This window comes from Amycolatopsis sp. cmx-4-83 (assembly GCF_046548815.1).
In the GTDB taxonomy this organism is placed as follows: Bacteria; Actinomycetota; Actinomycetes; order Mycobacteriales; family Pseudonocardiaceae; genus Amycolatopsis; species Amycolatopsis pretoriensis_A.
This window is the reverse complement of sequence record NZ_JAEBEF010000001.1, coordinates 219,955-442,963: the sequence shown is the minus strand read 5'-3', so window position 1 is coordinate 442,963 and position 223,009 is coordinate 219,955. Positions and strand designations below refer to the sequence as shown.

At 71.3% G+C, this 223,009-nt stretch carries 226 protein-coding genes, 7 tRNA genes and 1 pseudogene (1 of these 234 cut by a window edge); 92 read left to right on the top strand and 142 right to left on the bottom strand.

Annotated elements, in window-relative coordinates; genetic code table 11:
- From rplA to ACLJQM_RS02280, 5 genes are all read right to left on the bottom strand, one after another.
- Window positions 1-125, bottom strand: partial view of a 50S ribosomal protein L1 gene (gene rplA / locus ACLJQM_RS02300; RefSeq protein WP_247015153.1) — the 5' portion only. It extends 595 nt beyond the left edge of the window; the window shows 125 of its 720 coding nt (coding positions 1-125); its start codon is at window positions 123-125; its stop codon lies off the left edge, out of view.
- A gap of 80 nt (window positions 126-205) precedes the next feature.
- Complete coding sequence (rplK, locus tag ACLJQM_RS02295; RefSeq protein WP_003079266.1) at window positions 206-643, bottom strand: 50S ribosomal protein L11; 438 nt, start codon at window positions 641-643, stop codon at window positions 206-208.
- 75 nt (window positions 644-718) lie between these two features.
- A complete protein-coding gene (gene nusG / locus ACLJQM_RS02290; RefSeq protein WP_360768148.1) occupies window positions 719-1,555 on the bottom strand; it encodes a transcription termination/antitermination protein NusG in 837 nt (278 codons plus the stop codon).
- 63 nt (window positions 1,556-1,618) lie between these two features.
- The gene (secE, locus tag ACLJQM_RS02285; protein WP_247015158.1) at window positions 1,619-2,059 is read right to left on the bottom strand and encodes a preprotein translocase subunit SecE; all 441 of its coding nucleotides are present in this window, start codon (window positions 2,057-2,059) and stop codon (window positions 1,619-1,621) included.
- A gap of 26 nt (window positions 2,060-2,085) precedes the next feature.
- Window positions 2,086-2,158: transfer RNA gene (locus tag ACLJQM_RS02280), tRNA-Trp, on the bottom strand.
- Window positions 2,159-2,364: 206 nt separating this feature from the next.
- On the opposite strand from ACLJQM_RS02280, the gene ACLJQM_RS02275 reads away from it, so the two are divergent.
- The 4 genes from ACLJQM_RS02275 (at window position 2,365) to ACLJQM_RS02260 (ending at window position 5,602) form a co-directional block, all read left to right on the top strand.
- The gene (locus ACLJQM_RS02275) at window positions 2,365-3,294 is read left to right on the top strand and encodes a TIGR03619 family F420-dependent LLM class oxidoreductase (protein WP_410629995.1); all 930 of its coding nucleotides are present in this window, start codon (window positions 2,365-2,367) and stop codon (window positions 3,292-3,294) included.
- 63 nt (window positions 3,295-3,357) lie between these two features.
- Entirely contained in the window at window positions 3,358-3,708 is a 351-nt protein-coding gene (locus ACLJQM_RS02270; protein WP_410629993.1) for a GntR family transcriptional regulator, read from the top strand.
- The gene (locus tag ACLJQM_RS02265) at window positions 3,705-4,661 is read left to right on the top strand and encodes a hypothetical protein (protein WP_410629991.1); all 957 of its coding nucleotides are present in this window, start codon (window positions 3,705-3,707) and stop codon (window positions 4,659-4,661) included. Before ACLJQM_RS02270 ends, ACLJQM_RS02265 begins: the two co-directional genes overlap by 4 nt.
- A 35-nt stretch (window positions 4,662-4,696) precedes the next feature.
- Window positions 4,697-5,602 (top strand): SGNH/GDSL hydrolase family protein, encoded by a 906-nt coding sequence (locus ACLJQM_RS02260; protein WP_410629989.1) that lies wholly within the window; start codon window positions 4,697-4,699, stop codon window positions 5,600-5,602.
- Window positions 5,603-5,625: 23 nt separating this feature from the next.
- Here ACLJQM_RS02260 and ACLJQM_RS02255 read toward each other — a convergent pair whose 3' ends face one another.
- The 6 genes from ACLJQM_RS02255 to ACLJQM_RS02230 all read right to left on the bottom strand — a co-directional run bounded on the left by ACLJQM_RS02255 (window position 5,626) and on the right by ACLJQM_RS02230 (window position 9,693).
- Complete coding sequence (locus ACLJQM_RS02255) at window positions 5,626-6,024, bottom strand: MaoC family dehydratase (protein WP_247015169.1); 399 nt, start codon at window positions 6,022-6,024, stop codon at window positions 5,626-5,628.
- Entirely contained in the window at window positions 6,021-6,470 is a 450-nt protein-coding gene (locus tag ACLJQM_RS02250; RefSeq protein WP_247015171.1) for a MaoC family dehydratase N-terminal domain-containing protein, read from the bottom strand. The genes ACLJQM_RS02255 and ACLJQM_RS02250 overlap by 4 nt, the downstream gene beginning before the upstream one ends.
- Before the next feature lie 78 nt (window positions 6,471-6,548).
- Complete coding sequence (gene rpmG / locus ACLJQM_RS02245; RefSeq protein WP_005152047.1) at window positions 6,549-6,713, bottom strand: 50S ribosomal protein L33; 165 nt, start codon at window positions 6,711-6,713, stop codon at window positions 6,549-6,551.
- A gap of 49 nt (window positions 6,714-6,762) precedes the next feature.
- Window positions 6,763-6,835: transfer RNA gene (locus ACLJQM_RS02240), tRNA-Met, on the bottom strand.
- A 50-nt stretch (window positions 6,836-6,885) separates the two neighbouring features.
- Window positions 6,886-6,958: transfer RNA gene (locus ACLJQM_RS02235), tRNA-Thr, on the bottom strand.
- Between the two features lie 80 nt (window positions 6,959-7,038).
- Entirely contained in the window at window positions 7,039-9,693 is a 2,655-nt protein-coding gene (locus tag ACLJQM_RS02230; protein ID WP_247015173.1) for a putative bifunctional diguanylate cyclase/phosphodiesterase, read from the bottom strand.
- Window positions 9,694-9,930: 237 nt separating this feature from the next.
- On the opposite strand from ACLJQM_RS02230, the gene ACLJQM_RS02225 reads away from it, so the two are divergent.
- The 3 genes from ACLJQM_RS02225 to lon all read left to right on the top strand — a co-directional run bounded on the left by ACLJQM_RS02225 (window position 9,931) and on the right by lon (window position 14,513).
- The gene (locus tag ACLJQM_RS02225) at window positions 9,931-10,869 is read left to right on the top strand and encodes a GNAT family N-acetyltransferase (protein ID WP_247015176.1); all 939 of its coding nucleotides are present in this window, start codon (window positions 9,931-9,933) and stop codon (window positions 10,867-10,869) included.
- 70 nt (window positions 10,870-10,939) lie between these two features.
- Entirely contained in the window at window positions 10,940-11,794 is an 855-nt protein-coding gene (locus ACLJQM_RS02220; protein ID WP_360768129.1) for an SAM-dependent methyltransferase, read from the top strand.
- 316 nt (window positions 11,795-12,110) lie between these two features.
- Window positions 12,111-14,513, top strand: coding sequence for an endopeptidase La (gene lon / locus ACLJQM_RS02215; protein ID WP_410629985.1), 2,403 nt, complete (start codon window positions 12,111-12,113; stop codon window positions 14,511-14,513).
- Window positions 14,514-14,583: 70 nt separating this feature from the next.
- Here the strand turns inward: lon and ACLJQM_RS02210 are convergent, their stop codons facing one another.
- A complete protein-coding gene (locus tag ACLJQM_RS02210; protein ID WP_410629983.1) occupies window positions 14,584-15,336 on the bottom strand; it encodes a class I SAM-dependent methyltransferase in 753 nt (250 codons plus the stop codon).
- Between the two features lie 233 nt (window positions 15,337-15,569).
- Window positions 15,570-15,652: transfer RNA gene (locus tag ACLJQM_RS02205), tRNA-Tyr, on the bottom strand.
- 129 nt (window positions 15,653-15,781) lie between these two features.
- Between ACLJQM_RS02205 and ACLJQM_RS02200 the strand changes: the two genes are divergently transcribed.
- Window positions 15,782-16,273: a YajQ family cyclic di-GMP-binding protein gene (locus ACLJQM_RS02200; RefSeq protein ID WP_247015184.1), complete on the top strand. Its 492-nt coding sequence runs from the start codon at window positions 15,782-15,784 to the stop codon at window positions 16,271-16,273.
- Window positions 16,274-16,309: 36 nt separating this feature from the next.
- On the opposite strand, the gene ACLJQM_RS02195 is transcribed toward ACLJQM_RS02200, so the two are convergent.
- Window positions 16,310-16,972, bottom strand: coding sequence for a hypothetical protein (locus ACLJQM_RS02195; protein WP_410629981.1), 663 nt, complete (start codon window positions 16,970-16,972; stop codon window positions 16,310-16,312).
- Between the two features lie 198 nt (window positions 16,973-17,170).
- On the opposite strand from ACLJQM_RS02195, the gene ACLJQM_RS02190 reads away from it, so the two are divergent.
- Together ACLJQM_RS02190 and rfbA are read left to right on the top strand one after the other, a co-directional pair.
- The gene (locus ACLJQM_RS02190) at window positions 17,171-18,307 is read left to right on the top strand and encodes a sialidase family protein (protein ID WP_247015188.1); all 1,137 of its coding nucleotides are present in this window, start codon (window positions 17,171-17,173) and stop codon (window positions 18,305-18,307) included.
- Between the two features lie 75 nt (window positions 18,308-18,382).
- Entirely contained in the window at window positions 18,383-19,264 is an 882-nt protein-coding gene (rfbA, locus tag ACLJQM_RS02185) for a glucose-1-phosphate thymidylyltransferase RfbA (protein ID WP_247015191.1), read from the top strand.
- On the opposite strand, the gene htpX is transcribed toward rfbA, so the two are convergent.
- Complete coding sequence (htpX, locus tag ACLJQM_RS02180) at window positions 19,261-20,121, bottom strand: zinc metalloprotease HtpX (protein ID WP_410629978.1); 861 nt, start codon at window positions 20,119-20,121, stop codon at window positions 19,261-19,263. The two genes, rfbA and htpX, sit on opposite strands and share 4 nt — an antisense overlap.
- Before the next feature lie 132 nt (window positions 20,122-20,253).
- Here htpX and ACLJQM_RS02175 point away from each other — a divergent pair, with 132 nt between their 5' ends.
- Entirely contained in the window at window positions 20,254-21,222 is a 969-nt protein-coding gene (locus tag ACLJQM_RS02175) for a YncE family protein (protein ID WP_360768113.1), read from the top strand.
- 40 nt (window positions 21,223-21,262) lie between these two features.
- Window positions 21,263-22,138 carry an LLM class F420-dependent oxidoreductase gene (locus tag ACLJQM_RS02170; protein ID WP_247015197.1) on the top strand — a complete coding sequence of 292 codons (876 nt, stop codon included), beginning with the start codon at window positions 21,263-21,265 and terminating at the stop codon, window positions 22,136-22,138.
- A 57-nt stretch (window positions 22,139-22,195) separates the two neighbouring features.
- Here the strand turns inward: ACLJQM_RS02170 and ACLJQM_RS02165 are convergent, their stop codons facing one another.
- On the bottom strand, window positions 22,196-22,564 hold the full coding sequence (locus ACLJQM_RS02165; protein ID WP_360768110.1) for a YrdB family protein: 369 nt from the start codon (window positions 22,562-22,564) through the stop codon (window positions 22,196-22,198).
- 197 nt (window positions 22,565-22,761) lie between these two features.
- Here ACLJQM_RS02165 and ACLJQM_RS02160 point away from each other — a divergent pair, with 197 nt between their 5' ends.
- The 12 genes from ACLJQM_RS02160 to ACLJQM_RS02105 all read left to right on the top strand — a co-directional run bounded on the left by ACLJQM_RS02160 (window position 22,762) and on the right by ACLJQM_RS02105 (window position 35,500).
- The gene (locus ACLJQM_RS02160; RefSeq protein ID WP_410629975.1) at window positions 22,762-24,057 is read left to right on the top strand and encodes a class I SAM-dependent methyltransferase; all 1,296 of its coding nucleotides are present in this window, start codon (window positions 22,762-22,764) and stop codon (window positions 24,055-24,057) included.
- 1 nt (window position 24,058) lies between these two features.
- On the top strand, window positions 24,059-24,850 hold the full coding sequence (locus ACLJQM_RS02155; protein ID WP_247015203.1) for a glucose-1-phosphate cytidylyltransferase: 792 nt from the start codon (window positions 24,059-24,061) through the stop codon (window positions 24,848-24,850).
- Window positions 24,847-25,494, top strand: coding sequence for a PIG-L deacetylase family protein (locus ACLJQM_RS02150; RefSeq protein ID WP_247015205.1), 648 nt, complete (start codon window positions 24,847-24,849; stop codon window positions 25,492-25,494). The genes ACLJQM_RS02155 and ACLJQM_RS02150 overlap by 4 nt, the downstream gene beginning before the upstream one ends.
- Before the next feature lie 5 nt (window positions 25,495-25,499).
- Window positions 25,500-26,519, top strand: coding sequence for an NAD-dependent epimerase/dehydratase family protein (locus ACLJQM_RS02145; RefSeq protein ID WP_360768103.1), 1,020 nt, complete (start codon window positions 25,500-25,502; stop codon window positions 26,517-26,519).
- Window positions 26,519-27,799, top strand: coding sequence for a DUF4910 domain-containing protein (locus ACLJQM_RS02140; RefSeq protein ID WP_360768101.1), 1,281 nt, complete (start codon window positions 26,519-26,521; stop codon window positions 27,797-27,799). Before ACLJQM_RS02145 ends, ACLJQM_RS02140 begins: the two co-directional genes overlap by 1 nt.
- Window positions 27,800-27,804: 5 nt before the next feature.
- A complete protein-coding gene (locus tag ACLJQM_RS02135; protein WP_360768098.1) occupies window positions 27,805-29,130 on the top strand; it encodes a hypothetical protein in 1,326 nt (441 codons plus the stop codon).
- A 7-nt stretch (window positions 29,131-29,137) separates the two neighbouring features.
- A complete protein-coding gene (locus ACLJQM_RS02130; RefSeq protein WP_247015213.1) occupies window positions 29,138-30,082 on the top strand; it encodes a glycosyltransferase family 2 protein in 945 nt (314 codons plus the stop codon).
- Window positions 30,079-31,263 carry a polysaccharide pyruvyl transferase family protein gene (locus tag ACLJQM_RS02125; RefSeq protein WP_410629971.1) on the top strand — a complete coding sequence of 395 codons (1,185 nt, stop codon included), beginning with the start codon at window positions 30,079-30,081 and terminating at the stop codon, window positions 31,261-31,263. Before ACLJQM_RS02130 ends, ACLJQM_RS02125 begins: the two co-directional genes overlap by 4 nt.
- Window positions 31,260-31,808 carry a dTDP-4-dehydrorhamnose 3,5-epimerase family protein gene (locus tag ACLJQM_RS02120; RefSeq protein WP_247015216.1) on the top strand — a complete coding sequence of 183 codons (549 nt, stop codon included), beginning with the start codon at window positions 31,260-31,262 and terminating at the stop codon, window positions 31,806-31,808. Before ACLJQM_RS02125 ends, ACLJQM_RS02120 begins: the two co-directional genes overlap by 4 nt.
- 8 nt (window positions 31,809-31,816) lie before the next feature.
- Window positions 31,817-33,133, top strand: a complete 1,317-nt coding sequence (locus ACLJQM_RS02115) for a glutamate-1-semialdehyde 2,1-aminomutase (protein WP_360768623.1) — start codon at window positions 31,817-31,819, stop codon at window positions 33,131-33,133.
- Window positions 33,134-33,226: 93 nt separating this feature from the next.
- Window positions 33,227-34,708, top strand: a complete 1,482-nt coding sequence (locus ACLJQM_RS02110; RefSeq protein ID WP_410629969.1) for a right-handed parallel beta-helix repeat-containing protein — start codon at window positions 33,227-33,229, stop codon at window positions 34,706-34,708.
- A 168-nt stretch (window positions 34,709-34,876) separates the two neighbouring features.
- A complete protein-coding gene (locus ACLJQM_RS02105) occupies window positions 34,877-35,500 on the top strand; it encodes an HAD family hydrolase (protein ID WP_410629967.1) in 624 nt (207 codons plus the stop codon).
- Here the strand turns inward: ACLJQM_RS02105 and ACLJQM_RS02100 are convergent.
- From ACLJQM_RS02100 to ddaH, 15 genes are all read right to left on the bottom strand, one after another.
- Complete coding sequence (locus ACLJQM_RS02100; RefSeq protein WP_410629965.1) at window positions 35,487-36,101, bottom strand: maleylpyruvate isomerase family mycothiol-dependent enzyme; 615 nt, start codon at window positions 36,099-36,101, stop codon at window positions 35,487-35,489. The genes ACLJQM_RS02105 and ACLJQM_RS02100 overlap by 14 nt on opposite strands.
- Before the next feature lie 388 nt (window positions 36,102-36,489).
- A complete protein-coding gene (locus ACLJQM_RS02095; protein WP_410629963.1) occupies window positions 36,490-37,137 on the bottom strand; it encodes a phosphatase PAP2 family protein in 648 nt (215 codons plus the stop codon).
- Complete coding sequence (locus tag ACLJQM_RS02090) at window positions 37,134-38,303, bottom strand: glycosyltransferase family 4 protein (protein ID WP_410629961.1); 1,170 nt, start codon at window positions 38,301-38,303, stop codon at window positions 37,134-37,136. Before ACLJQM_RS02090 ends, ACLJQM_RS02095 begins: the two co-directional genes overlap by 4 nt.
- Window positions 38,300-39,556 (bottom strand): O-antigen ligase domain-containing protein, encoded by a 1,257-nt coding sequence (locus ACLJQM_RS02085; RefSeq protein WP_410629959.1) that lies wholly within the window; start codon window positions 39,554-39,556, stop codon window positions 38,300-38,302. The genes ACLJQM_RS02090 and ACLJQM_RS02085 overlap by 4 nt, the downstream gene beginning before the upstream one ends.
- 1 nt (window position 39,557) lies before the next feature.
- Window positions 39,558-41,084, bottom strand: coding sequence for a right-handed parallel beta-helix repeat-containing protein (locus ACLJQM_RS02080; RefSeq protein ID WP_410629958.1), 1,527 nt, complete (start codon window positions 41,082-41,084; stop codon window positions 39,558-39,560).
- Between the two features lie 10 nt (window positions 41,085-41,094).
- On the bottom strand, window positions 41,095-43,242 hold the full coding sequence (locus tag ACLJQM_RS02075; protein WP_410629957.1) for an alginate lyase family protein: 2,148 nt from the start codon (window positions 43,240-43,242) through the stop codon (window positions 41,095-41,097).
- A 364-nt stretch (window positions 43,243-43,606) separates the two neighbouring features.
- Entirely contained in the window at window positions 43,607-45,784 is a 2,178-nt protein-coding gene (locus tag ACLJQM_RS02070; RefSeq protein ID WP_410629956.1) for a bi-domain-containing oxidoreductase, read from the bottom strand.
- The gene (asnB, locus tag ACLJQM_RS02065; RefSeq protein ID WP_410629954.1) at window positions 45,781-47,685 is read right to left on the bottom strand and encodes an asparagine synthase (glutamine-hydrolyzing); all 1,905 of its coding nucleotides are present in this window, start codon (window positions 47,683-47,685) and stop codon (window positions 45,781-45,783) included. The genes ACLJQM_RS02070 and asnB overlap by 4 nt, the downstream gene beginning before the upstream one ends.
- A gap of 32 nt (window positions 47,686-47,717) precedes the next feature.
- Window positions 47,718-49,559 carry a Wzz/FepE/Etk N-terminal domain-containing protein gene (locus ACLJQM_RS02060; protein ID WP_410629952.1) on the bottom strand — a complete coding sequence of 614 codons (1,842 nt, stop codon included), beginning with the start codon at window positions 49,557-49,559 and terminating at the stop codon, window positions 47,718-47,720.
- Window positions 49,556-50,917, bottom strand: a complete 1,362-nt coding sequence (locus ACLJQM_RS02055; RefSeq protein WP_360768064.1) for an exopolysaccharide biosynthesis protein — start codon at window positions 50,915-50,917, stop codon at window positions 49,556-49,558. Before ACLJQM_RS02055 ends, ACLJQM_RS02060 begins: the two co-directional genes overlap by 4 nt.
- A 109-nt stretch (window positions 50,918-51,026) precedes the next feature.
- The gene (locus tag ACLJQM_RS02050; RefSeq protein ID WP_360768061.1) at window positions 51,027-52,208 is read right to left on the bottom strand and encodes a glycosyltransferase family 4 protein; all 1,182 of its coding nucleotides are present in this window, start codon (window positions 52,206-52,208) and stop codon (window positions 51,027-51,029) included.
- The gene (locus tag ACLJQM_RS02045) at window positions 52,198-53,514 is read right to left on the bottom strand and encodes a nucleotide sugar dehydrogenase (protein WP_360768058.1); all 1,317 of its coding nucleotides are present in this window, start codon (window positions 53,512-53,514) and stop codon (window positions 52,198-52,200) included. The genes ACLJQM_RS02050 and ACLJQM_RS02045 overlap by 11 nt, the downstream gene beginning before the upstream one ends.
- A 259-nt stretch (window positions 53,515-53,773) precedes the next feature.
- Complete coding sequence (locus tag ACLJQM_RS02040; protein WP_410629948.1) at window positions 53,774-54,469, bottom strand: glycoside hydrolase family 75 protein; 696 nt, start codon at window positions 54,467-54,469, stop codon at window positions 53,774-53,776.
- Between the two features lie 223 nt (window positions 54,470-54,692).
- Window positions 54,693-55,343, bottom strand: a complete 651-nt coding sequence (locus ACLJQM_RS02035) for a polysaccharide deacetylase family protein (RefSeq protein ID WP_247015248.1) — start codon at window positions 55,341-55,343, stop codon at window positions 54,693-54,695.
- Window positions 55,344-55,424: 81 nt separating this feature from the next.
- Window positions 55,425-56,252, bottom strand: coding sequence for a dimethylargininase (gene ddaH / locus ACLJQM_RS02030; protein WP_410630276.1), 828 nt, complete (start codon window positions 56,250-56,252; stop codon window positions 55,425-55,427).
- Window positions 56,253-56,335: 83 nt separating this feature from the next.
- Between ddaH and ACLJQM_RS02025 the strand changes: the two genes are divergently transcribed.
- Window positions 56,336-56,782, top strand: coding sequence for an Lrp/AsnC family transcriptional regulator (locus tag ACLJQM_RS02025; RefSeq protein ID WP_247015250.1), 447 nt, complete (start codon window positions 56,336-56,338; stop codon window positions 56,780-56,782).
- A 9-nt stretch (window positions 56,783-56,791) separates the two neighbouring features.
- Here the strand turns inward: ACLJQM_RS02025 and ACLJQM_RS02020 are convergent, their stop codons facing one another.
- A complete protein-coding gene (locus tag ACLJQM_RS02020) occupies window positions 56,792-57,160 on the bottom strand; it encodes a hypothetical protein (protein WP_410629946.1) in 369 nt (122 codons plus the stop codon).
- A 22-nt stretch (window positions 57,161-57,182) separates the two neighbouring features.
- Here ACLJQM_RS02020 and ACLJQM_RS02015 point away from each other — a divergent pair, with 22 nt between their 5' ends.
- The 4 genes from ACLJQM_RS02015 to ACLJQM_RS02000 all read left to right on the top strand — a co-directional run bounded on the left by ACLJQM_RS02015 (window position 57,183) and on the right by ACLJQM_RS02000 (window position 61,642).
- Window positions 57,183-57,947, top strand: coding sequence for an enoyl-CoA hydratase (locus ACLJQM_RS02015; protein WP_410629944.1), 765 nt, complete (start codon window positions 57,183-57,185; stop codon window positions 57,945-57,947).
- 262 nt (window positions 57,948-58,209) lie between these two features.
- Window positions 58,210-60,135, top strand: coding sequence for a 2-oxoacid:acceptor oxidoreductase subunit alpha (locus ACLJQM_RS02010; protein ID WP_247015256.1), 1,926 nt, complete (start codon window positions 58,210-58,212; stop codon window positions 60,133-60,135).
- A complete protein-coding gene (locus ACLJQM_RS02005; RefSeq protein ID WP_247015258.1) occupies window positions 60,132-61,196 on the top strand; it encodes a 2-oxoacid:ferredoxin oxidoreductase subunit beta in 1,065 nt (354 codons plus the stop codon). The genes ACLJQM_RS02010 and ACLJQM_RS02005 overlap by 4 nt, the downstream gene beginning before the upstream one ends.
- Before the next feature lie 98 nt (window positions 61,197-61,294).
- Window positions 61,295-61,642: a VOC family protein gene (locus ACLJQM_RS02000; protein WP_360768048.1), complete on the top strand. Its 348-nt coding sequence runs from the start codon at window positions 61,295-61,297 to the stop codon at window positions 61,640-61,642.
- Window positions 61,643-61,687: 45 nt separating this feature from the next.
- Here the strand turns inward: ACLJQM_RS02000 and ACLJQM_RS01995 are convergent, their stop codons facing one another.
- Window positions 61,688-62,938, bottom strand: a complete 1,251-nt coding sequence (locus ACLJQM_RS01995) for a hypothetical protein (protein ID WP_410629941.1) — start codon at window positions 62,936-62,938, stop codon at window positions 61,688-61,690.
- A gap of 17 nt (window positions 62,939-62,955) precedes the next feature.
- On the bottom strand, window positions 62,956-64,008 hold the full coding sequence (locus tag ACLJQM_RS01990) for a polyprenyl synthetase family protein (RefSeq protein ID WP_410630275.1): 1,053 nt from the start codon (window positions 64,006-64,008) through the stop codon (window positions 62,956-62,958).
- 254 nt (window positions 64,009-64,262) lie between these two features.
- Between ACLJQM_RS01990 and ACLJQM_RS01985 the strand changes: the two genes are divergently transcribed.
- From ACLJQM_RS01985 to ACLJQM_RS01965, 5 genes are all read left to right on the top strand, one after another.
- Window positions 64,263-64,913 carry a hypothetical protein gene (locus ACLJQM_RS01985; RefSeq protein ID WP_410629939.1) on the top strand — a complete coding sequence of 217 codons (651 nt, stop codon included), beginning with the start codon at window positions 64,263-64,265 and terminating at the stop codon, window positions 64,911-64,913.
- A gap of 169 nt (window positions 64,914-65,082) precedes the next feature.
- The gene (locus ACLJQM_RS01980) at window positions 65,083-65,505 is read left to right on the top strand and encodes a hypothetical protein (RefSeq protein ID WP_410629937.1); all 423 of its coding nucleotides are present in this window, start codon (window positions 65,083-65,085) and stop codon (window positions 65,503-65,505) included.
- Window positions 65,505-66,128, top strand: coding sequence for a DUF3558 domain-containing protein (locus tag ACLJQM_RS01975; protein ID WP_410629935.1), 624 nt, complete (start codon window positions 65,505-65,507; stop codon window positions 66,126-66,128). Before ACLJQM_RS01980 ends, ACLJQM_RS01975 begins: the two co-directional genes overlap by 1 nt.
- Window positions 66,128-67,411 carry a hypothetical protein gene (locus ACLJQM_RS01970; protein WP_410629933.1) on the top strand — a complete coding sequence of 428 codons (1,284 nt, stop codon included), beginning with the start codon at window positions 66,128-66,130 and terminating at the stop codon, window positions 67,409-67,411. Before ACLJQM_RS01975 ends, ACLJQM_RS01970 begins: the two co-directional genes overlap by 1 nt.
- Complete coding sequence (locus tag ACLJQM_RS01965) at window positions 67,411-68,091, top strand: ESX secretion-associated protein EspG (RefSeq protein ID WP_410629931.1); 681 nt, start codon at window positions 67,411-67,413, stop codon at window positions 68,089-68,091. Before ACLJQM_RS01970 ends, ACLJQM_RS01965 begins: the two co-directional genes overlap by 1 nt.
- A 52-nt stretch (window positions 68,092-68,143) precedes the next feature.
- Here the strand turns inward: ACLJQM_RS01965 and nuoN are convergent, their stop codons facing one another.
- The 17 genes from nuoN to ACLJQM_RS01880 all read right to left on the bottom strand — a co-directional run bounded on the left by nuoN (window position 68,144) and on the right by ACLJQM_RS01880 (window position 86,941).
- Window positions 68,144-69,712 carry an NADH-quinone oxidoreductase subunit NuoN gene (gene nuoN, locus ACLJQM_RS01960; RefSeq protein WP_247015273.1) on the bottom strand — a complete coding sequence of 523 codons (1,569 nt, stop codon included), beginning with the start codon at window positions 69,710-69,712 and terminating at the stop codon, window positions 68,144-68,146.
- A 3-nt stretch (window positions 69,713-69,715) separates the two neighbouring features.
- Window positions 69,716-71,266, bottom strand: coding sequence for an NADH-quinone oxidoreductase subunit M (locus ACLJQM_RS01955; protein WP_247015275.1), 1,551 nt, complete (start codon window positions 71,264-71,266; stop codon window positions 69,716-69,718).
- The gene (gene nuoL / locus ACLJQM_RS01950) at window positions 71,266-73,167 is read right to left on the bottom strand and encodes an NADH-quinone oxidoreductase subunit L (protein ID WP_410629928.1); all 1,902 of its coding nucleotides are present in this window, start codon (window positions 73,165-73,167) and stop codon (window positions 71,266-71,268) included. The genes ACLJQM_RS01955 and nuoL overlap by 1 nt, the downstream gene beginning before the upstream one ends.
- A 10-nt stretch (window positions 73,168-73,177) precedes the next feature.
- Window positions 73,178-73,477: an NADH-quinone oxidoreductase subunit NuoK gene (gene nuoK, locus ACLJQM_RS01945; RefSeq protein ID WP_003081840.1), complete on the bottom strand. Its 300-nt coding sequence runs from the start codon at window positions 73,475-73,477 to the stop codon at window positions 73,178-73,180.
- A complete protein-coding gene (locus tag ACLJQM_RS01940; protein WP_360768028.1) occupies window positions 73,474-74,337 on the bottom strand; it encodes an NADH-quinone oxidoreductase subunit J in 864 nt (287 codons plus the stop codon). The genes nuoK and ACLJQM_RS01940 overlap by 4 nt, the downstream gene beginning before the upstream one ends.
- Complete coding sequence (nuoI, locus tag ACLJQM_RS01935; RefSeq protein ID WP_247015281.1) at window positions 74,334-74,858, bottom strand: NADH-quinone oxidoreductase subunit NuoI; 525 nt, start codon at window positions 74,856-74,858, stop codon at window positions 74,334-74,336. The genes ACLJQM_RS01940 and nuoI overlap by 4 nt, the downstream gene beginning before the upstream one ends.
- Complete coding sequence (gene nuoH / locus ACLJQM_RS01930) at window positions 74,845-76,194, bottom strand: NADH-quinone oxidoreductase subunit NuoH (protein ID WP_410629925.1); 1,350 nt, start codon at window positions 76,192-76,194, stop codon at window positions 74,845-74,847. The genes nuoI and nuoH overlap by 14 nt, the downstream gene beginning before the upstream one ends.
- Window positions 76,191-78,662, bottom strand: coding sequence for an NADH-quinone oxidoreductase subunit G (locus tag ACLJQM_RS01925; protein WP_410629923.1), 2,472 nt, complete (start codon window positions 78,660-78,662; stop codon window positions 76,191-76,193). The genes nuoH and ACLJQM_RS01925 overlap by 4 nt, the downstream gene beginning before the upstream one ends.
- On the bottom strand, window positions 78,659-79,957 hold the full coding sequence (nuoF, locus tag ACLJQM_RS01920) for an NADH-quinone oxidoreductase subunit NuoF (RefSeq protein WP_155548775.1): 1,299 nt from the start codon (window positions 79,955-79,957) through the stop codon (window positions 78,659-78,661). The genes ACLJQM_RS01925 and nuoF overlap by 4 nt, the downstream gene beginning before the upstream one ends.
- Complete coding sequence (gene nuoE / locus ACLJQM_RS01915) at window positions 79,957-80,814, bottom strand: NADH-quinone oxidoreductase subunit NuoE (RefSeq protein ID WP_360768020.1); 858 nt, start codon at window positions 80,812-80,814, stop codon at window positions 79,957-79,959. Before nuoE ends, nuoF begins: the two co-directional genes overlap by 1 nt.
- On the bottom strand, window positions 80,811-82,190 hold the full coding sequence (locus ACLJQM_RS01910; protein ID WP_360768018.1) for an NADH-quinone oxidoreductase subunit D: 1,380 nt from the start codon (window positions 82,188-82,190) through the stop codon (window positions 80,811-80,813). The genes nuoE and ACLJQM_RS01910 overlap by 4 nt, the downstream gene beginning before the upstream one ends.
- A complete protein-coding gene (locus ACLJQM_RS01905; RefSeq protein WP_410629920.1) occupies window positions 82,187-82,936 on the bottom strand; it encodes an NADH-quinone oxidoreductase subunit C in 750 nt (249 codons plus the stop codon). Before ACLJQM_RS01905 ends, ACLJQM_RS01910 begins: the two co-directional genes overlap by 4 nt.
- A 4-nt stretch (window positions 82,937-82,940) precedes the next feature.
- On the bottom strand, window positions 82,941-83,489 hold the full coding sequence (locus tag ACLJQM_RS01900; protein WP_020643101.1) for a NuoB/complex I 20 kDa subunit family protein: 549 nt from the start codon (window positions 83,487-83,489) through the stop codon (window positions 82,941-82,943).
- Window positions 83,490-83,493: 4 nt separating this feature from the next.
- Window positions 83,494-83,913, bottom strand: coding sequence for an NADH-quinone oxidoreductase subunit A (locus tag ACLJQM_RS01895; protein ID WP_247015294.1), 420 nt, complete (start codon window positions 83,911-83,913; stop codon window positions 83,494-83,496).
- Between the two features lie 433 nt (window positions 83,914-84,346).
- On the bottom strand, window positions 84,347-85,633 hold the full coding sequence (locus ACLJQM_RS01890; RefSeq protein WP_410629918.1) for a geranylgeranyl reductase family protein: 1,287 nt from the start codon (window positions 85,631-85,633) through the stop codon (window positions 84,347-84,349).
- Between the two features lie 63 nt (window positions 85,634-85,696).
- Window positions 85,697-86,386, bottom strand: coding sequence for a demethylmenaquinone methyltransferase (locus tag ACLJQM_RS01885; RefSeq protein WP_247015298.1), 690 nt, complete (start codon window positions 86,384-86,386; stop codon window positions 85,697-85,699).
- Between the two features lie 9 nt (window positions 86,387-86,395).
- Window positions 86,396-86,941, bottom strand: coding sequence for a DUF4386 domain-containing protein (locus ACLJQM_RS01880; RefSeq protein WP_410629916.1), 546 nt, complete (start codon window positions 86,939-86,941; stop codon window positions 86,396-86,398).
- 53 nt (window positions 86,942-86,994) lie between these two features.
- Between ACLJQM_RS01880 and ACLJQM_RS01875 the strand changes: the two genes are divergently transcribed.
- Window positions 86,995-87,447, top strand: coding sequence for a MarR family winged helix-turn-helix transcriptional regulator (locus ACLJQM_RS01875; protein ID WP_410629914.1), 453 nt, complete (start codon window positions 86,995-86,997; stop codon window positions 87,445-87,447).
- 3 nt (window positions 87,448-87,450) lie between these two features.
- Here the strand turns inward: ACLJQM_RS01875 and ACLJQM_RS01870 are convergent, their stop codons facing one another.
- Both ACLJQM_RS01870 and ACLJQM_RS01865 read right to left on the bottom strand, forming a co-directional pair.
- Entirely contained in the window at window positions 87,451-88,554 is a 1,104-nt protein-coding gene (locus ACLJQM_RS01870) for a glycosyltransferase family 4 protein (protein ID WP_247015305.1), read from the bottom strand.
- A gap of 1 nt (window position 88,555) precedes the next feature.
- The gene (locus ACLJQM_RS01865; protein ID WP_360768003.1) at window positions 88,556-89,626 is read right to left on the bottom strand and encodes a glycosyltransferase family 4 protein; all 1,071 of its coding nucleotides are present in this window, start codon (window positions 89,624-89,626) and stop codon (window positions 88,556-88,558) included.
- 177 nt (window positions 89,627-89,803) lie between these two features.
- On the opposite strand from ACLJQM_RS01865, the gene ACLJQM_RS01860 reads away from it, so the two are divergent.
- Window positions 89,804-90,640 (top strand): inositol monophosphatase family protein, encoded by an 837-nt coding sequence (locus ACLJQM_RS01860; protein ID WP_247015310.1) that lies wholly within the window; start codon window positions 89,804-89,806, stop codon window positions 90,638-90,640.
- 382 nt (window positions 90,641-91,022) lie between these two features.
- Window positions 91,023-91,613, top strand: coding sequence for a GNAT family N-acetyltransferase (locus ACLJQM_RS01855; RefSeq protein ID WP_410629910.1), 591 nt, complete (start codon window positions 91,023-91,025; stop codon window positions 91,611-91,613).
- Here ACLJQM_RS01855 and ACLJQM_RS01850 read toward each other — a convergent pair.
- The 3 genes from ACLJQM_RS01850 to menD all read right to left on the bottom strand — a co-directional run bounded on the left by ACLJQM_RS01850 (window position 91,540) and on the right by menD (window position 95,313).
- Window positions 91,540-91,977, bottom strand: coding sequence for a DUF3592 domain-containing protein (locus tag ACLJQM_RS01850; protein ID WP_410629908.1), 438 nt, complete (start codon window positions 91,975-91,977; stop codon window positions 91,540-91,542). The two genes, ACLJQM_RS01855 and ACLJQM_RS01850, sit on opposite strands and share 74 nt — an antisense overlap.
- 22 nt (window positions 91,978-91,999) lie before the next feature.
- Window positions 92,000-93,511, bottom strand: coding sequence for a M1 family metallopeptidase (locus tag ACLJQM_RS01845; RefSeq protein WP_410629906.1), 1,512 nt, complete (start codon window positions 93,509-93,511; stop codon window positions 92,000-92,002).
- 125 nt (window positions 93,512-93,636) lie between these two features.
- The gene (gene menD / locus ACLJQM_RS01840; protein WP_360767994.1) at window positions 93,637-95,313 is read right to left on the bottom strand and encodes a 2-succinyl-5-enolpyruvyl-6-hydroxy-3-cyclohexene-1-carboxylic-acid synthase; all 1,677 of its coding nucleotides are present in this window, start codon (window positions 95,311-95,313) and stop codon (window positions 93,637-93,639) included.
- Between the two features lie 51 nt (window positions 95,314-95,364).
- Between menD and ACLJQM_RS01835 the strand changes: the two genes are divergently transcribed.
- From ACLJQM_RS01835 to ACLJQM_RS01815, 5 genes are all read left to right on the top strand, one after another.
- Window positions 95,365-96,288, top strand: a complete 924-nt coding sequence (locus ACLJQM_RS01835) for a 1,4-dihydroxy-2-naphthoyl-CoA synthase (protein ID WP_410629904.1) — start codon at window positions 95,365-95,367, stop codon at window positions 96,286-96,288.
- Between the two features lies 1 nt (window position 96,289).
- Window positions 96,290-97,414, top strand: a complete 1,125-nt coding sequence (gene menE / locus ACLJQM_RS01830) for an o-succinylbenzoate--CoA ligase (protein ID WP_410630274.1) — start codon at window positions 96,290-96,292, stop codon at window positions 97,412-97,414.
- Window positions 97,415-97,465: 51 nt separating this feature from the next.
- A complete protein-coding gene (locus tag ACLJQM_RS01825; protein WP_410629902.1) occupies window positions 97,466-97,609 on the top strand; it encodes a hypothetical protein in 144 nt (47 codons plus the stop codon).
- 139 nt (window positions 97,610-97,748) lie between these two features.
- Window positions 97,749-100,550, top strand: a complete 2,802-nt coding sequence (locus tag ACLJQM_RS01820; RefSeq protein ID WP_410629900.1) for a BTAD domain-containing putative transcriptional regulator — start codon at window positions 97,749-97,751, stop codon at window positions 100,548-100,550.
- 23 nt (window positions 100,551-100,573) lie between these two features.
- On the top strand, window positions 100,574-101,443 hold the full coding sequence (locus ACLJQM_RS01815; RefSeq protein WP_410629898.1) for a 1,4-dihydroxy-2-naphthoate polyprenyltransferase: 870 nt from the start codon (window positions 100,574-100,576) through the stop codon (window positions 101,441-101,443).
- A gap of 125 nt (window positions 101,444-101,568) precedes the next feature.
- Here ACLJQM_RS01815 and ACLJQM_RS01810 read toward each other — a convergent pair whose 3' ends face one another.
- The 3 genes from ACLJQM_RS01810 to ACLJQM_RS01800 are packed head-to-tail and all read right to left on the bottom strand — an operon-like array spanning window position 101,569 to window position 103,423.
- Window positions 101,569-102,654 (bottom strand): PLP-dependent cysteine synthase family protein, encoded by a 1,086-nt coding sequence (locus tag ACLJQM_RS01810; RefSeq protein ID WP_360767984.1) that lies wholly within the window; start codon window positions 102,652-102,654, stop codon window positions 101,569-101,571.
- The gene (locus ACLJQM_RS01805; RefSeq protein WP_247015332.1) at window positions 102,651-102,938 is read right to left on the bottom strand and encodes a DUF4229 domain-containing protein; all 288 of its coding nucleotides are present in this window, start codon (window positions 102,936-102,938) and stop codon (window positions 102,651-102,653) included. The genes ACLJQM_RS01810 and ACLJQM_RS01805 overlap by 4 nt, the downstream gene beginning before the upstream one ends.
- Before the next feature lie 11 nt (window positions 102,939-102,949).
- On the bottom strand, window positions 102,950-103,423 hold the full coding sequence (locus ACLJQM_RS01800) for an Lrp/AsnC family transcriptional regulator (RefSeq protein ID WP_410629895.1): 474 nt from the start codon (window positions 103,421-103,423) through the stop codon (window positions 102,950-102,952).
- 279 nt (window positions 103,424-103,702) lie between these two features.
- Here ACLJQM_RS01800 and ACLJQM_RS01795 point away from each other — a divergent pair, with 279 nt between their 5' ends.
- Together ACLJQM_RS01795 and ACLJQM_RS01790 are read left to right on the top strand one after the other, a co-directional pair.
- A complete protein-coding gene (locus ACLJQM_RS01795; protein ID WP_003081896.1) occupies window positions 103,703-103,915 on the top strand; it encodes a BldC family transcriptional regulator in 213 nt (70 codons plus the stop codon).
- Window positions 103,916-104,066: 151 nt separating this feature from the next.
- A complete protein-coding gene (locus tag ACLJQM_RS01790; RefSeq protein WP_247015337.1) occupies window positions 104,067-104,249 on the top strand; it encodes a hypothetical protein in 183 nt (60 codons plus the stop codon).
- A 232-nt stretch (window positions 104,250-104,481) separates the two neighbouring features.
- Here the strand turns inward: ACLJQM_RS01790 and ACLJQM_RS01785 are convergent, their stop codons facing one another.
- From ACLJQM_RS01785 to hemL, 7 genes are all read right to left on the bottom strand, one after another.
- The gene (locus tag ACLJQM_RS01785) at window positions 104,482-105,885 is read right to left on the bottom strand and encodes a MinD/ParA family protein (RefSeq protein ID WP_360767979.1); all 1,404 of its coding nucleotides are present in this window, start codon (window positions 105,883-105,885) and stop codon (window positions 104,482-104,484) included.
- Between the two features lie 77 nt (window positions 105,886-105,962).
- On the bottom strand, window positions 105,963-106,931 hold the full coding sequence (gene ccsB, locus ACLJQM_RS01780) for a c-type cytochrome biogenesis protein CcsB (protein WP_410629892.1): 969 nt from the start codon (window positions 106,929-106,931) through the stop codon (window positions 105,963-105,965).
- A 3-nt stretch (window positions 106,932-106,934) separates the two neighbouring features.
- Window positions 106,935-108,539 (bottom strand): cytochrome c biogenesis protein ResB, encoded by a 1,605-nt coding sequence (locus tag ACLJQM_RS01775; protein WP_410629890.1) that lies wholly within the window; start codon window positions 108,537-108,539, stop codon window positions 106,935-106,937.
- The gene (locus ACLJQM_RS01770; protein ID WP_247015345.1) at window positions 108,536-109,309 is read right to left on the bottom strand and encodes a cytochrome c biogenesis CcdA family protein; all 774 of its coding nucleotides are present in this window, start codon (window positions 109,307-109,309) and stop codon (window positions 108,536-108,538) included. The genes ACLJQM_RS01775 and ACLJQM_RS01770 overlap by 4 nt, the downstream gene beginning before the upstream one ends.
- Before the next feature lie 92 nt (window positions 109,310-109,401).
- A complete protein-coding gene (locus tag ACLJQM_RS01765; protein WP_360767968.1) occupies window positions 109,402-109,974 on the bottom strand; it encodes a redoxin domain-containing protein in 573 nt (190 codons plus the stop codon).
- Complete coding sequence (locus ACLJQM_RS01760; protein WP_410629887.1) at window positions 109,971-110,597, bottom strand: histidine phosphatase family protein; 627 nt, start codon at window positions 110,595-110,597, stop codon at window positions 109,971-109,973. Before ACLJQM_RS01760 ends, ACLJQM_RS01765 begins: the two co-directional genes overlap by 4 nt.
- Window positions 110,594-111,895, bottom strand: a complete 1,302-nt coding sequence (gene hemL / locus ACLJQM_RS01755) for a glutamate-1-semialdehyde 2,1-aminomutase (protein WP_410629885.1) — start codon at window positions 111,893-111,895, stop codon at window positions 110,594-110,596. Before hemL ends, ACLJQM_RS01760 begins: the two co-directional genes overlap by 4 nt.
- 60 nt (window positions 111,896-111,955) lie before the next feature.
- Between hemL and ACLJQM_RS01750 the strand changes: the two genes are divergently transcribed.
- Complete coding sequence (locus ACLJQM_RS01750; protein ID WP_410629883.1) at window positions 111,956-112,432, top strand: TspO/MBR family protein; 477 nt, start codon at window positions 111,956-111,958, stop codon at window positions 112,430-112,432.
- On the opposite strand, the gene ACLJQM_RS01745 is transcribed toward ACLJQM_RS01750, so the two are convergent.
- The 15 genes from ACLJQM_RS01745 to ACLJQM_RS01675 form a co-directional block, all read right to left on the bottom strand.
- Complete coding sequence (locus tag ACLJQM_RS01745; RefSeq protein WP_410629881.1) at window positions 112,429-113,001, bottom strand: hypothetical protein; 573 nt, start codon at window positions 112,999-113,001, stop codon at window positions 112,429-112,431. The two genes, ACLJQM_RS01750 and ACLJQM_RS01745, sit on opposite strands and share 4 nt — an antisense overlap.
- A 10-nt stretch (window positions 113,002-113,011) precedes the next feature.
- Window positions 113,012-114,214, bottom strand: coding sequence for an ABC transporter permease (locus tag ACLJQM_RS01740; protein WP_360767959.1), 1,203 nt, complete (start codon window positions 114,212-114,214; stop codon window positions 113,012-113,014).
- Complete coding sequence (locus ACLJQM_RS01735; RefSeq protein WP_281506203.1) at window positions 114,211-114,915, bottom strand: ABC transporter ATP-binding protein; 705 nt, start codon at window positions 114,913-114,915, stop codon at window positions 114,211-114,213. Before ACLJQM_RS01735 ends, ACLJQM_RS01740 begins: the two co-directional genes overlap by 4 nt.
- Window positions 114,912-116,204, bottom strand: a complete 1,293-nt coding sequence (locus tag ACLJQM_RS01730; protein ID WP_360767955.1) for an efflux RND transporter periplasmic adaptor subunit — start codon at window positions 116,202-116,204, stop codon at window positions 114,912-114,914. Before ACLJQM_RS01730 ends, ACLJQM_RS01735 begins: the two co-directional genes overlap by 4 nt.
- 62 nt (window positions 116,205-116,266) lie before the next feature.
- Window positions 116,267-116,605 (bottom strand): hypothetical protein, encoded by a 339-nt coding sequence (locus ACLJQM_RS01725; protein WP_410629878.1) that lies wholly within the window; start codon window positions 116,603-116,605, stop codon window positions 116,267-116,269.
- 13 nt (window positions 116,606-116,618) lie between these two features.
- A complete protein-coding gene (locus tag ACLJQM_RS01720; RefSeq protein WP_410629876.1) occupies window positions 116,619-117,065 on the bottom strand; it encodes a hypothetical protein in 447 nt (148 codons plus the stop codon).
- Complete coding sequence (locus ACLJQM_RS01715; RefSeq protein ID WP_247015378.1) at window positions 117,062-117,598, bottom strand: hypothetical protein; 537 nt, start codon at window positions 117,596-117,598, stop codon at window positions 117,062-117,064. Before ACLJQM_RS01715 ends, ACLJQM_RS01720 begins: the two co-directional genes overlap by 4 nt.
- Window positions 117,599-117,616: 18 nt before the next feature.
- Entirely contained in the window at window positions 117,617-118,588 is a 972-nt protein-coding gene (gene hemB / locus ACLJQM_RS01710) for a porphobilinogen synthase (protein WP_410629874.1), read from the bottom strand.
- An 86-nt stretch (window positions 118,589-118,674) separates the two neighbouring features.
- Window positions 118,675-120,207, bottom strand: a complete 1,533-nt coding sequence (locus tag ACLJQM_RS01705; protein WP_360767947.1) for a bifunctional uroporphyrinogen-III C-methyltransferase/uroporphyrinogen-III synthase — start codon at window positions 120,205-120,207, stop codon at window positions 118,675-118,677.
- Between the two features lie 85 nt (window positions 120,208-120,292).
- Window positions 120,293-121,240 carry a hydroxymethylbilane synthase gene (gene hemC / locus ACLJQM_RS01700; protein WP_247015384.1) on the bottom strand — a complete coding sequence of 316 codons (948 nt, stop codon included), beginning with the start codon at window positions 121,238-121,240 and terminating at the stop codon, window positions 120,293-120,295.
- Between the two features lie 2 nt (window positions 121,241-121,242).
- Window positions 121,243-122,550, bottom strand: a complete 1,308-nt coding sequence (locus ACLJQM_RS01695) for a glutamyl-tRNA reductase (RefSeq protein ID WP_410629871.1) — start codon at window positions 122,548-122,550, stop codon at window positions 121,243-121,245.
- On the bottom strand, window positions 122,547-123,455 hold the full coding sequence (locus tag ACLJQM_RS01690) for a redox-sensing transcriptional repressor Rex (RefSeq protein WP_360767941.1): 909 nt from the start codon (window positions 123,453-123,455) through the stop codon (window positions 122,547-122,549). Before ACLJQM_RS01690 ends, ACLJQM_RS01695 begins: the two co-directional genes overlap by 4 nt.
- A gap of 243 nt (window positions 123,456-123,698) precedes the next feature.
- Window positions 123,699-125,282, bottom strand: a complete 1,584-nt coding sequence (locus ACLJQM_RS01685) for a molybdopterin-dependent oxidoreductase (RefSeq protein ID WP_410629869.1) — start codon at window positions 125,280-125,282, stop codon at window positions 123,699-123,701.
- Between the two features lie 64 nt (window positions 125,283-125,346).
- A complete protein-coding gene (locus tag ACLJQM_RS01680; protein WP_247015393.1) occupies window positions 125,347-125,583 on the bottom strand; it encodes a glutaredoxin family protein in 237 nt (78 codons plus the stop codon).
- Between the two features lie 10 nt (window positions 125,584-125,593).
- Window positions 125,594-127,105 (bottom strand): AMP-binding protein, encoded by a 1,512-nt coding sequence (locus ACLJQM_RS01675; protein ID WP_410629866.1) that lies wholly within the window; start codon window positions 127,103-127,105, stop codon window positions 125,594-125,596.
- A 313-nt stretch (window positions 127,106-127,418) separates the two neighbouring features.
- On the opposite strand from ACLJQM_RS01675, the gene ACLJQM_RS01670 reads away from it, so the two are divergent.
- From ACLJQM_RS01670 to ACLJQM_RS01660, 3 genes are all read left to right on the top strand, one after another.
- Window positions 127,419-128,111: a sigma-70 family RNA polymerase sigma factor gene (locus ACLJQM_RS01670; protein ID WP_247015397.1), complete on the top strand. Its 693-nt coding sequence runs from the start codon at window positions 127,419-127,421 to the stop codon at window positions 128,109-128,111.
- Between the two features lie 112 nt (window positions 128,112-128,223).
- Complete coding sequence (locus tag ACLJQM_RS01665) at window positions 128,224-129,291, top strand: DUF5667 domain-containing protein (protein WP_410629864.1); 1,068 nt, start codon at window positions 128,224-128,226, stop codon at window positions 129,289-129,291.
- A gap of 78 nt (window positions 129,292-129,369) precedes the next feature.
- Complete coding sequence (locus tag ACLJQM_RS01660) at window positions 129,370-130,278, top strand: HAD family hydrolase (RefSeq protein WP_247025383.1); 909 nt, start codon at window positions 129,370-129,372, stop codon at window positions 130,276-130,278.
- A gap of 16 nt (window positions 130,279-130,294) precedes the next feature.
- On the opposite strand, the gene ACLJQM_RS01655 is transcribed toward ACLJQM_RS01660, so the two are convergent.
- From ACLJQM_RS01655 to ACLJQM_RS01635, 5 genes are all read right to left on the bottom strand, one after another.
- Window positions 130,295-131,269, bottom strand: a complete 975-nt coding sequence (locus tag ACLJQM_RS01655; RefSeq protein WP_247015401.1) for a lysophospholipid acyltransferase family protein — start codon at window positions 131,267-131,269, stop codon at window positions 130,295-130,297.
- Window positions 131,270-131,376: 107 nt separating this feature from the next.
- A complete protein-coding gene (locus tag ACLJQM_RS01650; RefSeq protein ID WP_247015403.1) occupies window positions 131,377-132,420 on the bottom strand; it encodes an NAD-dependent epimerase/dehydratase family protein in 1,044 nt (347 codons plus the stop codon).
- Window positions 132,421-132,676: 256 nt separating this feature from the next.
- On the bottom strand, window positions 132,677-132,778 hold the full coding sequence (locus ACLJQM_RS01645) for a 30S ribosomal protein bS22 (RefSeq protein ID WP_007030867.1): 102 nt from the start codon (window positions 132,776-132,778) through the stop codon (window positions 132,677-132,679).
- A gap of 155 nt (window positions 132,779-132,933) precedes the next feature.
- Entirely contained in the window at window positions 132,934-133,149 is a 216-nt protein-coding gene (locus tag ACLJQM_RS01640; RefSeq protein WP_013222402.1) for a helix-turn-helix domain-containing protein, read from the bottom strand.
- 182 nt (window positions 133,150-133,331) lie between these two features.
- Entirely contained in the window at window positions 133,332-133,892 is a 561-nt protein-coding gene (locus ACLJQM_RS01635) for a carboxymuconolactone decarboxylase family protein (RefSeq protein WP_410629861.1), read from the bottom strand.
- 41 nt (window positions 133,893-133,933) lie between these two features.
- Between ACLJQM_RS01635 and ACLJQM_RS01630 the strand changes: the two genes are divergently transcribed.
- Window positions 133,934-134,260, top strand: coding sequence for a winged helix-turn-helix transcriptional regulator (locus ACLJQM_RS01630; protein WP_410629859.1), 327 nt, complete (start codon window positions 133,934-133,936; stop codon window positions 134,258-134,260).
- Here ACLJQM_RS01630 and proC read toward each other — a convergent pair.
- The 8 genes from proC to ACLJQM_RS01590 all read right to left on the bottom strand — a co-directional run bounded on the left by proC (window position 134,248) and on the right by ACLJQM_RS01590 (window position 143,153).
- Complete coding sequence (gene proC, locus ACLJQM_RS01625) at window positions 134,248-135,057, bottom strand: pyrroline-5-carboxylate reductase (protein ID WP_410629857.1); 810 nt, start codon at window positions 135,055-135,057, stop codon at window positions 134,248-134,250. The two genes, ACLJQM_RS01630 and proC, sit on opposite strands and share 13 nt — an antisense overlap.
- A 183-nt stretch (window positions 135,058-135,240) precedes the next feature.
- Window positions 135,241-136,068: a thioesterase family protein gene (locus ACLJQM_RS01620; protein WP_247015411.1), complete on the bottom strand. Its 828-nt coding sequence runs from the start codon at window positions 136,066-136,068 to the stop codon at window positions 135,241-135,243.
- Between the two features lie 134 nt (window positions 136,069-136,202).
- On the bottom strand, window positions 136,203-137,015 hold the full coding sequence (locus ACLJQM_RS01615) for a sugar phosphate isomerase/epimerase family protein (RefSeq protein ID WP_410629855.1): 813 nt from the start codon (window positions 137,013-137,015) through the stop codon (window positions 136,203-136,205).
- A 77-nt stretch (window positions 137,016-137,092) separates the two neighbouring features.
- On the bottom strand, window positions 137,093-138,730 hold the full coding sequence (locus tag ACLJQM_RS01610) for a hypothetical protein (protein ID WP_410629853.1): 1,638 nt from the start codon (window positions 138,728-138,730) through the stop codon (window positions 137,093-137,095).
- A 163-nt stretch (window positions 138,731-138,893) separates the two neighbouring features.
- A complete protein-coding gene (locus tag ACLJQM_RS01605; RefSeq protein WP_247015417.1) occupies window positions 138,894-139,877 on the bottom strand; it encodes a Ppx/GppA phosphatase family protein in 984 nt (327 codons plus the stop codon).
- A gap of 323 nt (window positions 139,878-140,200) precedes the next feature.
- Window positions 140,201-140,890: a response regulator transcription factor gene (locus ACLJQM_RS01600; RefSeq protein WP_003062718.1), complete on the bottom strand. Its 690-nt coding sequence runs from the start codon at window positions 140,888-140,890 to the stop codon at window positions 140,201-140,203.
- The gene (locus ACLJQM_RS01595) at window positions 140,887-142,128 is read right to left on the bottom strand and encodes a sensor histidine kinase (protein WP_410629851.1); all 1,242 of its coding nucleotides are present in this window, start codon (window positions 142,126-142,128) and stop codon (window positions 140,887-140,889) included. Before ACLJQM_RS01595 ends, ACLJQM_RS01600 begins: the two co-directional genes overlap by 4 nt.
- Before the next feature lie 146 nt (window positions 142,129-142,274).
- Complete coding sequence (locus ACLJQM_RS01590; RefSeq protein ID WP_410629849.1) at window positions 142,275-143,153, bottom strand: oxidoreductase; 879 nt, start codon at window positions 143,151-143,153, stop codon at window positions 142,275-142,277.
- 66 nt (window positions 143,154-143,219) lie between these two features.
- Here ACLJQM_RS01590 and ACLJQM_RS01585 point away from each other — a divergent pair, with 66 nt between their 5' ends.
- Both ACLJQM_RS01585 and ACLJQM_RS01580 read left to right on the top strand, forming a co-directional pair.
- The gene (locus ACLJQM_RS01585) at window positions 143,220-143,858 is read left to right on the top strand and encodes a DNA-binding response regulator (RefSeq protein WP_360767906.1); all 639 of its coding nucleotides are present in this window, start codon (window positions 143,220-143,222) and stop codon (window positions 143,856-143,858) included.
- Window positions 143,855-144,739, top strand: a complete 885-nt coding sequence (locus ACLJQM_RS01580) for a hypothetical protein (RefSeq protein WP_410629847.1) — start codon at window positions 143,855-143,857, stop codon at window positions 144,737-144,739. Before ACLJQM_RS01585 ends, ACLJQM_RS01580 begins: the two co-directional genes overlap by 4 nt.
- Before the next feature lies 1 nt (window position 144,740).
- Here ACLJQM_RS01580 and ACLJQM_RS01575 read toward each other — a convergent pair whose 3' ends face one another.
- The 7 genes from ACLJQM_RS01575 to ACLJQM_RS01545 form a co-directional block, all read right to left on the bottom strand.
- Window positions 144,741-145,490 (bottom strand): phosphoglyceromutase, encoded by a 750-nt coding sequence (locus ACLJQM_RS01575; protein ID WP_360767901.1) that lies wholly within the window; start codon window positions 145,488-145,490, stop codon window positions 144,741-144,743.
- Between the two features lie 703 nt (window positions 145,491-146,193).
- The gene (locus ACLJQM_RS01570) at window positions 146,194-147,051 is read right to left on the bottom strand and encodes a DUF4349 domain-containing protein (RefSeq protein WP_247015429.1); all 858 of its coding nucleotides are present in this window, start codon (window positions 147,049-147,051) and stop codon (window positions 146,194-146,196) included.
- A 70-nt stretch (window positions 147,052-147,121) separates the two neighbouring features.
- Window positions 147,122-147,634, bottom strand: coding sequence for a YbjN domain-containing protein (locus tag ACLJQM_RS01565; RefSeq protein WP_247015431.1), 513 nt, complete (start codon window positions 147,632-147,634; stop codon window positions 147,122-147,124).
- Window positions 147,631-148,935, bottom strand: coding sequence for a D-inositol-3-phosphate glycosyltransferase (gene mshA, locus ACLJQM_RS01560; protein ID WP_410629844.1), 1,305 nt, complete (start codon window positions 148,933-148,935; stop codon window positions 147,631-147,633). The genes ACLJQM_RS01565 and mshA overlap by 4 nt, the downstream gene beginning before the upstream one ends.
- Window positions 148,936-148,957: 22 nt before the next feature.
- Window positions 148,958-149,773 (bottom strand): alpha/beta fold hydrolase, encoded by an 816-nt coding sequence (locus ACLJQM_RS01555; protein WP_410629842.1) that lies wholly within the window; start codon window positions 149,771-149,773, stop codon window positions 148,958-148,960.
- A 3-nt stretch (window positions 149,774-149,776) separates the two neighbouring features.
- A complete protein-coding gene (locus tag ACLJQM_RS01550; RefSeq protein WP_410629840.1) occupies window positions 149,777-150,952 on the bottom strand; it encodes a L,D-transpeptidase in 1,176 nt (391 codons plus the stop codon).
- Window positions 150,953-151,177: 225 nt separating this feature from the next.
- Complete coding sequence (locus ACLJQM_RS01545) at window positions 151,178-152,233, bottom strand: UDP-N-acetylmuramate dehydrogenase (protein WP_410629838.1); 1,056 nt, start codon at window positions 152,231-152,233, stop codon at window positions 151,178-151,180.
- A 24-nt stretch (window positions 152,234-152,257) separates the two neighbouring features.
- Here ACLJQM_RS01545 and ACLJQM_RS01540 point away from each other — a divergent pair, with 24 nt between their 5' ends.
- The 4 genes from ACLJQM_RS01540 (at window position 152,258) to purU (ending at window position 155,279) form a co-directional block, all read left to right on the top strand.
- Window positions 152,258-152,764 carry a DUF2505 domain-containing protein gene (locus ACLJQM_RS01540; protein WP_360767885.1) on the top strand — a complete coding sequence of 169 codons (507 nt, stop codon included), beginning with the start codon at window positions 152,258-152,260 and terminating at the stop codon, window positions 152,762-152,764.
- Window positions 152,743-153,543 (top strand): class I SAM-dependent methyltransferase, encoded by an 801-nt coding sequence (locus ACLJQM_RS01535; protein ID WP_360767882.1) that lies wholly within the window; start codon window positions 152,743-152,745, stop codon window positions 153,541-153,543. Before ACLJQM_RS01540 ends, ACLJQM_RS01535 begins: the two co-directional genes overlap by 22 nt.
- Before the next feature lie 63 nt (window positions 153,544-153,606).
- A complete protein-coding gene (locus ACLJQM_RS01530; protein WP_410629835.1) occupies window positions 153,607-154,308 on the top strand; it encodes a DedA family protein in 702 nt (233 codons plus the stop codon).
- Between the two features lie 104 nt (window positions 154,309-154,412).
- A complete protein-coding gene (gene purU / locus ACLJQM_RS01525) occupies window positions 154,413-155,279 on the top strand; it encodes a formyltetrahydrofolate deformylase (protein WP_410629833.1) in 867 nt (288 codons plus the stop codon).
- A 20-nt stretch (window positions 155,280-155,299) separates the two neighbouring features.
- Here the strand turns inward: purU and ACLJQM_RS01520 are convergent, their stop codons facing one another.
- Complete coding sequence (locus tag ACLJQM_RS01520) at window positions 155,300-156,349, bottom strand: NAD(P)-dependent alcohol dehydrogenase (RefSeq protein WP_410629831.1); 1,050 nt, start codon at window positions 156,347-156,349, stop codon at window positions 155,300-155,302.
- 103 nt (window positions 156,350-156,452) lie between these two features.
- Between ACLJQM_RS01520 and ACLJQM_RS01515 the strand changes: the two genes are divergently transcribed.
- The 3 genes from ACLJQM_RS01515 to ACLJQM_RS01505 all read left to right on the top strand — a co-directional run bounded on the left by ACLJQM_RS01515 (window position 156,453) and on the right by ACLJQM_RS01505 (window position 158,366).
- Window positions 156,453-157,061 carry a TetR/AcrR family transcriptional regulator gene (locus ACLJQM_RS01515; protein ID WP_410630273.1) on the top strand — a complete coding sequence of 203 codons (609 nt, stop codon included), beginning with the start codon at window positions 156,453-156,455 and terminating at the stop codon, window positions 157,059-157,061.
- Window positions 157,062-157,123: 62 nt separating this feature from the next.
- Entirely contained in the window at window positions 157,124-157,738 is a 615-nt protein-coding gene (locus ACLJQM_RS01510) for a pyridoxamine 5'-phosphate oxidase family protein (RefSeq protein WP_410629829.1), read from the top strand.
- Window positions 157,739-157,742: 4 nt separating this feature from the next.
- A complete protein-coding gene (locus tag ACLJQM_RS01505) occupies window positions 157,743-158,366 on the top strand; it encodes an HAD family hydrolase (protein WP_247015457.1) in 624 nt (207 codons plus the stop codon).
- Here ACLJQM_RS01505 and ACLJQM_RS01500 read toward each other — a convergent pair.
- On the bottom strand, window positions 158,363-159,379 hold the full coding sequence (locus ACLJQM_RS01500) for an NADP-dependent oxidoreductase (RefSeq protein ID WP_360767866.1): 1,017 nt from the start codon (window positions 159,377-159,379) through the stop codon (window positions 158,363-158,365). The genes ACLJQM_RS01505 and ACLJQM_RS01500 overlap by 4 nt on opposite strands.
- A 95-nt stretch (window positions 159,380-159,474) precedes the next feature.
- The gene (locus tag ACLJQM_RS01495; protein ID WP_247015461.1) at window positions 159,475-159,909 is read right to left on the bottom strand and encodes an SRPBCC family protein; all 435 of its coding nucleotides are present in this window, start codon (window positions 159,907-159,909) and stop codon (window positions 159,475-159,477) included.
- A gap of 197 nt (window positions 159,910-160,106) precedes the next feature.
- Here ACLJQM_RS01495 and ACLJQM_RS01490 point away from each other — a divergent pair, with 197 nt between their 5' ends.
- From ACLJQM_RS01490 to ACLJQM_RS01465, 6 genes are read left to right on the top strand one after another with little or no spacing between them, the layout of a single operon-like run.
- Window positions 160,107-160,823 (top strand): GntR family transcriptional regulator, encoded by a 717-nt coding sequence (locus tag ACLJQM_RS01490; RefSeq protein WP_410629826.1) that lies wholly within the window; start codon window positions 160,107-160,109, stop codon window positions 160,821-160,823.
- Between the two features lie 11 nt (window positions 160,824-160,834).
- Window positions 160,835-161,062, top strand: a complete 228-nt coding sequence (locus tag ACLJQM_RS01485; RefSeq protein ID WP_410629824.1) for a ferredoxin family protein — start codon at window positions 160,835-160,837, stop codon at window positions 161,060-161,062.
- Window positions 161,059-162,447, top strand: a complete 1,389-nt coding sequence (locus tag ACLJQM_RS01480; protein ID WP_410629822.1) for an ABC transporter substrate-binding protein — start codon at window positions 161,059-161,061, stop codon at window positions 162,445-162,447. The genes ACLJQM_RS01485 and ACLJQM_RS01480 overlap by 4 nt, the downstream gene beginning before the upstream one ends.
- Window positions 162,444-163,277 (top strand): ABC transporter permease, encoded by an 834-nt coding sequence (locus ACLJQM_RS01475; protein ID WP_410629820.1) that lies wholly within the window; start codon window positions 162,444-162,446, stop codon window positions 163,275-163,277. Before ACLJQM_RS01480 ends, ACLJQM_RS01475 begins: the two co-directional genes overlap by 4 nt.
- Window positions 163,274-163,993, top strand: a complete 720-nt coding sequence (locus tag ACLJQM_RS01470; RefSeq protein ID WP_410629818.1) for an ABC transporter ATP-binding protein — start codon at window positions 163,274-163,276, stop codon at window positions 163,991-163,993. Before ACLJQM_RS01475 ends, ACLJQM_RS01470 begins: the two co-directional genes overlap by 4 nt.
- Window positions 163,990-166,662 carry a fumarate reductase/succinate dehydrogenase flavoprotein subunit gene (locus ACLJQM_RS01465; RefSeq protein ID WP_410629816.1) on the top strand — a complete coding sequence of 891 codons (2,673 nt, stop codon included), beginning with the start codon at window positions 163,990-163,992 and terminating at the stop codon, window positions 166,660-166,662. Before ACLJQM_RS01470 ends, ACLJQM_RS01465 begins: the two co-directional genes overlap by 4 nt.
- 103 nt (window positions 166,663-166,765) lie before the next feature.
- Here ACLJQM_RS01465 and ACLJQM_RS01460 read toward each other — a convergent pair whose 3' ends face one another.
- On the bottom strand, window positions 166,766-167,617 hold the full coding sequence (locus tag ACLJQM_RS01460; RefSeq protein WP_410629814.1) for an NAD(P)H-binding protein: 852 nt from the start codon (window positions 167,615-167,617) through the stop codon (window positions 166,766-166,768).
- A 59-nt stretch (window positions 167,618-167,676) separates the two neighbouring features.
- On the opposite strand from ACLJQM_RS01460, the gene ACLJQM_RS01455 reads away from it, so the two are divergent.
- Window positions 167,677-168,168: a MarR family transcriptional regulator gene (locus ACLJQM_RS01455; RefSeq protein WP_410629812.1), complete on the top strand. Its 492-nt coding sequence runs from the start codon at window positions 167,677-167,679 to the stop codon at window positions 168,166-168,168.
- A 29-nt stretch (window positions 168,169-168,197) separates the two neighbouring features.
- On the top strand, window positions 168,198-168,971 hold the full coding sequence (locus ACLJQM_RS01450; protein WP_410629810.1) for a class I SAM-dependent methyltransferase: 774 nt from the start codon (window positions 168,198-168,200) through the stop codon (window positions 168,969-168,971).
- Here ACLJQM_RS01450 and ACLJQM_RS01445 read toward each other — a convergent pair.
- Window positions 168,968-169,891, bottom strand: coding sequence for an ABC transporter substrate-binding protein (locus ACLJQM_RS01445; RefSeq protein WP_360767855.1), 924 nt, complete (start codon window positions 169,889-169,891; stop codon window positions 168,968-168,970). The two genes, ACLJQM_RS01450 and ACLJQM_RS01445, sit on opposite strands and share 4 nt — an antisense overlap.
- Window positions 169,892-170,030: 139 nt before the next feature.
- On the opposite strand from ACLJQM_RS01445, the gene ACLJQM_RS01440 reads away from it, so the two are divergent.
- Both ACLJQM_RS01440 and ACLJQM_RS01435 read left to right on the top strand, forming a co-directional pair.
- Entirely contained in the window at window positions 170,031-170,723 is a 693-nt protein-coding gene (locus ACLJQM_RS01440; protein WP_247015471.1) for an ABC transporter permease, read from the top strand.
- Window positions 170,720-171,427 carry an ABC transporter permease gene (locus ACLJQM_RS01435; protein WP_247015473.1) on the top strand — a complete coding sequence of 236 codons (708 nt, stop codon included), beginning with the start codon at window positions 170,720-170,722 and terminating at the stop codon, window positions 171,425-171,427. Before ACLJQM_RS01440 ends, ACLJQM_RS01435 begins: the two co-directional genes overlap by 4 nt.
- On the opposite strand, the gene ACLJQM_RS01430 is transcribed toward ACLJQM_RS01435, so the two are convergent.
- Complete coding sequence (locus ACLJQM_RS01430) at window positions 171,424-171,987, bottom strand: cadmium resistance transporter (RefSeq protein ID WP_410629806.1); 564 nt, start codon at window positions 171,985-171,987, stop codon at window positions 171,424-171,426. The genes ACLJQM_RS01435 and ACLJQM_RS01430 overlap by 4 nt on opposite strands.
- Window positions 171,988-172,143: 156 nt before the next feature.
- On the opposite strand from ACLJQM_RS01430, the gene ACLJQM_RS01425 reads away from it, so the two are divergent.
- Window positions 172,144-173,310 carry a helix-turn-helix domain-containing protein gene (locus ACLJQM_RS01425; protein ID WP_410629804.1) on the top strand — a complete coding sequence of 389 codons (1,167 nt, stop codon included), beginning with the start codon at window positions 172,144-172,146 and terminating at the stop codon, window positions 173,308-173,310.
- A 65-nt stretch (window positions 173,311-173,375) separates the two neighbouring features.
- Window positions 173,376-174,194, top strand: a complete 819-nt coding sequence (locus tag ACLJQM_RS01420) for a hypothetical protein (protein ID WP_410629802.1) — start codon at window positions 173,376-173,378, stop codon at window positions 174,192-174,194.
- Between the two features lie 13 nt (window positions 174,195-174,207).
- Here the strand turns inward: ACLJQM_RS01420 and ACLJQM_RS01415 are convergent, their stop codons facing one another.
- The 6 genes from ACLJQM_RS01415 to ACLJQM_RS01390 form a co-directional block, all read right to left on the bottom strand.
- Window positions 174,208-175,629, bottom strand: a complete 1,422-nt coding sequence (locus tag ACLJQM_RS01415; RefSeq protein WP_410629800.1) for an aromatic amino acid lyase — start codon at window positions 175,627-175,629, stop codon at window positions 174,208-174,210.
- Complete coding sequence (locus ACLJQM_RS01410) at window positions 175,626-176,633, bottom strand: ornithine cyclodeaminase family protein (RefSeq protein ID WP_360767845.1); 1,008 nt, start codon at window positions 176,631-176,633, stop codon at window positions 175,626-175,628. The genes ACLJQM_RS01415 and ACLJQM_RS01410 overlap by 4 nt, the downstream gene beginning before the upstream one ends.
- The gene (locus tag ACLJQM_RS01405) at window positions 176,630-177,172 is read right to left on the bottom strand and encodes a YbaK/EbsC family protein (RefSeq protein ID WP_247015481.1); all 543 of its coding nucleotides are present in this window, start codon (window positions 177,170-177,172) and stop codon (window positions 176,630-176,632) included. Before ACLJQM_RS01405 ends, ACLJQM_RS01410 begins: the two co-directional genes overlap by 4 nt.
- A gap of 116 nt (window positions 177,173-177,288) precedes the next feature.
- On the bottom strand, window positions 177,289-177,582 hold the full coding sequence (locus ACLJQM_RS01400; protein ID WP_247015483.1) for a DUF2516 family protein: 294 nt from the start codon (window positions 177,580-177,582) through the stop codon (window positions 177,289-177,291).
- An 84-nt stretch (window positions 177,583-177,666) separates the two neighbouring features.
- A complete protein-coding gene (locus ACLJQM_RS01395; protein ID WP_360767841.1) occupies window positions 177,667-178,356 on the bottom strand; it encodes a hypothetical protein in 690 nt (229 codons plus the stop codon).
- Window positions 178,353-178,778 (bottom strand): helix-turn-helix domain-containing protein, encoded by a 426-nt coding sequence (locus ACLJQM_RS01390; RefSeq protein WP_360767838.1) that lies wholly within the window; start codon window positions 178,776-178,778, stop codon window positions 178,353-178,355. Before ACLJQM_RS01390 ends, ACLJQM_RS01395 begins: the two co-directional genes overlap by 4 nt.
- A 147-nt stretch (window positions 178,779-178,925) precedes the next feature.
- Here ACLJQM_RS01390 and ACLJQM_RS01385 point away from each other — a divergent pair, with 147 nt between their 5' ends.
- Window positions 178,926-180,074 (top strand): methyltransferase domain-containing protein, encoded by a 1,149-nt coding sequence (locus ACLJQM_RS01385; RefSeq protein ID WP_410629797.1) that lies wholly within the window; start codon window positions 178,926-178,928, stop codon window positions 180,072-180,074.
- A gap of 36 nt (window positions 180,075-180,110) precedes the next feature.
- Here the strand turns inward: ACLJQM_RS01385 and ACLJQM_RS01380 are convergent, their stop codons facing one another.
- From ACLJQM_RS01380 to ACLJQM_RS01370, 3 genes are read right to left on the bottom strand one after another with little or no spacing between them, the layout of a single operon-like run.
- The gene (locus ACLJQM_RS01380; RefSeq protein ID WP_410629795.1) at window positions 180,111-180,722 is read right to left on the bottom strand and encodes a nucleoside kinase; all 612 of its coding nucleotides are present in this window, start codon (window positions 180,720-180,722) and stop codon (window positions 180,111-180,113) included.
- A gap of 1 nt (window position 180,723) precedes the next feature.
- The gene (locus tag ACLJQM_RS01375) at window positions 180,724-181,113 is read right to left on the bottom strand and encodes a zf-TFIIB domain-containing protein (RefSeq protein WP_410630272.1); all 390 of its coding nucleotides are present in this window, start codon (window positions 181,111-181,113) and stop codon (window positions 180,724-180,726) included.
- Between the two features lie 39 nt (window positions 181,114-181,152).
- The gene (locus tag ACLJQM_RS01370; protein ID WP_410629793.1) at window positions 181,153-181,521 is read right to left on the bottom strand and encodes a VOC family protein; all 369 of its coding nucleotides are present in this window, start codon (window positions 181,519-181,521) and stop codon (window positions 181,153-181,155) included.
- Between the two features lie 87 nt (window positions 181,522-181,608).
- Here ACLJQM_RS01370 and ACLJQM_RS01365 point away from each other — a divergent pair, with 87 nt between their 5' ends.
- Complete coding sequence (locus ACLJQM_RS01365) at window positions 181,609-182,073, top strand: CGNR zinc finger domain-containing protein (RefSeq protein ID WP_360767826.1); 465 nt, start codon at window positions 181,609-181,611, stop codon at window positions 182,071-182,073.
- Between the two features lie 270 nt (window positions 182,074-182,343).
- Here ACLJQM_RS01365 and ACLJQM_RS01360 read toward each other — a convergent pair whose 3' ends face one another.
- The gene (locus ACLJQM_RS01360) at window positions 182,344-183,642 is read right to left on the bottom strand and encodes a DUF445 domain-containing protein (RefSeq protein WP_247015498.1); all 1,299 of its coding nucleotides are present in this window, start codon (window positions 183,640-183,642) and stop codon (window positions 182,344-182,346) included.
- Between the two features lie 29 nt (window positions 183,643-183,671).
- Between ACLJQM_RS01360 and ACLJQM_RS01355 the strand changes: the two genes are divergently transcribed.
- The gene (locus tag ACLJQM_RS01355) at window positions 183,672-184,847 is read left to right on the top strand and encodes a pyridoxal phosphate-dependent aminotransferase (protein ID WP_247015500.1); all 1,176 of its coding nucleotides are present in this window, start codon (window positions 183,672-183,674) and stop codon (window positions 184,845-184,847) included.
- 359 nt (window positions 184,848-185,206) lie between these two features.
- A complete protein-coding gene (locus tag ACLJQM_RS01350) occupies window positions 185,207-186,382 on the top strand; it encodes a hypothetical protein (protein ID WP_410629791.1) in 1,176 nt (391 codons plus the stop codon).
- 502 nt (window positions 186,383-186,884) lie between these two features.
- Here the strand turns inward: ACLJQM_RS01350 and ACLJQM_RS01345 are convergent.
- The gene (locus ACLJQM_RS01345; RefSeq protein WP_410629789.1) at window positions 186,885-188,333 is read right to left on the bottom strand and encodes a PLP-dependent aminotransferase family protein; all 1,449 of its coding nucleotides are present in this window, start codon (window positions 188,331-188,333) and stop codon (window positions 186,885-186,887) included.
- Between the two features lie 61 nt (window positions 188,334-188,394).
- Between ACLJQM_RS01345 and ACLJQM_RS01340 the strand changes: the two genes are divergently transcribed.
- Window positions 188,395-189,021 (top strand): YczE/YyaS/YitT family protein, encoded by a 627-nt coding sequence (locus ACLJQM_RS01340; RefSeq protein ID WP_410629787.1) that lies wholly within the window; start codon window positions 188,395-188,397, stop codon window positions 189,019-189,021.
- Here the strand turns inward: ACLJQM_RS01340 and ACLJQM_RS01335 are convergent.
- Window positions 189,018-189,545: a Clp protease N-terminal domain-containing protein gene (locus ACLJQM_RS01335; RefSeq protein WP_410629786.1), complete on the bottom strand. Its 528-nt coding sequence runs from the start codon at window positions 189,543-189,545 to the stop codon at window positions 189,018-189,020. The genes ACLJQM_RS01340 and ACLJQM_RS01335 overlap by 4 nt on opposite strands.
- Complete coding sequence (locus tag ACLJQM_RS01330) at window positions 189,545-189,754, bottom strand: sigma factor-like helix-turn-helix DNA-binding protein (protein ID WP_014154112.1); 210 nt, start codon at window positions 189,752-189,754, stop codon at window positions 189,545-189,547. The genes ACLJQM_RS01335 and ACLJQM_RS01330 overlap by 1 nt, the downstream gene beginning before the upstream one ends.
- Before the next feature lie 90 nt (window positions 189,755-189,844).
- Here ACLJQM_RS01330 and ACLJQM_RS01325 point away from each other — a divergent pair, with 90 nt between their 5' ends.
- Together ACLJQM_RS01325 and ACLJQM_RS01320 are read left to right on the top strand one after the other, a co-directional pair.
- Window positions 189,845-190,630 (top strand): protein phosphatase 2C domain-containing protein, encoded by a 786-nt coding sequence (locus tag ACLJQM_RS01325; protein WP_360767805.1) that lies wholly within the window; start codon window positions 189,845-189,847, stop codon window positions 190,628-190,630.
- 36 nt (window positions 190,631-190,666) lie between these two features.
- A pseudogene (locus tag ACLJQM_RS01320) lies at window positions 190,667-191,230 on the top strand (DUF998 domain-containing protein); the annotation flags it as partial.
- 81 nt (window positions 191,231-191,311) lie between these two features.
- Here ACLJQM_RS01320 and ACLJQM_RS01315 read toward each other — a convergent pair.
- Window positions 191,312-192,340, bottom strand: coding sequence for a D-cysteine desulfhydrase family protein (locus ACLJQM_RS01315; RefSeq protein WP_410629783.1), 1,029 nt, complete (start codon window positions 192,338-192,340; stop codon window positions 191,312-191,314).
- Window positions 192,341-192,428: 88 nt separating this feature from the next.
- On the opposite strand from ACLJQM_RS01315, the gene ACLJQM_RS01310 reads away from it, so the two are divergent.
- The 3 genes from ACLJQM_RS01310 to ACLJQM_RS01300 are packed head-to-tail and all read left to right on the top strand — an operon-like array spanning window position 192,429 to window position 195,264.
- Window positions 192,429-193,805 (top strand): amidase, encoded by a 1,377-nt coding sequence (locus ACLJQM_RS01310; protein ID WP_360767800.1) that lies wholly within the window; start codon window positions 192,429-192,431, stop codon window positions 193,803-193,805.
- Window positions 193,772-194,347, top strand: coding sequence for a TetR/AcrR family transcriptional regulator (locus tag ACLJQM_RS01305; RefSeq protein ID WP_247015515.1), 576 nt, complete (start codon window positions 193,772-193,774; stop codon window positions 194,345-194,347). The genes ACLJQM_RS01310 and ACLJQM_RS01305 overlap by 34 nt, the downstream gene beginning before the upstream one ends.
- Complete coding sequence (locus ACLJQM_RS01300) at window positions 194,347-195,264, top strand: oxygenase MpaB family protein (RefSeq protein WP_410629782.1); 918 nt, start codon at window positions 194,347-194,349, stop codon at window positions 195,262-195,264. The genes ACLJQM_RS01305 and ACLJQM_RS01300 overlap by 1 nt, the downstream gene beginning before the upstream one ends.
- On the opposite strand, the gene ACLJQM_RS01295 is transcribed toward ACLJQM_RS01300, so the two are convergent.
- Window positions 195,245-195,799: a CGNR zinc finger domain-containing protein gene (locus ACLJQM_RS01295; RefSeq protein ID WP_410629781.1), complete on the bottom strand. Its 555-nt coding sequence runs from the start codon at window positions 195,797-195,799 to the stop codon at window positions 195,245-195,247. The genes ACLJQM_RS01300 and ACLJQM_RS01295 overlap by 20 nt on opposite strands.
- Window positions 195,800-195,853: 54 nt before the next feature.
- On the opposite strand from ACLJQM_RS01295, the gene ACLJQM_RS01290 reads away from it, so the two are divergent.
- From ACLJQM_RS01290 to ACLJQM_RS01270, 5 genes are all read left to right on the top strand, one after another.
- Entirely contained in the window at window positions 195,854-196,699 is an 846-nt protein-coding gene (locus tag ACLJQM_RS01290) for an alpha/beta fold hydrolase (RefSeq protein ID WP_410629779.1), read from the top strand.
- A 95-nt stretch (window positions 196,700-196,794) separates the two neighbouring features.
- On the top strand, window positions 196,795-198,192 hold the full coding sequence (locus tag ACLJQM_RS01285) for a hypothetical protein (RefSeq protein ID WP_410629778.1): 1,398 nt from the start codon (window positions 196,795-196,797) through the stop codon (window positions 198,190-198,192).
- Window positions 198,189-198,581 (top strand): FixH family protein, encoded by a 393-nt coding sequence (locus ACLJQM_RS01280; protein WP_410629776.1) that lies wholly within the window; start codon window positions 198,189-198,191, stop codon window positions 198,579-198,581. Before ACLJQM_RS01285 ends, ACLJQM_RS01280 begins: the two co-directional genes overlap by 4 nt.
- 16 nt (window positions 198,582-198,597) lie before the next feature.
- Complete coding sequence (locus ACLJQM_RS01275; protein ID WP_360767782.1) at window positions 198,598-199,740, top strand: hypothetical protein; 1,143 nt, start codon at window positions 198,598-198,600, stop codon at window positions 199,738-199,740.
- Window positions 199,733-200,278 (top strand): hypothetical protein, encoded by a 546-nt coding sequence (locus tag ACLJQM_RS01270; protein ID WP_410629773.1) that lies wholly within the window; start codon window positions 199,733-199,735, stop codon window positions 200,276-200,278. The genes ACLJQM_RS01275 and ACLJQM_RS01270 overlap by 8 nt, the downstream gene beginning before the upstream one ends.
- A 135-nt stretch (window positions 200,279-200,413) precedes the next feature.
- Here the strand turns inward: ACLJQM_RS01270 and ACLJQM_RS01265 are convergent, their stop codons facing one another.
- The gene (locus ACLJQM_RS01265) at window positions 200,414-200,668 is read right to left on the bottom strand and encodes a DUF397 domain-containing protein (protein ID WP_247015531.1); all 255 of its coding nucleotides are present in this window, start codon (window positions 200,666-200,668) and stop codon (window positions 200,414-200,416) included.
- 287 nt (window positions 200,669-200,955) lie between these two features.
- Between ACLJQM_RS01265 and ACLJQM_RS01260 the strand changes: the two genes are divergently transcribed.
- Together ACLJQM_RS01260 and ACLJQM_RS01255 are read left to right on the top strand one after the other, a co-directional pair.
- Window positions 200,956-201,225: a hypothetical protein gene (locus ACLJQM_RS01260; RefSeq protein ID WP_247015533.1), complete on the top strand. Its 270-nt coding sequence runs from the start codon at window positions 200,956-200,958 to the stop codon at window positions 201,223-201,225.
- Between the two features lie 3 nt (window positions 201,226-201,228).
- Entirely contained in the window at window positions 201,229-201,483 is a 255-nt protein-coding gene (locus tag ACLJQM_RS01255; RefSeq protein WP_247015535.1) for a hypothetical protein, read from the top strand.
- A gap of 65 nt (window positions 201,484-201,548) precedes the next feature.
- Here the strand turns inward: ACLJQM_RS01255 and ACLJQM_RS01250 are convergent, their stop codons facing one another.
- The 4 genes from ACLJQM_RS01250 to ACLJQM_RS01235 all read right to left on the bottom strand — a co-directional run bounded on the left by ACLJQM_RS01250 (window position 201,549) and on the right by ACLJQM_RS01235 (window position 204,775).
- Window positions 201,549-202,151 (bottom strand): class I SAM-dependent methyltransferase, encoded by a 603-nt coding sequence (locus tag ACLJQM_RS01250; protein ID WP_410629770.1) that lies wholly within the window; start codon window positions 202,149-202,151, stop codon window positions 201,549-201,551.
- Window positions 202,148-202,996, bottom strand: a complete 849-nt coding sequence (locus ACLJQM_RS01245) for an SAM-dependent methyltransferase (protein ID WP_247015540.1) — start codon at window positions 202,994-202,996, stop codon at window positions 202,148-202,150. The genes ACLJQM_RS01250 and ACLJQM_RS01245 overlap by 4 nt, the downstream gene beginning before the upstream one ends.
- Entirely contained in the window at window positions 202,993-203,823 is an 831-nt protein-coding gene (locus tag ACLJQM_RS01240) for an SAM-dependent methyltransferase (protein ID WP_410630271.1), read from the bottom strand. Before ACLJQM_RS01240 ends, ACLJQM_RS01245 begins: the two co-directional genes overlap by 4 nt.
- Window positions 203,824-203,911: 88 nt before the next feature.
- Entirely contained in the window at window positions 203,912-204,775 is an 864-nt protein-coding gene (locus ACLJQM_RS01235) for a helix-turn-helix domain-containing protein (RefSeq protein WP_247015542.1), read from the bottom strand.
- Window positions 204,776-205,011: 236 nt separating this feature from the next.
- Here ACLJQM_RS01235 and ACLJQM_RS01230 point away from each other — a divergent pair, with 236 nt between their 5' ends.
- Both ACLJQM_RS01230 and gndA read left to right on the top strand, forming a co-directional pair.
- On the top strand, window positions 205,012-205,932 hold the full coding sequence (locus ACLJQM_RS01230; RefSeq protein WP_247015544.1) for an MBL fold metallo-hydrolase: 921 nt from the start codon (window positions 205,012-205,014) through the stop codon (window positions 205,930-205,932).
- 84 nt (window positions 205,933-206,016) lie between these two features.
- A complete protein-coding gene (gndA, locus tag ACLJQM_RS01225; RefSeq protein ID WP_247015546.1) occupies window positions 206,017-207,456 on the top strand; it encodes an NADP-dependent phosphogluconate dehydrogenase in 1,440 nt (479 codons plus the stop codon).
- Window positions 207,457-207,552: 96 nt separating this feature from the next.
- Here gndA and ACLJQM_RS01220 read toward each other — a convergent pair whose 3' ends face one another.
- Genes ACLJQM_RS01220 through ACLJQM_RS01200 form a run of 5 tightly spaced genes read right to left on the bottom strand, consistent with a single transcriptional unit; the run spans window position 207,553 to window position 211,844 of the window.
- Window positions 207,553-208,290 (bottom strand): Clp protease N-terminal domain-containing protein, encoded by a 738-nt coding sequence (locus tag ACLJQM_RS01220; protein ID WP_410629766.1) that lies wholly within the window; start codon window positions 208,288-208,290, stop codon window positions 207,553-207,555.
- A 32-nt stretch (window positions 208,291-208,322) separates the two neighbouring features.
- Window positions 208,323-209,552, bottom strand: coding sequence for an NAD(P)/FAD-dependent oxidoreductase (locus ACLJQM_RS01215; protein WP_410629764.1), 1,230 nt, complete (start codon window positions 209,550-209,552; stop codon window positions 208,323-208,325).
- 51 nt (window positions 209,553-209,603) lie between these two features.
- Complete coding sequence (locus ACLJQM_RS01210) at window positions 209,604-210,389, bottom strand: IclR family transcriptional regulator (RefSeq protein WP_410629762.1); 786 nt, start codon at window positions 210,387-210,389, stop codon at window positions 209,604-209,606.
- Between the two features lies 1 nt (window position 210,390).
- A complete protein-coding gene (locus ACLJQM_RS01205; RefSeq protein WP_247015554.1) occupies window positions 210,391-210,708 on the bottom strand; it encodes an NIPSNAP family protein in 318 nt (105 codons plus the stop codon).
- Window positions 210,705-211,844 carry a 5-methyltetrahydropteroyltriglutamate--homocysteine S-methyltransferase gene (locus ACLJQM_RS01200; RefSeq protein WP_360767756.1) on the bottom strand — a complete coding sequence of 380 codons (1,140 nt, stop codon included), beginning with the start codon at window positions 211,842-211,844 and terminating at the stop codon, window positions 210,705-210,707. Before ACLJQM_RS01200 ends, ACLJQM_RS01205 begins: the two co-directional genes overlap by 4 nt.
- Window positions 211,845-211,965: 121 nt before the next feature.
- Between ACLJQM_RS01200 and ACLJQM_RS01195 the strand changes: the two genes are divergently transcribed.
- Window positions 211,966-213,288 carry a nucleobase:cation symporter-2 family protein gene (locus ACLJQM_RS01195; RefSeq protein WP_410629759.1) on the top strand — a complete coding sequence of 441 codons (1,323 nt, stop codon included), beginning with the start codon at window positions 211,966-211,968 and terminating at the stop codon, window positions 213,286-213,288.
- Here ACLJQM_RS01195 and ACLJQM_RS01190 read toward each other — a convergent pair.
- Together ACLJQM_RS01190 and ACLJQM_RS01185 are read right to left on the bottom strand one after the other, a co-directional pair.
- Window positions 213,239-213,445, bottom strand: coding sequence for a hypothetical protein (locus ACLJQM_RS01190; RefSeq protein ID WP_410629757.1), 207 nt, complete (start codon window positions 213,443-213,445; stop codon window positions 213,239-213,241). The genes ACLJQM_RS01195 and ACLJQM_RS01190 overlap by 50 nt on opposite strands.
- 107 nt (window positions 213,446-213,552) lie before the next feature.
- Window positions 213,553-214,068 carry a hypothetical protein gene (locus ACLJQM_RS01185; protein ID WP_410629755.1) on the bottom strand — a complete coding sequence of 172 codons (516 nt, stop codon included), beginning with the start codon at window positions 214,066-214,068 and terminating at the stop codon, window positions 213,553-213,555.
- 170 nt (window positions 214,069-214,238) lie between these two features.
- On the opposite strand from ACLJQM_RS01185, the gene ACLJQM_RS01180 reads away from it, so the two are divergent.
- Both ACLJQM_RS01180 and ACLJQM_RS01175 read left to right on the top strand, forming a co-directional pair.
- Window positions 214,239-214,967 carry a rhomboid-like protein gene (locus ACLJQM_RS01180; protein ID WP_410629753.1) on the top strand — a complete coding sequence of 243 codons (729 nt, stop codon included), beginning with the start codon at window positions 214,239-214,241 and terminating at the stop codon, window positions 214,965-214,967.
- 41 nt (window positions 214,968-215,008) lie between these two features.
- Window positions 215,009-217,330, top strand: coding sequence for an EAL domain-containing protein (locus ACLJQM_RS01175; RefSeq protein WP_410629751.1), 2,322 nt, complete (start codon window positions 215,009-215,011; stop codon window positions 217,328-217,330).
- On the opposite strand, the gene ACLJQM_RS01170 is transcribed toward ACLJQM_RS01175, so the two are convergent.
- The 8 genes from ACLJQM_RS01170 to ACLJQM_RS01135 form a co-directional block, all read right to left on the bottom strand.
- The gene (locus tag ACLJQM_RS01170) at window positions 217,324-218,109 is read right to left on the bottom strand and encodes an arylamine N-acetyltransferase family protein (protein WP_410629749.1); all 786 of its coding nucleotides are present in this window, start codon (window positions 218,107-218,109) and stop codon (window positions 217,324-217,326) included. The two genes, ACLJQM_RS01175 and ACLJQM_RS01170, sit on opposite strands and share 7 nt — an antisense overlap.
- Window positions 218,110-218,142: 33 nt before the next feature.
- Window positions 218,143-218,493: a YciI family protein gene (locus ACLJQM_RS01165; RefSeq protein ID WP_410629747.1), complete on the bottom strand. Its 351-nt coding sequence runs from the start codon at window positions 218,491-218,493 to the stop codon at window positions 218,143-218,145.
- A 128-nt stretch (window positions 218,494-218,621) separates the two neighbouring features.
- Window positions 218,622-220,022: a hypothetical protein gene (locus tag ACLJQM_RS01160; protein ID WP_410629745.1), complete on the bottom strand. Its 1,401-nt coding sequence runs from the start codon at window positions 220,020-220,022 to the stop codon at window positions 218,622-218,624.
- Window positions 220,023-220,753: 731 nt separating this feature from the next.
- Window positions 220,754-220,827, bottom strand: a tRNA-Phe gene (locus ACLJQM_RS01155).
- A 31-nt stretch (window positions 220,828-220,858) separates the two neighbouring features.
- Window positions 220,859-220,932, bottom strand: a tRNA-Asp gene (locus tag ACLJQM_RS01150).
- A 21-nt stretch (window positions 220,933-220,953) separates the two neighbouring features.
- Window positions 220,954-221,026: transfer RNA gene (locus ACLJQM_RS01145), tRNA-Glu, on the bottom strand.
- A 99-nt stretch (window positions 221,027-221,125) separates the two neighbouring features.
- A complete protein-coding gene (locus tag ACLJQM_RS01140) occupies window positions 221,126-221,899 on the bottom strand; it encodes an SCO6745 family protein (protein WP_410629743.1) in 774 nt (257 codons plus the stop codon).
- A 150-nt stretch (window positions 221,900-222,049) separates the two neighbouring features.
- Window positions 222,050-222,304 carry a hypothetical protein gene (locus tag ACLJQM_RS01135; protein ID WP_247015573.1) on the bottom strand — a complete coding sequence of 85 codons (255 nt, stop codon included), beginning with the start codon at window positions 222,302-222,304 and terminating at the stop codon, window positions 222,050-222,052.
- Between the last annotated feature and the right edge of the window lie 705 nt (window positions 222,305-223,009).

Below are 223,009 nucleotides of genomic sequence, written 5' to 3'. Positions count from 1 at the left end.
ACGGTCGCGTCCATCTTGGTCTTGGAGGTCTCCTTCGCCAGCTTCGCAGCCTCGAGCGGCGCGTAGAAACGCGACTTGTCGATCAGCTCCGCAGCCTGGCGGTAAGCCTTGCTGTGCTTGGTCATGCTTCTGTCCCTAACTTCGAAAACGGATCAGTGTGGTGACGAGCCAGCACTAGGCTCTCCCACGGGTAACGCTGCAGACGTCAGGCGTCGACGACCGTGATGCCCATCGACCGGGCAGTACCGGCGATGATCTTCGCGGCCTGGTCGATGTCGTGGGCGTTAAGGTCGGTCTCCTTGGTCTTGGCGATCTCGCGGACCTGGTCCCAAGTGACCTTGGCGACCTTGGTCTTGTGCGGCTCGCCGGAGCCCTTCTCGACACCAGCGGCCTTGAGCAGCAGGCGCGCGGCCGGCGGCGTCTTCAGCTTGAAATCGAACGACCGGTCTTCGTAGACGGAGATCTCGACCGGGACGACGTCCCCGCGCTGCGACTCGGTCGCGGCGTTGTAGGCCTTGCAGAACTCCATGATGTTGACGCCGTGCTGACCCAGCGCCGGGCCGACCGGCGGCGCGGGGTTGGCCGCACCCGCCTTGATCTGCAGCTTGATGATCGCCGCAAGCTTCTTCTTCTTGGGTGGCATTTCTTTTCCTGTCCTGTACTACGTTCCCCGCGTACCTGCCGTGGACGCGGGGACTGCGGCCGAGAAGGCCGGCCGTCAGATCTTGGAGACCTGCGTGAACGACAGCTCGACCGGGGTCTCCCGGCCGAAGATCGACACCAGGACCTTCAGCTTCTGCCCGTCGACGTTGACCTCGGAAATCGTCGCCGGCAGCGTCGCGAACGGGCCGTCCATGACGGTGACCGACTCGCCGATCTCGAAGTCGACCTCGACGGCCGGAGCGCCCAGCGGCGCGGACGCGGCGGAGTCACCCTTGCTGGCCTTGGCCGGGGCTTCCTTCTCGACCTGCGGGGCGAGGAACTTCAGCACCTCGTCCACGGTCAGCGGCGACGGCCGCGAGGTGGCGCCGACGAACCCGGTGACACCCGGCGTGTTGCGCACCGCGCTCCACGAGGCGTCGTTCAGGTCCATCCGGACCAGGATGTAGCCGGGCAGCACCTTGCGCTGCACCTGCTTGCGCTGGCCGTTCTTGATCTCGGTGACCTCTTCGGTCGGAACCTCGATCTGGAAGATGTAGTCCTCGACGTCCAGGGTCTGGGTCCGGGTCTCGAGGTTGGTCTTCACCTTGTTCTCGTAACCGGCGTACGAATGCACGACGTACCACTCGCCGGGCGCGGCGAGGAGCTCGGAACGCAGCTTGGCGACCGGGTCCTCGTCGTCGGCCTCGGGCTCGGCGGCCTCGTCGGTCACGTCGTCGTCGGCGGCGGCCTCGTCGGAAGCGCCGTCGTCATCGGAAGCGGCTTCGTCGACCTCGTCGGACACCTCGACGGGCTCCAGGTGCTCGGACTCCTCGTCACCGAGTGCCGCGTGCACCTGCTCGTCGGAAAGCTCGGTCAGGTCGTGACCGGCTGATGTGCCGTTGTCGGAGGTCACGTTCCGTCCTCTCAGTTGATCATTCCGGGTCGGTCGGGCCGGCCCGCGCGGCACGGCGGCGGGTCAGCCGAAGATCGCGCCGATGCCCTTCTTGAACGCGAAGTCCAAGACGCTCACCAGGGCCACCATGAACACCACGAAGACCAGCACGACCGCGGTGTAGGTGACCATCTGCTTGCGGTTGGGCCAGATGACCTTGCGCAGCTCCGCCCACACCTCGCGGATGAAGCGCACCAGCCGCGCGAACACGGAGGCCTTCTTCGCCTTCTGGTCCCGCTTGGGAGTCGGCGCGCCCTTGGCGTCGGGGGCGGACTTCTCCCCCGACTTCCCGGCCGGGCGGGTCTTGTCGTCCGCACGTGCCGCGGACTTGCCCGCCGGACGAGCGGTCGCACGGCGCTCACGCCGGGCGGCAGCTGTGACGGGACGGGACGGGTTCTCGGGCTTCTGCCCGCTTCCGTCCTGCTCCTGCTCGCCGCCGCTGGCGTCGCTGTCGCTCACGACCACTCCTCCGCTCCACCAGTTCCGTTACGCAGGGGTGACAGGACTTGAACCTGCAACCTGCGGTTTTGGAGACCGCTGCTCTGCCAATTGAGCTACACCCCTGTGGAGCCCCGATCGCTCGAAGCCCCGGAGGACACATTCCAGCATCCCCACCATCCAGGCGGGGATGACCGTAGTGCGTTCCAAGTCCCGAAGTCTACGGCAAGCCTCACGAGAGCCCGCAACCGCGCCCCCCGATCGACCGCCGAACCCCGGTCGGCCTGCGGAACACTCCCCGCCGGCGACGTGATCATGCCAGGATGTCCGCCATGACGGACACCCCCGGTCGGATGGTGGTGGCCGGGACGCGCCTCGGGCTCGCGCTGCCCCAGTACGGCGCCCTCGCCGACCCCGCCGCCGTCGCGCGCTTCGCGACCGCCGCGGAGGACCTCGGCTACGGGTCGCTCTGGGTCGGCGACCGGATCCTGACGCCGCGGGAGCCGTCGGACCTCTACCCGGGCGGCGGAACGCCGGAGCACCCGTACCCGGAAGAGTTCGAGACCTTCGCCGACCCGTTCACGACGCTGGCCACCGCGGCCGCCGTGACCCGGACGGCCCGCCTCGGGATGAGCGCGCTGACCGGCCCGGTCTATTCCCCGGTCCTGCTCGCCAGGGCCCTGACCTCGCTCGACCTGGCCAGCTCGGGACGGCTGGACGTCGGCTTCGGGCTGGGCTGGCTGCGCGAGGAGTACTTCGCGACCGGGGTCCCGTGGGCGGGCCGGGGCAAGCGGCTCGACGCGGTCCTCGACGCGCTGGAGGCGTTGTGGACCGGCGACCCGGTGGCGCACGAGGGCCCGCAGTGGCGGATCGCGCCGTCGACGGTGGGCCTGCGCCCGGCGCAGGAACCGCGGCCGCCGGTGCTGCTCGGCGGGTTCTCCCCGCCGGCGCTGGCCCGGGTCGGGCGCCGCGCGGACGGCTGGCTGGCCGGGTGGATGCCGAAGCAGTACCTCGACGGCCTCTGGTCGGTCGCCCGCGATGCCGCCGAGCAGGCCGGACGCGACCCGGACGCGCTGCGCCGGGTGCTGCGGATCAACCCGCGGCAGGGCACCGGCGTCGAGACGGTCGCCGACGTCCTCCCCTGCCTCGACGTGGCCGCCGAGCTGGGCATTTCCGAGGTGCTCGTCGACCTGCACTACGTCGCGCGGGACGTCGACCGCGCCCTGGAGCTGGCCGGGGACCTCATCGCCAAGGCGGGCTGAGCGCCAGGGAAAATGTGACGCAAGTCTCTCTTACCCAGCAATAGTTCTATTATAGTTAGAACTATGTTGGTCCGGATCGATCCCAGCTCCACCGAGCCGATCTTCGAGCAGGTGGCGGCGTCGCTGCGCCGCTCGCTGGGCGACGGCAGCCCCGCGCCCGGGGAGCAGCTGCCGCCCGCGCGGGAGCTGGCGGCGTCGCTGGAGATCAACGTCCACACCGTGCTGCGGGCGTACGCGCTGCTGCGCGACGAGGGCCTGATCGACCTGCGGCGACGCCGGGGCGCGGTCGTGCTCGGCGGCGCGTCGTCGCGGGCCCGGCTCGCCGAGCTGGCCGGGGAACTGGTCCGCGAGGCCAAGCGCGCGGGCGTCGGCCTGGAGGAACTCACCGGGGTGCTGAAGGAGAAGTACACATGACCAAGCTGATCCGGGTCCTGCTCGCCACCGCCGTGCTGCCGGGCGCCGCGCTCGCCGTCACCGGCGTCCTCGCCGACGCCTGGGCGGACCGCCTGCCCGACCCCCTCGCGACGCACTGGAACGGCGGGCCGAACGGCTCCACCCCGTTCACGGTGTTCGTCACCGCGTGCCTGGCGCTCGGCGCGGTCGCCGTCGTTGTCCTGGCGACGTCGGGGGTCACCGCGCTGCGCCGGGGCCGGCCGCTGCCCCGCCTGACCGTCGGCGTGGGCGCCGCGTTCGCCGCCCTGCCGTCCGCGGTGCTGCTTTCGGTGCTCGTCCCGAACCTCGACGCGCCGGACTGGCACGCGGCGGGCACCGGCGTCACCGTGGTGTTCTTCATGCTGGGCGCGGCCGTCCTCGGCGCGGTCGCGGCGGTCGTGGGCGGCCTGCCGTCGCCGGTCCGCGAAGAGTCGGCCCACCGGCCGAGCGTCGGGCTCGAACCGGGTCAGCGCGCGTTCTGGTCGGGCCGGGCGGCGAACCCGGCGATGCTCTGGGCGCTGCTCCTGGTCCCCGTCGCGATCGGCTTGCTGCCGGCCGGGCTCCCCTGGCCGACGGCCGCCTGGATCGCGTTCGTCGGCGCCGCGGTCACCGCGCTGACGTACCGGCTCAAGGCGACCGTGGACGCCAAGGGCGTGACGATCCGCTTCGGCCTCCTCGGCTTCCCCTGGCGGCACCTGAAGCTGGCGAGCATCCGCGAGGCGACGGCGCGCGACCTGGCGACGTTCGGCGACGGCGGCCTCGGCCTGCGCTTCAACCCGGTGACCGGCACGACGGCGTACAAGGTGCGCGGCGGCCCCGCGCTGGCGTTGTCGCTGGAGAACGGCCGGAGCGTGCTGGTCAGCGTGGACGACCCGGAGACCGGCGCCGGGCTGGTGAACGACCTGATCGCGCGGCGGATCACCCGGATTGGCTAGCTCGCCGGGCGCACTCCTTCGGTAGAAACGAAGAAGTGGCGAAGAAAAGCGGTGGGGGCGGCTGTCTCGTCGTCGTACTCGTACTCGCACTACTCGGCTTCGGGTACTACAAGTGGCAGCACGGCTCGTCCTCGGCACCACCGGACGGCGCGGACACCGGCGGCGGTTCGGGCCGCTACGTGGCGCTGGGCGACTCGTACACGTCGTCGCCGCGCACCGGGCGGCAGGCGGGCACCCCGGCGGGCTGCGAGCGCTCGGACGACAACTACCCGCACGTGGTCTCGGCGAAGCTGAAGCCGGCCCAGTTCGCCGACGTCAGCTGCGGCGGCGCGACGACCGCGCACCTGACGGCCCCGCAGAAGACGGGCAACGGCACGAATCCGGCGCAGCTGGACGCGGTCACGAAGGACACGACGCTGGTGACGATCGGCATCGGCGGCAACGACGTCGGCTTCTTCGCGTACGCGGCGGGCTGCGCGACGGCGCACTCGACGGCGTCACCGTGCAAGGACAAGCTGACCGCGGGCGGCCACGACCAGCTCGCCGAGCGGATCGACGCGGCCGCCCCGAAGGTCGGCGCGATCCTGGACCGCATCCACACGAAAGCCCCGAAGGCGAAGGTGGTGGTCGTCGGCTACCCGACGGTCCTCCCGGACGGCGACGGCTGCTGGCCGATCCTCCCCTTCGGCAGCGGCGACATCGCGTACTTCCGCGAGGAGCTGGGCAAGCTGAACAAGATGCTCGAGGACCAGGCGGACGCCCACCGCGCGGGCTACGCGGACACGGCGACCCCGGGCAAGGGCCACGACGTCTGCTCGGCGTCGGACACGCGGTGGGTGGAGGGCCTGCTGCCCGCCTCGCCGGCCGCCCCGCTGCACCCGAACGCGAGGGGTGAGCAGGGCATGGCCGACGCGGTGCTGTCGGTGCTGAAGCTGCCTTAGCCGGTCTGCCGAGGCGTAGGGGCTCAGGTGCGGACGAGTGCCTGGGGCTTCCCCAGCACCGTCTTGCCGTCGAACTTCACCACGAGGTCGATCCGCGCCGTGCCGTCGTCCTTGACGTCGCCGACCTTCCCCGTGATCTCCACCAGGGCGCCCTCCGGCGTGTTCGGGACGACCACCGGGCGGGTGAAGCGGGCGCTGAAGTCGACCAGGCGGCCCGGGTCGCCGAGCCAGTCCGTCACCACGCGGCCGGCCACCGCCATCGTCAGCATGCCGTGGGCGATGACGTCCGGGAGGCCGACGTCCTTCGCGAACGCCTCGTTCCAGTGGATCGGATTGAAGTCGAGCGCCGCGCCGGCGTAGCGCACCAGCTGTTCGCGGGTGATCCGGACCTCGAGGGCGGGCAGTTCGTCGCCGGTGTTCACGCGTCCTCCCCCCGCACCACGAGCTGGGCGCGCGTGGTGGCGATGTGCGCGCCGTCGCCGTCGGTGATTTCGGCGCGCAGGTTGATGAAGTCGTTGCCGGCCCGGGCCATGATCCGGTCGATGTGGGTCGTCAGCAGCAGCGTGTCGCCGGCGTGGGCCGGGCGGCTGTAGGTGAACTGCTGGTCGCCGTGGACCATCCGCGAGTAGTCGAGGCCGAGCTCGGGGTCCGTGACGATCGAGTTGATCGACGCGAGGTTGATGATCGTGAGGAACGTCGGGGGCGCGACGACGTCCGGGTGACCGGCCGCCCGGGCCGCCTCCGGGTCGCGGTAGAGCGGGTTGGCGTCGCCGATCGCGTCGGCGAACTCCCGGATCTTCTCCCGGCTCACTTCGTAGCTGGTCTGCGGCGGGTAGACCCGCCCGGTGAACGACTCGTCCAAAGGCACGCCGGCCAGGCTACCAACAGCAAAGAGCCGCCCAGGTGGTCCTGGGCGGCTCTTCGAAGCTGGTGTGAACGCGCTACGTCAGCGGGTTTCCTTGTGCGTCCGGTGCGTACCGCAGTTCGGGCAGAACTTCTTCATCTCCAGGCGATCCGGGTTGTTGCGCCGGTTCTTCTTGGTGATGTAGTTGCGGTGCTTGCACTCTTCGCACGCCAGCGTGATCTTGGGTCGCACGTCGGTGGCAGCCACAGCGTTTCCTTCTCTCTCAGGTCCGGGGGCCAGCCCCGTCGTTACCGCGTAGCGGTGGCCGGACTTGAACCGGCGACACAGCGATTATGAGCCGCTTGCTCTGCCAACTGAGCTACACCGCCCTTACATGACCCAAGCCGCGACACGCAGGCGTGACGCGGCTGAGGTCGTGAGCCCCTTTACGGAATCGAACCGTAGACCTTCTCCTTACCATGGAGACGCTCTGCCGACTGAGCTAAAGGGGCCTGGCCTCTCGCGAGGACTTGGAAAGGTTAGCAAGCCCCGTCACCCGGCCGTGCAACCGGGGTCGATTAACCCGAAAACCTCAGGTCAGCAGGGTCAGCACGGTCTCCGAGTGCCGCCCCGGCGAGCGCGCGGTGCGGGCCTGCAGCCACGCCTCCAGGCGGTCTTCCGGCAGCGGCCGCGAGATCAGGTAGCCCTGCGCGACGTCGCAGCCCATCGCCTCCAGCTGGTCGCGGGCGACGTCCTCCTCGACGCCTTCCGCCACCACCGTGAGCCCGAGCGAATGGCCGAGCTCGACGATCGAGCGGACCACCGCGAGGTCGCCGAGGTCGGTGCCCATGCCGAGGACGAAGCTCTTGTCGATCTTGACCTGGTCGACCGGCAGCTGCCGCAGGTAGGCCAGCGACGAGTAGCCCGTGCCGAAGTCGTCCACCGCCAGCACGATGCCCAGCGAGTGCAGCTCGCGCAGGATCGGCAGCGCCTTCTGCGGGTCGGACATCACCCCGGACTCGGTCAGCTCGAACGTCAGCAGCTCCGGCGGGATGCCGTGGTGCTCCAGCTCGCGGGCGACCTTGTCCGGGAAGTCCTCGTCGGCCAGGTTCCGCACCGACAGGTTCACCGCCACCGAGATCCGCAGGCCTTCGTCGAGCCACTTGCGGCAGCGCTTGAGCGCCTCGCCGAGCACGAACGACGTCAGCACGCCGATCAGGCCGGCCGCCTCGATGGCCGGGACGAACTCGTCCGGGCCGAGCCGTCCGAACTCCGGGTGCACCCAGCGGACGAGCGCCTCGACGCCGGCCACCTGCCGGTTCGGCAGGGTGATCTTCGGCTGGTAGTGGACGCTGACCTGGCCGTCCTCGAGGGACTGCCGGAACTGCGTGACCATCTGGAAGCGGCGCAGGAAGATCTGGCCCATGCTCGGCACGTAGCCGCGGACCTCTTCGCCGCCCTTCGTGGCGCGGACGGCGACGTCGGCGCGCTGCAGCAGGCCTTCGATGTCGACGACGTCGCCCGACTCCTCGGGGGTCGTCGTCGCGTAGCCGATCATCGCGTTCGCCTCGACCGAGAGCCGGTCGACCGGGTACGGCGCGGAAAGTCCTTCGCGCAGCCGTTCCGCGGCGTCGTGGGCCTCCTCCGGCGGGCAGCCGACGAGCAGGGCCGCGAAGGACGCGCCTTCCAGCCGGGCGAGCGGGACGTCGGGGCCGAGCGCGTCGCGGATGCGGCGGGCGGCGGCGATGACCATCCGGTCGGCCCACGCGTAGCCGAGCGCGTCGCTGACCGTGGAGAAGACGTCGAGGTCGATGCGCAGCACCACGGCGTGCGCGTAGTCCCGCAGCGGTTCCTTCGCCACCTGCCGGAAGCCCAGCCGGTTGAGGTGCCCGGTGAGCGGGTCGTGGTAGGCGTCGTGGCGCAGCGTCGCCAGCAGCCGCCGGTTGTCCAGCGACGTCGCGAGGTGGCTGGCCATCGTGCCGAGCAGCTGGACGTCGTACTTGCCGAACCCGCGCCAGCGCGAGAGCCGGTCGTGCGCCTCGACGACGCCGAGCAGCTGGTTCGCGCTGCGCAGCGGGACGACGAGCGCCTCCTGCGCGCCGCGGTCGAGCAGCGCCGCGCGGACGTCGGGGTTGGCCTCGGTGATCCGGAAGTGCCGGACATGCGCGCCGGGCAGCCGCAGCAGCGGGTCGTCGGCGGCGGGGTCGGCGGGCGGCAGGTCGTCGCCCGCGACGACGACCCGCAGCGGGTCCTTCGCCTCGAGCCGCAGCCGGAGCACGACGCGGCCCGCGGCGAGCTGGTCCTTGATGCGCTCGGCGATCGTCGCCCACTCGCGGACGTCGACGCCGCCGACGAGCTCGTCGGCGCGGCCGGCCGGGCGGGCCGCGGCCAGCTGGCCCGAACGGGCGACCATCAGGCTGACGTCGGAGAGCGCTTCCATGTCCCGCTGCTCCCGCAGCAGGTCCGAATAGGCCCAGTACAACGCGGTCAGGCCGAGGAAGACGGCGAGCACCAGCGGCCACGCCTTGGGCGTGTTCGAAATGACGAGGTAGCCGGAGAGGCCGACGGACGCGTTGACGAACCCGACGACCAGGATCCGCGCGGTGAGCCGGACGGCGGTGCTGACCCGCATCCGGCGCCGCAGCACGCGGACCGCGGCCAGCGCGAGCAGCGTGCTCACCAGCGGCGCGGTCAGGGTGCCCGCCAGCGCGGCGACCCACGGGAACTTGTCGCCGCCACCCGCGCCGACGGCGTACTTGACCAGTCCGGCGACGGCGAACGCGCCGGTGATCTCGAGCAGGAACGCGCCTGCGTTGTAGAGGACGCGGCCGGAGACCTTCCGCGCGAGCAGCGTGCCGATGCCGGCGACCAGGTGCGCGGCCAGCACGACTTCGAACGGCGCGACGAAGAACCCGATGACGAGCGGGATCTCGGTGAAGGAGATGGTCCACGAGATGCCGCTGCGGACGTCGACGTTGATGCCGAGCTGTTCGGCGAGCAGGAACGCGACCGCGAGAACCGGCCCGATCCAGAGCAGCTTGCTGTCCCAGTGGAACGGTTGCCACGAGCCGACGGCGAACGCGGCGACGAGCCCGAGGCTCAGCACCGCGAAGGTGTACACGCGGAAGCGGCGTTCGTCCGTGCGGGCTTCGGCGGAGGCGGCGGGTTGGGGTGGTGTCCCGGAAGCGGCTCCCGGCCCGGGCTGCGCCTGCGCGACGGCGTCGCCGTGGGCGTTGGTGTCCGGCATCCGACCTTCCCTCCCAGCTTGTCCACCGGTGTTGATCCGTGACTTCGGGTGTGGACAAGGGCCATACCGTACCCCGTAGGGCGTACCCGTGTCCCTTTCGAGACAGTAGGAGATCACCCCAGGGTTAACAATGCCTCGAACGCGCTGACCTGCGTGGACCAAGGGGTGAAACATCGGGTGGCGAACCAGGGGTCGGTCCTCTGCGCACGTCGTCCCGGGTAGCGCTTCAATGAACCCATGCACAGCGACGTGATAGCCACCGAACACGCGGCCCGGCTCGCGGCGGTGGATCCCCTGCTCCCCGGTTCCTCTCCCTTCGAAGCGGCCGAAAGCGCGGTGGTGCTGGAGGTCGCGACCGCCGGCTCGGCCGCTTCCGGCCTCGCCTCGCGCATCCAGGTCGACCAGGACGCGCCGAACGCGCCGTGGCGGGCGCTGACCGAGCACCGGCTCGACCTCCAGCTCGCCGGCCCGCAGCCGGCGGCTGCCCTCGACGCCCTCCTCACCCGATGGGATGAACATCTGCGCGCGGTCGCCGAGCGCGGCGACACCGAGACCGCGGCGATCGTGCCGCGCGCGAGCCGGGACGCCGCCGGCACGCGGGAAATGCTGCACCACGGGTTCGCCCCGCTGCGGGTGGTCGCGGTCCGCCCGGCGGACCGGATGATCCCGGCCGGCCCGCGCGGCACGCCCGGCGTCAAGATCCGCCGCGCCGAGCCCGGCGACCTCGAAACCGCCGTCGAGCTGGGCCTGGAGCTGCACACCTTCGACGCGCAGTACGGCACAGTCAACTTCCGCAAGGGCATCGAGGACATCATGGCCAAGGACCTGGCCGAGCAGCTGGCCCGGCCGGAGCCGCCGCTGTGGATCGCCGAGCTGTACGGCCGTCCGCTCGGCATGGTCAACGTCCAGCACCCCGGCGAGACCGGCTGGATCAGCGACCGCGTCAAAGCGTCCCGCGTCGGCTACCTCTCTTCGCTGGCCGTCGCGGAGACGGCGCGGTCGTCCGGTGTCGGTACCGCGCTGGCCACGCACGCCCACCACGTCCTGGACGAAGAAGGCGCCGACGTCGTCCTCCTGCACCACGCGGCGGCGAACCCGCTGTCGACGCCGTTTTGGTACGCGCAGGGCTACCGACCGCTGTGGACGTACTGGCAGCGCCGGCCGGCCGTTCGCTGAACGACCGGCGGCTTACCCCGGCCGGCCGGTCCTTATAGGCTGGTCCCGCGAGGAGCGAGGGGAGCCGGGAGTGAGCGACCAGCGGGATTCGGCGCCGAGAGCGCCCGAGGGCGTCGACACCGAGAAGCCGTCCGCGGCCCGGATCTACGACTGGTACCTGGGCGGCACCCAGAACTGGGCCGTGGACCGCGAGTTCGGCAGGCGCATGGAGCAGCAGTGGCCGCTGGTGCGCCCCGGCTCGAAGCAGAACCGCGAGTTCATGAACCGCGCGGTCCGGGCGGCCCTGCGCGCGGGGATCCGCCAGTTCATCGACCTCGGCTCCGGCGTCCCGACGGCGGGCAACGTGCACGAGGTCGTCGAGGCCGAGCTGCCCGACGAGCACGACGCGAAGGTGGTGTACGTCGACTACGAGCCGGTCGCGGTCGCGCACGCGACGCTGATCCTCGAAGAGGAGGCCGCGACCGACTGGGCCGGCATCGTCCAGGCGGACATGCGGGACGCGAAGGCCGTCCTGCGCGCCGAGGAGACGAAGCGGCTCATCGACTTTTCGCAGCCGGTCTGCCTGATGATGATGGCGGTGCTGCACTTCGTCGGCCCGGACGACGACCCCGAAGGCATCCTGGCGGCGTACCGCGACAAGCTCGCACCGGGCAGCTGGCTGGCGATTTCCCAGATGAGCGAGGGCGACGGCACAGGCCCGCACCTCGACGGGCTGCGCTGGTTCGTCGAGCAGTACCGCAAGACGAGCAACCCGGTGTGGCTGCGCGACCGCGACGAGATCGAGCCGCTGTTCGGCGACTGGCCGCTGCTCGAGCCGGGCATCGTGCACCTGCCGGACTGGCGGCCGGACCGGAAGCTGAACGCGCTGGAGGCGGAAGCGCGTCCGTTCGCTTGGTGCGGCATCGCGGCCCGACCAACCCCCTGACCTGCAGCCGCGCCGATCGTCCCGCCGCGGTACTCGCTGATCGACCGGGCCGAGCCGGCGTGGCCGCGTCCGGCGGTCGAGCTCTTGCCCTGAATTCGGCGACCAGCCGCTGCCGTCGCCGGAGATCAGGGCGTTGCCGGGTTGGCGGCCCGACCCCGCAGCACCGAGGCCCGCCCGCTCGCTTGGTGCGGCATCGCGGCCCGACCAACCCCCTGACCTGCACTTTCCCTGATCGCTGTGGGCGAACGCACCATCGGAAACAAACACACCCATCGGAGAGTTGAGCTAGGCAGACTCAACTAACCGAGGAGTGCACATGTCCGACACCCGCCTCCTGCCCGTGCTCCCGCTCGATGACGACGTCGTGCTGCCGGGCATGGTCGTCCCGCTCGACCTCACCGACACCGAGACGCGGGCCGCGGTGGAGTCCGCCCAGGCGAACACCCCGAGCCAGGCTTCCTTCCCCGGCATCCGGTCGACCGGCGCCACCAAGGCCGAGGTCCTCATCGTCCCGCGCGTCCACGGCGAGTACGCCGAGTTCGGCACCGTCGCCACGGTCGAGCGCATCGGCCGCGTGCCCGGTGGCAAGGCCGCCGTGCTGCTGCGCGGCACGTCCCGCGCGCTCGTCGGCCGGATCGCCGACGGCCCCGGCGCCGCCCGCTGGGTGCACGCCGAGGACGCCCCCGAAACCACGAACGACCGGACCGCGCCGCTCGCGGCCGAGTACAAGGCCGTCGTCATCTCGATCCTCCAGCAGCGCGGCGGCTGGCAGCTGATCGACGCCGTCCAGCAGGTCGAAGACGGCTCCGCGATCGCCGACCTGTCCGGCAACGCGCCGTACCTCGACACCGACCAGAAGCTCGAGCTGCTGACCACGCTCGACGTCAGCGCGCGCCTGGAGAAGGCGCTCGAGTGGAGCAAGGAGCACCTGGCCGAGCTCGAGGTCACCGACACCATCCGCAAGGACGTCGCCGAGGGCATGGAGAAGCAGCAGAAGGAGTTCCTGCTGCGCCGCCAGCTCGAGGCCATCCGCAAGGAGCTCGGCGAGCTCGACGGCACCGCGCAGGACGACGACTACCGCGCCCGCGTCGAGGCCGCCGAACTGCCCGACGCCGTCAAGAAGGCCGCGCTGGCCGAAGTGGACAAGCTGGACCGCACGTCCGAGCAGTCCCCCGAAGGCGGCTGGATCCGCACCTGGCTGGACACCGTCCTGGAGCTGCCCTGGAACGAGCGCACCGAGGACGTCTACGACATCGCGGCCGCGCGGGCGGTGCTCGACGCCGACCACGCCGGTCTCGACGACGTCAAGGAACGCATCATCGAGTACCTGGCCGTGCGCAAGCGCCGCGCGGAATCGGGGCTCGCCCCGGTCGGCGGACGGCGTTCCGGCGCGGTGCTCGCCCTCGCGGGCCCTCCCGGGGTCGGCAAGACGTCGCTGGGTGAGTCCGTCGCGAAGGCCATGGGCCGCAAGTTCGTCCGCGTCGCGCTCGGCGGCATCCGCGACGAGGCGGAGATCCGCGGGCACCGCCGCACGTACGTCGGCGCGCTGCCCGGCCGGATCGTCCGCGCCATCAAGGAAGCCGGCTCGATGAACCCGGTCGTGCTGCTCGACGAGATCGACAAGGTGGGCGCCGACTACCGCGGCGACCCGACCGCGGCGCTGCTCGAAGTGCTGGACCCGGAGCAGAACCACACGTTCCGCGACCACTACCTCGAGGTCGAGCTGGACCTGTCCGACGTCGTGTTCCTGGCGACGGCCAACGCGCTCGAGACCATCCCCGGCCCGCTGCTGGACCGCATGGAGCTCGTCACGCTGGACGGCTACACCGAGCACGAGAAGGTCACCATCGCCCGCGACCACCTGCTCCCCCGCGAGCTGGAGCGCGCCGGCCTGGGCACCGCCGACGTGGTGCTGACCGACGCCGCGTTCAGCCGGATCGCCACCGAGTACACCCGCGAGGCGGGCGTGCGCAACGCGAACCGGACCATCGCGAAGGCGCTGCGGAAGATCACGACCAAGGTCGCGCTGGACGAGGTTTCGCTGCCGCTGACGGTGGACGCGCCCGATCTGGACACCTACCTCGGCCGTCCGCGGCACATCCCGGAGTCGTCGCTGCCGGCCTCGACCCAGCGCACGGCGACCCCGGGCGTGGCGACCGGCCTGGCGGTGACCGGCGCCGGCGGTGACGTCCTCTACATCGAGGCGTCGCTGGCCGACGAGGAGTCCGGCGCGTCCGGGCTGCAGCTGACCGGCCAGCTCGGCGACGTGATGAAGGAGTCGGTGCAGATCGCGCTGTCCTACCTTCGTTCGCACGGCGCTGAGCTGGAGCTGCCGGTGGGCGACCTGAAGAAGCGCGGCATTCACGTCCACGTCCCGGCGGGCGCGGTCCCGAAGGACGGGCCGTCGGCGGGCGTCACGATGACGACGGCGCTGGCGTCGCTGCTCTCGGGCCGCGTGGTCCGCGCCGACGTGGCGATGACCGGTGAGGTGTCGCTGACCGGCCGGGTGCTCCCGATCGGCGGCGTCAAGCAGAAGCTGCTGGCCGCGCACCGGGCGGGGATGAAGACGGTGATCATCCCGCAGCGCAACGAGCCGGACCTCGACGACGTCCCGGCCGAGGTGCTGTCCCAGCTGGACGTCCACGCGGTGGCGAACGTCCGCGAGGTCCTCGACCTCGCACTGACCCCGGCGTCCGCGCCGGTTCCCCAGGCGGCGTAACCCCGAGCGCCGCCACCCGACGAACGGCCGGTTTCCCCTTCCCCCGGGGAAACCGGCCGTTCGCGTGTGGTCAGAGCCGCCGGGCGGCGATCAGGTACCCGGTGCCGAGCCGTCCCACGGCACCGCGGCCGACCGTCCTCTCCGGACGGTCAGGCGGACGCCGCACGAGGCGGTCGAGCGGCGGCACCAGCGCGGTCACGTCGTAGTACAGCGTGTCCTCGGGTTGCAGCCCGGCGCGCCACAGCTCGTGGCGCAACCGCCGCGGCGCGTAAGCCTTGATGCCGGTGCGGCGCGCCGGCCAGTACAGCCCCCATTCGACGAGCCGGTAGGGACTGCACGGGTTGAGCATGGTGACGACGGCGAGCCCGCCGGGCCGGACCACCCGCGCGATTTCGTGCAACGCCAGCCCGATGTCCACGTATTCGAGCACGCCCATGGCGAGCGCGATGTCGAAGGCGCCGTCCGCGAACGGCATTTCCCCGATGTCGCCGACGGCGAATTCCGCTTCTTTCCCGGCCCGTTCCCGGGCCGCGTCGACCATAGCGGCGGACCGGTCGCACCCGGTGACGGCGAAGTCCCCCGGCCGCCCGTCGAGCAGGTGCCGCACCATCATCCCCGGCCCGCACCCGACGTCGAGCAGCGCGCCACCGCACCGCCTTTCGAGCACCCGGTCCACGGCGTGCAGCCGGGACCGGTGGTACCGCGCGGTCGGCCCCGGCCCGGAGTAGCCGTCGGCGTAGTCGCCGACGAGCCGGGCATCGGCGTACTGGACCCGCACGAGCTGCTCGCGCGTCGGGCGTTCGAGCATCCCGGGTACCGGCATGTGCACCTCCATTGTCGACCCCTGCCCCCTGCGGTGGTCGGGCCGGTCACGGGCGCCGTTACCGATTCACGGAAGTATTTCGAAATGCGGGCGAAAGGGGGAACGAATCTTCACCCGTTGCGCGGCAGAATGCCCGCCGAATCGCGGGGACTCGGTATTATTCGGCAATTCGCACAATCGCGGCATAGCAGACGACCCCGTGACCGAGCGGTCACGGGGTCGTCGTCATGGGGTGGCGGGTGAGGGATTCGAACCCCCGTAGGCGTAAGCCAACTGGTTTACAGCCAGTCCCCTTTGGCCACTCGGGTAACCCGCCAAGGCCGGGCGAACCGGCCGGGGAGAAGCTTACCCAACGGGTCCGGACGGGGGTCAACCGGGATACCCGTGGCCCGGTGGGGGCTAGGCTGGGTGGCCCCTGACAAGCGAGTACGAGGTGTGAGGACACGTGGCGGATCCCTCTTTCGACGTCGTGAGCAAGGTCGACCGCCAGGAGGTGGACAACGCGCTCAACCAGGCGAGCAAGGAGCTCGGAACGCGGTTCGACTTCCGCGGCACGGGCACGACGATCAACTGGTCCGGCGAGGAGGCGATCGCGATCGAGTCCGAGACCGAGGAGCGCGCCCTGGCCGCGGTCGAGGTCTTCAAGGAGAAGCTGATCAAGCGCAGCATCTCCCTGAAGGCGTTCGAAGCGGACGAGCCGGCCCTCTCGGGCAAGATCTACAAGATCGGCGGCAAGATCCTCCAGGGCATCGCTTCGGACAAGGCGAAGCAGATCGCGAAGTTCATCCGCGACGAAGGCCCGAAGGGCGTCCAGGCCCAGATCCAGGGCGACCAGCTGCGGGTTTCGGGCAAGAAGAAGGACCAGCTGCAGGACGTGATCGCGTTGCTGAAGGGCAAGGACTTCGAGATCGCGCTGCAGTTCACGAACTACCGCTGACGTCACCGCGGGCACCCGGCGGCACCGGGTGCCCGCTCAGGACGGCGTCAGCGTCCAGCTCGCCTCGTACCCCGACACCTTCAGGTACCCCGGCCCCCGCACATCCCGCTCCACCTGCACGTCACCGATCTGGTTCAGCAGCAGGTCGCGGAAGTCCCCCGCGTTGATCCACAGCGCGATGTTCCCCCGCGTCTTGGCCGTGAACCGCACCTTCGACACCCCGGCCGGCAGGCGCAACACGGCCTCGCCCTTGCCCTTCGACTCCTGCCCCGCCACCGTCGACGGCAGGCTGCGGAAATCGGAGATCGTCGCCGTCCACGCGGCGTTCGCGTGCACCGTCACCCGCTTCGTCGGCCGGCCCTCGTACGTGTTCAGCCACGTCGTGCCCTTGTACGCGCCGATCGCGTTGACCAGGCCGTGCTCGCCGCCGTCCGAGTCGATGATCACGTTCGACGAGCACTTCGGGCAGTCGAACGTGAAGAAGCCCATCTGGTCGGCCGGCCAGCTGGTCTCGAACTCGCCGCTGCCCTTGCCCGTGTGCGTCTCCGTCGGCACTTCACGAGGCGCCGGGGGCGCGGTCGACGTCGGCATCTGCACGGAGCCGCCGGACGACGCCTCCTCGATCGTCCCGTAGCCGACACCGGGCGTGCACCCCGCCGCCAGGACCAGGACGAGCGCGCCGAACAGCCGTAGTTTCATCGTTCCCCCTCGGGGCCACCACCGGCCCCCCGTGATCTTTCGACGGCCCCCACCTCCGCGTTACCGTCACGGGCCGCGACTCGGTCACCCGATGGCGCACAGCAAACCCCCCGAACGCGCTAATGAGCCGTGTGACTGTCCACGGCGGACCCGATCAGCGTGTTGTAATCGCGCGATCACCGCGTGGAGAGGGTCCGGATGCGCCGCTTTCTCGTCTTCGTGCTGCCGCTGACGCTCATCGCGACGCTGCTCACCCCCGCGAGCGCCGCCGAGCGCCGTCAGCTCGTGCCCGGCTACGGCTCCTACGCCCGGCTCATCCGGCTCGACCACTCCGTCATCGGCCGCGGGCGCATCATCGCCACGCTGACCAGCGAAGACGCCGGCGGCAAGTTCACCCCGGTGCTGGAGAGCACCGACGAGGGCGAGTCCTTCCACGAGATCGGCGAGATCCACGACCCCGACGGCCGGTACGGCATGTGCTGCGGCACCGTCTACGAGCTGCCGCAACGCGTCGGCAAGCTCCGCGCCGGCACGCTGCTGTGGGCCGCGTCCTACCGGCAGGACGCCGGGCCGCAGCGCCGGGTCGGGATCCGGATCTGGGCCAGCAAGGACGGCGGCCGCGCGTGGAGCTTCCTGTCCGAAGCCGCGCGGTCGCACAACATCGACGGCATCTGGGAGCCCGAGTTCACCGTCGACGCCGGCGGCACGCTCTGGCTGCACTACGCCGACGAGACGCAGGCGCCGAAGTACGCGCAGGTGCTCAACCGGGTCGCCTCGACCGACGGCGTGACCTGGGGCACCAAGCAGCTCACCCTGGCGATCCCGCCGGACCGCGTCCGGCCCGGCATGCCGATCATCCGGCGGCTGCCCGACGGCCGCTTCTACTTCGCCTACGAGATCTGCAACTACCGCGACCGCTACTGCGACCCGTACTTCAAGATCTCGGCCGACGGCGCCAACTGGGGCAGCCCCACCGACCCGGGTACCCGGGTGAACACCGCCAACGGCAACTACTTCCAGCACGCGCAGACGATCACGCTGTTCCCCGGCGGCCCGAACGGCGTGCGGATCGTCATGGTCGGGCAGATCTACACCAACGCCAAGGGCCAGCCGCAGCCGAACAACGGCCAGGTCCTGCTGGCGAACGACGACTTCGGCAGCGGTCACTGGTACGAGCTGCCCGCTCCCGTGCACATCACCGGTATCTACAACAACTTCTGCCCCAACTACTCCTCGACGCTGCTGCCAGTCGACGACGGCCGGAACGTGCTGGAGGTCGCCACCGAGTACAACCTGGGCTGCAAGGCCTACTTCGGCAAAGGACCGGCCTTCTAGCGCTTCTCGATCGGCCGGTCCGGCCCAGCCCGTAGGGTGGGGACCCAGTCGTGGCCGAGGAGAGGGAGGCAGTTCATGAAGGGCATCGTGCTGGCCGGAGGCAGCGGGACCCGCCTGCACCCGATCACCCAGGCGGTGTCGAAGCAGCTGCTGCCGGTCTACGACAAGCCGATGGTCTACTACCCGATCTCGGTGCTGATGCTGGCCGGGATCCGCGAGATCCTGATCATCTCCACCCCCACCGACCTGCCGATGTTCCGCCGGCTGCTGGGCAGCGGCGACCAGTTCGGCGTCTCGTTCTCCTACGCCGAGCAGCCCAGCCCGAACGGGCTGGCCGAGGCGTTCGTGATCGGCGCGGACTTCATCGGCGGCGACGACGTGGCGCTCGTGCTCGGCGACAACATCTTCTACGGGCAGGGCTTCTCCAGCCGCCTGCAGCAGGCCGTGCGCGAGCTCGACGGCTGCGTCCTGTTCGGCTACCCGGTGAAGGACCCCGAGCGCTACGGCGTCGGCGAGGTCGGCCCGGACGGGAAACTGCGCACGATCGAAGAAAAGCCCGCGAAGCCGCGTTCGAACAAGGCGATCACCGGGCTGTACTTCTACGAAAACGACGTCGTCGACATCGCGCGCTCGCTGAAGCCGTCGAAGCGCGGCGAGCTGGAGATCACCGACGTCAACCTGACCTACCTGCGGCAGGACCGGGCGACGCTGGTCGAGCTCAGCCGCGGGTTCGCCTGGCTCGACACCGGCACGCACGACTCGCTGCTCGAAGCCGGCCAGTTCGTGCAGGTGCTGGAGCACCGGACCGGCGTGCGCATCGCGTGTCTGGAGGAGATCGCGCTGCGGATGGGCTTCATCGACGCCGACGAGTGCTACGCGCTGGGCGCGAAGCTCGCGAAGTCCGGCTACGGCGACTACGTGAAGGCGGTCGCCGTCGCGGCGGGGGCGTCGGCCTAGAGCCCGCCCGGTCCGCGACGGGCCATCTCCTCGAGCCGCCGGATCCGGTCGGCGATCGGCGGGTGGGTCGAAAACAGTTTGCTCAGGCCCTCGCCGGGGCGGAACGGGTTCGCGATCATCAAGTGCGACTGCGACACCAGCTGCGGCTCGGCCACCAGCGGCCGCGCCCGCGTGCCCGCGTCGAGCTTCCGCAACGCCGAGGCCAGGCCCAGCGGGTCGCCGGTGAGTTCCGCGCCGAACGCGTCGGCCTGGTACTCCCGCGACCGGCTGACGCCCATCCGGATGACGGCGGCCGCAATCGGGCCGACGAAGATCAGCATCAGGCTGACCAGCGGGCTGCCGTCGCGGTTGTTGCCGCCGAAGAACAGCGCGATGTTCGTGAGCACGCTTATCACGCTGGCCAGCGCGCCGGCGACGCACGAGATCAGGATGTCGCGGTTGTAGACGTGGGACAGCTCGTGCCCGAGCACGGCCCGCAGCTCACGCTCGTCGAGCAGGTCGAGGATGCCGGTGGTGCAGCAGACGGCCGCGTGGCGCGGGCTGCGGCCGGTCGCGAACGCGTTCGGCGCGACGGTCGGGCTCAGGTAGAGCTGCGGCATCGGCTGGCGGGCGACGTGCGCGAGCTCGCGCACGATCCGGTACATCGCCGGCTGCTCGACCTCGGACACCGGCCGCGCCCGCATCGCGCGCAACGCCATCTTGTCCGAGTTGAAGTAGGCGAACGCGTTCATCCCGAGCGCGACGAGCAGGCCGATGATCAGGGCGCCGCGGCCGAAGAGCCCGCTGATCGCGATGATGATCGCCGACAGCAGGCCGAGCAGCAACGCCGTCTTGAGTCCGTTCTGGTGCCCGTGCACGCGCTCGCCTCCGTCCGCTCTGGAAGTGGGTTACCCACTGGAAACAACGCGATCGGGGGACGCGAAGTTCCTTCAGGTGAGCATCGCGCGAGTTACGCTCGGGAGGCGAGTCGATCAAGAGCGGAGGCGCCGATGCGAGGTCGCCAGCTGGGCCGACGGACCCTGTTCGCCCTGGTCACCGCGGGTGCCGGGGCCCTGGTCCTGCCCGGGGCGGCGCGCGCGGAGGAGGTCCGGTCGATCGACGTCGGCGGGTCACCGGCCGGGGTGGCGGTGAATCCCGTCACGGGGCTCGCCTACGTCGCGGATCCCGAGGCCGGGGCCGTGTCCGTCGTCGACCCGGCGAGGGCCGCGGTGGTCGCGCAGGTCCACGTCGGCGGCGAGCCGGGTGACGTCGCCGTGGACGCCAAGGCCGGCCGGATCTACGTCGCGAACCCGCCGGCGGGCACCGTGGTGGTGCTCGACGCCCGCACGCACGACCTGGTGAGCGTGATCGGCGCGGGGACGGGCGCGTCCGCGCTGGCGGTGGACGAGCAGGCCGACCGCGTCTACGCAGCCAGCGGCGGCACCGGCTCGCTCGCGGTGCTCGACGGCGTCAGCTGCACGCTGGCGGCGCTGGTGCCGGGCCCGAAGCCGAGCCTCGCCGGCATCGCCGTCGACCCCGGCCGCAAGCTGGCCTACTGCGCCAGCACCGCGACGGACTCGGTCGAGGTGTTTTCCATCGACAGCGGGAAGTTCGTGGCGAGCGTGCCGGTCGGCGCGCGCCCGACGGCCGTCGCGGTGCACGCGGCGAGCGGCACGGTGTACGTCGCCAACTCCGGCATCCACCACATGTCCATTGTGGACGCCGCAACGCACACCGAGCGCAAGACCGTGTTGCTGCGCAGCGAATCCTCCGCGCTGGCCGTGCACCAGGGCACGAACACGGTGTACACCAACGGCGGCCAGAACGGCCTCAGCCGCGTCGACGGCGCGAGCGGCACACTGACCGGCGAGCTGTCGCTGGGCGTCAACCCCGGCGACGTCGCGGTCGACCAGCGCACGCGCGCGGTGTGGGTCACCGATCCCCTGAACGGGCGGGTTTCGGTCGTCCGCGATTTCTGAGCCGCCAGCTGGGGCAACTCCAGGTATACGGTCGGGAAGCATGAAACTCGGACTGCAGATCCCCGACTTCACCTGGCCGAACGGGGCGTCCGCGCTGGGCGCCGAACTGGCCGCCGTCGTCCGCACCGCCGACAACGCGGGCTTCGACTCCATCGCCGTGATGGACCACTTCTTCCAGATCGGCGGGGTCGGCCCCGTCGAAAACGACATGCTCGAGGCGTACACGACCCTCGGCTTCATCGCGGCGCACACCGAGCGCGCCAAGCTGCTGACCGTCGTCACCGGCGTCCTCTACCGCCACCCGGGCCTGCTGGCCAAGGCGATCACGACGCTCGACGTCCTGTCGGGCGGCCGCGCGATCCTCGGCATCGGCGCGGGCTGGAACGAGGACGAGTCCCGCGGCCTCGGCTTCCCCTTCCCGCCGGTCGCGGAGCGCTTCGAGCTGCTGGAGGAGAACCTCCAGTACGTGCTGCAGATGTGGGCGGACGGCGACGAGCCGTTCAAGAGCAAGCACTTCGACGCGACGAGGCTGCTGAACGTCCCGCAGGCCCTCTCCGACCCGCGCCCCCCGATCATGATCGGCGGCGGCGGCGAGAAGAAGACGCTGCGGCTGGTCGCGAAGTACGCCGACCAGTGCAACCTGTTCAACAGCCCGGAGCTGGAGCACAAGCTCGACGTCCTCAAGCAGCACTGCGAGAACGAGGGCCGCGACTACGACTCGATCACCAAGACCGTCTACCACATCCTCGACATCGGCGAGGACGGCTCGAAGTCCGGCGAGCTGCTGACCGAGCTGGAGCGCCTGCACGGGCTGGGCATCGACGTGGCCCTGGGCATGGTCCCGCACGTCCACGACCCGGCGGTGCTGGAGAAGTTCGGCACCGAGGTGATCCCGGCCGCGGAGAAAATCGGCTGAGCAATTCCCGCTCGGCAATTTGCCGGAGCCCTCTGCGCCATTCCGGCGCGGAGGGCTTCAGCCGTCTTTGGCGACGACCCGGGTCAGCGCCGCGACGCCGATGCCGACCACCGCCAGGACGATCCCGCTCACCGGCCACCCCACCAGCACGAGGACCACGCCGGCCACCGCGAACAGGGCGAACTCGACCAGGAAGCGGGCCGGCTCCGGGAGCCGTCGGCGGGCCCGCGGGGCAATGAACAGCCCCCAGATCGCCGCGGCCACCAGCGGCAGGAGGACCGCGTCGACGATCGCCAGCGCCACGCCGGTGCCGAGCTGGGTCCCGGCCAGGGCCAAGCCGCCCAGGAGGGCCAGCTCGGTGAGGAAGCGGACCGTCAGCACCACGCCCGCGACGCCGCTCAGGCGGGGCCCCGTCTCCGAAGTCATCCGGCCAGCCTATGACCGGTCCACAGTGGACGTTACGGGTCCGGACGGGTACCCTCGGTGATCTCCGCCACAGTTCGCCGCTCCAGGTTGCGGTTCCGAATCGGTCCACCAGGCCGCCACGCGTCGCTGTAACGACGGTCCGCCCCTGCTCGACGTGTTAAGCGCACATCGCGACCGCGAGCCAAGGAGCCTGGTAGATGACCACATGTCGACTCTGCGGTTCGACAAACACGGCCAGCGTGGTGGACCTCGGGGCCACTCCCCCGTGTGAGCGATTCTTGACCGCCGAACAGCTCGACGAGGCGGAAGCCACCTTCCCGCTCCACCTGAAGGTGTGCACCGACTGCTGGCTCGCCCAGATCCCGCCGCTGATCGACCCCGGCGACACCTTCACCGAGTACGCGTACTTCTCGTCGTTCTCGACGTCGTGGGTCGAGCACGCGAAGCGCTTCGTCGACAGCTCCGTCGAGCGACTCGGGCTCGGCGAGAAGTCCTTCGTCGTCGAGGTCGCGAGCAACGACGGCTACCTGCTCAAGCACGTCGTCGGGCACGGCATCCGGTGTCTGGGCGTGGAACCCTCGGTGAACGTCGGGCAAGCCGCGCGCGACGCCGGCGTGCCCACCCTGACCGCGTTCCTCTCCGAGGAAACCGGCCTGGCGGTGCGCGAGGAGCACGGACCCGCGGACCTCGTCGCCGCGAACAACGTCTACGCGCACATCCCCGACGTCCTCGGCTTCACGAAGGGCCTGCGGGCGCTGGTCGCCGACGACGGCTGGGTCTCCATCGAGGTCCAGCACCTGCTCACGCTGATCGAAAAGAACCAGTACGACACGATCTACCACGAGCACTTCCAGTACTACACGGTCGAATCCGCGCGCCGGGCACTCGCGACCGGCGGGCTGACCGTCGTCGATGTCGAACTGGTGCCGACGCACGGCGGGTCGATCCGGCTGTGGGCGCGGCCCACCGAGGCTTTGGGGGGGTTCCGGGTGGCGGAGCCCCCGGCCCGGGGCGGGGCCCCGGTTGTCACAGCCGTCGCGGGCGAGCCCAGCGAGCGGATGACCGACGTCCTGGAGCGCGAAAAGGCCGCCGGGCTGCACGAGCTGTCCGGGTACACCGAGTTCGCCGAGCGCGTCACCCGCGTGCGGCTGGACCTGCTGAAGTTCCTCATCGAGGCGCGCAACGACGGGAAGACCGTCGTCGGCTACGGCGCCCCGGGCAAGGGCAACACCCTGCTCAACCACTGCGGCGTCCGGACGGACCTGCTGCAGTACACGGTCGATCGCAACCCGTACAAGCACGGCCGGTTCACCCCGGGCACGCGCATCCCGGTGCTGCCGCCGGAGCGGATCGAAGCCGATCGGCCCGACTACGTGCTCGTCCTCCCGTGGAACCTCCGGGAGGAACTGACCGGACAGCTCTCCTACATCGGTGCGTGGGGCGGAAAGCTCGTGTTCCCGATTCCCCACCTGGAAATCGTCGAGGTGCAGTGAAGTGAAGGTCGTCCTCTTCTGCGGTGGCTACGGGATGCGGATGCGCAACGGCGCGGCCGACGACGTCCCCAAGCCGATGGCGATGGTCGGTCCGAGACCGCTCATCTGGCACGTGATGCGCTACTACGCGCACTTCGGCCACACCGAATTCATCCTGTGCCTCGGCTACGGCGCGGCGCACATCAAGAACTTCTTCCTGAACTACCAGGAAACCATTTCCAACGATTTCATCCTCCGCGACGGCAAGGCGGAGCTGCTCTCGACCGACATCGCCGACTGGACGATCACGTTCGTCCAGACCGGCATCGAGTCGCCGATCGGCGAGCGCCTGCGCCGCGTCCGCGACTACCTCGACGGCGACGAGATGTTCCTCGCGAACTACGCCGACGTCCTGTCCGACGTGCCGCTGCCGGACATGATCGAGCGCTTCAAGAACACCGACGCCGGCGCGTCGATGATGGTCGTGCCGCCGCAGTCGTCGTTCCACTGCGTGGAGATGGACGAGGGCGGCATGGTCGGCTCGATCACCGCGGTCAGCGAAATGCCGCTGTGGGAGAACGGCGGGTACTTCGTGCTGCGCCAGGAGGTCTTCGACCACATCCCGGAGAACGGCGACCTGGTCGCCGACGGCTGCGGCGAACTGGCCAAGCGCGGCCGGCTCCTGGCCTACCCGTACCGCGGGTTCTGGAAGCCGACCGACACGGTCAAGGAGCGCGCCGCGCTCGACGACGCCTACACGCACGGCAAGAAGCCCTGGGCGCTCTGGGAGCGGCCCGTCGCGAGCACCGCGTGATCGGGCTGCGGCCGGGACGGCTCGGCGGCGTCGTCGCGCTCGGCGCGCACTGCGACGACATCGCGATCGGCGCCGGCGGCACCCTGCTGACGCTGTGCTCGTCGCGGCCGGGGCTGAAGGTCGACGCGCTCGTCCTCTCCGGCGGCGGCACGCCCCGCGAGGACGAGGAGCGGGCCGCGCTGGCCGCGTTCTGCCCGGGCGCGCAGGTCGACGTCACGGTGCTCAAGCTGCCCGACGGGCGGTTCCCGGCGCACTGGGAAGAGGCCAAGAACGCGCTGGAGGAGCTGCGGCGGCGGACCGACCCGGACGTCATCCTGGCGCCGCGGACCGACGACGCCCACCAGGACCACCGCGGCCTCGCGAAGCTGGTGCCGACGGCGTTCCGCGACCACCTGGCGCTGGGCTACGAGATCGTCAAGTGGGACGGCGACCTCGGGGCGCCGTCGGTGTACCAGCCGCTCGACGACGACGTCGCCGAGGAGAAGGTCCGGCTGCTGCAGGAGCACTACGCGTCGCAGCGGCACCGGCCCTGGTACGACCGCGAGGCGTTCCTCGGGCTCGCCCGGATCCGCGGCATCGAAGCCGCCGCGAAGTACGCCGAAGCGTTTTTCGTCAAGAAACTCACTCTCGACCTGAAGGGCTGAATCCGATGCGGGTGTTGCTGACGGGGCACAAGGGCTACCTGGGGACGGTGATGGCCCCGGTGCTCGCCGCCGCCGGCCACGAGGTCGTCGGCCTCGACTCCGGGCTCTTCGAGTCCTGCCTGCTCGGTCCGGTCCCGGCCGACCCGGCCGGGGTGGCCGTCGACCTGCGCGACGTCACCATTTCGCACGTCGAAGGCTTCGACGCGGTGATCCACCTGGCCGCGCTGTCGAACGACCCGCTCGGCTCGCTCGCGCCGGAGCTGACCTACGACATCAACCACCACGCGTCGGTGAAGCTCGCGAAGCTGGCGAAGGAGGCCGGCGTCGGGCGGTACCTCTACGCGTCGACCTGCTCGGTCTACGGCGCCGGCGGCGACAAGCTGGTCAACGAGGACGCCCCGCTGAAGCCGGTGACGCCCTACGCCGAGTCGAAGGTGCGCGTCGAGGCCGACGTCCACGAGCTCGCCGACGACGACTTCACCCCGGTCTACATGCGCAACGCGACCGCGTTCGGCTACTCGCCCCGGCTGCGCGGCGACATCGTGCTGAACAACCTGACCGCGCACGCGCACCTGTCCGGCGAGGTGCTGGTGCTCTCCGACGGCACGCCGTGGCGTCCGCTGGTGCACGCCCAGGACATCGCGCGCGCGTTCACGGCGGCCCTGACGGCGCCCAAGGAAGCCGTGCACAACAAGGCGTTCAACATCGGCACCGAGGACAACAACGTCACCGTCGCCGAGATCGCCCAGGAGGTCGTCGAGGCCGTGCCGGGCTCGACCCTGAACATCACCGGCGAGGCCGGCGCCGACCCGCGCTCCTACCGCGTCGACTTCTCGCGCTTCCGCGCCGCCATCCCGGGCTTCGCCTGCGAATGGTCGGTCAAGGACGGCGCCGTCGAGCTGATCGAGGCGTACCGCAAGTTCGGGCTGACGCGGGAGTCGTTCCAGCAGCTGTTCACCCGGCTCGCCTGGCTGAAGAGCGAAGGCGAAGCCGGCCGCATCGACGACACCATGCGGCGGCGCTAGTGGCGGGCCCGCAGCTGCGGACGGGGGCGGAGCTGCACGCCCTGGTCGAGCGGCTGTACCCGCTCTGCCGCAGCATCACCGGCGACGGTGTGCGGCAGACCCTGGACATCATCGGCGAGCACATCCCGCTGGAGCGGCACGAGGTCCCGACCGGCACGGCGGTGCTGGACTGGACCATCCCGCAGGAGTGGAACATCCGCGACGCCTACGTCGCTGCTCCCTCCGGTGAGCGCGTGATCGACTTCCGGGAGTCGAACCTGCACGTCGTCGGGTACAGCGTCCCGGTGCGGCAGCGGATGCCGCTCAGCGAGCTGCGGGAACACCTGCACACGCTGCCGGACCAGCCGTCGTGGGTGCCCTACCGGACCAGCTACTACGCCCCGGCCTGGGGTTTCTGCCTCGCGCAGGAGAAGCTCGACGCGCTGCCCGACGGCGACTACGACGTCGTCATCGACTCGACCCTCGCCGACGGCTCGCTGACCTACGGCGAGCACGTCGTGCCGGGGCGCGTCACCGACGAGGTCATCGTGTCCTGCCACGTCTGCCACCCGTCGCTGGCGAACGACAACCTGGCCGGCATCGCGGTGGCGATCTCGCTGGCTCAGCAGCTGGCTTCGGAGCAGCCGCACTACACCTACCGCTTCCTGTTCATGCCGGGCACGATCGGCTCGATCACGTGGCTCGCGCGCAACGCCTCGCGCATCGAGAAGGTCAAGCACGGCCTGGTGCTGGCGTGCGCGGGCGACCCGGGACCGCTGACATACAAGAAGTCCCGCCGCGACGACGCTGAGATCGACCGCGTCCTGCAGCACGTCCTGCGCTCGCGCGAACACCGTGTCGTCGACTTCTCGCCGTACGGCTACGACGAGCGCCAGTTCTGCTCGCCGGGCTTCAACCTCGGCGTCGGGTCCCTGACCCGCACGCCGTACGCGGGTTACCCCGAGTACCACACCTCCGCCGACAACCCGAGCTTCGTTTCCCCGGCGGCCATGGAGGACACGCTCGGCGCTTTGAAGGACGCCTTCGGCGTCCTGGACCGCAACCGCCGGTACGTCAACCTCAGCCCGTACGGCGAGCCCCAGCTCGGCAAGCGCGGGCTGTACGACTCGCTCGGCGGCCGCAGCGACGCCAAGCAGGCCCAGATGGCGATGCTGTGGGTGCTCAACCTCTCCGACGGCGAGCACAGCCTCCTGGACATCGCCGAACGCGCCGGGCTGCCCTTCGACATCGTCGACGTCGCCGCCCGCGCCCTGCACGACGCCGGTCTGGTCAAGGAGTGAGCGACGTGGCCAACCATCGCCGTGCACCGCGCTCGATCTTTCGGTCGGGCGCGGTGCGCGCGATGGCCGGACGGTTGAGCTGGGGGCTCGGCGACCAGGCGGTGTCCAGCCTGACCAACTTCGCCGTCGGCCTGTACGTGGCCCGCGAGCTCGGCACGTTCGCGTTCGGCATCTTCAGCCTCGCCTGGGTGACCTACGGCGTGGTGCTGAACGTGTCGCGCGGCCTCGCCACCGACCCGCTGATGGTGCGGTTCAGCGCGGTGCCCGAGGACCGCTGGCGCCTGGGGGTCGCCAGCGCGTCGGGCACGGCCATCGGCGTCGGCTGCGTGACGGGCGTGATCAGCCTGCTCGCCGGCCTGGCCGCGGGCGGCCCGCTCGGCAACGCCTTCGTCGCGCTCGCCGCCGTCCTGCCGGGCCTGCTGCTGCAGGACGCCTGGCGCTTCGCGTTCTTCGCCCGCGGGCAGGGCAAGAAGGCGTTCCTCAACGACGTCGTGTGCGGCGTCGCGCTGCTCCCGGCGCTGTTCATCGCCGGACGGGTCGGCACGGTCGTCGCGTTCGTCCTGGCCTGGGGCATCGCGGCCGCGATCGCCGCGGTCTACGGCTGGTTCCAGACCGGGATCCTCCCGCACCCGCGGGAGCTCGCCGGCTGGCTCCGGTCGCAGCGCGACCTGAGCGTGCGGTACCTGGTCGAGAACGTCAGCAACAGCGGCGCGTCCCAGCTGCGCGCGTACGGCCTCGGCGCCATCGCCGGCATCACCGCCGTCGGCGCGGTCCGCGGCGCCGAGCAGCTCCTCGGCCCGTTCCTGGCCCTGCTCATGGGGCTTTCCCTGGTCACCGTCGCCGAGGGTGCGCGGGTGCTTCAGCGGGCGCCGCACCGGCTGAAGCACTTCTGCGTCATCCTCGGCGGCGGGCAGGCCGCCGCCGCCCTGTGCTGGGGCCTCGGCCTGCTGCTCCTGCTGCCCGACAGCGCCGGCCGCTGGGTCATGGGCTCGGTGTGGGACTCGTCGTCCCCGCTGATTCTCCCGGTCACCCTGGCCGTGGTCGGCGCGAGCTTCGCCACCGGCGCGGCCGCCGGACTCCGCGCGCTGGGCGCGGCCAAGCGGAGCCTGCGTTCGCAACTGATCGCCTCCCTGTTCTACGTCACGTTCGGCATCACCGGCGCCTTCCTCGACGGCGCGGCCGGATCCGCGTGGGGCGTCGCCACCGCGACCCTCACCGGCTCCGTCGTCTGGTGGCTGCAGCTGCGCCTCGGGCTGCGCGACTACGTCCCGCCGGGCGCCGACGAGCCCACCGTCGTCTTCGAGCCGATCAAAGAGCCCATCAAGGAATGAGGACTCCATGACCACCGTCCCGCGGCTGAGCCTCGGCCTCCCGGTGTACAACGGCGAGGAGTACCTCGCCGAGTCACTGGACGCCCTGCTCGGCCAGACCTACGAAGACTTCGAGCTGGTCATCTCGGACAACGCCTCCACGGACGGCACGGACGAGATCTGCCGCCGCTACGCCGACAAGGACTCGCGCATCCGCTACGTCCGCCAGCCGAAGAACATCGGCGCGACGCCGAACCACAACTTCGTGTTCGACGTCTCCCGCACCGAGCTCTTCAAGTGGGTCTCGCACGACGACCTGTACGCCCGCGACCTGCTCAAGCGGTGCGTCGACGCCCTCGACGAGCGCCCGGACGTCATCCTCGCCCACTGCGACCAGGCCATCATCGACGGCGACGGCCGCATCGTCCAGCCGCTGCAGTACACGTTGGACACCGGCTCCCGGCACGCGCCAGACCGCTTCCGCAGCATCCTGTTCGAGCCCGGCGGCGACGACTTCTACGGCGTCATCCGCGCCGACGTCCTCCGCCGCGTCAAGCCGCTCGACAGCTACCACCACGCCGACCGGACGTACTCGGCCGAGATGGCCCTGCACGGCCCGTTCTACCAGGTGCCCGAGCTGCTCTACTTCCGCCGCGACCACCCGGGCCGCGCGGAACGGGCCAACCCGACCATCCGGAGCCGGTGCGCGAATCTGGACCCGCGGCGCGCGAACCGGCTCCGGAATCCCACCGTCCGCCTGCTCGGCGAGTACGTGTACGGGTTCGCGGACCTGATCCGCCGCGCGCCGATCTCGGCCGCCGACAAGCGCGAGTGCTTCGGGCACCTCGGCGCCTGGCTGACGAACCGCGCGCGCTCCGGCCACGGCGAGCGCGTCGAGGACCGCGCCCCGACCGCCTCCGACGTCACCACGGTCAACGAGATCGTGGCCGGCCGCGAAGGCAGGCTCGCGTGAAGCGTGCTCCGCGCGTCGGCGTCTTCGGCCTGCTCGGCTCGGGGAACCTCGGCAACGACGGTTCCCTCGAAGCCGTGCTCGGCTACCTGCGCACCGAGCACCCGGACGCCGTCCTGACCGGCCTGGTGGGCGGCCCGGACATCGTCCGCGAGCGGTACGGCGTCGACACCACGCCCCTGCACTGGAACCAGGCCGAGTACGAGACGGCGTCCGGCCTCCGGTCGATCGTCCTCAAGGGACTCGGCAAGCTGGTCGACATCGGCCGTACGGCCGCCTGGGTCCGCCGGCAGGACGTCGTCATCGTGCCCGGCATGGGCGTCCTCGAAGCGACACTCCCGCTGCGTCCGTGGGGTTTCCCGTATTCGCTCTTCCTCCTTTCCGCCACCGGGCGGCTCTTCGGCACCAAGATCGCGCTGGTCAGCGTCGGCGCGAACCACATCAGCGCGCGGGCCACCCGGACGCTCGTCCGCTGGGCCGGCCGCCTGGCCGCCTACCGCTCCTACCGCGACGACATCTCCCGTGACGCCATGCGCGCCATGGGCGTCGACACCAGCCACGACGAGGTCTACCCCGACCTCGCGTTCTCCCTCCCCACTCCGGCCGCCGACGGAGTGCCGGGCACCGTCGGCGTCGGCGTGATGGCCTACTACGGCGGCAACGACGACCGCGCCGACGGCGACCGCATCTACCGCCACTACGTCGACACGATGAACCGTTTCGTCGGCTGGCTCGTTGACCAGGGCAGACCCGTCCGGCTGTTCATCGGTGACCAGATCGACCGGCAGGTCGTCGACGAGATCATCGAGAAGACCGCTTCCCCGCTGGTGACGGCGGCCTCGGCGGAGACCCTGGACGAGCTGATGCACGAGATGGCGGCGGTGGACAGCGTGGTGGCCACGCGCTACCACAACGTGCTCTGCGCCCTGAAAGTCGCGAAGCCGACCGTTGCGATCGGGTACGCGCCGAAGAACGACGTGCTCATGGCGGAGATGGGCCTCGACGACTTCACCCAGCGGGCGAAGGCCGTCGACTTCGACCGGCTCGTCGAGCAGTTCACCGAACTCGAAAACCGGGCGCCGGAACTGCACCAGATCCTGGCCGAACGCAACGACAACAACGCCCAGCGACTCAAGGACCAGTTCGCCGCCCTTTCGGCGGCCCTCTTCGGGGGTGCGCGATGAAGGCCATTCCGGTGCCCGAGATCGAGGGCGTGTACCTGTTCGAACCGACCCCGCACGCGGACGAGCGCGGCTTCTTCAGCCGGACGTTCGACCGCGAAGTCGTCGCGTCGGTCGGCATCGACCCGGACGGCTTCGCCCAGGACAGCCTTTCCCGCTCCCGCAAGGGAGTCGTCCGCGGGATGCACCTGCGCGGCGGAGCCGGCGAGGCGAAGCTGGTGCGGTGCTCGCACGGCGCGATCTTCGACGTCGTGGTGGATCTCCGACCGGATTCACCCACATTTCGCAATGTCAAAACGTTCGAACTTTCCGGTGAGACGCAGGTTTCGGTGTACATCCCGGCGGGCTGCGCCCACGGATTCCAGTCACTCACCGAAGTCTCCGATGTGTCGTATCGTATCGATCGGCCCCACGACCCGTCCGAAGACATCACAATTTCGTACAAAGACCCAGAATTGGACATTTCGTGGCCACTGTCGGTCACAATGGTCAGTGACCGGGATGAGCGCGCGCCGTCTCTCGGAGAGGCGTTGAAACCAACGAGGTGACCCCCATGATGGGAACGAACTTGCCCCGCTCGGCGGAGGCGAACGAGCGGCTGCACCGGGCCATCCCGGGCGGTGCGCACACCTACGCCAAGGGCTCGGACCAGTATCCCGAAGGGATGGCTCCGGTCATCTCCCACGGCCTCGGCGGCCACGTCTGGGACGTCGACGGCAACGAGTACATCGAGTACGGCGCCGGCCTGCGGGCGGTCATCCTCGGCCACGCCCACCCGCGGGTCCTCGAAGCGGTCCGCGGTGAGCTCGGCAAGGGCAGCAACTTCATCCGCCCGTCGATCATCGAGGCCGACGCGGCCGAGCGGTTCCTCGAGAACGTGCCGACCGCCGACATGGTGAAGTTCACCAAGAACGGCTCCGACGCCACGACCGCCGCCGTCCGCCTGGCCCGCGCCGCCACCGGCCGCAAGCTCGTCGCCAAGTGCGCCGACCACGCCTTCTTCTCCACCGACGACTGGTTCATCGGCACCACGCCGATGAGCGCCGGCATCCCGGACGAGACGACGGAAGCGGTCCTGTCCTTCCCGTACGGCGACCTGCAGGCCGCGGAGGAGCTGCTGCAGCGCCACGACGGCGAGATCGCGTGCCTGATCCTGGAGGCGGCCGCGGCGGTGGAGCCGCCGGCGGGGTACCTGCAGGGCCTGCGCGAGCTGACCACCCGGTACGGCGTCGTGCTGGTCTTCGACGAGATGATCACCGGCTTCCGGTGGTCCCCCCACGGCGCACAGGGCCTCTACGGCGTCACGCCCGACCTCTCGACGTTCGGCAAGGCACTCGGCAACGGCTTCGCCGTCTCGGCGCTGGCCGGCAAGCGGGAGCTGATGGAGATCGGCGGCCTGCGCAGCGACCGTGAGCGGGTGTTCCTGCTGTCCACCACCCACGGCGCCGAGACTCATTCGCTCGCCGCCGCGATGGCGGTGATGGACGTCTACCGCGACGAGGACGTCGTCGGCAGGCTCCACGCTCTCGGCGACCGGCTCGCCGAAGGTGTCCGCGAGGTGGCGGCTGGGATCGGCGTGGAGGACCACGTCGTCGTCCGCGGCCGGGCCAGCAACCTCGTCTTCGGCACGCTCGACGAACAGGGCAAGCCGTCGCAGCCGTACCGGACGCTGTTCTTGCGCGAACTGATCAGCGGCGGTGTGCTCGGACCGTCCTTCGTGGTCAGTGCCGCGCTCACCGAGGCCGACATCGACAAGACGATCGACGTGGTCGCCCAGGCCTGCACGGTCTACCGGAAGGCGCTCGACGCCCAGGACCCGACGCCGTGGATGGGCGGTCGCCCGGTGCAGCCGGTGTTCCGCAAATACGCCTGACCCGACCGGGCCGGAAGCGGATTCACCCTCTGGGTCCGATGAGGACACTGGAGGGTGACTGCTTTCCGGCCCGTTCGTGCGTAACTTCCTGCCATGGGCAGATCTCGTGCGGTTCTCGTCGCTGCTTGCTCGCTCCTGATCGCCGTGGCTTGCCCGGTGGTCGCGCGCGCCGCCGACGGGCCCGGGCCGGTGTGCGACCACCAGCCCGCGGAGCACGGGGAAGCGCCTCCCGGAGCCGTCTCCGTCGATCCGGGCGTCGACGGAGACCTCTCCGCCCAGACGGCGGCCCACCCGCCCGGCACGACGTTCTGGCTCCGCCCCGGCACCCACACGCTCGGCACGGACGAGTTCGGCCAGGTCGCCCCGAAGGACGGCGACGTCTACCTCGGCGCGCCGGGCGCGATCGTCGACGGCCGCGGCGTCAACCGCGCGGCCTTCACCCAGCGGGCGCGCGACGTCGAGATCCGCGGGCTCACCATCCGCGGCTTCGCCGCCCTCCAGGACCAGGGCGTGGTCAACCACGACTCCGGCGACGGCTGGCTCATCGAGAACACCACCATCGAGGACAACCTCGGCGCGGGCCTGATGGCCGGCGCCCGCCAGGTCGTCCGGCACAGCTGCTTGCGCAACAACGGCCAGTACGGGCTCAACGCCTACCAGGCGGGCGACGGCATCACCGGGCTCGTGCTGGAGGGCAACGAGATCACCGGCAACAACACCGGCGACTGGGAGACCAAGGTGCCGGGCTGCGGGTGCAGCGGCGGCGCCAAGTTCTGGGCCGTGAACGGGGCGGACATCCGCGGCAACTGGGTCCACGGCAACCACGGCGCCGGCCTGTGGGCCGACACGAACGACAACGACTTCCTCGTCGAGGACAACCTGTTCGAAACGAACGCGGCCGAGGCGTTCTTCTACGAGACCAGCTACAACCTCGTGCTGCGCGGCAACACGTTCCGCGGCAACGCGCTGGTGCAGGGCCGCGCGTTCGCCGCCCGCGGCGACAACTTCCCGGTGGCGACGGTGTACTTGTCGGAATCCGGCGGCGAGCCGCGCGTGCCGGCGCGGACCTCGACCGTCGACATCAGCGGGAACACCTTCGAGGACAACTGGGCCGGGATCACGGCGTGGGAGAACGCCGACCGCTTCTGCACCAGCCCGGCGAACACGTCTTCGGGCTACTGCACCGAGGTCGCGCAGCCGTCTTCGTGCGCCGCGGGCACGATCGAGAAGCCGCCGGCGTACGACGACTGCCGCTGGAAGACGCAGCGGGTCGAGATCCACGGGAACACCTTCCGGTTCGATCCCGGCCGGATCGGCTGCACGAGCCTGTGCGGGCGGATGGCGCTGCTCTCGAACTACGGGACTTTCCCGGATTGGTCCCCCTACAAGGGAACCGTGGTCGAGGACGCGATCACGTTCAAGCAGGGCAACCGGTGGCACGGCAACTCCTACACCGGGCCGTGGGCTTTCGTCGTGCATGACACCTCCAGGACGGTCGACGCTGCGGGCTGGCGGGCGGAGCCCTACTCGCAGGACGAATGCTCTTCGTTCGGCGGTGGGCCCGCCGGCTGCTGATCACGAGCTTGCCGACCGGGTCCGACAATTTCCACCGGCGCCCGGGCCGGACACGCGACTTTTCCCTTGTGGGCCAGGGGAAAAGTCGCGAACGGAGAATTCCGGACACTGGTCGCTTCACCCTTTCCAGCGATGGCGCTCGCACGTGTGTTCGGTACCGTCGAAGACATGGCCCCCTCGACCACCACCCCCGCAGCCCGCGATCGCGACGCGATCGACGTCGTCGCGTTCGACGCCATGGGCGTGCTCTACTCGTGCGCCGACGACGTCGCGGAGCTGCTCGTGCCGTACCTCCGCAGCCACGGCTGCGTGCTGGACCGGCCCGGGATCGCCCAGCTGTACCGGGAATGCAGCCTCGGCAAGATGTCCTCCGCGGACTTCTGGGCGACAGCCGGTGCGGCCGGGGCGTCGGACGAGGAGTACTGCCTGAACCACCGCCTCACCGAAGGCGCGGTCGCCCTGCTCGCCGAACTCGAGGCCACCGGCGTGCGGCTGGCGTGCCTGAGCAACGACGTGAGCGAGTGGTCGAAACTGCTGCGCGAGCGGTTCGGGCTCGGCGAGTACGTCACCGACTGGTTCGTCAGCGGGGACATCGGCGTGCGCAAGCCCGACCCGGAAGCGTTCGCCACGCTGTGCCGCCGGCTCGACGTGGTGCCCGAAAGGGTGCTGCTCATCGACGACCGCGAAGAAAACGTCACCGCCGCCCGCGACGCCGGTTTCCAGGCGTTGCGCTTCAGCAGGCCCCGTCTGTCCACAATGGACCAGTTGCGGAAGGAACTCAGACCGTGGTGAAACGCGCGCTCGGCTCGCCTCGAAGACGCCCGGCGGGCAACCGCCGATTGCACAGCACGAGCAACAGGTCCTGGGCCGCCCCGGTGAGCGGGGTACCGGTGCCGTACGACCAGCCGAGGTCGTCGGCGCGCAGGGCAACGCCGTCCAGGTCGGTCCCGAAGTACTTGACCTGCTTCGGCTTCATCGCAGCGAAGATCACCTCGAGGCGCTCCGGTGGAACACGCCGTTCGAGACCGAGGGCGGTCGTGATGTCCAGCCCGTGGATCACGTCGTGGCTCAAGGCGCCTTCCGCCCCACCGCCCGGCGGCCGCCACAAGTGGTCGGCGTTGCCGCGCAGCGAAGCGACCAGTGCCTCGCGCGACAGGTCAGCGGCGTCCCGGCGAGCAACGCGGTCAGCCATGGCGTGGAAGCGCCCGCCGGATTTCACCAGCTCACGCACGAACCGCCCGGTCGAGAACCGGAACGGCATGGTCATGTGCGCGACGACCTCGGGCACCCGCCAGCCGGCGCACAAGGTCGGCGCCGCCCAGTCACGGGGCGAAAGCCCGTCCAGCACGACGGCCAGCTCCCGCCTCTCGGCGGCGATCAGCTCTTGGATCATGGGGATCTCCTTCGCAGGTAGGACACCCCACCGACGAACGAAACCCGCCCGGACCGACAGCACCGACGCCCCGATCTCCACCGCGGTCCGCGATCGCTCCGGCCAGCCGGCAAAGCCGATCGGCCAGGCCCACCCGACGCCGGCCCATCGGCAGTCCACGCCCACCGGTCGTACTCGCCCGCAACCGGCACCGTCCCATCCGGCGGCCGCCAGCCACACCCACCCAAACCTGACACCGGCCCGACGAGCGACCACGACCCGACCGGCCAAGCCAATCGACCACCCGCACCCAACATCAGCCCATCAAGCAGCCGGCCAACCGACTGCGCCCACCGACCAGGCCCCCACGCGGCCAGAACCGGGCCGGCGAGCGACCACCGACCAGCCCTCAGAGCCGGTCGGCGACGCGATCCACCACCCACCCCGTCGCCGGGACCGCGGCCAGCGCGGCGCAGAACCCGCCGACGGCATCCGTCGGGTAGTGCGCCCCCAAGGCCACCTCGGCCCACCCCATCGCGACCCCGGCGACCAGCGCCAAGCCGAGGATTACTGGCACCGCGGTCCCGCGCCCCAGCTCCAGCCGATCGACCAGCAGCAGGCCGATGACCAGCGCGAGTGCCGTCGCCAGAGCCGTGTGCCCGCTCGGGTACGACAGGAACTCACCGTGGATGGTGCGCCCGACGATCGGCTTCAAGGCCGTCGTCACGGCCACCGTGACCAGGACGCCCAGCACCGTCAGCACGGCCGTCCGCGCGCGGCGGGCCAGGAAGCACACCCCGGCGATCAGGGCGACCAGGATCACCGACCCGACCGGTTCGCCGCCGAAGTCGATGACCAGCGCGACGTACCGCCACGGTGGCTCGACCCCGTCGAGCGACGGCAGGACGGCGGCGTCGATCCCGGTCAGCCCGGAGTCGTGGAAGTGGAGGATGCCGAGCGCCACGAGCACCGCCGTCGCCAACGCTCCCGACATGGCCAGCGGGGTGCGCAGCACGAGCGGCAGGACCGCCGGTGCCGTCCGGACCAGCTGCTTCACGCCTCGATCGCCGCCTTGTACCCGGCGATCAACCGGTCCAGGCCGACCGCCGGGGTGAAGTCCTTCTCGTACCGGACGCGGGCCGCGTCTCCCATCTCGCCGTTGCGGTCGCCGACGACCTCGCGCAGCCGTTCCGCGAGCGACACCTCGTCGTTCGGCTGGTGCAGGAGGCCGGTGACGCCGTCCTCGACGAGCTCGGGGAACGCCCCGTGGGCGGCGGCGACGGTGGGCACGCCCGCCGCCATGGCCTCGACCACCACGAGGCCGAACGCCTCCAGCCACGTCGACGGAGCGACCACGGCGACCGCGTCGGCCGTGAGCGCGCGGCACTCGGCCTTGTTCTGGAGGCCCACGTACGAGACGTCGGCACGTCCGGCCGCCCAGGCCGCGACCTCGTCCTGCATCGGGCCCGTGCCGGCGATGACCAGCGGAACTCCCAGGGCGCCGCCGAGGCGGTCCCAGGCCCGCATCAGCAGGCCGACCCCCTTCTCCTCGGTCACCCGGCCGAGGAACAGGACGTGCTTCCCGTCGCCGGTGCGGCGGACGCCGGGGTCGGTGACGAAGTTGTGCTTCACCGCCATCCGCTCGCCGGGCATCCCGGCCGACACCAGGAGGTCGCGTTGCGCCGCCGAAATGCAGAAGAACCGCGAAACGCCCGTCCACCACCGGCGCCGGTTCGCGACCATGCTCGCCGCCATCGGGAGCGTGGCCGCGCTCGAACCGCGGTAGCAGCCGTGCTTCACCGCCGGCAACGGTGAGCCGCCGACGCACTCGGTGCAGATGTGGCCGTCGCGGTGGAGCGTGCCGGGCGGGCAGACCATCGTGTAGTTGTGCAGCGTCGCGACCGCGGGCACCCCCGCGTCCGCGCAGGCGGCAACCACCGACGGTGACAGCAGCGGGAACGTGTTGTGGATGTGCACGACGTCCGGGCGCTTCGCGCGCAGGCGGGCGGCGAGTTCCTTCCGCACCGCTGGGTTCCACGGCACCATCAGCGGCACCGCGGCCTTGCGGGGCAGCGGCATCGCCGCGATGTCGTCGCTGCGGCGTTCGAACAGCGACACCTCGTGGCCGCCCTCGGCGAGCAGCGAGACTTCGGCGTCGACGACGTTGTTCTCACCGCTCGGCTGCTCGGACCGGTACCGGTTGTGCACCACGAGCACCCTCACGCGCTTACCCCCTTCGCCGGGATGAATGCTTGTTCGTCGGACTGCGGAACACCGCGGACCAGCAGTGACGCGGCCACGGCCAGGTGCAGCAGATACGGCGACGCGTCGCCGAGACCAGCTTCGGTGTAGGAGGCCGAAACGCAGTAGGTGATCAGGAAGATCGCGCACGCCCTCGCCAGCGACGGCGGCCGCAGCACCGCGACGACGATCAACGTGAGGAGGAACCCGGCGACCAAGGCGATTCCGACGAAGCCCTGCTCGTGGTAGATCGCGAGCCAGCTGTTGTCGATCGGGAGCCCGTCGTACGACTTGTCCGTCAGCCCGACGCCGAAGATGTACTCGGCCGTCGACCGCGGGGCCTCCAGCAGGGCGTCCCACACCTTCGCGCGGCCGGTGAGGCTGGAGAAGTTGTCCGCGCTCTGCCCGCGGAGGAACCACGTCTGGAGCGCACCCGCGAGGACCACGCCGGCGACCCCGCCGACGCCGACCGTCCACGCGAACACCTTCCGGGCGCGGGCGCTGGTCAGGAGCATCGACAGGAAGGCCACCGAGAGCCCGGCGACGAGGCCGAGCGTCGCGGTGCGGGTGTGCGTGAGCATCAGCAGGCCCACCACCGGCACCACGATGACCACTGCGCTGCGCCACGTCGTGCGGCGCCCGAACCAGAGGAGGAGCGTGAGCCCGGCGATGACCGCCGCGTACTGGCCGATCTGCGGCGGGGTGAGCGGCCAGATCGCGCCCGAAAGCCGGCCGCCGTAGATTTCCGGCATCGCGTTGCCCGGGGAGATCACCAGGCCGATCGCCACGGACGCGAGCACGATGGCGTAGGTGCGGATGTGGTAGCGGACGAAGTTGAAGCTGCCGTCCCACCAACGGGTCAGCAGCCAGAGCGTGGACACGAACACCGTCAGCCGGAAGCACCGGAACAGCGCGCCCGCGCCCTCCTTCAGGTCGGCGCTGGCGAGGATGCTGGACACCAGCAGCAGCGTCAGCAGCAGCAAGTAGGCGCTCGAGCGGACCCGCAGGTGCTTGTTCAGCACCAGCGCGATCACGAAGGCCGTCATCAGCGAGCCCATCGTGACCAGCTGGCTGACCGACCGCGGCAGGGGGATGACCGTCTTCGCGCCGGTCGACCCAAGGGTGTTGAGGATCAGCAGCGCCCAGGCCAGCCCGGCCCACTTCGGGGTCGCGGACGCGGGTTCGGCCGCGGCCTCGCCGCGGATGCCGGCGATCGATGCGGTGTGCGCCGTCATGTCAGCCCCCGCCCTGTGCGCTGTACGTGCTCCCGGCGTCCTGCGAGTACGGCGAGCCTTCCCACTCGCCGATCTCGAGGATGCGATCGGTCGTGTACGCGATGAACGTCCACGGGCCCAGGTAGCTGTTGTCGTGCCAGCGGTTGTCCTGCCGGTAAGTGATCGCTTCCTGGACCACGTCGCCCTTGTACGGCGACCACTCCGGGTAGGTGCCGAAGTTCGACAGCAGGCCCATCCGGCCGCACGCGGCCTGGCAGCCGACGACCGCCGGGTCGAGGACGAACTTGTTGTCGTGGATGTCGACGTGCTGGGTCTTCCAGCGGCAGTCGGCCAGCAGCGGGCCGGACGTGATCGCCGGGGCCGCGCACTGCTTCACGTTCGGCACCAGCCGGGTGCAGTCGCCGGAGGAGGTGTTGGCCGGGCTGTTGCAGTAGCGGTCGGCGTTCTCCCACAACGTGATCCCGGACCAGTTGTTCTCCAGGTAGTTGCGGGAGATCTCGATCTTCGCGGTGCGCGCCTTGATCCGCGGCTCGCCGCCGGACTCGGAGATGTAGATCGTCGGCGTCGGGAAGTTGTCGCCGCGGTCGGCGTACCGGCGGCCGTCGACCCAGTTGTTCTTGCGGATCGTGTTGTCGCGGATGACGGCGTTGTAGCTGATCTCGTAGATCAGCGCGGCACCGTCGTTGTCCTCGATGAGGTTGCCCTCGATGAGGAAGTCGTTGTTGTTGGTGTCGGCCCAGAGCCCGGTGCCGTGGTTGTCGTGCACCCAGTTGCCGCGCACGTCGGCGCCGTTCACGTCCCAGAACTTGATCCCGCCGCTGCAGCCGCAGCCCTCGATCTTCGTCTCCCAGTCGCCGGTGTTGTTGCCGGCGATCTCGTTGCCCTCCACGACGAGCGTGGTGAGCGGGGTGCTGCCGGAGTAGGCGTTGATCCCGTACTGGCCGTTGCGGCGCAGGCAGTTGCCGCGCACCTGCTGGCGCGCACCCGCCATCAGGCCGGCGCCGTCGTTGTCCTGGATGGTCGAGTGCTCGACCATCCAGCCGTCGCCGGAGTCGTGGTTGACCACGCCTTCGTCGTGCGGTGCGACGAAGCCCTGCACGGTCACGTAGGTGATCTTGACGTTCACCGCGTGGCCGGTGAAGGCGTACTGGTTGATCTTGCGGCCGTCGACGATCGCGCCCGGTGCGCCGATGTAGACGTCGCCGTCCTTCGGGGACACCTGGTCGTACTTGTCGTCGCCGAGGATGTGCTTGCCGGGCTTGAGCCAGAACGTCGTGCCCGGGCCGGCCGAACGGGTCTTCGCCGCGAGGTCGCCGGGCACCGCCGGGTCGACGACGACCGCCCCCGCCGGCGCGGCCGTCGGACCGGCGGGCTCCTTGTCGCACACGGCCGCGACCGAACCGCTGGGCGCCGCGGTGGCCTGGGCCGGTCCCCCGTCGGTATCCGGCCCGCCCGAGCACGCCGCGACCGTGAGCAGGACGCCGAGCAGCGGAGCGGCACGGCGGAGTCGGAAGCGGCGGGCTGTCACGGGCGGGGTCCTAACTGAAGTGGAGCAGGGTGGTGAGCTGTCCGGGCGTCCCGGATCCGATGAGGGTGGTCGAGGGTTCCTTCCGGCCGAAGCCCGCGGAGTACCAGCCGAGCGGCGGCTCGCTCTCACCGCGGTGCACGCTCCACGACAACTCGGGTGGCAACTCGAGCACCGCGGTCCGCACGCCCTCACCGGAACCGGCGAGCGAACCGGCGCCGGCGAGCGCACTGTCGCTGGCGAGCGAACCGGACACCCGGCCGACGACCGGATCGGGCGCGGCAGCGAGTTGCCCGGCACGACCGGCCTCGCTGCCGGAGTCGGACCGGCTTTCCTCGGCCGCGTTCGAGACACCCGCCGCCCCACCGGACCGGCTCGCACCGGCCTCGGCGGTCAGGGCTGACGCATCCGGAGCGGGCCAGCGGAGGTGGGCCGTCGTTCCGTCGAGCATCACCGTCACCTCCGGGCCCAGGTGGAACGCCAAGCGTCCCGCCGCGCCCGCTTCGCCCAGGACCTCGTCGACGATCGTCAGCACTTCGCCGTCCAGCTCGACCGTGCGGCGGTGGACCGCCGGGGCGTAGCCGTCGTGGGCGGCCGACCAGCGAGCGGGGCCGTCGGGTGGGGTGCGGACGTCGAGGACCTTCGTCACCGCGTGGCGGGTCCACAGGAACGGGCCGCCCGACACCGACTGGTCGCGGCCTTCCAGTTCCAGGGTGTTGTGGCCGAGCGTCGAGCGGAAGTACGACCGCCACTGCGGTTCGCCGTGGTAGCAGAACGTGCCCGGGTCGGCGAGGATCTCGACGCCGTCGTGGCGGACCTCCACCGACAGCGCGTCCGCGTGGGCGTGGGCCGCGATCGACAGGAACCCGTGCGGGCCGCCGTCGCAGCGGGCCCACACGCGGCCCGAGCGCAAGATCGTCATGCCCGCGTCGCGCAGGTGGGCCGGCCGCTGACCGGGCCGGACGCCGGTCGCCTGCGGGGTGCGCGCGGCCAACGACGCCAGCAGGGGCGTGCGGACGTCGTCACCCGGGAGCGGGGGCCACCAGTCCAGGCGGCCGAACAGGACCTCGCCGGTGGCCAGCAGCGACGCCCAGCGATCGGTCGAGACGCCGTCGACGATCAGGCCGAAGCCGTCGTCGGCGTCGCCCTGCCGAGGGGGGTGCAGTCTGTTGTCCACAATGGACGCCAGGGCATCGGTCATCCGGAGCAGGACGTCCCACGTCGAGCCCGGCACCGGCGTGCCTGCCGCGTCGGCCTCGAGCGCGGCCGCGAGGCCCAGCTCCAGGACCAGGCCGTGGTACTCCGACGCGAGTTCGGCGTTCAGCCCGGACGGGAACGTGTTGCGGCCGAGCTGGACGTCCAGCGAGCGCGTCGCCGACGTCCGCCAGCCCGCCGACTCCGGGAACCAGCCGAACGCGCACGCCGCGGCCAGCAGGCCCGCGTCCTCGGCGATCACGTGGTTGTTGGCCGAGGAGCCGTGGCTGCGCAGGGTCGCAAGCCAGTTCTGGTGGTGCCACAGCTGGAGCTGGAAGTCCGGGTTGTCCTCGAACAGCTCCGGCGCGCCCGCCCAGCCGTCGAGCAGGCGGCGCGTCCAGACCCACGACAGCAGCCGGATGCCGAGCTCGATGCCGCTCACCCAGTGCGGGCCCTGCAGCGGCGGGTTTTCCTCCCACCACGAACGCAGGTGGGCGGCGACGCGCGTGGCGTAAGCCGGGGTGCCGGTCAGGGCGTATGCCGCGGCCAGCACGGTCAGGTGCTGGTGGCGCGACGGTTCCCAGATCTGCTTGATGTCGCCGACCGCGTCTTCCGACCGGTACGGGACGTCGAAGGCGTACACGTCCGAGGGCGCGCGGCGGCCGGTCTTCGGGTCGAGGAACCAGTCCGGCGAGATCATGTCGGTGCGGACCACGCCGAAGTACTCGGCGCGGCCCGCCATCAGCTCGTCGGCGGTGGCCAGCAGCCGCGAAGCCGCCTCGGCGGACACCTTGCCCAGCACCCCGGCCGGCAGCCCGGCGGTGAACCGCGGGTGCGACGGCCAGTCCGGCGCCACCGGCAAGGCGGACCGCCACTGCCGCTGGACGACGGCATGCCGAGCACGCCCGACGACCTCGGCCGGCCCCATGCGGGACAGCCGGCGCAGGTACCAGCCGGGCCCCATCATCGCGGGCCCCCTGCCGCCCGCGGCCGTACGGGCACCGCCCGCGCAGGCAACAGGCTCTCGCTGCTGCACCGCAGCTCGAACCGCTTCGGCGCCACGCTCGCTAGGTCCCCTGCACCGGCCACCCGCGGCCGCACCGGTGCCACCGCCGCCAACGACTGAGCGCCGGCCATCCGCGGCCGGAGCGACGCCAGACCCGGCAGGGCCCGGACGCCGGCCGCCCGCGGTCGCACCGGTGCCACACTCGCCAGGTCCCGGCGCAGCCGCACCGGCACCGCGCCCGCCAAGACCTGCACGCCTGCCACCCGCGGCGGGCTCGTCAGGGCCAAGAAACAGCCGGGCCGCGGCCGGAGCGGTGCCGTTGTCGTCATGCCGGGGCGCCTGTCTTCTGCGGCAGCTCGATCCGCACCGGGGCCGCGTTCGCGACGCTCGACTGGGCCGCCAACGTCGCCAATGTCGTCGCCGCCAGGGAGGCCACCGAGATCGGCATCGGCGCGCCCGTCCGCACCGCCTCCAGGAACGCGTTCACCTCGGCCGCCTGGCCCTTGTCGCGGCCCTTCGGGATGCGGGAGCTCGCCCACTTCTTGCGCGAGTACACCGACGCTCGGACGTAGTCGTCGAACTTCAGGACCTTGCCGTCGGCCGTCAGGTCCAGCGTCTCCTTCGGGAAGCCCGAGGAACCCGTCTCCGCGTACGTGATCACCGCCGTCGAGCCGTCCGGGTAGCCGAGGGTCACCTGGAGGTCTCCGGTCGCGTACACCGAGACCGGGTCGGCGTCGAGGAGCCAGCTCACCGTGTCGATGAAGTGGCCGCCTTCGCCGACGAACCTCGAACCCTCGGTGGTGGTCTGGTTGTACCAGCTGCCGTGGTCGAGGCGGCCCGCGTTGACCAGGTAGCGGACCGTCGCCGGGCCGACTCGGGGGCCGAACTGGTCGCGGGCTTCGTGCAGCAGTGGCGCGAAACGGCGGTTGAAGCCGACCTGGAGGCGGTCGTTGCCGGACTCCTCGATCGCGTCGAGGACCTTCTGCAACTCCGCTTCCGACAGGGCCAGCGGCTTCTCGACGAACACCGTCTTGCCCGCCAGCAGCGCCTGGCGCGTCAGCTCCGCGTGCGAACTGTGCCGCGTCACCACGAAGACCGCGTCGATCGAGGAGTCGCCCAGGACGTTGTCGATGTCGGTGGACGCCTCGGCGAAGCCGAACTTGCGGCGGGCGTTGGCGCCGGACAGCGCGGACGTCGTCGCGACGTGCTTGAGCTGGACGTCCGAGCGCTCGACCAGGTGCGGCAGCAGCATCGACGACGCGTAGTTGCCCGCGCCGATGAAGCCCAGGCGCACCGGCTGTCCCGCGGGGAGCGCAGCCGCCGCACGCGAGGTCACGCCGACGCGCGCCGACGTCACGACGGGCTCCGTGCGGGCGACCGCGTCGGGGTAGCGGAACAGCACCGCCACCGCCTTCAGCGAGCCGTCGTTCAGCGACTGGTACGTCTCGACCGCCGACGAGAAGTCCGAGACGTGCGTGATCAGCGGCTCGACGTCGAGGCGGTCGCGGGCGATCAGGTCGAGGACGCACTCGAGGTTGCGGCGCTCGGTCCAGCGGACCTGGCCGATCGGGTAGTCGCGCCCCTCCAGCTCGTACGACGGGTCGTAGCGGCCCGGGCCGTAGGAGCGCGAGAACCGGACGTCCAGTTCCTTCTCGTAGTAGGCGTTCCACGGCAGGTCGAGCTTGCACTTGCCGATGTCGATGACGCGGCCGCGGTCGCGCGACAGCTTCGCGGCCAGCTCCACCGGGTCGTTCGTGTTGCCGCCGGCCGCGAGGTAGGTCTGGTCGACGCCCGCGCCGTGGGTCAGCTCGGCCACGGCGTTGTCGACGATGCCGGACGCCGGGTGCGCGCAGGTCAGCGCGCCGAGGCTCTCGGCGAGCTTGCAGCGCTCCGGGTCCGGGTCGACGCCGACGACGCGCACGCCGGACGACGTCAGCAGCTGGACGACGAGCTGGCCGATCAGGCCGAGGCCGATCACGAGCGCGACGTCGCCGATCTGCGGTTCGCCGCGGCGGACGCCCTGCATGGCGATCGAGCCGACGGTGCCGAACGCCGCGTGGCGCGGGTCGACGCCGTTGGGGACGCGCGAGTAGAGGTTCTTCGGCACCCAGTTCAGCTCGGAGTGCAGCGCGTGCTCGTTGCCCGCGCACGCCACGAGGTCGCCGACCGCGACGTCGGTGATGCCGTCGCCGACCTGCTCGACGATGCCGCACAGCGAGTAGCCGAGCGGGGTGTAGGAGTCCAGTTTGGACGTCACCTTGCGGTAGGTCGCCGAAAGGCCGTTGGTGGCGACGCTCTGCATCACCTTCGCCACCTGGTCGGGGCGGGCCTTCGCCTTGCCCACCAGCGACAGGCTGGCCTCGGACACCTTCATCATCTCGGTGCCGGTCGAGATCAGCGAGTACACCGTCCGCACCAGCACGCCGCCGGGCTTGCAGGCGGGCTCGGGTACCTCCAGCAGTGCCAGCTCACCGCTCTTGTAGTTCTGGACTACCTGCTTCACTTCGCTCCCGCCATCGCGTTCCGGTACCAGTATTCAAGGGTCAAGACGTGCCAGAGGTGCTTGCCGCGGTCCTCCTGGCCGGCGGCGTCCTCGGCGACCATGCGCTGCAACGTCTCACGCTGCAGGAATCCCGAAGAAACGAGCACGCCTTCGTTGACGACTTCGCGCACCAGCGGCGCCAGGTCGCGGCTCATCCAGGCCCGCAGCGGCGCGCTGAACAGGCCCTTCGGCCGGTGCACGATCTCGCTCGGCAGGATGTTCAGCGCCGCGTTCTTCAGCGCGACCTTGCCCGCGCGGCCGACGATCTTCTTGTTGCCCGGGATCTTGAACGCCGCCCGCACGACCTCGACGTCGACGAACGGCGTGCGCACCTCGGTGGACGCCGCCATCGTCGAACGGTCGGTGTAGGCGAGGTTCAGCCCGGGCAGGAACAGCCGCGAATCGGCCAGGCACATGCGGTTGACGAAGTCGTCGAGCGCCTGGTCGTGGTAGGTGTCCGAGTGCTCGGTCAGGACGTCGTCGACGACCGGCGCGAGGTCGGGGTTGACCAGGTCGAGCAGCTCCGCGCGGTCGTACATCGTGTAGCTGCGGCGGAACGCCGTCTCCTCCGGCAGGCCGGCGAAGGACAGGAACCGCTTCGCGAACCGCACCGACCGGTACCCGCGCTTGGCCGAGGCGACCGGCAGTCGGTCCACAATGGACTCGACCGGCCGCCGGACCGCGCCCGGCACCTTGTGGTAGCGCAGCGCGATCAGGTTCGCGAGGTGCTTGCGGTAGCCGGCGAACAGCTCGTCGGCGCCCATCCCGGACAGCATCACCTTGACGCCGGCCTCGCGCGCGGCCGAGCAGATCAGGAACGAGTTGATCGCCGCCGGGTCGCCGATCGGCTCGTCGAGGTGGTAGGTCATCTTCGGCAGCAGGTCGAGCACCTGCGGCGCGATCTCGATCTCGTGCAGGTCGACGCCGAACTTCTCCGCGACGATCCGGGCGTACTTCAGGTCGTCCGGCATGGCCTCGAACTTGGCGTCTTCGGCGCGGAACCCGATGGTGTACGCGGAAATCCCCGGCTGCGAACGCGCGGCCAGCGCCGTCAGGTAGCTGGAGTCCAGGCCGCCGGAGAGGAACGTCGCGACCGGGACGTCGGAGATCAGGTGCTTGGCGGTCGATTCCGCGATGACGGAATGCAGGTCGACGTCGCCGTCGAAGGCGGCGCCCTCCTCGGCGACCTCCCGCAGCGACCAGAACCGGCCGCGGTCGACCTGGCCGTCCGGGCGGCAGCGCAGCCACGTGCCCGGCTGCAGCTTTTCCGCGCCCTGGTAGGCGCACCGGCTGTCGGGCACCCAGTAGTAGAGCAGCGACGCGATCAGCGCGCCGCTGTCGACCTGCAGCGACCCGCCGAGCTCACCGGCGAGGGCCTTGAGCTCGGAGGCGAACGCGATCCCGCCGTTGCGCTGCACGAAGAACAGCGGCTTGATGCCGAGCTGGTCGCGGACCAGGAACAGCTCGCCGGTGCCCTCCTCGAAGATGGCGAAGGCGAACATCCCGCGCAGCTTCGGCAGGCAGTCCGTGCCCCAGCGCCGCCACGCCTGCAGCAGCACCTCGGTGTCGGACGTGCCGCGGAAGCGGACGCCGGCCGCGGCGAGCTCGGCCCGCAACTCGGGCGCGTTGTACAGCTCGCCGTTGTAGCTCAGCGCGAGGCCGTCGTGGACCATCGGCTGGGCGCCGGTCTCGGACAGGTCCACGATCGACAGCCGCCGGTGGCCGAGGTGGACTTCCCCGGGGCCGGCGCGGTGCTCGTAGCGGCCGGAGCCGTCCGGCCCGCGGTGGGCCAGCGTCTTGGTCAGCCGGTCGGTCAGCGGCCCGCCGTCCGGCCAGAGGTAGGTGCCTGCGATGCCGCACATCTCGAGTGGGACCCCTTCATTCGGGGCGCGGGTCAGGAGACCTCGGCGCTTTTTTCGGGGGTCTGGGTGGCGAAGCCCCCGGTTCGGGGCGAAGCCCCGGTTGGCACAGTGCTCTTTTCTGGCTCGAGCTCGGCGTTCAGTTCGCCCGTGTGGGCGGGTTCGCCGTGGTCACGCTTGAACGGCGTCGGCCGCTTCGGGGGCTTGACCGGGGCGAACTTCTTCGTCGGGGCGTCCAGGTGGTCCGGGACACTGACGGAGCCGGGGGCCGGCAGCGGTGCCGCCGGCGGTTTGGGCGTGGCGAGCGCGGGCGGGAGCACCGGCCGGACCGGGGTGAACCGGCGCGTCGGCGGCTCGGTCTTGGCGACCCGCTCGGCGATCCGGGCGGCCAGCTCGTCCAGGCGGTCTTCCTGCTCGACCGCGACGACGCCCGGGGCGGCCGCGGGGGCCGGCGCGTGCCCGGCGCGACCGCGCAGCGCCGTGTGCAGGCCGTCCCACAGCGTGCCGTCGGACTTGTCCCGCGGGTCCGGGTCGACCAGCACCACGCCGATGATCGGGATGTGCTGGTCGGCGAGCTGCCGCGCGACGGTGTGCAGCCAGAGCGTGTTGGCGTGCCCGGCCTTGACGACCAGCACGGTCTCCGCGCCGAGGTGCTCCAGGTCGGTCCACGCCGTGCCCGGGGCGACCGTGCCGACGCCGATGCGGCGCCCGCCGGAGCCGCTGTCGCCGGCGCCGACCACGGAGACGTCGCTCTTGGCCTCCGCCGCCAGCTTGCGGACGTCTTCGCCGGGCAGGTCGTCGACGACGCTCGCGCGCCCGCCGTCCGCCAGGTCCGCGGCGATGTCGAGGGCGAGCGCGGCGGCGACCTTCGGCGCGCCGAGTTCGAGCACCGACACCCCGCGCGCGTCCTTCTTGATCACGCGGGCGAGCGTCGTGGCGACGCGTTCGCGGTCGGACACCACCCGCGCGCGCTTCCACACCCGGGCCAGACCCCGGCGCTTGGACGGCAGCTGGGCGAGCACGGACGCGCCGAGGTGCGTGGAGATCTCGCGGCGCAGCACCGGCCGGTCTCGCGACACCGCGCCGATCGCGGCGAACGCGAGCCCGAGGGCCAGGCCGAGCGCGAAGCCGATGCCGCCGTTGGTCGCCTCCGTCTTGAGGAACGCCTTCGGCAGCGCCCGGGGCGCGTCGACGATCTGGGTGCCCGCGGCGACCTGCGGGCTGCCGATGCCGGCCTGCTGGGCGCGGGAGTCGAAGTCGGAGATCTGCGACGCCAGTGCGGCGCGGCGGCCGTACATGCCTTCGAGGGTGCTGGCGTTCGCGTTGCGGCCCTTGCCGGTCTCGTCGGCGATCTGCTGGTCGACCTTGGTCAGCTCGTCCTGCGCGTTCTTGCGCTGGTCGAGGATGGCCTTGGACTGGGCGGCCGCCGCGGCCTGGCTGCGCTGGACGTGGTCGGTGATGAACGTGTCGGCCAGCGCCTGCGCCTGCGCCACGGCCTCTTCGTTGCTCTTGGCCTTGACGGTGATCTGCAGGACGTTGTTCGTCAGGCCCAGGCCCGCGTAGTTCTTCAAGAACTCTTCGGGCGCTTCGGTGCTGTTGAGCTTCTTCAGCGCGCCTTCCGCGATCCGCGTGGTCGACAGCACGGCGACGTCGGTGCGCATGAGCGTGCCGCTGTCGGTCGGCGAGTCGTCCTGGTGGACGACGATGATCTTGGCGACCGCGGTCGGCGGCGCCGGCAGCACGATGCCGACCGCCGCGCCGGCGATCAGCCCGAGCAGCGCGGTGGTGAGCCAGAAGCGCTTGCGGCGCCGGATGGCGACGAAGAGGCGTTGCAGGTCGATGAGGGGTGCGGTCGGGGTCTCGGAGGTGGTCGTCACGCCGAACCTGCCAGGGCTTTCTCGGGGGCTTCCGCCGCGGGTTCGGGCTTCTTCTCCGGCTCGGCCGGTCGGACGGGGTGGGTGAGGACGGCGCCGACGACCTCCTGGCCGGCGTCGGCGCAGGCTTCGGCGAGCCGGACGAGCTCCCACGCGGTGCGGGTGCCGGCGCCGAGGACGAGCAGGACGCCGGAGTCGGCGCTGCCGTCCGGCACGGTCGGCCGTTCGGCCGAGTATTCGAAGACGCGCAGCGGCACGGACAGCCGGTCGGCCAGCCCGGCGAGCTGCTCGGCGGCCAGGCGGCCGGTCTCGTCGTCGTCGCCGACCAGGAGCAGGACGTCGGCGGGGCCGGTGGACAGCCGGGCCAGCACCCGCCGGTAGCGGATGTCGCGGTTGACCTCGTCGGCCGAGGTCGCCACCGGCGGCAGCACCCACGGCCGGTCGCCGCCGAGCAGCCGCCGCACCTTGCCGGTGAACCCGGCGGCCGGGAGCTGGTCGCCCTGCGGGGTCTCGACGTCGACGCCGGCGAGGATCGGCGCGCCGAGCGCGGCGGCGATCTGCGGTTCGCCGCGCAGCCGCCGGTCGGCGCGGGCGGTGAACAGGTGGCCGAACACGCCGGCGAGGAAGAACAGCACCGCGCCGCCGACGGCGAGCTGCGTCAGCGTCGGCGCGGCCGCCGCGTCCGGGCGTTCGGCGCTGCCCATCACGACGGTGTTGCCGACGCCGGTGGCGAGGTCGGCCTGGTTCAGGTCGTTGATGGCCTGCTCCAGCGACGACCGCAGCCCTTCGAGCTGGGTGCGGACCTGGACGCTTTCGACGGTGAGGTCCCCGCCGACGTTCTTGGCGATGTCGCTGATCTTCTCGGTGGTCAGCTTGACCTGGTTGCGCAGCGACTCGCGCTGCTCCTGGGCCAGCTGCACCGACGCGTCGGCGGAGTTGCTCGCCAGCTGACCGGAGTACTTGACGAACTGCTGCGCGACCTGGTCGGCGAGCTGCTGGGCGTGCTCGGCGGTGTCGGCGGACACGGTGATCGCCACGACGTTGCCGTTCGCCACCGACGTCTTGACCTGCTTCTTCAGGTCCGCGCCGCTCGGGTGCCACGGGAGCACGGCGGCGGCCCGGTCGAGGACGACCGAGCTGGTCGCGACCTCGGCCTGGGTCAGCAGCTCGTCGGCCTGCCGCGGCCCTTGCAGCAGCACGCTCGACGACGTCTGGTAGCCCGGCGACAGCAGGAACGACGCCGCGGCGCCGACCGCCGCGCCCAGGACGGCGAGTGCGGCCAGCAGCCGCCATCGTCGCCGGACGACCTGCCCGATCAGGGCCAGGCGCACCGTGTCTTCAGTCAACGGCGGTATCTCCATTCCTGAGACGGGTACGCCGAACGGGGTCAGTGGATCGGCCGGTTACCCGAACCGTCGTCGGACCGGGAGCTTTGGTTACACGTCCGGTGAGTTCTTGACCTAACGGCGATCAGGACTTCACAGCGTGCTCATACGCGGCGATGAGGTTCTTCGCCGAGTTCTCCCACGAGAGCGCACCGGCGACCCTGGCCTGGCCGAGCTTGCCCATCCGGACCCGCTCTTCGGGGTCGTCGAGCAGCTGCGAGACGAGCTTCGCGAACGCCGACTCGTCGTTGGCCGGGGCGTAGACCGCCGCGTCGCCCGCCGAAACGCGCGCTTCGCGCAGTTCGAACGAGACGATCGGCTTGCTCATCGCCATGTACTCCATGACCTTGTTCATCGTGGAAACGTCGTTGAGCGGGTTGAGCGGGTCCGGCGACAGGCAGACGTCGGCGGTGGAGAGGTAGCGGACCAGGTCCTCGTCGGGGATCCGGCCGGTGAACTCGACCTGGTTGGCCAGCCCGAGCTTCGCCGAGAGCGCGACCATGTCGTCGAAGGCGTCGCCGGAGCCGACGAACACCGCGTGCCAGTCGGTGCGCCCGACCTCGTCGCGCAGCTTCGCGAGCGCGCGCAGGGCGTAGTCGACGCCGTCCTGCGGGCCCATCACGCCGAGGTAGGCGAGCATGAAGGGCTTGCCCTTCTTCAGCTCGGGCTCGACGGGGACCTCGTGGAACCGCTCGACGACCGGCGCGCTGCGCACCACGAAGACGTCCTCGGGCTTCTTGCCGCCGCGGATCCGGGCGACCTGCTTGTAGCTCTCGTTCGTCGAGATGACGACGTCGGCGGTGCGGTAGGTGGCGCGTTCGAGCGCGCAGACCCCGCGGTAGAGCAGGTCCTGCCCGCGGTCGAAGCGCGAGAGGTACAGCTCGGGGCACAGGTCGTGCTGGTCGAAGATGAACTTCGCGCCCTGGCGCTTCAGCACCTTCGCGACCACGTACAGTAGGTCCGGCGGGTTGCAGGCGTGCACGACGTCGACCCGCCCGACCTTCCGGGCCAGCCGCAGCGTGTGCCACAGCGCGCTGCCGTACTCCTGCAGGTAGCCCGCGGGCCCGCCGGTCGCGGCCTTGAGCGGGTAGCGGTGGATGTGGACGCCGTCGACGACGGCTTCGGCCTCGGTGTCGCGTTTCGTGCCCTGCGGGCAGATCACGTGGACTTCCCACCCGGCGTCGCGCAGGGTCGTGGACTCCTGCCAGACCCGCCGGTCGAAGGGAACGGAGAGGTTTTCGACGAGGATGAGCGCTTTACCAGGCAAGGCCGGCGTATCCCTCTTCAAGGCGACGCGTCGCCGCGTCGGGCAGGCGGACGAGGTCGACGAGCACCCGGTCGCCGCCGTGCGGCAGGGCCGCCAGCACGTCCGGGTCCTTGCAGCCGACGACGAGGACGTCGGCGTGGTCCATGACTTCCTCGACGGACCCGGCGAGCAGCTGGCCGAGGTGCGGCAGCCGGCCCTCGATGTATTCGCGGTTGGCGCCCATCAGCCGCGAGAGGCTGACGTTCGCGTCGTAGATCTTGAGGTCGTAGCCCTTGCCGAGCAGCTTCTCGGCCAGCTCGACCAGCGGGGACTCGCGCAGGTCGTCGGTGCCCGGCTTGAAGGAGAGGCCGAACAGGCCGACCTTGCGCTTGCCGGTGCGTGCGACCAGGTCGAACGCGCGCTGCAGGTGATCGTCGTTGGACGCGAGCACGTGCGACAGGATCGGCACGCTGACGTCGGCGCGGTGCGCGGCGTAGACCAGCCCGCGCAGGTCCTTCGGCAGGCACGAGCCGCCGAAGGCGAACCCGGGCTTGAGGTAGGCCGGGCTGACGTTGAGCTTGGTGTCGGCGAGGAAGACGTCGATCACCTGGTGCGAGTCGAGGCCCAGCGCCCGGCAGATCGAGCCGAGCTCGTTCGCGAAGCCGATCTTCAGGCCGTGGAAGGAGTTGTCGGCGTACTTCGTCATCTCCGCGACCGGGATCGGCACGCGGAAGACGGGCCCGGGCAGGCCTTCGTAGAGCGCGGCGACGGCGTCACCGCTGGCTTCGTCGATCTCGCCGATCACGGTCTTCGGCGGGTCGAAGAAGTCGCGGACGCTGGTGCCCTCGCGCAGGAACTCGGGGTTCACCGCGACGCCGAAGTCGACGCCCGCGGTGCGGCCCGAAGCCTTCTCCAGGATCGGGACCAGCAGGTCCAGGCAGGTGCCCGGCAGCATCGTGCTGCGGAAGACGACGGTGTGCCGCTCGCTCTTGTTCGCGATCGCCTCGCCGATTTCCTCGGCGACGCGCTCGAGGTAGACCGTCGAGAGGCTGCCGTTCGGCGCCGACGGCGTGCCGACGCAGACCAGCGAGATCTCGCTGTCGGCGACCGCTTCCGCGACGTCGGTCGTGGCTCTCAGCGCGCCGCTCGCGACGACTTCGGCGGTCAGCTCGCCGATCCGCTCCTCGACCACCGGCGCGTTGCCGGCGGTGATGAGGTCGATCTTGACCGGGTTGACGTCCACGCCGACCACCCGGTGCCCCTGCCCCGCCAGGCACGCGGCGGAGACACAACCGACGTAACCGAGCCCGAAGACACTGATCTTCACGCCAAAACCTCCGCTTTTCCGCGCGACCCTCAAGTTGGTCGCCGCGCTCCCCTGGATCGTTACCGCGGGGGTGGCGAACGGGGTAAAGCGTGAGCCTGCCGTGAGGCGAACCGGTTTACCGGCGGGAAATGTGTCTCGATTCAGCTCGGAAATGCATCTTGCAGTGGGTGATCGACACGGTGGACGCGTTCGTGGTCAACGAGTGCCGCACGACGGGGCCGGCCCGCGCGCTCGCGGACCGGCCCCGGAATGCGGACGTTCAGTTGTTGTTCACGAAGGTGGTGGCGAGACCCTCGCCCTTGCTCACGGCGTTCGCGTGGTTCTCGATCGGCGAAACGGCCGAGTTCTTGAAGCAGATGTACGTCACACCGGAGTCGGTGCCGCCGTTCGACGGGTCGGGGTTGATGCCGAGGTCCTTCGCCGTCGCGTAGGAGGCTTCGCCGATGATCTGCGTCGGCCCGGTGTCGCCGATGACGGCGTACTCGACCTTGCCGTTGTAGATCACCGCGCAGGAACCGCCGCCCTTCAGCTGGGACGAGGAGTACTTCCAGATGCTGCTGGAGCTCGGCACGACGATGTAGGGCAGCTTCGCGGCGTTGAGCGGCTTGCCGTCGGACTGGTGGAACGCGGTGTCGTCCTGGTAGCAGCAGTCGGTGTCTTCGTTGCACTGCGTGGAGCGCTGGCCGTCGCAGTCGATGTCCATGTCGGCTTTCCAGAACACGGCGCCGTTGGCGTCGCAGACGGCGACCGTCTTGCCCGAGACGTCTTCGTCGGTCTTGTACTTGCCGTTGGAGATCTGCTTGCAGCTGTTCGTCTTGGCCAGCAGCTGGGCCGCGGTCGGGCCGGCTTCGACGGTGGCCGGCGCGGCCGGTTCCGCCGGCGCGGCGGTGGCGAGGGTGGCGGGCATCATGGCCGAGGCCAGCGCCAGGGTCGCGAGCAGGATCAGTTTCCGCATTTCCCGGTGCTCCCTTTAGTTAGGAAACTTTCCTTACGGCGGCGGGGCATCAGGATGCACCCCGGGCCGTGCCGGATTCAAGACCTGCGCGTGCCGGAATTTCCCGGCATGCGGCCGGAGTTGGCGAAAAGGCTGCTCATCGGGCGAGCGGCCCGGAAATTGGTCTGGACCGTGTTCCGGTCACCGGCAAAGCGGCCGGTCAGCCGATCGGGCAAAACCGGCGTCAGCCGCGGCGGAACAGCCGCGTGACCCAGTGCGGCCGCCGGTGCCCGCCTTCGAGCACGCCGTCGAGCCACTCGCCGTCGAGGTCGTGGTGCAGCTCCGTGCGCGCCTGCAGCCAGCCGTCGCGCTCGACCGCGCCGCCGTCGCTCGTGTAGACCCGCGTCGCGCCCGCCTGGCGCAGCCGCTCGAGCACGCGCTTGTCGTAGGCGCCGAACGGCAGCGAGTACCGCCGCACCGGCTTCCCGCACAGGTCGCCGAGGAGCTTCGGCGCGTCGGTCAGCTCGCGGCGGGCGTGGCGGTCGTCGAGCCGCCGCCAGTCGCGCGGCTCCCAGCCGTGCGAGCCGATCTCCATCCCGGCGCGCACGAGCTCGCGCAGGCCGTCGCGGTCGAGGTAGCCGCGCTGCCCGAGGCGGCCGGCCAGCGGGAAGAACTCCGCCGTCAGCCCGTGGTCGACCAGCCTCGGCAGCGCGATCTCGACGTCGGACTCGTTGCCGTCGTCGAACGTCAGGTGGACGTCGTCGCGCTCGGCGGCGGTGTCGAGCACCCGGTCGAACTGCTCGACGGTCAGCCAGCGCTCGTCCTCGCCCGGTTCGAGCTGGCGAGCCGGCCGGCCTATTCCGTGCACCGCGAGGACCACCGCCACCGCTTCCACCGCCCTGCCACCGCGAGTAGTCGATTTGTTACTTCGATTAATCGCCGTGGCAAACGGGTGAGTTACAGGTTCCGGCGGGATTCACCCCTTGCGAATCTCCAGCGTGCAGCACTTCGGGCCGCCGCCGGCTTTCCGCAGCTCGGAGATGTCGACGTAGACCGGCTCGTAACCACGCTCCGCAAGCAAGTCACCCAATCGAGTTGCCTCGACGGGAAGCACGACATTGCGGCCGTCGGAAACGCCGTTGAGGCCGAAACATTCGGCGTCTTCCTTCGTCGCGTGGACGGCGTCCGGGAACAGCCGCTCCAGCACGCGGCGCGAGCCGGCCGAGAAGGCGTCCGGGTAGTAGACGATCTGCGCGCGCGTGGTGTCGGTGGCCTCGGCGAGCACGAACAGCGCCGTGTCGAGGTGGTAGTAGCGCGGGTCGACCAGCTGGAGCGAGACGACCGGGACCCCGAGGACCTCCTGGGCCTCGGCGTGCGCGGCCGGGTCGGTGCGGAAGCCGGTGCCGGCCAGCAGCAGCGAGCCCGTCCAGGCGAAGTCGCCCTCGGCCTCGTTGATCTTCTCGGGCATGGTGATGTCGCGGTAACCGTGCTCGACGAACCAGCGGCGGAAGTGCTCGGCCTCGGCGGCCCGCTGCGGCGCCCGGAACCGCGAGCCGAGCACGCGGCCGTCGACGACCGTGCCGGAGTTGGCGGCGAAGACCATGTCGGGCAGCCCGGGCTGGGCGTCGATCTCCTCGACGGTGTGGCCGAGGCGGCGGTAGGTGTCGCGCAGCTCGGTCCACTGCGCGACGGCGACGTCGGCGCTGACCGGCTGGGTCGGGTCCATCCAGGGGTTGATCACGTAGTCCACCGCGAAGTGGCGCGGGGGGCACATGAGGTATCGACGGGTGGTCGGTACGCGCATCTCCTGCATGATTGCAGGGTAAGGTCCACCTAATTCCGCAATCAATCGCTGTTCGCTGCGTACATCTGTGCTAAGTGTTGCGTGTGAACACCATCGACCAGCGAATCGTTTCGTGCCTCGTGGCGAACGCGCGCTCGAGCTACGCGGAGATCGGCAAGGTGGTCGGCCTGTCCGCCCCGGCGGTCAAGCGGCGGGTCGACCGGCTCCTGGAAACGGGCATCCTCCGCGGCTTCACGGCGGTGGTCGACCCGGAGGCGCTGGGCTGGGGAACGGAGGCGTTCGTCGAGGTCACGTGCCAGGGCAACATCACCCCGGCCCGCATCCGGGCGCGGCTGGAGCCGTTGCCGGAGGTGGTGGCGGCGTACACGGTGTCGGGCGCGGCGGACGCGATAGTCCACCTGCGAGCGGCGGACATCCACCACCTGGAGACGGCGCTGGAGCGGCTGCGGGGACTGGAGATCGTGGACCGGACGGTGTCGACGGTAGTGCTTTCCCGGCTGCTGGAGCGGCCGCCCACGCCGGAGGCGTGAGGCGCCCCCTCAGTCCGCCAGTGCCCGCAGGACCAGCGAAGCCTCGTCCGGGTGCAGCCGCAGCTCAGTGCGCCCACCTGCCGCGTGGAACGTGACCGCCTTCTGGTCCACCGCCTGCATCGTCAGCTCGCCCGGGTCGAACGCCACCGGCTCGGCGCCCGGGGTCCGCCACGTCGCCGGGCCCTCGCCGACCGCGACCCAGCCGCGGCGTTCGCGGCCCTCCGTCAGGTCTTCGGAGCGCAGCACGCACGGGATCGACACCCGCTCGCCCCGCGCGGAAGCCGCGGCGCGGGCGCGACGGCGGCGGGCGCCGAACAGCTCCGTCATGTCGATCATCGTCAGCAGGTTGCCGACCAGCACCACCAGCAATTCCCCCATGCACCACCAATACCCTGACCCGATGACCGACAGCATCGTCAGCGAGCACACCGGCGGCGTCGCGCTCCTCACCGTCGACGCGCCCGGCAGCCGCAACGCGCTGACCCTCGACCTCTCCGCGCAGCTCGTGGCCGCCGTCGAGGCCGCCGAGCGGGACGGATCCGTGCACGCCGTCGTCGTCACCGGGACGCCGCCCGCCTTCTGCGCCGGTGCCGACCTCTCCGCGCTGACCCACGCCGACGAAGCCGGCCTGCGCGCCATCTACGCGGGCTTCCTCGCCGTCGCGCGGTGCGCGCTGCCGACCATCGCCGCGGTCGGCGGGGCGGCCGTCGGGGCCGGGCTGAACCTCGCGCTCGCCGCCGACGTGCGGCTCGCCGGGCCGCGGGCGAAGTTCGTCGCGCGGTTCCTCGAGCTCGGGCTGCACCCCGGCGGCGGGATGACGTGGATGACGCACCGCCTGGCCGGGCCGCAGCAGGCCGCCGCGATGACGTTGTTCGGGCAGCCCCTCGACGCCGAAGCCGCGGTCGCCGCCGGGCTGGCGCTGCGCGTGGTCGACGGCGAGCACGAAGACCTCCTCGCCGCCGCCCGCGAGCTGGCCGCCCCGGCGGTCGCCGCGCCGCGAGAAGCGCTCCTCGCCACCAAGCGCAGCCTGCGGACGACCGCCTCGCTGGCCGCCCACGCGGACGCCGTCGACGTCGAGCTCGCGCCGCAGCTGGCGTCGCTGGCCTCTCCCGAGTTCGCCGAGCGGGTCGAGGCGATGCGGGCGCGGATCCGGTCCCGCCCCTGAATCCCACTGCGTGGACCCCACACCGCGAGACGCGCATCACAACAGGCCCCCTAACTTAACCGTTACCATCGGTCACAGGTATTTGTCGGACCAGCACAGAGGACCGACAGGGCATAACAGAGGTCGCCAACGACCCCGGACGCGCGGAAACATGGGCGCCGGGCGCGAGCTAACCTCGTGGTAGTGCCTGGTGATCCGCCTGCCGCGACACCAGGCGGGCGATCGACGGCCGCAACGTCGGGAGAGAGGGAATCCCTGACTCATGAGCACGAGTGCGAACGGCAACGGCGCTGGTCACGGCTCGCTCGCCGCGACCAGGACGACCGAGGTCAGCAAGCTCGACCGGGTGGTCATCCGGTTCGCGGGCGACTCCGGTGACGGCATGCAGCTGACCGGTGACCGCTTCACGTCCGAAGCCGCCGCCTTCGGCAACGACCTCTCGACGATGCCGAACTTCCCCGCCGAGATCCGCGCGCCGCAGGGCACCATCCCCGGCGTCTCGAGCTTCCAGGTGCACTTCGCCGACTACGACATCCTCACCCCCGGCGACCGGCCGGACGTCCTGGTGGCGATGAACCCGGCCGCGCTGAAGGCGAACGTGGCCGACGTCCCGCAGGGCGGGACGATCATCCTCAACACCGACGACTTCATCAAGCGCAACCTGACCAAGGTCGGCTACGCGACCGACCCCCTCGACGACGACAGCCTCGCCGCCTACCAGGTGCACCGGGTCGCCATGTCGACCCTGACCCAGGGCGCGCTCGCGGACACCGGCCTCGGCAAGAAGGACGCCGAGCGCTGCAAGAACATGTTCGCGCTCGGCCTGCTGTCCTGGATGTACCACCGGCCCACCGAAGGCACCGAACGGTTCCTGCGCGAGAAGTTCGCGAAGAAGCCCGACATCGCCGAGGCCAACATCCTCGCCTTCCGCGCGGGCTGGAACTACGGCGAGACGACCGAGTCGTTCGCGACGACGTTCGAGGTCGCCCCGGCGAAGCTGGCCCAGGGCACCTACCGGCAGATCACCGGCAACACCGCGCTCGCCTACGGGATCGTGGCCGCCGGGCAGCGCTCCGGCCTGCAGATCCTGCTCGGCACGTACCCGATCACCCCGGCGTCGGACATCCTCCACGAGCTGTCCAAGCACAAGAACTTCGGCATCATCACCTTCCAGGCCGAAGACGAGATCGCCGGCATCGGCGCGGCGCTCGGCGCGTCCTACGGCGGCGCGCTCGGCGTCACCTCGACGTCCGGCCCGGGTGTCGCGCTGAAGTCCGAAGCCGTCGGCCTCGGCGTGATGGTCGAACTGCCGCTGGTCGTCATCGACGTCCAGCGCGGTGGCCCGTCGACCGGCCTGCCGACCAAGACCGAGCAGGCCGACCTGCTGCAGGCGATGTTCGGCCGCAACGGTGAATCGCCGGTCCCGATCGTCGCGCCGCTCTCGCCGGCGGACTGCTTCGACGCGGCCGTCGAGGCCACGCGCATCGCGCTGAAGTACCGCACGCCGGTGCTGCTGCTCTCGGACGGCGCGATCGCGAACGGCTCCGAGCCGTGGCTGATCCCGGACGTCGAGACGCTGCCCGACCTGCACGTCGAGTTCGCGTCCGAGCCCAACGCGGACAACGACTCCGGCGAGTTCTGGCCGTACGTCCGCGACCCCGAGACGCTCGCCCGCGCGTGGGCGATCCCGGGCACGCCGGGTCTGCAGCACCGCATCGGCGGGCTGGAGAAGGCCGACAAGACCGGCCACATCTCCTACGACCCGGCCAACCACGAGAAGATGGTCCGGCTGCGGCAGGCGAAGATCGACGGCATCGACGTCCCGGACGTCGTGGTCGACGACCCGTCCGGCGGCAAGGCACGCGTGCTGGCCCTGGGCTGGGGCTCGTCCTACGGCCCGATCGGGGCCGCGTGCCGCCGGGTGCGCAAGCTCGGGATGCCGATCGCGCAGGCGCACCTGCGCCACCTCAACCCCCTGCCGGCCAACCTCGGGGACGTCCTGCGCAGCTACGACAAGGTCGTGGTGCCGGAGATGAACCTGGGCCAGCTCGCGCTCCTGCTGCGGGCGAAGTACCTGGTCGACGTCCACAGCCACACCAAGGTCGCGGGCATGGCGTTCAAAGCCGAAGAGCTGCAGGACCTGTTCTCGGAGATCATCACCGGCGTTGCTACGGAGGCGGCGAAATGACCGCAATCGACATCGGGCTGCCCACTCTCGGCGGCCTGGACCTCGTGCCCACCACCGAAGAGCCGCAAAAGGCCAAGGACTACAAGTCCGACCAGGAAGTCCGCTGGTGCCCCGGCTGCGGCGACTACGTCGTGCTCAACGCGGTCCAGTCGTTCCTGCCGACGCTGGGGCTCAAGCGCGAGAACATCGTGTTCATCTCGGGCATCGGCTGCTCGTCGCGCTTCCCGTACTACCTCAACACCTACGGCATGCACTCGATCCACGGCCGCGCGCCGTCGATCGCGACCGGCCTCGCCACCACGCGCGAGGACCTGTCGGTGTGGGTCGTCACCGGCGACGGCGACGCCCTCTCCATCGGCGGCAACCACCTGATCCACGCGCTGCGCCGCAACGTCAACATCAAGATCCTGCTGTTCAACAACCGGATCTACGGCCTGACCAAGGGCCAGTACTCGCCGACGTCCGGCCAGGGCATGGTCACGAAGTCGACGCCGATGGGTTCGGTGGACACCCCGTTCAACCCGCTGTCGCTGGCGATCGGCGCCGAGGCGTCGTTCGTGGGCCGCGCGATGGACTCCGACCGCAAGGGCCTCACCGAGGTCCTCGAGGCCGCGGCGAAGCACCGAGGGTCGGCGCTGGTCGAGATCTACCAGAACTGCCCGATCTTCAACGACGGCGCGTTCGACGTCCTCAAGGACGCCGACGAGGCCGCGACGCGCCTGATCCCGCTGCGCGCGGGCGAGCCGATCCGCTTCGGCCCGAACCAGGAGTTCGGCGTCAAGCGCGGCGACTGGGGCGGCCTCGACGTCGCGAAGGTCGCCGACATCGGCGAGGACAACGTCGTGGTGCACGACCCGTCGATCCAGGACACGTCGTACGCCTTCGCGCTCTCGCGCCTGGGCGACCAGAGCCTCAACCACGTCCCGACGGGCATCCTCCGCCAGGTCGAGCGCCCCACCTACGACGACGGCGCCCGCGCCCAGGTCGAGCAGGCCCGCGCGGCCCGCAAGCCGGACCTGCAGGGCCTCCTGCGCGGCAAGGACACCTGGACGGTCGCGTAGTCCTCGAACACCGGAAAGGCCGCCACGCTCAGCGCGTGGCGGCCTTCTTCGTTCGTGGGGGTTGCCACCATTAGGACGCATGTCCTAAATTTCAGGTCATGCGACCTACTTCGCCTTTCGTGTTTTTCGACGTCCGGACCGCCGACGCCGGCGGCAGCAAGCGCTTCTTCGCCGAGTTGCTGGGCTGGGAGGCGAACGGCCCGCTGCTGACTTCGGACGGCGCGCCGTGGGGCGGCCTCACCGAACTGGCTCCCGACGACGTCCGGACCCCGCAGTGGCTGCCCTACGCGCCGGTGCCCGATGTGGACGCCGCGGCCGCGAAAGCGGTGGCGCTGGGCGGAACCCTGGTGCGCGAGCGCACCGACTTGCCGGTCGGCTCCCTGGTGGTGGTCACCGACCCCGGCGGCGCCGCCCTGGTCCTGTTCCAAGCGGCCGAAACGCCGTGAAGGCCACCTCGACGAACATCAAGGTGGCCTTCACGGACAACGAACTCAGGTGAGCGGGCGGAACCCGACGCGCTCGGCGTCCTCGGCGGTCCGGAACCACACCTCGGCGACCATCTTCGGGAACTGCGCCGACTCCTCGGTGCAGTACCGCAACGCCGTGACGCTCGCCTTCACCGCGAAGCTGTCGCTCGGCGCGCCGCCGCCGGGGCGGGGCATCGCCGAGCCCGGGCCGAACGGGCCGGGCGGGACCGAATCCCCCGCCGCCTGGCGCGCGGGCGGCGGTTCGGGTGCGGCGACGGCCGCCTGGTTGGGCTGGACCGACGGCTCGAACAGCGAGCCGCTGTGGCCGCCGGACAGGTCGGGGTCGCGCCGCTCGACCGTGCGCATCGACGGCTGGATCGGCTGGGGCGCGTCGAAGCCGCCCCGGACCGTCGCCTCGCGCGGCTGCCGCTTCGGCAGCACCTGGGTCGACTCGGCCGGCGTCTCCGGCGGCACGTCCAGCTCGCCGCCGGTCACGTCCTCACCGGCGAAGGCGTACTGCGGCACCTCGGCTTCTTCGGGCTCGTCGTCCTCGATCGAACCGGCGTGCGCGCTGAGGTAGCGCGTGCGCTCCATCGGCTCCTCGAACGCCGAGCGCTCGGCGGGCGGCTCGTGGTCGAACCAGTCCGGCGCCGGCGCGTGCTGCTCCTCCGACGGCGACTGGAACAGCGAGCCCGCCGCCGGGGTGTCCGGGTCGAGCTGCTGCTCCAGGCGGGAAAGCGCCGGGGTGGCGGGTTCGGGCTCCTCGTCCGGGACCAGGTACTCCGTCGCGGCAGACCGGTACGGGTCCTCCTCCGGCTCCGGCTCGGGGACCGGCGTCAGGAACTGCGTCGCCGCGCTCCGGTACGGGTCGTCGTCGTCCGCGGGCTGCGGCTCCGGCTCGTAGGTCTCCTCGCGCTCGGGCTCCGGCGGCGTCCGCGACGGCACCTGCGAGTCGAGCTCGGCGAAGTCCTGGTCGATGTCGTCGTGGACGTCGCCGCGGTGGATCGGCGGCGTCGAGACCAGCGTGCCCGGGTAGGACGTCTCCTGGCGGGTCGGCTCCGGCTCGGGCCGCGGCTCCGGCCGCGAAAACACCTGGGTGCCGGCGGCGCCGGCGTTCGCGGGCGTGCGCGCGGCGTCGGCGTGGGCTTGGGCCAGCGCGCTCTCGAGCTTGCGGACGCTCTTGCGGAGCGGCAGCACGAGCACCAGCCAGGTGAGGAACACCCCGACGAAGAACGCCGCCAGGCTCCACAGCCAAACCTGTCCGAAAATGGACATCTTTCTCTGCCCCTAGTTCAGTGCGTGCGCGCGACCAGGTAGTCGGCGACCGACTCGCAAGCGTCCCGGGCGGGTGACGCGGGCAACGCGGTGAGCTCGGCTCGCGCGCGCTGAGCGTAGTCGGAAAGGGTGACGCGTGCGCGTTCGAGTCCGCTACTCGCCCGCAGCAGCTCCAGCGCCTCGCGGACGAGCGCGTCGTCGCCGATCGGGCCGGACAGCAGCTCGACCAGCCGGGGGTCGGTCCCGGGGTCGGCCAGCGCGTACAGCATCGGCAGCGTCCGCACGCCTTCGCGCAGGTCGGTGCCCTGAGCCTTGCCCAGCTCGTCGGACGGCGACGCGATGTCGATGATGTCGTCGGAGATCTGGAACGCGGTGCCGATGATGTCGCCGAACCGGCGCAGCGCCTCGATGTGCTCCTCGGCGGCGCCGGACATCATCCCGCCGAAGCGGCCGGACGTGGCGATCAGCGAGCCGGTCTTCTGCGCGATCACGGTGAGGTAGTGCGCGACGGCGTCGTCACCCGGTCCGGGGCCGACGGTCTCGCGCATCTGGCCGGTGACCAGCTCGCCGAAGGTCTCGGCGATGATCCGCGCGGCGTCCGTGCCCAGGTCGGCGACCAGGCGCGAGGCGTGCGCGAAGAGGAAGTCGCCGGTCAGGATGGCGATGGTGTTGTCCCAGCGGGCGTTGACGCTCTCGGCGCCGCGCCGCATGTCGGCCTCGTCCATGACGTCGTCGTGGTAGAGCGTGGCCAGGTGCACCAGCTCGACCGCGGCGGCGGCGATCACGACGTGGTCGTCCTGCTTGGGGCCGAACTGCGCGGACAGCAGGGTGAACAGCGGGCGGAAGCGTTTGCCCCCCGCCTCGACCAGGTGCAACGCGGCGTCGTGGACGGCCTGGACGTCGCTGCGGACGACCTCGCGCAGCAGCTTCTCGACGTCGGCCAGCCCGCCGGCGATCGCGCGCAGCAGGGCTTCGTCGTCGATCTGCAGGCCGACGGACGCGCGCAGGTCCTCGAGGGCGCCACCCGGCGCAGCGGGGAGGGATCCCGCCCCGGGGGCTGGGGAAGGCACAGACACGTCGGCTCCGCTTCTACTCGTGCACCGGTCGGGTTGTCCCTTGAGCGTAGTGGCTACCCCGCGCGGTCGTTTACCCGCTGTCCTGCGGAAACGGTGACGAACATGACACACCGGCGGGTCACCGGAGGGGGTGGTTCATGATCCACGAACGGGTGGTTGGCGATTTCGGGCGCAACGGACGTCTCCGGCGGGCGGATATTCACCCTTGAGGACCGGCGGCTCTCCCGGTCGGCAAGGAGGACAGCGACATGCGCACCACCACCACCGCTCTCGCCGGAACGCTGTTGTTGGTGGCCGGACTCGCGGCGACCGCGACCCCGGCCCTGGCCGGCCCGCAACCGGGCGTGGCCACCATCGGCTCCGCGGAGTTCACCAAAGCGGGCTCGACCATCACGGTCCCGACCCAGGGCAAGTGTTCGGTCGACGGCCCGACAACAGCAACGGCCCAGGTGGTCCAGAAAACGGGAATCACCTTCGGCGGCGGCACATCGTCCTGCACGACAACGGTGACGGACCCGAACACGGACGCGACGTCGACGACCTCGACGGCGACGGGCAAGAACTTCGAACTCTCGGCCCTGGTGAGCGCCGGGGGCCCGCGGGTCAAGCTGTCGACGTTCACGGTGAAGTGCACGGCCACCCAGACGCAGACGAACGCGAACTGGTCGTTCGGCGGGATGTCGGGAATCGCGAACCCGCCGAGCCCGGTACCGGTGGGATACGTGTCGCCGATCAAGAAGTCGAACGGGACGGTGCTGGCGAACGCGGTGTTCAACATCCAGAACCTGCCGGGCGACGGGAGCATCGGGTTGACGATGTTGCGCATCGATTTCCTGCCGGCTTCGGGAATCAGCGGGCAGGTCGTGCTGGGTCACACTTCTTGTTCTCCGACGCCTTGAGGTATGACGGGGGCCGTTCGCGGCCCCCGTTTCTCTTTCGATTCGGCTTTGATTCGGCGCGGGGGGAACCCTGGTAAGGTGCGGTGCGTCGGATACGCAGAGTGCTCGGGGTGGAGCACGCTGTTGGCTAGGGGAGAGCTGATGACGACGGTATTTTCGGTGGTGGGGTGTGTCTGAGCCACCGGTTTATTCGCCTGGCGGGGATTGGGAGCTGCCGGGGCCTGATGGTGTGCCGCGGGCTGGGTCTTATGGACCGGTTGACGGAGGCGGTTCAAGCGGGGCGGGGTTCTCGTACGACGAGGCGACGCTGCGGGAGCTGGTTCGGGAGTGGAACGAGCTGGCGAACGAGTTCGCCGACGATCGTTTGCGTGCAACTGCCATGCAGCGGGTCGAGGGGCCTGGCATCGAGTACGCCAGCGCAGGTAACGCCGAGCAGATCAGAACATCGGGCAATGCCTTGTACGAAACCTTGACGGCACGTGAGCAGTATTGCCGAGCCATGGCGGCGAAGCTCGAGGCAGCCTTGGGCAAGTACGCCAGCGCGGAAGACACCGCCATAACTGAAACGAAGCAGACCGGAGGCAGTCTCTGATGCGGGGAAGTCTCATCCCGACCAGCGCGGCAGCCCTACTGCTCATCAGCGCTTGCACAACCACCAACGGCGGAACTGCCTCGCCGTCGAGTCCGACCACCGATGAATCTACGACCTCGACCGCAGGCGTACCCGGGCCTGGTGTGCCGAGAGTTGAATCACCGCTCGATGTGAGCCACTTCAAAGCAGCTCCTTGCGATGCTTTGAAGGCCGACCAGATCAGCGCCCTTCTGGGACCTGGCGTGAACCCGAAGGCCGACGTGAACGCTCCAGGCGGTCCGAGTTGCAGCGTTCACCCGCCGCAGGTCACGCAAGCCGGCGTACTCGTGATTTTCACAAATCTGGATGATCGTGGCCTTACGAGCATCTACGCGGCCAAGGGGTCCAAGTACCCATTTTTTCTGCCGCTCAGCCCCGTCGATGGCTATCCCGTAGTCGCCTACGGTCTCGCAGACGACCGTGCCTCTCGCGGTATCTGTCAGATAGCGGTCGGCACCAGCGACCAGCAAACTGTGGACATCGGTGTCACTCAGTCGGAACCGAACATCGGCAAGAAGGATCCCTGCGAGGCGGCGCGCGGTGTCGCTGCATCCGTACTGCAAAATCTTCGCGAGGTGAAGTGATGGCCACCGAAGGACCGCTCACCGCTGCTCAGATCTATGAGCAGATCACTGGCGGCAAAGGCATTGACTCACTCGGCGATGCGCATGACAGCGCGAGCCAACTGACTGACCGGATGGTCGAGCGAGCTCAGCGGATCAGCGCCCTTCGCGTCAAGACCATGTCCGGCTGGCAAGGTAACGCCGGCGATGCCGCCGCCGATGCGACGCTTCCGCTTGTTCGGGCCGCTGCTGACGATGCCGTTCACCTCAAGACCGCCCAGGGCGCGGTCGGTGCTCAGATGGACTCCTTCGGCACAGCCAAGAACTCCGTCAAGCCCGTTGCTCCTCAGCCACCGGAGCTCGGGGCTGATGACGTCATCAACGCGCTGAACGGGCAAGGCTGGGATTCCTACAACACCAAAGTCACCAAGTGGCAGGCCGATAGTCAGGCCAACATCGACGCCTTCAGCGCCTACCACTCCGCCAGCACCAGCAATGGTGGGCAGATGCCCGCTCAATACGCGCGGCTTGAGGACTCCGGTGCGCCCGTCTCCATGGATGACGGGACGAAGGCCAAGTCCTCCGGACCCACCGACACCGGTGAATGGGCGAGGAAGCCCGCTGTTCCCGTGCAGCAGGACCGGCGAAGCGAGCAGGACAAAAGCCAGGGGCAAGTTGGGGATCGGACGCAGAACCAGCTCCAGAACCACGTTCAGCAACCTGGAAAGCAACCCGGAAAGCAACCTGAAATCGGGGGCGAAACGCACGCCAGCCGCCCGGGGAGTGGGGAACAGACTCAAGCCGACAGCTTCGTTCCCAAGCCTGTCATGCCGTCGGCGATGCAAGGGGGTTATGAGTTCGGGCCTACTGGCCAGCCCGTCAGCAACCTTGGTGGGAACGCTGGCTTTGGACCTGGCACCGGAGGGTACGTCGGCGGGTATGGCACTGGCACCGGCGGAGGCGGGTACAGCACCGGCGCTGGAGGCGGTACTAGCCAGCCCGGGACGCGCAACCCCAGTCAGCCAGGCGTACGCGCGCCCGGAGTAGGACCCGGGGTCGGGACCGGCTCACGGCTTCCCGACGAACGTCTCCCCGGCGGCCCCCCAGCTCGCGGCGCGGCCGGCGCGCGGGGCGCCAACGGCATGCCCATGGGAGCACCCCTAGGCGGCCGCGGAGGCAAAGAAGAAGATCGCGAAAAGAAGAAAGCTCCCTACCTGCAGAACCCCGACCCGGACGAAACCTTCGGTGGCTTCATCGAAAAGCCCATGCCCCCGGTGATCGGCGAAAACCGGACCCAGAAGTAATGCTCAAAGCCGAACTCCAGCTCACCACCCTCCTCACCGCCATGCGCAACGTCGGTTGCGGCGACCCGCACCCCGTCTTCGCCGGCGGCCTGCGTTACATCCCGCCGTCAGCGAAAGACCGCGTAAACCGCGAAGCGTTCGAGGAACTCAGCGAATACGGCTTCACGCAAGGCGACGGCTTCACCCCCGAGTTCGAGGACGTCCTCCACCTCATCGACCAGCCGACGACAAAACTCCACGCCTACGCCCGCGACGCGAAAGAACAGATCGGCATCCTCTCCGCGCAAACAGGCAGGACCGCGATCACCGTCGTCTGCCGGGGGAACCTGGTCGAGCTCGAGGGCGTCTCCCCCGACACCCACCCGGCCGACGCGCTGGTGGCCAAGCTGCCGCCCGGCCACGCTGCCAAGATCAAGCCGTTCACCGTGGCGCTGGCGGACTTTCAAGAAGAGCAAAAAGTCAGTGACGTCTTCGACGACGCACCCACGCGCAGCCGTCAAGCCCAGGAGCTCGACGCCATCCTCAAAGAGCCCTACTCGGGGATCGGGCAGCTCCACACCGAAGGCAAGACCCTCAGCTACCTCGACCTCGAAGCCGGACGCATCGGCGTCGCGCGAACCGACGACTACATCAGCGTCGTACCCGGCGAACCGAAGCAGCTCAGTGACAAACTGAAATAGAAAAGGCCGCCACCCTCCAAAGAAAACAGAGGGTGGCGGCCGAAAAACAAACTCAGAGTGCGAAGCCGCCCGAACCGGCCCAGCCCAGTGCGAACGCCGGGACCAGGCCCAGCACCAGCGTCACCGCCGTGCCGAGGAAGATCGCCGTTCCCGTGCCGAAGCCCGGGACCGTTACCGACGGGCCGTCGGCCGCCGGCTCCGAGAAGTACATCAGGACGATCACCCGCAGGTAGAAGAACGCCGCCACCGCGCTGAACACCAGGGCCACGACCACCAGCGGGGCCATTCCGTCCGACAACGCCGCCGAGAACACCACGAACTTGCCGACGAAACCGGACGTCAACGGGATGCCGGCCAGCGCCAGCAGCAAGAACGTGAACACCGCCGCCAGCAACGGAGACCGCTTCGCCAGCCCGGCCCACGCCGAGAGGTGCGTTGCCTCGCCGGACGCGTCGCGGACCAGGCTGATCACGCCGAACGCCGCCAGCGTCGTGAAGCCGTACGCCAGCAGGTAGAACAGCGTGCTGGACAACCCGTCCTTCGTCATCGAGATCGCGCCGATGAGCAGGAAGCCCGCGTGGGCGATCGACGAGTACGCGATCATGCGCTTGACGTCGGTCTGGGTCAGGCCGAGGACCGCGCCGATCACCATCGAAATGATGGCCACGCCCCACAGGACTCCGCGCCACTCCCACGACGTCGACGAGAACGCCACCGACAGGACCCGCAGGATCCCGCCGAAGGCCGCGACCTTCGTGCACGCCGCCATGAACGCCGTCACCGGTGTCGGGGCTCCTTGGTACACGTCCGGGGTCCACGTGTGGAACGGGCCGACCGAGCCCTTGAACAGCAGGCCCACCACGAGGAGGCCGAGGCCCGCGAACAGGAGCGTGTCCGACCGGTCCGAACCGGCCGCCGCGGCGGCGATGTCGCCCAGCTTCACCGAGTTCGCGTAGCCGTACAGCAGCGCCAGGCCGTAGAGGAAGAACGCCGACGAGAACGCGCCCAGCAGGAAGTACTTGACCGCCGACTCCTGCGACAGCAACCGGCGCCGTCGGGCGAGGCCGCACATCAGGTACAACGGCAGGGACAGCACTTCCAGTGCGATGAACATCGTCAGCAGGTCGTTCGCCGCGCAGAACGCCATCATGCCGCCGAGGGCGAACAGCGTCAGCGGGAACACCTCGGTCTGCATGACCGTCGCCGTCTGGGCACGGTCCTGGACCGTGCCCGGGCGGATGCCGGCCTGCGCGACCAGCGCGCCGCCCGGCTCGACCACGCGGTCCGAAATCAGCAGCACCGCGCCGAGGGCCAGCGCCAGGAGCGTGCCCCAGAGGAAGAGCGCCGGGCGGTCGATCGAGATCGCGCGGCTGAACGTCGTGACGCCGGCCGCCGGGGCGGAGCCGGTCGCGTACACGACCAGTGCGACGCCGGCGCCGACGATCGCCAGCAGGCTCAGGATGACCTGGGAGCGGAACCGCGAGCCCTTCGGGAAGAACGCCTCGACCAGCACGCTCAGGCACGCCGCGCCGAAGACGATCAGCACCGGCAGCACGGCCGGGTAGTCGACCGACGGCACCTGCACCGGCTCCGGTGCCTGCGTCAGGAGGATGTCGAGCACGGTTTACTTGCCTCCCTGGACCGCGGACAGCGTCTGCTGCACCGTCGGGGTGACTGTGTCGAGCACCGGCTTCGGGTAGAAGCCGAGGACGAGGATCAGCACGACCAGCGGGGCGAGGATCGCGATCTCGCGGCCGTTCAGGTCGGTGATCGCCTTCTTCGCGCCGAGTTCCGGCGCCATCGCGGTGCCCGGCCCCCCGCCGACGCCGATGAGCGCGTCGCCGCGGACCGGGCCCTGCATGACCCGCTGGTAGAGCCACAGCACGTACGCCGCGGCGAGGACCATGCCGACCGTCGCGAGGATCGTGTACACCGGCTGGTCCACGTAGGACCCGATGAGCACCAGGAACTCCGAGACGAAGGAGTTGGTGCCCGGCAGCGAAAGCGTCGACAGGCCGGCGAGGAGGAACAGGCCCGCCAGCAGCGGCGTCACCTTCGCCATGCCGCCGTAGTCCGAGATCTTCGAAGACCCGCCGCGCGCGATGACCAGGCCGATCACGACGATCAGCATGCCGGTCGCGAGGCTGTGGTTGAGCATGTACGTCGCCGAGCCGACCATCGCCTGCTCGTTGAAGGCGAAGATGCCCAGCGAGATGAAGCCGAAGTGCGCGATGGACACGTAGGCGATGAACCGCTTCATGTCCCGCTGACCCGCCGCGAGGATGGATCCGTAGAGGACACCGACCACCGAGAGCACCAGCACCAGCGGCGCCAGCGTCTTGCTCGCGTCCGGGAACATCGGCAGGCAGTAGCGCAGGAACCCGAACGTGCCGACCTTGTCCAGCACGCCGACCAGCAGGACGGCGACGCCGATCGGCGCCTCCCCCGCCGCGTCCGGCAGCCAGGTGTGGAACGGCACCAGCGGCGCCTTGATCGCGAAGGCCAGGAAGAACCCGAGGAACAGCCAGATCTGCGTGGACAGCGGTGCGTCGCGGACCACCGTGACGAGCGTGGCCCAGTCGAACGTGCCGTGCCCGAGCTTGTCCTTCGCGAGCGAGTACGCCCCGATCGCCGACGCCAGCATGATCAGGCCGCCGAGGAACGAGTAGAGGAAGAACTTCACCGCCGCGTACTGCCGGTTCGCGCCGCCGTAGCCGCCGATCAGGAAGTACATCGGGATCAGCATGATCTCGAACAGCACGTAGAACAGGAAGACGTCGGTCGCGGCGAACACGCCGATCGTGAGCGCTTCCTGCAGCAGGATCAGCGAGAGGAACCCGCCCGCGCTGCGGCCCGCCGGCAGCTTGTCCAGCGTGCCGAGGCCGCCGACGACGATCGGCACCAGCAGCGCGATCACCGCGATCATGATCAGCGAGATGCCGTCGGTGCCGAACGCGATGTGCACGCCGAAACTGGGGATCCAGTCGAAGCTCGACGTCATCTGCAGCCGCGCGCCCGAAGGCGAGTAGCTGAGCCAGAACGGGATGATCAGCAGGAACTCGAGGATCGAGAACGCCAGCGCGGCCAGCACCGCGGCGCGGTCGTTCCCCTTGAGGAACGCCAGCACCAGGGAGCCGGCGAGCGGCACCAGGATGAGGATCAGCAACCAGGTCATCAGGAGAACCTCACCAGCAGGAGAGCCGCCAGAAGCAGGAACGTGCCGCCCAGCATCGACAGCGCGTAGGACCGGACGAACCCGGTCTGGAGCCGCCTCAGCCGGCCGGAGCCGCCGCCGAGGAAGGCGGCGAGACCGTTGACCGCGCCGTCGACGCCGCGGTTGTCGACGAACACCAGCGCCCGCGAGAGCCAGGTGCCCGGGCGGGCGACCAGGGTCTCGTTGAGGGCGTTGCCGTAGAGGTCCTTGCGCGCGGCGCGGGTGACGAACGAGACCCGCTCGGGCCGCTCGACCGGGACGTCGCGGCGGAAGATCAGGTACGCGATCAGCACGCCCAGCACCGAGAACACGATCGCGGCGACGGAGATCACCCAGGCGTCGAACGGCGCGTGGTGCGCTTCCTCCAGCTCGCCGACCGAGGGAGTCAGCCACTCGGCGAAGCGGTCACCGAGGGCGAAGAACGCACCGGCGCCGACCGAACCGACCGCCAGCACCGCCATCGGGATCCACATGATCGCCTTGGACTCGTGCGGGTGGAAGTCGCGGCCGTCGCTGGACTTGATGTCCTTCCAGCGCTCCTTGCCGAAGAACGTCATCACCATCAGGCGCGTCATGTAGAACGCGGTGAGCCCGGCGCCCAGCAGCGCGGCGCCGCCCATCACCCAGCCACGCCAGCCGCCCTGGCCGAACGCCGCCTCGATGATCGCGTCCTTGGTGAAGAAGCCCGACAGCGGCGGGATGCCGATCAGGGCGAGGTAGCCGAGGCCGAAGGTGATGAACGTGATCGGCATCTTCTTGCGCAGGCCGCCGAACTTCCGCATGTCGACCTCGTCGTTCATGCCGTGCATGACCGACCCGGCCCCGAGGAAGAGCCCGGCCTTGAAGAAGCCGTGCGCGACCAGGTGCATGATGCCCAGCGCGTACGCGATCGGCCCGAGGCCGACGGCGAGCATCATGTAGCCGATCTGACTGACCGTGGAGTACGCGAGGACCTTCTTGATGTCGTCGTACGCGCAGCCGATGATGCACCCGAGCAGCAGGGTCACCGTGCCGACCAGCGTGACGATCAAGCGGCCGTCTTCGGTGGCGTTGAAGATGTCCTTCGAGCGGGCCACCAGGTAGACGCCGGCGGTGACCATCGTCGCCGCGTGGATCAGGGCCGAGACCGGGGTCGGGCCCTCCATCGCGTCCGGGAGCCACGCCTGCAGCGGGAACTGGCCGGACTTGCCGCACGCGCCCAGCAGCAGCAGGATCGCCATCGCGGTGATCGCCGCCGGCGAGAACTTGCCGTCGCCGACCGCCTGGAAGACCTGCGCGTAGCCGGTCGAGCCCGCGTACTTGAACATGATGAAGATCGCCAGCGCGAGCCCGACGTCACCGACGCGGTTCATCAGGAACGCCTTCTTCGCCGCGGTGGCGGCGGACGGGCGGCCCTGGTACCAGCCGATGAGCAGGTAGGACGCGAGACCCACGCCCTCCCAGCCCATGTAGAGCGTCACGAAGCTGTTGCCCAGCACCAGGATCAGCATCGAGGCGACGAAGAGGTTCAGGTACGCGAAGAAGCGGTACCGGCCCTCGTCGTCGGCCATGTAGCCGATCGAGTAGAAGTGGATCAGCATGCCGACGCCCGTGATGAGCAGCACGAACGTCAGCGACAGCGCGTCGATCCGCAGGCCGAAGTCGATTTGCAGCGCGCCGGCCGGGATCCACGAGTACAGCTTGGTGTCCGTCGTGGTGCCGGTGTCCGCGGTGAAGAACAGGATCAGCCCGTAGACGAAGGCGAGGGCGACGGTGGCCGTTCCGAGCAGATGCCCCCAGGCCTTCGCGCGCTTGCCCGCCAGCAGGAGGATCAGGGCGCCGAGGGCAGGGAGGGCCACCAGCAGCCACGATGATGCGGTCACTCGGTGTCTCCTAGTACTTCAGCAGGTTGGTGTCGTCGACCGAGGCCGAGCGCCGGGTGCGGAAGATGGCCATGATGATCGCCAGGCCGACCACGACCTCGGCGGCCGCGACGACCATCACGAAGAACGCCATGATCTGGCCGTCGAGCCCGCCGTTGATCCGGGCGAACGTGACCAGCGACAGGTTCACGGCGTTGAGCATCAGCTCGATGCACATGAACACGACGATCGCGTTGCGCCGCACCAGCACGCCGACCGCGCCGAGCGCGAACAGCAGCGCCGACAGCAGCAGGTAGTACGTCGGGGTCATGCCTTCTCCCCTTCGGATTCCGAGCTGTCCGAGCCGACCAGCGCGTGCGCGTCCGGGTGCTCGACGTCGTCGGCGACGAGCTTGCGTTCCTTCGCCAGCTCGATCGCCGAGGTGGACTCGATGATCGCCGAGAGCGACTCCGGGGCGATCGAGCCGTCCGGCAGCAGCGCCGGCGTCGCCACCGAGTTGGCGGTGGCGAAGACGCCCGGGCCGGGCAGCGGCGAGGGCCGGTCGTGCTCACCGCGGAAGCGGGCGACGACCAGTTCCTTCTGCGTGCGCTTCCCGCCCTTGGCGTGCCGGTCGGTGAAGGCCAGCACCATCGCGCCGATCGCGGCGGTGATGAGCAGCGCCGACGTCAGCTCGAACGGGAACAGGTAGTCGGTGAAGATCAGCTTGCCGAGGCCCTTGGGACCGCCGCCCGCCGACGTCGTCGAGTCGAGCGGCGTCGCCGGGGTGACGTTCTCCATCGCCCGGTAGATGCCGGTGGCCAGCAGCGCGGCCATCCCGATGCCGAGCACGGTCGCCGCCAGCCGCTGGCCGCGGAGGACTTCGACGACCGAGTCGGAGCTCTCGCGCCCGACCAGCATCAGCACGAACAGGAACAGCATCATGATCGCGCCGGTGTAGACGATGATCTGCGTGAAGCCCAGGAACGGCGCCGACTGGATCATGTACAGCGCGCCCAGGCTCAGCATCGTCAGGACCAGCCACAGCGCCGAGTGCACGGCGTTGCGGGAGAAGATCATGCCGAGCGCGCCGAGCAGGCACAGCGGGCCGAGGATCCAGAACGCGACGGCCTCGCCGGTGGTGACGCCGGCCGCGGCACCCGTCGGGGCCTGGGCCAGGAGGGCGGTGATCACTGGACGCCCTCCCCGCGCGCGAGTTCGGGGCCGTTCACGTAGTAGTCCTGCTCGTTCTCGCCGAGCCGCATCGGGTGCGGCGGCTGCTCCATGCCGGGCAGGAGCGGCGCGAGGAGGTCTTCCTTCGTGTAGATCAGCCGCTGGCGGTCGTCGTCGGCCAGCTCGTAGAAGTTGATCATCGTCAGCGACCGCGTCGGGCACGCCTCGATGCAGAGGCCGCAGCCGATGCAGCGCAGGTAGTTGATCTGGTAGTCCGCGCCGTACCGCTCGCCCGGCGAGAACCGGGCTTCCTCGGTGTTGTCACCGCCCTCGACGAAGATCGCGTCCGCCGGGCACGCCCAGGCGCACAGTTCGCAGCCGACGCACTTTTCGAGGCCGTCCGGGTGGCGGTTCAGCTGGTGGCGCCCGTGGTACCGCGGGGCGGCGGGGGCGCCGGCCTCGGGGTACTCCTCGGTGGCGACCTTCTTGAACATCATCCCGAAGGTGACGCCGAAGCCCTTGACGGGATCAAGAAACCCCATCTTGCGCTCCTTCCTTTGCGGTACCGACGGCCGCCGGCTTGCGGCGGGCCGCCTTCGCCTCGGCCTTGGCCAGGGCCTTCTGACGCGGGGTGGTCTGCGGGACCTTGAGGTCCAGCGGCGGGACCGGGAAACCGCCGCCGGTCACCGGAACGGTCTCGCTCTCCTCTTCGCGGCCCGACGCGCGGACGTAGAAGAACAGGGCGATGACGATGAAGATGGCGACCGCGGCGATGATGATGGACGCGGTGTTCCAGGCGATGACCTTCGCGAAGGTCACCATGATGATCCACACCAGGTTCAGCGGGACCAGCACCTTCCAGCCCAGGCGCATGAACTGGTCGTAGCGCAGGCGGGGCAGCGTGCCGCGCAGCCAGATGAACCCGAACAGCAGGACGAACATCTTCGCGAAGAACCACAGCACCGGCCACCAGCCGGTGTTGAGCACGTTGTTCCCGATCAGCGACAGCGGCCACGGGGCCATCCAGCCGCCGAGGAACAGCGTCGTCGCGAACGCCGAGACGATCACCATGTTGACGTACTCGGCGAGGAAGAACATCGCGAACTTCATCGAGCTGTACTCGGTGTGGAAGCCGCCGACCAGCTCCGACTCGGCCTCGGGGAGGTCGAACGGGGCGCGGTTGGTCTCGCCCACCATCGAGATCAGGTAGATCACGAAGCTCGGGACCAGGTAGAGGAACCACGCCGGCTGCTGCTTGGAGACGATGTCGGCCAGGTCCAGCGAGCCGGCCTGCAGGATCACCGCGACGATCGAGAGACCCATCGCGATCTCGTAGGAGATCACCTGCGCCGCGCTGCGCATGCCGCCGAGCAGCGGGTACGGCGAGCCGGACGCCCAGCCGGCGAGCACGATGCCGTAGACGCCGATCGAGGAGCAGGCCAGGATCACCAGCGCGCTGACCGGCAGGTCGAGCAGCTGCAGCACGGTTCGCTCGCCGAAGATCGAGACGACCGGGCCGAAGGGGATGGCCGACAGCGCGATCAGCGACGGCACCACGCACATGACCGGCGCGAGGAAGTACACCTTGCGGTCGGCCGTGTCCGGGATGATCTGTTCCTTGAACGGCAGCTTGATCGCGTCCGCGAGGGACTGCAGGTAGCCGCCCGGGCCGACCCGGTTGGGACCGGGCCGGTTCTGCATCCGGCCGACGGCCTTGCGCTCCCAGACGATCAGGAAGATCGTGAAGATCGGCCCGATCAGCAGGATGACCACGCACTTCAGCAGGATCAGCCACAACGGGTCGTCCGCCAGCAGCGCCGCCCGCGTCGCCGCATCCGGGACACTGCCCACGGCGGCTTCGGTAAGCAACGGTGTCACTGTTCACCCCCAGCGAGGTTCACCACGGCGCCGTGGCCGGCACCGAGCGTCTTGAACACGGCCGAGCCGTCGGAATTGCCCGGCAGCCACACGACGCCGTCGGGCAGGTCCGCGATCTCCACCGGCAGCGTGATCGCACCGCGCTCGGTGCTCACCTTCACGGTGACGCCCAGGCCTTCCGCGGTCTTCGCGGACAGCCGCGCGACCGGGGTGCGCTGGGTGCCCTTCAGGTGCGGCTCGCCGTCCTGCAGCGAACCGTTGTCGATCAGCTGGCGCCAGGTCGACAGGACCGCCTGGCCCGCGCCCGGCGTCACCGGGGCCGGCACCTCGACGGCGACGTGGCTCCAGTTCAGCGCCGAAGCCCTGCCCAGCTTCTCGAAGTCGCCGCGGGCGGCGGCCGGCGTCTGCGTGAACAGGTCGGCGTCCATCTCGACGGCGAGGGTGTCGAGCACCCGGCAGTCCGGCAGGGCGCCGGTGCCTTCGAGGGTGACGTCGAACGGGCGGGTGCGGCCCTCCCAGTTGAGGTAGCTGCCGGCCTTCTCGTCCGACGCCGCCACCGGGAGCACGACGTCCGCGCGCTCGGTCACCGCGCTGTGGCGGAGTTCGAGGCTGACGACGAAGCCGGCGGTGTCCAGCGCGCGCAGCGCCAGCTCCGGGTCCGGCAGGTCGTACGGGTCGACGCCGCCGACGACCAGACCGCCGAGTTCGCGGCCCGAAGCGGCCTCGAGGATGCCGGTGGTGTCGCGGCCCGGCGTGGCCGGAACCGGGACGCCCCAAGCGTTTTCGACGGCGACGCGGGCAGCGTCGTCGGTGACGCGGCGGCCGCCCGGCAGCAGCGTCGGGACGCAGCCGGCCTGCAGCGCGCCGCGGTCACCGGCCCGGCGCGGGATCCACGCGAGCCGGACGCCGGTGCGCTCCACCAGGTCCTGCAGCGCCGAGAACAGGCCCGGCACGCCGGCGGCGCGCTCGCCGACCAGGACGACCGAGCCGTCGCCGCGCAGGGCCTCGTCGAGGTCCGGCGCGTGCTTGGCGATGCCGTCGATGGCCGCGGCCTCCTGGCCGGGGACGCAGGCGAGCAGCTCGCCGAACGTCTTGCGCACCGACGAGGTCGTCCACTGTCCCAGGTGGACGACGCGGGTGCGGTTCTTGCGGGCCGCCTTGCGCAGCCGCAGGAACACGATCGGCGCTTCGTCCTCGGGCTCGAAAGCGACGCACAGGACCGTGCGGGCCCGCTCGATCTCGCCGAAGGTGACGCCGGACTCCGCCGTCACGCCCACGACCCGCGAGGTGAGGAACGCGAGCTCCTCGGCCGAGTGCGGGCGGGCGCGGAAGTCGACGTCGTTGGTGTGCAGGGCGACCCGGGCGAACTTCGAGTACGCGTAAGCGTCCTCGACGGTCAGCCGGCCGCCGGGCAGGACGCCGACGCCGCCGTTCGAACGGGCTTCGGTGAGGCCGGCGGCCGCGATGCGCAGCGCGTCGGTCCAGGACGCCTCTTCCAGCTCACCGGTGGCGGCGTTGCGGACCAGCGGACGGCGGATGCGGTCGTCGGCGCCGGTGTAGCGGAAGGCGAAGCGGCCCTTGTCGCAGAGCCACTCTTCGTTGACCTCGGGGTCGTCGCCGGCCAGCTTGCGCTGGACCTTGCCGCGCCGGAAGTCGGTGCGCTCGGCGCAGCCGGACGAGCAGTGCTCGCAGACGCTCGGCGCGGACACCAGGTCGAACGGGCGGGAGCGGAACCGGTAGGCAGCGCTCGTCAGGGCCCCGACCGGGCAGATCTGGATGACGTTGCCGGAGAAGTAGGACTGGAACGGCTGGCCGGACGTCGTCCGCGACGCCAGGTCGAGCACGTCCGCCGTCTCCGCGGTGCCGATCTGCTGGTGGGCGCCGCGCTCGAGGAGCTCGATGAACGGGTCGCCGGCGATCTCGCGGGAGAACCGGGTGCAGCGCTGGCAGAGCACGCAGCGTTCGCGGTCCAGCAGCACCTGCGTCGAGATCGGCAGGGGCTTCGGGAACGTCCGCTTGGTGTCGACGAACCGGGACTCCGCGCGGCCGTGGGCCAGCGCCTGGTTCTGCAGCGGGCACTCGCCGCCCTTGTCGCAGATCGGGCAGTCCAGCGGGTGGTTGATGAGCAGCAGCTCCATCACACCCTGCTGGGCCTTGTCCGCGACCGGCGACGTCAGCTGCGTCTTGACGACCATGCCGTCGGCGACGGTCATCGTGCAGGACGCCTGCGGCTTCGGCATCGGCCGGCCGCCCATCTCGACCTCGACCAGGCACTGGCGGCAGGCGCCCGCCGGGTCGAGGAGCGGGTGGTCGCAGAACCGCGGGATGACCGTGCCGAGGCGTTCGGCCGTGCGGATGAGGAGCTCGCCCTTCGGGGCGATGACCTCTTCGCCGTCGATGACCAGCTTGACGTGGCCTTCGGGGACCGGCGTCGCGGCCGTTTCGGGCTTGTCGGGCGCGATCGTCATGATGCCTGCGCTCCCACGAGTTCGGGCTTGGTCTGTTCGTGCCGGTTCTTCTCGCACAGCGCGAGGAACTCCTCGCGGAAGTACTTGATGCCGCTCTGGATCGGCGACACCGCGCCGTCACCGAGGGCGCAGAACGACCGGCCGAGGATGTTGTCGCAGACGTCGAGGAGGGTGTCGATGTCCTCTTCGGTCCCGTGGCCCTCGACCATCCGCTCGAGGATCTGCGCCAGCCAGTACGTGCCTTCGCGGCACGGCGTGCACTTGCCGCAGGACTCGTGCTCGTAGAACTGCGTCCACTTCATCACGGCCCAGGGCACCGACACCGTCTCGTTGAAGACCTGCACGGCGGTCGTGCCCAGCATCGACCCGGCTTCCGCCGCACCCTCGAAGTCCAGGGGAACGTCGAGGTGCTCGGCGGTGAACATCGGGGTGGACGAGCCGCCCGGGGTCCAGAACTTGAGCGGGATGCCGTCCTTCATACCGCCCGCCATGTCGAGCAGCTCGCGCAGCGTGGTGCCGAGCGGGCACTCGTACTGGCCGGGCTTCTCGACGTGGCCGGAGATCGAGTAGATCTTCGGGCCGGGCGACTTCTCGCGGCCCATCTCGCGGAACCAGCTCGACCCGCCGTTGACGATGAACGGCGCGCTCGCGATGGTCTCGACGTTGTTGACCGTGGTCGGCGCGGCGTAGAGACCCGCGGCGGCCGGGAACGGCGGCTTGAGCCGCGGCTGGCCGCGACGGCCCTCCAGCGAGTCCAGCAGCGCCGTCTCCTCGCCGCAGATGTACGCGCCCGCTCCGGCGTGGACGGTGATCTTCAGGTCGAAGCCGGAGCCGAGGATGTTCTCGCCCAGGTAACCGGCCGCTTCGGCTTCGCGCACGGCCGCGTTGAGGCGGCGGATGCAGTGCAGCGCCTCGCCGCGGACGTAGATGAAGCAGTGGTTGGACCGCATCGCGTACGAGGCGATGATGCAGCCCTCGATGAGCGAGTGCGGGTCCGCCATCATCAGCGGGATGTCCTTGCAGGTACCCGGTTCGCCTTCGTCGGCGTTGATCACCAGGTAGTGCGGCTTGTCGAAGTTCGGCGGCATGAAGGACCACTTGATGCCGGCCGGGAAGCCCGCACCGCCGCGGCCGCGCAGGCCGGAGTCCTTGACCACCTGGACGAGCTGCTCGGGCGTGCCGGCCAGTGCCTTGCGGACGGCGGTGTAGCCCTCGAGTGCTTCGTACGTCCCGATCTGCCAGGAGTTCGGGGACAGCCAGCGCTTCGTGAGGACCGGCGTAATGGGATCTGCCATTACTTTTTCTCCACTTCCGGAAGCGGAACGTCTTGCGCGACCGGGGCGACCCAGCCGCGGTCCTGCGCGAGCTTCGCGCCCCGCAGCGTCTCGACGGCCTGCGAGGGACCGTCGACGTCCGCGCGGTACTGGCGCTCGTCCTCCGGGAAGAACCCGGCGAGCTGCAGTTCGGCACCCTTGAAGCTGGACAGCGGCGCACCGCGCGTCGGCGCCGGCTTCTTGCCCGCCCGCAGCGCGTCGACCAGTGCGACGGCCTTGTCCTCGGTCTGGTTGTCGAAGTACTCGTAGTTGACCTGGATGACCGGCGCGAGGTCGCAGGCCGCCAGGCACTCGGCGTGCTCGAGGGTGATCGAGCCCGGCTCGTTCGGCGTGCCCGCGGTCTCGTTGTGCCCCAGCGGTTCTTCCTCGGACCCGAGGTGCGCCTGGAGCTTCTTGTAGATCGCGTCGCCGCCCATGGCCGCGCACAGCGTGTTGGTGCAGACGCTCACGAGGTGCTCGCCGCACGGCTTGCGCTTGTACATCGTGTAGAACGTCGCGACCGCGCTGACCTCGGCGTCGGACAGGTCGAGCTGCTTCGCGCAGAACGCGATGCCCTCCTGGCTGACGTAGCCCTGCACCGACTGCACGAGGTGCAGCATCGGCAGCAGCGCCGAGCGGGACACCGGGTAGCGGGAGATGATCTCCTGCGCCTGGGCCGTGGTGCCGGCGTCGAAGACGTCTTCGAGCGGCGTCTCGGTGATGATCCCGGCCGCGACATCGGGGTCCGGCGCGATGGCGACCACGTCGACGTCCGGCCCGGCCGCGGCGTGCGTCGTCACGGCGTCCTTCGAGCCGGGTTCGGGAACTGCTGTGCTCATCGGTCCACTCCCCCCATGACGGGGTCGATCGAGGCGATCGCGGCGATCACGTCCGCGACGAGGCCGCCTTCGGCCATTGCGGGCATCGACTGCAGGTTCACGAAGCTCGGTTCGCGCACGTGGACCCGCAGCGGCCGGGTGCCGCCGTCGGAGACCAGGTGCGCGCTCAGCTCGCCGCGCGGCGACTCCACCGAGGTGTAGACCTGCCCGGCCGGCACCTTGAAGCCCTCGGTCACCAGCTTGAAGTGGTGGATCAGGGACTCCATCGACTGGCCCATGATCTTCTTGACGTGCTCGAGCGAGTTGCCCATGCCGTCGCTGCCGATGGACAGCTGCGCGGGCCAGGCGACCTTCTTGTCCTCGACCATGACCGGGCCCGGCTCGAGCTTCTCCAGGCACTGTTCGATGATCTTGAGGCTCTCGTGCATCTCGTGCACCCGGATCAGGTAGCGCGACCAGCAGTCGGCACCGTTGTCCACGGGCACGTCGAAGTCGAACTCGTCGTAGCAGGAGTACGGCTCGGTCTTGCGCAGGTCCCACGGGAGGCCGGCGGACCGCAGCACCGGGCCGGTGACGCCGAGCGCGAGGCACGCGTCGACCGGCAGGTAGCCCACGCCCTTGAGCCGGTTCCGCCAGATCGGCTGACCGGTGAACAGCTTGTCGTACAGCGGAAGGCGCTTCTTCATCGTCTTGACGAATTCGGTGACCTTCTCGACGTAGTCCGCCGGCATGTCCTGCGCGAGGCCTCCGGGGCGGATGAACGCGTGGTTCATCCGCAGGCCGGTCAGGTGCTCCAGCAGGTGCAGCACCTCTTCGCGCTCGCGGAAGCCGAGCGTCATCGCGGTGGTGGCGCCGAGCTCCATGCCGCCGGTCGCGATGTAGACGAGGTGCGAGCCGATCCGGTTGATCTCCAGCAGCATCACGCGAAGCAGCTGCGCGCGGCGCGGGGCCTCGATCTGCAGCAGCTTCTCGACGCCGAGGCAGTACGCCATCTCCGTCGAAAGCGGGGCCAGGTAGTCCATGCGCGTCACGAAGGTGACGCCCTGGGTCCAGGTCCGGTACTCGCAGTTCTTCTCGATGCCGGTGTGGAGGTAGCCGATGACCGACCGCAGCTGCGTGACGGTCTCGCCCTCCATCTCCAGCACGAGCCGGAGCACGCCGTGCGTCGACGGGTGCTGCGGGCCCATGTTGATGACCATGCGCTCGTCGTGCGCCGCGTCGGCGATGACGTCGTCCCAGTCGCCGCCGGAGACCGAGTAGACGCGGCCTTCGGTGGTGTCACGGGAATCGGCGTAGCTGACGTCGTCGGTGCTGTCGCTGCCCGGCGCGCTCGTGTCCGTCCCGGTGGTGACGTCGGAAAGGTTCTCGGTGCTCACGAGTACGACCTCCGCTGGTCCGGCGGCGGGATCTCCGCGCCCTTGTATTCGACCGGGATCCCGCCGAGCGGGTAGTCCTTGCGCTGGGGGTGGCCGTCCCAGTCGTCCGGCATCAGGATCCGGGTCAGCGCCGGGTGGCCGTCGTAGACGATGCCGAACATGTCCCAGGCCTCCCGCTCCTGCCAGTCGGCGGTCGGGTAGAGCCCGACCAGCGACGGCACGTGCGCGTCGTCGACGTCGAGGGTCACCTCGAGCCGGATCCGGCGGCGGTAGGTCAGGGACGTGAAGTGGTACACCGAGTGCAGCCGCTGCGGGACGTCGACGCCGTAGTCCACGCCGGACACCGAGGACAGCAGCTCGAAGCGGAGACCGCCGTCGTCGCGCAGCACCTTCGCGATCGCGGGCAGCTGCTCGCGGGCGACGTAGAAGGTGATTTCGCCGCGGTCGACCGTCGTCTGCAGGATCGCTTCGGCGGGGATCTTGTTGTCCGACAGCGCCGCGTAGAACTCGTCGGCGAACTGGTCGAACCAGCCGCCGTACGGGCGTTCGGCGGGCGCCGGGTTGTAGGCCGGGAGCCGGACACCGCCGTAGCCGGAGGTGTCGCCGGTGCCGTGGACGCCGAACATGCCCTGGCGTTCGCGGCCGGTGACGACCGCCTCGGCGGGGCGGGTGCCCGTCGGCTCGAGGCCGCCTTCGGGCCGGTCGGCGCCGGAGTGCTCTTCGCCGGGTTGCGGGTTCTCAGTCATCGCTCTACTTCTTCGCGTACTTGATCGACGACGCGACGAGCTCGGTGCGGGCCCCGCTGGCGGCGCGGATGGCGGCGCGGCGGGCGTTGATCGGCTCGTCCTGGATCTTGGCGTGCAGCTTGAGGATCGCGTCCAGCAGCATCTCCGGCCGCGGCGGGCAGCCGGGCAGGTACATGTCGACCGGCACGATGTGGTCGACGCCCTGGACCACGGCGTAGTTGTTGAACATGCCGCCGGAGGAGGCGCAGACGCCCATGGCGAGCACCCACTTGGGCTCGGCCATCTGGTCGTAGATCTGGCGCAGGACCGGCGCCATCTTCTGCGTGACCCGGCCGGCGACGATCATCAGGTCGGCCTGCCGCGGCGTCGCGCTGAAGCGCTCCATGCCGAAGCGGGCGATGTCGTAGCGGGAACCGCCGACCGTCATCATCTCGATCGCGCAGCAGGCGAGCCCGAAGGTGGCCGGCCACATCGAGTTCTTCCGCGACCAGTTGACGAGACCTTCGAGGCTGGCCAGCAGGATGCCGTTGGGGAGTTTCTCTTCGAGGCCCATGGGTCTAGTTCCAATCCAGGCCGCCGCGCCGCCACACGTAGGCGTACGCGAAGCCGACCGTCGCGATGAACAGCAGGATCTCCACCAGGCCGAACGTGCCCAGCGCGTCCGCCTGCACGGCGAACGGGTAGAGGAAGACCATCTCGATGTCGAACAGGATGAACAGCATCGCGGTGATGTAGTAGGCCACCGGCATCCGCCCGCCGCCGACGAGCGGCTGGGGCGAGGGCTCGATGCCGCACTCGTACGCGGAGAGCTTGGCCTTGTTGTAGCGGCTGGGGCCGACGAGCGGGCCCAGCAGGACCGACAGCACGGCGAAACCGAGCGCCAGGACGAACAGGATCACGATGGGCAGGTAGGGCTTCAGGCTCGGGGCCTCTTGCGCCAGCTGCACCGTGTCGGTTCGGGTCAGCAACGTCAGCACGGGGTCTTCGCCATCCTTTCCGCGCCGATGCGGTTGTGCTTGTGGTGGGGAACCGCTTGGCCTCGTCGGCACCCTAAGGGACCTGGGTCACACCGCCGAGGGTCAGGGTCTCCTTACGGCCCGTGGCTGGACCTCAAGGTGCTTGTGAAATAGTTCACAAGCCACTCGTCGTGGATGTGAAGGGATTCACAAAGCATGGGGGGAGTCTAGGACGCGACTCACACTCTTGTCCCTAGGCCCCCGTGTTATAAGGGTGCCCTAAGTTCCGGCGCTAACGTTGTCACGACGGGGCAACGGCGCGCGTGCGACCTGCGCGAAGGCTCCTCAAGATCGTGAAACGGCCGGACAAACAGGGCGCTGACCTGTGACCTATCCCACTGACCGCACGGCCAACTTGCTAGGCCACTCGTGTGTCCGCGCGCACGAGTCCGGGTCAGCGCGGGCTGGGAGCCGCCTTCGCGAGGGCCGAGATCAGGCGGTCGACGCCGTCGCCGCCCTTGGCGTCGTAGCAGCCGGACAGGCCCTTGTAGACCAGCGGCAGGAGCTTGTTGATGCGCAGCCCGTACTTGGTGCAGGCGTGCATGATCTTCGGCTTGCCGATGATCTTCGCGAACACGTTGCCCAGCTGGTAGTAGCCGCCCATCAGCTCCCGCACCGCGCGCGGGTACGCCTCCAGCGCCCGCTCCCGCGAAGGCCCTTCGCGCCGCGCAAGCGCTTGCACGACGACCTCCGCCGCGATCTGCGCGGACTCCATCGCCGCCGAGATGCCCTCGCCGTTGAACGGGCTGACCATGCCGCCCGCGTCGCCGAGCAGCAGCAGGCCGTCGCGGTAGTGCGGGGTGCGGTTGAAGCCCATCGGGAGGCCGGCGCCGCCGACCTTGCCGATCGCGTTCTCCTCGCGGTAGCCCCACTCCTCCGGCGTCCCGTCGAGCCACTGGCGCAGCAGCGCGCGGTAGTCGGTGTTCCGGAACGAGGCCGACGTCGAGAGCATGCCGAGGCCGATGTTGACCGTGCCGTCGCCGAGCGGGAACGCCCAGCCGTAGCCCGGCAGCAGCTTCGGGTCGCGCGGGTCGGACTTGTCCCACAGCTCGAGGTGGCCCTCGATGAACGGGTCGTCGTGGCGCGGGCTCTTGTAGTACTGGCGCACCGCGACGCCCATCGGGCGCTTCTCGTTCTTCTGGATGCCGACGCTCAGCGCGAGCCGCGCGGAGACGCCGTCGCAGGCCAGGACGAGCGGCGCGTAGTACTTCACCGGCGTCCGCTCCGGGCCGACCTTCGCCTCGACACCGACCACGCGTCCGGTCGCGTTCGTGATCGCGCCGGTGACGGTGGTGCGCTCGTACAGGCGCGCGCCCGCCTTCACCGCGAGCTTCGCGAGGAGATCGTCGAAGTCGTGGCGGGTGCGGGAAACGCCGTACGGCGGGTAGCTCGTCAGGTCCGGCCAGTCGAGTTCCAGCGTGAGGTCGCCGGTGAGGATCCGCAGGCCGCGGCTGTGCACCCAGCCCGCGTCCTCGCTCGTGTCGATGCCGAGGTCGATCAGCTGCTTGACGCCGCGCGGGGTCAGGCCGTCGCCGCAGACCTTCTCGCGCGGGAACTCGGTCTTCTCCAGCAGCAGGACGTCGACGCCCGACCGCGCCAGGTACGTCGCGACAGTGGATCCGGCGGGCCCGGCGCCGACGACGATGACTTCGGCGTCCTGGTCTGCGGTGCGTCGACTCATGCTTCGAATCTACAGCGGGGCGAAGCCCCTCCTTTGAGGGTGGCGGTGGGGAGGAAGGCGGAGTTAGGCAGGCTTTCGCGCGCGGTGGATCGCCACGACGCCGAATGTGAGGTTCAACCACTCGACGTCGGCCCAGCCGGCGCTCGCGATGATCTCGCCGAGCGTGCGCTGGTCCGGCCAGGCCAGCATCGATTCGGCCAGGTAGGAGTAGGCCTCCGGGTTCGACGACGTCCGCTTGCCGACCCAGGTGAGCAGCTTGAGCATGAACCGCCGGTGGATGAACCGGATCGGGGCGAACGGCGGGGTCGAGACCTCGCAGATCACCAGGCGGCCGCCCGGCTTGACCACGCGGGCGATCTCGGTGAGCGCGGCCTTCGTGTCGACGAAGTTGCGCAGCGCGAGGGAAATCGTCACGGCGTCGAAGCTGTCGTCGGCGAACGGCAGGTTGAGCGCGTCCGCCGCCACCATCGGCACCTTGCGGTGCAGCCCGGCGCGCAGCATGCCGAAGGAGAAGTCCGCGGCCAGGCACCAGGCGCCACCGCGGGCGTACTCGACGGTGGACACCCCGGTGCCGGCGGCCAGGTCCAGGACCTTCTCGCCGCGGCGGGCGTCGAGCACGCGGGCGGTGGTGGTGCGCCAGCGCCGGTCGAAGCCGAAGGTCATGAACGAGTTCGCCCGGTCGTACCCGTCCGCGACGCCGTCGAACATGGCGGCGACTTCGTGCGGGTTCTTGTCCAGGCTTGCGCGTGACATGACTTGAGATTAGTCGCGGGGCTTGAGGAAGCTCGCGAGCACCAGCCAGATGAGCCCGCCGAAGCGTCCGACCGGGATCAGCGGGTAGAGGACGTCGGTCAGCATGCCGAGCGCCGAAAGCCCGGCCAGCCCCGCGACGACGTAGCCCGTGATCTCCAGCCATTTCCGCTCGTCGCGGGCCACGACCGCGATGAGCAGCGCGAGGGGCACGGCGAAGCCGAACGCGCCCGCCGCGAAGGCCAGCGACGTGAACGGGCGGGCGAAGTCCGGGTTCTGCGCGGCGGTCCAGGTGGCGAGGCCGCTCAGCAGGAGCGAGCCGGACGCGAGCAGGCCGCCCGCGTAGCCGAGCTGCGGTGGTCTCGCGGCCGCCGTCCAGACCGCGAGGGACAGGCCGGCGCCGAAGACGACCAGGGCCAGCAGCTGGACGAGCCCCTGGTGCGCGGCGTCGTAGGCGGCGACCTCGGCCGCGGACGAGTCCGGGCGGGTGCCGGTGGCGCCGAGGACTCCCCCGGCGACGGTGAACAGGCCGTAAGCGATGACCGCAATTCGTTTCATGCCATAAACGATTACACTGGTGTAATCGATTGTCAACGGCTACCGTCCCGGGCATGAACGGTTTCGGCAGCGCGTTCCTGCTGGCCCAGGTGGGCGCGCACGCGGCCCAGCGGTTCACCGAGCGGATCGGTGAGCTGGACCTGACGCCGCCGCAAGTCGGGCTGTTGCGGCTGGTCGCGACACGGCCGGGGCAGAGCCAGCAGGCGATCGCGGCTCAGCTCGGCACCCAGCCGACCCGGCTCGTCGCGCTGGTCGACGGCCTGGAGAAGCGCGGCCTGATCGAGCGCCGCCGCAACCCGGAGGACCGGCGGCTCTACGCGCTGGAGCTGAGCGAGGACGGCCGCGCGTTCATGGGCCGCGTCGCCCAGGCCGCGGCCGCCCACGACCGCGCGCTCACCGAGGCGTTGTCGGACGACGAGCGCTCGACCCTCCACGCCCTCCTGACCAAGATCGCCACCGACCAGGGCCTCACCCCCGGCGTCCACCCCGGCTACGGAAAGCCGTGAAGCTCAGCGGAAGGTGGCCAGCATCCCGGCCACCGCGGCGGGCCAGGTGAACTGCTCCGCCCGGGCGCGGGCCGCCGCGCGGCGCAGGTCTTCGGGGCTGTCCAGGAGGTGCGTCACCGCGGTGGCGAACGCCGGCGCGTGGTCGTCCACCGCCGCGCCGCAGCCCGGGCGCACGATCTCGCGCAGTGCCGAGGACGCCGACACCACCACCGGCGTCCCGGACGCCAGCGCCTCCAGCGCCGCCAGCCCGAACGTCTCGTGCGGGCCGGGCGCCAGGGAGACGTCCGCACTGGCCAGCAGCCGGGCGACGTCGCCGCGGCCGGACAGGAAGCCCAGGAACGTCACCGGCAGCCCGCGCGCCCGGCGTTCCAGCGCGCGGCGGCGAGGGCCGTCGCCCGCCACCACCAGCCGCACGCGGGCGCCCGCCTCCGTCAGCTCCGCGACGGTGTCCACGCTGCGCTCCACGTGCTTCTCCGGCGACAGCCGTCCACAGTGGACGAGCAGGGCGTCCGCTCCCCCGGCGAGGTCGGTGCGCCAGCCGTCGTCGCGCATGGCGGGCCGGAACGTCGCGAGGTCGACGCCGAGGGGCACGCGGTGGACGTTCGGGGCGGCGATCCGGTCGAACTCCGCGCGCGCGAACGCCGTCGTGCAGACGACCGCGTCGTAGCTCGCGGCCATCCGCCGGTTCGCGACGTCGGCGACGCGGCGCGCGACCGGCTCGGGCAGCAGGAACTGCTCCAGCAGCCGGTCGAGGCGCTCGTGCGAGATGACCGTGCTGGGGACGCCGTGGCGCCGCGCCCAGCCACCCATCCCGCGCAGCGTCAGCCGGTCCGACACCTCCAGCCGGTCCGGCTCGAGTCTTCGCAGGACCGCGCGGACGCGGTGCGGGTCGACCGCGCGGTAGCCGCCGGTGCCCGGGATCTTGGGCGCCGGTAGGGAAAACCGGCGGACACCGGTCGGCAGGACTTCGTCGGCGTACCGCGTGCCGGGCACCACGAGCGTCACCTCGTGGCCGCTCGCGACGTACCCCGCGCCGAGGTGGTGCAGGGCCGTGCGGAGGCCGCCCGAGCGCGGCCCGTAGAAGTTCGCGAGCTGGACGATGTGCATGTCAGGCCGCGCGGACGGCCCGGCCCCGCACGGCTTCGTAGTGCCCGAGCAGCTCGTGGCAGACGGCGGGCCAGGTCCGGCCGAGCACCACCTTGCGCGCCTTCTCGCCGAGCCGTTCCCGCAGCGCCGCGTCGCGCAGGGCCTCGACCTTCTCGACCAGCGCCGGGCCGAACAGCTCGCGGTCCGCGGGCAGCAGGTAGCCGGTGCGGCCGGGCAGGACGAGGTCCTTCGGGCCGCCCGCGTCCGGGGCGAGCACGGGCAGCCCGGACGCCATCGCCTCCTGCACCGCCTGGCAGAACGTCTCGTGCGGTCCGGTGTGGACGAAGACGTCGAGACTCGCGTACGCCCTGGAAAGCTCTTCGCCGTACTTCGCGCCGAGGAACGCCGCGCCGGGCAGTTGCGCCTTGAGGCTCTCGAGTTGGGGCCCGTCGCCGACGACGACCACGCGGATCCCGGGCACGCCGGCCAGCGCGGCCAGCCGGTCGACCTCCTTTTCCGGCGCCAGCCTGCCGACGAACCCGACGAGCAGCTCGCCGTCCGGCGCCAGCTCGGCCCGCAGCGCCGCGTCGGCGTGCTCCGGGGAGAACCGCTCGATGTCGACGCCCCGCGCCCACCGGTGCACCCGCGGGACGCCGTGCAGCTCCAGCTGCGCGACCGAGTCGCTGGACGGCGCGAGGGTCCGGTCGGCGCGCGAGTGCAGCCGCCGCACCCAGCGCCACGCGGCGCGGGCGGCGATGCCGAAGCCGTACGCGGCGGCGAACCCGGCGATGTCGGTCTGGTAGACGGCGATCGACGGCACCCGCAGCCGCCGCGCCGCCGCGAGTCCGCGCGCGCCGACGACGAACGGCGACGCCAGGTGCACGACGTCCGGCCCGAACGCGGCCAGCGCGTTCAGCACCGTGCGCGTCGGCAGACCGATCGGGAGGGAGTTCACGCCGGGGAAGTCCAGCGCGGGGATCCGGACGACCGGGGCGCCGCGGTAGGAGTCCGGGCCGGGACCGGGGGCGATGATCAGCACGTCGTGGGCGCGTTCGCGCAGGTGCTCGACGACCCGCAGGACGGAGTTGGTCACGCCGTTCACCTGGGGCAGGAAACTTTCGGTGACTATGGCGACTCGCACGTCTTGGACGATCGCACCCGATACTGGCGACCGCGTGACACGGCGGCCAACGCTGCCGGAACAGATCGGCTACGACATGTCATCTCAAGGTCGTGTCCCGGAAACCAGGGTGACCCAGACTAAGCAGGCATGACCCTCTTGTCCTCCCGGCCGCCGCGGCCCGTCGAGCCCGGCCTGCTGTCGAGGGCGCTCGAAGTGGCCGGACGGCTGGCCAACGACGCCACCGACGTGATCACCGCGACCGCCGGCCGCGGCGCCCACCCGTCGACGCTGGACTCGCCCTTCGACTGGGTCACCGACACCGACCGCATCCTGGAGCGCCACACGCGGCGCGTCCTGACGGCGGAGTTCCCGGGCATCCCGGTGGTCGGTCACGAGTTCGGCGCCGACCACGGCGCGGACGTCGCCGAGTACCGCTGGGTGGTCGACTCGGTGGACGGAACGGCGAACTACGTGGCCGGCGTGCCCTGGTGCGCGTACAGCCTGGCGCTGGTGGACGCGGCGGGCCCGGTGGTGGGCGTGGTGGCGGACCCGTACCGAGCCCAGATCTACGCCGCGGCGCGCGGCCGAGGGGCCCGCGCGAACGGCAAACCGGTCCGGCTCACGGACCGCTGCGTGACGGCGGGGGCACTGGTGTGCACGGAGTTCGCCCGGCGCGGCCCGTGGCCGGGGATGGGCGGCTTCATCGAGCGCGCGGCGGCGGCCCACGCGGGGGTCCGGGTGCTGGGGTCGGCGGCGTTGTCGATCGCGCAGGTGGCGCTGGGGCACGCGGCCGCGGCGGTGCTGCACAGCTACCACGAGTGGGACGTCGCGGGCTCGGTGGCGATGGCCATCGAGGCGGGCGCGGTGGTGCTGGACAAGCACGGCGAGGACACGGCGCTGCCGACGGACGGACTGCTGGTGGCGGCGCCGGGGGTGGCGGACGAGGTGCTGGGCTGGTGGCAGGAGACGGCGCACGCGGGGTGAGGTTTTCGCACCCGGGTAGCCGCCGAGCCGCCGGAGACGCGCACGCGGGGAGAGTTCGCTCCGCACGGCCCGCCCCGGGCACGACGGCCCACGCGGGCTGAGCTCGCTCAGCACCGACAGCCAGCAGACCGCCAGCAGACACCCAGCGGACCGCCCTGGACCTCCCCCGCCCCTCGTCCCAGCCGCAGTCAGCACCGGAGACCCGGGGTCAAGGGTGAGCGAAGCTCATCGCGAAGCGACGCCGAAGGCGCCCTTGAGGCCGGGTCTCCGGTGTTGAACAATCAAGAGGCGAGGAGCGGGAGACAGAACCACCCCCGCCAGACCGAGGGCTGAGCCAGCGCACCAGGCCAAAACGGCTTGCGCGCCCCGCGACGATCGAGCCATGCCGACCCTCCGCACCCCCCGGCTCACCCTCGTGCCCCTCACCGACGAGCACCTCGACCTCGAGTACGAACTCGACTCCGACCCGGAAGTCATGCGCTACCTGACCGGCCGCGCCGCCACCCGGGACGAGGTCGAGCAAGCCCACCGACGCCGGATGAGCACGGGTCACGGATTCTGGATGGGCTTCGCCGACGAAGACTTCGTCGGCTGGTGGATCCTCCGCCCACCCCACGGCCCCGACCAGCCGGACGTCGAAGGCGAAGCCGAGCTCGGCTACCGCCTGCTGCGCCGGCACTGGCGGCAGGGCTACGCCCGCGAAGGCTCCCTCGAACTGCTCCGGTACGGCTTCGAAGAACTCGGCCTGGACCGGATCTTCGCCCAGACCATGGCCGTCAACACCCCGTCCCGCGCGACGATGGCCTCAGTGGGACTCACCTTCGCCAGGGCCTTCACCTCGGCGATCGACTACGAAGACCACATCGACGGCGCCGACCAGGGCGAAGTCGAGTACGAGATCAAGCGGGAACGGTGGCTCGCTTGTCGACCCGGCGGATCCACCACAGCAGCGGCCCCGCCACCAGCCAGGTGAAGAACACGAAACTCCCCAGCGGCAGCAACGTCAACGTCGCCGACCGCCCGGCCACCCGGGCCAGCTCCGGGTCGGACGCGTCGTACTCGATGCGGACCAGTTGCCCGGCCGCCAGGCCGTCCGGGTAGAGCACCCCGTTCGCCGGGCTGTGGACGATGCCGTCGGGGGTCTCGAAGTGGATGATCGTGCGGTCGAACGCCACCGAGTCGACCGTCGCCGTCGCGGTGCCGAGCTGGGCGGAGATCGCGCCGTCGTTGCGGATCGCCGCGAACAGCAAGCAGATGCACATCACGGTGAGGAGCGAGGCGACGCCGAGGGTGGTCCACCACCCGACGTGCCTCGCCCGTTCACCTCTCGTGCTCACGCCGCGAGCGTAGCGGTCTCGCTCAGTGCGCGTGCTCCGCGGCGAGATTCCGGTGGTTCGCCTGGATCTGGTCGTACGACCGGGGCTTCGCCGGGGCCGCGAAGCGGGAAACCGCCGCCGCGCCGTTGGGGCCCACCGCGGGCTTGCCCGCCGTGTACAGCCAGGTCTGGAACAGCTCGTGCAGCGGCTTGCCCGAGATCTTCTCCGCCAGCGCGATGAACTCCAGGATCCGGCCGTCCTTGCCGCCCTTCTGGGCCTGCCACGTCTGCAGGATCTTGAAGAACGCCTCGTCGCCGACGGCGGTGCGCAGCGCCTGCAGCGTCAGCGCGCCGCGGTCGTACACCGCGTTGTCGAACTGGTTGTCCGCGCCCGGGTCGGCCGGGACGAGCTTCCACAGGTCACCGTCGGCCGGGTTCGAGTCGTACGTGTACTGCGCCAGCTCGGCGACCGTGCCCTCGCCCTCGTGCTCCGACCACAGCCACTCGGCGTAGGACGCGAAGCCCTCGTTCAGCCAGATGTCGCTCCAGCGGCCGAGGGAGACGTTGTCGCCGAACCACTGGTGGGCGTTCTCGTGCGCGATCAACGTCGTGTTCGAGCCCGCGCGGAAGTTGCGGGCGCCGTAGGTCGGCCGGGTCTGGTTCTCCAGGGAGAACGTGATGCCGCTGGTGACGACGCCGCCCTCGGCCTCGAACGGGTACGGGCCGAACTGGGTGGCCAGGAACTCGTCGATCTCCGGCGTCCGCTCGACGCTCGCCTTCGCCGCGTACAACGAGTCACCGAGGTCCGAGCCGTACGCGGTGATGAACGGCTTGCCGTCCGGCGTCGTCGACTGGTTCAGCTCGTACTTGCCGACGATGAACGACGTCAGGTAGGTCGCCTGCGGCTTGGTGCTGCGCCACTGCCAGCGCGTCCAGCCCGCCCGGCTCTTCTGCGTCCGGACCAGCGAGCCGTTGGTGATGGCAACGTTGTCGTCCGGGGCTTCGATCGTGACGTCGTAGGTCGCCTTGTCGGTCGGGTGGTCGTTCGCCGGGAACCACCACGCCGAGCTCTGCGGCTCGTCGACGCCGAGGGCGCCGAAGGAGCCCTTCTTCCAGGCGTTGAGCCCGTCCACCTTCTCGGTCGAGGGCGTGTCCGAGTAGGCCACGACGACGGTCGCGGTCTGGCCCTTGAGCAGCGGCTGCGCCGGGGTGATGACGAGCTCGCCGTTGCCGTTCTGGTTCGTGAACTGCGCCGGGCGGTTGTTCACGCGCACGCTGGACGCCTTGAGCGCGAAGTCGAGGTCGAACCGCGAGAGGTCCTGCGTCGCGGTGAGCAGCAGCGTGGTGGTGCCGGCCAGCACGTCGGTCGCGGGCTGGTAGGTCAGGCGGATGTCGTAGTGCAGCACGTCCGTGCCGCCGTTGCCGGCGTTCGGGTAGTACGTGTCACCGACGCCGGGCGCACCCGGCGCCGGGGCCGCACTGGCGGTACCGGCGAGCAGCACCGAGGCGACCCCGGCCGCGAGCACACCGAGGCCGGTGCGAGTTCTTGCACGCATTCGAATCCCTCCAACGGGTGAGGTTCAGCGCGCTCGAACGTAGCCAGCCAAGAAGCACCCAGGAACAGCCGAAGGGAGGATCTTGCCTGCTGGGATCCCACCCGGAAAGCGGTTGACCGAAGCCGTCAGACCGCCGAAACGGCCGCGCTGACCGCGGAGCGCAGCCGGGCGTGCAGGTCACGGTGCCGCGAACGGTCCACTCGCACCTCGACGACGCGCAGGCCCGGCTCCGGCCGCAGTGCCGCCTTGAACTCCGTCAGCGTCTCCGCGACGACGTGCGGGACGCGGTAGCCGGCGCACAGCGCGCCCAGGTCGGCGCCGTGCGGCGTGCCGAAGACGCGCTCGAAGCTCGCCGAGTGCTCCGGCGCGCCCTGCTCCAGCAGCGAGAAGATGCCGCCGCCGTCGTCGTTGAGCACCACGATCGTCAGGTCCGGGCGCTGCTCGGCCGGGCCGGTCAGCAGCCCCGAAGCGTCGTGCAGGAACGTCAGGTCGCCCAGCAGCGCGTACGACGGGCCGCGGTGGACGTACGCGGCGCCGATCGCGGTCGACACCGTGCCGTCGATGCCCGCGACGCCGCGGTTGCGGTGCACGAGGACGTCGGGGCGTAGCCGCCCGGCGAGCGCCACGTCCCGGGTCGGGTTGGACGAGCCCACGACGAGCAGCGAGTCCGGCGGCAGCGCGTCCACCAGCTCGGTCGCGACGCGCAGCCCGCTGGGCCACGGCTCCTCGGCCAGCGTCGCGGCGACAGCGGAAGCGGCCGCGGCGTCGGCACGGCGCCAGCTCGCCAGCCACTCCGGGTCGGCGGGCTTGGTCGGCTCGTCGAACCACTGCCCGACCTGCCGGACGTTGTGCGCGGGCGCCGGCCAGTCCGAGTCCGGCCGGACCAGCAGGACCTCCACGGAGGCGTCCGAAAGCACCTTCTGGATCTGCCGGAACACCGTCGGCCGCCCGAGGCAGAGCACCTGCTCCGGCTTGTGCCGCGAGATGAACTCCTCGACGCCCAGCAGCCACGCGCCGGACGAGATCGCCGTGCCACCGGACAGCCCGATGCCGCCGGTCTCCGAGATCACCGGCCAGCCGTGCTGCTCGGCCCACTCGCTCGCCGCCTGGACGCCGGTGTCGCACGCGATCACCAGGCCGTGGCGGGCGGAAGGCACCACGAACGACGGCAGCGCGCCGAAGTCCGGCAGCTCGGTCCACCGGGAGCCGTCGGGACGGCCGTCCAGCGACTCGTACCACTCGCCGTCGTCCTCGAGGTCGGGCACGAGCGGCTCGCGGAACGGGATGTTCAGGTGCACCGGGCCGCAGCGCCACTCGCCGTAGGCGGCGTTCCAGGCCCGGCAGATCTGGCTGCGCCAGTACGAGTTCTGGCCGGCCCGCCGCTCGGCGACGGCCAGCTCGTCGAAGTACCGGGCGGCGTTGCCGAACAGCCGGTGCTGGTCGATGACCTGCGACGCGCCGGCCGCGCGCAGCTCGGGCGGCCGGTCGGCGGTCATGACGATCAGCGGGACGCCGGCGCGGTCGGCCTCCAGCACGGCCGGGTGGAAGTTCGCGGCCGCGGTGCCCGACGTGCACAGCAAGGCCACCGGACGCCCGGTGCGCGCGGCGATGCCGAGCGCGAGGAACGCGGCGCCGCGCTCGTCGATGCGGACGTGGAGCTGCAGCTTCCCGGCCGCTGCCGCGTCGTAGAGCGCGATCGACAGCGGCGCGTTGCGGGAGCCCGGGCAGAGGACGACGTGCGAAACGGTGTTGCGGACGAGTTCGTCGACGATCACCCTGGCCTGCGCGGTGGAAGGGTTCACCGGCAGGCTCCAGACAGATCAGAGATGTCCACAGGTCCTATTCTCCCAAACGTGGATGACGCCCGAGTTTCCGAGCTGTTCGATCCGGCCGCGTGGACCGAGGTCGAAGGTTTCGCCTTCACCGACATCACCTACCACCGTTCCGCTGAGAACCGCGGCGGCAAGCGCGTGGTGCGCGTCGCGTTCGACCGTCCGGAGGTCCGCAACGCCTTCCGGCCGCACACCGTCGACGAGCTCTACCGGGCGCTGGACCACGCCCGGATGAGCTCGGACGTCGGCTGCGTCCTGCTCACCGGCAACGGCCCCTCGCCCAAGGACGGCGGGTGGGCGTTCTGCTCCGGTGGTGACCAGCGTATTCGCGGACGCTCCGGCTATCAGTACGCGAGCGGCGAGACCTCCGACACGGTGGACCCCGCCCAAGCCGGCCGGCTGCACATCCTCGAGGTCCAGCGGCTGATCCGGTTCCTGCCGAAACCGGTGATCGCGGTCGTGCCGGGCTGGGCCGCGGGCGGCGGGCACTCCCTGCACGTCGTGTGCGATCTCACCCTCGCCTCGGCCGAGCACGCCAAGTTCAAGCAGACCGACGCCGACGTCGGCTCGTTCGACGCCGGCTACGGCTCGGCCTACCTGGCCAAGATGGTCGGGCAGAAGTTCGCCCGCGAGATCTTCTTCCTCGGCCGCGAGTACTCCGCCGAGCAGATGCACCGGATGGGCGCGGTCAACGCCGTCGTCCCGCACGCCGACCTCGAAAAAGAGGCGCTGGACTGGGCGTGGACGATCGTCGGCAAGTCGCCGACGGCGCAGCGGATGCTGAAGTACGCGTTCAACCTCACCGACGACGGCATGGTCGGCCAGCAGCTGTTCGCCGGCGAGACCACCCGCCTGGCGTACATGCAGGACGAAGCCGTCGAAGGCCGCGACGCGTTCCTGCAGAAGCGCGACCCCGACTTCAAGGACGTCCCCTATTACTACTGAGCTGCTCCCGATCCCCCTCGACGGCTCCCCGGCGGCGCTCGCCACGCTGAAGCGCGCGGTCGCGGACGCGCTGGACGGCGGGCCGGCCGTGCTGCCGTTCACCGACCCCGCGCTGCGGGACGCGATGGCCCCGGGTGAGCCCGCCGAGCCGGACACGGCCGTGGTCATCGCCACTTCGGGCTCGACCGGCGCGCCCAAGGGCGTGCTGCTCTCGGCCCGCGCGCTGACCGCGTCCGCCGAGGCCACGCACGCCCGCCTCGGCGGCCCCGGCCACTGGCTCCTGGCGACCCCGGCGCACTACATCGGCGGGCTGCAGGTGCTGGTCCGGTCGCTGCTCGCGGGCACCGAGCCCGCGTTCCTGACCGGCACCGGCTTCCGCCCGGCCGACTTCGCGGCCGCGGCGGCGAGGCTGACCGGCGGCCCGCGGTACACGGCCCTCGTGCCGACCCAGCTGGTCCGGCTGCTCGACGACGGCGGCGCGGGACTGGCCGCGGCGAAGACGTTCGACGCGATCGTGCTCGGCGCGGCCGCGACCACCCCGGCGCTGCGCGAGCGCGCCGCCGAGGCCGGGGTCCGGATCGTGCCCGCGTACGGGATGAGCGAGACGGCGAGCGGCTGCGTCTACGACGGCTTCCCGCTCGATGGCGTCCGCGTCGACCTCGACGGCGGCCGGATCCGCATCGCCGGCGACGTGCTCGCGCACGGCTACCGGGGCCGGCCGGACCTCACCGCGGAGGCGTTCTCCGGCGGCTGGTTCACGACGTCCGACCGCGGGGTCCGGCACGAAGACGGCCGCCTGGAGGTGCTGGGCCGGGCGGACGACATGATCAACACCGGCGGTGTGAAGGTGTCGGCGAACGCGATCGAACGCGTGCTGTGCGCGCAGCCGGGGGTGCGGGACGCGTGCGTCGTCGGCCTGCCGGACCCGGAGTGGGGCGAGGCCGTGGTGGCGCTGGTCGTCCCGGCGGGCGAGCCGGGTGACCTGTGCGCGGCGGTCCGCGCGGAGCTGGGCCCGGCCTCGACCCCCAAGCGCGTCGAATTCGGCACCGAGCTGCCCCTGCGCGGCCCCGGCAAGATCGACCGGGCGGCGGTGAAGGCCCTACTGACGTCGGGTTCGCGCGGCTGAATGGTGGCACTTCGTTGACATTGACGGCGTGCGCACGCTTGGCTACGCACCATGACGCGCTGGCTCCGCACCGCCCTGATCAGCACCGCCGTCGCGCTGGGAGTGCTCCTCCCGGCGGGCACGGCGCTGGCCGACGGTCCCGCCGTGGCCCCGAACAGCGGCCAGCTCACCTGGCAGCTCCCGACGACCGACTGACCGGTCGACCGGCGGGAACCGTGCCAACCCCTCGATGGCGCGGGTCCCCCGGTCTTCCCCATCGTGCCCCCTCCGCCTTGCCCGGACCTTGCAGACCGCTTGAACGAGCTGGTCGAATGCGGGGGCGAGGGGAGGCGCGGTGGTGGTGGAGTTCCGGTTGCTGGGCCCGATCGAGGCCCGGGTGGACGGCGAGCCGGTCGAGCTCGGGCCCGCGCGGCAGCGGGCCGTGCTGGCGGCGCTGCTGGCCGACGCGAACCAGCCGGTCCCGGTCGAGCGGCTGATCGACCGGGTGTGGGCGGACCGCCCGCCGCTGCGCGCGCGGGAGTCGTTGCACAGCTACCTGTCCCGGCTCCGGCATTCACCGGCCGCTGAAGGGCTGGAGATCCGGCGGCTCCCCGGCGGCTACCTGCCGCGCGTCGACCCCGGCGCGGTGGACCTGCACCGGTTCCGCCGGCTCGTGGCCGAAGCGCGCGAAGCCGGGGACGACGCCGCCGAGGAACTGTTCGAGCGGGCGCTCGGGCTCTGGCACGGCGACGCACTGGCCGAGCTGGACACCCCGTGGGCCGCCGACCTGCGCCGGTCCCTGCACGCCGAACGGTGGTCGGCCCGGCTCGACCACGCCGACCTGCGGCTGCGCCGGGGACGGCACGCCGGGCTGCTCACGGACCTGACGGCGTGGAGCCGCGAACACCCGCTGGACGAGCGGCTCGCCGGTCAGGTCGTGCTGGCCCTCTACCGCAGCGGCCGCCAGGCCGACGCCCTCGAGCACTACGAGCGGCTCCGGCACCGGCTGGCCGAGGAGCTGGGCGCCGATCCGAGCCCGCCGCTGCGGGAGCTGCACCAGCGGATCCTGCGCGGTGCGCCGGAGCCGGCCGGTCCGGGACCGGCCGACGGCGTCATCCCGGACCGGTTCCCGGCGGCGCCCCCGTCGTTCATCGGCCGCGCGGACGAGCTCGCCGCGCTGACCGCGGCCGCGCACCGCGAGGCGGACGAGGGACGTGTGGTGCAGATTTCCGCGCTGGCCGGGGCCGGCGGAGTCGGCAAGACGTGGCTGGTGCTGCACTGGGCGCACGCCCACCGCGACCGGTTCCCGGACGGCAGGCTGTTCGCCGACCTGCACGGCTTCTCGTCGGCGAACGCCCCGCTGGAGCCGTCGGTCGTGGTGCGGGGCTTCCTCGGCGCGCTGGGCGTCGCACCCAGCCGCGTCCCGCCCGATCCGGACGCGCAGGCCGCGCTGTACCGGCAGCTGGTCGCGGGCAAGCGGATGCTGGTCGTGCTGGACAACGCGGCCGACGCCGGCCAGGTGATCCCGCTGCTGCCGGACAGCTCGGCGGCCACGACGGTGGTGACCAGCCGCCGCCACCTCGCCCCGCTGATCACGCGCTACGGCGCCCGGCACCTCCAGCTCGACATCCTCACCCACGGCGAAGCCCGCGCGCTGCTGACCGAACGCCTGGGCGCGGCACGGCTGGCCGCCGAGCCGCGGGCGGTCGAGGACCTGATCGGCCTGTGCGGGCGCTACCCGCTGGCGCTGGCGATCATGAGCCGGCACGCGCACACGCGCCCGCACATCCCGCTCGCGGAGTTCGCCGCCGAACTGCGCGACCTCGGCCTCGACGCGCTCGACCACGAAGACCCCGCCGTGAGCCTGCCCACGGTCCTGTCGTGGTCGCTGCGCGCGCTCACGGCCGAGCAGCGCACGGTGTTCGCCCTGCTCGGCACCGCGCCCGGCCCCGACACCGGGCTGCCGGCCGCGGCGGCCCTCGCCGGCCTGCCCCCGCGCCGGACGGCCAAGGTGCTGAGCATGCTGGAGGAGGCGTCGCTGCTGACCCGCCGTCCCGGCGGCCGGTACGCCATGCACGACCTGATCCGCGACTACGCCACGACGACCGCCGAGCGCGAGCTCCCGGCGGACGAGCGGGAAGCGGCGCTGCGGCGGGTCCTGGACCACTACGTCCACACGGCGCACGCCGCCGACCACCACCTCGACCCCCACCGCCAGGCCGTCCCGCTCGCCGCGCCCGCGCCGGGCGCCGCACCGCACCCGCTGCCCGACGACACCGCCGCGCTGGCCTGGTTCGACACCGAGCACGCGAACCTCGTCGCGGCCCAGCGCACCGCCGCGGCCGCCGCGTGGCACGACGTGGTGTGGCAGCTGGCCTGGGGGACGCACACCTTCCAGAACCGGCGGGGCATGCTCCACGACCGGCTGGCCGGCTGGCGCGCGGCACTGGACGCCGCCGCGCACCTGGCCGACCCGGCCGCGCTGAGCCGCGCGCACCGGCTGCTCGCCGACGTCCACGCGAACCTGCGGCGGCACGACGAAGCCGTCGAGCACCTGCAGGAAGCCATCGCGCTGGCCGAGCTCCACGACGACCGCACCGAGCAGAGCCTCGCCCAGCACGGGCTTTCGTGGGTCTGGCAGCTGCGCGGCGACGACCGGCGGGCCCTGGCGCACGCCACCCGCGCGCTGGCGCTCTTCCGCGCTCTCGGCAGGCCCGTGTGGGAGGCGCGCGAGCTCAACCAGGTCGGGTGGCTGGCCGCCCAGGTCGGCGACCACGAGACCGCGCGAAGCCACTGCGAAGCCGCGCTGGCCCTGCACCGCCACCACGGCGACACGCACGCCGAGGCGGACACCCTGGACAGCCTCGGCTACATCGAGTTCCACACCGGGCGGCACGAGACCGCGATCGACCACTACCGGCGGGCGCTCACGCTCTACCGCGACCGCGGGAACACGTTCCAGGTCGCCGACACCCTCGACCGCCTCGGCCAGCCGCTCGCCGCCCTCGGCCACCACGACGAGGCCCGTGCGGCGTGGCGGGAAGCGCTCGAGATGTACCGGCAGCAGGACCGCGGCCGCGACGCCGACCGCGTCCGGGCGCAGCTCGACGCCCTGGACGGCGTGCCCGCGACGGCCCGGGTTCCCGCCGGGCACTGATCGACATGGCGTTGAATGGCGCCATGGCTTCAGTGAGCGAGTGGATCGAGGGGGCCCGGCCCCGGACGCTGCCCAACGCGGTGGCGCCGGTCGTGGCGGGGGTCGGCGCGGCGATCGCGCTGGACGCGTTTTCCTGGTGGCGTTCGGTCCTGGCGCTGCTGGTCTCGCTCTCGCTGATCGTCGGCGTCAACTACGCCAACGACTACTCCGACGGCATCCGCGGCACGGACGAGCACCGCGTCGGGCCGCTGCGGCTGGTCGGCTCCGGGGTCGCCGCGCCCAAGGCCGTGCTGACCGCCGCGCTGGTTTCGCTGGGGCTGGCCGGGGTGCTGGGGCTCGTGCTGGTGGTCGCCAGCGGGCACTGGTGGCTGCTCGTGATGGGCGCGCTGTGCATCCTCGGCGCGTGGTTCTACACCGGCGGCAAGAAGCCCTACGGCTACTACGGCTTCGGCGAGATCGCCGTGTTCGTCTTCTTCGGCCTGGCCGGCGTGCTCGGCACGGTGTACGTCCACGCGGGCCGGGTCAGCTGGGCCGCGCTGGCGTGCGCGGTCGCGGTCGGCGCGTTCTCGACGGCGGTCCTGACCGCCAACAACCTGCGTGACATCCCGACGGACGTCGAGTCCGGCAAGCGCACCCTGGCCACCCGCCTCGGCGACGGCGGCACCCGGCGGCTGTACCTGGTGCTGATCGCGGTGCCGTACGTGCTCAGCGTGGTGCTCGGGATCTTCCACCCGCTGCTGCTGATCACCCTCGCGACGGCGCCGATGCTGCTGAAGTCGGTCCGCGCGGTCGGCGGCGGGCAGCAGGGGCGGGCCCTGATCCCGGCGCTGCGGGACACCGGCCTGGCGATGCTCGCCTGGGCCGTGCTCGCCGCCGTCGCGCTGAGCTTCTAGCTCTCCGGGAGGTCGGTCAGCCGGGGAGTGGTCATCGATGACGGTGTGCAGCACGGCGGTGCCGGTGCGGGGCGTGCGGTCGGATCAGCGGGGACAACTCGGGACAACGTCCCTGGACATCACTTCTAGCTCTCCGGGACGAAGAACTTCCCGGTCGTCAGGAACTCCTCGAACAACGCCGTGTGCGGGGCCAGGTCCAGGCCTTGCTGGGCCAGCCAGTCGTCGTTGTAGTACGTGTGCGCGTACCGCTCGCCGCCGTCGCAGAGCAGCGTCACGACGCTGCCCGCCTGGCCGTCCTCGACCATCCGGGAGATGAGCCGGAACGCGCCGTAGAGGTTGGTGCCGGTCGAGCCGCCCGCCCAGTGGCCGGTGCGCTCGCGCAGCAGGCGGATGGCCGCCAGGGAGCCCGCGTCGGGGATCCGGAACATCTCGTCGATGACGCCCGGCACGAACGACGGCTCGCAGCGCGGGCGCCCGATGCCTTCGATCCGGGACGGCATACCGGTGGCGTAGTCGAGCGCGCCGGTCTCCCAGGCGCCGTAGAACGACGAGTTCTCCGGGTCGACGACGCAGACCTTCGTGGTGTGCCGCTTGTAGCGGACGTACCGGCCGAAGGTCGCGCTCGTGCCGCCGGTGCCCGCGCCGACGACGATCCAGCTGGGCACCGGGTGGCGCTCCGAGCGCATCTGCGCGAACACCGACTCGGCGATGTTGTTGTTGCCGCGCCAGTCGGTCGCGCGCTCGGCGTAGGTGAACTGGTCGAGGTAGTGCCCGCCGCACTCGGCCGCGAGCCGCTCGGCCTCCGGGTACATCGCCGGGGCTTCGTCGACGTAGTGGCACTCGCCGCCGTAGAACTCGATGAGGGCGATCTTCTCCCTCGACGTCTTGCGCGGGACGACCGTGATGAAGCGCAGCCCGAGCATGCGGGCGAAGTAGGCCTCGGACACCGCGGTCGAGCCGCTGGAGGCCTCGACGAGCACGGTGTCCGGCCCGATGTGGCCGTTGACCAGCCCGTAGAGGAGCAGCGACCGGGCCAGGCGGTGCTTGAGCGAGCCGGTCGGGTGGACGGACTCGTCCTTGAGGTAGAGGTCGATGCCCCACTCCGGGGGCAGCGGGAAGACGTGCAGGTGCGTGTCGGCGCTGCGGTTGGCGTCGGCCTCGATGATGCGGACGGCCTCGCGGACCCAGCTGCGGCTGTGCGGGCGGCTCACTCCGGCTGCCCGGCGGTGTCCCCGCGGAGCTGGGCGCGCAGCTGGGCACGGGCCCGGGCGCGCTTCTCGTTGCGCTTCGCCAGGCCGGCCGTGACGCGGGCGTTGAGGCCGCGGAAGAGCAGCAGGCCGAGCGGGAGCCCGACGACCAGGCCGATGAGCAGCGCCACCAGCAGCGGCACGCCGGCCAGGGACAGGCCCCACGCGATCGCCCCGACCAGCACGAACCGCGCCAGCAGGTACAGCGTCAGGTCACGTGGCAGGTTTCCGGCCTTCTCGTCGCTCACACCAACGCAGGCTACGCCCCGCCCGCCCGGTCCTTCTGCAGGCCCGCGTTGTTCGGGCGCCCCTCGAACCGCGTCGAGAGCACGACCGTGGTGTTCGTCCGCCCGACGCCGGGGATGCGCCGGAGCCGGCCCAGGGCCCGCTCCAGGTCGTCGACGGTCGCCACGCGCACCTTGACGACGAACGCTTCGTCGCCCGCCACCGCGTAGCAGCTCTCGACCTCGTCGAGCTCGCCGAGCGCTTGGGCGACGTCGTCCTCGGTCGCGGTGTCGGTGGGATGGATGCCGACGAGGGCGGTGACGCCGAGCCCGACCGAGCTCGGGTCCACGACCGCGTGGTAGCCGGTGATCACGCCGGCGGCTTCCAGCTTGCCGACCCGCTCGTGCACCGATGACACGGACAGCCCGACGGCCCGCCCGAGATCGGCGTAGGTGGCCCGTCCGTTGATACGCAACGCCGCGATGATCTTCCGGTCCAACTGATCCACGGGGATCACTCTATGCGGTTGGACAATCCCCCATTGGCACCACACCTCGCCGCCGGTGACCCGCGCGAACGGCGTTCTCGCACTTCACGTCACGAAATTTTAGTTGCACACCGTAAACAAACTGTCCGTTTTGACCTTTAAGGGCTCTTTACTCTTGGACAACCGTTCGAGTACCCGACGGGTGAAGTGCAACGATTGCCGTGTTGGCTACCCCGGCGCGACGGGCAGAAGGGCCCGGATGCCTCCGGTATAGCAGTGAGTTCGTTAAGGAGGCGGAAAATGACCGCGACGATGGGCGGACGCCTGCTCACCCCAGGCGAGGTGGCAGCGCTGTTCCGGGTGGACCCCAAGACGGTGACGCGGTGGGCGACGGCGGGGCGGATCGGCTCGATCCGGACCCCGGGCGGGCACCGGCGGTTCCGGGAGTCCGAGGTCAACGAGCTCCTGGCCGAGCTGACCACCGACGCCAGCGAACCGGCGCGCAACGCCTGAACCACCTCCGGCGCAGGGCCGTGTCGGGTACGGGGAACCACCCCGTCCCGCGCGGCCCTTTGTCGTTGCCGGCGTCACCCGCACGACGACGTTGGCGCCCAAACCCGGCTGAAGAGGCTAACCTCGGGGGACCCACACGGAAGGATCCGGCATGCTCGCTCTGCTCGCGGCGGTCGGCGCGCTGGTCGTCGCCCTGCTCCTGTGGCGGTCGTTCGCCGGTCAGCGGATGGTGCCGTCGACCCCGCGCCGCGCCCCGCTCGCCCCGGACGACGACCCCGATTTCCTGCGCCAGCTGGCCGAACAGCAGCGCAAGCGCCGGGACGAAGACGGCTGAGCCCCCGCGGATCCACGCCCGCCGCTCCCCTGCCGGACCGGCCTCCACCCGCAGCCGAGTGCCCTCCGGGCCACCCCCACGGCTTTACCTTCGCCGACCCCACCGCCGCGAACCCGGCTGACCGGACGCGGCCGGGCTCCCAGGTCGCGAATGACTCGTTCGGGACGCCGGAGGCCGCCAATGAGTCCTTCGCGACCTTCGAGCACCCCGGGTCCCGGCCCCGGAGCGGGCTTTACCGGTAGCCCTGCGAGAGCGGGGTCGCGAAGCCGTCGGCGACCGTGGCCGCCAGCTCCAGCAGCGAGAGGCGGGTGTCGCCGCTCAGGCGGTCCAGCTCGATCTCCGCGCCTTCCTCCAGGTGCGGGTCGAAGGGCACCTTGCAGACCGCCCGGACCTTCGCGCCGAAGTGGGCCGAGAGCTTGTCGAGGTCGACCGAACCGCCCTTGGGGCGGACCGAGTTGATCACCGCGACCGAGCGCTTGACCAGCTCGCCGTAGCCGTGGGCCTCGAGCCAGTCCAGGGTCGCCGAGGCGCTGCGGGCACCGTCGACCGAGCCGGACGAGACCACCACCAGCGCGTCCGCGACGTCCAGGACGCCCTTCATCGCCGAGTGCATCAGTCCGGTGCCGCAGTCGGTGAGCACGATGTTGTAGAAGTGCTCCAGCAGGTTGACCGTGCGCCGGTAGTCGTCCTCGGAGAAGGCCTCCGACACGGCCGGGTCCTGCTCGCTGGCGAGGATTTCCAGCCGGCTGGAGCCCTGGGACGTGTAGGACCGGACGTCGCTGTAGCGCGTGATGCGGGCCGCGTCGCGCAGCAGGTGGCGGACCGTCGCGGTGGTCTCCAGCGGGAGCTTCTGCGACAGCGTCCCGCGGTCCGGGTTGGCGTCCACGGCGACGACGCGGTCACCGCGCAGGGAGGCGAACGTCGCACCCAGCGTCGTGGTCACCGTCGTCTTGCCGACGCCGCCCTTGAGCGACAGCATCGCGATCTTGTAGCAGCCGCGCAGGGGCTGGTTGACGCGCGCGATGAGCTCGCGGCGGCGGGTGTCCGCCGGGCTCTCCCCCGGGTTGACCAGCTTGCCGCTGCCGACGTAGAGCGCCTTGCGCCAGCCGGACTGCGGGGGCCGCTTGACCTGCTTGACCAGGTGCGCGGTGGACAGGTCGTGGCCGTGGCCCGGCTGCTGCGGCGGCGCCGCGTGCCGCCCGCCCTGGGGCTGCGGCAGGCCCGAGGGCTGCTGGGGCTGCTGCGGGTACTGCGCCTGGGCCTGGGCGTACTGCTGGGCCGGGTCACCGTACTGCGGCTGCAGCGGCGGCAGGTTCTGGTCGTAGCCGTACTGGGGCCCCGGCGGCACCTGGTGCGGCCCGGACACGGCCGGGTTGACCTGGTGCGGCCCCGACACGGCCGGGTTCACCTGATGCGGACCGGACACGGCCGGGTTCACCTGGTGCGGGCCGGACACCGCCGGGTTGGGCGGCGGCGGGACGGCCTGCGTGGGCTGCGCGTCGAAGGCCCCGGACGTCTCCGGGTGCGGGTGGGAGTCCGTCCGGTCGTCGGCGAACAGGCCCGGTTGCTGCGGGGCAGCGGCCGGGTCGGCCTGTTCGGGGTGGCCAGGAGCCGATTCTTCGCTGGGTCCGGTCACCGGTGTAAACCTCCGCGCACTCGCCCCGACATCGCTCTCCCCCGGTCACGACGGTAGTCGGAGTCCTCGCGGGACGCTCAGCCCACCCCGGCGTAGGAGTGCAGGCCCGCGGTGACGAGGTTCACGAAGAACAGGTTGAAGATGATCGCGGCGAACCCGACGATGTTGATGGCCGCGGCCCGCGCGCCCCGCCAGCCCGCCGTCGCCCGCGAGTGCAGGTAGGCCGCGTAGACCACCCAGGCGATGAACGCGACGGTCTCCTTGGGGTCCCAGCCCCAGAACCGGCCCCACGCGGACTCGGCCCAGACGGCGCCGCAGAGCACGCCGAAGGTGAACACCGGGAAGGCGAAGATGGTGGTCCGGTAGGCGATCCGGTCGAGGACGTCGGCCGCGGGCAGCTTCGAGGCGAACCGGGCGAACTTCGTCTCGTCCTTCTCGTACGCCGAGCGGAACAGGTAGAGGACGCTCGCGACACCCGGCACGAGGAAGACGCCGGAGCCGATGATGGCCGCCGAGACGTGGATGACCAGCCAGTACGACTGCAGCGCGGGCTGGACCGGCGCCGCGATCGTGTACAGCAGCGTGCCGTTGATGAACATCAGGATCACGACGGGCAGCAGCAGGAAGCCGGTCAGGTGCCGGACCGGGAACTTCGCCATCACGAGGATCCAGGTGACCACCGTGATGAAGGTGACCGCCATGCCGTACTCGTACATGTTGCCCCACGGCGCGCGGTGCACGGCGAGCCCGCGCAGCACGATCGCCGAGAGCTGCAGCACCGCGCCGAGCACGAGCAGCGACGCGCCCATGCGGCCGATCCGCTCGGGGCGGCCGACCTCGCGCTGCGCGGCCGGGAGCTCCTCGATGGGCGGGCCGCCGGCGCCGACGAGCTCGCGCGAGCGGCGCTGGGCGCGTTCCATGGCCAGCCGGCCCTTGGCGCCGAAGCCCTGCTCGATCAGCGTCATCATCAGCGCGACGACGTAGATCGCCGCGGCGGTGGTGTACAGCCAGTCGCTGTACTGCGACAGCGTCTCGTTGATCGGCATGCCTCAGCCCTTCTGACCACTGATCAGGCGTTCACTGATCCGGTGGAACTCTTCGCCGTACCCGGCCTGGTCCGTGCGGGCCAGCCCGGCGACCTCGATGACGGTACCCGGGTGGTCTTCGGTCCCCGGCTTCACCCGCACCCACAGCCGCCGCCGCTTGACCAGCAGTGACGCGCCGAGGCCGAGGAACATCGCGATGGCGAAGCCGAGCACGAACCCCTGCGTCGGGTCGTGGGACACCTGCAGGGAAACCCAGTGGTTGACGCCGTCGAAGCGGACCTTCGTGCCGTCGTCGAGCTTGATCTCCTGGCCGACCTTGAGGTTCTCGCGGGCGACCTTCTTCAGCCTGCCGTCGTCGACGAGCGACTGGTCGATCTCGAACACCGACTGCCCGCGCCCGGCGTCGAGGCCGAGGTCGCCGCGCATGATGTCGACGGCCACGGACGGGTCGTTCAGCTCCGGCGCCGAGGACGTCAGGACGTTGCCGTGCATGAACGACGTCGGCGCGAACAGGCCGGTGACGGCGAGCTGGCGGGTCCGCCGCTGCACCTCGTCGGTGACACCCGGCTGGTCGAACTTCGTCGCGCCTTCGGCGAGCATCGTGGTCGGGTCGACCGTGCGCCACTGGGTGTTCTGGGTGCGCTTGTCGCCGTTGGGGAAGGTGACCGTGAACTGCGGCGAGTAGCCCTGGCCGAGCAGGTAGACGCGGTCGCCGGCGGTGCGCAGCGGCGAGTTGACCTCGAGGCCGTACGGGCGCCAGGTGTTCGTTTCGAGGTCTTCGCCGGACTGGTACTCGATGTTCGCGTGGTAGTACTCCGGCTCGCCGGCCGGGGTGTACCGCACGGTGAAGTCGTTCACCTTCACGCAGAACGGGTCGAGGTCGGTGCCGTCGACGCGCAGCCCGGCGTTGAAGGAGTCGTAGTTGTAGATGCCGGAGTTGCAGAAGCTGTCGCCGTCGGCCTGGACGATGACCTGGCCCTCGTAGCCGAACATCTTGCCCAGCGCGAAGAACACGATCAGGCCGAGCATGCTGAAGTGGAAGACGAGGTTGCCGGTCTCGCGCAGGAACCCGCGTTCGGCGGAGATCGTCCGGACGCCGTCGGCCTCTTCGCGCTCGACCCGGCGCCAGCCCGACAGGTGCTTGTGGACGGCGGCGACTTCGGCGGCAGCGTCTGACACGTCCGGCTTGCCGCGCCCGAGCCGGTAGTGCGGCATCCGGGCCAGGTTGCGCGGGGTCAGCACCGGCTTGGCGCGCATCGCCTTGACGTACTCGAAGCTGCGCGGGGTCAGGCAGCCGATCAGCGAGATCATCAGCAGCAGGTAGATGGCCGAGAACCAGATGCTGGAGTAGACGTCGTAGAACTCGAGCTTGTCGAGCAGGGTGCCCCACCAGCCGTGGGCGCTGATGTACTCGTCGACCTTGGGGGCGTTGAGCTTCCGCTGCGGCAGCAGCGCACCCGGCAGGGCGGCCAGCGCGAGCAGGAACAGCAGGACGAGCGCGGTGCGCATCGACGTCAGGCCGCGCCAGGTGTTGCGGACGAAGGCGAAGGTGCGCTTCGCGGGCGTCGGGCCTTGCGGGGTCTTCGGGGGCGCTTCCGTGGTGGTCACAGCGGCAGCTCCAGGTTGCCGGCGAGCTCGTTGCGGAGCCAGCCCATCAGATCTCCCCACACGCCGGTGACCAGCAGGATGCCGACGATCATCAGCAGCACGCCGCCGAAGATCTGCACCTGGCGGCCGTGCCGGCGCACCCAGTCGGTGGCGCGCACGGCCCAGCGGGCGCCGAGCGCGATGAGCAGGAACGGCAGCCCGAGGCCGAGGCAGTAGACGGCGATCAGCAGGTACCCGCGGGCTTCGGCACCGCCGGTGGCGCTGGCCAGCGTCGTGACGGCCGAGAGCGTCGGGCCGATGCAGGGCGTCCAGCCGAGCCCGAAGATCGCGCCGAGCACGGGGGCGCCCCAGACGCCGCCGCCCGGGACGCGGTGCGAGCGGACGTCGCGCTGCAGGCCGGGGATCCAGCCGAGGAAGACCAGCGCCATGGCGATGGTGAGGACGCCGCCGATGCGCTGGAGGAGGTCCTGGTTGACGACCAGGGTGTCGGCCAGCCAGACGAGCGTGCCGAACGTGGCGACGAAGACGACGGTGAACCCGAGCACGAAGAGCAGGGCGGCCCCGAGAACGGCCCACCGCCCCTGCTTGCGCTCTTCGCCGGCGCTGACCGCGGGCGCGTCCGCCCCGACGAGCGCGGCGAGGTACGCGAGGTACCCCGGCACGAGCGGCACCACGCAGGGCGAGGCGAAGGAGATGGCCCCGGCCAGCAGCGCGACGCCCGCAGCGAGCAGCAGCGGTCCGGAGATCGCCAGCTCGGTCACGGAGTTCACCCCGTTGAGGGTAGGCAGTGAGGTCCTGGTGAGAACGCCGGGGCCGCTTCACAGGACCTCGGTCACAGCAGATCAGGACGTAGGTCCCACCGTCAGGCGGGCTCGGCCTCCAGGCGTTGCGTGACCGGGAGCAGGTCCTGGGCCAGGACCGGCCGCAGGAACACCGCCGCCACGCGGTGTTGCTTGTCCAGGACGATCGTCGACGGGATGATGTTGCGCGGGTAGCCGCTCAGCTTGAGCAGGACCCGGCCGTCCGGGTCGTAGATCGACGGGTACGTCAGCTGCCGGTCGCGGACGAAGTCCTGGGCCACCTCGCGGGCCGGGTCGCGGACGTCGATGCCGACCACCTGAGTGCCCGGGGCCTGCTTGGCCAGCGACTCCAGCTCCGGCACCTCCGTGCGGCACGGCCCGCACCACTGACCCCACAGGTTCAGCACCACGACCTTGCCCGGGAAGTCCGCCAGCGACAGCTGCTTGCCCTCGTGCATCAGGTCGTCGCCGGCCAGGACCGGGGCGGTCTGGCGCTGGGCGACGTCGTAGGTGATGTCGACCTTGCCGCCCGGGGAGACGAAGCTGAAGCTGCTCCCCTGCACCACCGCGTCCTTGCCCGCGCTGCAGCCGGCCAGCGCGAGCACCGCCACGGCCCCGACGACCAGCCGTTTCATGCGCCGGTCACCTTCGGGTCGGTCGTGCCCGCGGGCTCGCTGTAGACGATCTCCCGCAGCGAGTCGCCGTCGAAGACCAGCGACGTCAACGACGCCAGCGAGCACTGGCGGCGGCGCGGGTCGTGCCACAGCTTCTTGCCCTCGAGGAACCGCCGCAACGTCCAGATCGGCAGCTGGTGCGACACGCACAGCGCCTCGTGACCGTCCGCCGCCTCCCGCGCGCGGTGGACCGCGCCGAGCATCCGGTGCGCGATCTCCAGGTACGGCTCGCCCCACGACGGCTTGAACGGGTTGACCAGCTTCGGCCAGTGCCGCGGCTCCCGCAGCGCGCCGTCGCCGACCGCCACGTGCAGGCCCTCGAACTGGTTGCCCGCCTCGATCAGGTTCTCGTCGGTCGCGATGTCGAGCCGGTGCGCGGCGGCGATCGGGCCCGCCGTCTCCTGCGCGCGCTGCAGCGGCGACGCGACGACGTGCACGAGGTCGTGGCCCGCGACGGCCTCGGCGACCGTCAGCGCCTGGCGCTGCCCGCGCTCGGACAGCCGGTAGCCCGGCAGCCGGCCGTACAGGATCTTCTCGGGGTTGTGCACTTCGCCGTGGCGCAGCATGTGGACGACGGTCGTCACTTGACCGCCTCCGCCGCCGCGCGCGCCGCCGCGGGCAAGGCCGCTTCGATCACCGAGAACGCTTCGTCGTCCATGGCCGCGTTGACGAACCAGGCTTCGTACGCGCTGGGCGGCCCGTACACGCCCGCGTCGAGCAGCGCGTGGAAGAACGCCGGGTACCGCCACGTCTCGGACGCCTGCGCGCCGGCGTAGTCGCGCACCGGCCGGTCGCCGAAGAACACGCTCACCAGGTTGCCCGCGTACTGGACGGTGTTCGCGACCCCGGCGGCGCTCAGCTCGCGGCGGAAGAGGTCGCCGAGGCGCTTCGCGTTGGCGTCGAGCGCCGCGTACACGGCGTGGTCGGCCGCGCGCAGCGTCGCGAGGCCCGTGGCCACCGCGACGGGGTTCCCCGACAGCGTCCCGGCCTGGTAGACCGGCCCGCCCGGGGCGAGCTTGGCCATCACGTCGGCGCGGCCGCCGAAGGCCGCCGCCGGCAGGCCGCCGGACATCACCTTGCCGAACGTGTAGAGGTCGCCGGCCACGCCTTCGAGGCCGAACCAGCCCGCGCGCGAGACGCGGAACCCGGTCATCACCTCGTCCATGACCAGCAGCGCGCCGTGCTCGTGGGCGATGTCGCGCAGGCCCGCGTTGAAGCCTTCGTCCGGCGCGATCGCGCCCATGTTCCCGGCCGCGGCCTCGGTGATCACCGCGGCGATCTCACCCGGGTTGTCCGCAAAGGACTTCCGGACGGCGTCGAGGTCGTTGTAGGGCAGCACCAGCGTGTCCCCGGCCTGGGCGCCGGTGACGCCCGGCGACGTCGGCAGCCCGAGCGTCGCGACGCCGGAGCCGGCCTGGGCGAGCAGCGCGTCGACGTGACCGTGGTAACAGCCGGCGAACTTCACGATCTTCGAGCGCCCGGTGAACCCGCGGGCCAGCCGGATCGCGCTCATCGTGGCTTCGGTGCCCGAGTTGACCAGCCGGACCCGCTCGACCGGCTCGACCCGGCCGATGATCTCCTCGGCCAGCTCGACCTCGCCGATCGTCGGGGTGCCGAACGACAGCCCGGACGTCGCCGCCGCGCGCGCCGCCTCGACGACGTGCGGGTGCGCGTGGCCCAGGATCATCGGGCCCCACGACGACACCAGGTCGACGTAGCGGTTCCCGTCGGCGTCCCACAGGTGCGGGCCCTCGCCGCGGACCATGAACCGCGGCGTGCCGCCGACCGAGTTGAAGGCCCGGACCGGCGAGTTCACCCCGCCCGGGATGGCCGCCTTCGCGCGGTCGAACCATGCCTTGGACTGCTCGGTTCCAGTGCTCACCCGTCCAGTGTGGCAAACCCGCCTAAGATGGCCGGACGCCGCCCGGGAGGGGAACAGCCGGTGACCGATCGCGTGCCGCACCGCAACCCGTGGCTGGTGCTGGCCGGGTTCTTCGGTGTCGTCGCCGTCGTGGCCGTGGTCGCCGCACTGGCCGCGACCTCGGCGAAGGACGTCTACGCGCGGCTCGAACAGCCGTCGTGGGCGGCACCGGCGTCCTGGTTCGGTCCCGTGTGGACGGTGCTGTACGTCACGATCGCCCTGTCCGGCTGGTTGTACTGGCGCACGGACGGCGAGACCCGCGGGTTCGCCGCGTACGGCATCGGCCTGCTGGCCAACCTGCTGTGGACGCCACTGTTCTTCGAAGGCGGCGCGGCCACGGCGGCGCTCGTCGACATCATCGTGCTGGACGTCGTCGTGGTCGTGACGATCATGCTGTTCGGCCGCCGGTCCAGGCTCGCCGCGGTGCTGCTGGTGCCCTACCTCGCCTGGATCGGCTACGCGACCGCCCTCAACGCGGCGATCGTCGCCCTCAACTAGCGCGCCGCCTCCTGGGTGATGGCCTGCGCGGTCACCGTGCCGTCGTCGCCCGCCTGCCCCTGGACGACGACGGTCGAGCCCGGCTTGAGGTCGGCCAGCTTGCCCCGCTGGGTCACCCCGACCGCGGTCGAGTCCGATGTGGACACCTTGACGTCGGTACCCTGCGCGGTCTTGACGTACACCGTGGTGCCCTCGACGCGGTCGACCGTGCCGGTGGTGCCGCGCCCGCCGGCGCCGCGGAAGCCGCCGCCCTGCTGCCCGGGGCCGGCCTGCTGGCCGCCCTGGGTGCCGCCGGCCGGGCGGGTCGGTGCCGAGGAGGACGACGAGCCGAACGCCGCGTGCGTCCAGGCGCCGCCGCCGAAGGCGATCGCGAGGACGACGAGCCCGGCCAGCACCAGCGTGCTGCGCGAGAACGGCTTCGCGGCCCGGCGCATCTCGGCGTTCAGGTCACCGTCGACCGCCGGTGCCGCCACGATCTCCTCGGCCGCACTTTCACGTGAAAGTGCAGCTTTGTGCGGCAAAGTCGCACTTTCACGTGAAAGTGCGGGGTCGGGTACGGGCGAGGACATCGGAGACTCCTTATTCGTGACGCAGCGCGTCGATCGGCCGCAGCTTGGCGGCCCGGTTCGCCGGGAAGCTGCCGAAGAACAGCCCGATCAGGGCGGATACGGCGAAAGCGAGCAGGATCGACGACGGCACCACGACGGGTTTGATCCCGGAGATGGTGAACCGGCTGCCGATCAGCCCGATCGCGACGCCGAGCAGCCCGCCGAACAGGCTGAGCATGGTCGCTTCGGCGAGGAACTGGCCGAGGATGGCCGCGCGCGGGGCGCCGATGGCCTTGCGGATGCCGATCTCGCGGATCCGCTCGGTCACCGTGACCAGCATGATGTTGGTGACGCCGATGCCGCCGACCAGCAGCGAGATCGCCGCGACCGCGGCCAGCAGCACGGTGAACGTCTCGGTCGCCGACGTCCGGGTCGCGAGCAGCTGCTCGGAGTTCTGGATCTGGTAGTCGGCGGTGCCGCCGAGCCGGATGCCGTGACGGGCGTTGAGGATCGCGGTGATCTCGGACTGGGCCAGCGAGACGGAGTCGGCGCTCGTGGCCTGGACGGCGATCTGGCTGAGGCTGCCGTACCCGGCGAGGGAGTTCTGGACGGCCGAGATCGGCGCGATGGCGACGTCGTCGGCGTTCTGCAGCCCGGTGCTGCCCTTGGCCTGCAGCACCCCGACCACGGTGAACTGGATGCTGTTGAGCAGCACGTTCCTGCCGACCGGGTCAGCGGTGCCGAAGATCGACTCCGCCGTCGTCGGGCCGAGCACGACGACCTTCCGCGCGGCCGTGACGTCTTCGGCGGTGAACAGCTGCCCCTGGGCGAGGTCACGGTTCGTCGTCGCGAAGTACGCCGGCTCGGTACCGGCGACGCTCGAGATGTCGTACGACGTCTGCCCGTAGGTCGCGGTCGCCGTCGTGTTCACCACCGGCGACGCGGCCTTGACGTCGGGGGCGCCGACGGGGTCGACGAGCGCGTGGGCGTCCTGCACGGTCAGCGGCCGCGCGGACGCGCCCTGCCCGCCGCCGCGCGCCGGCGAGACGTTGACGACGTTGGTGCCCAGGCCCTGGATGCTGGCCGCGATGGCCGCGGACGCGCCGTTGCCGACCGCGACGAGCAGGATCACCGCGGCGACGCCGATGGTGATGCCGAGCGTGGTGAGCGCCGAGCGCAGCTTGTTCGCGGTGAGCCCGCGGACGGCGAAGCGCAGGATTTCGAGGAGGTTCACGAGACCGCTCCCACGGCGCGCGTGACCTCGTCCGACACGATGAGCCCGTCGTCGACCCGCACCACGCGGTGCGCGTGCGCGGCGACCTCGTCCTCGTGCGTGATGACGACGATGGTGCGCCCGAGGGAGTTGAGCCGGTCGAACACACCGAGGACGTCTTCGGTGCTGCGCCGGTCGAGGTTGCCGGTCGGCTCGTCGGCCAGCAGCATCGCCGGGCCGGTGACCAGCGCCCGCGCCACGGCGACGCGCTGGATCTGCCCGCCGGACAGCTCGCTGGGCAGGTGCTTGGCCCGGTCGGACAGCCCCACCATCTCCAGCGCCGCCAGCGCGCGCCGCCGCCGCTCCGACCGCTTGAGTCCACTGTAGACGAGTGGAAGCTCCACATTGGACAACGCGGACGTCCGCGGCACCAGGTTGAAGGACTGGAAGATGAAACCGATCTTCCGGTTGCGCAGCAACGCCAATTGCCGCTCGTTCAGCCGTCCGACGCCGAAGCCGTCCAAGAGGTACTGGCCGGACGTCGGGACGTCGAGGCAGCCCAGCATGTTCAGCAGCGTCGACTTCCCCGAGCCGGACGCACCCATGATGGCGACGTACTCGCCCGGCCAGACGGTGAGCTCGACGCCGCGCAGGGCGTGCACCGCCGTCTCGCCGGCGCCGTAGGTCTTGCGCAGCCCGGAGACCGCGATCACCGGCTTCACCCGCGGCCGCCGAATCCGCCGCCGGCACCCGTGCCCGTGCCGCGCTGGCCGCCGCCCGGGAACCCGCCGGTCCCGCCGCCGGGGAACCCGCCGGTGCCGCCCGTCCCGGTGCCGGTCCGGCCGGTGCCGGTGGCCGAAGACGTCCCGGTGAGCACGACGTTCTCGCCCTCGGTCAGCCCGGAGGTGATCTGCACGGTCGACTCGCCGCGGAGGCCGACCTGCACCTGACGCGTCACGTTCCGGCCGTTCTCCTGCACGGTGACGACGTTGGTGTTGCCCGCGGTCGTCACGGCCGCGGCCGGCACGCTCAGCGCGTTGTCGGCGGAGGCTACGGTGATCACGACGCTCGCGGACTGGCCGGGCCGCAGCCCGTCCGGCGGGTCGGTCAGCGCGAGCTGGGCGCCGTAGGAGACGACGCTGCCGCTCGTGGTCGGGGTCAGGTTGACGCTCGACACGGTGGCCTGGACCGGCTTGTCCGGCAGCGCGTTGAGCGTCACCGTGGCCTTCTGGCCGGCCTTGACCTTGCTGACGTCGATCTCGGCGACCGAGGTGTTCACGACCAGGCCGGTCATGTTCGTGATGGTGATGAAGCCGCTGCTGCCGGAGCTGGAACTGCTCGACGCGGCGCTGCTCGACGAGCCCTGGCCGCCCTGACCGCTGCCGCTCGACGACGGGGAACTGCCGGCGCTGCTGCTCGCCGAGCCGCTGGAGGACTGCTGCCCGACGGTGCCGTTGACCGCGGTGACGGTGCCGGCGCCGGGCGCGTAGAGCGTCGTGTTGTCCAGGGTTTCCTGCGCGGTCTGGACGTCCAGCTGGGCCTGGTCGAGCTTGGCCTGCGCCGAGGTGACGCTGTTCGCCGCCGATTGCGTGCCGTTCTGGCTGTTCTGCCCGGTCGCCGGGGTGTCTTCGGCGTCTTCGGCGGAGTCCAGGCTGTCCTGGGCGACCGCGAGGTTCGCCTTCGCGACCTGAAGCTGTTTCGCCGCCTGCGTGCTGTCGATGGTGGCGAGCTTCTGGCCGGCGCTCACGACGTCGCCGACCTTCACGTCGATCGACGTGACCTTGCCGGCGCCCGAGAAGTTCGCCGCGCCGGTGTAGCTGCTGGCGAGCGTCCCGGCGGCGGAGATGGTCTCGGTGACCGTCGCCCGCCGCACCGGGGTGCTGCGCGACTGCGCCTGCGCCGTGCTCGGTTCGGGGCTGAATGCCTGGTATATCCCGAAACCGGCCCCGGCCAGCAGTACGACCAGAGCACCGTTGATCACCCATGCCTTCGAGGCACGCCCGCGCGTCATGCGGCAACCTTGGGACCGCCGCTTAGCAATTGACTGGGGGTTCCCTGTGCGGGAGCTGTGTATCAGTCCTTGCGCTTGAGCTGCCGCGCACGCATCGCGAGCAGCAGCTGACGCACCGCGTCGACCAGCAGCAGCGCGGCCACGGTGCCGAGCCCGATGGCCGCGGCGAGCGACCCGCCGAAGTACCGGTGGGACTCGAGCACGGCGCCGTCGTCGGTGCGGGTGACGACGGTGGCGGCGCCGGAGTGCCAGAGCGTGTAGGCCGCCCACCCGGCGGCCACGGCCAGCACGACTTCCACGACGGCGACGAGCAGCCGCCACGGCTTGTTCAGCCGGGCCTGCGGGCCGGGTTCTTCCGGCGGCCAGAGCTCGGCCCCGGTGGGCTGCGGAAGGTCGATCACAGCGGGGATTTTCTCATGCTTCCGTCGGCGTCGCCCGGACGAGCCGGTCGAGCGCGTCCTGCAGGGCCTCGACGTCCTTCGCCCACGCCAGCACGACGGTGCCGTCCGCGAGCTCCACCGGCAGCGAGTCGTACTTCCGCGGCACCGACCAGCCGCCCCCGAGCACGCGGGCGCCGACCGGGGCACCGACGTCCGTCACCGAGGCGAGCTGGTCCGCCGGGACCTTCTCGCGGCCCTGGCGAAGCTGCTTCGTCGTCACCTCGAGGGAGAGGAAGCGGCGTCGCGCGTACACCCACGGCACCGTGATCACGCACAGCCCGGCGCCGACCAGCAGCCAGCCGACGACGTGCACCGGGCCGCCCGTCACCAGCTCGAACAGTGCGCCGAACACCGCGAACACCGGGCCCCAGACGACGGCGCCCCAGCTCACACCGGACTCGGCGTAGAGCCGGTCGCTCACGGCTTGCGGCCGGCCTTCGGGAAGTAGCTCGCGACCGACGGCAGGTACATCATCACCAGCGCGATCACGAAGAGCAGCACCGAGACCAGCGTCAGGTAGTTGATGATCGGCGCGATCGTCATGATCAGCAGCAGCATCACGATCGGCAGGATGGTCAGCACCGTCCGGGCCGAGCGGGTGCCTTCGCGGGCCTTGTACGCGAAGAGCAGGAACAGCAGCACGAACACGACCGCGCCGCCGAGCAGGTACCACAGCAGCGTCGTGACGCCGTCCGCGATCATCTGCGGCGTGTACTTCGAGTCGGTGGTCGCCTTCACGAACTGGTCGATGACGGCCGACTTGCTGCTCAGCAGCTGGACGTAGCTGAGGATGAGCACCACGCCACCGGCGAGCCACAGCCAGAACGACAGGGCCACCGGCCGCGGCGGCGTCGCCTTGGGCGCCTTCTGCCCAGGCAGCACCGGATCCGGCGAGCGGCCCTTCTTGCGGCGTTCGTCGTCGGTCAGACCGGTGAGGTCCTCTTTGTCTTCCACGGCGTGGACTCTAACGGGTCAGTCGAGCCAAGCAGCGGCTTCCGCGGCCCAATACGTGAGGATCATGTCGGCACCCGCCCGGCGGATCGAGGTGAGCACCTCGAGGACGGTCCGTTCCCGGTCCAGCCAGCCGTTCGCCGCGGCGGCTTCGACCATCGCGTACTCGCCCGAGATGTTGTACGCGGCCACCGGCACCGGCGAGATGTCCGCCGCCGCCTTGATCACGTCCAGGTAGGCCAGCGCCGGCTTGACCATGACCATGTCCGCGCCCTCGGCGAGGTCGAGCTCGATCTCGCGCAGCGCCTCGCGGCCGTTGCCGGGGTCCTGCTGGTAGGTCTTGCGGTCGCCCTTGAGCTGCGAATCGACGGCCTCGCGGAAGGGGCCGTAGAACGCGCTGGCGTACTTCGCGGAGTAGGCGAGGATGGCCTTGTCGCTGTGCCCGACCTCGTCGAGCGCCCGCCGGATGACACCGATCTGGCCGTCCATCATCCCGGACGGCCCGAGCACGTGCGCCCCGGCTTCGGCCTGCGCGACGGCCATCTCGGCGTACAGCCGCAGGGTGGCGTCGTTGTCGACCCCGCCGTCGGCGTCCAGGACGCCGCAGTGGCCGTGGTCGGTGAACTCGTCGAGGCAGGTGTCGGCCATCAGCACGGTGGCGTCACCGAGCTCCTGCCGCAGATCGCGCAGGGCGACGTTGAGGATCCCGTTTTCGTCGACGGCCCCGGAGCCCTCGGCGTCGCGGGTCTGCGGGATGCCGAAGAGCATGAGCCCGCCGACTCCGGCGTTGACCGCGTCGACGGCGGCCTTCCGCAGCGTGTCCCGGGTGTGCTGGACAACGCCCGGCATGCTCGAGATCGGCCGCGGCGAGTCGAGCCCTTCGGCGACGAACATCGGGAGGATCAGCTGGCGTGGCCGCAGCGTGGTTTCGCCCACCAGCCTGCGCATGGCCGGGGTGGTGCGAAGCCTGCGGGGACGATGCTCGGGGAACACTCCGACCAGGTTACTCCGGTCGTTTCCGCGAAAGCGTGAAGGCCACCTCGAGGAGCTCAAGGTGGCCTTCACGAACTACGCGAACCTCAGGAGCGGCGGGCCCGCTTCGCCTTCCGCGGCGGCGGCAGCGCACCCTCGGCGCGAAGCCGCGCCGCGTGCTCCGCCAGCGCGTCCACCAGGTGCGGCACGTCGGCCTTCTCCGGCTGGACGTCCACTCGCAGCCCGAACTCGACGGCGGTCTCCGCCGTCTTCGGGCCGATGCACGCGACCAGCGTGCGGGTGTGCGGCTTGCCGGCGATGCCGACCAGGTTCCGCACGGTCGAAGACGAGGTGAAGCAGACCGCGTCGAAACCGCCGGTCTTGATCATCTCGCGGGTCTCGGCGGGCGGCGGCGCGGCCCGGACCGTGCGGTACGCCGTCACGTCGTCGATCTCCCAGCCGCGCTCGCGCAGGCCGGCCGACAGCGTCTCCGTGGCGATGTCGGCCCGCGGCAGCAGCACGCGGTCGACCGGGTCGAGGACGTCGTCGTACGGCGGGAACTCGGCCAGCAGGCCTTCCGAAGACTGCTCGCCCGAGGGGATCAGCTCCGGGATGATGCCGAACGAGCGCACCTTCGCCGCCGTCGATTCGCCGACGCAGGCGATCTTCACGCCGGAGAACGCACGGGCATCGAGCCCGAACTCCTCGAACTTCTCCCACACCGCGCGGACCGCGTTGGTGGAGGTGAAGACGATCCACTGGTAGCGGCCGTCGACCAGGCCCTTGACCGAGCGCTCCATCTGCGCCGGGCTGCGGGGCGGCTCGACCGAGATGGTCGGGACCTCGTGCGACGTCGCGCCGTGGCCGCGCAGGCGCTCGGCCATCTCGCCGGCCTGCTCCTTGGTGCGCGGCACCAGGACCTTCCAGCCGTAGAGCGCGCGCGACTCCCACCACGACAGCTTCGAGCGCTGCCCGGCGGCCTGGCCGATCGTGACGATCAGCGGGCCGACGAGCTCGCCGGCGTCGTTGGCGACCTTCTCGAGCGTGGTGTCGAGGGTGCGCTGGGTGTTGATGGTGCCGTTCGCGGTCACCGCGACCGGGGTCGACGCCGGGACGCCGTTGCCGGTCAGCGCCGACGCGGCCTCGGCCAGGTGGGCCGACGTCGCGTGCAGCACCAGCGGGCCGGGCGCGGCGGCCAGTGCCGCCCAGTCGACGTCGCCGCGGACGTCGACCTCGGTGTGCGTGCCGCCCAGCGCGACGCCCGCGTACGCCGGGACGGCCGCAGCCGGGGAGACACCCGGGATGACGTCGAACACGGCGCTCGTGCGCGCGACCGCCTGGACCTCGGCCACCACGGCCGGGGTGGTCAGCGGGTCGCCCGCGACCAGCCGCAGCACCAGCCGGCCGGCCTTCGCTTCGGCGGTCAGGTCCTTGGCGACCTCGGTGGCCTCGCCGACGGCGGGCCGGACCTCGGCGCCCTCGGCGGCCATGGCCAGCACGGCCTGGGGCACGTCGGGGTCGGTCACCACGACCTCGGCCTTGGTCAGCAGCTCCTGGGCACGGACCGTGAGCAGGCCGGCGTCGCCGGGCCCGGAGCCCACGAACGCTACGCGCCCGGTGGTTTTTCGCGCGGGGGTCATCTGTGCGTTTCTCCTCTTGCGGCGGCCGCGCGGGGTCGCACGGACGCAGGTCTCCTACGTCTTCTTCGAAGCGCTCGCGAGAGCGCTACTGAGCGGGACCGGAGAGGGCTCCGGCTCCGAGGTCCAGCAGCTCGGCGGCCAGGTCCTTGCCCAGCTGGGCGGCCTGGTCCTTGTCGGCCAGCGCGGAGGCCCGGACCATGTCCACCGCGCCGTTCTCGCCGTCCACCGCGGCGGTGCCGCGCAGCGAGATCCGTTCCACGACCTTGCCGTCGGCGTCGAGATCTTCGACGATCTCGGCGAGCGCGCCCACCGGCGCGCTGCACCCCGCCTCGAGCGCGGCCAGCAGGGCCCGCTCGGCCGTCACCGCGACCCGCGTGCCCTCGTCGTCCACTGTGGACGCGAGCAGCTGCTCGATGTCCACGTCGGCGGACCGGCACTCCACCGCCAGCGCGCCCTGTGCGGGCGCGGGCAGCATCTGGATCGGGTCGAGGGTCTCGGTGATCACCTCGACCAGTCCGACCCTGGCCAGTCCGGCACGCGCGAGCACCACGGCGTCGAGCTCGCCGTCGGTCACCTTGCGCATGCGGGTGTCGATATTGCCGCGAATCGGCACGATTTCCAAACCGAGACCCAGCGCGCGCAGCTGCGCGGTGCGCCGGGCGGCGCCGGTGCCCACTGTGGACCCCGGCGGCAGCTCGCCCAGCGTGAGGCCGTCACGCGCGATCAACGCGTCCCGCGGGTCTTCCCGCGGCGGCACGGCGGCCAGCGTGATGCCCGGCTCCGGCGCGGTCGGCAGGTCCTTGTACGAGTGGACGATGACGTCGACTTCGCCGCGCAGCAAGGCTTCCCGCAGCGCGGAGGTGAACACGCCGACACCGATCGTCGCGATCGGCGCCATCGACTTGTCGCCGGGGGTGGTCACCTTGACGATCTCGACCTCGACGCCGGTGGCGCGCAGCGCGTCGGCCACCGTGCCGGTCTGGGTCAGCGCGAGCTTCGAACCACGCGTGCCCATGCGAATGACTCTGGTCACTACTACTTCTTCTCTGGTGGGGGCTTCGGGCTCGCCACGGCGGCCGGTGCCTGCGGGTCGAGGCAGAACAGTTCTCGCAACGCGTTCGCGTAGTCGGTTTCGGCCGTCTCGGCGGCCAGCTGCTTGACCCGCACCGTCGGCGCGTGCAGCAGCTTGTCGACCACCCGGCGGACCGTGCGGCCGACCTCTTCGCGAACGGCGCCGTCCAGCTGGGGGAGCCGGTTGTCCAGCCGGAGCAGCTCGGCGTCGACGACCTCGGCCGCGCGCTTGCGCAAGGCCGTCACGGTCGGCGTCACCTCGGCGCTGCGCTGCCCGGCGAGGTAGTCGCGCACCTCGTCGAGGACGATCCCGGTCGCCTTCGCCGTCTGGCGCTCGGTGGTCGGGGTGCCGGCTTCGCGCATCCGGCGCTGGACAGTGGCCAGGTCGACCACCCGGACGTCGGCGAGCTCGCCGACCTCGGGGTCGACGTCGCGGGGCAGGCCGAGGTCGCAGACGACCAGGGCGCGGCCGCCGCGGGGCAGCACGTGGGCGGGGCCGAAGACGGCGTCCTGCGCGCCGGTGCAGCAGATCACGACGTCGGCGTCGCGGACCGCGTCGGCCACGCCGGACAGCGGCACCGCGCGGGCGGGCACGCCCTGCTCGGTGACGTTCGCGGCGAGCCGGCGGGCGCGGGCGTCGGTGCGGTTGGCGACGGTGATCTCGCCGATCCCGGCCTTGCGCAGCTGCGACGCGCTCAGCGCGCCCATCGAGCCGGCGCCGACGATGACGGCGTGCTTGCCGGCGACGTCCCCGGCCGCGGCGAGCGCTTCGGACACGACCGACGCGCCGAGCTGGTCCAGCCCGGTCTCGGTGTGGACGCGCTTGCCGACGCGCAGCGTCGTCTGGATCAGCTCGTGGAGCGTGCGGCCGACGGTGCCGGCCTCGCGCGCGGTGGCGTAGGCGGACCGGATCTGGCCGAGGATCTGCGTCTCGCCGACGACCATCGAGTCGAGACCCGAGGTGACCGAGAACAGGTGCTCGATCGCGGCGCCGGCGTAGTGGACGTACAGGCTGTCGTAGAGCTCGGCGGGTTCCATCCCGGCCTGGCGGGCGAGCACGTCGGAGACGTCGTTGAGGCCGCCGTGGAACGTCTCGACGACCGCGTAGACCTCGATGCGGTTGCACGTCGAGACGAGCATGACCTCACTGACGTGCTGGGCCTGCTGCAGCTCGTCGAGGATCTTGCCGATCTCGGGCGCGGGGATCGCGACGCGCTCGAGCGTGCTCAGCTCCGCGCTGCGATGCGAGAGACCGACCGCCAAAACGCTCATGAGCGCACCACCATTTCCCGTCCGCCGTCCGGACCCGAGCCGTTCCGCCTGCCGTTCCCATTCTCGGACGGCGCACCGTGGGGGCGTAATCCGGAATTGCCCTGATCCGCGGCGGCGGCGTCGTCCGCGCGGCGGGCCACATGGAACGAGAGTATCTGCAGCTCGACGGCCAAATCCACTTTGCGGACCTCGATGTGAGCAGGAACCTGCAGCACGACCGGGGCGAAGTTGAGGATGCACTGGACACCGCCCGCGACCAGGCGGTCACACACCGATTGCGCCGCGGTGGGCGGGGTGGCGATCACGCCGATGGAGATGCCGCGCTCGGCGCAGATCCGCGGGATGTCGTCCATGTGCGACACCGGGAGGCCGCCGACCGGCACGCCGATCAGGTCCGCGTCCAGGTCGAACAGGGCCTCGACCGGGAAACCGCGCCCCGGGAAGCCGCCGTAGTTGGCCAGCGCGTGACCCAGGTTGCCGATCCCGACCACGGCCACCTTGTGCTGCCGCGTCAGGCCGAGGATGCGCTCGATCTGGCTCACCAGGACGCCGACTTCGTAGCCGACGCCGCGGGTGCCGTAAGAGCCGAGGTAGGAGAGGTCTTTGCGCAATTTCGCGGAATTCACGCCCGCGGCTTGGGACAGCTCTTCGCTCGACACCGTCGTCGCGCCCTGGTCGCGCATACCGGACAGCACCCGCAGGTAGACGGCGAGCCGCGCGACGGCCGCTTCGGGGATCGACTTCGCCCGGACGGCCTCGGGAGCATCCCCGTTGCGCCCGGCGGGGACGGCCGGGATCTCGGCGGTGGGGGCGTTGTCGGCGTCCGGGGTGCCCGGGCGACGGGGCCGTCGCGGCGCCCGGCCCGGGGAGTCCGCCGCGTCGCGCCTCCCCCGCTGTGTCACCACGCCCGTCGTCTCCTGCCCGCTGTGCACCCGGCGGCCATCGCCACGGCCGTGCCGAACTGTGTCTTGACCCAGGACGCGGAGTCCGGTTCGATGCCGGACCGCCCGGGGGCGATGGCCAATACGGTAGACCACTTGTGAACGCACGCACAAAGTCACTGGTCGGAGGCGGTTCCCGGGGGCTGGGACGGGCCGCGCGATCATGACACGGCGTCAGAATCCTTGCCGGGCAGGCACTTCCGGCCCTCAGCTCGCGTCGAGGCTCACCGAGTGCCAGCCGGTCGCGCCGTCCGGGACCGGGTCCGCGCGGTTCTCCGTCTGCGTGTACCCGTCCTGGTCGGTGGCCCGGACGAACGCCTGGTGCGTCCCCGCCGGCACGTCGAGCTCGGCCCACCACATCCGCCAGGTGTCCTTGCTCACCTCCGCCGACAGCTCCGCCGGGCGCCAGGCGCCCTGGTCCAGGCGGACCTCCACCTTCGCGATGCCCGTGTGCTGCGCCCACGCCGTCCCCGCCAGGCGGACCTTGCCGGCGCTCACGCGGGCGAACCCGGTCGGCGTGTCGATGCGGGACTCCGTCTTGATCGGCGCCTGCTCGCCCCAGCCGCGGCTGAGCCAGTACGCCTGCCGGTCGCTCCACTTCGTGAACTCCAGCGACTGGACCCACTTCGTCGCCGACACGTACCCGTACAGGCCGGGGATGACGATCCGCGCCGGGAAGCCGTGCTCGACCGGCAGCGGCTCGCCGTTCATGCCGATCGCCAGCATCGCGCCGCGCTGGGGGTCGAGGGCGACGTTCGCCGGGGTGCCGCACGTCCAGCCGTCGACGCTGGTGGCGAACATCTGCTCCGCGCCCGCCTGCACGCCCGCCTGGTCCAGCAGGTCCACCAGGTCGACGCCGATCCAGCTGGCGTTCGAGATCAGCGGGCCGCCGACCTCGTTGGACACGCACGTCAGCGTCACCCGGCGTTCGACCAGCGGGCGGCTGCGGATGTCGGCGTAGGAGAACGTCACCTCGCGGTCGACCAGCCCGTGGATGCGCAGGCTCCAGTCCTCGGTCCGGATCTGCGGCACGACCAGCGCGGTGTCGATGCGGTAGAAGTCGCCGTTCGGCGTGATGAACGGCGGTGAGCCCAGCTTCGCGAAGTCGGCGTCCGCGGGCAGCGGCGGCGCGGTGCGCGCCGGCACGAGCGGGCCGACGGCGGCCCGGGAGTCCTCGGCGTTCGAACTGGTCCCGGCCACCTGGCCGACGACCGCCGCGACGCCCGAGCCCGCGACCACGCCGACCCCGGCGCGCAGAAACTTCCGCCGCGACGCCCCCGCATCCGCACTTTCACGTGAAAGTGCGGCCCCCTGGTGCGCACTTTCACGTGAAAGTGCGGTCCGGTGCAGCCAGGTGAACACCGCCAGACCGGCGACCAGCGCGGCGACCGGCGCGAGCAGCGAGACCTGCCCGAGGTCGGAGCGCGCGTAGACGGCGGCGACGCCGGCCGCGCCGAGCACGAAGACCAGGATCTGACCGGCCCGCGGCGTCCGGCGCGAGAGCTGCCCGGCCAGCAGCGCGAACAGCACCAGCACCACGGCGAGCCCGAGCTTGAGCACCGGCTTGTCCCAGGTGCCCAGCGTCCGCTCGGCCCACTTCACGATGCCGGTGGGGCTGTGGTCGATGACGTAGTTGGCCACCGCGATGAACGGCGAAGCCGTGTAGCCGACGAAGCCCGCGACGAGGTGTCCCACGCCGAGCGCGGCGGCCAGCGCGAGGATCCCGATCAGGGTCGCGACCGGCAGCGAAAGCCGGCGCGTCTCCGGGGGCGCATCCTGCAGAGTGCTCACGCCTCCATCTTCGGAGCAGAAGCGTGAAGAGGCTGCTCGGAAGCGCTTACGGACGTGTTACGGCTCAGGCGAGGGCTCGCCTGAGCCGGTCCTCCTCGACGCGCCAATAGCCGTGCTCGGCGCCGTCGACCAGGATCACCGGGACGCGGTCGCCGTACTCCGCGCGCCACTCCGGGTCCGTGTCGACGTCCTCGGCCCGCCAGCCGACGCCGAGCTCCCCGCAGATCCGCGCGACCTCGGCCTCCGCGACCTCGCAGAGGTGGCAGCCCTCGCGGCCCATGACCGTCACTTCGTGCGCCATGGCGTCTTTCTTACCGCAGCCGCAGGCGGCGCAGCTTCCCGGTGGCCGAGTGCGGCAGCGACTCGGCGAACTCGACCAGGTGCGGCACCTTGTACCCGGCCAGGTGGCCCGCGCAGTGGTCGACGACCTGCTGCTCGGACAGCGCCGCGCCGGCCGCCGGCACCACGAACGCCTTCACCGCTTCGCCGCTGCGCTCGTCGACGACCCCGACGACGGCGGCTTCGGCCACCTCCGGCAGCTGCCCGATGACCTCCTCGACCTCGCGCGGGAAGACGTTGAAGCCGTTGACGATGATCAGGTCGTTGGCCCGGTCGACCAGGTGCAGGTCGCCGTCGACGTCGAGGTAGCCGACGTCACCGGTGCGGAACCAGCCCTCGGCGTCGGGCCCGTGCTCACCGTCGGGCCAGTAGCCGGAGAAGAGGTTCGCGCCGCGGATCGACACCAGCCCGGTCTCGCCCTCGGCCTCGAAGACGTCGTCGACGTCGTCCGGGTCGAGCGGCACGGCCTGGTCGGTGCCGTCGCTGTCGACCAGCCGCAGCTCGATCCCGGGCAGCGGCCGCCCGACCGAGCCCGGCTTCGGGTAGCCCGTGACCAGCGTCGACGTCACCACCGGCGCGCATTCGGTGAGGCCGTAGCCCTCGAAGACGTCGAGGCCGGTCGCCTCGCGGATCGCGCCCAGCACCTTCGGGTGCAGCGGCGCGGCGCCCGAGGTCATCCGCCGGACGGTGGCCAGGCCCTGGCGCAGTTCGTCGGCGCCGAGCGCGGCGAACTCGGCGTACATGGTCGGGACGCCGGTGATCGTGGTGACGCCGAGTTCGGCGCAGTCGGCCAGGGTGCGCTGCGCCTCGAAGCGCTCCGACAGGACGGCGGTCGCGCCGACGGCGACGGCCTGCAGCAGGCCGGGCCCGAGGCCGTAGACGTGGAAGAGCGGGATGGTGAGCAGCACGCGGTCGTCGTGCTCCAGGACGCCTTCGACGCCGCTGATCTGCTCCAGGTTCGCCAGCAGCGCGCGGTGCGAGAGCATCACTCCACGCGGCGGCCCGGTGGTGCCCGAGGTGTAGGAAACGACCGCGATGTCCTCACCGGCCCGGCCGGCATCGACGAATTCGACTACTCCATCCGGGCCACCCGACGGCGTGAGCCCGCTCACCCCGGCCGGCAATTCCGCTTCGGCGTCGCGCTGGATGACAACCTTGGCACCGCTGTGCTCGAGCAGCTTCCCGAGTTCCGGGCCGGGCACCTGCGGCGACAGCGGCACGACGACCGCGCCCGCGCGCAGCGCGCCGAAGAACGCGACCGCGAAGTCGACCGACGTCGGGAGCCGCAGCGCGACCGGGTCGCCGGGTGCGACCCCCGCGTCCGCGAGCACCTGGGCCTGGACCTGGGCGGCGGCTTCGAGCTGCCGGTGGGTCAGGACGCGGCCGGTTCCGGTTTCGCGCACGGCCGGGTGGTCCGGCCACGTGGCCGCGGCCCGCGAGAGCAGCCCACCGACACCCGACGTCGTCCCCTCTGGAGCACTCACCCGCGGCCCGCCTTTCTCCGATCCCGGCCAAAGCGTTGCAAGTCTGTCATTCGGAGCGACGTCATGGGTGCTGACCGCGAGCGTCGCTTCTACGCAACCCCGGAGCCACTACCTACTTCGCGGTAACCTACGTATGCTGCACTGCGTCGCGGGGTGGTGTTGATCACCGCCGCGACCGGAGAGAGGGAGTCGCCGTGACGAACTTGCTTGCCCACGAAGTCGTGGGGCACGCGAGCCGGCAGGCCCCTGCTCGTCCGGGTTCCGGGGGTACCGTGGCCCGCAGGGCCAGCTTCGCCGCCGGAGGTGCCGCCCGATGACCGTGCCGACCGCCGTGAGCCGCGGGCCCGTCTTCATGTTCGCCGAGCGCGTGTTCGGCCGATCCTCGACGGTGCCGGTGAGCAGGCAGGCGTCCGACGACGAACGCGCCGAGGCCGCGAAGGCCGAGGCGTGGGAGCTCGTGCGCGCCGCGCAGGACGGCGACACGTCCGCCTTCGGCCGCCTCTACGACCGCTACGTCGACGTCGTCTACCGGTACGTGCTGTTCCGGCTCGGCGACCGCGACCTGGCCGAAGACGTCACCAGCGAGACGTTCCTGCGCGCGCTGCGCCGGATCACGTCGGTGAGCTACCAGGGGCGTGACGTCGGCGCCTGGTTCGTCACCATCGCCCGCAACCTCGTGCTCGACCACGTGAAGTCGAGCCGGTTCAAGCTCGAGGTCGTCACCGACGAGGTGACCGAGCCCGGCTCGGCGCCGTTCAGCGTCGGCGCGACCGCGCAGGCGGGCCCCGAGCAGGAGGCCATCACCCGCGCGACCCGCGCCGAGCTGCTGCGCTGCGTCGCGGAACTGGGCGACGACCAGCGGGAATGCATCATCCTGCGTTTCCTGCAGGGCCTGTCGGTGGCGGAGACGGCCGCGATCATGAACCGCAACGAGGGTGCGATCAAGGCGCTCCAGCACCGGGCGGTACGCCGATTGGCACAACTTCTCCCCACCGGATTGCGCTGATCCCGCGAACTTTCCGGTCCGTCGACCGGAACCGGTAACCCCGGCGCCTTCTTAATCGTTACTCCTGCCAGACCGGTGTCAGGACCGGCCATGGCCCGGATGGAGCTGCGCAGTGAGGTTTGCGCGTGAGCGAGCCGAGATCGACCGGTTCGCGCGTGCCCTGGAGCCGTCCCCGGTACGCCGGGACGGCGAGTTCGCCGACGAACTGGTTCTCGTCGGCGCGCTGCGCGACCTCGGTGCGGCCGGGGCGCCCGACCTGGAAACCCGGCAGCGGATCCGCGCGGAGATCGCGGGCCGCCTGGAGACGGCGGCGGCCACCCCGCGTCGGAGGTGGCGGCCGCGGACCGCCGACCTGGTGGCCGCCGCGCTCTTCCTGGTCCTGGTCCTCTCGGGCCTGACGCTGGTGCTGTCCCGGAGCGCGTTGCCCGGTGACGCGCTGTACAGCGTGAAGCGCGCCGGGGAGTCGACGGCGCTGGGCCTGACGTTCGGCGACCAGGCCAAGGCGCAGAAGCACCTGGAGTTCGCCACCAACCGGATCACCGAGCTCGGCGAGCTGGCCAGGGAAGACGCGAGCCAGGCCGACTACCGGACCGCGTACGACGACTTCGCCGCCGACCTGAAGGCGGGCGTCGCCCAGCTGGCCACGGTGGCCACCAGCGACGGCGGCGGGGCGCAGGCACTCGCCGACGTCCGGCTGTGGGCGCGCAACCAGGCGGCGCGGCTGACCTCGCAGCCGCTCCCGGCGGACGCGACGCCGGTGTTCGGCGACGTCCGCGACCTGCTGGGCAAGGTCCAGGAGCGCACGAGCGGGCTGGTGGCACGGCTGAACTGCTACGAGATCACCACCGGCACATCCGACGAGCTGGGGCTGCTCCCGGCGACCGGCGAGTGCACGGCCCGGCCGGCCCCGGCCGCGGGCGAGCAGCCGTCGTCCGGGCCGTCGTCGTCGGTGCCGGGCGAAAGCACCGCACCGCTCGCGACGGGCACGCAGCTGCCGCCTTCGGACGCGGCGGCCACCCCGGGCATCCCGGCCCCGACCGGCGGCGTGACGCCCCCGCCGGTGTACAGCGGCCCGACGACGAGCACGCGGCCGCCGTCGACCACCCCGACGACGTCGACGCCGCCGCTGGTTTCGATCCCGCCGTTGCTGCCGGGCCTGCCGCCGATCGTGATCGGCTGAGGTCCGGGCCACACCTGCGACGGGGCGGTGGGCGGATCGCTACGCTGTGCGAAGGACCCGGACGTGGGCAGACGTGACGTGGAGGCGGTGTGCGTGTCAGCGTGGCGTGGCAGGGATAAGAGTCAGGAGCTGGAACGGCTCGCCGCGCTCGCGGGCGAGGCGTCGGCCGAGGCCGCCCACGCCCGAGTGGTTTCCGAACCCCCCTCGCCGCCCGCACCGCCGGACCTGACCGCGGCGGCGTTCTTCGACGTGGACAACACGATGATGATGGGCGCGTCGATCTTCTACTTCGCCCGCGGGCTCGCCGCGCGCAAGTTCTTCACCTCCGCCGACCTGGCCGGGTTCGTCTGGGGCCAGATCAAGTTCCGGCTCGGCGGCCGCGAGAACAAGGAAGACATCAAGACCCACCGCGAGCGCGCACTGTCCTTTGTGGCCGGCCGCACGGTGGCGGAGCTGACGTCGATCAGCGAAGAGATCTACGACGAGCTGATGGCGGACAAGATCTGGTCCGGCACCCGCGCGCTGGCCCAGATGCACCTGGACGCCGGCCAGCGCGTCTGGCTGGTCACGGCGACCCCGATCGAGCTGGCGGCGATCATCTCCCGCCGGCTCGGCCTCACCGGCGCGCTGGGCACGGTCGCGGAGACCCGTGACGGTGTCTACACGGGACGCTTGGTGGGCGACCTGCTGCACGGCCGCGCGAAGGCGCACGCGGTGCGGGCGCTGGCGTCCCGCGAAGGCCTGAACCTCAAGCGCTGCACGGCGTATTCGGACTCGGCCAACGACATCCCGATGCTGTCGGCGGTGGGCACGGCGGTGGCGGTCAACCCGGACGGCGGCCTGCGAGACGTGGCCCGCGCCCGCGGCTGGGAGATCCGCGACTTCCGCACCGGCCGCAAGGCGGCGAAGATCGGCGTGCCGTCAGTGCTGGGCGCGGGCGCTTTGGCGGGTGCGGTGGCGGCGGGCATGGCCTACCGCCGCCGCTGATCCCGGTGCAAGGTCGTCAGCCGCGGAAGACCGACTTCCGCTGGGAAAGGCGCTGGTACAGCGTCTGCTGGATCGACTCGCGGACCTGGTCGGTCAGCTGGAAGACCAGCATCGGGTCCTCCACCGCCTCCGGCTCGAACTCGTCGGTGCGGATCGGCTCGCCGAACTCGATGCTCCACTTCGTCGGCAGCGGGAGCGCGCCCAGCAGGCCGAAGTGCGGGAAGAGCGGCGTCACCGGGAAGTACGGCAGCCCGAACATCCGCGCGAGGATCTTGATGTCGCCCAGCTTCGGGTAGATCTCCTCGGCGCCGATCACCGACACCGGGATGATCGGCACGCCGGCGCGCAGCGCGGCCGACACGAAACCGCCGCGGCCGAAGCGCTGCAGCTTGTAGCGGGAGGAGAACGGCTTGCCGATGCCCTTGAAGCCCTCCGGCCACACCCCGACCAGCTCGCCCTTGCGCAGCAGGCGTTCGGCGTCCTCGTTGCAGGCCAGCGTCTGGCCGGACTTGCGCGCGAACGACCCCACCAGCGGCACCTGGAACACCAGGTCGGCGCCCAGTCCGCGCAGGTGACGGCCGCCGGTCTCGTCGTGGACCGCGACCGCCGTCATGAGCGAGTCGAGCGGCACCGTACCGGAGTGGTTGGACACCAGCAGCGCGCCGCCGGAGGCCGGGAGGTTCTCGACGCCGTGCGTCTCGACGCGGAACCAGTTCTTGTACAGCGCGCGCAGCGGCGGCAGGAACACCGCATCGGTCAGCTCGGCGTCGAAGCCGAACTCGTCGACCGTGTAGTCGCCGGTCAGCCGGTCGCGGATGAAGCCGAGCGCCGAGCGCGCGGCGGCCGAAAGGGGCTCCTCCGGGGATTCCTTCCCCGCGCCCGGGAAGGCGACGACCGGTGCGGCCGCCTCCTCACGGAGGTCCGCCGGGGCTCCCGGCTTCGCCCGGCCCGGTCCGTGCAGGGGGATGACCTGCGCCTCGGCACCGCCCACTGTCTCCGCCTCGCTTCCGAAGTCGTCCGAGTCGTGCGGTCTGCTGTGCCAAGCGGAGCTTCGCTCCGCGCCGGGGGCTCCGCCACCCGGACCCCCGAAGGGCCTGTTCACCGGCTCTGCCCCGTCGCAGCGGCGACGAGCACCTTCCCGGCCAGGCCCGCCAGCTTGGCGCCGTCGAGCACCGGCCGGAGCCCGCGTCCGACGATGTAGTCGTCGAACGCCTCTCGCGTGGTCCACCGCGGGGTGTACCCGAACTCGTTCTTCAGCTTCGTGATGTCGACGACCCGGCCGAAGTTCAGCAGCCGGACCTGGTCGGCGGAAAAGTCCACGACCCGCGCGCCGCGCAGGACCTTGCCGACCGACGGCACCACCGTCCGGGGCATCGGCAGCTCGACCCGGCCCGCTCGCCGGATCGCCTGCGACAGCGTGAGTACCCCGTCCGAGCCGACGTTGAAGACGCCGGGCCGGTCGGTGAGGGTCGCTCGTTCCAGCACGGCCAGCGCGTCCGAAGAGTGCAGCAGCTGGATGCGGGCGTCGTACCCGAAGACCGTCGGGACCACCGGCAGCGCGAAGTAGCGCGAAAGGACGGTGTCGGTCGACGGCCCGATGATGTTGGCGAAGCGGAACAGCGTCGTGGTGATGTCGGGGCGGCGGCGCACCAGGCCGCGCACGTAGCCCTCCATCTCGACGGCGTCCTTCGCGTACCCGCTGGTCGACGTCGGGATGAGCTCGGAGTCCTCGGTGAACACCGCCTGCGAGCGGGCGCCGGCGCCGTAGACCGCCGCGGTCGACTTGACGACCAGCTTGCGGACGAGCGGCGAGCGCTGGCACGCGGCGAGCAGCCGCATCGTGCCGATGACGTTGACTTCCTTGATCGCCGTGCGGCGGCCCGGGCCGGCCGGGTGCGCGGTGCAGGACGCGTGCACCACAGTGTCGACCCTGGCGGTGCTGATCACCTTGGCGATCAGCGGGTTCCGGATGTCCGCGCGGACGAACTCCGCGTGACCCATGCGCTGCAGGACCGTCTTGTCCGGCGGGACCGTGTCGACGCCGATGACCCGCTCGAAATCGGGGTTGTTGCCCAGCCGGGCGAGCAGTTTCCCGCCCAGTTCGCCGGCGACCCCGGTGACGAGCACGATGTTCGACGGCATGCGACTCCCTGCGGCGTAGGGCGTGGTGGGGGTGGACGATCACCCGAAGTGCGCGGGCCTGCACTCACTGGAAGCATCGCGCGGACACCATTGAGATGTTACCGCTCATCAGTGGTAGCTCAGGGGTGTCTTACGTGCTATTAACCGCTTTCCCCCGGAAAGCGACGAAGGCCTCACTCGAACGGGGGGAACCGGCCCACCACATGGACGTGGCCCGTCCAGAGACTGGACGGGCCACGGTCACGCTCGGCAGGGTTTACTTGCCGGCCTTACGACGCTGGACGCGCGTACGGCGAAGCAGCTTGCGGTGCTTCTTCTTCGACATGCGCTTGCGGCGCTTCTTGATCACAGAGCCCATGGGCGCTCCTTAGGTCGTCGTCGGTCACGCTGCCCGGCGCAGCGTCCAACGGGTGGAGCGCACAGGCACGAGCGGTTTTCCAGGTTACCCGTTACCCGGTGCGGGCCGGTCGGCGGGCACGTCGTAAGGCGACGTGCCGCCGGCCGCGGCGGGGATCACCCCACGTCGTAGTAAGCGCCCTGGAGGTACTCGTGCACTGCTTTTTCCGGCACCCGGAAGGACTTCCCGACCCTGACGGCGGGCAGCTCACCCGAGTGCACGAGACGGTAGACGGTCATCTTGGAGACCCGCATCAGCGTGGCCACTTCGGCGACCGTCAGGAACTGGACCTGCCCGACTGCCGGCAGATCCTCCTTCTTGTTCGGCGACATGTTTACCGCGTCCTTCGACACGTGTCGCGCCACGAGGCTTCCCCACCTGTGGTATCGACACGCACGTGCTCTATCGAGAGTAGCGGGACTGGTGGGACTAATGCGACGCCTGTCACCGAGATGGGCTCCTACCTGCGCTAACGCACAGGCGCCCGCGCGTGCAAGACCCGCGGAATCGCCCATTACGGCGAATCCGGACCCGTCGTGCCCGGTTCGAGGGGTAGCCGGAGCGCCCGGACGGTGAACGAAATCGCGTGGTACCAGCCGCAGACGAGCGTGAGGTCGAGCGCACCGGCTTCGCCGGCGGCGGCCACCAGCGCGGCCCAGGTCCCGTCGGCGAGGTCGTGGGTGGCGTGCAGCTCGTCGACGGCGGTCAGCACCGCGCGGTCCCCCGCGTCCCAGCAGCCGTCGGCCGGGCCGCCGGTGGCGAGCGAGCGGACCTGGGCGTCGTCGAGCCCGGCCTTCGCCGCGAAGGCCGCGATGTGCACGCCCCATTCGTAGCCGGCGCCGCACAACGCGGTCGTGCGGTCGATGACCAGCTCGCGCTGCCGGACGGTGAGCGCCGAGTCCCGCGAGAAGTAGTACCGCCCCCAGCCCGCGACGCCCTTGGCCAGCGCCGGGCGGCGGGCCCACACGCGGAACAGCGCGATCGGCGGGCCCAGCCGCTCGAGGGCTTCGGCGGTCTCGGCGTCGAAGGGCGGTTCGAGCGGGGCGATCCGCGGCTGCTTCGATTTCAGAGGCATAACCGGCAAGCTAACATCGGCGCTTCGGAAAGGAAAGCACGATGACCCCACTCCCGGGCCGCCCCGTCCGCGGCTCGACGACCGGCCGCCCGGTGATGGCGCTGCTCGACCTGCTCGGCCGCCGCTGGGCGCTGCGGATCCTCTGGGAGCTGCGCGACTCGGCGCTCACGTTCCGCGCGCTCCAGCAGCGCTGCGACGGCGTCTCGTCGAGCGTGCTGGCCACGCGGCTGCGCGAACTGGCCGAGGCGGACCTGGCCGACCACAGCGGCGACGGCTACGCGCTCACCGAGCAGGGCCGTTCACTGTTCGGGACGCTGGTCGAGCTGGACGCGTGGGCGTCCCGCTGGCGGCCGCGTCAGCCTTCGTGAGCCTTGCCCAGCGCCTCGGACCGGTCCTTCGCCGCTTCGATGGCGTCGAGCAGGGCCGCGCGCACACCGTGCTTCTCGAGCTCGCGGATGGCGTTGATGGTGGTGCCCGCGGGCGACGTCACGGCCTCGCGCAGCAGCACCGGGTGCTCCTCGGACTCGGCGAGCATCTTCGCCGCCCCGACGGCCGACTGGATGATCAGCTGGCCGGCCAGCGCACGCGGCAGGCCGAGCAGGATCCCGGCGTCGATCATGGCCTCGACCAGGAAGAAGAAGTAGGCGGGCCCGGACCCGGACAACGCCGTGACGGCGTCCTGCTGCCCCTCGGGCACCTCGACGACCTTCCCGACGTGCGAGAGCAGGTCCCGCACGACGGCGAGGTGCTCCGCGGTCGCGTACCGGCCGGCGGAGATGGCGCTCATGGCCTCGTTGACCAGCATCGGCGTGTTGGGCATGACCCGCACGACCGGCACCCCGTCGGCTAGCCGTCGCTCGTACAGCGACGTCGGCAGCCCCGCGCACAGCGACACGACGAGCGACGACGGCCCGAGCAGCGGCGCGAGCTCGTCGAGCACGGGCTCGATGTCCTGCGGCTTCACGGCGACGACCAGGATGTCGGCCTGCTTGGCGGCCTCCTCGACCTCGACGCCGCGGATCCCGTACCGCGCGGTGAGCTCTTCGACGCGCGCCGGGTACCGCTCGGTGAAGAGCAGGTCGCCCGGCTGGTGGCCGCCGTGCAGCAGCCCCGAGAGCAACGCCTCGCCGATCTTTCCCGCACCGAGCACCGCGATGACCGTCATGCGCTCAAGCGTGCCAAACCCGCCCCGGGCCGCCGGTGCCGGGGCGAGCTGCCGGTTCGAAAGGCCATGAACGACTCGTTCACCACGCCAGACGCCGTGAAAGGGGCGTTCATGACATCACCGCGCTCGACCGCTCGACCGCCGCTGGTGGGCCGGACCCGCCCGCCGCGGCTCCGGACGTCCTCAGCCGCCCGGGGCCGGGGCCAGACCCAGCTGCCGGGCCTGGCAGACCAGCCGGCCCTGCGAGTCCACCACCGTCGCGTCCGAGTCGAACCACGACTCGTGCACCGACCTCGACTCCACCACCACCCGCAGCCAGCCCGGGGCCGGGCGCGTGCGCAGCAGCGCCGTCAGCTGCACCGTCGGGGCCCAGCCGATGCGGCCCAGGTTCATCACCACCGGCGGGTTCACGTCCGACGCCAGCAGCGTGAAGTACGGGTCGACCAGGCTGTGCCGCGGGCGGACCCACAGCCGCATCCGGGGTGGCTCGTCCGTGCGGCCGGCCAGGTACCCCGCCGTCGCCGGGTCCAGGCGGACCTCGCAGCCCTTGGCCAGGTTGAACGGGCCCTCCGTGCTCTCCGCCATCGCGAGCGCGCCCGGGGGCGGCTCCACGGGCATCGCCGGGACGTCCGTCCACTCCGGGCGGCGCATCGGCAGCCGGCCGGTCGTCACGCGCGCCTCGACGCAGCTGCGGCCGCGCTGCTCCAGGCGGACCTCGACGACCGTCGCGCGGCGGCCGACCTTGCGGACGTCCGTGCGCAGCAGGACCGGGCCCAGCGCCGGCGCGTGCAGGAACTCCGCGCTGACGACGAGGGGCTCCGCGTGCGGCTCCCCGCGTTCGTGCAGGGCGGAGATCGCCGCCTTGGCCAGCAGGGCCAGCAGGAAACCCCCGTGCGGGTGCGAGCCGATGGCCCACTCCGCGCGCAGCACCGCGGTGAAGGTGCCGTCCCCCAGCGACCGCGCCGCACTCGCCGTGTCGAAGGACACGGCCGTGCCGTCCGATCCGCTCACGAACGCTCCGCGCCGAACGGGGAATCCGGAAAGGGGACGATCAACGCGGGCGACGGGTTCACGGTCCGAACTTTACGGGTTGAACGGGCGTAAACGGTGGCGGGAGTAGTCGTGTCCTGTCAGAACGTGCTCGTTCATTGCCCGAGGTGGAAACGCGCGAACAAAAGCGCCTCCGCCAGATCACGCACCCGCTGGGCCGGCGTGCCGGCGTGCCGGGTGTTGATCTCCAGCACGATCTGGCCGGCGAAACCGCTGCTGACCAGCTTCTCGAGGAGTTCGGCGCAGGGCTGGCCACCCCTTCCGGGTACCAGGTGTTCGTCCTTCGGGACGCCGGTGCCGTCCGCCAAGTGGACGTGCGTGAGGCCTTCACCCATTCGCTGCGCGAGCGCCAGCGTGTCCATTCCGGCTGCCGCTGTGTGGGACAGGTCGAGCGTGTAGTGCCGGAAGCCGACGTCCGTCGGATCGATCGACGGCCGGAATGCCGACACCCGGGAAGTGCGCGAACCGCCGGGCGGCCGCACCTTGAACATGTTTTCCACCGCGATTTCGACGCCGCTCGACTCTTCGAGCTCGTCGACGAGATCACCGAACGCGTCGCCGTAGCGGCGTTGCCAGCGAAACGGCGGGTGCACCACGACCGTGCGGGCGCCGAGTTCGAGCGCCGCGTCGACCGACATCCGCAGCCGGACCACCGGGTCCGGCGACCAGATCCGCTGCGTGATCAGCAGCGACGGCGAGTGGATCGACAGCACCGGCACCCCGGTGCGGCGTGACCAGCGCCGCAGCGCCGAGACGTCCTGGCTGACCGGGTCGGCCCAGACCATCACCTCGACGCCGTCGTAGCCGAGTTCGGCCGCCAGTTCGAAGGCCGCACCGGCTTTGAGGGGCCACACCGACGCCGTGCTCAGGCCGACCGGCACCGGCTTCTCGTCTGTCACGCGCGCCATCCTGCCTCGTCACCGAGGGCAGCCGGAGGCGCCGGGCCGGTAGGGGGACGCGGATCACCGCGTCCCCGCGGCGGATGTCAGCGGCCGACGAGCAGCAACGCGGCGGGCGACACCGTCACCACCAGGCCGACCAGCACGGCCAGCACGGTGGTCTGCAGGTCTTCGGCGCGGCGGATCTTCCGCACGATCCAGACCAGCGCGACGACCACCAGCAGCGCCGCGACCAGTGCCGCGGCCGGGATGTTCACCCACAGCCAGTTGAAGCCGAGCCAGACGGCGGCACCGCCGACCACGCCCATCGCCAGCTGGCCGGCCAGCGCGAGCCACGCCTTGCCGGGCGAGACGACGGCGGCCGGTTCCGGGGCGGGCTCGGGTGCGTCGTCGTACTCGTCGTCTTCGTAGCCTTCGCCCTGCTCGTAGGCGTAGTCGTCCTGCTCGAAGTCCGGGCCGTCGGCCGGGTAGCCGTCGGCGAACTCGCGCTCGTAGGGCTCGAGGTCGTCCGGGATCGGCGCGCGCGAGGCGCGGTCGCCGGGCGCGAACGGCATCGGCGGCGGGTACGCGCCCGTCGGCGGGCCGGCGTCGTAGGCGGCCTGGTAGCCGCTGCTCTCCGGCGCGAAGCCTTCGGGCTCGAAGTCGTCCTCGGGGTAGCCGTCGCCGGGGGCGTCGGTGGGCACCGCCGGCATCACGCCGATCTCGGTGTCCTCCATCTGCTCCTTCTGCCGGCGCTTGCGCCAGTTCGCGAGGCCGGGCGCGGAGGGCTCGTCACCCTTCTTCGACGGCGGCTCGTCGTCGGGCACCGCCGAGAACTGCTCGGTGTACGCCTCCTGCTGGGGCTGCGGACGGCGGCTCGGGGCCCGGCGCGGCCGGCCCGGCGCGGCCGGCGGCGTGGCGAACGTGCCGCTGGCCATCGGGCCGGGCGGGACGTCGATATCGGCGTCCGGGGTGCCGTTGAGCCCGTCCAGCCGGGCCGACAGCGGGCCGCCGGCCGGCGGCGGTGGTGCCGGGAGCTGCTGCGACGGCTGCGGCGGCGTCGGCAGCTGCTGGGACGGCTGCGGCGGGCCCGGCCGGCGGCGGACCGGCGGGACGGCCCCGCGGGTCTCCTCGGCGGCGGGCGGCGGGACCGGCAGCTGCTGCGACGGCTGCGGGGGCGGCGGCTGGCGCCGGGGCGCGCGCGGCGGCACCGGCAGCTGCGCGGACTCCGGCGGCCGCGGTGCCGCGGGCGGCGGCTCCGGCGGGGCCGGGCGGCTGAACTGGCCGGACTCCTGCGGCGGCCGGACGTACTGGCTCGACTCCGGTGGCGGGACCGGGCGCTGGTACTGGCCGGACTCGGCGCCACCGGGCGCGGGCCGTGCCGGGGGCGGCGGCACCGGCCGGGGCAGCGGCTGGGAGTCCTGCGGCACCGCGCGGGGCGCGGGCGGCGGCGGGGGCGGCGGTTCGGCGCGGCGGCGCCCGGTGGGACGGCCGGGGGGCGGCGGGGGCGGAGCGCCCTCCGAGGCCACCCGGTCGATGATCGCCTGCGGCCCGGTGTCGCTCACGCCCGGACGCCGGTGCGATCCGGTCACGCCCGGTGCGGCTTCGGGGGTGCCGGGTTCGTCGTCGTCATCGGCCGCGCGCCGACGACGGCGCCGGCCGCCGCCTTCGGCCTGGGCACCGTGCTGGGCGAGCAGCTCAGCCACGGTCTTCTGCGGCTGGTCGCCTCCGGTCTGGTCCGTCATACCTGGCATTCCCTCGCGCGCACCGAATTGTCACTGGCGGCACCTCGCGGGGAGGTCCCCGACGGCATTCCGGCGGCGCAGCGCGCGCTGTGCACCGACCTTCGCATCTCCGTCACCTCTCCACCGTGCCCGTTCTCCGTCCGGGAAGTCCAGCCGGGTGCTTTCACCGGTCCTCCTGTGCGCTGAAGCGCCCGGCGTGGGCGGCTCCAGTCTCATCCGCGCCGTTGGAATGGTCCAGCCGCCGCAGGATCACACCCTCTCGCAGAGCCCACGGGCAAATCTCGAGTTCCGGGACTCCGAGCGCCCGCATCGTGGCCTGCGCGACGAGCGCACCCGCCACCAGCTGGTGCGATCGGCCCGAGCTGACGCCCTCCAGGTGGGCCAGATCGGCCGAGGACATCCGCGAGATGAAGGCCAGGAGCTGGCGCAACGCGGTGTCCGTGAGCGTACGTCGCACGCGCGGGCCGGCCGCCGAAGGGGCGGCGCCGGTCAGCCGGGCGAGTGACCGGAAGGTCTTCGACGTGGCCACGACGCGGTCCGGTTCACCCCATTTGGCGACCTTGCGCGCGAGCTCGGTGAGCTGGTCGTCCAGCCACGCCGACGTCGCGACGAGCTCGGAGCGCGTCGGCGGGTCGTGCTTGAACCGGGTGCGCGTGGTCCGCCCGGCCCCGAGCGGCAGGGATTCGGCCAGCACGGGTTCTTCGTCACGGCCCATCGCGACCTCGAGCGAGCCGCCGCCGATGTCGAGCACGAGCAGCTGCCCGGCCGACCAGCCGTACCACCGGCGGACGGCGAGGAAGGTGTGCCGGGCTTCGTCGACCCCGGAGAGGACCTGCAGCTCGACGCCGGTCTTGTCGGCCACTCGGGCCAGCACCTTGGCGGAGTTCTTCGCTTCGCGGACCGCGGAGGTGGCGAAGGCCATCAGCTCTTCGCAGCCCAGCCGCGCGGCCGCGTCCTTGGCGGATTCGACGGCGGTCACGAGCTCGTCGGCCCCGGCTTTCGAGAGCTCCCCGCCGGGGGTGATCTGCTCGGCCAGCCGCAGCACGGACTTCTCGGAATGCATCGGGGTCGGGTGGGCGCCACGGTGGGCATCGACCACGAGCAGGTGGACGGTGTTGGAACCGACGTCGAGTACCCCTAGGCGCACGGGGGTCCAGGGTACCGGCCCCGGCGCCAGGTCTCGAACTTGTAACCGAAAACACTCGGTGCGGCTTCGTCCCGGCGCGCCTCCCGCCGGGACGAAGCCCCCCAAAAAGGATTTACGTCTCGAACTTGTAGCCCAGTCCGCGAACCGTCACCAAGGTGCCGCGGCGAGCCCGGGTCCGGTTCGATCTTCGAGCGCAGCCGCCGGCCGGACCGCGGCCGACCGTCCTCATCACTCCGCCGTCCGTGCCGAGCCCGGCGCGGCGCGGGAAAGGGCGCCCCCGCGGCACCGAAGCCACGAGAACGCCCTCCCGAGCGAACACCGGCTTACGTCTCGAACTTGTAGCCCAGTCCGCGAACCGTCACCAGGTGCCGCGGCGAGCCCGGGTCCGGTTCGATCTTCGAGCGCAGCCGCTTCACGTGGACGTCGAGCGTCTTCGTGTCGCCGACGTAGTCCGCGCCCCACACCCGGTCGATCAGCTGCCCGCGGGTCAGCACCCGGCCGACGTTGCGCAGCAGGTACTCGAGGAGGTCGAACTCCTTGAGCGGGAGCGACACCTCGGCGCCGTCGACGGTCACCACGTGCCGCTCGACGTCCATCCGCACCGGGCCCGCCGACAGCACCAGCGGGGCCAACTCCCCTTCCGAGCCCGGCTCGCCGCCGCGGCGCAGGACCGCCCGCACTCGCGCGATCAGCTCCCGCGCCGAGTACGGCTTGGTGACGTAGTCGTCCGCGCCCAGTTCCAGGCCGACGACCTTGTCGATCTCGCTGTCGCGCGCGGTCACCATGATCACCGGCACGGCCGAGCGCTGGCGCAGCTGCTTGCACACGTCGGTGCCGCTCATCCCGGGCAGCATCAGGTCGAGCAGCACGATGTCGGCGCCGTTGCGGTCGAACTCCTCCAGCGCGGCCTGGCCGGTGCCGGCCACGGCCGCGGTGAACCCTTCCTTGCGCAGCAGGAAGGCGAGGGGGTCGGCGAACGACTCCTCGTCCTCGACGATGAGAACCCTGGTCACAGGTTTCCTCCATGATCTGGGCTGTCCTGCCCGGTAACCACGAGCCTCTGGGTGCGCTCGGGGGTCTTCTCCTGCCGCGGTGCCGGCGAGGTCTTGGCGGCCCGCGCCGGCTCCGGCGCGGGCTCGGGGCTGACGTGCGCGGGGATGCGCAGGGTGAACGTCGAGCCGGTGCCCGGCCGGCTCCACAGCCCGACCGAGCCGCCGTGGTTGGCCGCGACGTGCTTGACGATCGCCAGGCCCAGCCCGGTGCCGCCGGTGGCGCGCGAGCGGGCCTTGTCGGCGCGGTAGAAGCGCTCGAACACCCGGGTCTGCTCGTCCTCGGGGATGCCGATGCCGCGGTCGGTGACGGCGACCTCGACCATCCCGTCGGCCAGCCGCCTGCTGATCGAGACCGGGCTGCCGGCCGGCGAGTACGCGACCGCGTTCTCCAGCAGGTTCGACAGCGCGGTGACCAGCAGCGTCCGGTCGCCCTCGATGAGCAGGCCGCTGGCGGTGTCGGTGGTGATGCGGATGTCGGCCGACTCGGCCGAGAGCGTGGTCCGGCCGAGCGCCTCGCGGACGACCGCGTCGACCTCGACGACGTTGAGGTCGGGCAGCCGTTCGGCGCCCTGCAGCCGCGACAGCGCGATCAGCTCGGTGACGAGCTGGCCGAGGCGGGTGGACTCGCGCAGGATCTTGCCGCCGAACCGGCGGACCTCTTCGACGTCCTCGGCGGCGTCGAGCACGGCCTCGGTGAGCAGCGCGATCGCGCCGACCGGGGTCTTGAGCTCGTGGCTGACGTTGGCGACGAAGTCGCGGCGCACGGCCTCCAGGCGGATGGCCTCGGAGTGGTCGACGGCCTCGACGACGGTGAAGCCGTCGCCGAGCGGCCGGACCTGGCCGAGCACCGCTTCCGGCTGGCGGCCGCGGGCCTCCAGCGGCGAAAGGTCGATCTCCAGCGGCTCGTCGGTCTCGACGACCTGCTCGGCGGCCTTGCGGGCCCGCGGGTCGGCCTGGTTGACCTTGACGAGACCCAGCTCGTAGGCGCGTGGGTTGTGCAGCACCATGTCGCCGAACCGGTTGAGCACGACGATGCCGTTGTTCGAGGAGCGGACCAGCCGTTCGAGGAGCTCGGCGACGGTCGGGCCCGGTGGCCGGGCTTCCTCCCGGCGGGAGCGGGCCCGCGCGAGGAGGTAGCCGGCCACCGCACCGGCCACCAGTGCGCCGATGGCCAGTGCGAGTGAAACAGGCGTGGTCACGGGCCGATCGTAAGCTGAGAAGTGGCCCTTCGGCCTAGCGTTGTCCGCCTTGTCGTGAGCACCGCGACACCTGCGGAGGACATGTTCGCCGGGGCTTCAGGCGGCGTTCACCCGATCGATTCCGCGGCGAGACATACCGGGTGAATTCACCCCTTCGCGTCGAGCGTCGCCAAATCGTCCGCGGTGAGCTCCAGCGCCGCCGCGGCGACGTTCTGCTCGAGGTGCGCGACGTCGCCGGTGCCGGGGATGGCGAGCACGTGCGGGCCCTGGTGCAGGGTCCACGCGAGGCGCACCTGCGCCGGGGTGGCGTCGTGCCGGCGCGCGACGGCGGCGACCCGCTCGTCCTCCCCCTGGCCGCTGGCGACGGCGAAGAACGGCACGAAGGCGATGCCGCGCTCGGCGCACATCCGGACGATCTCGTCGTCCTCCCGGCGGGCGGTGAGGCCGTACTGGTTCTGGACGCAGACGACCGGCGCGATCTCGAGGGCCTCGGTGAGGTGGTGCGGCGCGACGTTGGAGATGCCCAGCTCGCGGATGAGACCTTCCTCGCGCAGCTCGGCGAGCGCGCCGAAGCCGTCGGCGAGCGAGCCTTCCCCGCGGTCCAGGCCTTCGCCGATCCGGTAGTTGGCGACGTCGAGGTGGTCCAGCCCCAGCTCGCGGAGGTTCTCCTCGACCTGGGCCCGCAGCTGGTCCGGGCGGGCGGTGTAGAACGCGCCGGTGAAGTCGCGGCCCGGGCCGACCTTGGTCGTGATCGTCAGGTTCTCGTAGGGCGCGAGGGCGGTGTTGATCAACTCGTTGGCCGAGCGCGGGCCGGCGAAGTAGAAGACGGCGGTGTCGATGTGGTTGACGCCGAGCTCGACCGCGCGGCGCAGCACGGCGATCGCCGTCTCGCGGCTCCGGATGCCGCCGTCCGAAGTGGACATCAGGCGCATCGCGCCGAACCCGAGCCGGTTGACTTCGAAGGAGCCGAGCTTCCAGGTGCCCGCCGCGGCGGCGGGGGTGGTGGTGGTGGTGTTCGTGGTCATGGCTCCAGCGTCGCGATCCGGCCCGCGCACCGCCGGTTTTGGCATTTTGCTGCCAGACTGGAATGCGTGGAGAGAGTGAGTGACGTCGTCGTCGTGCGGGGCGAGGCCGAGCTGTTCGAGCGGACCCGGCACCTGTTCGCGACCGCGACGGAGATCTCGTGCGCGGCGCGGGACCTGCACACCTGGTCGGTGGCGCACCCGACGGCGCCCGAGCGCGAGCAGGCCGTGCGCGAGACGAACGTGCGCAAGATGTACCTGCCCGGCGTCCTGTTCGACCCGGCGCTGGCGGAGCACCTGCGGTTCATGACCACGCACGGCGCCCGCATCCGGATCACCGAGCGCGAGGTCAACGAGACGATCCTGCTGGACCGCCGGATCGCGATCGTGGCGGGCGACCACGTCGGCGGCGTCCGCAGCTACACCGTCGTCAGCAGCCCGGAGCTGGTCCAGGGCATCCAGTCGCTGTTCGAGGCGGCCTGGGCCGGCGGCACCGACCTCGAGTCCTACCAGGCCCGGTTCACCGAGCTGGGCGCGCGCGAGATCCTCGAGCAGCTGGCGTCCGGCTGCAAGGACGAGACGGCGGCCCGCACCCTCGGCGTGGGCCTGCGGACCTACCGGCGCCGGGTGGCGGAGCTGATGGACGTCCTGGGCGCGTCGTCGCGGTTCCAGGCCGGGGCGCGGGCCCGCGAAGCCGGACTCCTGTGAAGCGAGCTCTCCTGGCGCTCGTCCTGGTGACGTCGGCGTGCTCGTCGGCGATCCCCGGCACGGCCGTCCCGGTCCCGGGCGCGGGAAACCTCGCGCTGGTCGACGCCTCGGGCACGGGCGCGGCCCTCGACGCGGTGAAGACGGCCGCGGAGACGGTGTTCAGCTACGACTCCGCGAACCCGGCGGCCTTCGACCAGGCCGTCGCCGCGAACGTCACCGGCGCGGCGAAGGACCAGCTCACGGCGTTGTTCGACCAGATCAGGAAGAGCCCGCAGCCGGTCCACCTGGTCACGCGGGTGCGGGAGGCGGCCGCGGTGGAGTTCACCGGCGACCGGATCCGCGAACTGGCCGTGCTCCGGCAGGACAGCGGCGCCGCGCAGGGCCTGGCCACGGTCGCGGTCACCGCGACCCGGCAAGGCGGGCGCTGGCGGCTCACCGACCTCGCGATGGACCCGGCGCAACCGGCGCCGGCCGCGCAGCCGGACGACGGCAGCCCCGGCGGGGTGCGCGACTCGGCGCTGGCCGGCGCCCGCGCGGTGGCGGGCGCGCTCTTCACGACCGACAGCGGCGATCCCGAAGGCAGCTACGCGCGGGCCGAAGCCGTCCTCGCCGATCCGCTGCTGAGCGACTACCGCTCGAGGAAGGCGACCTACGTCGAGGCGATCCGCAAGGTGGGCACGAAGGTCGCGCTCGGCCCGAACCCGATGGCCGGGGTCCTCGCGATCGCCGGTGAACGGGCGGTCGTGCTGTTCTTCACGACGCTGCAGGTCACCGACACCACCGGGAAGGTGACCACCCGCCCCTTCACGGCCGAACTCGACGTCGTCCGCGAAGGGGCGAGCTGGAAGGCGACCGGCGTGCGGCCGGTCGTCTCGCCCTAGCTCAGCGGCCCTGGTTGGCGACCGCGGCGGCGGCCTCCTTGGCGGCCTCGGGGTCGAGGTACTCGCCGCCGGCCTTGACCGGCTTGAGGTCGTCGGTGAGGTCGTAGCGCAGCGGGATGCCGGTCGGGATGTTCAGGCCGGCGATGTCGGCGTCGGAGATCCCGTCGAGGTGCTTGACGAGCGCGCGCAGCGAGTTGCCGTGCGCGGCGACCAGCACGGTCTTGCCCGCGCGCAGGTCCGGCACGATCGCGGACTCCCAGTACGGCAGCAGCCGCTCGACGACGTCCTTGAGGCACTCGGTCAGCGGCGCGTCGTCGCCGAGGTCCGCGTACCGGGCGTCGCCGGCCTGGCTCCACTCGTCCTTCGGGTCGATCGCGGGCGGCGGGGTGTCGTAGGAGCGGCGCCAGAGCATGAACTGCTCCTCGCCGAACTCCGCGAGGGTCTGCTTCTTGTCCTTGCCCTGCAGCGCGCCGTAGTGGCGCTCGTTGAGCCGCCAGTCGCGCTTGACCGGGATCCAGTGCCGGTCGGCGGCGTCCAGCGCGATGTTCGCGGTGGCGATCGCGCGGCGCAGCAGCGAGGTGTGCACCACGTCCGGCAGCAGGCCGGCGCCGGCCAGCAGCGTGCCGCCCTGGCGGGCTTCGCCCTCACCCTGCTCCGACAGCGGCACGTCCACCCAGCCGGTGAACAGGTTTTCCGCGTTCCACGTGCTCTGCCCGTGGCGGAGCAGCACCAACGTCCCGAGTTCAGCCATGCGCCAAGCCTGCCAGAACCGTTTCGTGAATCCACCAGTGACCTCGACCTACGCAGAGTGTGTTACTCCTAAGTAACACCTCACTCTTCGACAAGGCGAAGTGCCAACAACGCGCAAATTCCGGGCAGCGAACTGCACACCGTTATCGCTCAGCGGCAAATTCACTCGAACGGACTAGTGAGTAGTCTTGTGATTACCCGTCGAGATCTGACAGGTTGACTACGTCCCGAGCGGCTGGATTCCACGCACTCCCCGGCCGCGTTCGGGCTTTGACCGCGGCTCGTCTCCCCCCTGCCGAGCCGCGGCCCGCCGGCCCCGTTGGCACCCCCCTCGTCACCGGGTCCTGATCGGCGGGAACTTCAGCGGGGCGGCTCGAGATCGCGACTCCCCCCTCCCTCGAGCCGTCCCGCCTGCCCGCTCACACTTCGGCCGGCTGCGGCTCGAGGCCGCGTCCCCACGCCCGTGGCGGACCAAGCCGCGCGGTTCCGGACGTCGTGAAAGACCCTTTCACCTCACCAAACGCGATGAACGGGTCTTTCATGACGTCGCAAGCGCGCCCGCTCAGACCTCGGTCGGCTCCCGTTCGAGGCCGCGTCCCACACCCGAGACGGACCGAGCTACGCAGCTCCGCACGTCATGAAAGACCCGTTCACCCCACCAAACGCAGTGAACGGGTCTTTCACGACGTTGCCGGCACGCCCGCTCAGACCTCGGTCGGCTCCGGTCGTGCCGCGCGGCGGCGCCGGTTCAGCCACCAGGCCGCCCAGGCCAGCGGGCCCACGATCAGCAAGAACGGCGCGATCGCACCCAGCACCGTCAGCAAGCCGCCGCCGAAGGTCAGGAACGCGTCCCAGCCGCCGGCCAGGCCGCCCAGGAACCCGCTGTGGTCCTCTTCGGCCGGTGGGGGCGCCGCCACGCTCCGGACGCTCATCGCCACCGTCGCCATCGCGACGCTGCCCGCCAGCGAGTTCTTCTGCTGCTCCAGCGATTCCAGCGTCGACTCGCGGCTGGTCAGCTCGCTCTCGACCGAAGCGATCTCCGACACCGAGGTCGCCCGCGCGAGCAGCGCGCGGATCCGCTCGACCGACGCCCGCTGCGTCTGCAGGCGCGCGTCGACGTCGACGACCTGCTCGGTCACGTCCTGCGTGTTCAGCTCCCGCTTCACCAGGCTCGAGCCCAGGTGCGAGAGCTGGTCGAGGGCGCCGTCGAGCTTGTCCGCCGGCACCGCGAGGGTGAGCGTCGCGTACTCCTCGCCGGTGCTCTCCTGCCCGGTGTAGCCGCCCGCGCCCTGCGCGATCCCGCGGGCCTGCGCGACGACGTCGGTGACCTTCGTCGCGGTCAGCTCCAGCCGGGCGCTGCGGGACAGCTTCCGGTCGGTGGCGCCGGCCTGCGGCGGTGTCACCTTCGATTCCGCCTTGCCGCCCGTCCCCTGCTTCGGGACGGCGGGCGCGACCCCGCCACTGTCCGCCGTGGACGATGCCCCGTTGCCCGCCGACGAGCAGCCGGCCAGCGCGAAGGCCACGGCCACGGCCGCGAGCCCCGCTCTCCATCGAGTCCGCATCCTGCTTCTCCCTCCAGTTTCGACTGGCGGTGAGACGGATGTCCGGTTCAAGGCCGTTGCACGGCCATGGTCACGACTCGGTCAAGCCCGGTTCGTGCGGCTGCGCGGGGGCGACGAGGTGCTTGAACGCCTGCAGGTTCGCCAGCGACTCGCCGCGGGAGACGCGCCAGTCCCACTCGCGCTTGATCGACGTCGCGAAGCCGATCTCCAGCAGCGTGTTGAAGTCGCCGTCGGCGGCCTCGAGGACCTGGCCGAGCACCTTGTCGAGCTCGTCGGCCGACATGGTCTCCTTGCCGAACCGGCCGACCAGGTAGATGTCCCCGAGACTGTCCACCGTGTAGTGCACGCCGTAGAGCTTCGCGTTGCGCTGCAACAGGAACCGGTAAACGTCCTCATGGGACTCATCGGGGCGGCGGCAGACGAAGGCCTCCACCGAAAACGCGTGGTCGCCGTCGACCAGCCACGCGTTGGTCTGGAGCTTCTTCGTGCCGGGCAGGGTGACGAAGTACTTGCCGGGACCGCGTTTGTCGTACTTCAGCTCCGCCGAGTCCAAAGTGGACTGGATCAGCTGGTCCAGGCTCACACCGCCACCTCCGCGCGCAAATCCAGCGCCTGCCGGAACGCGCTGGTGGCCTGAGCATAGATGTCGAGCAGCGCGTCCGTCGTGCGGCGCCAGGAGAACCGGCGCGCGTGCACGACGGCGTTCGCGCCCAGTTCGGCCCGCCGGTCCGGGCGCAGCGCGACCGCGGCCAGCGCGTCCGCCCACTCCTCGGCGCCGTGCCCGGGCACCAGCAGGCCGGACACGCCGTGCGGCACCGCCACCGGCAGCCCGCCGACCTCGGCCGCGACCACCGGCGTGCCGCAGGCCTGCGCCTCCAGCGCGACCAGGCCGAACGACTCGTTGTAGCTGGGCACCGCGACGACGTCGGCGGCGCGGAAGACGCGGGCGAGGCGCTCGCCCGGTTGCGGCGGCAGGAACCGGACCTGCGCCTCGATGCCCAGCGAAGCGGCCAGCTCACGCAGGGCCTGCGGCTGTTCCAGCCCGGTGCCCGACGGCCCGCCGACGATCAGCACGACCAGGCGCGAAGCCAGCTCGGGGCGGCGGCGCAGCATCGCGGCGGCGGCGTGCAGCAGCACGTCCGGCGCCTTGAGCGGCTGGATGCGGCCGGCGAAGGCGAGCACGACGTCGTCCGCGGCGAGTCCCAGTTCCGCGCGGGCGAGGGACTGGGAGCCCGGCGTGAAGCGTTCGAGGTCGACGCCCGGCGGCACGGCGTGCACCGCGTGTGGCTCGGCGTCGTAGAGGTCGATGAGCTGGCGCGCCTCGACCGCGGTGTTGGCGACCAGCCGGTCGGCCTCGGCGACCACCTGTTCCTCGCCGATCACGCGGGTGCGCGGCTCGGGCTTGTCGCCCTCGGCGAGCGCGGCGTTCTTCACCTTCGCCAGCGTGTGCGCGGTGTGCACCAGCGGGACCGACCAGCGGTCGCGGGCGAGCCAGCCGACCTGGCCCGAGAGCCAGTAGTGCGAGTGGATGAGGTCGTAGTGGCCGGGCTCGTGGAACGCCTCGGTCCGCAGCACGCCGGAGGTGAACGCGCACAGCTGCGCGGGCAGCTCGTCCCGGCCCAGCGGCTCGAACGGCCCCGCCTGCACGTGCCGCACGGTCACCCCGGGCGCCAGCTCGGCCACCGGCGGCTGGTCGGACGCGGTCGCGCGGGTGAAGACCTCGACCTCGACGCCGCGGCGGGCCATCTCGATCGAGGTCTGGCTGACGTAGACGTTCATCCCGCCCGCGTCGCCGGTGCCGGGCTGTTCGAGCGGTGAGGTGTGGACGGACAGCACCGCTATCCGGCGCGGCGCAGCCCGGAACCCCCGGTGAGAGCTGGTCACGTGGTCACGTCTCCTGCGTACTTCAGCATTCCTCGGCGAATTGCCGCAGCACCGCGTCGAACTCGGCCGCGGACTCGGCGAAGGGCGCATGCCCCCCGTCAGCGAACCAACGCCCGAGGGCACCCGGAATCTTCCCGAGTGCGTGTTCGGCTACCGAGGGTTCGATCACGCGGTCGGCCGTTCCGTGCGCCACCAGAGCCGGTTTGTCCACCGTGACCAGCACTTCCTCGCTGCCGATGTCCCGGCGGAAGAGCGCCGAACGAACGGCGGGGGGCACGCAGAGAGACGCCCCGAGCATGGCCTGGACCTGCGCGCCGGGCACCGGGCCGGCGGCCATCCCGCGGCAGAACTCGGTGAGCGCCGGGACCGCGGTGTCCGGATCGTCCGAAAGCATCGCCCGCATGTGCTCGCGCATCAGCGGTCCGACGCGCCCGCCCGGCCGGTCGCGGCCGATCTCGGTGATGGCCCCGACGAGCACGAGGCCGCCCAGCCGTGCGGTGCCGTGCACGCGGATGTGGTCCACGAGCACCAGGCCGCCGTAGGACCAGCCGACGACGATCGCGTCCGGCCCCGCGAAGTCGAGCACCGCGGCGAGGTCGTCGGCCCAGACGAGTGGGTCGTCGTAGCCCGAGGTGGGGACGTCGGAGGCGCCGTGGCCCCGCAGGTCCACCGCGACCAGCCGGAAGCGCTCGGTCAGCGCGGGGTCGGCCAGCTGCGCCGCCCAGCAGTCCGCCGACTGCGCCCAGCCGTGCACGAACACGATCGGCCTGCTGTTCTCGGCTCCCTCGACCCGCAGGCCGAGCCGGACCCCGCCGTGCCCGACGACTTCGGTGCGCACGGGTTACTTCGCACCCAGCCCTTGCCAGGCCGCCCAGCTGTAGTTCCAGTCCTTGACGTCGGAGTTCATCGGCGGCGACAGCTTCGAGCCGGTGATCTCGACCGGGTCGCCGACGATGGCCGAGTCGAAGTAGTCCTTGGCGTCGGCTTCGAGCAGGTTGACGCAGCCGTGGGAGTTGTTGTTCTTCCCGATGTTGGCCGCGTTGTCCTGGTTCTCGTGGATGAACTCGCCGTGGTTGGAGAACCGGCAGGCCCACTTCTTGTTGACGTTCGTGTAGCCGTAGCGGGCGTTGTCGAAGATCGCCGACGGCTCCCGGCTCATGATGATGTAGGTGCCGTTCGGGGTGTTGCGGTCGACCTCGGCGTCCAGCCCGTTCGCGCACGGGTAGCTCTTGACCTGCGAGCCGCCGCGGTAGACGTGCATCTGGTGCTCGGGCGTGCTGATCTTGACGACCTGGTTGCGGCCGATCTTGAACTTCGTGGTGACGTCGGCCTTGCCGTACGCGCCGCCGCCGAGCTCGACGCCGTAGAGCTTCGCCTCGACGCTCACGGTGATGTTCTGCGGCCAGTACTCCTTCGGCCGGTAGTCGACCTGGCTGTCCGACAGCCAGCCCCAGGCGCCTTCGACGTCCTTGTCCGTCTTCACGGACAGGGCCTTCTCGACGGCCGCGCGGTCCTTGACCGGCGACGCGAACTTGACGCTGATCGGCATGGCCACGCCGACCGTCTGGTTGTCGGCCGGGTTGAGGGTGGCGCGGACCTGCTTGGCCGGGCTGATCGTGGTGAACGTGCCGGCGAGCTCGGCCGGCTTGCCGTCGGAGCCGGTGGCCTTGGCCGCGTAGGTGTAGGTCTTGCCGTAGCCGAGCGGCTCGGAGCTGGTCCAGGTGAGCCCGTCGGGCGCGGTGTCGCCCTTGACGGCCTTGCCGCCCTCGGCGGTCACCTTGCACTCGGTGAGCTTGCCGTCGGCGACCTTGATCACCACGGGCTTGAGCACCGCGGCGTCCTTGGCGCCGACCGCCGGCTCGGCCGTGATCTTCGCCACGGGCTGCGCGCTCTCCCCGTCGGCGCCCGCCGCCCCGGTGGGCAGCGCGGTGCCGTCGTTCGTGCTCGAACACGCCGCGGCCACGAGTGCGGCCCCCGCCGCGAGCGCGGCTTTGAAGACCGTGCGCCGTCCGATCACCGAAAACCTCCTGTGTCATGCGGGGGCCGGCCCCCGCACCCCAGCCGTGGGGGCGCTGCCCCCCGGTCCCCCCGAAGCCGTCGTCCCCGCCGACCAGCGAGTCCAAGCCCTTAGCGCTGGTGGCACGTCCGACGTTACCCGCCGAAAGGTAAAAACCATCCGATCAGGTAGCTACGCCTTTGTCGACAAAGACGTCTCATCCACGTCCAGGTTGCCCGGTTCGGCTCAAATGACGCAGTTGATCAGCAGCGGCTCGGGGTGGAGCCGGACGCCGAAGCGCTGTTCGACACCGTCCCGCACCTCCCCGGCCAGCGCCAACAGGTCTTCGGTCGACGCGCCGCCGCGGTTGGTCAGCGCGAGGGTGTGCTTCGTCGACAGCGAGACGCGGTTCCCCGGTCCGGGGTACCCCTTGGCGAAGCCGGCGCGCTCGATCAGCCAGGCCGCCGACAGCTTCGTGCCGCCGTCGGCCGGGTACTGCGGGACCGCCGAACCGACCGCCGCCGTGATCCGCTCGATGACCGCTTCCGCTTCGGCGCCCGGGACGATCGGGTTGGTGAAGAACGAGCCCGCGCTCCACGTGTCGTGGTCGGCCGGGTCGAGCACCATGCCCTTGCCGCGGCGCAGGCCGAGCACGGCTTCCCGCGCCTCGGCGGCCGGGACCCGGGCCCCGGTCTCGACGCCCAGGGTGCGCGCCAGCTCGGCGTAGCGGATGGGCGCGGAGAGGCCGTCTTCGCGGACCTCGAAGCGGACCGAGAGGACGACGCCGGTGTCGGTGCCCTTGAGGACGCTGGTGCGGTAGGCGAAGCCGAGCTCGTCGGCTTTGAGCGTGCGCACCTCGCGCGTCACGCGGTCGTACAGCTCGACCGAGACGATCGACTCGGCGACTTCGCAGCCGTACGCGCCGACGTTCTGGATCGGCGTCGCGCCGACGCTGCCGGGGATGCCCGACAGGCACTCGAGCCCGCCCAGGCCGGCCTCGACCAGCCCGGCGACGAAGGCGTCCCAGTTCTGGCCGGCCTCGACGTCGACGAAGTCACCGTCGCGGCGCCAGCCGGTGTTCGCCACCTCGACCAGCGTGCCGTCGAACCCCGCGTCGGCGACCACCAGGTTGGAGCCGCCGCCGAGCAGCAGGACCGGCTCGCCCGCCGCGTCGGCGTCGCGGACGGCCTCGACGAGTTCTTCGCTGGTCACGGCGGTGGCGAACCGGCGGGCGGGGCCGCCGAGGCGCAGGGTGGTGTACGCCGAGAGCTGCGGGAGCGCGGGAGTCGGGGCGGTGTTCACCCGTCTGACGGTACTGTCCGGCTCATGGGATCCCGGATCGAGCACCGTGCTGAGTTCGCCGCCGACGTGGCCGCCGTCTACGCCGCGGTGTCCGGCGAGGACGCGCTGCGGGCCCGGCTGGCGGAGCTCGGCGGGCACGACGCCGAACTGCTGTCGTACGACGTTTCCGACACCGGCCTGACCTACCGGCTGCGGCAGGGCATCAGCGCGGACAAGCTGCCGTCGGCGGTGCGGACGCTGCACAAGGGCGACCTGATCGTGACCCGGACGCAGACCTGGCGCGTGAGCAACGACGGCACCGGCCACCAGGGCCAGGCGTCGGTCGAGGTCGGCGGGGTCCCGGGCGAGATCGCCGCGCGGACGGCGGTGCTGGCCAACGGCGACACGACCGTGCTGCGGACGAGCGGCGAGGTGACGGTCCGGATCCCGCTGTTCGGCGGAAAGCTGGAGAGCGTGATCGCCGAGCAGGTCACGAAGCTGCTGGAGCACGAAGCCGAATTCACCGCGAAGTGGCTGGCCGGGGCCGCCTGAGCCCGGTCGGCGCGCCGACCCGCGGCACGACGAACCCGAACCGCCTGCGCCGGGTCGACCGGTGGATCGCGTCGGCGCCGGCCACGACCCGGCTGCTGCGCGCGGCCCCGGACCCGCTGGTCGTCGACCTCGGCTACGGCGCTTCCCCGGTGACGACGGTCGAGCTGGCCCGCTGGGTGCGGCGGGTCCGGCCGGACGTCCGGGTGCTCGGCCTGGAGCTGGACCCGGTGCGCGTCGCGGCCGCGTTGCCCGCCGCGGCACCGCCGCTGCTGGACTTCCGCCGGGGCGGGTTCGAGCTGGCCGGCACCCGGCCGACGCTGGTGCGCGCGTTCAACGTGCTGCGGCAGTACGCGGAGGACGAGGTCGCGGGCGCGTGGGAGCTGGTGCTGGCCTCGATGGCGCCCGGCGGCCTGCTGGTCGAGGGCACCTGCGACGAGATCGGGCGGCTGTCGACGTGGGTGCTGGTGTCGTCGGCCGGGCCGGTCTCCCTGACGCTTTCGCTGCGGCTGGCCGGGCTCGACCGGCCCTCGACCATCGCCGAACGGCTGCCGAAGGCGCTGATCCACCGGAACGTGCCGGGCGAGCGGGTGCACGCGCTGCTGTCGGCGCTGGACACCTGCTGGGCGACGGCGGCGCCGCACCAGGCGTTCGGGGTCCGCTCGCGGTGGCTGGAGGCGGTCCGGCTGCTGGCCGCGCGCGGCTGGCCGGTGCTCGGGCCGCCGTCCCGGATCCGGCTGGGCGAGCTGACCGTGCCGTGGGATTCGGTCGCCCCCGCCTGAACGTTCACCGGGGCACCCCCGCTGCGTCACCCCGAAGTGACCTGCGGTGATCACCATTGAGCCGTGGAACTCCTGGGGCAGGTCACCGAGCTGCTGCGCGGCACGCTCGGCTCGCCGTGGCTGTGGGTGGTCGTCTTCGCGGTGTCCGGGTTGGACGCTCTGCTGCCGTTCATGCCCAGCGAAACGACCGTCGTCACCGTCGCCGTCCTGCTCGGGCCCGATCCCGCGCAGCTGACCGCGCTCGCCGCGGTCGCGGCCGGCGGGGCGTGGGCGGGTGACTGCCTCGGGTACGCCGTCGGGCGGTCCGCGGGGCCGCGGGCCGTCGCGTGGCTGCAGCGCGGACCAGAGGGGCAACGCCGCTACGGGTGGGCGCGCGACCAGGTCCGGCGCAACGGCGGGCTGCTCATCATCGCCGCCCGCTACCTGCCCGGCGGGCGCGTCGCCAGCTCGCTCGCGAACGGCAGCCTGGGCTACCCGCTGCCGCGGTTCGTCGTGCTCGACCTCGCCGGTGCCGCGATCTGGGCGGTCTACAGCGTGCTGATCGGCCTGGCCGGCGGCGCCGCGTTCGCCGACGAGCCGGGCAAGGGCCTGCTGCTGTCGTTCAGCCTCGGCCTGGGCCTGGTCTTCGCCATCGAAGCCGGCCGGCGGCTACGGTCGGCCCACGCTCGAAGCGATCGACGTCCACGCCGAGGCGCTGAAGCGGGCGGCGCTGCGGGCCGGTCCGGCGGCCCCGGCGCCGAACTGTCCGAAGTGGACTGTCCATGACCTGGTGGACCCGGCGCCGACGTCCACCGCGTGCGCCGGGCGTCCGTCACGGACGACCTGGCACCACTCGCGGCGCCCTGACCAGCGCGAGGGAGAATGCCGTCGTGACCGCTCCCGAACGCCGCTACGTCATCACCTTCGGCTGCCCCGACCGCACCGGCATCATCGCCCGGATCTCCGGGTTCCTCGCCGAGCACGGCGGCTGGATCGTCGAAGCGGCCTACCACACCGACCCGGACACCGGCTGGTTCTTCACCCGCCAGGTCGTCCGGGCCGACTCGCTCCCGTTCGATGCCGCCGAGCTGCGCGCGCGCTTCGGCGAGGTGGCCGCGGACCTGTCCGCGGAGTCGAGCTGGCAGGTCAGCGACACCGGCGAGCGGCGCCGCGCGGTGGTGCTCGTCTCGAAGGCCGGGCACTGCCTGTACGACCTGCTCGGCCGGGTCGCTTCCGGCGAACTCGACGTCGACATCGCGGCGGTGATCGGCAACCACGAGTCCCTCGCCGACATCACCCGCGCGCACGGCATCCCGTTCCACCACGTGCCGTTCCCGGCCGGGGGCAAGGAAGCCGCGTTCGAAGAGGTCCGCGAGCTGGTCGACGAACACGACCCGCACGCGGTGGTGCTGGCCCGGTTCATGCAGATCCTGCCCGCGGACCTGTGCCGCGACTGGGCCGGGCGGGCGATCAACATCCACCACAGCTTCCTGCCGTCGTTCGTCGGCGCGAAGCCGTACCACCAGGCCCACACCCGCGGCGTGAAGCTGGTCGGCGCGACCTGCCACTACGTGACGGCGGACCTCGACGCGGGCCCGATCATCGACCAGGACGTCATCCGCGTCGACCACGGCGACTCGGTCGAGGACATGGTCCGGAAGGGCCGCGACATCGAGAAGGTGACGCTGGCCCGCGGCCTGCGCTGGCACCTGGAGAACCGCGTGCTGGTGCACGGCAACCGCACCGTGGTGTTCTGACGCGGTTGCCGTGCTCTTCCTCAGGCGCCGATCGTCTTGGCGTCGATCACGAAGCGGTAGCGCACGTCGGAGTTCTCGACGCGCTCGTAGGCCTCGTTGACCTTGGCGGCCGGGATCGTCTCGATCTCCGCGCCGATGCCGTGCTTCGCGCAGAAGTCCAGCATCTCCTGAGTCTCCGCGATGCCGCCGATCATCGAGCCGGCCAGCACCTTGTTGCCGCCGAGCAGCGAGAACGCGTTGTAGTTCAGCGGCTCGCCGGGCGCGCCGACGTTGACCATCGCGCCGCCGACCTTGAGCAGGCCCAGGTAGGCGTCGATCGGCAGCTTGGCCGACACGGTGTTGAGGATGACGTCGAACTTGCCCTTGAGGACGTCGAACGTCGCTTCGTCGCTGGTCGCGTAGTAGTCGGTCGCGCCGAGCTTCAGGCCGTCTTCCTGCTTCTTGAGGCTCTGGCTCAGCACGGTCACCTCGGCGCCCATCGCGGCGGCGATCTTGACGCCCATGTGCCCCAGCCCGCCGAGGCCGATCACGGCGACCTTCTTGCCGGGGCCGGCGCCCCAGTGGTGCAGCGGCGAGTAGGTGGTGATGCCCGCGCACAGCAGCGGCGCGGCGACGTCGAGGTCGATGCCTTCGGGGATGCGGCAGACGAAGGCGTCCTTCACGACGATCTGGTTGCTGTAGCCGCCGTAGGTGTTCTCACCGTCGAAGCCGACGCCGTTGTAGGTCTGGACGTTGCCCTTGACGCAGAACTGCTCGGTGCCGGCCAGGCAGTATTCGCACTCGCCGCAGGAGTCGACCATGCAGCCGACGCCGACGCGGTCGCCGACCTGGTACGTCGTGACGTCCGAGCCGACCGCGGCGACGACGCCGGCGATCTCGTGGCCCGGGACCATCGGGAAGATCGCCTGGCCCCAGTCTTCCTTGGCCTGGTGGATGTCGCTGTGGCAGATGCCGGCGTAGGCGATGTCGATCAGGACGTCGTCGGCACGCAGGTCACGGCGCTCGATCGTGGTCGGTGCGAGCGGCGCACCCGGCGCCGGTGCGGCAATGGCGTGCGTGGTGGTGCTCATGGAACCCTCCAGGTTCAAGTACCGTTGGTCCTCGTAAGAGGTCTCTTACATGTCTACGTAAGAGAGGTCTTACATATTTCGATCGGGAGATGTGAACCAGCTCATGGGCGGCAAGTACCACCACGGCGACCTCCGCGGCGAGCTCGTGCGCGTCTCCCTCGACCTCATCGCGGAGCAGGGGCTGGCCGGCTTCTCGGTCGCCGAGGTCGCCCGGCGCGCGAAGGTCAGCCCGGGCGCGCCTTACCGCCACTTCGCCGACCGCGAGAGCCTGCTCGCCGAGGTCGCGTGCACGATCGCCTGCCAGCTCGCCGAGCGCGTCGCCACCGCGGCGGCCGAGCACACCGACCCGGCGGACGCACTGGCCGCGGCGGCCGGCGCCTACACCCGCTACCTGATCGAGCGGCGGGCCGGGATGAACGTCCTCTACGCCGACGGCCTGCACGGCCCCGAGCAGACCGAGCTGCACGAACAGACCCGGCGGCTGACCGACGAGTTCCTGATGCGCTGCCTGGCGGTCGCGCCGGACCCGGCGACGGCGCTGGAGCTGATGGAGCAGCTGTTCACCCAGGCGCACGGCTACGGCACGTTCCAGCTCGACGGCGTCTTCGTGAAGCACGGCTATTCGGTGGACCTGGTGGTCGAAAAGTCGACGACGGCGGCCCGCATCGCGATCGCGGGCCGGACGGGCGCTCCGATCGGCCACCGGCCCTGACCGGAGGTGCGACGGCTGCTGGGCAGTCCCGTTTTGTCGGTGGGGCGCGCTAGCTTGGGCGCATGGGGATCATCGACTCACACGAGGCCTTGCGGGACCTGATCGGCGAAGCCAAGCCGATCACCCAGCAGAAGATCATCGACCGGATCGACGAGCACGCGCGGAACCTGATCGCGCACTCGCCGTTCGTCCTGCTGGCGACGTCCGCCCCCGACGGCAGCTGCGACGTCTCGCCGCGGGGCGACCCCGCGGGCTCCGTCCTGGTGCTCGACGACAAGACCCTCGTGCTCGCCGACCGCCCCGGCAACAAGCTGATCGACAGCTTCCGCAACATCATCGACAACCCGCACGCCGGCCTGCTGTTCCTGGTGCCGGGGATGAACGAGACGCTCCGGGTGAACGGCCGCGCGAAGCTGGTCTCGGACGCGCCCTTCTTCGACTCGCTGGTGGTGCGGGGCAAGCGGCCGAAGCTCGCGGTGGTCGTCGAGGTCGAAGAGCTGTACATGCACTGCGCGAAGGCGTTCCTGCGATCCTCGCTGTGGGACCCGGCGACCTGGCCGGACCGCTCGACGCTGCCGACGCTCGGCACGATCATGCGCGACCAGATGGCGCTGCCGATGTCGGCCGAAGAACTCGACGCGGGACTCAACGAACGGGCGCTGACCAAGCAATACTGAACCCATGCTCTGCGTCTTCGACGTCAACGAGACCCTGCTCGACCTCGCTGCCATGGACGCCGTCGTCGGCGGGCCCGACGTGCGGCGGGAGTGGTTCGGGCTGGCCATCCACACCGTCCTGACCGTGACGGCCACCGGCGGCTACCGCGACTTCGCGGGCATCGCCGGGGAAGCCGCGATCGAGGTCGCCGACCGGCACGGGCGGGAAGTCGACCTCGCGAAGGTCGCCGCGGGTCTGCGCTCGCTGCCCGCGCACCCGGACGTCGAACCCGGCCTCGCGAAGCTGCGCGAAAAGGGACACACCGTCGTCGCGCTGACGAACTCGCCGCTCGCCACCGCCGAGGCGCAGCTGCAGAACGCCGGGCTGGCGCCGCTGCTCGACCGGATCTTCTCGGCCGAGCAGGTCGGCAGGCTCAAGCCCGCGCCCGAGCCGTACCGCCAGGTCGTGGCCGCGTACCCCGGGATGCGGGCGGTGATGATCGCGGCGCACGACTGGGACATCGCGGGCGCCCAGGCGGCGGGCCTCGAGACGGCGTTGCTCACCCGTCCCGGCGTCCGCCCGCTGCCCGGTTCGCCCGCGCCCACCTACACCGCGTCGACCCTGCCGGAGCTGGCCGGACTGCTCTAGTCGGCGATGCGGACCAGCATCTTGCCGGTGTTGGCCCCGGACAGCAGGCCGAGGAACGCCTCGGGCGCGTTGCGGATGCCGTCGACGAAGGTCTCCGAGTACTTGATCTGCCCGGACTGCACCAGCGGCGCGATCTCGGTGACGAACTGCTCCTGCAGGCCCCAGTGGTCCAGCACCAGCAGGCCGCGGATGGTGATCCGCTTGGCGATGATCTGCGAGAGGTTGCGCGGCGCCGGCGTCGCCTCGGTGGCGTTGTACTGCGAGATCATCCCGCAGACGGCGATGCGGCCGTGCACGGTGATCGCGTCGATCGCCGCTTCGAGGTGCTCGCCGCCGACGTTGTCGAAGTAGACGTCGATGCCCTCGGGCGCCGCGGCGTGCAGCTGCTCGGCGACCGGGCCGTCCTTGTAGTTGAAGGCCGCGTCGAAGCCGAGGTCGTCGATCAGGTGGCGGACCTTCTCCGCCGAACCCGCCGAGCCGATGACCCGCTTGGCGCCCTTCAGCTTCGCGAGCTGCCCGACGAGCGAGCCGACCGCACCGGCCGCGCCGGAGACGAACACCGTGTCGCCCGGCTTGAACTCGGCCGACTCCAGCAGGCCCGCGTACGCCGTGAGGCCCGGCATGCCGAGCACGCCGAGGTACGTCGACAGCGGGGCGGCGTCGCCGTCCACCTTGACGAACCGCTTGGCGTCGAGCACGGCGTGCGTGCGCCAGCCGGCCTGGTGGAGCACGTGGTCACCCGGCTTCACGCCGTCCACGTGGGACTCGACGACCTCGCCGACCGCCCCGCCGTTCATGACCTCGCCCACCTCGAACGGCGGCGCGTAGGACTTCACGTCCCGCATCCGGCCGCGCATGGCCGGGTCGACGCTCATGACCAGGTTGCGCACCAGGATCTGGCCCTCGCCCGCAGCGGGGATCCCGGTGTCCACGATCTCGAAGTTGTCGTGCGTGGGGACGCCGTGCGGGCGGGACGCGAGCCGGATCTCGGTCGCCTGGGTGGGTGCGTTCACCGTCGAACTCCTCAAGTCGGTCGAAGCGGGGCAGGCGCCCCGGATTCCACCGGGTAGAACCGGCTAACCGGGGCGCACATTCCGATTGTGACGCGCTACACGATCTCGGCGAGCTTCCCGAGCACGCCGTCGTAGATCTTCTTCAGCCCACCCGGCGCGAAGGTCTTCTCGAAGAAGCCACCGACACCACCGGCACCGTCCCAGGTGGTCTCGATCTTCACGACGCTCTTCTCACCGGCCTCGGCGACCGTCCACGTGGTGACCATGCTCGAGTTCGCGTCGGTCTCGACCAGCGTGCCGGGCTTCGGCTCGCTGACCGTGGCCTTCACGTCGCGCACCCGCTTGGACGTCGCCTGCAGCTTCCAGCCCGCCTTGGTCCCGGCGCCGACCCCGCCTTCGGTGACCTCGTAGTCGCGGTAGTGCTCGGTGAGCAGCTTCGGGCGCGTCTCGGCGTAGTCGGCGACGAGCGCGCGAACCTTGTCGGCCGGAGCGTCGATGGTGCGCTCCGCGGTGGCCGTGACCTTTCCCATTTCACTCCTTCTGGCGAGCTTCGCGAACAGACTCCACGATTCCACCGCGACGCGCACCTCCTGCGCGCGGCCCGGACGTCCCAGATAGTGAGCGGCGGAAGTCCGGTCTGGACACCTGTTTGCGCTGGTCAGCGCCTTGATCACCGGGCCGGAAGTGGCGTAACACGGTGTTAACGTCCGCTGGCCATCCTCCCGCCATGCCCACCACATCCCGCCGGAGCAGGTCCGACGCCGCCCGGCAGCTCGCCGACCTGCTGCGCCGTCAGGTGCTGGCCGAGGAAGCGCTGCCGTGCGAGGAAGACCTCACGGTGGAGTTTTCGGCGACCCGCAACACCGTGCGGGAAGCCCTCGCGCTGCTGCGCGACGACGGCCTGATCGCGCGCCAGCCCGGCGTCGGCACGGTCGTCGTCGGGCACAAGTACCCGCACGGGCTCAACCGGCTGGCCGGGCTCGCCGAGGTGCTGCGCGAACACGGCGAAGTCACCAACGACGTCCGGGCGGCGGACCTGGTGCCCGCGCCGGCCGTCGTGGCGCGCCGGCTGGGCGTGCCCGAGCGCTCCGAAGTCGTCTACCTCGAGCGGCTGAGAAGGCTCGACGGCGTCCCGCTGTCGCTCGACCTCACCTACCTGCTGCCCGAAATCGGGAAACCGCTGCTGGCGCACGACCTCGCCGGGCGGGACGTCTTCGCGCTCATCGAGGAGACGTCCGGGCAGCGGCTGGGCTACGCCGACATCGACGTCGAAGCGCTCAACGCCGACGCCGAGACGGCCGCGGTCCTGGACGTCCAGCCGGGCGCAGCGCTGCTGCGGTGGGAACGCCTGACGCACTTCGCCGACGGCCGTCCCGTCGACCTCGAATACATCCGCCTCCGGGGCGACCGCCTGACCATGCGGGCCCGCCTCGACCGTTCCTGAAGGAGATCGCCGTGCCCCTCGTGCCGAACCGGGTCGACGTCCCGGTCACGATCGACGAGTCGAAGTGCCTCGACGGCTGCCGGCTCTGCGTCGACATGTGCCCGCTCGACTCCCTCGCCATCGACCCGGACACCGACAAGGCGTACATGCACGTCGACGAGTGCTGGTACTGCGGGCCGTGCGCCGCCCGCTGCCCGACCGGCGCGGTGACCATCGCCATGCCCTACCTGCTGCGGTGAAGGCCGTCAGACTGCTCCTCGCCGCCGCGCTGCTGGCCGCGGGCTGCACTGCGAACGCGGCGTCCTCGAGCGACGTTGACGTCGTCATCGGCTACCAGTCGAAGACGATCAACACCGTCACCGCGGGCACGCTGCTGCGCTCACTGGGGTACTTCGAGCAGCGCCTGGCCGCGCTCGGCAAGCGCGACGGTAAGCGCTATCACGTCACCTGGCAGGACTATTCGACCGGCGCCCCGATCACCGCGCAGATGGTCGCGGGCAAGATCGACATCGGCTCGATGGGCGACTACCCCATGCTCATCAACGGTTCCCGCACGCAGGAGTTCGGCGACGGGCGCACCAAGCTGATCGCCACCACCGGCTACAACCTGCTCGGCGCGCTCAACATGGTCGTCGTGCCACCGGGTTCACCGGCGCACACCCTGGCCGACCTGCGCGGGAAGAAGATTTCGGCGAGCATCGGCTCGGCCGGCCACGGCACCACCGTGCACGCGCTGGGGGACATCGGGATCGCCCCCGGCGACGTGCACATCCAGAACCAGGCGCCCGCGGTCGGCGTGTCCGGGCTGCAGTCCGGCGCGGTCGACGCGCTCGGGCAGTTCGTCGCCTGGCCGGGCCAGCTGGTGTTCGCGAACCAGGCGCGGCTGCTCTACGACGGCTCGGCGCTGAAGCTGCCGACGTGGCACGGCGTCGTCGCCCGGGAGTCCTACCTGGACGGTCACCACGACGTCGTCACGGAATTCCTGCGTGCGCAACGGGAAGCGACGGACTACCTGCACGCGCACCCGATGGACGCGGCGCTGAAGGTCGCGTCCGCCACCAAGCTGCCGCCCGAGGTCGTCTACCTCTACAACGGCGCCGGCGGCATGGTCACCTTCGACCTGCCGCTCAAGCACCCATTGATCGCCGCGCTCGAAACGGACGCGCCGTTCCTGCGGTCGATCGGCAACATCAAGCGGCTCGACCTCGGCGCGTTCGTCGACGACCGCTACCTGCGGGAGGTCTACGGCCCGGCCTACGACACCGCGGTGTCCGCTTTGGACAACCCGGCGCCGGTCACCGGCTTCGACACGACGTGCTCCCGGCCGGTCACCGATCCGCGGACCGCGGGCGAGCTTTGGCTGGCCGGCGAGCCCGCGACGCACCCCGCCGCCACCCCGGCGTGCCTGCTGAAAGCCGTGGCGCACGCCGGGAAACCGGTCCGCGCCGCCTACGTCCCCGACGCCGCCACCGGCACCCGCTGGTTCGCGGACAAGGCCGTCTGGGTGCGGGACGCGGGCGGCGCGCTGCTGCCGTTCACCACCGAAGACGGCGCCCGCGCCCACCTCGCCGGGCACCCCGGCGCGATCGTCAGCTACGCGCAAGCCGTGGAGGAGTCCCGATGACCCAGACCCTCGAGCACGAACCCACCGCGGTCGAAGCCCCGCCCGCGCCACCCAGACGCCGGTTCGGCCGGTTCGCCGTCCGCGCGCTCAGCGTCGTCGCAGCGCTGGTGCTGTGGGAGGTGCTGACCGCGTTCGACGTCGACCTGTGGCTGCACTTCGACCGGCTGCCCACCCCGGTCGAGGTCGCCCGCGACCTCGGCTACCAGCTCGGCACCGCCGTCTACTACCAGGACCTGCTCGATTCCCTGCGCCGGATCGTCACCGGGTTCGCGCTGGCGGCGGTGTTCGGCATCGGCCTCGGCACGGCGATCGCGCGCTCGCGCGGCACGTCCGACGTCGTCCAGCCGCTGCTGGAGGTGCTGCGGCCGATCCCGGCGATCGCGATGGTGCCGATCGCGATCCTGCTGTTCCCCACCAACGAGCAGGGCATCGTCTTCATCACCTTCGTCGCCGCGTTCTTCCCGGTGGTGGTCTCGACCCGGCACGCGGTGCGCGCCCTGCCGCTGGTCTGGGAGGACGCGATCCGCACAATGGGCGGCTCGCGGCGGCGCGTGCTGTGGAACGTCGTGCTGCCGGGCGCGTTGCCCGGGGTGTTCGGCGGGTTGTCCGTCGGCATGGGCGTTTCGTGGATCTGCGTGATCTCGGCGGAGATGATCTCCGGCGAGTTCGGCGTCGGCTACCGGACCTGGCAGGCCTACACCGTCGTCGACTACCCCGGCGTCATCGTCGGGATGCTCACCATCGGCCTGCTCGGCTGGGTCACCTCGGCCGCCGTCGAACTGCTGGGCCGCCGCGCCACCCGCTGGCTGCCCCGAGGGGAGAACTCATGACTCTGCGCACCGAGCACCTGACCGTCCACTACGGACAGCGAGCCGTGCTGTCCGGGATCGACCTCGACGTCGCCGACGCGGAGATCCTCGCCGTGACCGGCCCGTCCGGCTGCGGCAAGTCGACGCTGCTGCGCGCGCTGGCCGGGCTGCTGCCGGTGTCGGCAGGCCGGATCCTGTCCGCGGGCGTCCCGGTGACCGGCACCTCGGCCGAGCGCGCGCTGGTGTTCCAGGACGACGGGCTGCTCCCCTGGCGTTCGGTCCGCCGCAACGTCGAGCTGCCGCTGGCCATCCGGCGCGTGCCGCGGGTGCGGCGGCGCGCCGAAGCGGAGTCGTGGCTGGCCCAGGTCGGGCTCGACGGCTACGAAGACCACCTGCCGCGGGAGCTGTCCGGCGGTATGCGGCAACGCGTCCAGCTCGCCCGCACGCTGGCCGGGTCGCCGCGGGTGATCCTGGCCGACGAGCCCTTCGGCGCGCTCGACGCGCAGACCCGCACGGCCATGCAGCGCCTGCTGGTCGAGGTCTGGCGCAAGCGGCCGACGACGGTGGTGTTCGTGACCCACGACGTCGACGAAGCGCTGTTCCTCGCCGACCGCGTCGCGGTGCTGACCCGCGACGGGCGGCTGGCGAAGATCGTGGAGTCGTCGAGCCCGCGGACCGCCGGACCCGCCGCCGCGGCCGAGCGCGCCGAGGTCCTGGGCGGGCTGGTGGCGGCATGACGTTCGAAGCGCCCCCGGTGTCCTCGCGGACGCACTTCGAGACCGACGTCCTGGTGATCGGCGGCGGGACGGCCGGGACCATGGCCGCGCTGACCGCCGCCGAGCACGGCGCGAACGTGCTGCTGCTGGAAAAGGCGCACGTCCGGCACTCGGGCGCGCTCGCGATGGGCATGGACGGCGTCAACAACGCGGTCATCCCCGGCAAGGCGACGCCCGAGGACTACGTCGCCGAGATCACCCGCGCCAACGACGGCGTCGTCGACCAGTCCACTGTGTACCAGACGGCGAGGCGCGGCTTCGCCATGGTGCAACGGCTGGAGAAGTACGGCGTCAAGTTCGAAAAGGACGAGTACGGCGAGTACGCGGTGCGGCGCGTGCACCGCTCCGGCAGCTACGTCCTGCCGATGCCGGAGGGCAAGGACATCAAGAAGGTGCTCTACCGCGTGCTGCGGCAGAAGCAGATGCGTGAGCGCATCACGATCGAGAACCGCGTGATGCCGGTGCGGGTGCTGACCGCCGGCGGCCGCGCGGTCGGCGCCGCCGGGTTCAACACGCGGACCGGGGAGTTCGTCACGGTGTCCGCGTCCGCGGTGATCCTCGCGACCGGCCCTTGTGGACGGTTGGGGCTCCCGGCCAGCGGCTACCTCTACGGCACGTACGAGAACCCGACGAACGCCGGCGACGGGTACGCGATGGCGTACCACGCGGGCGCGGAGCTGTCCGGCATCGAGTGCTTCCAGATCAACCCGCTGATCAAGGACTACAACGGCCCGGCCTGCGCCTACGTCGCCAACCCGTTCGGCGGCTACCAGGTCAACGCGGCGGGCGACCGGTTCGTCGACTGCGACTACTGGTCCGGGCAGATGATGGCCGAGGTCTCGCGCGAGATCTCCTCGGCGCGCGGGCCGATCTACCTCAAGCTGACGCACCTGCCCGAGGAAACGCTGGGCGCGCTGGAGAACATCCTGCACACGACGGAACGCCCGACGCGGGGCACGTTCCACGCCACCCGCGGCCACGACTACCGCACGCACGACGTCGAGATGCACATCTCGGAGATCGGCCTGTGCGGCGGCCATTCGGCGTCCGGCGTCCGGGTCGACGAGAACGGCGCGACGACGGTGCCGGGCCTGTACGCGGCGGGCGACCTCGCGTGCGTGCCGCACAACTACATGATCGGCGCGTTCGTCTACGGCGACCTCGCGGGTGCGCACGCTTCGGGGTCCTTGCGCCCTCCGGTTCCGTTGCCCGAGGACCAGATCGCCGCGGCGCATGCGCTGATCTACCGGCCGCTGTCCACTCCGGACGGTCCGCCGCAGCAGCAGGTGGAGTACAAGCTGCGCCGGTTCGTCAACGACTACGTCGCCCCGCCCAAGACGACGGCGAAGCTGGAGATCGCGCTCGAGACGTTCGCGCGGATGTCCGCGGAGATCGAGTCGATGGGCGCGCGGACGCCGCACGAGCTGATGCGCTGCGCGGAGGTGACGTTCATCCGGGACTGCGCGGAGATGGCGGCCCGGGCGTCGCTGGTCCGGACCGAGAGCCGCTGGGGCCTCTACCACGACCGGACCGACCACCCGGGCCGCGACGACGTGTCGTGGCTGGCCCACCTCGACCTGCGCAAGACAGCGGACGGCGAGATGGAGTTCGTGAAGCGCCCGGTGGCGCCGTACGTCGTGCCGGTGCCGGAGTTTTCGGTTCCGGAGTTCCCGGCCGAGGTCCTGGGTACGCACACGGCGTTCAGCGGGCACACCCCACCGGACGTGGCCACGACGGCGCCGGCGCGGACGCATTCGTCGCCGCGGGTGCTGGAGGTCGTCGCGATGGCGGAGGAACAGCCTCCGCTGGCGGCGCTGTCCCCCTACTTGGCGGATCCGGACGCGGAAGTCCGGACGACGGCGATCGCGGTCCTCACCGAGTCGGCCCCGGACGGCTTCGGCCCGGCGCTGGTCACGGCGTTGCACGACATCGACGCCCGCGTCCGCGCCGCGGCGGCGGCCGGGCTCCGGGAACTGGTGGAGGTGCTTTCGCCGTCGTCCGCGCTGGGCGACGGACTGCGGTCGGCCTTGCCGGTGTCGGACGCGGAGGTGCGCTCGGTGGCCCTGGACGTCCTGCGCGCGCTGCGGCTGGGCGATGCGCCGTTCTTCGCGGCGTCGTTGACCGACCCGTCGGTGGCCGTCCGCTTGGAGGCGATCCGCGGCTTGGTCTCCCTGGACGCGGCTTCGACCCTGGCGGACGCGGCTTCGGACGCGTCCCGCGAGGTCCGCGTCGCGGTGGCGGCCGGCTTGGGCACGATCGGCGACCCGCGTTCCACGGCAACGGTGGCCACCCTGGCCACCGACCCGGACCCGTTGGTGCGGGCGGCGGCCCTGACCGCCGCAGCCGACCTCGGCTGCGGCGGCGACCTGTCCCAGCTGGCGTTCGCGGCCCTGGCGGACCCGGCCTGGCAGGTCCGCCGGGGTGCGGCGACGGCGTTGGGTGCGCTGGCCGAGCCGTCGGAACCGCTGTTGGGGGCGCTGGAGGACGACCACCCGAACGTCCGCCGCGCCGCTGTCCAGGCCCTCGGCAAGTGGGCGGCCGCTCCGGAGGTGGCAGCGCGCTTGCGGGCGCGCCGCACCGACTCGGACGCTGACGTTCGCGCGTACACCCGGATGGCGCTGGAGGGCTGAGGGGACCACCGGTACCGGCCCGCGAGCGCATTCCGAGCGGGAACGGCCGCAGGAGCCCTGCCTCGAACGGCCCGGCCCGGCCCACGGCGACCGACTGCACCGATCACCCCGCGGCGCGGAAATCCGCGGCGTGGTCGGCCGCCCAGTCCGCGAAGGTCCGGGCCGGGCGGCCGAGGATCTTCTCCACCTCGGCCGTCGGCGGGAACTGCGGGCGCGCGAGGTGGGCGGCGTAACGCACCATCATCGCCGTCACGAACGGCTCCGGAAGGCCACCCGCGACCATCCCCCGCGCGGCCGCCTCGGCCGGCACCTCGTGGAACCGCAACGGCCGGCCGAGCACCTCGCCGAGCACCCGCACCATCTCCGCGTGCGACAGCGATTCCGGACCGGTCAGGTCGAAGCGGCCGAGCACGTCATCGTCGACGAGCGCGCGGACCAGCACCGCGACCAGGTCCCGTTCGTGGAGCGGCGACTCCTCGAACCCGGCGTGCACGTACCGGACGTCGTCGCCGGCGCGGATCTGCGCGCCCCACGCGGTCAGCGCGTTGAGGGCGAACGAACTCGGCCGCAAGCTCACCCACTCGAGCCCGCTCGTCGCGGCGGCGTCGTCAGCCTCTTTGTTGCGGTCGCCGCGGAACCGGGACGGCTGCGCCGCGAGGTCATCGTCCACATTGGCCGCGGAGAGCGCGACCACCCGGCGGACGCCGGCCTCGCGGGCCAGCGCGACCAGGTCGTGCGCGGCAGCGCCGACGGCCCGCGGGTGGAGGAACAGCGCCGACGCACCCCGCAGCGCGTCCGCGAGGGTCTCCGGGCGCGAGGGATCGCCCTCGACCACCTCGACGTCCGATGGGAAGCCCGCCGTGCGCGGCGTGCGGGTGACGACCCGGGCACGGCCGCCCAGTTCAGCGGTGAGCGAGCGGCCGACCAGGCCGGTGGCTCCGGTGAGCACGATCATGGCGAACCCCCCGGGATAAGCTGATGCCTGAAGTCCAGATGATAAGAGGAGCATATCATATGACTTCCGTATCAGATGATGGTGCGGGCGTCCGCCGACGCCGGTCGACCGTGGCTGTGAAGGAGTCGCTGCGCGAGCTGCGCAACCAGCTCTCCCTCCTGAACCACCAGGTCAGCGCCCACCTCGCGCTCAAGGACGTCGACCTGGACTGCCTCGAGCTGATCGCCCGGCACGGTCCGCTCAGCCCCAGCGCGCTGGCCCGCCGCGCCGGCCTGCACCCGGCGACCATGACCGGCATCCTCGACCGGCTCCAGAAGGGCGGCTGGATCGTCCGCGAGCGCGATCCGGAGGCCGCCGACCGGCGTTCGGTGGCGGTGCGTGCCGTCCGCGGCCGCAACGCGGAGCTGTTCCGGCTCTACGCGGGGATGAACACGGCGATGGACGAGCTCTGCGCCGGCTACAGCGAAGAAGAACTGGCGCTGATCGCCGGCTTCCTGCGGCGCACGACGTCAGCGGGCCACACCGCGACCGGCGAGCTGGCGAAGGACTGACCAGCGCTTTTTGTGCTGTACTCGGGGGCATGTGGCAGTCAGGCGACGCTTACGAGGCCTACATCGGACGCTGGAGCCGCAAGATCGCGGAGACGTTCGTCCGGCAGCTCGACGTCCCGGCGAGCCGGCGCTGGCTCGACGTCGGCTGCGGCACGGGTGCGTGTACGGCCGCGGTGCTGAAGGCGGCGAACCCGGCGGAGGTCGTCGGCGCCGACCCGTCCGAGGGGTTCCTCGAGACCGCCCGCGCGAGCGTGACCGACCCGCGGGCGTCGTTCACCCTGGCCGATGCCCGAGAGCTGCCGTTCCCCGATGACCGCTTCGACGTCGTGGTGTCGGGGCTGGTGCTGAACTTCGTCCCGGACCCGGCGCGCGCGGCGGCGGAGATCGCCCGGGTGAGCGCGCCGGGCGGGCTCGCCGCGGCGTACCTGTGGGACCTCGCCGAGGGCATGGAACTGATCCGCCGCTTCTGGGAGGCGGCCGGCGAGCTCGACCCGGTCGCCGCCCTCGACGAAGGGCGCCGCTACCCGCTGTGCCGCCCGGAACCCCTCGGCAGGCTGTGGACGGAAGCCGGCTTCACCGGGGTGTCCGTCGGGGAGATCAAGATCCCGACGGTGTTCCGCGACTTCGACGACTACTGGCAGCCGTTCCTCGGCGCGCAGGGCCCGGCCCCGGCGTACCTCGCGTCGCTGCCCGAGGCCCGCCGGGACCAGATCCGTGAACTCCTGTGCAGCCGCCTGCCCACGAACCCGGACGGCTCGCTCCCCCTCTGGGCGAGCGCCTGGGTCGTGCGCGGGACCGCTTAGAGACCGGCCTGCGCCAGCCAGTCCTTCGCGACGTCTTCGGCCTTTTCCCCGTCGGAGTCGACGCGCTTGTTCAAGTCGCGCATGACGTCGGTCGTCAGCTTCGCGCTCACCGCGTTGACGGCGGTCGCGAAGTCCGCGCCGCGCTCGTCGAGCACCTTCTTGTTCACCGCCGGCACGACGTTCTCGGTCGGCACGATGTTCAGGTCGTCCTTGAGCACCGTGTAGTTCGAGTCGCCGGTCAGCGGGCTGACCGAGTCGACCGGGATGACCGTGACGGCCCCGGACTTGAGCTGCTCGACCCGCGGCCCGGCTTCCTGGATGGTCTGGAAGGTCGCGTTCGTCAGCTTGTAGGTCTCCTTGAAGCCGAGGAAGCACGGAAGGCGCTTCTCGCACTCCGGCGGGCCCGCCATGACGACCTTGTCGAGCTTCTTCAGGTCGCTGATGGACGCGATGCCCTTTTCCTTGGCCAGGTCCGACTTGACGATGTAGGTGTTCTTGTCCTCGGCGGGCGCGTAGTTCAGCAGCCCGACGCCGCTGGGCTCGAACAGCTTGGCCAGCTGGTCGTGCTCCTCCTGCGCGCTCTTGCCCGCCTCCTTGCCGAAGCCGGTGGTGATCGCCGCGCCCTGGTACTCCGGGACGAACTGCAGCTCACCGGACTTGAGCGACGGGTAGATCAGCTCCCGCGAGCCCAGGTTCAGCTTCTTCGTCACCGGGTAGCCCTTGGCCTCCAGCGCCTGGGCGTAGATCTCGGCGAGGATCTGGCTGTCGGTGAAGTTGAAGGACGCGACGACGATCGGCGCCCCGCCCTTGCTCTGCGCGGCGGGCTTGTCACCGCTGTCGCTGCCACCACCACAGGCGGCCAAGCCGAGCGTCGCCGCGACGGCCACCGCCACCACGGACGCGTTCCGGAACCAGCGCACGAATCCCCACTCCCTCGTCACTCGAACAGACGAAAGGACCCTAGCGCCGCCCCCCGACAAGAATCCACATGTTGGGAGAAGAGCGTCCATTTTCCCAGCGTGCGGAATCCGAACGGCCCGATCGGGGTAAGGTCGCCGGGTGCACGTGAGCGCGGTGACGCCGCTGGCCGCCGACAGCGGGCCGCCGATCTTCCAGTGGAAGTGGGTGGACCGCAACGCCGACGACATCGTCCAGCGGCTGGTCGAACACATCTCCCTGACCGGTGTCGCCCTCGGCGCCGGGCTGGTCGTCTCGATCGCGCTGGCGCTGCTGTCGTTGCGCTTCCGCTGGTCCTACGGGGTCATCCTGAGCGCGGCGGGCGCGTTGTACGTCATCCCGAGCCTGGGCGCGTTCGCGGTGCTGGTGCCGTTCTTCGGGCTGTCGTTCGCCTCGGCGGTGATCCCGCTGGCGACGTACACGCTGCTGATCCTGGTCCGCAACATCGTGACCGGCGTCGACCAGGTGCCGAACGAAGTCCGCGAAGCCGCGATCGGCATGGGGTACACGCGCGGCAGGCTGCTGTGGCAGATCGAGCTGCCGCTCGCGCTGCCGGTGGTGATCGCCGGGCTGCGCGTCGCGGCGGTGACGACCATCGGCCTGGTCACGGTGACGTCCATGCTCGGCCTCGGCGGCCTGGGCTACTTCATCCGCCACGGCATCCAGACGGCGACGCCCAACCCGACGGAGATCATCGTCGGCGTCGGGCTGTCGGTGGTGCTGGCGGTGGTCGTGGACCTCCTGCTGTGGCTCAGCGAGCGGGTGCTGGCGCCCTGGACCCGGAAGGCGCGATGAGCTTCTTCGACCAGCTGGACGCGTGGCTCGCGGACCCGAACCGCTGGAGCTGGACGGACAAGGCGGGCGTCCCGTACCGGACGGTGGAGCACCTCAGGTTTTCCCTGCTGGCACTGGTGATCGCGGCGGTGCTGACGATCCCGCTGGCCCTGTGGCTGGCCCACTACCGCCGCGGCGCGTTCCTGGCCAGCAGCGCGGTCAACATCGGGCGCGCGATCCCGAGCTTCGGGCTGATCATCCTGTTCTGGTTCCTGGCGAGCCGCTGGGAGCTGGACACGACGTTCTGGCCGCTCCTGCTCGCGCTGGTGGCCCTGGCGGCGCCCCCGCTGTTCACCAACACGTACGCGGGCGTGGTCTCCCTGGAGCAGGAGACGGTCGACGCCGCCCGCGGCACGGGCTACCGCGAGTGGCAGATCATGCTGCGGCTGGAGCTCCCGCTGGCCTCCCCGGTGATCCTGGCGGGCGCCCGGGTCTCGTTCCTCCAGCTGATCGCGACGGTGGCGATCGGCGCGATCGTCAACGACGGCGGCGGCTTGGGCCGCTACATCGTCGACGGCTTCGCGCTGGGGGCGCAGGGTTACGGCCAGATCTTCGCGGGCGGCCTGGCGGCGGTGCTCCTGGCTTTGCTGTGCGACGGGGCTTTCGCGCTGATCACGCGGCTGGCGACGCCGCGGGGGCTGGCACTGCAGAACGCCCGCCGCTAGAACACCCCGGCGAGGATCGACACCCCGAGCGCGACGAGCACCACGGGCAGCACGACGTGCCCCCACCGCGCGAGCACCCGGGCAACGGCGGGCCGGGTCGCGAGGAACCGCCCGGCCACGCACCAGACGGCGAGGCCCACGAGGAAGACCACGACGTACCCGGCCGGCCCGGCGGCGCCGCTCGCAGCGAAGGCGGGAACGTAGACGCCGACGTTGTCGCCCCCGTTGGCGAAGCACACGAGCGCGATCCCGAGCACCCCGGCGGCCAACGCGGTTTCGCCGTCTTCGGTGCGCCACGCCTGCCAAGCCGCGCGAAGGCCGAGCAGGATCGGCAGGACTCCCAGCCACCGGACGAACCCGCCGGGCAGCAACCCGGCCCCGAGCGCCCCCGCGACGGAGACGGCGAGGATCGCGGCGAAGCCGAGGAACTGCCCGGCGACGACCTCGGCTTCCCCGCGCCGCCCGGCGGCTTGCCCGAAGAAGACGGCCAAGAGCACGAGATCGTCGACGTTGGTGACGGCGAACATCGCGGCCGCTTGCCCGATCAGCCCGAGGGTCATCCCGGCCCTTCCAGTGAACCCGTGACCACCACCTCACCCACGGGGTTGCGCAAAGCCATCACTTGCCCGCTCATGACAAGTGACTTTTTCGGGTAACTTTACCCGAACTGTTCACTTTACCGAACGGGTAAAGTTCTATTTTACGGGCAAGTTTCGTTGCCCGACGACTTGCCCGCATGCCACACTCAGCTGGTGGAAGAGTGGGAAAACAGCGAGAACGACCTGGTCACCCAGGCCGTGCAGGCTCTGCGATCACTCCTGGGCGATGGCTGGGAGGTCGCCGACACCACGGTGCACAAGAGCGGCTCGCAACGCTCCTTCTTAGACGCCCACCTGACGATCACCCCGCCGGACCGCGGCCGGTACACCGAAGTGCTGGTGTCCGCACACCGCAGCATGACACCGAAGGCAGCACAGCGGGACATCGGTCTCATCCAGGAGATCCTCGGCCAGACGAGCAGCCCGCCGAACCTTCTCGTCGTGGCGCCGTGGCTTTCCCCGCGCACGCAGCACGAGCTGCGGGTGCGAGGAGCCGGCTACCTCGACCTGACCGGCAACGTCGACTGGTCGGTACGGGTGCCTTCCATCAGGATCTTCACCCAAGGCGCCGCCAAGGCACCCCGGCAGAACAACGCGGCGACGAAGAACGTGACCCTTGCGGGACCGCGGGCCGGCCGGATCGTCCGGTTCCTGACCGATTTCGAACCGCCTTACCGGGCAACCGAAATCGCGGAGGAGAGCGGAACCAGCCTTCCGTGGGTGTCGAGGCTGCTGGGACAGCTCGAAGACCAGCTGTTGATCGAACGCGACGGACGCACGATCGTGCGGGCCGATTGGGAAGGCCTCATCCGCGCTCGCGCCCAAACGTACAACCTGCTCCGGAACAATTCTTTCGTCGGCATGGTCTCCCCGACCGGCCCCGATGCCGTGCTGCGAACTCTGCGCGAGCTGGGATCCCCGAACTCCGACATCGCCGTCACCGGCCCGTTCGCCTCGCGTGCGATCGCCCCCTTGTCCGCCGGCGGGCAGCTGATGCTCTACGTCGAAGCCGGACCGCACACACCGGACGTCTGGGCCGAAAGACTCGGGCTCCTGCGGACGGAAGGCGAAGCGGACGTGCTGTTCTTGCGCGCTCACGATGACATCGTCTTCAGCCGGACCCGGCAGGTCGATGGTGTCACCCACGTAGCCCCCACCCAGCTCGTGCTCGACGGGCTGGAAGGCCCTGGCCGAATGCCGGCCGAAGCCGAAGCCGTCCTGAAGTACCTGGCCTCCGACACCGGCGCTTGGCGGATTCCGTGGCGCCGGGTTTCTTCCGCCTAGCCAGCTCCGAAAAGAATGTGAGAATCCAGTTGTCGAAGGTCCCCGACGGCGCCACGATCGATGAAGTGACGCCCGTCGCCCGACGAGTGCTGCTCAACGGCTTGATCGCCCTCGAGGCCCACCGCGAAGCCGTCACGGTGGTCCGAGCGCAGGCTGTTCACCTCCTCACCGCGCACGTGCCGATCACCGTGGGCACGTTCACCTCCGACGGCGACCTCGGTCTGGATCCGGCGCTGCTCGCCGACGAACCACTGATCCAAAAAGCGCTGCTCGAAGCCGGGTTCGAACGGCTGGATCCCCACCAGGCCGGCCTTTGGTTTCGCTGCGAGGAGATAGCCGGTAAGAGTGTGCCGGTGGAGCTCGACCTGCTCATCGGCACGACGCTGGCGGACACCGGACGGCGCAGTGTCCACATCGAGCCGCACGACAAGATGGCCGCCCGAGCTGTGCCGGGGCTGGAGCCCGCCGTCGTCGACCGGGAGCTCATGGTCATCGCCGCGCTGGAAGAGTCAGACCCTCGCGAAGTCGCCGTGCACGTCGCGGGGCCGGCGGCGCTGTTGGTGGCGAAGAGCCACAAGCTCCACGACCGTTTCGCCGACAGTGCGAAGGACCCCGGTCGCCTCCACGCCAAGGACGCGGGCGACGTCTACCGGCTCATGGCAGGCACCCGCCCGTCCGATGTGGCACTCCGCTTCGACCGGCTACTGGCCGACGACCGGGTCGGTGCGGTCACCGCCATGGGGTTGGCTCACCTGCGTGAACAGTTCGGCGGCCGGGACGCACCCGGGGTCAGGCTGGCCGTCGCGGCGCTTGCGGGCGCTGTACCGGAAAGCACCGTCCGCAACTTCGCCCCCGCCTACGTAGCGGCTCTCCCCGAGGTGTGAACGCGCCCGAACGTCACCCCAGCGCGTCCGGGAGTGCCTCGATCAACCGCTGGACCTCCGCCCCCAGCGCGCGGTCCGCCTCGACCACCGGTACCACGGACCGCACCCACTCGTAAGCCTCGCGCAGCCCCGGCACCCCCTCGGCCGCCAGATACCGCGCCTGTGAAGCCGTGACCAGCTCACAAGCCGTGATCGCGAACAGGTGCGCGGCCGCCGCCCGCAGTTGCTCCCCCGCCGCCCAAGCGAACGCCTGCACGTCCTCCTGGCCGGCCGACGTGTCCACCGATCCCAGCGTCGCCGGCGTCGCCAGCCGCCGCAGCGCGTGCAGCTCGCCCACCGCCCGCTTGTGCAGCGGCACCAGCCCTGCCTGGGGTCCCGGGTCCCGCGTCAACTGCGCCGGCAACCCGCTGAACCGCTCGTCCAGCAACCGGTGCTGCCGCTGCACCGAAACCTCGCCCAGGTGCACGAGAGCCGCCGTCACCGCGTCCATCCGCAGGCCCAGGTCCACCGCGTGGTAGCCCGTCCCCGGGAGGAACGCGCCGCCGACGAACGAAGGCGAATCCCCCGGCATCGTCGCCCAGCGCCGGAAAGCCGACTCCAGTTCCGCGTTGACGCGCGAAGCGTGCGCCAGCGCCCGCGGCGCGACCCGCACCGAAAGCGGTGCCTGCACGACGCCCGCTCGCACGGGACCCGGGCCCGCCAGACCGCCCAGCGAAGACAACACCGACCGCAGGTGGTCGTCGCCGCCCGCCATGGCCGGGGAAAACACCTCCCGCGGGGCACCGAGGACGTCGATCGCCATCGCTTCGGTGAGCGTCTGCAGGCGGATGAGCTGCCGCGCGTCGGTCCAGCCGCGCTGGGCGTGCACCACCGCCAGCGGAGAACCCTGAAGCAGGGAAGCACCTTCCTTCGGCCCCAGCACGTACGGCGTGGCACCCCGCGAAGCGAGCGCCGTGGCCGCCGGGACTTCGACGCCGTCCTCGAGGACCGTGCCGATACCGAGGAATGTCTGGAACGCGTGCGCCAGCGGGATGATCTCGCCCGAACTGCCGAGCCCGGACCGCGGGACGGCGGGCGTGAACCCGTCGTTGAGCCGGTCCACCAGGAACTGCACCAGCTCCGCGCTCACCCCCGACCAGGGCTGCAGGAAGTCCCGCAACCGCACGACGAGCAGCGCGCGCACGTCGGCCGGCGGCAGCCACGGCGGGCCGCCGACCGCGCGGCCGATCAGCAGGTTGCGCTGGTGCTCGGCCTGCTGCCGCGCGTCGAGCGCCACCCCAGCCAGGCGGCCCATCCCGGTGTTCACGCCGTAGACCGGGACGTCGCCCTCAAGCGCCGTCAAGACCTCTTCCCGGCGCCGTCGCAGCTCCTCTACCAGCGGTTTGTCCAGAACCAACCGTTCACCGTCGGCGAAACCGCTGTCGGTGACGATCATCGGTACGGCAGCATGGTGCCGACGCCGGAAGCCTCGGCACGGGTGAGGATCATGTCCGCCACCGCGACGTCCGTTGTGGACAGTCCGCGGTGCCAGAACAGGATCCGCTCGGCGTCGTGCTCGCGGCCCGGCTTCTTCCCGGCCACGACGTCGCCGATCTCGGCGTGGACCCCGTCCGCGGTGAGGAGGCCGGCGTTGAGCTGCGGGCGCAGGGCGCCGAACCGCGGGTTGCCGGACTGCGATTCGCGCCAGTCGTCGACGACGACCTTGTCGATGTCGTCGAGCAGCGTGAGCTCCAGCGCGCTGATCGTGCCGTAGGGCACCAGGAAGGTGCCCGGCCGGAGGAACTCGCGGCGCACCAGCGCTTCGGGCTCGACCAGCCGGGAGGCCTCGACCTGGATGTCCGCGCCGTCCAGGGTCTCCTCGGCCGTGGCGCAGACGCGGACGTCCTTGCCGAGCCGTTCGGACAGCCGGCGGCCGAAGTCTTCGCGGGACTCCGGGCGCTTGCTGGTCACGCGGATCTCGGCGAAGTCGAACAACGAGTCGAGGAGGACGACGTTCCACCAGGCGGTACCGCGGGCGCCGATGTGCCCGAGCACCCGGGAACCCGGGCGCGCCAGGTACTTCGCGCCGACGGCGGTCATCGCGCCGGTGCGGGCCTCGGTGATCATCGTGCCGTCGACGATCGCCCGCGGCATGCCCGTGTCCGGGTCCAGCAGCAGGATCAACGCCATTTCGGAAGGGAGGCCCCGTTCGAAGTTCCCCACGAAGTCACCGACGACCTTCACGCCGCTGACCTGTTTCGCCGACAGGTGGCCGCGGAGGATGTTGAAGTGGCCCTTGCCGCCGTTGTCCGGCACGAGGTGCGTGCGCGGCTCGAAGACAACCTGGCCGCGGCCGTGGTCGGCGAGCACGTCCTCGACCGCGCCGACGATGTCCGCGTCCGTGATGCCGAGCGAGTCGATGTCGGCACCGGTCAGGTACCGGAGCCAGACCGACGTCACCGGGCGAGGTCCTCGATGACCTCGGCCCCGGGCAGCGAGGCCAGCGCGGCGCCGGAGATCAGCAGCTTGCTGCCGCGGATCCCGCTGCCGATGACGAGCTCGGGCGCGTCCGCGACGCGCCGGTCGAGCAGGATCGGCCACTCGGCGGGCAGGCCGACGGGCGTGATGCCGCCGTACTCCATGCCGGTCAGCGCGACGGCTTCGTCCATCGGCGCGAACGACGCCTTGCGGACGTCGAGGCGGCGCTTGATCACGCCGTTGACGTCGGCGCGGGTCGTCGCGAGCACGAGCGCGGCCGCGAACCGGACCTCGCCCGCGCGCTTGCCGGCGACGACGACGCAGTTGGCGGACGCCTCGAGCGGCGAGCCGTAGGCCTCGCAGAAGGCGGCGGTGTCGGCCAGCGAGGGATCGATCTCCGTAACGCCGACGGCGTCCGGGTCGGCCAGCGCGGCCAGCGCTTTGGCCACGGGCTCGGCGAGCAGGTCGGTACGGGTGGGTGCGGGAACGACGGTGAGGCTCCCGGCGATCGTCCAGGTCACCCCGACACCCTAGCTGTGCCGATCATCGCCGATCCGGCCACAGTCACGGCCGAATGACTTCGCGACGACGGCTGCCGGCCGTGCGGGGGTCGGCCTGCCTTTGGCCGAATCGGCGACTACCAGTTGGAGCCGCCGCGCTGGACCTCGATCAGCTTGGGGCGGACGTCCACGATGTAGACCAGCGCCGCGGCCATGGCGGGCACCCAGAAGATCATCCCCGGGCCCATGACGTCGAACAGCGCCATGGCGAGCGTCGCGGCGCCCGTGATCAGCATCCAGATCGGTTTGGTCTTGCGGTCGGCCGCGGAGTAGGCGTCCGCGCGCTGCAGCAACGCGTGCACGAAGGCGAAGAGGCCGACCAGCGCGCTGCCCCAGTGGACGACTTGGAGGATCCAGATGGCGACTAGCACAGCCACAGCTTACGGCAAACCGCCCGAACGACCCCGGCCCCGCCACCGGGCGTGCGGTGGCGGGGCCGGGCGTTCACGACGTTGTTACTTGTCGGTCTTCGGCGCGGCCGGCTTCTTCGCGGCGGCGCTCGTGGTGGTGCTGGTGGTGGTGCGGCGGGCCGGGGCGGCCGTCTTCGGAGCCGTCTTGTTCGCGACCTTGCGGCTCGCGGAACGGGTCTCGTGGGCGACGTCGTCGCCCAGCTCCTCGATGGCGTCGGCGGTCTCGCCGGCGACCTCGGTCACCTTGCGGGCGGTCTTCTCGCCCACCGAGCGGGTGCGCTTGGTGAAGGTGCCCAGCACGCCGTCGACGCGCTCGCGGACCTCGGTGGTGACGCCCTCGACCTGACCCTGCGCGGTGGTCAGGGCCTCCTCGAGCTGCTCGATGGCCTTCTTGACCTGCGGCTGCGCGGCGAACTTGTCCCACGCCTGCTCGCCCGACTCGGCCAGCTTGTTGTACAGCTTGAGCGCGGCCTCGGTGTACTCGTCGATGACCTTGCGCAGCTCGGCCGGGTCCAGCTTCTCGCGGAGGCTCTCGACGTCGGTCGGCAGCTCCTGCAGGTTCTTGCGGGCGGTCTCGCCGCTCTTGGTCACGTTCTCGCGGGCCTTCGCGACGGCGTCGGTGACGGCGTGCGTGGCCAGGTTGCCGGCGCCGAGCGCGGCGAGCAGCGGGGTGCGGACCTGGTCGATGGCGGTGGTGACGGCCTTCTTGACGTCCTCGGTCTTGGGGGTGGTCATGCTGACTCCTTGGTGTCTGCGACTGGCTTGGTGGCTGGGGTGTCCTCGGCGGGAGACGACTCGGCGGCCGGCCGTGCCGCGGCGTTCTCCCGGCGGAAGGACTCGTAAACGTCGAGCAGGACCTGCTTCTGCCGTTCGGTCAGCTCGGCGTCGGCGCGGATCGCGTCGCCCACCGGGCCGCCCGTCGGCAGATCGAGGATCCCGGCCTGCACGTACAGCGCTTCCGCCGAAATGCGCAGGCCCTTGGCGATCTGCTGCAGGATCTCCGCGCTGGGCTTGCGGACCCCGCGCTCGATCTGGCTCAGGTACGGGTTGGACACGCCGGCGAGCTTCGACAGCTGGCGCAACGAAATCTTCGCGGTGTTGCGCTGCTGGCGGATGTACTCGCCGATGTCGGAAGCGATGTCCGCGACCTTCTCCATGGGACCGCCGGATCCTGGCGGGGTCCCACCGGTTTCTGCCATCCGGTCACCTCCTCGCGACACCATCGACGGTACGCGCGAGTGCTAGCTATTGCAAGCACTCTGCTTGCAACCATCGGGTGTGACGCTCACCGCTAACGTGGTCCCATGACGCGCTCGGCCCGGCTGCGGCGGCGCCTCGTCGAGCACCTGCTCGACGAGGACGTCCTGCACGCCCCGGAGTGGATCGCCGCCTTCCGGGCGGTGCCCCGCCACGTCTTCCTGCCCCGGTTCTTCGTGCCGGCGGGCGGCCGGTGGGCGGCGGTCGACCACGCCGACCCGGGCTGGCTCGAGACGGTCTACTCGCGCGACGTGCTGGTGACGCAGCTCGACGACGACCCGGAGCGCTGGACCCTCGCCCGCCGCGACGGGCCGGTGGCGGGCACGCCGACGAGCTCGTCGAGCATGCCCTCGATCATGGCGATCATGCTGGAGGAGCTGCGGGTGCGCGACGGCGACCGCGTCCTCGAGATCGGCACCGGCACCGGCTACAACGCCGCGCTGCTGAGCCACCGCTGCGGCGCCGGCCAGGTGTCCACAGTGGACATCGACCCGGTGCTCGTCGCCCAGGCGCGCGAACGCCTGGCCGCCGCGGGCTACCACCCCGCGTGCGCGGTGGGCGACGGTGCGCTCGGCTTCCCGGCCGGCGTCCTCTTCGACCGCGTGCTGTGCACGGCGGCGGTGTCGTCGATCCCGCTGCCCTGGCTGGCGCAGACGAAACCGGGCGGCCTGGTCGTGACGACATTGAACCGGCCGCTCGGCGCCGGGCTGGTCCGGCTCGTCGCGGGCGAAGACGGCTCGGGGCAGGGCCGCGTGCTGGCGCGCGACGGCCGGTTCATGCCGCTGCGCGCCCACCGGCTGCCCCACACCGAGCCGCTCCCGATGCCCTCTCGCGAAGACTGGGAGCAGACGCGGCTGCCGATGTCGGCGGTGCTGCAGCCCCGCCGTCAGTTCGAGTTCTTCGCCGGCCTGGCCCTGCCGGGCGTCCGGCCGGTGCGCGACGGCGGCGACGAAGAAACGCCGAGCGTGGCGCTGGTCCACCCGGACGGCTCGTGGGTCCGCCACCGCAAGCGCGCCGGGGCCGACGAGGTGGCCCAGGGCGGCCCGCGCGCGCTGTGGGAACTCGCCGAGGCGGCCTACGTCGACTGGTGCGAGCTCGACAAGCCGGACCGCGACCGCTTCGGCGTGACGGTGACCGGCGCGCGCCAGGAGTTCTGGCTCGACGAACCCGGCGGCCGCACCTGGCCACTCGGCTGACCCGGCGCGCACTTTCACGTGAAAGTGCGCGCCGGGTCAGGGCAGCCGGGCCCGGATCCACTTCTCGACGTGGTCGGCCGCGGACTCCGCGGAGGCCTCCGTCGTGTCGAGGAGCTCGACCCCCAGCTCGTCGGCCGACGTCCGGAGCCAGGCGGTGAACTCCAGCATCTCCTCGATCCGCGGCTCGTCCCACTCGCGCCAGGCCGGGCGGGCCCGCAGCCGCCGTCGCAGCGACTCCGGCGAGCCGACCAGCGCGAGGTAGTGGACGTCGCTGAAGAACGCGCGTTCCGGCAGCGGCTCGAACTCCGGGGGCGCGACGGTGCCGCAGAGCACGACCGGGCGGCCGTTCTGGTGCAGCATCGCCGCCATCCGGAGCCAGGCCGCGCGGAACGCCGGGACGTCGTCGCGGAGCGCGCCCGTCCAGAGGACGTCCTGCTCCAGCACGACGACGTCCCCGCCGAACCGGGACGCCAGCAGCGGCCCGAGCGTCGACTTGCCCGCGCCGCTCGGCCCGGTCAGCGCGAAGAGCGGCAGCTTCCGGAACGGCCACGTGTGCCCGCAGCGCGCGCACTCCAGCGTCGTGCCGGAGACGACCGGGCGCTCGGCCCGGTCACCGCACGCCGGGCAGATCCGCAGGTCGAGACCCACCTCAGTCGAAGAGGTTCTCGAGGAAGCTGCGCTTGCGCTGACCGTGCCCGTACGGGCGCGGCGAATCCGAGTAACCCCCGCGGTGCGGCCGCGGGGAGTCCGAATAGCCCCCGCGGTGCGGCCGTGGCGAGTCCGAGTAGCCACCCCGGTACCCCTTCGGCGAATCCGGGTGGCCGCCGCGGTACGGGCGCGGCGAGTCGGGACGGCCGTGGTGCGCCGTCGGACCGGACTGGTACTGCGGCGGCTGCCGGCCGTAGAACGAGCTTTCCGCACCGACGATCGCTTCGAGCTCACCGCGGTCCAGGAAGATCCCGCGGCAGCCGTCGCACTGGTCGATGTGGATGCCGTTCTTGTCGACGGTCCGCATCTGGTTCTGACACTTCGGACAAATCACACATCAGAGCCTACGCATGTTCGGCCCCGCTGTCCCTCAGCACGCGCAGAGGCAGAACGGGTGCCCGGCCGGATCGGCGTAGACGCGGAACGTCTTCGGCTCGTCGTCCAGCAGTTTCGCGCCGAGGCCGAGCACGCGCTCGTGCGCGGCTTCGAGGTCGGTCACGTTCAGGTCGAGGTGCAGCTGCTGAGGGTTCTCCGCGGACGGCCACGACGGCGGCCGGTGGTCGGGCACCCGCTGGAACGCGATCCCGGCGCCGCCGAGCGGGTTGGCCAGCGTGACCCAGTGCCCGTCTTCGGCGACTTCGGGCGCGTCCCACTCCAGCACCGCGCGGTAGAACCCCGCCAGCGCCACCGGATCCGGGCAGTCGAGGGCCACCACACCCAGCGTCGGTACCGCTCCCATGCGTCCGCTCCCTTCGTAGTAACCGTTGACGGAAGTATGGGGGTTAGCCGACGCGGGGGCAACCGCCGGCCGCCGTACACTCGGTACGTGCACACCGACGCCTCCCTCGTGGTGGAGTTCCTCAACACGGTCAACGTCGAAGAGGGCACGGACCTGCTCGAAGATCCCGGGCAGTGGCGCGAGTGGGCAGCCGGGCGCGCGTTGCGGCCGAACCCGGCCCCCGAAGCCCGCGCGGCCCGCGACGCCCTGCGCGCGGCGATCGGCGACCCCCGCCTCCCGCCCGGCAGCCTCGACGTCGGCACGAGGATTTCCCTGACCGACGACGGCCCGGCCCTGGTCGCGGAGGACGCGGTCGGCGCGGTGTTCGCGGCCTGCGCCCGCCTGGTCGTCCGCGGCGACTGGATCAGGCTGAAGATCTGCCCGGCGGACACGTGCCTGTGGGCGTTCTACGACGAGTCCCGCAACCGCTCGCGGACGTGGTGCTCGATGCGGGTGTGCGGCAACCGCGAGAAGGCCCGCGGCTGGCGAGCCCGCACGGCCGCGGCCGGCTGACCAGCCCCGCACCCCGTCCGCCCCGCGCCGCGTCCGGCCCGGCCGGCGACCCCAGCCCCGGCTCTCATCCGAGCGGCGGACCCACGAACGGCTGTGGACAACCACCCCGCCCGCCACCACATGTCCACACCCCGGCCATCCACACCCCCACACGTTGTGGACAGTCATTAGGCCATCACCGTGAAAACCTGTGGATAACCCGGGGGATAACTCAGCTTCCTGTGGACAACTGGTTTGAAGCTCCCCCAGGTGTGGTATACGGTCAACTCCTCAAAACAGCAGCTCCGCGACGGCGTAGATGACCAGCCCGGCCAGCGCACCCACGACCGTGCCGTTGATCCGGATGAACTGCAGGTCGCGCCCCACCTGGAGCTCGATCTTCCGCGACGTCTCCTCGGCGTCCCACCGCTCGACCGTGTCGGTGATGATCGTCGTGATCTCGCCCGAGTAGTTCTTCACCAGGTAAGCCGCGGCGCCCTCGACCCAGCCGTCGGCCTTCGCGCGCAGCTGGTCGTCGTCGGCCAGCCGGGAACCCAGCGACACCAGGCCCAGCCGGACGCGGCGGCGCAGCTCGCTCGACGGGTCCTCGGCCGCCGTCAGGAGCATCTCCTTCGCCGTGCTCCACGCCGAGCCGATCAGGCGCTGGACCTCCTCGTGGTGCACGATCTGGCCCTTGACCTGCTCGGCGCGGGCCATCACCTCGGGGTTGGTCTGCAGGTCCTGGGCGAACTCGCCGAGGAACTTGTCCAGCGCGAGCCGCATCGGGTGGTTGACGTCGGTCTTGACCGCCCACGCGAACGACAGGACCTCGCCGTACACCTTGTCCGCGAGCATCTCGTCAACGAACTTCGGCGACCAGCTCGGCGCCCGGTCGGACACCACGCGCAGCATCGTCGTGTGGTTGTCGCGGACCCACTCGTAGGCCTGGTCGCACATCAGGTCCACGAGCTTGTGGTGCGCGCCGTCGGCGAAGACGCCCTGGAGGATCTTGCCCAGCGGCGGGCCCCACGGCTTGTCGATGATCCGCCGCGCGACCGCCTGCTCCATGATCGCCTGGACGTCTTCGTCGCGCAGGACGCGGACCGCCGCCCGGACGACCGTGGCCAGCTCGGACGTCACGCGCTCGGCGTTCTCCTCCTGCGCCAGCCAGCCGCCGAGCCGCCGCGCGATCTCGACGCGCTTGAGCTTGTCGCGCACGACCTCCTCGGACAGGAAGTTCGAGCCGACGAAGTCGCCGAGGCTGCTGCCCAGCGCGTCCTTCTTGTTCGGGATGATCGCCGTGTGCGGGATCTTGAGCCCGAGCGGGTGCCGGAACAGCGCCGTGACGGCGAACCAGTCGGCCAGCGCGCCGACCATGCCGGCTTCGGCGGCGGCCCGCACGTAGCCGACCCAGCCCGGCCAGCCGGCCGACTGGGCCCAGCTGGTCAGCAGGAACACGACGGTGGCGCCGAGCAGGAAGGACAGCGCGACCAGCTTCATCTTGCGCAGCGCGCGCCGCTTTTCCTCTTCACCGGCGGGGCCGCCCGGCGGGTCGGCGGGCGTCACCTTGGCGGGGGTCAGTTGCTCCACATCACCATTGTCCGTGAGGATGGCTGATCGTGCGCGAACCTGCTCTCGTCCCCCGCCTCCGCCCGTTCACCTCGACCATCTTCGCCGAGATGACGGCGCTCGCGGTCAAGCACGACGCCGTCAACCTCGGCCAGGGCTTCCCGGACACCGACGGCCCGGCCGGGATGCTCGACGCCGCCAAGAACGCGCTGTTCGGCGGGGCGAACCAGTACCCGCCCGGGCCCGGGCGCCCCGAGCTGCGCGCCGCGATCGCGCGGCACCGGCTGCGCTACGGCACCGAGTACGACCCGGACACCGAGATCCTGGTCACCGCGGGCGCGACCGAGGCCATCACCGCGACGCTGCTGGCGCTGACCGAAGCCGGCGACGAGGTCATCGTCATCGAGCCGTACTACGACTCCTACGCCGCCGCGGTCGCGATGGCGGGCGCCGAGCGCAAGGTCGTCGGGCTGGTCGAGGGCGAGGACGGCCGCTTCGGCCTCGACGTCGCCGGGCTGCGCGCCGCCGTCACGCCCCGGACCAGGGCGATCCTGGTGAACTCGCCGCACAACCCGACCGGCACGGTGTTCACCCGCGCCGAGCTGGAGGCGCTGGCCGCGCTGTGCGTGGAGCACGACCTGATCGCCATCTGCGACGAGGTCTACGAGCACCTGGTCTTCGACGTGTCGAGCGGAGTGGAGCACATCCCCCTCGTCACGCTGCCCGGCATGCGGCCGCGGACGGTGAGCATCTCCAGCGCCGGCAAGACGTTCAACTGCACCGGCTGGAAGATCGGCTGGGTCTGCTCGACCCCGGAGCTGGTCGCGGCGGTGAAGGCGGCGAAGCAGTTCATCACGTTCGTCTCCGGCGGCCCGCTGCAGCCGGCGGTGGCGCACGCGCTCGACCACGAGCTCCCCTGGGTCGACGGCCTGCGCGATTCCCTGGCGGAGAAGCGCGACCGGCTGTCGGCGGGCCTCGCGGACGCCGGGTTCGCGGTCCGCCCGACGGCGGGGACGTACTTCGTGTGCGTCGACGTCCGGCCGCTGGGATTCACCGACGCGGCCGACCTCGCGTGGGAACTGCCGGGCCGCGTCGGCGTCGCCGCGGTCCCCGTGAAGGTGTTCACCGATCACCCGGACGAGTGGAAACACCTCCTGCGTTTCGCGTTCTGCAAGCGCAACGAAGTCATCGACGAAGCCATCACCCGATTGCGCAAACTCGTCTGACGACTTGAGGCGTGTCCCACATCCCGGAAACCGCCTCGCTCGGGCACGCACCGTTTCCGAAGTGATACCGAAGGCGAGTGCGTTCGCGGAAACATCAGGTCAACGGCCGGATGGGCAAAGTGCGCCACTCCTCCGAATGGCCGCACGAGAACACCCGAACGGCACTGAGAGTGATCAACTTGTCGGCCGTAGATACCTTGCCCGGTAGGGCCGTTCCGCCTTACGGGCTGGATCGAACGCGGGAGAGATGAAAGACTCCCGAGCGGTGCTAGAAAGAGTGCAGCCCCGGGGGAACTGCGACCTGGCCGGAGAAAGACCCCAGCGAGTACAGACATCAGGCGCGGACGGTGGTGGTGGCGGTGAGCAGCACGGCGGATTCGCGCCGCGGCGCCCCGAGCCGGCCCGCTTTCACAGCGGGTGAGGTGTCGCCGGGATCCCCTCGTACGCGCGGGCGCGCGCCGCGGCCCTGGGCGGCTTCGCTGCAGCGGCCCGCCGCCAAGATCCTCGTCGCCGGGGGCCTGACGCTCGCCGGGTGGCTGCTCACCGCGGCCCTGTCCGGGAACACCGCCGGTGCCGCCGAGCAGCCCGCCTGCCCGCAGGCGCCCGTAGCCTCCACTGTGGACCACGACCGGCCGTCCCTCCTGCACCACAAGCACCGCAAGAGCCACCGCGAGACCGGCGCCGCCACCTGCGCGCAGCAGCCGGGCGAAACCCCGGCCACCGAAGCGAAGCCCGACCCCGTCAGCGAGCCGGCCGCCGAGACCGAGCCGGCCGCGAAGACCCAGGCCGTCGAAGAAACCACCGCCGGGCAGCCCGCCGCCAAGACCAAGACCACGGAAGCCACCCAGAACCCCGGCCTCCTCGGTGGCCTGGTCGGCGGTGTCCTCAACGTTGTCGGCGGCACGCTCTCCACGGTCACGACGACGGTCAGCGGCACCCTCAGCACGGTCGGCGCCGTCACGGACACGCTGTCCCACACGGTGCTCGCCCCGCTCACCCAGCCGCCCGCGGACAATCCCGACGCGCCCGTCCTGCTCCCGCTTGACGACGTCCTCGGCCCGATCCTCAACGGCGGCTCGAACTCGGGCGGCGCGACGGCCACCGTCCCGGCCGCGACCGCGACCACGGCCACCGTGGTCGCGGCGACCGAAGCACCGGCCACCACGACCGACGCCGTGACCGCTGAAGCCGCGACGCAGAGCACCGGCCGCGGCGCGGCCCTCGCGCACTTCATCGTCGTCCGGCACGAGCAGCCGCAGCAGGCCGGGCAGGACCAGCCGCGCGACTCCGGCGTGCACGCCCGCGACGGCGGCGGCGATTCCACCCCCGGCCTGCCCGGCGGCAGCACCGCCCCGAGCGCGCCGGCTCCCACCGCCGCTCCCGGTCACGACGGTCCCGGCGGGGCGCGCCACGCGTTCGCCGTCCACACCGACGACGTGACCACCACCCAGCTGAAGCTCATCGGTGCCAGCCGCGACCACGACGTCGACGGCGCGGGCAGGGAAGCCGCCCTGCCCACCACCTCCCCCGACTGACCCCGCACCCGGGCAGCCGGGGACACCTGCGTCCAAATCAAGATCAACCGGACGCACATCCACGCCTTTGAAGCGTGACGAATCCCCTGCTCCAGTACGCAACCCGTGACTCTTTCACGTCTCGTGGCGCACTATCGCGCCCGACGTACCCCAGGGGTGCACAACCATGCGAAACCACAGTCTTTCCGACCGGCCGACCGCGCCCGGCCGGGTCGGATCCCGGTCCCGGCGCCGCGCTGCCCCCGCGGCGCCGGGACCCACACCGGACGCGCTCCGGGAGCCCTTGCTCACCGCGCCGAGCGAGGACTCGCAGTACCGAGAGCACGTCTGAGCCGCGGGCTTCCCGGCACGTCGAGGGGCTGTGCCGGGAAGCCAGCGGTTACCCGCGAGCGGGGTCACGTCCGCGAGCGGGGGTGTGAACCGAGAACCGGTGCGCTGGATGCACGTGAACGCCGCCCATCCCTGGGAGCAGGCTCGCATCCAGCGCACCGGTTCTTCGTTTTCAGGCGATCGGCGCGGCCAGCGACTCCGGCGTCCCCCGGACCGACGCTTCCGCCGTGCGCAGGCGCCGGACGGCCTGCTCCATCGTTTCCGGCGGCAGCGAAAACGGCAGCCGGATCCACCGCTCCAGACCGCCGTGGACGCCGAAGCGCGAGCCCGGCGCCACCTGGACGCCGTGGCTCGCCGCCGCGACCGCGAGCCGCGAACTCACCGGATCCGGCAGCCGGCACCACAGCGACAAGCCGCCCCTCGGCAGCGTGAACGTCCAGTCCGGGAGGTGCCGGTGCACCGCTTCGGCCAAGGCGTCACGGTAGCCGTGCAGCTCTTCGCGACGGCGGGCGAGCGCGGTCTCGTCGTCGAGCAGCTCGGTCAGCACCAGCTGCTCGAACACCGGTGACCCCAGGTCGACCGCGTAGCGCGCCGAAACCAGCCGCCCGAGCAGGTCCTCCGACGCGCGGATCCAGCCGAGCCGCAGCCCGCCCCAGTGCGTCTTCGACGCCGAGCCCACGCAGATCGCCAGGTCGCCGGCGAACGCGGCCAGCGGCGGCGGCGGCCCGTGCAGCGGATCGCCCTCGAGGTCCAGCTCGACGAGCGTCTCGTCCACGACCACCGGCGTCCGCGCGCGGTTCAGCACCGCGCCGAGCCGTTCGCGGCCGCCCGCGTCGAGGCGCAGGCCGGTCGGGTTCTGGAAGTCCACGACGAGGTAGGCGAACCGCGGGGACGCCTGCCGCAGCGCCGCGTCGACGCCGGCGATGTCCCAGCCGCGCTCGCCGCTCGGGTCGAGAGCGACCGGCACCGGGATGGCGTGCGCGGCCCGGATCGCCTCCAGCGCGTTCGGGTACGTCGGCTGCTCGACCAGCACCCGGTCGCCCGGGCCGGCGAGCATGCGCAGGACCAGCACGAACGCGTGGTGCGCGCCGTTGGTGACCATGACCTGCGCGGGGGTCGTCGGCAGTCCGCGTTCGGTGTAGCGGCGGGCGATCCGCTCGCGCAGGCCGAGCAGGCCGCGCTCCTGGTAGCCGTGGTCGCCGAGGTGGTCGGCGAGCCGGGCGCGGGCCGCGTCGACCGCCGTCGCCGTGCCCGCGATCGCCGGCGAGGACGCGTGGGTGAAGTCGATCGCGCCGCCCTCGGCCGGGGCGAGCGGGCCGCGGCGGCGCCGTCCGGGCGCGGCGACCCACGACCCGGCCCCGCGCCGGCTCGCGACGAACCCGTTCTCCCGCAACCGGTCCAGGGCCGCGCCGATCAGCGTCCGGCTGGCGCCGAGCGCGTCGGCCAGCTCCCGTTCGGCGGGCAGCCGGGTGCCGAGCGGGAGCTGGCCGTCGAGCACCTGCAGCTCGATGGCCGCGGCCAGGTCGGCCGCGCCCTGCCGGGAGCCCTGCCGCCAGGACCCCAGCATGACGGCCAATCGCGGCCCGGAGATACGTCCACCCAGTGGGACTGCGGCTTCCATAAGGCCAATATCCTGGAATTGGCTATGGTTTACAAGGCCACTTGCGGCGGATAGTGCAGGTGTGGCTCAGATCGACCTCCGGCCCGTCCGGATCACCCGTGACCCCGTCCGCCGCAGCGTGCAGCTGCTCGCGGGCCTCGCCCTCTACGGCACCAGCGTCGCCCTCGTCACCCGGGCCGGCCTCGGCCTCGAGCCGTGGAGCGTGCTGGCCGAAGGCGTGCTGAAGCACACCGGCCTGACGTTCGGCACGGTGACCGGCCTGATCTCCGTGGTCGTGCTCCTGCTGTGGATCCCGCTGCGCCAGCGGCCCGGCATCGGCACCATCGCGAACGTCGTCGTCATCTCGGTCATGGTCGACGCCGTCCGCGCGGTGGTCCCCGACCAGCGCGACCTGGCCTGGCAGATCGCGCTCCTGGTCGGCGGCATCGCGCTCAACGGCGTCGCGACCGCCACCTACGTCGGCGCCCGGCTCGGCCCCGGCCCGCGCGACGGCCTGATGACGGGCCTCGCCGGCCGCACCGGCTGGTCGGTCCGGCTGGTGCGCACCGGCATCGAGGTCGCCGTGGTCGTCGTCGGGTTCTTCCTCGGCGGGACGGTCGGCGTCGGCACCGTGCTCTACGCCCTCGCGATCGGCCCGCTCACCCAGGCGCTGCTGCCGTTCGTGGTGTGGCGCGAGCCCGCCGCTTAACCCGCTTTGCGCTCCTGGACGACCCGGCGCAGCGTCGCGTAGTCGGCGCCGCGCCGGGCGAGCACGTCGTCGGTGCCCCGCTGCTGGGCCAGCGCCAGGAGGATGTGCTCCTGCCCCAGGTGCTTGTCCCCCATCCGCACCGCTTCCTTGAGGCTCAGCTCCAGGGTCTTCTTCGACTGGGCGGTGAACGGGACGTGCCCGCGCTTGGCCGGGCCGAGCCGGCCGGCGAGCGCCCCTTCGCCGTGGGTCTGCTCGACGCGCTCGACGATCTGCTCGATGTCGATGCCGAACTCCGTGAGCGCCTCGGCGTCGGCGTCGCTGACCCCGCCGCGGCGCCGGGTCCGCTCCAGCTCCGCGGCCAGGTCGTCGGTGGCGATGCCCAGCTCGGTGAGCAGCGGCACGCCGGTCTTGAGCAGCCCGGCCAGCAGGTCCGACGGTCCGACTTCGACTGAACCGGACGCCCGTGCCACCAGCTGCGCCTCGACGACCGCGAGCCGCGCGTCCGCCGTGAACCGTTCGAACATCAGTGCCTCCCGTACTTCTTGTGCACGGCCTGCCGGCTGACCCCCAGCTCGGCGGCGATTTCCTGCCACGACCAGCCCTGCACCCGCGCACTGCGGACCTGCACGGCCTCCAGTTGTTCCAGCAGCCGCCGGAGCGCGGCGACCGCGCGCAGCCCCACCCGGGGATCGCGATCACCCGCCCGGGCGGCCAAATCCGTCGCTTCCGTCATGACGTCAACCTACGTTGACATGGCGAGCGTGTCAACCGAAGTTGACACGCTCAGCGCGAAGCCGCCGGAGGGTCGACGTACAGTCGGGTGATGCCCGAGATCTCGATCGCCGAGCGGGCCGGGGTGGGCGCCGACGGCCACCCACGCCCCACCGAAGACCACGTCGTCGTGCTGGCCAACGCGGTGCTGGTGCTCGACGGCGCCACTTCGTCTGACCCCTCGCTGCCCCCCGGCGGCTGGTACGCCGAGCGCCTCGCCCGCCACCTCGGCGACGGCCTCCGCGCCGCACCCGAAGCCGACCTGGCCGAGGCGCTGACCCGCGCGATCGGCGAGGTCACCGCGGAAAACCGGCTCCGGCCGCGGCAGTCGCCGTCCAGCACGGTCGCCGCCGTGCGGTGGCTCGAAGACCGCGTCGACGCGCTGGTGCTGGCCGACAGCCCGGTGGTCGGGTTCGGCGGCTTCGGCGTCGACGTCGTCTCCGACGACCGGCTCGCCCGGCTGCGGCGGCACGGGCTGCTCCAGACCGGCGCCGACGTCCGCCGCCGCCGCAACGCCCACGACGGCTTCTGGGTCGCCGAAGCCGAACCCGGTGCCGCCGCGCACGCCGTCCGCCGCAGCTGGCCGCGGGCCGACGTCGAAGCCGTGCTGCTCGCCAGCGACGGCGTGTCCATCGGCGTCGACCAGTACGAGCTGTTCGGCTGGCGCGAGGTCCTCGCGAGCGCCCGCACCGAGGGGCCGGACGCCGTCCTGGACGCCGTCCGGACCGCGGAGAAGCAGGATCCCGACGGCGAACGCTGGCCGCGGCCGAAGCGCCACGACGACCAGGCGCTCGTCCTGGTCGACTTCACCTCCGGGGGAATTCAGGGTCTTCCCTGATCACGCGCCGTCCCGTTCTCCGAGAACCTGGACGGCATGGGGACGGAACAGGGGAAACGCACGAGACCGTGGCGGCTCGTCGCGCTGGGCGCGATCGGGTGGGGGCTCTTCACGGCCGTGGTGCTGCACATCATCAGCTCGCACGACCCGGTGTACGACACGCTGTCGAGCTACACGGTGACCGACCGGGGCGAGGGCATGCTCGGCGCGAGCGTGCTGTCGCTGGCCATCGGGTCGCTCGCGGTGCTCGGCGCGCTGCAGGTCGCCGGGGTGCCGCTGTCGCGGACGACCCGGCTGCTGCTCGCGTTGTGGGCGCTCGGCATGGCCGCGGCCGCGATCTTCCCGGCGAGCTACCCCGAAGCGCCGGACCCGGTGAGCGGGGAGATCCACCTCTACGCGTGCCTGGTCGCGTTCTGCAGCCTGCCCGGCGCCGCGTTTTCGCTGCTGGAACCGCTGAAGGGTCACCCGGAACGCGTCGCGCTGGTCTGGGCGATCCGGGTCACCGCCGCGGCGTTCGCGCTCTTCGCGCTGAGCTTCGTCTTCGTGCGGCTGAGCGAGGCCGGCGTCGAGCCGTTCGGCGTGATCTCCGACGTCGTCCCGATCGGCGTCACGCAGCGGGTGCTGCTGCTCGCCGACGTCGCCCTGCTGCTGACGCTGCTGCGGCTGGCGACCCGGCTCGAATCAGCCTTCGACGGCCGCCGCAAATTCGGGGCCGTAGCCGTACAGGCCGGGCATGCCGCCGGTGTGCAGGAACACCACGTGGTCGTCCGGGGCGAAATGCCCCGCCCATTCGACCAGCGCGGCGGCCACTTTGCCGGTGTAGACCGGATCGAGCACGACGCCCTCGGTGCGGCCGAAAAGCCGTAGCGCGTCCCAGACGGCGTCGGTCGGGATGCCGTAACCGGGGCCGAGCGTGGAGTCGCCCAGCCGGACGTGGTCGAGCGACGGCGGTTCGAGGCCGAGCAGCTCGGCCGCGCCGGTGGTGAGCTCGCGCAGGTTCTCGGTCGCCTCGTCCAGCGGGTGGCTGACGCAGGCGACGCCGACGCCGAGGTTCTTCAGGAGCGCGGTGGCCAGCACGACACCGGCCGCGGTGCCGCCACTGGCGTGCGGGACGACGAGGTGGGCGCGCTCGACCCCGCGCTCAGCCAGCTGGTGGGCCAGTTCGAGGGTGGCGCGGACGTAGCCGAGCGCGCCGAGGTCGCTCGAGCCGCCGACCGGGATCGTGGCGACCTTCCGGCCCTCGGCGGCGGCTTCGGCGACCAGGCGGTCGTAGACCCGGCCGGTCTCTTCGCCGTCGGCGCAGACGTGGACGGTCGCGCCGAAGAGCTTGTCGAGCGGGATGTTGCCGCCGCGTTCGTAGGCGTCGCCGTCGCGCGGGACCTTCGCGGTCAGCACGAGTTCGCAGCGCAGCCCGAGCTTCGCGCACGCGGCCGCGGTCTGGCGGCCGTGGTTGGTCTGCAGCGCGCCGAAGGTGATCACGGTGCCGGCACCCGCCTGCCGGGCCGCGCCGAGGTGGTATTCGAGCTTGCGGAGCTTGTTGCCGCCGGCGCCGAGCGGGTGGACGTCGTCGCGCTTGAGCCAGAGGTTCCGCAGGCCGAGGGCTTCGCCGAGCCGGGGCGCTTCGTGCAGCGGGGTCGGCCAGCCGCCGAGGTCGACCCGGGGGATCGCGTCGAGGGCGGCGGCGGGGAAACCGGCGAAGTCGAACGTCATCAGCTCACTCTAGAGCGCCGCGGGAGTAGCCGGAAACCATCGGTATCCGGTAACGTTCGTTCGAACGAACGAGAACTCGGGAGGCGCCATGACCGCCACGAGCCTGGACTTCACCGGTCTCGCCGCGCAGGCCGCGCGGCTCGCCGCCGGGGAAGTCACCTCAGCCGAGCTGACCGCGACCGCGCTCGGGCGCGCGCACGCCGGCCAGCCGGTCCTCAACGCCTTCCGGCACCTGCGCGACGACGCGGCGCTCGCCGAAGCGGCCGAGGCGGACGCACGGCTCGAGGCCGGCGACCGCGCGCCCCTGCTCGGCGTGCCGGTCGCGATCAAGGACGACGTCGACCTCACCGGGCTGCCCACGTCGTTCGGCTGCGCCGGCGAGTTCCCGTGCGCCACCACCGACGCGCCCGCCGTCGCGCTGCTGCGCGAAGCCGGCGCCGTCATCATCGGCAAGACCAACACCCCCGAGCTGGGCCAGTGGCCGTTCACCGAGGGCCCGGCCTTCGGCGCGACCCGCAACCCGTGGCACCTCGGCCACACCCCCGGGGGTTCTTCAGGCGGGAGCGCGGCCGCGGTGGCGTCGGGGGTCATCGCGGCCGCGCTCGGTTCCGACGGCGCCGGCTCGGTGCGCATCCCGGCCGCGTGGACGGGGCTGGTCGGCATCAAGACCCAGCGCGGCCGGATCCCGACCGACGGCGAGCTGTTCCACGGCCTGACCGTGCTCGGCCCGCTCGCCCGGACCGTCGAGGACGCCGCCCTGCTGCTGGACGTCGTCGCCGCGACCGGCACGACGTTCCGGACCGCGGCCGCGCGCGAACCCGGCCGGCTGCGGATCGGGCTGTCGACGCGGATCCCGTTCACCGCCACCAAGACCCGGCTCGACCCGGTCGTCGAAGCCTCCGTGCGCCGGCTCGCCGAGTCGCTCGCCGGGCTGGGCCACGAGATCGTCGAAGTCGAGCCGGACTACGGGCTGATCGGCCTGACGTTCCTGCCGCGCTCGCTCACCGGCGTCCGCGACTGGACGCTGCGGGTGCCCGACCGCGCCGGGCTCGACCCGCGCACGCGCAGCAACGCCGGGCACGGCCGCCTGCTGGCCGGTCCCGCGCTGCGGCTCGCCCGCGCGCTCGAGCCGGGACTGCACCGGCGGATCGGCTCGGTCTTCGGCCGCGTCGACGTGCTGCTGACCCCGACCACCGCGACCCCGCCGCCGCCGATCGGCACGTTCGACGGGCTGTCCGGCTGGGAGACCGACCAGGCCATGATCGCCGCCTGCCCGTACGCTTGGCCGTGGAACGTGCTGGGCTGGCCGGGGGTCAACGTGCCGGCCGGGCAGACGGCCGGCGGGCTGCCGCTGGGCGCGCAACTGCTCGGCCCGTCGCACGCCGAGGAGCGGCTGATCTCCCTCGCCGCGCAACTGGAAGAGGTCGAACGGTGGCCGGAGCGGCATCCCGAGACAAGCTGGTAAGCACCCGGGAAGCCATCCTGCGCGGCGCGCTGACGGTCGTCGGCGAGCACGGGGTCGGCGGGCTGACGAACCGCCGGATCGTGGCCGCCGCCGGCGTCTCGCTCGGCACGCTGACCTACCACTTCCCGAGCCAGACGGCGTTGCTGCGCGAGGCGATGCTGCTGTTCGTCGAGGAGGAGACGGCGAAGCTCGGCGCGATCGTCGACGGCTACCGCGCGGCCGGCCTGAGCCTCGAGCAGGCGGCGTCGGTGGTGGAGCACGTGATCGCGCAGCTGCCGTTCGGCGCCGACGAGCTCGGCGCGCACGAGCTGTACCTGCAGTCGGCCCGCGATCCCGAGCTGCAGGAAGCCTCCGCGCGCTGCTTCGCGGCGTACGACGAGCTGGCCGTGATGATCCTGACCGCGTTGGAGGTCCCCGACCCGGCGCGGCTGGCCGGACCGGTGGTGGCCCTGATCGCCGGGCTCCAGCTGCGCCGCCTGGCGACGGGCGAGACGGACACCCCGGTGGCGATCCCCCTGATGATGCTCGTCCGCGGCGCTTGATGGCCCCGCCGATCGTCCGCGGGACGGCGGCGTGGAAGTACTTCGGCGACTTCCGCGACGCGCTCCTGGCGGGTCAGGTGCTGGTGCTGCAGGTGGCGCACCCGGTGGTCGCGGCGGGGGTGCGTGAGCATTCGGACTACACGGAGGACCCGTGGACACGGCTGATGCGGACGGGCGCGTCGCTGTCGATCTACGTGTACGGCGGGGTTTCCGGTGCGCGGGTGGAGGCGGCGCGGCTGCGGGCGCTGCACCGCTCGTTCGTGGGCTCCCTGCCGGACGGCCGCCGGTACAGCGCGCTCGATCCCCTGGCGTACGCGTGGGTGCACGCGACTTTGGTGATGGTTCCGGTGGACGCGCAACGGTTCTTCGGCCGCCCACTGTCCACTTCGGAGCTTGACGAGTACTACGCGCAGATGTGCGGCATCGGCCGGCTGCTCGGGGTGCGGGAGCGCGATCTGCCGCCGGACTGGGCGGCGTTTTCCCGCTACTACGACGAGATGGTGGCGGGGTTCGCCGGGAATCCGGCGATCGAGCAGCTCTTCGAGACGATCGAGACGGTGCGGAAGCCGGTCGGCTGGCTGCCGGACCGGTGGTGGCGTCCCCTGCGGCGGGCGCAGGCGCGGGGGCAGGTGTTCTTGATCCGGGCCACGGTGCCGCCGCTGTTGCGGGAGCGGCTCGGGCTCCCGTGGACTGCGCGTGACCAGCGCCGTTTCGACCGCTTCGCCCGGGCGGTGCGGCTGGTCTCGGCCCCGCTCCCGGTCGGCCTGCGGACGGCGCACATGCGCTGGATCGGCAAGCTGAACGTCTGGTTCCGCGCCCACCCCGGGGTTTACGAGCGTCTGATCGGCGGCAACGGTCCCGGCTCAGCGAACACTCACGACCACCTGCGCCCCCACGTCAGTCCTCGCGGCCGCTGACCCGGGCGTAGTGGGCGCGGGCCTTCGCTCGGTTCCCGCAGCGGGACATCGAGCACCACTGCCGATTGCGGCGCGGTGAGGCGTCGCAGAACCGCACCCCGCAGTCGTCCGCCGCGCACACCCGGACCGAAGCGCCGCCCGCCGCCAGGTCGATCGCGTCCGCCGCCAACGCCGCGAACGCCGCCGCCACCGGGTCCTTGGGGGCCGGGACCTCGCGGCGCAGCACCCCGTCCACCAACGTCAGGCGCGGCGGCGGCGCGGGCGCCGAGGCCGCCGCGTTGTTCACCAGCTCGATGTCCATCTCCGACGGCGTCCCGGCCGGCAGCAGCACCCGGTCGATCGCCTCCCGCAGCGCCTTCGCGGCCAGCACGTTCCCGGCCGTCACCGGGACCGGCCCCGTCGTGAAACCCGCACGGGACAGCCACTCCGCCAGCGCGTCCGGCCCGGTCAGCAGCTCCACCCCCTCGGCGTACCGGCTGCGCAGTGTGTTGACGAGGTCGAGGCACGGCCGCCCGCCGTCGAAGGCCCACTCCATGACGAACACTCTAACCCTTGAAGACAGTTAGAAGCAGCGCTACTGTCTAACCCCATGAACCGGTTAGAAGATGTCGACGGGCTCCGGATGCACTTCCTGCAGGCCGGTGACGGCCCGCCCCTGTTCCTCCTCCACGGCTGGCCGCAGACGTCGCACTGCTGGCGGCAGGTCATCGGGCCGCTCGCCGAGACGCACACCGTCATCGCGCCCGACCTGCGCGGCTACGGCCGCACCGACAAACCGAAGACCGGCTACGACAAGCGCACGATGGCCGCCGACATCGCCGCGCTCGCGACGCACCTCGGCTTCGAACGGGTCGCCGTCGCCGGGCACGACCGCGGTGGCCGCGTCGCCCACCGCTGGGCCCTCGACCGCCCGGATCAGGTCAGCCGCATCGCCGTCCTCGACATCGCCCCCACCCGCGCGATGTGGCAACGCCTCGACACCGGCATCGCCAAGGCCTACTGGCACTGGCTCTTCCACCTCCAGCCCGACCTGCCCGAGCTCCTCGCCGGCCGGGACGTCGCCGGCTACCTCGGCTACTTCTTCGAGCGCTGGACCCACCAGCGCCACGCGCTCGACGCCGAAGCCCAGGCCGAGTACGTCCGCGCGTTCTCCCAGCCCGGCGCCCTCCGCGCGGGCTTCGACGACTACCGCGCCTCCTTCCCCGACGACGCCGAGCTCGACGACGCCGACTTCGAGGCCGGGAAGCGCGCCACCCAGCCACTCCTCGCCCTCTGGGGCGCGAACGGCCTGCTCGGCACCCTGCCCACCCTCGAGATCTGGCGGGAGTACGCGCCGGGCGCCACCGGCACCGCCCTCGCCGACTGCGGCCACTTCCTCCCCGAGGAACAGCCCGGCGAAGTGGTCGCCCACCTGCGGGAATTCCTCGACCCCTGAGACCACCGGGGGCGCCGGTCCCCCGCACTGGGGACCGGGATTCCCTCGCCGCCGTGACGCCCGCCGCCGGCCGCCCTGGCTAGGTTCGGACCACGATGGGGACCAAATCGAAAGCGGCACTGCTGATGCTGCTGGCCGTACTGGGGATCGCGGCCGGCGGCGGGACCGCGCACGCCGACGGCGCGCCGGGCGGCACCGACGTCCAGGTGGCGCAGACGCTCGGCGCGCGCGAGCTCACCGTGATCATCCGCCGGGTCGACACGACGCCGTCGCCGCTGCGGGTCGACGTCGTGACGCACCGGGGCAGCCCGCCCGGCACGCTGCACCTGACCGTGGCCGCCGACGGCATCCCGAGCGCGCGGACCGACGTCGTCCTCGGCGCCGAACCCGGGGTGTACGCGGGAGATCTGCGAGTCGACAAACCGGGGCCGTGGCTGCTGTCGCTGAGCGACGGCACCGGCCCGGCCGCGACGATCCCGTTCCTCGTCCCGGCGCGCGTGGTGCCCCCGTGGGAACGGGCGACCTACGGCGGGTTCGTCGCGGCGGGCGCGTTCCTGCTGCTGGCCCTGCTCGTCGGGGTCCGGGCGAAACGCACGGCGTACGCCCTCATCCCGGCGGGCGGGGTGGTCGCCGCGCTCGCCGTCGCCGTCACCGGTGCGCTGCTGTCGGCGAGCACTCCCCCGCCGCCCGCACCCGGTAGCCAGCTCGATCCGACGTTCGACAACGTCACCGACCCGTACGGCGCCGCGCCGTTGTCCACAGTGGACTATTCGCGGCCGCCGGTGAACCTCACCGTCCACTCCGGACGCGGTGAGCTGGCGCTCGGCCTCACCGACGGCGCCACCGGCCGCCCAGTCGACGACCTGCTGGTGCACGACAACGCGCTCGTGCACCTGGTCCTGGTCTCGCCGTCCGGCCGGCTGAGCCACCTGCACCCGGTGCGCGTCGGCCCGGGCGGCTACCGCGTCCGCGTCGCCGATCCGGAACCGGGGACGTACGCCGTCGCCGCGGAACTCGCCCGGCGCGGCGGCGGGGTCCAGCTCGTCCGGTCCACTGTGGACCTGACCGGCACCGCCGCCCCCGCGCCCGAACCACCCGGCCCCGGCCCGCGGACGATCGACGGCACCCCGGTGGAGCTGAGCATCACCCCCGGCACGCCGACGACGATCACCGCGCACTTCCGGACCCAGGACCTCCAGCCGTGGCTGGGCATGCTCGGCCACCTCATCGTCACCGGCCCGATCACCGGCCCGGTCGGGGAAAGCGCCGCGAAGGCACCGACGTGGGCGCACGTCCACGCGATGATCCCGCCGGTCGCCGGCCAGCTCGACCGCCCCGACGAGACGGTCGCCGCCTACGGCCCCGACGTCGCCTTCACCTACACCTTCGCCGCGCCCGGCCGGTACCGGATCTGGCTGCAGGCCGAGCGCGGCTACCGCGTGCTGACCGTCCCCGCCGTGGTGGACGTCCCGACGACCGGAGCCGGCCGGTGAGGCGCCCGACCGCGCTGATCGCGGCGGTCGCCGTCGTCGCCGCGGGCCTGCTCACGTGGTTGCTCTGGCCGGGCGGCACTGCGAAACCCACCACGCAGCAGGCGGTTTCGGGCCCCTACACCGTCCAGTTCTCCGCGGACCGGCCGCGCATCGGCGGCAACACGTTCGCGGTCGCGGTGACCGGGCCCGCGCCCGACTCCGTCACGGTCGCGCCGGTGATGGCGCAGATGGGGCACGCGTTCCCGCCGGTGGCCGCCGGGCCGGACGGACCCGGCCGCTTCCGCGCCGCGGACGTCGGGCTGCCGATGGCGGGGCAGTGGGAGATCACCGTCTCGCTGCGCGGGCCGGGCGGGGCCGCGCAAGTCGTCTTTCCGTTGCTCGTCAACTAAAGGAGGGTCGGGGGAAATGGATCTCACCGCATCCGGCGTCCGCACGGCGTCGGTCGCGAAACCGGCGCGAACGGGCTTGCTGCCCGCGAACGTCGTGCTCGGGGGGTCGTTGCTGTCGCTGGTCGGGCTGACCTGGGACATCCAGTGGCACAGCGACGTCGGGCCGGACACGTTCTTCACGCTGCCGCACTTGTTCCTGTACGCGGGCAGCGCGGTCGTCGGCCTGGCGAGCCTCGCCGTCGTGCTGCTGACCACGGCGGCGCGGCGCGCGGGCCGCCCGGTCGACCCGCGGGTCGGCGGGCGCGTGGTCAACGTCTTCGGCAAGACGTTCGCCGCGCCGGTCGGCTACCTCGTCTCGGGGGTCGGCGCGGCCACGTTCCTGCTGTACGGCCTGTGGGACCAGTGGTGGCACGGGCTCTACGGCTTCGACGCGGTCATCGACTCGCCGCCGCACATCGGGCTGCTGCTGTCGATCACGGTGTCGCTGATCGGCACGACCGCGGTGTTCGCCGCGGCGCGGGAGCACCGCTGGGGCCGGGTCGGCACGCTGGCTTCGCTGACCGTGCTGCTGACGTTCGGGCCGGTGCTGGCGCTCGGGCTGCAGCAGGTGCCCGACGACTACGCCGACGCCGTGTCGATCGGCTGCTCGATGATGGCGGTGCTGCTCGTCGCGGTCGGCGCGGGGTTCTTCCGCCGTCCGGGCGGCGCGCTCGGCACCGCGGCGATGGTCGCGGCCGTGCAGGCGGTCTTCTGGTGGTTCTCGCCGTGGGCGGCCCAGGCGTACGCGGACCTCGTCGGCCTGCCGATGCGTGACGCGATCTCCGGCGTGCCGGAAATGCCGTCGCTGACGCCGATGGCGCTGCTGCCGGTGGCCGCGCTGATGGAGCTGGGCTACCTGGCCGGCCGGCGCCGGGGGTGGCGCGCGGGCCGCGTTTCGGTGGTCGTCGGCGGCGCCGCCGGGCTGCTGATCGGGCTCAGCCTGCCGCTGCAGCGGGCGATGCTCTACACCGGCGCGCACGTGCCACCGGCCTGGTACCTGACGACGACCGCCGTGGTCAGCGGTCTGCTGGGGCTGCTCGGCGGGTTCGCCGGGTGGCGGTTCGGCGGGATGCTCTGCCTGCTGGCGCCCGCGAAGAAGGGGGAAACCGCTGATGCGTAAGACGTTGCTCGCCCTGGCCGCTGTCGCCGGGCTGCTGTTCGCCACCGCGGCGCCGGCGAACGCCTACGAGCCAGTCAACATCGTGCACACCGAACGGGTGCAGGCCGGGCCGTACGGGCTGACGGTCGGGTTCAGCACCTGGCCGCTGAAGGCCATGCAGTCGCTGGACTTCACCTTCGTCCCCGACGGCGGGATCGAAGGCAAGTCCGGCACGCTCACCATGGTCAACCCGGAAGGCGGGGCGAACCGGAAGCAGCCGCTGGTCCGGCACCCGCGCAAGCTCGACGTCTGGGGCCTCGACGTCCGGTCGATGCCGCGCCCGGGCGCGTGGACGCTCCGCTTCGCCGTCAACGGTCCCGCCGGGCCCGGCACCGGCGAGCTGCGCGCGCTGCCGGTGCTGGAACAGCCGGGCCCGCCGATGGGCGTGAGCTGGGCGATCAGCACGCTCCCGCTGATCGGGCTGGTGGTGCTGGTCGTGCTGGCGTGGCGCCGCACCCGGAGCCGGTTGCGGGGCGGGGAGCTTCCGGCAACCGGGTGAGATTCCGCTCACATTCGGCTGCCGGCCGTATCCGGAGCGCCGCGAAGGCCTCCTTCACCGCAGAGGACGGGGAAGGGGGCCTTCGCCATTCGAGTGCTCAAGCGGGTGACCATGATCACCTGCGCGGGTGAGGGATCAGGCCGGCAGGTCGAACTGCCCGGCCTTCACCGCGATCAAGAACGCTTCCCACTCGGCCGGGTCGAAAACGAAAACGGGGCTGGTGGGGAGCTTGGTGTCCCGGACGCCGATGAGGCCTTCGCGGCCCAGGTTGACCTCCACGCAGCTGCCGCCGTTGGGTTCGCTCGCGAAGGACTTCTCCCACTCGGCCTCTTGGAACAGGGACACGGCCGTGTTCGGATCGTAATCCGCGAACGACGGATAATCCGCCATGGGTCGTACCTCCGAGGTTCGATGGGGGGTGCGGCCGCGACCTGGTCGAAAGCACCCGTTCCCGGCTACTCAGTGTCTCAATGGCCTAGACCGCAGGGCCAAGCGGGTGATCAACTAGCTTCGGCCTCGACATGAAGATTATTCCAGGAGTAGGATTAATCGCATCGGCCGGGGCGCCGGCGTCGGTGAACGACTGCCTGCACGCGGCGGGCGGTCCCCGAGCGACGCCGAAGCGGCCGAAACCGAAGCACCAAACCACCGCGGGAACCTCATGGGGGAGGATCAGCGTGATCGTCGAGGACAGCGCGCCACCGGGCGTGCTCGTCGTGGGCAGGCTCGCCAGGGGAACCACCGGCGAAGCCCGCCGGGTGGTCCACGTCTTCGCGCTGGACGCCGCCGCGACCGACACCGAGCTGATCCGAACCAGATGCGGGGAAGCGCTTTCCCGTCAAGACGTCGAATGGCTGGTCCCCGGGGCCGGCATGCCGTGTGAACCCTGTCTCGGACTGACCGGCGGCGAGCCCGCCCGGGCACCGCGACGAGAGCTGGGGGTGTAGACGATGGCCGTCCGAATGAACTCGCTCTTCCGCCGTGAAGACGAAGAGCACCGTGGTCGCCGCGGGATCGGCGACGAACTGCGCAACCGCTTCGGCTTCAGCCTGATCCAGGCACCACTGCGCAAGACCACCACGTGGGCGGCCGACCAGGACCTCCCGCTGCAGCGCTACTCCGACGGCGTCCGCACCACGCGGCCGCTGGAGGCGTCGATCGACCTGGCCCCGCTGCTGCGCGGCCGCATCGGCTCCCGCGCCTGAACTGCTCCACCACCACGAAAAGAGCCCCGGTTCCCTGATGGGACCGGGGCTCTCGCGCGTGCGGGCTACGGTTTCCGCAGCAGCAAGCGACCCTGGCGGAAGGGGCGCTCGCTTTCCGTGTGCTCGCGGTGCATCCGCCCCACCTCGACGAGCCCCGCCGCGGCGCCCAGCCGGGCCAGCTCGGCCACGGGCCAGCGGTGCGCGAGGGTGACCTTGTGGTCGAACGTCGTCACCTCGTCGCCGTCGGCCTCGAAGCAGCCGAGGAGCAGCACCCCGCCCGGGGCCAGCGTCCGCGCGAACTCGGCGAAGTAGCCCGGCAGCTCCGCCGGCGGCGTGTGGATCACCGAGTACCACGACAGGATGCCGGCGAGCGAGCTGTCGGCGATGTCCAGCGCCGCCATCGAACCCACGTCGAAGCGCAGGTCCGGGTGCGCGGCACGGGCGAGCTCGACCATCACCGGCGACAGGTCGACGCCGGATGCGTCGAGGCCCAGCTCCGTCAGGAAAGCCGTGAGGTGGCCGGGCCCGCAGCCCAGGTCGGCGACCGGGCCGCGACCGCGGGTGTAGTCGGCGAACGCCGTCCAAGCCGCCCGGTCCAGCGGGTCGTCGGCCCAGATCGGGCCGACGAACTCCGCGTACTGGACGGCGACCGCGTCGTAGGGCGTCACGGTTTGCGGCCGAGGCCGCAGATGTGGCCGACGAACGCCGGGTCGTTCGCGAGCTTCCGCGTGGCCCGGGACTCGATCTCCTCCGGGTGCCACTCCGGCAGGTAGACGATGCCCGGCTCGACCAGCTCCAAGCCCTCGAAGAACGTCGTGAACTCCGCGCGGCTGCGCAGGTGGATCGGGGTGCTCGACTGCTTGTACTGCTTGATGATCGTCTCGCGGCTGCCGGCGTCGGCCATCGCTTCCATGCCGTCGCTCGTCAGGTGCGAGGACAGGAAGTACGAGCCGGACGGCAGCAGCGACAGGTACTTCTGGATGGTCTGGGCGACCGGCTCGTCCTCGCCGAGGAAGTACAGGACGCCGACCATGATCAGGCCGATCGGGCGGTTGGTGTCCAGGACACCGGTGTCGAGCGCGCGCTTCCAGATGTCGGCCGGGTCGCGCAGGTCGCCCTGCAGCACCGCGTGCCGGTCGGCGACGCCCTCCTTCTCCAGCAGGACCTGGGAGTGGGCGACCGCGACGGGTTCGTTGTCGACGTACACGCACCGCGCGTCCGGATTCACCTCGGCGGCGACCTCGTGGACGTTGCCGACCGTCGGCACGCCCGAGCCGAGGTCGAGGAACTGGTCGACGCCGTTGCGCGCCAGGTACTGGACGCCGCGGCCGAGGAAGTCGCGGCCGACCCGGGCGACGGTCTTGATCATCGGGAAGGCCTTGACCGCCTGCTCGCCGAACTGCCGGTCGATGGCCCAGTTGGCGTCGCCGCCGAGGAACCAGTCGTAGATGCGGGCCGCGTTCGGCCGCTCGAGGTCGACGCCTTCGGGGGCCTCGGGGTCCTGCGTCGTCATGCGAACCGTCCTTCACGCTTGCGGCCGACACCGCCGACCACGCTCGCGAGGGGGACCGTGGCGGCGCCGGGCTCGGGGCGCCACTCTCCCACAGGCACGATCCCGGGCTCGACGACGTCGAAGTTACCGAAGAACGCGGCGATCTCGTCGAGCGACCGGGAAACCGCGGGCGAGCTCGACCGCTCGGACAGCTTCACGAGCCGCCGGATCTGGGCGAGCTCCTCCCCCTCGACGCCGGATTCGGTCGCGTGCGAGAGCACATACGCCGATCCGGGCGCCAGCAGCGTCCGGTAGTCGCGGATCGCTTCGCGGACGCCGGTGACGTCCGGCAGGAAGTGCAGCACCGCCACGCTCAGCAGGCACAGCGGCTGGTCCGGGTCGAGCACGCCGGTCGCCAGCGCGGCTTCCCACACCTCTTCGGCGTCGCGCAGGTCGGCGTGCAGCACGGCGTGGCGATCGGGGTCGCCGGTTTCCTCCAGCAGGATGCGCCCGTGCGCGACGGCGACGGGTTCGTTGTCGACGTAGACGCACCGGCTGTCGTCGGCGTGGTCGTCGGCCACCTCGTGCACGTTGCCCGCGGTCGGGATGCCGGAGCCGAGGTCGAGGAACTGCGTGATGCCTTCGGCGAGGCAGTAGCGGACGGCGCGGCCGAGGAAGTCGCGGTTGCTCCGGGCGAGGGCCTTGGCCAGCGGGAACGCCTGCACCGCCTGCTCGCCGTACTGCCGGTCGATCGCCCAGTTCGCGGTGCCGCCCAGCGCCCAGTCGTAGATCCTCGCCACGTTCGGCCGGTCGAGGTCGACGGCGTCGGGGAGGAAGTCGGGGTCCACGATGTCCACTTCCGGGGGATTCCAGCGCAACGGAACGACTCTACCGAAAGTTGTTCACCGGACTCGATAGCTGAGGCGGCCGTTCGCCCTATTGGATCTGCTGCATCTGGGCGCGGTAACCCTCCGCAAGCTCCTTGAGGAACTGCCGGGTCTCCTGCCGCTCCAGCGCGGCGCCGCGCAGCCGGTCCCACGAGTCGACGAAGATGTTGAAGTCCTTGACGTCGTCGAGGTACAGACCACCGGCGGAGTGCTCGATGTAGACGAAGTCCCGGGTGCGGTCCGGGAAGCGCATGATCGTGAAGTCGTTGGGCACGGCGGCGAGCCGGGCGCCGAAGGGCAGTACGTGGACGTACACCCGCGGGTGGCGCTCCAGCGAAAGCAGGTGCTCGACCTGGTCCAGCATCACGGCGGGCGCGTACCCGCCGGGCGCCCGGCGCAGCGCGCCTTCGCTGATGATGAACCGGTAGTACGGCGGCTGCTGCTGCTCGAACACGGCCTTGCGGTCGAGGCGGTTGCGCACCAGCGACGTCACGTCGGTGGCGCCGGCCTCGGTGAACTGCTTGAGCATGTAGTGCTCGGACTGCAGCGGGCCCGGGATGCGCTCGCCGTGCCAGGTGAGGATCTCCGCGGCCGCGGGTTCGAGGTCGGTGAACGTGCGGAACCAGTGCGGCACCACCGAGCGGTAGCCGGACCAGTGGCCGCGCTGCCCGGCGGCGGCCCGCGCCAGGTTCATCAGCGTGTCGGCTTCTTCGCCGTTGATCCCGAACGCGTTCAGCATGGATCGCACATCCCCGAGCTTCACCCCGACGGCACCGGACTCGATCTTGTTGACCTTGCCCTGGGTGCAGCCGAGGACCTCGGCGACCTGCTGCTGTGTCATCCGCGCCGCGGTGCGGGCATGCCGGAGCTCGTTCCCGAGCTGCTTCCGGCGCGAGGTGACGGTGCTGGCCATCGCCCTGCTCTCCCGGACCACTACCAAGCGACGGCGGCCTCCCGGTCGCCGTCGCGCGCGAACTATCGAACCCACCCAGGTTAGTGCTTCACCTTGCGGATCTCGATGATGACATCGCGCAGCGTTCCAGGAAACGTCGCAGAATGCCAGTCACTCAGGGGTTCACTCGCCTGGACCAGCGGATTCGTGACCTTTACGCCGACCGGCGGGCAGCGCACTGCGGCATAGTGGGCGCCGTGACCGATCGTTCGCCCTCCGCCGCCGCCGTCACCCGCCTGGCTGACAACGTCCACGGCTACGTCCAGCCGGACGGCTCCTGGTACATCAACAACTGCGGGTTCGTCGACGCCGGCGACCACACCGTCCTCGTCGACACCTGCTCGACCGAGCGCCGCACGCGCGCGCTGCTCGCCGCCGTCGAGGCCACCACCGGCAGCCCGGTGACGACGCTGGTCAACACCCACCACCACGGCGACCACACCAACGGCAACTACCTCGTCACGACCGCGACCGTGGTCGGCCACCGCAAGACCCGCGAGCTCCTGGTCGCCGAGGGCATCCAGACGTTCGACGGCATCTTCGTCGGCAGCGACTGGGGCCAGCTCGAGGCGCGGCCGCCGGAGGTCGTGTTCGACGACCGGCTGACCGTGCACGCCGGCGGCACCACCCTCGAGCTGATCCACCCGGGCCACGCCGCCCACACGACCAACGACGTCCTGGTCTGGCTGCCGGAGCAGCGCGTCCTCTACGCCGGTGACCTGGTGTTCAACGGCGGCAGCCCGTTCGCGCTGATGGGCTCGGTGGCCGGCTGGCGCCAGGCGCTCGACGTGATCCGGGAGCTGGAGCCGGAAGTGATCCTGCCCGGGCACGGGCCGGCCTGCGGGCTCGACGTCGTCGACACCGTGGACGCCTACCTCGAGTTCGTCCAGGAGACGGCCGAGCGCGGGAAGGCCGCCGGACTGTCCCCGCTCGAAGTGGCGAAGGACACCGATCTGGGTGACTTCGCGGCGATGAGCGAGCAGGAGCGGCTGCCGGGCAACCTGCACCGCGCGTACGCCGAGCTCGACGGCGCCGAATGGGGTGCTCAGATCGATCTGGCCGCCGCTGTGACGGACATGGTGGCGATCAACCGGGGCCCCATCCGCTGCTTCTCCTGAACTGCGTGAGCCGCAGCTCCGTACCTCCCATGAGGCCTCGATCGGACTAGGGTCTGAATCGAGAGAGTCTTCGAGAGGATGCGGATGAGCAAGAAGGCGAGCATCGGGGTCACCGGCCTGGCGGTCATGGGCCGCAACCTGGCCCGCAACCTGGCCCGGCACGGGCACACGGTGGCCCTGCACAATCGCTCCGAGGAGCGGACCCGCGCACTGGTGGAGCAGTTCGGCGACGAAGGCGACTTCATCCCGGCGTACTCCGCCCAGCAGTTCGTCGACGCGCTGGAGCGGCCCCGCCAGGTCGTGATCATGGTCAAGGCCGGCGGCCCGACGGACGCCGTCATCGACGAGTTCGCGCCGCTGCTCGAAGAGGGCGACGTGATCATCGACGCCGGCAACGCGCACTTCGCCGACACGCGCCGCCGCGAGAAGGCGCTGCGCGAGCGCGGGCTGCACTTCGTCGGCAGCGGCGTCTCCGGCGGCGAGGAAGGCGCGCTGCACGGGCCGAGCATCATGCCCGGCGGCTCGAAGGAGTCGTACGAGTCGCTCGGCCCGCTGTTCGAGGACATCTCGGCCAAGGTCGACGGCGAGCCGTGCTGCACGCACATCGGCGCGGACGGCGCCGGCCACTTCGTGAAGATGGTGCACAACGGCATCGAGTACGCCGACATGCAGCTGATCGCGGAGTCGTTCGACCTGCTGCGCCACGCGGGCGGCTACGCACCCGCCGAGATCGCCGACGTCTTCCGCACGTGGAACACCGGGCGGCTCGACTCGTACCTGATCGAGATCACCGCCGACGTGCTCGCGCACGTCGACGCCGCGTCCGGCAAGCCGTTCGTCGACATCGTCGAGGACGCCGCCGAGCAGAAGGGCACCGGCCGCTGGACGGTGCAGATCGGCCTCGACCTCGGCGTCCCGATCTCGGGCATCGCCGAAGCCGTCTTCGCGCGTTCGCTGTCCGGCTCGAAGCCGCTGCGCGCGGCGGCCCGCGGCCTCGGCGGCCCGTCGGCGGCACCGCTGTCCGGCTCGGCGCTGGACAGCTTCGCCGACGACGTCGAGCAGGCGCTGTACGCGTCGAAGGTGGTCGCCTACGCCCAGGGCTTCAACCAGATCCAGGCCGGCGCGACCGAGTACGGCTGGGACATCGACCTCGGCAAGGTCGCCTCGATCTGGCGCGGCGGCTGCATCATCCGCGCGAAGTTCCTCAACGACATCACCTCGGCCTACGCCGACGAGCCGGAACTGCCGACACTGCTGACGTCCGGCGGCTTCCGCAAGGCGGTCGAGGACGCGCAGGACTCGTGGCGCTCGGTGATCTCGACGGCGGTCAAGCTCGGCATCCCGACGCCGGGCTTCTCGACGGCGCTGGCGTACTACGACGGCCTCCGCGCCGACCGGCTGCCGGCGGCGCTGGTCCAGGGCCAGCGCGACTTCTTCGGTGCCCACACCTACCGCCGCGTGGACCGCGAAGGCTCGTTCCACACCGCCTGGGCCGCCGACGGCCGCCCGGAGTCCGGCGCCTGATCCGGTGCTGCTCTGATCGGGAAAACCCCCTGGTCCATCCCGATCAGAGCAGCGTCACCAGCACCAGCGCGAGGAGCGCGGCGGCCAGGAGGAGTCTCACTGCCCGCGGGCGGCGAGGATCTCCGCCAGCACCTCCTGGATCTTCGCCTCGGCCTTGTCCTTCTTGACGCCGAGACCGTCGAGCACCTCGAACCCGCTCCCCTCGGCCTGTTCCAGCAGCGCCAGCAGCATGTGCTCGGTGCCGATGTAGTTGTGCCCGAGCCGCAGCCCTTCGCGCATGGTGAGCTCGAGGGTCTTCTTGGCGGCGGGCGAGAACGGCATCGGGTCCGGCGTGGGGACGACCGCCTCGGGCAGCCGCGCTTCGGCGGCTTCGCGGACGGCGTCGAGCTGCACGCCCTGGGCGAGGATCGCGCCCGCCGCGAGCGCCGCGGGTTCGGTGAGCAGGCCCAGCACGATGTGCACGGTGTCGATGAACGGGCTGCCGTTGTCGACCGCCGCCTTCTGCGCCTCGACCACGACGTGCCGGGCCCGGTCGGTGTAGCGGCCGTAGACGCGTTCGATCGCGCCGCCCGGGTCACCCCCGGGATCGACTTTGGGCACGAACCGCTTCTGGGCGGCCTGCTTGGTGACGCCCATGCTGGCGCCGATGTCGGTCCAGGACGCGCCGGAGCGCCGGGCCTGGTCGACGAAGTGGCCGATCAGGTGGTCGGCCACCTCACCGAGGTGCTGGCCGACGTAGACCGCGTCGGTCAGCTGGGCGAGGGCGTCCTTGTCGTTGTTGCTCTTGATCGCGCTGATGAGGTCGTCGAGTTTGACGTTGGCGGGAAGGTCCATGCCGTCAACTGTAGGTTGACGATGTTCGTGCGTCAACCGCGAGTTGACGCGGCCTTCAGGTGGGCCTTCAAGTCGAACTCGCTCAGCTCGAGGTCCGCGTACCGCGGGTGCGGATCAGCGGTGAACAGCCGCCGCGCCGCGATGTGGTCCGCGGGCCGGTTCACCGACTCCACGGCGATCAGGACGCCGTCGCGGAAGGACAGCACCGAGAACTTGCCCGCGGCCCGGTCGCCCGTCACCACCGTCTTGTCGGCGCCGGAGAGGATGCCCGCGATCTGCAGCTTCGCGCCCGACTGGTCGGTCCAGAACCACGGCAGGCTCGCGTACGGCTCGGGGGTCCCGGTGATCGCCGCGGCCACGCTGCGGGCCTGGTCGACGGCGTTCTGCACGGACTCCAGCCGGGTCGCCACGCCCGCCTGCACGCACGGGAAGTTCGCGCAGTCGCCGATGGCGAAGATCTTCTCGTCCGCCGTCCGGAGGTGCGCGTCGACGACCACGCCGTTGTCCACGGGCAGCCCGGCCTCGACGGCCAGCGTCGTCTCGGGCACGACGCCGACGGCGATCACGACCAGGTCGGCGGGCAGCCGGGTGCCGTCGGAGAGCTCGACCTCGCGCACCCGCGAGTCGCCGTGCAGCGCCGAAACGCCCTGGCCCAGCAGCACCGTGTGCCCGGCTTCGCGGTGCAGCGCGGCGAAGTAGGCGGAGACCTCCGGCGTCGCGACCCGGTTGAGCAGCCGGTCCTGCGCCTCGACGACCGTCACCGGGCGGCCGGCGTGCGACGCGAACTCCAGCCCGATGAAGCCCCCACCGGCCACGACGACGTTTTCCGCGTGCGCCAGCGATTCGCGGAGGCGGTCGGCGTCGTCGCGGGTACGCAGGGCCAGCACGCCCGGCAGGTCCGCGCCCGGCACCGGCAGCGCGCGGTTGCGGGCGCCGGTGGCCAGGACCAGGTGGTCGTAGCCGAGTTCGCGGCCGTCTTCGAGCTGCACTTTCGACGTGGCCCGGTCGAGCGAAGCGACCCGCCCGGCGACCAGCTCGATGTCCTTCTCGGTGAAGAAGTCCGCGCCGCGCAGGTGCAGCTGGTCGAGCCCGGCGGTCCCGGCCAGGTAGGCCTTCGACAGCGGCGGCCGCTGGTACGGCACGCCCGGCTCGTCCCCGATCAGCACGACCCGGCCGTCGAAGCCGCGATCCCGCAGCGACGCCACGGCCTGGAACCCGCTTTGCCCCGCCCCGACGACGAGAACCGTCTTCTGTGCACCCATGTCCGCCATCCGATCACAAGCGGCCCTGGATCGTCGAGCAGCGGCAGACTGCTACTCGCGGCCGCCTGCCGAACGCAGCGCGCGCGGTGCCCCCAGCACCCGCGAAATCCCCCGCGCCGCCGCCCGGACGGCCGGGACCAGCGTCCGCGGGTCCGTCCCCGTCGCCGGGACGACGACGGAGATGGCCGCTGCCACTTCGTCGGTGGCGTCGTAGACCGGGGCCGCCACGGACAGCGCGATCAGCTCGATCTGGCCGTCGCTGATCGCGTAGCCGTCGCGCCGGACGTCGGCGAGCACGCGCCGCAGCTGCGCGGCCGAGCCGATCGTCTTGGGCGTGAACGTCTTGAGCGGCCCGGCCAGCACCTCCTCCTGCGCCTCGGCGGGCGCGTGCGCGAGCAGCACCTGCCCGACGCCGGTGGCGTGCGCGGGCAGCCGGCCGCCCACCCGCGTCAGGACGTTGACCGCGCCGCGGCCGGAAATCCGTTCGACGTAGACGACTTCGGCCCCGTCGAGCACGGCGAGCTGCACGTTCTGGTGGGTGGCCTCGTAGAGGTCCTCCAGGAACGGCATCGCGCTCTCCCGCAGCTCGGCCCCGTGCGGCGCCAGCGACGCGACCTCCCACAGCCACAGCCCGACGCGGTACACGCCCGCTTCGTCGCGGACGAGCGCCCCGCGCCGGGTCAGCTCGCCGGCCAGCCGGTGCGTGGTCGACAGCGGCAGCCCGACGCGGCGGCTGAGCTCGGACAGCGTCAGCCGCGGCCGCTCGGCCGTGAAGGCGCCCAGCAGGTCGAGGACGCGGTCCACGACCGACGTCGGGCGCCGCGCGCCGTGGCGCACGTCAGAGGTCGTCGTCGGGCAGGAGCGGGCGCATGAACGACCGCCGGTACCGCACCACGCAGCCGCTTTCCTCGCGGATCTTGTCGGCCTCGATGAAGTCCGGGTCGACGCCGAACAGCGTCCGGTAGCGCTCGTAGGCGGCGAGGCTCTCGAAGCTGAACAGCGCCCTGGCTTCGTCGCTCGCCCCTTCCGACGGCAGGAAGTAGCCGTGGTGGACGCCGCCTTCCCGCTGCACCAGCCGCATCCACGCGGCGGCGAAGCGTTCGAAGTCGGCGATCTTGGCGGGGTCGATGACGTAGTCGACGACGCACGTGATCACCGGCCGCCCCAGACGCGGTCGGCCGTGGCCACGATCAGCTCCAGCTTGCGCAGCTGGTCGTCCGGCGTCAGGTCGTTGCCCTCTTCGGTCGAGGAGAACCCGCACTGCGGCGACAGGCACAGCTGGTCGATGTCGACGTACTGGGACGCCTCTTCGATGCGCCGCACCAGGACGTCGGCGTCTTCGAGCTCCGGTCGCTTGGTGGTGACCAGGCCGAGGACGACCTTCTTGCCCTTCGGCACGAACCGCAGCGGCTCGAAGCCGCCGGAGCGTTCGTCGTCGAACTCCAGGAAGAAACCGTCGACGGCGAGTTCGCCGAAGAGCGCTTCCGCGACGAACTCGTAGCTCCCGGACGCGACCCACGAGGACCGGAAGTTGCCGCGGCACAGGTGGGTCGTCACGGTCAGGTCGTCGGGACGGCCGGCCAGTGCCGCGTTCATCGTCGCGATGTTGCGCAGGTGCTGGGTGTCCGGGTCGCCGCCCATCCGCGCGACGAGCTCCCGCTGCGCCGGGTCGTTCAGGTAGGCGAGGCTGGTGTCGTCGAGCTGGAGGTACCGGCCGCCGAGGCCGTGCACCGCGGCGACCTGCGCCGCGTACGCCGCGCTCAGGTCGGCGAAGAACTCTTCCAGGTCCGGGTAAACGCTTTCGCTCACCGCCGCCCGGCCGCCGCGGTAGTAGACCATGCTCGGCGACGGGATGGTCAGCTTCGGCGTCACCCCGGCGTCCACATGGGACTTCAGGAACTCGAAGTGCGCGGCGAAGATCGGCTCGTCGAGCCGCACCTTCCCGTCGACCTGCAGGCCCGGCGGGCTGAACTCGAGGTCACCGGCCAGGTTGTGGAACTTGACGTGCAGCCGCTCGTCGCTCTTGGAGATGCCGCCGAGCGCGTAGATGAAGTCCATGTGCCACGACGCACGGCGGAATTCGCCGTCGGTCGCCGAACTCAGCCCGGCAGCCTTCTGCATCTTGATCACGTCGCGGATCGCGTCGTCTTCGACCGCGCGGAGCTGCTCCGCGCCGATCTCACCGGATTCGTGCCGCCGTCGCGCGTCACGCAGCACCGGGGGCCGCAGCAGGCTCCCGACGTGATCGGCGCGGAACGGCGGGCCCACCTGGGGAATACCGCCCGAAGTCATGCACCGATGGTCACACATCCGGGACCGTTCCGCCTTACTGAGGAAACAAGATCATGACCCCCGGGACTTGCTACCGTCACGCCCGGCGCGTTGGCTGTTCCCCGGTCGAAAGGGGCCCCGCATGACGAAACACCCGGTAGACGAGGTGCTGCCCGCCGGGCGGCTGGCCCTGCTCGGCCTCCAGCACATGTCGATCATGTACGCCGGTGCCGTCGCGGTGCCGCTGATCGTGGGCAGCGCGCTGAAGCTGGACCCGGCCACGATCGGCTTGCTCGTCAACGCCGACCTGCTCGTGGCGGGCATCGCGACGCTGATCCAGTCGATCGGCGTCGGGAAGCTCCTCGGCATCCGGTTGCCGGTGGTCGCGGGCGCGACGTTCAGCGTGGTGAACCCGATGATCCTGATCGCGTCGCAGTACGGCCTGACCGCGGTCTACGGCGCGATGCTGGCGTCCGGCGTCTTCGGGCTGCTCATCGCCAGACCCTTTGCGCGGCTGATCCGGTTCTTCCCGCCGCTGGTCACCGGCACGCTGCTGCTCGTCATCGGCGTCTCGCTGCTCGGCCCGGGAGCGGGGCTGATCGCGGGCAACGACGCGAGCGCACCCGACTACGCGGCCTTGTCGCACCTCCTGCTCGCGTTCGGCGTGCTCGCGCTGCTGATCCTGTTCACGCGGGTGCTGCGCGGGTTCGCCAACCAGATCGGGCCGCTGCTGGCGCTCGCGATCGGGCTCGTGGCCGCGATCCCGCTGGGGCTGGTGCACTGGGACGGGCTGGGCGCGGCCGGCTGGTTCGGGCTCGCGTCGCCGTTCCACTTCGGGGCGCCGACGTTCCCGGTCGCCGCGGTGCTGTCGATGTGCGTGGTCATGCTGGTGACGTTCACCGAGTCGACCGCGGACATGATCGCCGTCGGCGAGATCACCGGGCGCCCGCCGACCGACTCCGACCTCGCGCGCGGCCTGGCCACCGACGGCTTCTCGGCCGTGCTCGGCGGCGTGCTGAACTCCTTCCCCGACACGGCGTTCGCGCAGAACGTCGGCCTGGTCCGGATGACCGGCGTCCGCAGCCGCTGGGTGGTCGCGGTGACCGGCGGGATCCTGGTGCTGATGGGCCTGGTCCCGAAGATCGGCGCGTTCATCGCGGCGATCCCGCAGCCGGTGGTCGGCGGGGTCGCGGTGGTCATGTTCGCGATGGTCGCCGCGGTCGGCGCGCAGAACCTCAAGAACGTGGAGTTTTCCGGCAACCACAACACGTTCATCGTCGCGGTGGCCCTCGGCGTCGGCCTGCTGCCGGCGTTCGCGCCGAAGATCTTCCAGCACTTCCCGGCCTGGCTGCAGACGATCTGCGGCAGTTCGATCACGGTGGCGGCGGTGCTGGCGTTCACGCTGAACCTGCTGTTCAACCACCTCGGCCGGCAGCGGGAGCCGGACCTGCTGGAAGCGCCGTGAGCAGCCGCTCGACGAGCTGGGCGCCGGTGCCCAGCTCGCGCAGGTAGAGCGGGGCCGGCACGAAGCCGAGGATTTCGTCCACCGACGGCACTTCCTCGCCGCGGGCCGCGGCCTTGTCGAGCGCCTCCTGGAGGTCTTCGCCGCGCGGGTCGCGCATCGCGCGTTCGACGCCTTCGGCCCAGCCGAGCAGGTCGCCGCGCAGCTTGGCGCCCCGCTACCTGCCGCGGGCGTGCGCGAGGCGACCTCGCGGAAAAGCCGGCGTGCTCACCAGCAGATGATCAGCAGGCAGGTCGTCGGCTTCGGCTTCGGCGGGGTCGACGGGCGGGTCGGCTGCTGACCGCGCGGGGTGGTCGTCGCGGTCGGGGTGCCGGAGCCGGCCGGGTCGCTGCTGGCCGGCGTGGTCGTCGGCGTCGCGGAATCGGTGCTGGTCTCGGCGGCCGGGGAACTGCCGGGCACCTCGGTGACGGTCTCCCGGGGCACGCCGACGCCGGGGACGACGTCGCCGCCGCCGGTGCCGCCCTCCGGCGGGGAGTCGGTGGCCTGGTCGGCGCCGCCCAGCCCGGTGGTGCGCTGCGGGAACGGGATCACCTGGATCTGGTCGACCGCGGACGCGTCCGGCGTGCTTTTGCCGCCGAGCCCGACCAGCACCGCGGCGGCCCCGCAGCCGATGACGACGGCGAGCATCACCGCGAGCACGCGCCACCGCGACTGCCCCGGTCCCGTCCGGTCACCCCAGCCCTCGCGCACGAGCAGCTCGGCGACCGATACCTCGTCGTTCACCCCGACAGACCTTCCCGAGAGGCCTTTCGGCCGAGATCGTGGCCGTATTTTTACCGCACAAGCCACCCGAATGGGTGAGGAACTGGTAAAAATCTCCCCCCGGTTGCCAGAGTTCGACGGTGAGTGACAACCACAGCGTTTTCTAAGCTGGCACTGGTGATACTCCCAGCATGACCGGCGAAGCTCAGGCCATGCTGCTGAAAGCCGGACGGCCGGCCCCCGCGATCGCCGCCCCGCGGCGCTTCAGCGCGCGGCAGTTCGTCCGGTTCCTCCCGAATCCGAAGGCGACGCCCTTCACCTTCGGCTACCTGGTCCTGCTGCTCGGCACGACGCTGGTGCTGAAGTTCGCCGACCCCGCGGTGACCGAGCGGCTGCTCCGGCTGTCCAGCACCGACGCCCACAACCTCTGGCGGCGGCCGCTGACCTCGCTGCTGACCAGCGCGCTCTGGCTCTCCGACGAAGGCTGGCTCGCCTACGTCGTGATCTTCGCGATCGCCGTCGCCCCGCTCGAACGCCGGTTCGGCGCCCGCCGCGCGGCGACCGTGTTCTTCTCCGGGCACGTGCTGGCCACGCTCGTCACCGAGCTGCCGGTGATGGTGCTGATCAGCGCGCACGTCCTGCCGGCCTCGGCCGGGCACTGGCTCGACATCGGTGTCAGCTACGGCTTCTTCACCACGGCCGGCGCGCTGGTGTTCCTGCTGCGCGGCCGGGCGCGGCTCGCCGGGCTGGCCGCGCTCGAGGCGTTCATCGCGGTGATCTGGCTCGCCGACGACCCGGCGAGCCTCGATGCGGTCGTCACGCTGCTCGGCCACGCGGTCGCCGCGCACTTCGGGCTGCTGTTCTGGGGGCCGCGGCTGCGTCTCGCGGCGGGTAGGCAGGCGTCGGCGTCGGTGGTGTAATCGACGGGCCACAAGCCGCGAAGCACGGGGGACGGACGCTCATGGAGGCTGACTCGCTCACCGAGCTGGTCGAGCTGAGTCCGGACGCGATCTGCGTCCACGAGCACGGCGTCCTCACCTTCGCCAACCGGGCCGCACTCGACACGTTCGCCGCGCGCGGCCCCGCCGAAGTCGTCGGGCGCCGGTTCGCCGATTTCGTCGCCGACGATTCCCAGGCCGAGCTGGCCGGGAAGCTCGCGCGGCTGACCGAGCCGGGCCAGGCGAGCGAGCCGGTCGAGGCGCTGATGTCCCGGCTCGACGGGAGCAAGTTCGCCGTCGAGACGGTCGTCGTACGCCTGCGGGGCGCCGCCGCGTACCAGGTCGTCATGCGGGACATCACGGCGAAGAAGGCGGCCGCGGACGCCCTCCGCTACCAGGCCGCGCTCGTGTCGCACGTCAGCGACGCCTTGATCGCGACCACCGGCGAAGGCGTCGTGACCAGCTGGAACCCGGCCGCCGAGGCGGTGTACGGCTGGACCGCGGCCGAGGCCGTCGGGCGCCGCGCGAGCGAGCTGGTCGGCGCGCCGCTGGACCTGGTGGCCATCCGCCGCGGCGGCGGGGTCGCCGAGGCGGTGCACCGGCGGCGCGACGGCGCTCCCCTCGCGGTCCGCGTTTCGGCTGCTGAGATGAACGACGGCTACGTGCTCGTCTGCGCCGATGAAACCGCGCGGCGGCGGGCCGAGCAGAACTACCGCACGGTCGTCGCTTCGCTCGACGAAGGCGTGCTGGTGATGGGCCCGACCGGGCTGATCGAGGCGGCGAACCCGGCCGCGTGCCGGATCATCGGCGTCCCCGAACCCGACCTGGTCGGCGTGCCGTGCCACACGCTGGTGCTGTTCACCGAGGCCGGGCACTGGATCCCGCCGGACGAGATGCCGTCGGTGCAGTCCCGGCGGACCGGCGTCACGCACAACGGCCTGGTCGTGCGCCTGCGCCGGCCGGACGGGCGGGACGTCTGGGTGTCGCTGACCTCGCGGCTGCTCGACCCGGACGACCCGGCGGCGCGGGCCGTGGTCACGACGTTCACCGACATCACCGAGACCCGCGCGATCGGCGCGCGGCTGGCCCACGACGCCACCCACGACCCGCTGACGCGGCTGGCCAACCGGACGCTGGTGCTCGACCGGCTCGACGTCCGCGGGCGCGGCCCGCTCACGGTGCTGTTCCTCGACCTGGACAAGTTCAAGGTCATCAACGACTCGCTCGGGCACCCGGTCGGCGACCAGGTGCTGCGGATCGTCGGCGAGCGCCTGCGCCGCAGCTCCGGGCGCGAGGACCTGGTCGGCAGGCTCGGCGGCGACGAGTTCGTCGTCGTCACCGGCGAAGTCACCGAAGCCGTCGAAGTCCGCGCGCTGGCCGAGCACCTGCGGGCCGCGCTGGCCGAGCCGATCGGCGTGCTCGGCAGGCAGCTGCACCTCGACGCCAGCATCGGCGTCGTCCTCGTCGGCGCCGCCGACGGCCGCAGCGCCGAAGACCTGCTGCGCGACGCGGACGTCGCGATGTACCAGGCGAAGACGCTCGGGCGCGGCCGGCACCACTTCTTCGACGTCGGCCTGCGCGAGCGCATGCAGCGGCGGCTGCGGATGGAGCAGGACCTGCGCGACGCGGTCCACGACGGCCAGCTCTGGCCCGCCTACCAGCCGGTCGTCGACCTGCGGACCGGCGAGATGGTCGCGGTCGAGGCGCTGCTGCGCTGGACGCACCCGCGCCAGGGCGCGATCCCGCCCGCGGAGTTCATCCCGCTCGCCGAGGAGAGCGACCTGATCAACGTGATCGGCAAGGCGATGCTGCGCGCGACGACCCGCGAACTCGCCACGCGGCGCGGCCGCGGTCTGGACCTGACGCTGAAGGTGAACCTGTCGGCCCGCCAGCTCGACGACCCGCACCTGGTGCCCGCGGTCCAGGACGCGCTGGCGAGCACCGGGCTCCCGGCCGCCGCGCTGTGCCTGGAGGTCACCGAAAGCGCGTTGATGCGCGATCAGGAAGCGGCCGCGGAAGTGCTGGCGTCCTTGCGGTCATTGGGTGTCCTGCTGGCGATCGACGACTTCGGCACCGGCTATTCGTCGCTCGCCCAGCTGCGGCGGCTGACGCTGGACACGCTCAAGATCGACCGCTCGTTCATCACCGGGATCGCCGAATCCCGCGACGCGGCGGCGATCGTCACGAGCATCATCGCGATGGCCCACGCCGTCGACCTGACGGTGATCGCCGAGGGCGTCGAATCCGCCGAGCAGGTGGACCTGCTCCGGTCGCTGGGGTGCGACCAGGCGCAGGGCTACCACCTCGGCCGCCCGGTCGCGGCCGCCGAACTGTTCGGTCAGTAACGGGTTTCGAGCCGCGCGAGCTCGTCCGCGGTCAGCTCGATGCCGAGGTCCTTGAGGGTCGCGTCGAGTTCGTCGGGCGCGATGGTCGTGGTTTCGCGGTGGCCACCGGGTTTTTCGACGGTGAGTTCGCGGCCGAGGAGCTGCCGGCTGACACCCGGTTCGAGCGTCATGATCACGAGCCGGCCGGTGAACGGCGACTTCGGGTGCGTCGAGGTGTAGTGGTGGTAGACCTCGTAGTCGATGGGGTGCATCCCGTTGAGCCGGAACTCGAGGATGTCCTCGCCCTCCTTCTGCAACGTCCACCAGCCGTCCCGGTGCTGAAGACGCTGTGGCCAGCCGGCTTGGTCGACTTCGACGCCGTCCACGAGCGGGATCGGGTCGAGGATCCCGGCCCCGAACCCGACGTCGGCGAGGAAGCCGCGGCCGTCGACCTCGACGACGAGCGTCATGTGCGTGTACGGCCCGGGCCGGCGCGGCTGGACGCGCGCGGAAAGCCGGTGCACGGTGTAGCCGAGCCGCTCGAGGACGGCGGCGAAGAGGCCACTCTGTTCGTAGCAGTAGCCGCCCCGCCGCCGCCCGACGAGCTTGGCGCTCACGACGTCGAGCGAAATCCCTTGGTGCTGCCCGAGAACGACGTCGACGTTCTCGAACGGGATCGCGCCGACGTGCGCCCGCATGAGGTCCCGCAGCGCCGCTGCGGACGGCGGGCGGCGCTGTTGCCCGGTGCGCGCCAGGTAGGCGTCGAGATCGACGGCGTGGATGCCCCATTCATCGGTCATGGGCCCAGCGTGCACCCTCGACCTCGATCGAGGTCAACCCTCGTGCACGACCTTCCGCACCTCGACGGCGGTGTACTGGGCGTCGGGGATCTTCGCGGCCAGCTCGATCGCGCGGGCTTCGCTCTCGACGTCGACGACGTAGTAGCCGCAGAGGAAAGCTTCGGACGCGACGAACCCGCCGTCCGCGGTGTGCGCGACGCCGTCCTCGACGGTGACGGTCTTGCTCTCGGCCGCTTCGGCGAGCGCTTTGGTCTCGACCATCTCGCCGGATTCGGTGACGAGCTTGATGAACTCGCCGTGTCCTTCGTAGACGCCGTTCTTCTGGTCGTCGGTGAGGGTGGCCCACAGCGTCGGGTTCATGTGGAGGGTCAGGAGGTAGCGCATGTCGTCTCCCCGGTTCGGGCGGCGGCCCCGGTCGGGCTGCCTTCGCCGGGTGGTCGGTGCTGATCCCGCGGTCCGGACATGCCCTCGGACGGTTCACTCGTTCGGCCCAACGCGGCCTGGTCGTACCGCTACGCGAGACCGAACGCGGCCAGCACCTTCCGCACCGCCTCCACGACCGGAGCACCGACTTCGCCCGCGAAGGTGGCCACGCCCAGGATCTTCTTGGCCGCCTTCTTGAGGAGGCCCGGCTCGCTCTTGCCGTCGGCGATCACCTCGTGCGCTTCGTCGACCTCCGCGGCCTCGTCGGCGTCGAGCCGGGGTTTCATCAGCTCGATCGCCTCGGCGAGTTCGCGGAGTGCGTCCTCGCGCCCGGCGGACGCGACCGTCCAGGTGTTGCCTTCGACCTTGTTGTCCCGGCCGATGACGCTGTTCGACACCGGGGCGCTGATCTCGTACTTGTCGTTGCTGCTCATGTCGATGACCCTCTTGTCGACGTAGGTGATCCGGAGGTGGTGGCCGGTCGTGCGTTCCGGCAGCCGCGCGGTTCGCTCGACCAGCAGGTCCAGGCTTTTGAGGATGCCTTTGCTCTGCCCCAGCAGTTCCGAGCGCAGGCCACGCAGAACGGCCGGGGAAGCCAGTTCTTCGCAGTTTCCGGCGAAGGCGAGCGCGGACGACTGGTCGAAGCCGCCCCGCTTCTTCGGAACCAGGATTTTCAGCTGCGCGGCGAGGAAGCTCTTCAGCTTTTCTTCCGAGAAGACTTCCGGCGAACTGTTCCAGGCCCGGATGACACCGCGCAGCGATTCCCGCTCGGCGTGCAGCCGCCAGAGGTTCCCGCGGATCTGCCGGGCCCTCGCCCGGTCCGCGACGTCGCCGGTGACCACCGACCAGACGGGGACGATCTTCGCACCGGACTCCACCTGGTAGCCGTTGACGGAGGTGCTGTCGGAGCGCCAGCTCCGCAGGTCTCCGGTGAGGCGCGCGGAGGGTTCCGCCAGCACCGCGGGGAGGCCGCCGGCCACCAGGTCGCCCGGCGCCGCGGTTTCGAAGGACTTGGCCGTTGACACTTCGAGAAACCGCCTGGCCAGGGCTTTCCCGCTGTCGCCCAGCGCCCGGCCGGCCCCGGCGGGAGCCGTGCGCACCTTGACCGCGAGGCAGTCCCGCGCGATGTCCCGCAGCGTGTCCATGGTCAGCCGGGCCCGGCGGCGATGGTCGACGTCGAACCCGAAGTCGAGCCGGGCGGAGACGCCGGAGGAGTAGAGCCGGCGGAACAGCGGGGTGATCCGCGTGCCGTCCCGCAACGACGGCGGTTCGGCGTCGACGAACCGGACGAAGTTCTTCGCGTCGCAGAAGGCCCTTTCCCCGGACCAGTCGGAAATGCCCCCGCGCCGCCGATCCCGGATCGGGCCGGCGTCGCGCACGAACTCGTCATCGCTGACCGGATCCGGCCAATGCGGGGAAGCCAGCCGCCCGGTGGGAAAAGAAGCCAGCAACCGGAGATCGACCAGCGGCAGTTGCACGACGACGAGCATGGAATCGTTTCCCCCCGACGGCCCGAGTTTAGGGCAGAACGATCCCCTCGTCGAACGTAATGGGGATCGCCGCCCAGGAAAGACGTGAGGACAGACCCCGGAGTCACCCGGGTCACCACCCCGCACGCCCAGCACACCGGCACCAACCGGCGTCACGCTGCGGCCGTTTCCTGCACTCGCCCTTACGTGAGGGCGCCCCCCACGCACCGGGTAAGGGCTCCTCGAGCAGCTCGCGGCCCCCGAGGACGCTCGTTGCGCGCAACGAGGCTCCCAGCTTAACGCCCGGGTTGCGCCGCTGCCGTGGACAACCCCCGTGCACCGTCACGCCGGGTGCCTCGAGAGGAATGCCGCATGGCCTACGTCAGGTTCCAGAGCGCCGAGCCCAACGCCGATGGGCGCCACCCCGGCTTCCTCGGCTTGATCAACACCCTGAGCAAGGCAGGCCGTCTACGACCACTCGGTCAACCCGGGCGCGACTGCCTGGTTCAAGGAATCGGCCGAAGCGCTCGTCGCTCGCGCTGCCGGCTACCTCGAAGTCCTCGACGCCCACGGCGTCCGGTGCGACAAGCTGGTCTCGCACCAGGCGCCCGGGAGGATCATCTACGAGGACGCCGACCAGATCGTGGTCGTCCCGTTCGGTGCTTGACGACCATCAGCGGCGGCACCCGCCGGACTGGCCCCGAACACAAGAAAGCCGCCTTGACCGGAGTCAAGACGGCTTCTTCGAACGGTGGCCAGGGCCGGGGTCGAACCGGCGACCTTCCGCTTTTCAGGCGGACGCTCGTACCAACTGAGCTACCTGGCCGGGAACGCCGGCAAGGAGCCGAACGATCTTGCGACCCTGACGGGACTCGAACCCGCGACCTTCGCCGTGACAGGGCGACGCGCTAACCAACTGCGCCACAGGGCCTTGCGTTACTACTGTACTGCGTACTCCCAACGGGATTCGAACCCGCGTTGCCGCCTTGAAAGGGCGGAGTCCTAGGCCACTGAACGATGGGAGCCCGGTCGGTTTCGGGTGACCGACCGACCGCGCTCTCAGGTCCCCCTGGGAGCGATTACAAGCATAGGGCACGCCGCCACCGCTTTGCACAGGGGGTTCCTTAAGCCTTCAGCGAAGCCGGGACCTGCGCAAACGCCGCGAGTTCCGCCAGCCGGCGCTCGAGCTCGCTCCGCTCCCCCTCGGACAGCGCGGACGCCAGGAGTTCGTCGATCCGCTCGTCCGTGATCGCCTCGGCCTCGCGCCAGCGCTCCCGGAGGTCCGGCTTGCGCTCCGCCGCGGCGACGAGCGCGTCGGCCGCGTCCTCCGGCCAGGCCGTGCGCAGCAGCCGCGCGCGCCCGCCCTCGGGGTCGGCGACGACTGCCTCGGGCACCGTCACGCCCAGCGCCCGCAGCGCGGCGAAGTGCAGGCCGCCGCGCAGCTCGCGGAAGACCATCAGCGCGAAGCCGAGGCGTTCGACGTCGCCTTCGGGCCGCTCGGCGTGCTTCCAGCCGGCGAAGAGCGCCAGCCCGCTCGCGTCGGCGGCGTCGACCACGCGGAACAGCAGCTCGCCCAGGCGTCCGGGTTCCGATACGGCCGAAAGGGTGGCGCGCGACCACCGAGCCGACGACTCGGAGTAGGCACGGAGGGCGCCAGGTGCGTCGATGGCCGCCGTCGCCGCCGGCAGGACGAAGTCGAACAGCCAGTGCGGGAAGATCCCGAACAGCTCCGCGGCCACCTTCGGCGGCACGTCCCCGAGCACCGCCGACCGCCCCCGGAGGTAGAGCGACCGAGGCGGCAGCCCGACCTCGGCCTCGACCGCCGCCAGCTCCGGCGAAGTCATGAACTTCCCCCCGAGCACCTGCACCACCGACCGGATCCGGTTCGCCGTCGTCATGTCCGTTCCCCTTTCGACCCGACAAACGTAACACTGTTACTAAACCCGCGTCAAAGATTTGGCGAAGACCAGCCAATTACTCCCCAGAAAGACAACCGACCTGCAAGAACATCACGGGAAGGGTCCGGCACCGACACCGGACCCACCGGCTCACCGCTGAACCGGCGCCTGCCCGTCGTCGTCCAGGTTCAACCCCAGCATCTCCAGCAGCTGAACACAGTCATCCACCCCCAACGCCCCGGCCGCAACCGCCAGCCGAGCCCGCCGGACCTGATCGTCCGACACCCGCTGCGCATCCCCGGCCCCACTGCGCTGCGCCGGCAACGCACCGGCGAACGGAGCACTCCCCCCATCGGCACCTTCGTACCGAAGGAGGAACTGCCGCACTTCAACAGACCCGCTCATAGCTCCTCCACACGGCTCACAACAGCTTGGCCGCGAGGCTAACCAGCGCCGGCCGCCACACACAGCCCCCCGGAGAGTGAACCTGAGACCACGCTCCGCTCAACGCAGCGCAATCGGCAAGGCAGGAGAAGAGCACCACCCGAACGAACGTCACCCACCACGAAGTGACACCACGAGCGGAAAAATCCCGCTCTCCACTCGCCCTCCCCACCAAGTCGTGCAACAATCGAGGTGCTGACACACCCCCGGTCAGCGCCTGTGGAGATCCCCTCCGACCCCCGCGTTCCTCCCCCTGGCGCGGGGGTCCTCCATTTCTGGGCCTGCTCGGGCTTCGCCCTGCGCTACGGCCCATTCATTCCGGCGTATTGCCCGGGGGCCGAGCCCCCGGAGCCCCCACGGTGCCTTCGGTTCGGCTTGGTGGGGTGGGCGCCTCGGGCGCTGGGCGCCCTGGCTCAGTGGGGTCCGCGTTCGTTGGTTGCAGCCCTTCCGCTGGGCTTGCCCCTGTAGACGCTTGGCGATGGGGTTCGGTTGAGTGGGTTTGCTCGGTTGGACTCGTCCTGGGCGTCTCTGCCGGTCGCTCCCGCTCTTGTGGCCCACCTGTGTCGGTGAGGCCGTCCCGCTGAGCTGGCTCTCCCGCGCAGCCCTGCTCACTCCCGGCCGGCCCGTCCCGGTTTGCCCCTCCCGCGCGGCCCTTCCGGCCTCCGC

Coding starts and splice junctions, on each gene's coding strand:
- rplK (WP_003079266.1), bottom strand. CDS start 643: ATGCCACCCAAGAAGAAGAAGCTTGCGGCGATCATCAAGCTGCAGATC.
- ACLJQM_RS02275 (WP_410629995.1), top strand. CDS start 2,365: ATGACGGACACCCCCGGTCGGATGGTGGTGGCCGGGACGCGCCTCGGG.
- ACLJQM_RS02270 (WP_410629993.1), top strand. CDS start 3,358: ATGTTGGTCCGGATCGATCCCAGCTCCACCGAGCCGATCTTCGAGCAG.
- ACLJQM_RS02265 (WP_410629991.1), top strand. CDS start 3,705: ATGACCAAGCTGATCCGGGTCCTGCTCGCCACCGCCGTGCTGCCGGGC.
- ACLJQM_RS02230 (WP_247015173.1), bottom strand. CDS start 9,693: ATGCCGGACACCAACGCCCACGGCGACGCCGTCGCGCAGGCGCAGCCC.
- ACLJQM_RS02225 (WP_247015176.1), top strand. CDS start 9,931: ATGCACAGCGACGTGATAGCCACCGAACACGCGGCCCGGCTCGCGGCG.
- lon (WP_410629985.1), top strand. CDS start 12,111: ATGTCCGACACCCGCCTCCTGCCCGTGCTCCCGCTCGATGACGACGTC.
- ACLJQM_RS02210 (WP_410629983.1), bottom strand. CDS start 15,336: ATGCCGGTACCCGGGATGCTCGAACGCCCGACGCGCGAGCAGCTCGTG.
- ACLJQM_RS02195 (WP_410629981.1), bottom strand. CDS start 16,972: ATGAAACTACGGCTGTTCGGCGCGCTCGTCCTGGTCCTGGCGGCGGGG.
- ACLJQM_RS02190 (WP_247015188.1), top strand. CDS start 17,171: ATGCGCCGCTTTCTCGTCTTCGTGCTGCCGCTGACGCTCATCGCGACG.
- rfbA (WP_247015191.1), top strand. CDS start 18,383: ATGAAGGGCATCGTGCTGGCCGGAGGCAGCGGGACCCGCCTGCACCCG.
- ACLJQM_RS02175 (WP_360768113.1), top strand. CDS start 20,254: ATGCGAGGTCGCCAGCTGGGCCGACGGACCCTGTTCGCCCTGGTCACC.
- ACLJQM_RS02170 (WP_247015197.1), top strand. CDS start 21,263: ATGAAACTCGGACTGCAGATCCCCGACTTCACCTGGCCGAACGGGGCG.
- ACLJQM_RS02165 (WP_360768110.1), bottom strand. CDS start 22,564: ATGACTTCGGAGACGGGGCCCCGCCTGAGCGGCGTCGCGGGCGTGGTG.
- ACLJQM_RS02160 (WP_410629975.1), top strand. CDS start 22,762: ATGACCACATGTCGACTCTGCGGTTCGACAAACACGGCCAGCGTGGTG.
- ACLJQM_RS02145 (WP_360768103.1), top strand. CDS start 25,500: ATGCGGGTGTTGCTGACGGGGCACAAGGGCTACCTGGGGACGGTGATG.
- ACLJQM_RS02130 (WP_247015213.1), top strand. CDS start 29,138: ATGACCACCGTCCCGCGGCTGAGCCTCGGCCTCCCGGTGTACAACGGC.
- ACLJQM_RS02120 (WP_247015216.1), top strand. CDS start 31,260: ATGAAGGCCATTCCGGTGCCCGAGATCGAGGGCGTGTACCTGTTCGAA.
- ACLJQM_RS02115 (WP_360768623.1), top strand. CDS start 31,817: ATGGGAACGAACTTGCCCCGCTCGGCGGAGGCGAACGAGCGGCTGCAC.
- ACLJQM_RS02110 (WP_410629969.1), top strand. CDS start 33,227: ATGGGCAGATCTCGTGCGGTTCTCGTCGCTGCTTGCTCGCTCCTGATC.
- ACLJQM_RS02105 (WP_410629967.1), top strand. CDS start 34,877: ATGGCCCCCTCGACCACCACCCCCGCAGCCCGCGATCGCGACGCGATC.
- ACLJQM_RS02100 (WP_410629965.1), bottom strand. CDS start 36,101: ATGATCCAAGAGCTGATCGCCGCCGAGAGGCGGGAGCTGGCCGTCGTG.
- ACLJQM_RS02085 (WP_410629959.1), bottom strand. CDS start 39,556: ATGACGGCGCACACCGCATCGATCGCCGGCATCCGCGGCGAGGCCGCG.
- ACLJQM_RS02075 (WP_410629957.1), bottom strand. CDS start 43,242: ATGATGGGGCCCGGCTGGTACCTGCGCCGGCTGTCCCGCATGGGGCCG.
- asnB (WP_410629954.1), bottom strand. CDS start 47,685: ATGTGCGGCATCGCAGGCACCTACCTCTGGCCGGACGGCGGGCCGCTG.
- ACLJQM_RS02055 (WP_360768064.1), bottom strand. CDS start 50,917: ATGGAGATACCGCCGTTGACTGAAGACACGGTGCGCCTGGCCCTGATC.
- ACLJQM_RS02040 (WP_410629948.1), bottom strand. CDS start 54,469: ATGCGGAAACTGATCCTGCTCGCGACCCTGGCGCTGGCCTCGGCCATG.
- ddaH (WP_410630276.1), bottom strand. CDS start 56,252: ATGCGCGTACCGACCACCCGTCGATACCTCATGTGCCCCCCGCGCCAC.
- ACLJQM_RS02020 (WP_410629946.1), bottom strand. CDS start 57,160: ATGGGGGAATTGCTGGTGGTGCTGGTCGGCAACCTGCTGACGATGATC.
- ACLJQM_RS02015 (WP_410629944.1), top strand. CDS start 57,183: ATGACCGACAGCATCGTCAGCGAGCACACCGGCGGCGTCGCGCTCCTC.
- ACLJQM_RS02010 (WP_247015256.1), top strand. CDS start 58,210: ATGAGCACGAGTGCGAACGGCAACGGCGCTGGTCACGGCTCGCTCGCC.
- ACLJQM_RS02005 (WP_247015258.1), top strand. CDS start 60,132: ATGACCGCAATCGACATCGGGCTGCCCACTCTCGGCGGCCTGGACCTC.
- ACLJQM_RS02000 (WP_360768048.1), top strand. CDS start 61,295: ATGCGACCTACTTCGCCTTTCGTGTTTTTCGACGTCCGGACCGCCGAC.
- ACLJQM_RS01995 (WP_410629941.1), bottom strand. CDS start 62,938: ATGTCCATTTTCGGACAGGTTTGGCTGTGGAGCCTGGCGGCGTTCTTC.
- ACLJQM_RS01985 (WP_410629939.1), top strand. CDS start 64,263: ATGCGCACCACCACCACCGCTCTCGCCGGAACGCTGTTGTTGGTGGCC.
- ACLJQM_RS01975 (WP_410629935.1), top strand. CDS start 65,505: ATGCGGGGAAGTCTCATCCCGACCAGCGCGGCAGCCCTACTGCTCATC.
- ACLJQM_RS01970 (WP_410629933.1), top strand. CDS start 66,128: ATGGCCACCGAAGGACCGCTCACCGCTGCTCAGATCTATGAGCAGATC.
- ACLJQM_RS01965 (WP_410629931.1), top strand. CDS start 67,411: ATGCTCAAAGCCGAACTCCAGCTCACCACCCTCCTCACCGCCATGCGC.
- ACLJQM_RS01955 (WP_247015275.1), bottom strand. CDS start 71,266: ATGACCTGGTTGCTGATCCTCATCCTGGTGCCGCTCGCCGGCTCCCTG.
- nuoK (WP_003081840.1), bottom strand. CDS start 73,477: ATGACCCCGACGTACTACCTGCTGCTGTCGGCGCTGCTGTTCGCGCTC.
- nuoI (WP_247015281.1), bottom strand. CDS start 74,858: ATGGGGTTTCTTGATCCCGTCAAGGGCTTCGGCGTCACCTTCGGGATG.
- ACLJQM_RS01925 (WP_410629923.1), bottom strand. CDS start 78,662: ATGACGATCGCGCCCGACAAGCCCGAAACGGCCGCGACGCCGGTCCCC.
- nuoF (WP_155548775.1), bottom strand. CDS start 79,957: ATGGCAGATCCCATTACGCCGGTCCTCACGAAGCGCTGGCTGTCCCCG.
- nuoE (WP_360768020.1), bottom strand. CDS start 80,814: ATGAGCACAGCAGTTCCCGAACCCGGCTCGAAGGACGCCGTGACGACG.
- ACLJQM_RS01905 (WP_410629920.1), bottom strand. CDS start 82,936: ATGACTGAGAACCCGCAACCCGGCGAAGAGCACTCCGGCGCCGACCGG.
- ACLJQM_RS01900 (WP_020643101.1), bottom strand. CDS start 83,489: ATGGGCCTCGAAGAGAAACTCCCCAACGGCATCCTGCTGGCCAGCCTC.
- ACLJQM_RS01890 (WP_410629918.1), bottom strand. CDS start 85,633: ATGAGTCGACGCACCGCAGACCAGGACGCCGAAGTCATCGTCGTCGGC.
- ACLJQM_RS01885 (WP_247015298.1), bottom strand. CDS start 86,386: ATGTCACGCGCAAGCCTGGACAAGAACCCGCACGAAGTCGCCGCCATG.
- ACLJQM_RS01880 (WP_410629916.1), bottom strand. CDS start 86,941: ATGAAACGAATTGCGGTCATCGCTTACGGCCTGTTCACCGTCGCCGGG.
- ACLJQM_RS01875 (WP_410629914.1), top strand. CDS start 86,995: ATGAACGGTTTCGGCAGCGCGTTCCTGCTGGCCCAGGTGGGCGCGCAC.
- ACLJQM_RS01870 (WP_247015305.1), bottom strand. CDS start 88,554: ATGCACATCGTCCAGCTCGCGAACTTCTACGGGCCGCGCTCGGGCGGC.
- ACLJQM_RS01860 (WP_247015310.1), top strand. CDS start 89,804: ATGACCCTCTTGTCCTCCCGGCCGCCGCGGCCCGTCGAGCCCGGCCTG.
- ACLJQM_RS01855 (WP_410629910.1), top strand. CDS start 91,023: ATGCCGACCCTCCGCACCCCCCGGCTCACCCTCGTGCCCCTCACCGAC.
- ACLJQM_RS01845 (WP_410629906.1), bottom strand. CDS start 93,511: ATGCGTGCAAGAACTCGCACCGGCCTCGGTGTGCTCGCGGCCGGGGTC.
- ACLJQM_RS01825 (WP_410629902.1), top strand. CDS start 97,466: ATGACGCGCTGGCTCCGCACCGCCCTGATCAGCACCGCCGTCGCGCTG.
- ACLJQM_RS01815 (WP_410629898.1), top strand. CDS start 100,574: ATGGCTTCAGTGAGCGAGTGGATCGAGGGGGCCCGGCCCCGGACGCTG.
- ACLJQM_RS01795 (WP_003081896.1), top strand. CDS start 103,703: ATGACCGCGACGATGGGCGGACGCCTGCTCACCCCAGGCGAGGTGGCA.
- ACLJQM_RS01790 (WP_247015337.1), top strand. CDS start 104,067: ATGCTCGCTCTGCTCGCGGCGGTCGGCGCGCTGGTCGTCGCCCTGCTC.
- ccsB (WP_410629892.1), bottom strand. CDS start 106,931: ATGCCGATCAACGAGACGCTGTCGCAGTACAGCGACTGGCTGTACACC.
- ACLJQM_RS01765 (WP_360767968.1), bottom strand. CDS start 109,974: ATGAAACGGCTGGTCGTCGGGGCCGTGGCGGTGCTCGCGCTGGCCGGC.
- ACLJQM_RS01745 (WP_410629881.1), bottom strand. CDS start 113,001: ATGTCCTCGCCCGTACCCGACCCCGCACTTTCACGTGAAAGTGCGACT.
- ACLJQM_RS01730 (WP_360767955.1), bottom strand. CDS start 116,204: ATGACGCGCGGGCGTGCCTCGAAGGCATGGGTGATCAACGGTGCTCTG.
- ACLJQM_RS01705 (WP_360767947.1), bottom strand. CDS start 120,207: ATGACCCCCGCGCGAAAAACCACCGGGCGCGTAGCGTTCGTGGGCTCC.
- ACLJQM_RS01695 (WP_410629871.1), bottom strand. CDS start 122,550: ATGAGCGTTTTGGCGGTCGGTCTCTCGCATCGCAGCGCGGAGCTGAGC.
- ACLJQM_RS01680 (WP_247015393.1), bottom strand. CDS start 125,583: ATGGCGCACGAAGTGACGGTCATGGGCCGCGAGGGCTGCCACCTCTGC.
- ACLJQM_RS01670 (WP_247015397.1), top strand. CDS start 127,419: ATGACCGTGCCGACCGCCGTGAGCCGCGGGCCCGTCTTCATGTTCGCC.
- ACLJQM_RS01650 (WP_247015403.1), bottom strand. CDS start 132,420: ATGCCGTCGAACATCGTGCTCGTCACCGGGGTCGCCGGCGAACTGGGC.
- ACLJQM_RS01645 (WP_007030867.1), bottom strand. CDS start 132,778: ATGGGCTCTGTGATCAAGAAGCGCCGCAAGCGCATGTCGAAGAAGAAG.
- ACLJQM_RS01640 (WP_013222402.1), bottom strand. CDS start 133,149: ATGTCGCCGAACAAGAAGGAGGATCTGCCGGCAGTCGGGCAGGTCCAG.
- ACLJQM_RS01635 (WP_410629861.1), bottom strand. CDS start 133,892: ATGCCTCTGAAATCGAAGCAGCCGCGGATCGCCCCGCTCGAACCGCCC.
- ACLJQM_RS01630 (WP_410629859.1), top strand. CDS start 133,934: ATGACCCCACTCCCGGGCCGCCCCGTCCGCGGCTCGACGACCGGCCGC.
- proC (WP_410629857.1), bottom strand. CDS start 135,057: ATGACGGTCATCGCGGTGCTCGGTGCGGGAAAGATCGGCGAGGCGTTG.
- ACLJQM_RS01615 (WP_410629855.1), bottom strand. CDS start 137,015: ATGGCGCGCGTGACAGACGAGAAGCCGGTGCCGGTCGGCCTGAGCACG.
- ACLJQM_RS01610 (WP_410629853.1), bottom strand. CDS start 138,730: ATGACGGACCAGACCGGAGGCGACCAGCCGCAGAAGACCGTGGCTGAG.
- ACLJQM_RS01590 (WP_410629849.1), bottom strand. CDS start 143,153: ATGACCACGAACACCACCACCACCACCCCCGCCGCCGCGGCGGGCACC.
- ACLJQM_RS01575 (WP_360767901.1), bottom strand. CDS start 145,490: ATGGCTGAACTCGGGACGTTGGTGCTGCTCCGCCACGGGCAGAGCACG.
- ACLJQM_RS01570 (WP_247015429.1), bottom strand. CDS start 147,051: ATGCGGACTCGATGGAGAGCGGGGCTCGCGGCCGTGGCCGTGGCCTTC.
- ACLJQM_RS01540 (WP_360767885.1), top strand. CDS start 152,258: ATGGGATCCCGGATCGAGCACCGTGCTGAGTTCGCCGCCGACGTGGCC.
- ACLJQM_RS01520 (WP_410629831.1), bottom strand. CDS start 156,349: ATGAGCACCACCACGCACGCCATTGCCGCACCGGCGCCGGGTGCGCCG.
- ACLJQM_RS01515 (WP_410630273.1), top strand. CDS start 156,453: ATGGGCGGCAAGTACCACCACGGCGACCTCCGCGGCGAGCTCGTGCGC.
- ACLJQM_RS01510 (WP_410629829.1), top strand. CDS start 157,124: ATGGGGATCATCGACTCACACGAGGCCTTGCGGGACCTGATCGGCGAA.
- ACLJQM_RS01505 (WP_247015457.1), top strand. CDS start 157,743: ATGCTCTGCGTCTTCGACGTCAACGAGACCCTGCTCGACCTCGCTGCC.
- ACLJQM_RS01495 (WP_247015461.1), bottom strand. CDS start 159,909: ATGGGAAAGGTCACGGCCACCGCGGAGCGCACCATCGACGCTCCGGCC.
- ACLJQM_RS01490 (WP_410629826.1), top strand. CDS start 160,107: ATGCCCACCACATCCCGCCGGAGCAGGTCCGACGCCGCCCGGCAGCTC.
- ACLJQM_RS01475 (WP_410629820.1), top strand. CDS start 162,444: ATGACCCAGACCCTCGAGCACGAACCCACCGCGGTCGAAGCCCCGCCC.
- ACLJQM_RS01470 (WP_410629818.1), top strand. CDS start 163,274: ATGACTCTGCGCACCGAGCACCTGACCGTCCACTACGGACAGCGAGCC.
- ACLJQM_RS01465 (WP_410629816.1), top strand. CDS start 163,990: ATGACGTTCGAAGCGCCCCCGGTGTCCTCGCGGACGCACTTCGAGACC.
- ACLJQM_RS01460 (WP_410629814.1), bottom strand. CDS start 167,617: ATGATCGTGCTCACCGGAGCCACCGGCCTGGTCGGCCGCTCGCTCACC.
- ACLJQM_RS01455 (WP_410629812.1), top strand. CDS start 167,677: ATGACTTCCGTATCAGATGATGGTGCGGGCGTCCGCCGACGCCGGTCG.
- ACLJQM_RS01450 (WP_410629810.1), top strand. CDS start 168,198: ATGTGGCAGTCAGGCGACGCTTACGAGGCCTACATCGGACGCTGGAGC.
- ACLJQM_RS01435 (WP_247015473.1), top strand. CDS start 170,720: ATGAGCTTCTTCGACCAGCTGGACGCGTGGCTCGCGGACCCGAACCGC.
- ACLJQM_RS01430 (WP_410629806.1), bottom strand. CDS start 171,987: ATGACCCTCGGGCTGATCGGGCAAGCGGCCGCGATGTTCGCCGTCACC.
- ACLJQM_RS01415 (WP_410629800.1), bottom strand. CDS start 175,629: ATGATCGTCACCGACAGCGGTTTCGCCGACGGTGAACGGTTGGTTCTG.
- ACLJQM_RS01395 (WP_360767841.1), bottom strand. CDS start 178,356: ATGACCACCCCCAAGACCGAGGACGTCAAGAAGGCCGTCACCACCGCC.
- ACLJQM_RS01390 (WP_360767838.1), bottom strand. CDS start 178,778: ATGGAGAAGGTCGCGGACATCGCTTCCGACATCGGCGAGTACATCCGC.
- ACLJQM_RS01385 (WP_410629797.1), top strand. CDS start 178,926: ATGACGCGCTCGGCCCGGCTGCGGCGGCGCCTCGTCGAGCACCTGCTC.
- ACLJQM_RS01370 (WP_410629793.1), bottom strand. CDS start 181,521: ATGGGAGCGGTACCGACGCTGGGTGTGGTGGCCCTCGACTGCCCGGAT.
- ACLJQM_RS01345 (WP_410629789.1), bottom strand. CDS start 188,333: ATGGAAGCCGCAGTCCCACTGGGTGGACGTATCTCCGGGCCGCGATTG.
- ACLJQM_RS01335 (WP_410629786.1), bottom strand. CDS start 189,545: ATGTTCGAACGGTTCACGGCGGACGCGCGGCTCGCGGTCGTCGAGGCG.
- ACLJQM_RS01330 (WP_014154112.1), bottom strand. CDS start 189,754: ATGACGGAAGCGACGGATTTGGCCGCCCGGGCGGGTGATCGCGATCCC.
- ACLJQM_RS01325 (WP_360767805.1), top strand. CDS start 189,845: ATGCCCGAGATCTCGATCGCCGAGCGGGCCGGGGTGGGCGCCGACGGC.
- ACLJQM_RS01315 (WP_410629783.1), bottom strand. CDS start 192,340: ATGACGTTCGACTTCGCCGGTTTCCCCGCCGCCGCCCTCGACGCGATC.
- ACLJQM_RS01310 (WP_360767800.1), top strand. CDS start 192,429: ATGACCGCCACGAGCCTGGACTTCACCGGTCTCGCCGCGCAGGCCGCG.
- ACLJQM_RS01300 (WP_410629782.1), top strand. CDS start 194,347: ATGGCCCCGCCGATCGTCCGCGGGACGGCGGCGTGGAAGTACTTCGGC.
- ACLJQM_RS01295 (WP_410629781.1), bottom strand. CDS start 195,799: ATGGAGTGGGCCTTCGACGGCGGGCGGCCGTGCCTCGACCTCGTCAAC.
- ACLJQM_RS01290 (WP_410629779.1), top strand. CDS start 195,854: ATGAACCGGTTAGAAGATGTCGACGGGCTCCGGATGCACTTCCTGCAG.
- ACLJQM_RS01285 (WP_410629778.1), top strand. CDS start 196,795: ATGGGGACCAAATCGAAAGCGGCACTGCTGATGCTGCTGGCCGTACTG.
- ACLJQM_RS01275 (WP_360767782.1), top strand. CDS start 198,598: ATGGATCTCACCGCATCCGGCGTCCGCACGGCGTCGGTCGCGAAACCG.
- ACLJQM_RS01270 (WP_410629773.1), top strand. CDS start 199,733: ATGCGTAAGACGTTGCTCGCCCTGGCCGCTGTCGCCGGGCTGCTGTTC.
- ACLJQM_RS01265 (WP_247015531.1), bottom strand. CDS start 200,668: ATGGCGGATTATCCGTCGTTCGCGGATTACGATCCGAACACGGCCGTG.
- ACLJQM_RS01255 (WP_247015535.1), top strand. CDS start 201,229: ATGGCCGTCCGAATGAACTCGCTCTTCCGCCGTGAAGACGAAGAGCAC.
- ACLJQM_RS01245 (WP_247015540.1), bottom strand. CDS start 202,996: ATGACGACGCAGGACCCCGAGGCCCCCGAAGGCGTCGACCTCGAGCGG.
- ACLJQM_RS01235 (WP_247015542.1), bottom strand. CDS start 204,775: ATGGCCAGCACCGTCACCTCGCGCCGGAAGCAGCTCGGGAACGAGCTC.
- gndA (WP_247015546.1), top strand. CDS start 206,017: ATGAGCAAGAAGGCGAGCATCGGGGTCACCGGCCTGGCGGTCATGGGC.
- ACLJQM_RS01220 (WP_410629766.1), bottom strand. CDS start 208,290: ATGGACCTTCCCGCCAACGTCAAACTCGACGACCTCATCAGCGCGATC.
- ACLJQM_RS01215 (WP_410629764.1), bottom strand. CDS start 209,552: ATGGGTGCACAGAAGACGGTTCTCGTCGTCGGGGCGGGGCAAAGCGGG.
- ACLJQM_RS01200 (WP_360767756.1), bottom strand. CDS start 211,844: ATGACTTCGGGCGGTATTCCCCAGGTGGGCCCGCCGTTCCGCGCCGAT.
- ACLJQM_RS01195 (WP_410629759.1), top strand. CDS start 211,966: ATGACGAAACACCCGGTAGACGAGGTGCTGCCCGCCGGGCGGCTGGCC.
- ACLJQM_RS01190 (WP_410629757.1), bottom strand. CDS start 213,445: ATGCGCGACCCGCGCGGCGAAGACCTCCAGGAGGCGCTCGACAAGGCC.
- ACLJQM_RS01180 (WP_410629753.1), top strand. CDS start 214,239: ATGACCGGCGAAGCTCAGGCCATGCTGCTGAAAGCCGGACGGCCGGCC.
- ACLJQM_RS01175 (WP_410629751.1), top strand. CDS start 215,009: ATGGAGGCTGACTCGCTCACCGAGCTGGTCGAGCTGAGTCCGGACGCG.
- ACLJQM_RS01170 (WP_410629749.1), bottom strand. CDS start 218,109: ATGACCGATGAATGGGGCATCCACGCCGTCGATCTCGACGCCTACCTG.
- ACLJQM_RS01165 (WP_410629747.1), bottom strand. CDS start 218,493: ATGCGCTACCTCCTGACCCTCCACATGAACCCGACGCTGTGGGCCACC.
- ACLJQM_RS01160 (WP_410629745.1), bottom strand. CDS start 220,022: ATGCTCGTCGTCGTGCAACTGCCGCTGGTCGATCTCCGGTTGCTGGCT.
- ACLJQM_RS01140 (WP_410629743.1), bottom strand. CDS start 221,899: ATGACGACGGCGAACCGGATCCGGTCGGTGGTGCAGGTGCTCGGGGGG.
- ACLJQM_RS01135 (WP_247015573.1), bottom strand. CDS start 222,304: ATGAGCGGGTCTGTTGAAGTGCGGCAGTTCCTCCTTCGGTACGAAGGT.